Here is a 223,521-nt window from a genome sequence, read left to right on the forward strand (position 1 = left end):
CAAGAGCGGCCAGTATTCCACCGACCAGTCGGTGCTGGAAGGCCTCGCCTCGCAAGGCGCCGAAGTGGCGACCAAGGTGCTGGAATGGCGCCAGCTTTCCAAGCTGCGCTCCACTTATACCGAGGCGCTTCAGGCGGCGATCAACCCGAAGACCGGGCGTGTCCACACCAGCTACAGCCTTGTCGGCGCACAGACCGGGCGCCTGTCTTCCACCGATCCGAACCTCCAGAACATCCCGATCCGCACCGAGATCGGCCGCCAGATCCGCGACTGCTTCGTGGCCGAGCCGGGCCACGTCCTGCTCGCCGCGGACTATTCGCAGATCGAACTGCGCCTTGCCGCGCACATGGCCGACGTGCCGAGCCTGAAGGAAGCCTTCGCGCAGGGCGAGGATATCCACTCGCGCACGGCGATGGAGATGTTCGGCACGGTGGACCGAGATACGCGCGGACGCGCCAAGACGATCAACTTCGCAATTCTCTACGGCATCTCGCGCTGGGGCCTCGCCGGGCGTCTCGGTACCGAGGCCGACGAGGCGCAGGCGATGATCGATCGTTATTTCGAGCGTTTCCCGGGCATCCAGCGCTACATCGTCCACACGCTCGAACAGGTGCGCGAGCGCGGCTATTCGGAGACGCTGTTCGGCCGCAAGACCTGGTTCCCGCGCATCACCTCGAAGAACGGCGCCGAGCGTCAGGGCAGCGAGCGCGCGGCGATCAATGCGCCGATCCAGGGCACCAGCGCCGACATCATCAAGCGCGCCATGGTCCGCATGAACCCGGCGCTCGAAGCGGCGGGTCTCGGCCATGTCCGCATGTTGCTGCAGGTACACGACGAACTCGTGTTCGAACTGCCCGAAGCCGACGTGGCGGCCGCATCCGAGGTGATCCGCGCGGTCATGGCGGGCGCGGCCGAGCCATCGGTGTCGCTGGACGTGCCGCTGGGCGTCGAGATCGGCTCCGGCCTGAGCTGGGGCGCGGCACACTGAAGCCAGTTTCCCGTCGTCCCGGACCCGATCCGGGACGACGGGATTGGTCCGAATCCGGGGCATTTCTTTCTCCGACCTGCCCCGCAAGGCCGATGAACCGAGCGTGCGGATGAAACTGCTGCAGTGCAGCATCGTTTCATCACCATGATCCAGTTCATCGACAGCATCCTCGCCGGGTTGCCTTCGTGGGCCGAGCGGCCCCTCATGGCGGTTCTCGCGGCCATGCTCGGCCTGGCGTTGGCGCTGCTGGCCCATGCCGTGCTGTTCCGTATCCTGCACCGCATCACCAACCGGAGCGCGAGCGAGGCGGACGACATCGTCGTCAATCGCCTCAACCGGCCCACGCGCTGGGCGTTCCTCGCCATGGGCGTGGTTCTGGCCGCGCGGGAGACGCCTGCGCTGGAAGCGGTGTGGGAACGCTTCGCGCCGTTCGTCATGCCGCTGCTGACCGGCTGGGTCGCGGTGGCGGTGCTGCGGGCGTTCGTCGAAGCGATGATCGTGCGGGCGGACATTTCGGTAGAGAACAACCGCAACGCCCGCCGCCGCCGCACGCGGCTGGCGATCTTCAGCCGCATCGGCACGTTCCTGATCGTGTTCCTGACGGTTTCCGGGATGCTCGCCTCGGTGCCCGGGGTGCGCGAGATCGGCGTTACGCTGATGGCTTCCGCCGGGCTTGCGGCCCTCGCGGTTGGCGCGGCGGCGCAGCCTGCGCTGAAGGCCCTGATCGCGGGCTTCCAGATGGCGATGACCGAGCCGATCTCCATCGACGATGTCATCATCCTCGACGGGGAATGGGGCCGCATCGAGGATATCCGCACGACTTACGTGGTCGTCCGGCTGTGGGACGATCGCCGTCTGGTGGTGCCGTCCAACCGCTTTCTCGAAGATACCTTCCAGAACTGGACCAAGACCACCTCTCAGCTTCTCGGCACGGTGTTCCTCTACCTTGACCAGGGCACCGAGATCGGACCGATCCGAGAAGAATATACACGGCAGATCCAGGCCCACCGCCTCTGGGACAGGCGCGCGCAGATCCTTCAGGTGACCGACTGCAAGGACGATGCGATCGAGGTTCGCCTGCTGATGAGCGCGAAGGATGGCCCGACGCTGTTCGACCTGCGCTGCGAGATCCGGGAAAGCATGATGGACTGGATCAGACGCAGCCAGCCCGAGGCGCTGGTAAGGCGCCGCACGCTGCCGGTCGGCCCGGTGGAGATGGGGGCGACGGCGGGGCTGGCGGAACTGGTCGCGGCTTCGGCCAATGGCGAGGCCCGGCAGCCGAACTGACGGCGGCGGGCGATCGTCCCGCTAGCCCTCGCCCAGCAGGATTGTCTCGCCAAGGCCCATCGCCTCGCGAAAATCCCCGTCGTGGCTGACGCAGAGGATCGCGCCGTCATAGCCCCGCAACGCCTGCTCCAGCATCTCCACCGAAGCGAGGTCGAGATGGTTGGTCGGCTCGTCGAGGACGAGCAGCCACGGCACGTCCTTGCGCGTGAACAGGCAGGCCAACGCCAGCCGCATTCGCTCACCCCCTGAAAGGCCGGCGATCTCGCGCTGTGCCCAGGCATTGCGGAAACCGAAGCGGGCGAGCGCGGCATGGGCGGCGTGGCGGTCGGCATCGGGATTGAGGCGCAGGTAGGCATCGAGCACGGTACCGCCTTCGCCAAGAAGCGAGACGTGCTGGTCGAGCAGCGCGAAGCGGGCGGTATCGGCGCGGATGTCTCCCGCGTCGGGCCGGTCGATTCCGGCGAGTATGCGGATCAGGCTGGTCTTGCCCGAACCGTTGGGGCCGGAAATCGCGATCCGCTGCGGTCCGCGCAGCACAAGATCGAGCGGGCCGAACAGGCGCCGTCCGCCGCGCGTGCAGGCCAGACCGTGCGCCTCGATCAGGGTATGGCCCGAGGGCAGGTGACAGGGGGGCAGATCGATGTGGATGGGGGCGAGCACTTCCACGTCGCGCCGGGCCACATCCAGCCGTTCCTGCACCCGGCCGACGAGTTCGTCGCCCAGCTTGCGCTGGCGGCCGCCGCTCTCCTCGGCCCGCTGCCGCCGCGCGCCGAGCAGGATCTTCGGATCGCCGCCCCTTGCCGCATCCTTGCGGCCCTTGCTGTCGCGCCGGGCCTGTTTCTCGGCCTCCTGCTGCTTTTCACGGCGGGCGTGGCGCAGGGCGTCCTCGCTGCGTTCGAGCGCCGCTGACGCGCGGGCCCGTTCGGCGCTTCGCTGTTCGTCGAAGGCATCCCATCCGCCGCCGACCATGTGGATTCCCACCCCGGTCAGTTCGACGATACGATCCGCAAGGCGCAGCAGCTCGCGATCATGACTGGCGACAAGGGCGCCGCCGCTCCAGCCGTCAAGCAGGTCGGCCACGACCTTGCGCCCGGCCTCGTCAAGATTGTTGGTGGGTTCGTCGAGCAGCAGCACGTCCGGCTCGTCCATCAGAAGCCCGGTCAGCATCAGGCGGGTGCGCTGGCCGCCGCTGAAGCTGGCGAGGGTCCGCTGCGGATCGAGATCGGCGAAGCCGGCAAGCGCCGCGGCCTTTTCGAAGCGCTCGGCCAGGGTCCAGTCGGCGAGGTCGAAATCGCCGTCCTCGAACCGGCCCTCGGTGATGCGTTCGAGCCGGGCGAACTGTTCGGAAAGTCCCAGCGCCGCGGCCACGCTGGCATGTTCGTCCGGCGGAAGCTGGTGCAGCAGGCCCACGCGGCCCTGCTGCACGATCGTTCCTTCGGAGACCGGCACATCCCCGGCGATCGCGCGCAGCAGCGTGCTCTTGCCCGCGCCGTTGCGGCCGACGAGGCCCAGCGTTTCGCGGCCGAGCGAGAAAGTGAGGTCAGTGAAGAGGGGAGTACCGTCGGGGGCCGAGCAGGCCACGCGGTCAATTGTCAGGAATGTCATGCGAACACCGGCAGATAGCGTTTGGGAAAAACGGGCTATGTGCTCAGTTGTCCATCGATCCATTCCCTTGCTTGCGGGCTACCCTTTAGCCGAACCGCCCCGGTGGAGCAAGTCAGCCGCCTTTCGGGCAGATCGGGGTGATCTGGAATATCTGGTTCCAGTTCTTGCCGGTCACCAGCACGCGCCGCGCTGCGGCGTCCCAGGCGATGCCGTTCAGCACGGCGTCCACGCCCGCGCCGCCAGCCTGTTCGCGCAGCCCCGTCAGGTCCAGCCAGGACGATACCTTGCCGGTCCGGGGATCGATCCGGGCGATGCGGTCGGTCATCCAGACATTGGCCCAGATCTCGCCGTCGATCCATTCGAGTTCGTTGAGATTTTCCACCGGCCGGCCATCTGCGGTAACGGCAAGGCTGCCGGTCTGGCGCATCGTTGCCGGATCGCGCAGGCGCAGGCTGGCGGAGCCGTCGCTCTGGTAGATCGTGTTCCCGCTGCGGGTCATGGCCCAGCCTTCACCCTCGTAGGAGAATGTTCCCAGCAGCTTCAGCGACTTGCGGTCCCAGCGATAGCCGATGCGGTCCCGCCAGGTGAGGCTGATGAGCTGGTCCTTCCAGTCCACCAGGCCTTCGCCGAAGACGGAAGGATCGACCTCGGCCTCCCTCACCGGATCGAGCGTTTCCAGCTTGCGGACGACGATGCGGGAATCGCCCTTCTGGCCGGTGCTTTCATAAAGCAGGCCCTGATCGAACAGGAGGCCTTCGGTGAAGGCGCCGGTATCGTGGGGAAAGGCATTGTCGATGCGGTAGGTGCAGACCGGCACGTCCTTCGCCTGCACGGCAGGGGCAGCGGTGAGGGCGAGTGCAGCGGCGAGCAGGGCGCGGACGGGAGAATTCATGCGATGCAGGTGCCGCAAGGGCGCGGCCTCCGCAAGGGGCGATGGGGTTGGGAGGATGCCGTCGTCCCGGACCGGGTCCGGGACGACGGCATCGCTCAATCGCCGTGCTTCTTTTCGCGGCGGGATTCGACCATGCCGGGGGCGATGAAGCCGATCGGGATCACTTCCATGGCCCGCTTCTTGAGTTCGCCCTTCATGCGCTCGTACTCGGCCTCCATTTCCTCGGTCACGGTGGCGCGGCTGTCTTCGAGGGCGTCCTCGAAGTCCTCGCGGCGGACCTGCTCCACTTCGGCTCCGCGCTTGCGGATGGCGATGAGGCCGGCACGGCGCACCACGTCCTCGAGATCGGCGCCGGTGAAGCGCTCGGTCCGCGCGGCGATGTCATGCAGGGAGACGTCGTCCGCCAGCGGCATCCTGCCGGTGTGGATGCCGAGGATATGCTCGCGCCCGGCCTCGTCCGGGGTGCCGACATAGACCAGTTCGTCGAAGCGGCCCGGCCGCAGCAGCGCCGGATCGACAAGGGCCGGGCGGTTGGTGGCGCCGATCAGCACGACCGATTGCAATTCCTCCATCCCGTCCATCTCGGCGAGGATCGTGTTGACCACGCGCGAGGTGACTTGCGGTTCGCCGCCACCGCCGCCCATGCCGCGTGCGGGCACGAGGCTGTCGATCTCGTCGATGAAGATCACGCAGGGCGCGACCTGGCGGGCGCGGGCGAAGAGGCGGGCGATCTGCTGCTCGCTCTCGCCGTACCACTTCGAGAGGAGGTCGGACGATTTGATCGAGATGAAGTTGGCCTCGGCCTCCTTGGCAACGGCCTTGGCGAGCAGCGTCTTGCCGGTGCCGGGCGGGCCGTAGAGGAGGAAGCCCTTGGCCGGACGGATACCCAGCTTGTGGAAGGCTTCGGGCGTCTTGAGCGGAAGCTCGACGCCTTCCTTGAGCTTGAGTTGCGCTTCGTCCAGTCCGCCGATGTCGGCCCAGCCGATATTGGGAACCTGCACCATGACCTCGCGCATGGCCGAAGGCTGGACGCGCTTGAGCGCGGCCACGAAGTCCTCGCGGATCACTTGCAGGTCTTCCAGCACTTCGGGCGGGATGGTGCGGGCCTCGAGGTCGAGCCGGGGCATGATCCGGCGCACCGCCTCGATCGCCGCTTCGCGGGCAAGTGCGGCCAGGTCGGCCCCGACGAAGCCGTGCGTGGTGCGGGCAAGCTCGCCCAGGTCCACCTTGTCGCCCAGCGGCATGCCGCGCGTGTGGATGCCGATGATCTCGCGGCGGCCGGCCTCGTCAGGGACGCCGATCACGATTTCGCGGTCGAAGCGGCCGGGACGGCGCAGTGCCTCGTCGATGGCATCGGGCCGGTTGGTGGCGGCGATGACGACGACGTGGGCGCGGCTGTTGAGCCCGTCCATCAGCGTGAGCAACTGGGCGACGAGGCGCTTTTCCGCCTCGCCGTGCACCTGGCTGCGCTTGGGCGCGATCGAATCGATCTCGTCGATGAAGATGATCGCGGGCGCGGCCTTGGTGGCTTCCTCGAAGACTTCGCGCAGCGCTTTCTCGCTCTCGCCATAGCCCGATCCCATGATCTCGGGACCGTTGATCGAGAAGAAGCTGGCCTCGCTCTCGTTCGCCACGGCCTGTGCCAGGCGGGTCTTGCCGGTGCCCGGCGGGCCGTGGAGCAGCACGCCCTTCGGCGGGGCGACGCCGAGGCGGGTGAACAGTTCGGGATAACGCAGCGGCAGTTCCACCATCTCGCGCAGCTGACGGATGGTGTCGCTCATGCCGCCGACGTCGTCATAGTTGACGTCGCCGCGGGCGTCGTGCGCTTCCTCGAAGGTCTCGCGCAGTTCCACTTCGGTGTTCTCGTCGATGTGGACGATGCCGCGCGGCGTCGTGGAGACGACGTTGAGGCGGATCTGCGTCAGCGCATAGGCCGGCGCATTGAACATGCGGCGAAGCTGCGGGGGAATGTCCGCGACCTGCTGCTGGCCGGTGGTGGCGACGAGATCGCCCTGCACCATCGGGCGCTGGAAGAAGTTGCGCTTGAGCGCGGCCGGGGGGCCCTGAAGGCGCATGTCCTTCTGGGCGGGGGCGAAGACCACGCGCTGCGCCGGGCGGGATTCGGCCTTGCGCACGGTAACGTGATCGCCCGAGCCGACTTCGGCATTGCCGCGCTGGAGGCCGTCGAGGCGGATGACTTCGAGGCCTTCGTCCTCGGCATAGGCGAGGACCGCGCGGGCGACAGTTACCGACTTGCCCGTCAATTCGAGTACGTCGCCTTCCATCGCGCCGATCGCCGAGAGCGAACCGCGCGAGAGGCGAGCGATGCCCTGGCCGCTCTCTTCCTGCCGGGCTGCCGCGACCTGCAGCTTCACCGTCCGTTCGTCGACATGGGTTGGGGCGTCCGCCATGGGTGTCCTTTCCGTGCTCCCGGTTCCGACGCCGCGCCGGTTCGCGCGGGCCGTCCGGGATGTGGATTGGAACTAGGTATCGGCTTCCCGGATTTCAAACCAACCCGTGCCCGTTGCGGATGTTTCCGGTAGGCGCGCCTGAGAACGTTGTTCTCATCAAGGCAAAAAGAAGGCCCGGGCGTTGCCGACCGGGCCGTGAAAGTTTTGGGAGAGGATGCCTGAAAGGCAGTGTCTGTATGACCCGAATCAGGCTTTTGTGCAAGTGCGAAAACACAAAAGAACGGTTGCAAACGGTGCAACCATGGTTGCGCAGGGCGTAACTACACGGGGTAATCAATGACTGAATCAATAAAAACAACATTTTAGAACATGAACTGCGCTTCGGCTTATCCTTGACGCAATCGTCAAGGCGATGTGGATCGCCGGAGCGCTGCAAACGTTGACTGTTGCGGTGCGGAATTTCCTGTCCTTGCTAAGTATCTGATCCGAAAAGCCTGAATTGCCGTAATGGGAAAGCAAAAGGCGCCGGTGACCGGCACCGACGCCCTTTTCCAGAGGACATATGGCCGGGACGTGCCCGGCAGGCGGATCAGTGCGAGAACAGGACCGCGGGCGCGCTCGCTTCCGAAAGGAAATAGGCGGTGACGCCGCCGAACAGGAATTCGCGCAGCCTGCTCTTGCCGTAAGCGCCCATCACCAGCAGTTCCGCGTGGGACTGGTTCACGGCGACGGCGAGGGTTTCCTCGGTCGAGCCGCGCCTTTCGTGCTCCTCGTATTCGGCGTGGATGCCGTTTCGCGAGAGATAGCGCAGCGCGTCCGTGGCCGGGAAGCCGCCGGTCTTCTCGATCACCGTCACCAGTTTCACGGCATCGCAGCCCTGAAGCAGCGGAACCGCCGCCTTGAGCGCGCTTGCAGACTGTTCGCCGCCGTCCCAGGCGATGCAGGCGCGGCGGATCGGCAGGGAGAGCGTGTGGCCCTCGGGCAGGGCGAGCACCGGTGCGCGGGAGACCATCGCCAGTTGTCCGGCGATCCCGCTCGACCGCGAGACCACCACCAGGTCGGAAAGACGCGCCGCTCCGGCAAGGGCGGGAACCGGGTCTTCCTCGCTGCGGATCACTTCGAAGGGGATATCGCCGCGGGTCAGCCGCGCCTCGATCGCTTCGGCGGCGGCGTCATCCTCGCCCCGCGCCTTGTCGAGCGCTTCGGAAATGACGTAGCTGCCGCCCATCGGGTCCATGGCGATATAGCGTGAAACCGGGGTATCGACGAGCACCGTGAGATGACCGCCGAGATTGCGGGCGAGTTCGACCGCGGCGGCGATGCGGGCGTCGCTGTCGGGCTTGCGGTCGGCGTTCACGAGTATCGAGCGCATGGTAATTCTCCCGTTGTCTGCCGGCCAAGGTATCGCAAGGTCATGGAATTGCCATGACGAAGATCAAAAACTCCGAGGATGCGGAAGGGTTTCGATCGAGAGGCGGGCAGCGCGCTCGAACAGGTCCAGGATCACGGGCTCGCGCTCGCGGGTGCGGATCGCGGCTTCGAAATGAACGTGATGCGCAGGGCGGGGCAGGACTTCGACAAGCGTGCCGCGCTCCAGTTCGTCGCGCACCATGGTCTCCGGCAGCACGGCCGCGCCCCGGCCCCGCGCGACGATCTCGATCAGCATCCGCACGTTGTTGCAGGTGTGGAGCGCGCCGGGCGTGATCCCCTGCTCCTCCAGCGTGGACAGCGTGACGCCGTGAAGCGGGGAATGGTCCGGGAGCGACCAGACCGGGACGGCCGCCTCGAACTTGCCGGACGCCGCAGTGGCAGGACTGGCCGCCCAGACCAGTTCGACCGAACCGATCGGCGCGGTGCGCAGGCCGGGGCTGGCCACCGGCCCCGCCAGGAACACGATGTCCCGCGTGCCCGCCAGCAGTTGCTGCAGAAGCCGGGCGGTGAGGTCCAGCTCTATCTCCAGCGTCACGCCGGGGCGCTCGCGTTCGATCGCGCCGATGAAGTCCGGCAGGCAGCTTGCCGCCGCGATCTCGCCCGAGCCGATCCGCACGGTGCCGGTGGCGCCCGCGAAGTCGCTGGCATCGAGCAGGGCGCGTTCGAGGCCCTGCCGCAGCGGCTCGCAATCCTGCACGAGACGGCGGCCGCGCGCGGTCAGCACCATGCGGCGCCCGTCACGTTGGAACAGGGGTACGCCAAGCTGCTCCTCGATCTCGCGCACGCGGGCGGAAATGGCGGGCTGGGTGGTATTGAGTCTTTGTGCCGCACCTGCGAACGTGCCGAGCCGATCGATCCACATCAGCGTTTCAAGGTGAAAGAGGGCGATACGTTTCATAAGCGTGAATTATCGCTTCCGATAAAAAACAATCGCTATTCGTAATGGGAATGGCTGTCTAGGTTCGCTCCAAACGGGAGAATTTCATGAACAAGATCTATCCCAGCGCCGCGGCGGCGCTGGACGGACTGCTCAAGGACGGGCTGCTCATCGCCGCCGGGGGCTTCGGCCTTTGCGGCATCCCCGAGCGCCTGCTGGATGCCCTGCGTGATTCCGGTGTGAAGGACCTGACTTTCGCCTCCAACAACGCCGGGATCGACAACGAAGGCATCGGCAAGCTGCTGCGCACCCGGCAGGTGAAGAAGATGATCTCGTCCTACGTGGGCGAGAACAAGGAGTTCGAACGCCAGTTCCTCTCGGGCGAACTGGAAGTCGAATTCTGCCCGCAGGGCACGCTGGCCGAACGCATGCGCGCCGGCGGCGCCGGCATTCCCGGCTTCTACACCAAGACTGGCGTCGGCACGCAAGTGGCCGAGGGCAAGGAAGTGAAGGTCTTCCGGGGTGAGGAATATATCCTCGAGGAAGGCATCTTCGCCGACCTTTCGATCGTGAAGGCGTGGAAGGCGGATGAGACCGGCAACGTCGTGTTCCGCAAGACCGCGCGCAATTTCAACGTGCCTGCCGCCACGTGCGGCAAGGTCTGCGTGGTCGAGGTGGAGGAGATCGTCCCCACCGGCTCGCTCGACCCGGACGGCATTCACCTGCCCGGCGTCTTCGTCCAGCGCCTCGTGCTGGGCGCGCCTTACGACAAGAAGATCGAATTCATGACGACCCGCGAGAGGGAGACCGCCTGATGTCCCAAGACACTAAAGGCTGGAGCAGAGACGAAATGGCCGCCCGCGCGGCGAAGGAGCTTCAGGACGGGTTCTACGTGAACCTCGGCATCGGCATCCCGACCCTGGTGGCGAACCATGTGCCCACCGGCATGACCGTGACGCTGCAGTCGGAAAACGGAATGCTCGGCATCGGGCCGTTTCCCTATGCCGATGAAGTCGATCCCGACCTTATCAACGCGGGCAAGCAGACGGTGAGCGAACTGCCACAGTCGGCCTATTTCGACAGCGCCACCAGCTTCGGCATGATCCGCGGCGGCCATATCGATCTGGCTGTGCTGGGCGCGATGGAGATCGCCGAGAACGGCGACATCGCCAACTGGATGATCCCCGGCAAGATGATCAAGGGCATGGGCGGCGCGATGGATCTCGTGGCCGGCGTGAAGAAGATCATCGTCGTCATGGAGCACAACGCGAAGAACGGCGATCCCAAGTTCATCCCGGCTTGCACCCTGCCGCTGACCGGCAAGAACGTGGTCGACATGATCGTCACCGACCTTGCCGTGTTCCAGCGGGTGGACCACCAGAGCCCGTTCCGGCTGATCGAACTGGCACCGGGCGTGACGGCCGATGAAGTCGCCGCTAAGACCACGGCGCATTATGTGACTTGAGAGTCGCGGTGCCGCAAAATCCGCCCTCGGCGGATTTTCAAACAGAGGAGAGTTCCGGATGGCTTACACACTGATTACCGCCAATCGGAACTACTCCAGCTGGTCACTGCGGCCCTGGGTGCTGATGAAGGCGCTGGGGATCGATTTCACCGATCGGATCGAGCCCTTCACCGCCCCCGCCAATTACGAGGCCTTCCGCAGCTTCTCGCCTACCGGGCAGGTTCCGGCGCTGGTCGACGGCGAACGGACGGTGTGGGATTCGCTGGGCATCACCCTCTATCTGGCCGACCGCCACCCCGGCGTCTGGCCCGCCGACGATGCCGCGCGCGCCTTCGCGCAATGCGCGGTGGCCGAGATGCACGGCGGCTTCTCCGCCCTGCGCAACGACTGCACGATGAACGTCGGCGTGCGGGTCCGGCCCAAGGCGATGCGTCCGGAACTGGTGCGCGACGTTGCCCGCCTGCGCGAAATCTTCGGCGAGGGCCTGTCCCGTTTCGGTGGGCCATGGTTGGCGGGGGACAGCTTCACCGCGCTAGATGCGTTCTTCGCGCCGGTCGCCTTCCGCATCCGCACTTATGGCCTTGATGTCGGCACCTGCCAGGTCTGGGTCGATGCCGTGCTCGAACATCCGGCGATGAAGCAGTGGGAAGCCGAAGCGCTGGGCGAGGCATGGCGCGAGGAAGGCCACGAAGCGGAACTCGCCGGTTGCGGCGAAGTCATCGCGGATTATCGGAACGGGGCCTGATCCCATGCGCGTCCTGCTGACCGGATCGTCCGGCTGGCTGGGCCGACACCTTGCGGCCCTGCTGGCCTCGCATGGCCACGAAGTCATCGGGCTCGACGTCGTGCCCGGTGCGCATACCCGAATCGTCGGCTCGGTGGCGGATCGCGCTCTCGTGTTCCAGACGATTGCGCATCATGCCATCGAGGCGGTGATTCACGCAGGCGCGCTGCACAAGCCCGATATCGTGCGCAATCCGCGGCAGGCCTTCATCGACACCAACGTCACCGGCACGCTCAACCTGCTGGAAGCGGCAGCGGGTGCGGGGCACAGGCGCTTCCTCTTCACTTCCACCACTTCGCTGATGGTCCGCGCCGACGTGCGCGCAGGGGCCGGCGCCGAGGGGGCCTGGTGGATGGACGAGGACTTCGGCCCGGTGGAACCGCGCAACGTCTATGGCGCCACGAAGCTGGCGGCCGAGAACCTGTGCCGCGTCGTCTCTCGCGATAGCGGCATGGCGGTGGCGATCCTGCGCACCGGGCGTTTCTTCCCGGAGGACGACGATACCCACGCGGTGCCTTCCGGGCCGAACCTCAAGGCGAACGAACTGCTGAACCGCCGTCTCACCGTGGAGGATGCGGCGCTCGCCCACCTCGCCGCGCTGGAGCGGATCGAGGGTTGCGAGACATTCGTGCTTTCCGCGCCGCCGCCGTTCGTGCGCGCCGATGCGGCGGAACTGGCCCGCGATGCCCGCGCCGTGATCGCGCGCTATTACCCCGATGCGGCGGAGCTATACGCCCGGCGCGGCTGGGTGCTGCCGGAGCGGATCGAGCGGGTCTACGATCCCGCCAAGGCCCGGCGCCTGATCGGCTGGCGGGCCGGGACGGACTTTGCAGCGGTGCTGGAAGCTCTGCGCTCCGGCGATCCCTTGCCCTATGTGCATGATCCCGAATGGATATCCCCGGTGCTCGGACAGGAAGGATAAGCGCGGCCGTCTTGCGGCGGTCATGGCGATACCCCATGTTCCCAGCCTGAATCCGAACAGGAGAGACTTCCCTATGGCCGCCGATATCACCGCAATCCCGCTGACCCGCATCGACGGCAGCGCCGACAGTCTCGCCAATCACGAGGGCAAGGTGCTGCTCGTGGTCAACGTCGCCTCGAAGTGCGGGTTGACCCCGCAGTACGAAGGCCTCGAAAAGCTCTACTCGGATTACAAGGCGCAGGGTCTCGAAGTGCTCGGCTTCCCTGCCAACGATTTCGGTGCGCAGGAACCCGGCACGGACGAGGAGATCGTCGAATTCTGCCAGCTCAACTACGGCGTCTCGTTCCCGCTCTTCACCAAGGCCGACGTTACCGGCGAAGCCAAGCAGCCGCTCTATGCCGCGCTGACCGAGGCGGTTCCCACCAAGCAGGGCGATGTCGAAGGCATGAAGGAGCGCTTCAAGGGCTACGGAATGACTCCGAACGACGATCCCGAAGTGCTGTGGAACTTCGAGAAGTTCCTGATCTCGCGCGATGGCGAAGTCGTCGGCCGCTTTGCGCCGGGCACCGCGCCGCAGGACCCGCTGCTGGTCGATGCGATCGAGGCTGAACTGAACAGGTAAGGCGATACGGGGCGAGCCCGTCCGGCGCCATGGCCGCGGCGCCGGGCGGGCTCGCCCGTTTTTTCCGGCAGAGGTACCGGCGGCGGCGTTACATCCCGCGGCGTTACATTCCGATGCCGAGCGCGCGTCCGATGAAGATCAGCACGATCGCGCCGATCACCGAGGCGAGGCAGCCGGCGCGCTGGAAGTCGGCGCTGCCGCGCGTGGTCACGAGACCGGCGACGAGCGAGCCGCCGATGCCCAGCAGGATCGTGGCGAGCCAGGTCATCGGCACCGCGCCGGGATAGAAGTAACGCGCCAGCACGCCGATGATGAGCCCGCTGATGATGGCGCCGATGATGTTGAACATGGGTAGCTGATTCCTCGAAAAATGACGCTGCGACCTTGCGGTTCGTAGAAATCGCGAATCGCGCGGCGGTTGCAACGGCCGGTCGGCGAAGCGCGCATATGCTCCGTCCGGCGCCGGATGGACGTATCCACTTCTCCAAAGATATGGGGACAGGCGGGGCAAGTGTCTCGACACAGGTTGAATCACGAGATTCCGGCGACTCGTTTCGTCGCAAGCGGGATTCGTTTCGCCGCCGTTTTATGTGGAAAAATTTTTAGCGAAGACCTCGAAATAGGCTCTTGCGCCGGAGCCCGGTGAAGGAGTTCCCACGCGTCGCGCCATGGCCTGCGCTGTAAAGGGGCGCGGCTTTGCCGCCTTGCGGGAGAGAGTCACCCTCTTGCGTCAAAATCCAGAACAGGCACTATGGGTTGTGGCGCGTCGATGGCGGGGCATCTAGACCTAGACAAATCGTTCCAGGGCAGTCAGGTGCCTCGAAGGACGGTTTTGCTGTGTTCGAGACCCCCGTGATACTGCAAGGTGAATACCGCAAGGTGGCACCGCGCGCCGGGTCGGTCAGGGGATTATCGTTCTCTATCGTACCGGTGGTGGTATGTCGGTGGGCTCTTCGCCCTGACGAATCGCCCCGGTCCGAACCGACCCCGGTGCAATGCTGGACGCGCTTTTTGGCGCTTCGATGACGCTGGTACGAGCAAACGGGGGGCGACAATTGGATTTCAGAAACAACGCTGACTTAGACAGCTCCGACGTGATGCAGGAAGATATGATTCAGGATGACGGGCAGGTTGAAATGCCCGGTTTCGAGACTTCGCCCCAGGTTGCCAAGGTAGCGGCCCCCAAGCCCGAAGCGGCTCCCAGGCCCGCCAGGAAACCGGCGGCGAAAAAGGAAAAGGAGGCGGGCGAGAGCCCGGCAATCGCGATGGACAAGACCGATACCGCTACGGCCGCTCTTGTGGCCGAAGCCTTGCTCGCGGCCGTTGCCGCGCCTGCTGAAGCACCCGCTGAGAAGAGCCGCAAGCCCGTCGATTCGAAATCGATCAACGCACGTCGTTTCACCATCGTCACCGACGATGCGCGTGACGCGCTGCTGACCGACTTCGGCAAGGAAACGCTCGACGACCGCTACCTGCTCCCCGGCGAGAAGTATCAGGACCTCTTCGCCCGCGTGGCCGATGCCTACTCGGACGATCAGGACCACGCGCAGCGCATCTACGACTACATCTCGAAGCTGTGGTTCATGCCGGCCACCCCCGTCCTCTCGAACGGCGGTACGGGCCGGGGCCTGCCCATCTCGTGCTACCTCAACTCGGTGGATGACAGCCTCGAAGGCATTCTGGCCACGTGGACCGAAAACGTCTGGCTCGCTTCGCGCGGCGGCGGCATCGGCACCTACTGGGGCAACGTGCGCGGCATCGGCGAGCCGGTCGGCCTCAACGGCAAGACCAGCGGCATCATTCCCTTCGTGCGCGTGATGGATTCGCTGACCCTGGCGATCTCGCAGGGCTCGCTGCGTCGTGGCTCGGCCGCCTGCTACCTCGACGTCTCGCACCCCGAGATCGAGGAGTTCCTCGAAATCCGCAAGACTTCGGGCGACTTCAACCGCAAGGCGCTCAACCTGCACCACGGCGTGCTGCTGACCGACGAGTTCATGGAAGCCGTGCGCGACGGCAAGGACTTCGACCTCAAGAGCCCCAAGGACGGCTCGGTGCGGGGCACCGTCCACGCCCGCTCGCTGTTCCAGAAGCTGGTCGAGGTCCGCCTCGCCACCGGTGAGCCTTACCTCGTCTTCTCCGACACCGTGAACCGCATGATGCCCAAGCATCACCGCGATCTCGGCCTCAAGGTCTCGACCTCGAACCTGTGCTCGGAAATCACGCTGCCGACCGGCCGCGACCATCTCGGTAACGACCGCACGGCCGTGTGCTGCCTCTCCTCGCTCAACCTGGAAACCTGGGAAGAGTGGAAGGGCGAGAAGCGCTTCGTCGAAGACGTGCTGCGCTTCCTCGACAACGTCCTGCAGGACTATATCGACCGTGCGCCCGACGAGATGGCCCGCGCACGCTACTCCGCTGCGCGCGAACGTTCGGTCGGCATGGGCGTGATGGGCTTCCACTCGTACCTCCAGAAGCGCGGCATCGCCTTCGAGAGCGCGATGGCCAAGGCGCTGAACATGCAGATGTTCCAGCTCATCGCCGCCAAGGCGGACGAGGCATCGCTGCTGCTCGCCAACGAGCGTGGACCGTGCCCGGATGCCGCGGACATGGGCGTGATGCAGCGCTTCAGCTGCAAGATGGCGATCGCGCCCACCGCGTCGATCTCGATCATCTGCGGCGGTACTTCGGCCTGCATCGAGCCGATCCCGGCCAACATCTATACCCACAAGACGCTCTCGGGCTCGTTCGTTGTGAAGAACCCCTACCTCCAGAAGCTGCTGGCTTCGAAGAGCAAGGATTCCAACAACGTCTGGAACTCGATCCTCGAACGCGGCGGTTCGGTCCAGCACCTCGACTTCCTGACGCCGGACGAGAAGGCCGTCTACAAGACCAGCTTCGAGATCGACCAGCGCTGGCTGCTCGAATTCGCGGCGGATCGCACGCCCTACATCGACCAGGCCCAGTCGCTGAACCTGTTCATCCCTGCGGATGTCGACAAGTGGGACCTGATGATGCTGCACTTCCAGGCATGGGAAAAGGGCATCAAGTCGCTCTACTACCTGCGCTCGAAGTCGGTGCAGCGCGCGGGCTTCGCAGGCGGTGTAGAGGCGGACAACACGCCGGAAGCACCCAAGTTCGAGATCGGCGAGACAACCGATTACGACGAGTGCCTCGCCTGCCAGTAAGGCTGCGCATGACGTAGTTTTCAACGCCCCGGAAGCCTAGGCTTCCGGGGCGTTTCGTTTGGCGACATGTCCGGTGTTGGTGAGCATCGTCAGGAACTTAAGAGATGTTGGGAGGGCGGGCCTGAAGCGGATATCCTGCCGATCCGCTCTTCCCATCGCAAGGAGGGGCCGACTCGTCGCTCCGGGTTGAAGCTCGGGCAATTGCCGCACTAAGCGGATTGCGGCGCAGCAAACACGGAGAAACGCGAACCGATGCAAACACCGTCTCCGCAGGCAGCATCGCGCGTTTCCGGTCCGAAAGAGGGGTACAACCCCGCCATAGACAGCCTCAAGGGTGGGCTGATCCTGCTGGTGATCGTGGGCCACCTGTTCACGGCCAGCGTCAGCGGGAATGCCGTGAAATGGGGCATCTATTCCTTCCACATGCCCTTGTTCCTGGGGCTGGGAGGATACCTGCTGACCTCCGCCAGTCTCCAGCGGGAAACCTTCCGCTCGCTGATCTCCAAGTATGACACGCGCCTGCTTCTGCCCTGGTTCCTGGCTTCCGTGGCCTATGTCCTGCTGACGGGGCTGAAGACGGGCCTGAGCATGGCGATGCTGGGCGAGATGTTGCTCAAGCCGCCTTATCACACCTGGTATGTTCCGGTGTTCTTCGCCTTCGTGGTGCTCGCCTGGCTGCTTCGCCGCGTGAACCCGGCGATCTTCCTGGCGATCGCGCTGGTGCTGGGCGCTTTTGGCATGGTGGCATTCGGCCTGTCTCACCACGTCGGGCCGCTGGACCGATATTCCCTGCCGGACCAGCGCTACCTGACGATGATGCCGTTCTTCGCCTTCGGCTACTGGCTGAGACAGTCGGGCAGGCGCTTTTCCCCGCTGTGGGTGGCGATCCTGATCCTGGCGGGGTTTGCGGGCTTCCAGGCCTGTTACGCCCATCCCGCCGGCATGGCGGAGATCATCCCTTATGCGATCCTGAACTTAGCGCTCATTGCCGGCCTGCCGATCCTGCTGAGCACGCGAATCCCGGTGCCGCTGGCACATTCGATTGGATACGATTCGCTCTACTTCTACCTCTGGCACCCTTTCCTGATCGCGGGGGCCAAGGAGTTGATCTACAAGCGTGCGGGTGAGCTTCCGGGGGCAATCATCGCTTTCGTACTCACCCTGACGGTCATGTTCGCGGCCCGCGTGATCCTGCGCAAGTGGTCGTGGACGCGATTGCTGTCCGGCGCGCGCACTTCCCGCAAGGCAGTATAAGCGGGCCTGCCCGCCCGCGCCATCACAGCGACAGCCGTTACGCGGCGGCGTGGAAAGCTTGCTTATGGAGAAAGTGGTGCGCTTACGGGACTCTTATGTTGCGTGATTTTCCGCAATTTCCAGCCATTTTTTTCGAACGCATAATTAAGAATACCCCCATTTATACCCCCAAACGATCTGATGGTGTATCGGTTTGAAGAGGATTGCCGCCACAGTTCACATCTCGACCACTTCGACAGGGGGCGTCAGCAAAGCCGGCGGAAGCTGAGCGCGCTGCTCGTTCATGGAAGCTGGCTCATTCCCTAGAGGGTCGAATCCACATTCAACCAGAAAATCGTAGATCCCGGCGTATGCGGCTGGCTCTCGCGTTGCGTCTTCGTGCGAACCTTCAGGAACAAACACGACCATCCCTTGGCGGCCACGGGTAAGTAGGACGCGATAAGCATTAGCGACATAGGTCTTACGGGCTTCGTCGTTGACCGTCTGCCAGCGCGTGCCCTTGAACTGCAATGACTGCCATACTTCTCCGACGCGCCGATAATTGGCGTCCCAGCACACACATGTCCAATCCAGTTCCAGGCCCTGCACGTCGAATTCGGTTGCTGCGTCTTCTAGCGCGTCAGAAGATCGTACATCGTCGCCGGGAGCCAAGAACCATTTGGCGGGCTCAATCTTTGCCTTCACGAACACACCATGCGGCTTGAGGCGCGCAGCATTGGACGAAGCGAGCAAGCCCGTTCGCTCAGCGCCACGTCGTTTGGAGCGCAACCAACGCCGCGCCTGGTCTAAGTCGCGCGTGATGTAGAGTGGGAAATTGGTGAGTTCGCGTTTAACCTGACGAGCGGCTGGGGCATCGCCTGCAATCACATGACCCACAAAATCAGACAGGCGTTCCGCACGAAATGAGCGCAACGACGTAGCGAGATGCAGCGCCGGCGCTGATACCTCGTCAGCCAGCCGGCAATCGTGAGCCAAGCTCTCTGGGATATGCGCCTGCCAATGCGGGAAACTGCGCTGCAGCGCACGAAGCCATTCCTCGATGCCTGCTTCCCCAGTGTTGATCTCCTGGCCGCCGCCGACCAAGCAGATGATCGCGCACCAATCCTCGTGCCGGTCCATGACGGAGAGCAGGAACTCCGGCTCAGACATGGAAAAGCCGATCTGCCCTTTCTTCTGCTGCATGAACTTTGACGTCTGCTCGACGTCCCAAGCGCGTTGCGCTTCATCGAACACGGCGACCTTTTCCACCGGAGCATCACTCGAGGCGAGCGCATCATCGCGAAAATGATGGATGTTTTGAATGAACGCCGCCGCGCCGCGATCTTCCTGGACCTTGGATGTTTTAACGCCCGCCTCACGTGCCCTTGCCACTGCATCAAGTGACAGCGCTTCACGCAAGACGTCCACCAAAGGGCCATTTCCCGAGAGGAAAACGGCGTGCTCGTCGCTGTGGGCGCGCTGCCGAGCCGTAGCCAAATTAAGGCCGGCTAGCGTCTTGCCGGAGCCAGGCACGCCGGTAACGAAGCAAATGATTTTGCGGCGGTCGCGCTTGGCCACCTCGATCGCATTGGCGACATAATTGGCCGTGTGGGTAAGGTTTTCTGCCCCAGCTTCAGAGCGCGATATTTCCTCAACCGCATGGCCGCGATAGAGCGCCTGCGCCGCCTCCACGATGGTGGGCGTCGGCCGATAGCGCCCTGCCTCCCAGGTCAACGCGTCATTGTCGGGGCCACCATATACTCTGCACATATGATGGATGGCAGGAAGCAGCCCTTCAGGGTTCACGCCCAGCGGCCGAGCCAGTCCGTCATCGTCCCATTGAACGGGGAGATCATGATTGCCCGGCGCGTGGGTGGCAATCAATATGGGAACAATGGTCCGTGAGTGGCTGGTCTCGTGAAAGTGTTTGAGATCGAGCCCATACCCATAGACTTGGTCAAGGCTGGAGCGGTCATATTGGCGCGCGCCGAGTTTGTATTCGATGACAAAGACAATGCCATCAACCAAGAGGATCAAGTCCGCCCGCCGGCCCATCCGCGGAATCAGGAATTCCATGAAGGCATGGGCCCTAGGCAGTTCTTGCGCCATTTTGCGCAGGTGCTGAATTTGGTATTCCCAAGCTGCCCGCTGCGTTGGCTCCAATGCGAAAGGCAACCGAGCGGCCAGCCGTCCGAAAAGATCGGCATCACTGAAAGTTGCAATAGTTGCGACAGGCAAGGACAGATACGCGCGGTTCATTGCCCACCCTTGGCGCTGGAAGTAATGCACCGCAAGGGAACGCTAGGGCTTTCGCATCATATCGATGCAGCAAATATTTCGGTGCGCAGCGAGATCGCCGTGCACTGACTTACGAGCGGCACGTATCAACGTGATTGACGTTTTGGGCGTCGTCCGATCACAATGGGGCCAGAAATGACGATGTAGCGCGCCTCAAACAGTGTTCCCGGAAACTCCGAAACGGAGCACCCTGATATTCCAGGGCCTAAAGAAGGAGGTGGTTCGAGACGCTGCCATCGTACCGCCGTCCCAGACGAAGCTGGGCAATCTCAGGACAGGCCTCGAACCGTCGCAAAGCTATTATGAGCGTCAACGTTGGAGTGACGCATGGGCTTCGCAGAATAACGCGAGCCTTTACGTTCGGTTACGTCTTACGACATCAACCAGCCGAAGCCAGATTGACCGGCCCCCACCGAGTGGTCCGGGTTGTTTGTTAGTGTAAGATTGCCTCCGGCGCCATGGCTGGCCGTAGGTGCAGCGTAGCGGAACCGGAGGGCAGCCATGGCGCCGTCGCCGTCTCCGGGGCCGGCGGTCGATACCCCAGCGAACTATGAGGCCTGACGGTGTTGTAGTGCCGCCGCCAGGCCTCGATCAGGATCTTCGCCTCGGCCAAGGTGTAGAAGATCTCCCCGTTCAAGAGCTCATCACGCATCGAGCCGTTGAAGGACTCACAGTAGCCATTTTCCCATGGGCTGCCGGGTGTAATGTAGAGCGTTTTCACGCCGATCTTCGCCAGCCATTGCTGCACGGCATTGGCGATAAATTCAGGGCCATTGTCTGACCGTATGTGCGCCGGCGGCCCCCGTGTGACGAACAACTCGGCGAGAGTCGCCAGCACGTCCTCGCTGCGCAGCCGTCGCGCGATGGGTAAGGCGAGGCACTCGCGGCTGGCCTCGTCGATGATCGACAGGATGCGGAACTTGCGGCCATCATGTGTGCGTCCCTCGACGAAGTCGTAAGACCACACATGGCCCGGATATTCCGGTCGCAGGCGGATACATGATCCGTCGTTGAGCCAGAGCCTTCCACGCTTCGGTTGCTTCTGCGGCACCTTGAGCCCTTCACGGCGCCAGATGCGCTCCACCCGTTTGCGGTTCACATGCCAACCGGCATCGCGCAGCAAGGCCGTCACCCGGCGATAGCCATAGCGGCCATACTGCCGGGCAAGCGCGATGATATCCTCGGTCAGGGCTGCTTCGTCATCCGCCCCACGCGGCGTTTTGCGCTGCGTCGATCGATGTTGCCCGAGCACGCGGCAGACCCGCCGCTCGGACACCGGCATCATGCCCCGGATATGATCGATACAGCGCCTGCGGCGCGCGGGGCTCAGAAGTTTCCCCGCGAGGCCTCCTGTAGGATCAACTTGTCCAGCGTCAGATCTGACACCGCCCGCCGCAACCGAGCGTTTTCCTTCTCAAGCTCTTTCATGCGCCGAGCCTGGTCCATCTTCAGGCCGCCATACTCCTTGCGCCAGCGGTAGTAGCTCTGCTCGGTGACGCCGATCCGGCGACACGCATCCGCCACCGTTCCGCCCTGCGCCAGCACGATCTCCGCTTCACGCAGCTTGCCGATGATCTCTTCCGGCTTGTGCTTCCTCGCCATTCAAGTCCTCCTTCGTGGCCAAATCTAAAACAGATTTTGGGCCACTCAGAAGGGGGCAGATCAATGGCGTTCGCCAGCTCCTCTATCGCCGCCGGATCGATGCCTGCAAGATCGACCAAAAGGCTCCGCGCAAGATCAAGAGCGCGACGATCGCCAGCGCGCTCGTTCTGACCCATCTCGTCGATTAGTGGTCGAAGAACGCTGAATATGCCCGCCGCGTTGGCGCTTACCGAGGACGCGTCACCTCCCACCATTCCTGCGAGCGAGGAAACCCTATCGAGCAGCGATGGCCGGATCCGTCTTCCACCCGCGGGATTGCCGGAAACGATCCAGCTGAATGGAACGCTGTCAGGCAGTGCCACGTCCGAATGAATCCTGAAGGTCGCGGGCAGCAGCGTGGTGAAATGCGACGCTGTTTCGCTATCGAGTTCATGCGCCTGCCAGCCGTCGGGTAGCGGCGTCCAGACGGTGAGGAGATCGGGACCCTCGCGGAACATCATGAACGTGGTGGCGGCCGGACCGGAAAGGCCCAGGACGTTGCGGATGCCCTCCCATTCATCAGGGGTAACGCCGGACCAGGCGACGCCGAGATGCGGAAAGCAGGCTTCCTCTTCTGTCACGCCGAAGAACTTACTGTAGCGACAGAGGTCTCGACGGACAAAACCCTCTCCAGAGATCGCTTTTTCAATGGCGCTCAATAGGTGACTTTTGCCAGACTCGTTCGCGCCGACAACAGTGGTGAGGCGCTCGTCGATCCTAACTTCCACGTAGGGAAACCACTGCCCCCTGAAAATTTCCCATTCACCCCGAGGCTTCCCATCCGGTCGCGCCTTACGGATGCGGTCGTAGTTGAACGATTTGTAGAATCGCGCGAACACCGTCGACAGTCGCATCAAACACTCTCCAGAAGCGAGACCTGCATAGTTGGCGGACATCTGCATAATTTGGCACTAAACATTTAAACCGACTGTCAGTCATCGAAGTCAAGATCGGCTGCCTGATCTCCAACCCAGAATGACAAAGAATGGCCGACAGCTACCCAGAAAGCGGACCTTCTGCACTTGAGGACTGAAAATTAGCTGCTGAGAGTCCGATACGGGTCGCTATTTACAAAGGGTCGGCATTTCACCCAAGGCTCGGAAGCGTCGACCTCCGCCCGCGGAATAAAAGCCAGCCGGCCATAACCCCACATTTTTACGGTTCCACATTCATTTAATGACCGTCCAGGCGCACGTCGATGGCGTGGCACGGTCGGGGATCGGTGCACGAATTTTAAGCATTGTTACAATTCGCAAGAAACCGGCCGAGATTTTCAATCAAGTATATGAAAAAACTAACTTTTCATTTTTTTGCACTGATCAAAAATGTGAACAAGAATAACGCGTCAACGTGCGCTTCTTGGTGGTCATATTGGCAGAAATGCGAAGTGAAGATTCTCCAATTTTCTCAGGCTCCTCACGTCATCCAAGGTGGGGATGAACATTCCAGCCGACTGAGGCAGCGTGGAGTAAAAATGCCCTATCTGGCGACTTTATCCCGAAATGGTACGACCTCGGCTCCAGTACGGAGGACATCCAGATAGTCACTCCACCATTGGGCCATTTGAACTCGCTCATCCCAGTGCTGGCCGCGCGCATAAGTACCACGAACTGCATTGCTATGGCCGTGGGCAAGCGCCCTTTCGATCGCGTCCATATGCCACTTGCCGCTCTCGTTCAAAAGGGTGGACGCCGTAGATCGGAGACCGTGTGTTGTCACTTCGTCGGCTGACCAGCCCATGCGCCGGAATGCCTGGTTCAACGTATTCTCACTGAAAGGCTTCAAATGAGAGCGCTGCCCTGGAAACATGAGATCAAAATTGCCTGTTGTCCGGCGTAATTCCGTAAACAAGGCCAGGGATTGCCGTGAGAGCGGCACACTATGTGGACGACGCAACTTGGTGCGTACGGCTGGCACATGCCAGACAGCATTGTCCCAGTCGATTTCCTCCCAGCGCCCCTTTCGCAGTTCGCTTGGCCTCGTGAATGTGTGAGGAGCCAAAAGCATTGCGATCTTTACAGTGATTGAGCCGCCATATGCGTCAAGATCCCTGAGGAACTCTCCGAGCTTTGCTGGTTCTAAAATGGCCGCGCGGGGCGTCACGATGGGCGCGGCAAGTGCACCTCCTAAAAGGGCGGCTGGATCAGATCGGCACAATGTATGGGCAACACCATGGCGGAAAATTCGGCTGGCCAACGCACGAGTTCGGCGTGCCGTTTCGCGGTGGCCTTTTCTTTCTAGTAGCTTCAGCACTGCAAGCAGCTCAGCCGGCTCAATTTCTGAAATCGGACGGTTACCAAGAGCCGGAGTGAGGTGGGACAGATACCACCGCGCCTTGTCAATTGTGGCCTCGGCCTTGTTTTCGGCGACCAATTTTACTGCAATGAAATCTTCGGCCACCGATTGAAAGGTGTTTCCCGAACTGATCTTGGCAGCAATCTTAGCCATTTTGTGCTCATGGGCAGGATCTGTGCCTGTCGCCAATTTAGCCTTTGCGTCATCACGCGCTTTTCGCGCGTCAGCCAAGCCAATTCTCGGATAATCGCCGAGCGAGAGTAGTTTTTCCTTTCCTGCTATCCGAAACTTGAGGCGCCACAGCTTTCCGCCTGCCGGGCTGACAAACAGAAACAGCCCGCCACTGTCTGCCAACTTGTAGGCTTTTTCGCGCGGCTTGGCATTTCGGACAGTCACATCGGTAAGCGCCATTCGAATCCCCCGATTCATGGTTCTGGGGGTATCCATTGAGAGGCCTGAACGAAATACCCCCAATGATACCCCATGTTGGGGGTATCTGTCAGCGAACGCGCGCGAACGCAGGCAGACACTGCTTACTAGATATCGTTGATTTTCTGGGGGTTCAAGGGACGTTGGCGAACGTCTGTGAACAGAGAAATGGTGCCGCTTACGTGACTCGAACACGTGACCCCATCATTACGAATGATGTGCTCTACCAACTGAGCTAAAGCGGCATGCCTTGGTTGGGCCGGGTGCAATCCGGCGCCGGGGCAGGGGGCGCCTTTACCGGGGAGTGGGGGCGCGTGCAAGGGGCTTTCTTATCGATCGTGCGATCTCCGGCTTTCTGCTCGCAAATCCCTATATTCCATAGCGCAGTTTGATGGCGCGGTAGCGCTGGCGGAGCAGTTCGGCGCGTTGGTCGGGCGAGGTGCGGGCGGTTCCCGGCGGGAGGTGATCGGCCAGTTCGATGGCCTTGACCAGGCGGGTGCGGAACGTGGCGGGCTGCTGGCTCATCAGGTTGCGGTATGTGAGGTTTCCGTCCGAAAAGCCCTGCGTGTCCAGCCAGTTATGGAGGCCGGGGTCTTCGTGGGAGAGAATCAGGCGGACGATGCCGTCGCCGTCCACTTTCGTGCGCGCGGGCGTGTAGCTGACGGGGCGGTGGAGGAAGTCCATCGATCCCATCAGCGCGCCGCCCATGCCGAACAGCCAGAAGCCGGGATGCCAGTCCATCTCCACGATCAGCGCCTCGTCCGGTTCGAGGCGCCAGACCATGTGCGCGGCCATGCGGCCGCGTTTGGCGTCGCTGGTGTCGTTGGCGGCCTTGTCTGCCGGGAACATGTTGAGGCTGGCAGGATCGCATACCCCGCGCGAGGTGCGCCAGGCGTGTTCGGGCCAGTCGCGCATCAGGCCGGTGACGAAATCTCCGGCCCAGTTCATCGCCTCGCCCATCTGTGCGGGCAAGGGCAGGGGGCGGGGCGTGGCCATGCCGGTCCGCTCGATGGTGAGGGTGGTGGGGGTTTCGCCCCAGGCGTCGAAGGCCTCGCGGATGAACAGCTTGCGCGAGCCGGGCGTGGTGGGGAGCCAGTTCCTGTCCCGTGGCGGCCCGCCGATGGTCACTGCGAAGGTGCCGTCCGCCCCGGTTTCGATCTGGTGGCCGAACAAGTTGGCTTCCGGGATGTCGCCGAAGGGTTCGTGCAGGCTGGGCCAGTCGGTGCCGGGGATCGTGTCGGGGCGCGGGCCTTGCACCGTGATGTTGAGCCAGCGCGCCGTGCCGCGACGGCCCGAGAGGCGGTAGACGTGCTCCCCGGAAATCCACGCCTGGCGATAAGTGAAGTCCGCCAGGTCGCCGCCCAGCTTCATCGTCGGCGTGGTGAAGGGGTGGATCTGCGGAAAGGCCGGGTCGCGGGTTTCCAGCGCGAGGTCGAAGGCCTGTCCGAGGTTCTGCGTGAGGAAGCGGAAGGCGTCCGCGCGCTGAAGCGGGTTGGCCGGGTTCGCGTCCTTGAAGGCGGATTGTCCGGCACGTTTCAACTGCTCGCAGAAGCTGTCCCACGCGGCCTTGAGCGCGGGATCGTCGATTGCGTCGCCAAAGGCCATCGTCAGGCTCCCAGTCGGGTGAGGAGGTCGGAAAGGTTTCGTGCCGCGCGTGTGCAGGCTTTTGCCGCGCCTTCGGCCTCTATGCGGGGGCCGAGCAGTTCGAGGTCGAACAGGCCGGTGTAGCCGAGTTCCAGCACGTCGCGCAGGATCGCCTCCAGCGGTACCGCGCCATCGCCCGGCACCGCGCGGCAGGGGGTGGTACGGTCGCCGGGGACATGGTCGCTCACTTGCACGAGGCCGGTGAGGGGCAGGGCCTCGGCCAGCTTTTCGCGCAGCATGGCCTCGCTCCAGCAGGCGTGGAGATCGACGCAGAGGCCGATCCCGGCGGCCTGCGCAAGATGCCGGGCATCGGGCAGGGTATGGGCGATGTGGATGTCCACCGTGAGCGGGGAGGCGTTTTCCACCAGCAGGGAGACGCCGCTGGCGGCGGCGTGTTCGCGGCAGGGCGCCAGCAGGGCGGCGAAGCGCTGCGCCGCCTGTTCCCATGACAGCGCGCCGCGCCCGCCGGTGATGAGATAGATCGACGGCGCGCGGAGCTGCGCCGCAAGGTCGATCACGCGCATCAGTGCGGGCGTGGCCATCCCTGAATCGCGTTCGAGATCGGGGTGGAGCGCGAAGGGATGGTTGATGCAGCTCACCGTCACCCTGCCGCGCTGCACTGCTTCGTGCGCAGCATGGATGTCTTCCGGCTGAAGCAGGCGCGGGGAAACCAGCGTCGCATGCTGCACGCCGATGGTGCAGCAGAAGTCGATGAACCCGGCGGTCGAGCGATCGACCATGGCGACCTGGTGCAGGCTGACGCGGGGGTGCATCAATGGCGCCTTTCGATCTCGACGCCGAAGCGCTCCCGGAAGGGGGCGAACTCTTCGTTCAGGGCTTCAAGGTCGTATCCGGCATCGACCAGCACCTGGGTGGAGTAATGGAACTTGCCGTGGCGGTCGCCCTTGTTTTCCGCCAGATAGCGCCGCATCGCGCCTTCCGCTTCGGGCGTGAAGGCACGGCCGGCAAAGGCGTAGTAATCGCGGATCACGCTGACGGGATCGGCCACGAAATCGCGGTAGCGCACATGGTGGATGCGCGGATCGCTTGCCAGCGGATGGGCCATCGTATTGCCGATCGACCAGCGCACGCGCTCCAGATGGGCGCGGGCTTCCTTCACCAGATCGATCTTGCCGACCACGCCGTCCATGATGTCCGCCATCATCATCGTCGAACTGGCGGCCACCATCACCGGATCGCGGTGGAGCCAGACCAGCGAGGCATCCGGATAGGCATCGAAGAAGGCATCGAGCCGGGTGGTGTGGAACCCCTTGAGCACCCAGTGGCGTGCCGGGCGCCGGTATTGCAGCGCCTGCAGCATGGCCTTGTGGATGCGGTACTGAGCGGGCGGATCGGTGGGCAGGCCGAAGGAGAGGTTCTGCATCGGCACGCGCCACCAAGCCGTGGGCGTCATCACCCGGAAATCGAAGGCCCAGGTCCGCTCGTCTTCGGGCAGGCCTTCGCCCAGCATGTCGTTATAGGGGTGGCAGTGCAGCCAGCGCGGCATCTTCGCGTTGATCTCGCGCCATTCGGCGTCGGCGGCCGCGATGCGGGGATCGGTGCCATCGACCGTCCCCGGCGGCGGCGAGGGGTGCATGACCTCCCAGAACCGCAGCGCCCGTGCCGCGGGATCGACGGCGAGGAGGGCGTGCATCAGTGTCGTGCCGGAGCGCGGTTCGCCGCTGACGAACATCGGGCGGTCGATCGCTTCCTCGGCGAGCGGGAAGCGCTGGCGGTCCTCGAAGAAGCGCAGGCGGTCGGTCAGCAGCCAGAGCACGTTCTCCGCCGCCGCCGCGCGGCCCGCAGCGTCCATGGCGATGGTATTGATATGTTCCACGGCGAGGGCGAAGCGCTGGGGAAAACCGTGGTCGGCCCAGTCCGAAAGGCCGGTGCGTTGCTGCGCTTCAAGCAGCAATTTCTGCGCGTCGAGTTCGGCCATCTCAACCCTCCACCAGCTTCGCGATTTCGTCTTCGGTTTCCCGGACCTTGGCGGCGCTGGTGGCGGAGAATTTCATGCCGCCCATCGCCCCGTATTCCATCAGCTTGTAGACGCGCATCCCGGCATCGGCGAAGCCCTTGATCTTGAGCGCCACTTCCTTCGGCGTGCCGGTGGGCAGCACGTCGCGGATGGCCTGGGGGTCCATCTCGTTGCAGAACCTCACCATCTTGTCGCGGCTGAGGCGCACGGGATCGAAGTCCATGATGCCGCGCCAGTCGGGGCCCATGGGATGGTCGTAGCCGAACTGCGCAAGGTCTTTCGCGGTCATCATCAGGATGATCGACTTCACCATCGGCGCGCGCAGCATCTCGTCGATCTCTTCGGGTTCGCCGATCAGGCACATCTGCGTGATGGCGGGGGTGAAGTGGCTCATGTCGCGCCCGGCGGCATCGCCCGCGTCAAGGATGACCTTGAGCTTGGCGGCATAGTCTTCCGGCGTCCACGAACCCGCGGGCCACCAGCCGTCCGCCTCGCGCCCGGTGATGGACAGCATCCTCGGCCCTGCCGCGCCCAGCCAGATCGGCGGCGCCTTGCCCTCGTAGAACTCGGTGTCCAGCCGGGCGTGGTGGAGGTGGAAGAACTGTCCTTCGAAATCGACCGGGCCGTCCGAATGCCACAGCAGCTTGATGACCTTGATCGCCTCTTCCAGCCGCCCCACCGGCTTGTCGAAATCGAAGCCGTAGGGAACCGTGTTTTCCAGCTCGCCCGATCCCAGGCCGAGGATGAAGCGGCCTTTCGACAAGTGGCTGATCGTCAGCGCGGTCTGCGCCAGCAGCGAGGGGTGGCGGCGCACGGTGTCGACCACCGTGGTCGCCAGCGGCGTGTTCTGCGTCAGCACCGCCGTTGCCGCCGCCACGGCCAGACCGTCGAGATGGCGGTGCGGGCTGGGGGAGGCCTTGGCGAGGTCGGTGAATTCCGGCGTCCAGATCGAATCGGGCCAGAAGCTCACCATGTGATCGGGCAGCCAGATCGAGTGGTAGCGCCCCGAATCGTAGTCCTGCGCCATCTGGATGCCGAGCGGCAGGGTGGTTCGCAGGAAGGCTGCGGGCTGCACTTTCATGGCCACGGGCATGGGTTCATCCTCTCAGGCAGCGTCCTTTCCGTACCGCCAGGGTGATGGTTCGGCGCCGCTCGTTGTTTCCGGGCACCGTTGTGAGGTAGCCCCCGGCCAAGGCAAATTCCCATTTGGGGATCACGAAAATGCTGCAAGGAGAGGACGCGGCGCTGCTGGTGCCGCTGATCGAGGGACTGGTGGAAGACCCGCCCTGGCGGCGCTTCCTCGATGCCCTGCGCACGCGGGTTGCGGCGGACTATGCCAGCCTCGTGTTCCGGCCCCTGCCGCAGGGCACGCCGGAGGCGCGGGTGATCCACCTCTATTCCGGCCAGCCTTCGCCGCCGCCGATCTCGCGGCTCTACCGCGAAAGCCTCTATCTTCGCGATCCCATGCCCTATCACGCAATGCAGGAGGGGCGGACTTACGCCCTGAACGAACTGCTGTGCTACGGCGACCCCGGCCACGATGCCTATCTCGACCAGCTGCTCGTTCCTTCGGGCATGAACCATATGCGGATGATCCGTTTCGCCGAACCGGGCGGGGTCAACGGCTGGATCACGATCACCCGGCGCTGCGGGGAGTTCGCCTCCGGGGTGGACCTGCTGCTCGAAGACCTCGCCCCGCACTTGCGCGCCGCGCTGGGCAGCTTCGTGGCGCTGGAGCGCGAACGCATGGGCGCGGAGATCGAGCGCGAGGCCGTGCGGCGGATGAACTTCGGCTGGGTCACGCTGGACGGGGAGGGCAAGGTGCTCGACGCTGACCGTCTCGGCGCGAAGATGCTGCAGGGGGCGGACGGGTTGACGCGCGGCCGGGACGGCCGGCTGGGCGCCCGCGATCCCCGCCTGCGGCGGCAGCTTGCCGAAGCGGTGGCCGAACTCGCGCAGGACCCGCAGGCTCGCCCCCGTGCACTGGTGCTCTGCCGCGAGCCATGGCTGGACCTGCTGCTCGTCCCTTCCGGTCGCCGCATGGGCACGACGCGGGCGGCGCCGGCGATCCTGTGCTATCTCCATGCCGATCACTGGTCCTCGGCCGACCGCTGCGGCCAGCTCGCGCAACTGTTCGACCTTACCGCCAGCGAAGCGCGGCTGGCGCTGGCCCTGAGCCGGGGACTGTCGATCGCCGAGGCGGGGCCGGAAGTGGGGCTGACGGTGGAATCCGCACGGACCTATTCAAAGCGCATCTACGCCAAGACCGGAGCGCGGGGGCAGGCGGATCTCGTCCGTTTCATCCATCGCAGCGTACTCGCGATTGCGTGAAGCAGGGGCGGAGGCTTCCGATGAAGCTGCCCTTCCGAAAGGCGCCCGTTTTCGCCATTCCGGGCGGGGAGCGCCGCGCTCGAAAGCCGTACGTTCGGTGCTCGCCGCTCGGGAAGAAATGCAGCCTGACCGGACACGCCCCATTGCAGACATTCTCCATTTGTTGCAGCCTTCCGCAATGCTCTCCGCGCTCTTAATCCTCGCTGCTGCTCCGGCTCATTCGTGTGACTTAGACAACATTACGTCTGCAAAGGCAGTTCACAACGCTCTTGCAAATCGAGCCGTTCAGCTTGTCGCCGCAGCACTGACGCCGACAAACGATAACGACGCTTCACAACTGTCACGCTTCGTCGATGACAACGCGCAATTTAGCCTTGGTGCAGGCGACGTTGGCAGACCTCTTGGAGCGGGTGCTGTCGGAGCAAAAGCATTAGCCTTAGCGATGAATGCAGATGGATTTAGGTTTTTCGGGTGGGATTACATGGACGGCCCGGCGGACGGATGCAGAGAGCAGACCGTGACAGTCGAGTTTACGAATGCGTCCGATCATTTGGTTTCACAAGTTCAGTTCAAGTTTGATCAGGGCCGTGTCCGCGAAGCGCAGGGATGGCAGCGCAGTTTCCAGAGTGGGGGATTGTAGCTAGCGCTTCCCGCCAAGAATGTCTGCTACCCACCCATGATTGCCTTTCCGGATCGCCGATCCCATTGTTGGTGGCGTAAAGCTGCCCGACCGTTTCCTGGCGGTGCAGATCCGCAGTGTAAGCGGCTATGAAGGGTGGGTTGGCGACAGTCAGCTTTTGCAGAATAAGGGTAGCAAGCAGACACAGTCAGAAGAGCACGATGGATAACAGCTTGCGCGATTTAGCGGTCCAACTTCGTAGTATGCAATCACCTGAAGCTGTCGATTGGCTGCTTACCCGTTATCCCTGTGAAAGTGAGAACTGGGGTGAAGCTTTGACGCTGATTGGCCATGCCTCTTTTTCAAAGGGAGATGCACGACGGCTTGCTGCGCATTATCTTCGCCGAGCCCCCTACGCATCTGATCGACCTTACCAAGTTTTCGCCAAATTGATTGGTTTCCGCAGTCTCCTCGGAATATTAGGCGAAGTGGTCCCTGCAAATCATCCTCGTCGTGATCTTCTTCTCTATCACTTAAAGCCGCTACTTGAGGCAGTGACGAGTGACAAAGATCGCGTTGCCGCGTCCGCTTTTGTTTCCGTCTCAGCACAGTAAGAAAGACCGCCATGGGGCGTGTCCGGAACGGCAGATTCCCGGTTAAATCCCTGAAAATCTGCCATTCCGCTTTGTCGGGTTCCTAGCCTGAGATAGATACGTCCCGTATCGTCGTTCCGACGGGCAGCCCTCGAACCCGCGCTAAGGTTTGGGCCGAGAGGGTCCAGTAAACGCTAAAGTCGATCAAGCTGAGGTTTGAAACATCATCTGTCCCGCCGAGATAGAGCGGCAGCTTGTAACCAATGCACTGATCGTAATTCGGGCGAGTGCCGCCTGCCTCTAACCACTGCTGGAAAAATGAATACGCCGCCGCTGCGTCAGGCTCGTTCGCTAGCTCGTCATCATGAAACACGGCCCGATTGACGGGTATCTCAAGTACTTCCCCTGTGCCCGGTTCGAGCATGAGAACCTGCGGAGCACCATCGACTATCCGCCGCTCGTCGGTCGCAAACTGGCGACCCAACCAGTCGGCTCCGAAGCATTCTATCCTGTCAGTGAAGTCGGGAAATGCTTCAATCGCGAGCGCAGTGAAGCGCGCAACGTCTTCTTGCCGATGAAGGCGGTACGCCCCGTCTAAATAACCCACGTCATTCGCCTCCAATTATCGACAAACTAGCGATAAGCCTAATGTCTGCAAAGTCGGCGTGTACGGTCAGGCTGCATTTCTTCGCGCGCGGCGAGAACCGGACAGGCCCCTATGGAACGCGACTCTCGGCGTCGGGAGGGGCCGAAATGGGTGGATTGCGGACATAGGCATAGCTGGCGTGCAAAGTCAGCAACGCGGCCAGATTTTGCCGCCCGTTTCGGACTCACGCGCGAGGCGCCGGTCATCTAACAACGACTGGCGGAGATGCATCAGGGCCCAAGGGAGGCGTGAAGTTCAGCGTCACCACTAGTCCAGCTTTTTGGAAATCATCGATGTAGGTGATCTCCGCCCTCGAGACATCGAAATAGGAAATGTGGGGTATGCTTCTCGCCCAGAAGTTTGTTCCAAACTCACCTACTAGTTCGAGCGTCGTGGGACGGCCGTAGGGTTGGCAGGATGGCAAGGGGGCCTGCCTGCCCGGCGGGTACTCAGCTTCGCTATGGCAAACAATCGAGTCGTTTTTGCCGGCGACGACGCCTTTGGTGGTGAAGTACAGCCGGCGTTTCGGCTCAAGCAATTGTGTATTCATGTCAGGATGAGCGGATGCAGAAATGTCGACTTTGGTGTTGGCAGGTAGCGCCAGCACGACGTACTGAGCATGCGCAGAACCATGCATAATGCTAAAAGATGCAAAAACAATTGCTATCAATCGTAGCATTTCAACCTCCGCGACATTTATTGTCAGAAAATATAATACATTTGTAAATTATTTTTAATAGATTATACTTTACTTATAATATCTCTGGACTCCTTCAATCCTGAGACAATGGGGGTCAAGTGAGTGATGGTTTCATTTATCGCCGAGTGTCGATTGATCTTTGAGTTCATGTCGGCTTCGAGAATGCGGCGCTTTTCATAAATCATTTCCTTTAGCGCCTCGCCCCCTCCCGTGGGAATAATTTCCGGCGCGCCGACGGGGCTGTATGTTTTGCCCGGGAATGAAGGCTTCCTTTCGTCTGCCGTTAAAATTTCCGGCTGTCGTTCCGACTCTACGTCCATCCAAACATACCCCCGCTCAAATCCGCCGCTGATCGAAGGTTGGGTCACTACGGTCCATGCATAGTTGTTCCCCGAATAAAGCTCGGGCTGAGTAATTCTCCCCTTCCACCAACAGATTTGAACGGTGGTGCCAAGGCATGGACGTACAAGATCCTCGATGGCGGCTCGCTCGAGTGTCCGCGTCAAGAGTGCTCGTCCAGGGCCGCTGGATGCTTCATCGGTTGCGAGCCCAGCGTCAAAAAACGCAAGCTTCCGATTTCGTGATGTTTTTAATTGGACCGCCCACGCTGGGTTATAGGCGGCCAATATTTTGTACCCTGCGGCTCGTGTGAGAAAGCTTGTCAATATAGTCCACGCGCTTGAGTACCCCCATTTGTTTTCGAGCAACCCTTCTTGCCCGGATAAAACTATGAGATATTCAGCCAGGCCTTCTAGCATTGCGGGACTGAGTTCAGTTTCTTGCGCCGTACTCAATATTTCCAACACTCCAGACCGCGCGCCCATTGCTCTTGATTCTTCGACATCTTTCATTATTTCGTCAAATTTGTTGGGAAGTCGGGATATTTCTTCTCTGATTAACCTGACCTCATCGAGCAAAAGGTCGAGCTTGCCGTTGATCTGATCCAGCTTATTGATGACGTCACCCATCCACTGGTTTTGCTGACGACTCGCTTCGCGCTCCGCTAAAGCTGTCACGACCTCTTTCGCAATCTCCCACCACATGTGTCGTGCTCCCTTCCGCACTCCAAACTTTACGAGAATAACATCGCTGGCTCATGCCGTTTTGCATTTTTTGGGAGTAGTTCTTTTGGAATGCCGATGTGATGTTGGAAGCTATTGTACTAAAGGCTTCGCCCTTTGAGTCTGCCACTTCCTTCCATTACCATGGCAGCTTCATCGCCATTCTCGCCAGAACCGGACAGTCGCTTCACGGCCCCTTCCTGTCATTTACGCTAAACCATCGGCTGGCTGAACGCGGGCAACCCTCCATCCCGAGATTTCTCCACGCGTCCCGGGCGGTCCTTGGGGGCGCCGTGTTTCCTGTGATTTGGATACATTTCCAGAACCTCGCAGCAGCGATTTGAACATATGTTCAGCATTTCCCGTTGACTTCGGGCCAGATGATCTCCAGCCAATGGATACGAAGCGGCCGCAAGGTGCCGCGCGGTGGAGTGGAGAAGGATGTCGGGCCAGCTTGCAGGAAAGGTCGCGCTCGTTACCGGCGCGTCGTCGGGGATCGGGGAGGCGGCGGCGCTTTGCATGGCAGAGGCTGGGGCCGCCGTGGTGGTCTGCGCCCGCCGGGCCGAACGGCTCGCCGGGCTGGTCTCCCGGATCGAGGCCGCAGGCGGCAGGGCGCTTGCCATCCCGGGTGACATGACCGTGGAAGAGGACGCGCGCGGCGCAGTGGAGAAGACGGTCGCGGCGTTCGGGCGGATCGATATCCTCGTCAACTCGGCCGGGATCATGGAAGCGGGCGGGATCGAGAATTGCGATACCGCGATCTACCGCCGGGTGATCGACATCAACCTGATGGGCACCGTCTACACCAGCGCCGCCGCCGTGCCGCACATGCTGGAGCAGGGCGTGGGCGATATCATCACCATCTCCTCGCTCGCGGGGCGCAAGGGCGGGCCGATGACCAGTGCCTATTCGGCCAGCAAGCACGCGGTCAATTTCATGACGGACGGGATGCGACAGGAACTGGGCGGCAGGAACATCCGCGTCACCACGCTGATGCCCGGCGCAACCGAGACGGAAGTGGCGGATTCGATCTCCGATCCGCAGTGGCGCAGCGCGATCAAGGCGCATGTCAGCAAGGACGGCGCGGTGAAGCCGCGCGATATCGGCGAGGCCGTGGTCTTCATCCTCGCCATGCCGCGCCGCACCAACATCTCGGAAATCACCATCCGCCCGACCATCGATACGAGTGCCTGAGAAATTCGGCGCCTGAGGGAGAACGATTATGGCTGGAAGGCTTCAGGATAAGGTCTGCATCGTCACCGGCGCGGCGTCCGGCATGGGCCGGGCGATGGCCGAACTGTTCCATGCCGAGGGGGCGAGGCTGGTGCTCGCCGATATCTCGGGCAGGCAGGACGAAGTGGCGGCCGCGCTCGGCGGCGACACGGTGGGCGTGCAGTGCGACGTTTCCGACGAGGCGCAAGTGGCGGCGATGATCGCGGCGGCGGAGGAGCGCTTCGGGCGGCTCGACGTGCTGTGCAACAATGCCGGGTTCGGCGGGCCGATGGCGCCGCTGCACACGCAGTCGCTGGAGACATGGGACCGGGTTCACGCCACCAATCTGCGCGGCACGTTCCTCGGCATGAAACACGGCATCACCTCGATGCTGAAGACCGGCGGCGGGGCGATCGTGAACACGAGTTCGGCCTCGGCGGTGATCGGGTGGAAGCATCACTCGGTCTACGGAGCGGCCAAGGCGGGTGTGAACCAGCTTACCAAGGTCGCCGCGCTGGACTATTCGGACCAGGGCATCCGCGTGAACGCGATCGCGCCGGGCACGATGTGGACCGGGCTGGTGGAAGCATCGCGCACCCATGCCGAACCGCCTGCCGAATTTCCGGTCCTTGCCGGGATCCCGATGGGCCGGTGGGGCTCGGCCAGGGACATTGCGCAGGCCGCGCTCTATCTCGCCAGCGACGAGGCGTCCTATGTGACCGGCGTGGTCCTGCCGGTGGATGGCGGCTACTGCATCGGCTTTTCGGGAATGGGCGCGGAGCGGCCCGGCATCGCCAGCGTCAATCCGGGCTGAGGCACCGTTCCGGTACTGGCGCGGCGCCGGCCCCCTTCAATCGCCTGATCTCGAAGAGATCACCCCCAGCCGATAATTTCCCCCCCGGGATTATCGAGCCCTTGGCGAGCGTGGGCCGGCGCCGCGATCCGGCCGTGCCGGATGGAAACCGTACAAAGCTGGCGGCAGTCCCCAAGGGAACGGGTTCGGCCAGGTGGGCCGGACTGCCGCCAAGTTATGCGAAGTGCCTGCCGAAAGGGCCTTGCCGTGGGGTCGCATCACGGTTCGGCTGGCTTGCGGCAGTGTCCTTGTCCCGGGCGTTGCCGCCTGCGATTCGGACGCGGCGGTTATGACAGCATCGCGCTCGGTCCGGTGTGAGGCAAATCACGCTTCGGCGCCCCGGCGGTGCGAAACGGGGTCAGTCGCGCCGCTCGACGGTTACCCCGCCGTTCATCATCGCCTCGGCGGGGCCGCTCAGCACGTCCATCGGGAAGACCCTGGGCACGCGGCTGGCCGCATCGAGCCGGGCAAGCTGCTCCTCGCCAAGATCGAGGGTGAGCGCGCCGAGGTTGTCCTCCAGCTGCGCGGGGGTGCGGGCGCCCAGCACCGGGGCATCCACGTCCGGGTTCGCCAGCAGCCAGGCCAGTGCGACTTGCGCGGGCGTGGCGCCGATCTCTTCCGCTACCTCCTGCACCGTGCGTGCGATGGCGAGGTTGCGATCCGACAGGCGCCCGGTCGCGGCATTGATCGCCTTGCGCGTGACGAGGTTTTCGCCCTGCGGCGGGGCAAGGTCGCTCGCGGTATATTTGCCCGTCAGCACGCCGCCGCCGAGCGGGGACCACGGGCACAGGCCCATGCCCATTTCCCGCGCCATCGGCACGAGTTCGCGCTCCACCGTGCGCTCGATCAGGCTTTGCTGGATCTGGAGCGCGCAGAACTGGCTCCAGCCCCGCAGTTCGGCGATCGCCTGCATCCGGCTGGCCTGCCAGGCCGGCGTGTCGGACAGGCCGATATAGAGCACCTTGCCGCTGCGAACGAGATCGTCGAAGGCGCGCAGCACTTCGTCCACCGGCGTGCGGAAGTCCCACATGTGGAGGTAGAGCAGGTCGATCCACCCGGTCTTCATGCGCCTGAGCGAGGCTTCGACCGAGCGCACCATGTTGCGCCGCGAATTGCCCGATGCATTGGGATCGCCAGGGCTCGTCGTCAGCGAATACTTGGTCGCCACCACCAGCCGTTCTCGCCGCGCGCCCATGAGCCGGCCGAGCAAGGTTTCCGAACCGCCCATCCCGCCGTAGAAGTCGGCCGTGTCGAGGAAATTGCCGCCCCGCTCCACATAGATATCGAGCATCCGCGCGGCGTCCTCGTCGGTAGAGCCCCAGGAGCCGGTCCCGCTTTCGCCGGAGCCCGCGCCGAAGGTCATCGTGCCGAGGCACAGCGGCGAGACGCGCAGGCCCGAGCGGCCGAGCAGGCGGTAATGATCGAGCTGGGTGGGCATCGGCGGGTCTCTCCTTCGGGATCGGCCTGCTTGTGACCGGCGGGGCGGGTTCGGGCCACTGTCCCGGCGCGGACATGCGGGCAGGGGCAAGCGGGATTGCCTGCCGGTTCCAGGCGGCCTAGCTACGCCGCCATGAAAGCTCCCGAGATCGCACAGGTAGACCCCTTCCACGCCATGGCCATCGGCCGCCTCGCCTACGAACTGGCGGGCGAGGGGCGCGACGTGATCCACATGGAATACGGCCAGCCTTCCACCGGCGCGCCCGCCGCCGCCATCGCCGCCGCGCACCGCGTGCTGGACAGCGATCCGGGCGGCTACTGGGAAAGCACCGCGCTGCTGGACCGCATCGCCCGCCATTACCGCGAGACTTACGGGGTGGAGGTCGACCGCGAGCAGGTGATCCTCACTTGCGGCGCCTCGCCCGCCTTCGTGCTGGCGCTCTCCAGCCTCTTCGTGCCCGGCGCCAGGGTGGCGCTGGCCCGGCCCGGCTACGTCGCCTACCGCAATACGCTCAAGACGCTCTACCTCGAACCGGTGGAGATGGCCTGCGGCCCGGCGGAGCGCTACCAGGTTACCGCCGCCGCGCTCGACGCGCTCGATCCCGCGCCGGACGGGTTGATCCTCGCCAGCCCGGCCAATCCCACCGGCACCGTGATCGCGCCCGAGGAACTGGCCGCCATTGCCGAAGTCTGCCGCCGCAAGAACATCCGCGTCGTCTCGGACGAGATCTACCACGGCCTCACGTACGAGGGCGCGGCGCAGTCCACCTTGCAGCATTTGCCCGATGCGGTGATCGTCAACAGCTTCTCCAAGTACTATTCGATGGCGGGCTGGCGGCTCGGCTGGCTGGTGGTGCCGCCCGAAGTGGTCGCCCCGGCGCGGGCGCGGATGAACAACCTGTTCCTCACCCCCTCGGTCCTGGCCCAGCACGCGGGCCTCATCGCCATGGACGAGACGGCGGAACTGGAAGGCCATGTCGAGAACTATGCCCGCAACCGCGAACTGCTGCTGGCCGCGCTGCCGAGCCTCGGGCTGGACCGGATCGCCCCGCCCGACGGCGCCTTCTACATCTATGCCGACATCGGCCACCTGACGAACGACAGTCTGGCCTTCTGCCAGCAATTGCTGCGCGACACCGGCGTGGCCACGGCGCCGGGGATCGACTTCGACCCCGTGGACGGCCACCGCTTCATCCGCTTCAGCTTCGCCGTTTCCACCGCGCTGGTGGAGGATGCCATCGCCCGCATGGTGCCCTGGTTCGCGGCGCGGGGGTGAGGACAAGGCGACAGCCCGGAGCCGGCCTCCCCGTCCGTTCAGGCTGAATCCTCACCCGGCAGGTTCCAATATGCCACCCGCTCATTCATCGCGCGGGCGAATATGCCGCGATTGACCGCCCGCCTGCCACGGCGCTTCCTTCGCCCAAACCAAGAGGGAGGGGAACGATGGCCATATTCGTGCTGGTCCATGGCGGCGGTCATGGCGGGTGGTGCTACAAGCCGGTGGCGCAGCGGCTGCGCGCGGCGGGCCACGAAGTCCACACCCCCACCCTCAGCGGGCTGGCCGATCGTGCCCATGTCCTGAGCGGCGCCATCGATCTTGATACCCATATCGACGACGTGGCCGGGCTGCTGGAGTACGAGGACCTGACCGATGCCATCCTCGTGGGCCACAGCTACGGCGGCATGGTCATCACCGGGGCGGCGGATCGCAAGCCCGCGCGGGTGGGCCACCGCGTCTATCTCGATGCGGCCTACCCGCGCGACGGGGAATCGCTTTATGAGCACGCCCATGAACAGATCCACATGGCGAAGCAGGGCCTGCACGATGTGAACGGCGTGGCCATGGTCATGGCGCCGATGCCCGGCTTTGCGGCGTTCTTCGGCGTGACCGACCCGCAGCTCGGCGCCTGGACCGACGCAAGGCTGACCGCGCAGCCGTGGAAGTGCTTCGAACAGAAGATCGCCTTCCGCAACGAGGCGGCGATGCGGGCGATCCCGGAAAGCCACCTGATCTGCACCTCCACCATTCCGGGCCGCGACATGGCGCTGCTGACCGAGCGTTCCGAAGGCCGGGTGTGGGATATCGACACCGGACACGACCTCATGCTGACCGAGCCTGACTGGGTGGCCGAGCGGCTGGAGGCGGTTGCGGCGGCCTGAGCGCGCTTCACGTTTCGCGGTGAGCCTGTCGCAACGCGGGACGAGGCGTGAAGTCGCGCGGAATGTGCGGATTGACAGCGCGCCGCTCATGGGGACTTTGGCGCATCACAGGCAGCAGCAATGGTGGCGAGTCCCTTGAACCAGGTCGTTTGCAGTACCGAAGTGTGGAACGCGCGGATGCGCGATTTCCTGCACGACTGCGCGGGAAGCGCACCCGTGGAAGAACCGGATCGCATTCGCGAGGCGATCCTGCTGCTCCTGCACGATCCCCATACCGGCGCGAAGCGGGACTTCGATCCGGCGGCGGTGGAAGCGATGCTGTCTTGCGGCGCGCCCGAAAGCGCGGTGCTGACGCTGATGGGCGGATGCGCCACTTTCATGCTGTCGCGCGGAACCAGCGGAACGTGCCTGGCCACGCTGGTCATGGCGGATGGTTCGGAAGAGATGATCTGCGAGGCGGCAACGCTCTCGCTGGCGCTGCTGGGGGCCTATGTCTCGATGCTGCTGGCGGATTCCGAACGGATCGAGAAGGAGGTGCCGCCAATCGGCCTTTCCGGCGGGATGCGCCTTCACTGACATTGCGAAGAGCGCGCGGCTGAACTGCACGGATGAGGCGGCACGGACGAGGCGACACGAATGAGGCGGCGCATCCGGCCGCGGCTCCGGGAAGCTGCGCGGTAACCGGATGCGCCGTCAGTTCTGGAGCCCGCTTCCGGGCCCGGTTCAGTCCGTTGGCGTTTCCCGCAAGGTGTCCGGCCGGGAGGGGATTTGCGGCCGGACGGGCAGGTCATGCGGGGCCGGCAGCTATCGGGTGGAGTGCGAGCCGGCCCGATTCTTCTGCCATGGCGCTGCCTAAGCATTGGTAGGATTGCGCCTAGGGGTTTTGGGCAGTTCCGGCAGGAGGTTGGGGGCAAACGATGCCGGCCCGCCGCCCGGCGCTATCAAGGTCCGGTCGGACCGGGGGCCGCGCCGGTCAATTCACCAGCGCGGCCTCGATCGCGATGCGGATTGCATCCGAGGTGTGATTGGCACCCAGCTTGTTGAGCATGTTGGCGCGGTGGATTTCCACCGTGCGCGGGCTGATGGACAGCTTTTCGCCGATCAGGCGGTTGGACAGGCCGCTGGCGACGCCGCCCAGCACTTCGCGTTCGCGGCGGGTCAGGCGGTCTATCCGGGCGCGGGCCATGACTTCGCGCAGCTTGGCATTGCCGACATGTTCCGCCCGTTCGATCGCGCGGGCCAGCGTGGCGTTCAGTTCGTCCGCCGCGATGGGCCATGCGATATAGTCGATCGCGCCATCGAGAATGGCTTCGACGATGCGGTTGGCGCTGGGTTGTTCGCTGAAGGCGATGATCGGGAACCATTCGCCGTGGCGGGCCATGTTCTCCACCAGATCGTCGATCGCGCCGGCCCCGTCATGGATCAGGATGACTCCCGAGCGCGGCCAGGAATGCGAAAGCTCGGAAATATTCTCGAACGGTTCGACGTGAATGTTTCCGACGGAAAGGGCATGACTGATCGCCGCCCTGCGACGCATGTCGTTGTCGATCAGGATGAGATTGGAAATACGCTCCACGGCAATTCTCCCTTTTCGGCATGTGCCTAGGGAGATATTCGCAGGCGTTGTTCAGTGCTTGCGGTACATGCTCCGAAATCGACCTATAGTTTACAAAAGATCTATTTCATTTGCCGCAGTAGATCGGAATCGATCTGTTAAACCGCGTTGTTTCGGTGAGATAGCCGCTCAATGGTGGCCCATCAGCGCGCGTCCGATTTCGGCGAAGTCGCTGCGCAGCATTTCGATCCGGCGCGCATCGAACGACACGGCGCTGTCCAGCACGGTGCGCCGCGCCGCTTCGTAAAGCTGGGTGAGCGCGGCCGCCACGCCGTCCTCGCCCGATACGCCAAGTTGCAGGGCGGTGATCGCCGTCAGCGCGCGGGTGAGGGAGCGGCTCTTGAGCCCGTTGTCGCCGCCCCGGTCGGCATGGACGGCGGTGCCCAGCGCGGCCACCAGGTGCTCGTAGCACAAGTGCACCAGTTCGGCGGGGCCGGCGCCGGTGACGCGGGCGTCGAAGTCTACCCGGCGATAGGCTTCCACCGGAGAAAGCTGTCGTCGCATTTCAGCTGCTCTTGTTCCACTGGGCGATCTGGTTCTGCAGCATCGTCAGCGTCGATTTCGACACGCCGATGCGCGTTTCGGAGACGGTGAACTGCGTGGCGAGCCGGGCGCGCAGCTTTTCCTGCTGCTCGGCAAGGTCGGTCTTGTCCTCGGCGATCTGGGTGAGCTGCTTGGTATAGCGGCTGATCGAGCCGCCCAGCGAACCGCCGTCGGTGGTGGAACTGGCGGCGCGGTAGATCTTGTCGTAGCTGGCGTAGACCCCGTAGAGCCCGTTGGTGAACATCGCCGCCACGCCTTCGGGATCGGCGGCGATGGTGGCGTTCAGGCGGTCGGTGTCGAGCGCGAAAGTGCCGTCGCGCTGGGTCTTGAGGCCCAGGTCCGCCAGCGTCTTCGCCATGCCGGTGGCGTTCGGCATGATCGTCGTCCCCGCAAAGCCCGAGAGCGCGCGCTTGAGCGCCCGCGCGCCGCTGTCCGCCGCAAGGTCGCCGCCGATCGCGGTGGCCGTGTTCAGCGCCGACATCACCTCGTTCAGCGCATCGGTCAGGTCCTGCATGGCGCCGGCGATGGAAGTGGTCGGATCGGCGAAACTGACCGTGGTGGGCGCGCCGATATTGGCGGCCTTCAATTGCAGTTTCACGCCGGGGATGGCGTCGGACACGGTGTTGGACTTCGCCGTCATCTGCAGCCCGTCGATCTTGAAGGCGGCATCCTTGGCGCTCGCCAGAAGCTGGCCGTTGGTGGAAGAGGGGTTCCAGGCCAGGTCGGAAAGGCCGGAGGTCGTCTCCAGCACGAAGCCGTTGGCCGCGCCTTCCTGTCCCTTGAGCACAAGCTGGGCGCCGTCCACGGTCTGGGCGACATAGGCGCTGACGCCGGAATTCGCGGCATTGATCGCCTTGGCCACGTCCGCCAGCGTCGCCCCGGCCGCGATCGTCAAGTCCACGGCGGCATGGGCGGTATCCGCGGTGAAGCCGCCGCCGGCCACGGTGCCGAAGCGCAAGGTCAGCGTGCCGGCGCCCACTGCCGCGGTCGATGCCGCGAAAGCCTTGCCGGCCAGTTGCTGCCCGCTCGCAAGCTGGGTCACTTCGAGCGAGTAGGTGCCCCTGGGGATCGCGCTGCCGGTCAGCGTGCCCGCGGCGACGGCGCTGTTGGCGACGGTAGGGCTGCGCGAAAGGTCTCCCGAGCGCACCAGCGTGCCCAGCGACGTGCTGAGCGAGAGCATCATCGACTTGATGTTCGATGCGGTGGAGATCTGCGTGGTCAGCTTGTCGGACCGCGCCGTCAGCCGGTCGCTGCGATTGGCGAACTGGGCCGCGGCGAGGTTGTTCGCCAGCGCCGCCATGTCCACGCCGCTGCCGCCGCCGAGCGCGGTCACCAGCGAGGACGTGGTCAGCGAAGTGGAAGTGGTCGTAGCCATGGGTGGGAGAACGGCGGCCCTGGAAATTTGTTAAGGAATATTTTTCAGTCCTGCTTCGGATCGAGCCGCCCTTCGGCATCGAAGCGCACCGTCACCGGCACCGAGACGTCCGGCGCATGGCGGTGCTCGCCCCGCTTCACCGCCAGCACGAAGGCCAGGATCGCGGCGACGGCGACATAGTGGTCCTCGCGGATCATCTGCTTCTCGCGCGTGGTGAAGTAGACCGAGCGGGCAAGCGCCGGGTAGCTGAGCACGGGCACGGCAAACTCGGGCGCCATTTCGCGCATGGCCAGCGCCCGCTCGTCGCGGCCCTTGGCGATGACGACGGGCGCGGGCGCCTTCGCCGGATCGTAGGCAAGCGCCACCGCGAAATGCGAAGGGTTGGTGACGATGAACTGCGCCTCCTTCATCGCCGGCACCAGCCCGCCCATGGCGATCTTGCGCTGGCGTTCGCGGATCGCGCCTTTCTTCTCGGGCGAGCCTTCGCTTTCCTTGGCTTCATCGCGCACTTCCTGAAGCGTCATCTTCAGGCGCAGCATTCGCCGCACGAGTTGCACCGGCAGGTCCACCAGGGCGATCACGAAAAGGCCGGCCGAAAGCCACAGCAGCAACTGGACCAGCGCGTCCCAGGCATAGGCCAGTTCCCCGAACAGGTTGCCGCGCCCCAGCCGCGCGAAGGTTTCCAGCCGCGCGTCCGCCCATGTCCAGGCGATCGTGCCCAGCAGGGCGACCTTGGCGATTCCCTTGGCCATCTCGATCAGCCCGGTCGGCCCGAACATGCGCTTGAGGCCGGACATCGGGTTTATGCGCGAGCCCTTGGGCGCGAGGTTGCCGCCCAGCCAGCGTCCCTCGCCGAAGCCGAGCTGCGAGCCGAGCGAGGCGAGGATCACCGCCGCGCCCAGCACGAGGATCGGCGGCAGCATCGCGGCAAGCGCGCCCAGCAGGAACCGGCCGGGGGTGAAGTCGTCAAGCGCGGCCTTGTTCCACGTGAAGCCGGCACGCAGCACGCCTGCCAGCAGGTCCAGTATCCACGGCCCCGCCACCATGAGCCAGACCGCGCCGATCGCCACGGAGGCGGCGGTCGCCAGTTCGCGGGAACGGATGACATCGCCCTGTTTCGCCGCCTCGCGCTTGCGCTTTTCCGAAGGGGCGAAGCTCTTTTCGCCTTCCTGCTCGCTCATGGCGCAAGCAGCTGCGCGGTCTGCGCGATGGCATCGGCCGAAAGGCGGACCACGAGGTCCGTCAGCACCGGCGCGCCCACCAGCAGCGCGGCGATCCCGCCCAGCACGCCGGCCGGAAGCCCGAGCGAGAACAGGTTGAGCGAGGGGGCCGAGCGGCCGAGAACCCCGGTCACGATCTGCACCACCAGCAGGATCAGGCAGGCGGGCAGGGCGATGGTCACGGCGGTGGCGAACATGTGCGCGGCGAACCGGCCGATCAGCGCGAAACGGGCGGCGCCCAGCCAGGTCTGGCCCGGCGGCAGCGCGCGGTAGCTGTCCACGATCAGCGCGAACCATTGCAGGTGGGCGCCCAGCGCAAGGAACACCAGCGAGAGCACGACGGCGAAATATTGCCCCAGCGCGGGCGACTGCGCACCGGAATTGGGATCGACGGCGGTGGCCACGTTCATGCCCATCGAACCGCCGATCAGCTCGGCGGCAAGGATCGGTGCGGCGAAGGACAGTTGCAGCACGAAGCCGAGCGAGAGCCCGACCAGGATCTCCCCCATGACGGCAAGCATCCCCGCCACCGAAAGCAGCACCGGCGGCGGCATCACCGGGGTCCAGGCGCAGACCAGCACGGCAATGGCCCCGGCGCCGATCACCCGCACTTGCGGCGGCACCCCGGCGATACCGAACAGCGGCGCGGCAACCAGCGCCGCGCCGATCCGCGTCATCACGAAGACGAGCCGCCAGAATTCGGCCTCCAGCGCGCCGAAGCCGAAATCGAGCTGGATCACCGCGCCACCTGCTCGGCCTGCCCGGTGCGGGCGATCTGGGCGAAGACTTCCTGTGCGAACTCGCCCACCAGCGTCATCATCGATCCGCCGAAGATCACCAGCACCACGGCGGTAATCGCCAGCTTGGGCACGAAAGTCAGCGTCTGCTCGTTCACGGATGTCGCCGCCTGCACCACGCCGACCGCAAGGCCCACCGCAAGCGAGGCGATCAGCACCGGCGCGGCGACGAGCGCGGTCACCCAGAGCATCCGGTCGGCCAGCGCAAGCAGGGCGGTGATGTCCTCCACGGGCGAAACCTAGCCGAAGCTCGCCGCCAGCGAGCCCATCAGCAGGGCCCAGCCGTCCACCATGACGAACAGCAGCAGCTTGAACGGCAGCGAGACCACCATCGGGCTCATCATCATCATGCCCAGGCTCATCAGCACCGAGGACACCACCAGGTCGATCACGAGAAACGGCAGGAACAGCATGAAGCCGATCTGGAACGCGGTCTTCAGCTCGCTCGTCACGAAGGCGGGCAGCAGGATCGAGAAGGGCACGTCCACGGTGTTCGTGAACGGAGGGGCATTGGCCATGTCCGCGAACATCGTAAGGTCGCGTTCGCGGGTCTGGCGGATCATGAAGGCGTGGAATTCGCGCCCGCCGGCCGAAATTCCCTGCTCGGCATTGATGCGGCCCGCCGCATAGGGCGCCACCGCATTGGCGTTCACCCGTTCGAGCGTGGGCGCCATCACGAAAAGCGAGAGGAACAGCGCCAGCCCGATCAGCACCTGGTTGGGCGGAGACTGCTGGAGCCCGAGCGCCTGCCGCAGGATCGCCAGCACCACCAGGATGCGCGTGAAGCTGGTCATCATCAGGATCAGGCTGGGCAGGATCGTCAGCAGCCCCATGACCAGCAGGAGCTGCAGCGACATGCTGAGACCCGGACCGCCGGCGCCGCTGCCGCCGAGCGAGCCCAGCGCCCGGTCGAGCGCGCCGGGGATCGCGGCCTGCGCGCGGCTCGCCGTGGGTATCAGCGCGGCGGGCAGGGCGAACGCGAAGAGGAGGCAGGAAGCGGGCGCGCGCTTCATGGCTCGGGCGTCCTTGCGGCCATGAGCGCATCGAAATCCGGGCGCGCGGGCGCTTCGGCAAGGCGGGTCAGGCCGTGTCGGGTCGCGGCGACGAGGATCTCGCGGTCGTGGAAGGCGATCACGGCAAGGCGCTGGGTGGGCGAAAGCATCATGGTTTCCACCACGCGCAGCGAACGGGTGCCCGCGTTCAGCCCGGCGCGTTCCTGCATCCGCCGCGCCAGCAGCAGGCAGCCCCATGCCAGCAGGCCGATCAGCGGCAGCAGCACGATCAGCTTGAGCACATACCAGAGCATCAGGACTGGCCTTCCTCGCCATCGGGCAGGGCGGGGGAAAGCGCGTCGTCAGCCGCCCCGCCCCCCGCTTCCGCTTCCTGCCCGACGATCTCGACGATCCTGAGACCGAAGCGGCCGTTGTGCGAAACCACCTCGCCGCGCGCGATGGGCTTGCCGTTGACCAGCACGTCGAGCAGTTCGTCGGTCAGCCGGTCAAGCACGACGACGCTTTCCGGGCCGAGCGCGAGCACGTCCTTCAGCTTCATCTGGGTGCGGCCCAGTTCCACGGTCAGGCGCACGTCGACATCGCGCAGGAAGTCGAGGCCGCGGGGATGGATGTTCATCGGGCTGGGATGTCCTTCTGTCAGAACGCGTGCGTGATCTGGACCGCGACGCGGTCGTCGAGTTCGCCGATGGTGCCGCTGGCAAGGGTGCGGCCGCCGACTTGCAGGGGGACGCTGCGCGCCACCGCCACCGGCAGCACGTCGCCGGTGCGCAGCGCGGAAAGACGGGCCATGGAGAGGCGCATGTCGACCAGCACCGCGGTCACTTCCAGCGGCATCGAGGCGAAGGGTTCGTCGGTCGGCTCGGGCGCGGCGAAGCGGCGCGGCCCGCCTTTCGCCTCCCTGCGCGGCGCCGCCACCGCTTCCGCCAGCGTCGCCACGGGAATGGCGAGCAGCAGCGACCAGGGCGGCATTTCCGGCTCCTCGATATCGAGCGAAAGGGTGAGCAGGTCGGCGCCGGGCGCGAAGGGATCGAGCTGGCGCAGGCTGGTGTCGCGGCGCAGCGGGCGCACGCGGTGATCGTCCCGAGCCCCGAAGGCAAAAGTCAGCGCCTCGGCCACGCAGCTTTCGATATGGGCGAGCAGCAGTTCGGCGGACAGCGGAAAACTCTCGGGCAGCGGCGCGGGCACTTCGCCGGGGCCGCCGAAAGCCCGGTCGACGAGGCGGAATACCGGGGCGGCCTCGAACGTCGCCAGCAGCGGAAGCGCGGCGGGGCCGAGCACCATCAGCGTATGCGCGGCCAGCCCCTCGATCTCGCCCTGGAGGGAGGAAAGCGTGGCGTCCATCGGCATCCCCGCGCGCACGATAGGCGCATCGGTGCCTGACAGCCTGGCCAGGCCGATGGCCAGTGCGCGGGTGAGACGCTCGCCGATCAGGACCAGCGCGGGCACCAGTTCGGCCAGCGCCGGGCCGGATGCCACCAGCTCGCCGCTGTGCCGCGCTGTGGTGCGTTTAGGTGTCGTTCTGCCCCCTGTCACCGCGCCCTCACTGGATGATGAAGGTGCGGAAGTAGACGCCGTCGATGCCGCCAAAACCTTCCTTTTGAATCAATACGTTGTTTATGGCGGCCGTCATCCGTTTCTCCAGCCGGTCCTTGCCGGGGAGGGTGTAGACGTCATCCTCGGGCGTATCGGCGAGGATCTCCAGCAGGGCGGATCGGATCGCCAGTTCATGCTTCTTGAGCCACATCAGCACGCGCCCGTCACGCCGGGTCGAGCAGGCCAGGCTGAGCTGCACGAGCGCATCCGAATCCTTGAGATTCGAGGTGAAATCGTCGGAAAACGTGAAGTAGGCGGTGCGATAGGGATCGCCGCCATCGCCTTCCACTTCGGGCACGGCGGCGCCTTCTCCCTCGCCCTCGGCCTTGGGCATATAGGGGTCATCCTCGCCCTTGCGGATCAGCTTGGGCTGGTTGTCCTCGCGATTTTCCGCATGATTTCCGCCGATTATGCCGGACATCACAAGCGCGAGAACCCCGCCTCCCCCCACCACCAGCATGGCGAGCGCCACGAGAATGAGCCCAAGCTTGCCCTTCTTCGCGGCCGGCGCGTCCTGTGCTGCCTTCTCGTTCACGCGTTATCCCCCCGTTCGGCCGGATCAGGCATAAATTCCGCCGCGTCCGCCATCGTCGCTCCGCTGTTCCGGCGCTTCGCCCGGCCGCTGTTCGTGGTGAGCGCCATGCCTGCGGGACTGCTCCTGCCCCGCGCGGGCATCGGCGGCCGAAGCCTGTTGGCGCTGGTCCGGGGTCTGTCCGCCGGAACCGCCTGCAAATGCCGGGTTTTGCGGGGCGTTCTGGGCTGTCTGCTGTCCGGTGTCGCGTGGCGGGTCGCCGGTCTGCCCGCTCGCAAGGGTTGCCGCGACGGCGGCCTGAACCGAGCCGGTGAAGCCCGCCGAGGCGCTTGCCATGGTCACCGACAGCCCGCGATCCTCGTGCCGGAATTCCAGCGATACCGCGCCGAACTGCGCATGGCTGAGCGCGGCGCGGACACGCTGTGGATCGGCGGCCTCGCGCGCTTGCGCCAGTCTGCCGACGAGCGCGGCGAAGTCCTGCGGACCTTCCGCGACAGGGGCGGCGGAGGCGGTGCGCGGACTGCCGGTATCGGCGGAAGGAACGGTGCCGGTGCCAGTGACGGTGATTGCGAGCGGTGCCGGAAACTGCTCCCGAGAAAGCGAGGTCGCCCCGGTTTTCGGCACTTCCACCGCCGATTCCATGTCCGCTTCGGCAGGTTGCCGGGTTGAGGAAGCAAGAGGCGGTTCGGGATCGGTCGCCGAAGCGATGGCGTTCGCGGGACCGGGCATCGCAGCGGAGGGCGAGGTGGGCGCCTCGGTCACGGCGGCGGCGGGCGGCACAGGGCTCGCGATCTTCGGCGCCTGTCCCTGCACCCGGCCGAGCAGCGTGGTGCTGACCGGGAAAGGCTGCGCCGGCGGCGGAGCATCGCCGCTGTCGGCCTCGCCTGCCGTGATGGCGATCAGCCGGAACTGCGCGGCGTCGGCGGCTGGCGTGGATAGGGCGGCGGCCAGTCCCTTCGCGGCAGCAGGTGCGGGCTGTGCCGCTGCCGGAACCATGGCCGATGCCGCGGGATGCTGCGGCGCAATCGGCGCGGCACCGTCCTTGGGCGTCCTGCTCGCCGTGATGGGGATCGCGGGGATCGCGGCAGCCGTGAAAGCTGCGATCGGGAGGATGACGGGAAGCATGGCAGCGGCGGCTCCGCCTGTGTCCGGAAGCGGCGCGGCCAGCGGTTCGGGCATGTCGCTTGCCGGTGCTTCGGCCGGATCCGGAAGGGCGGAGGCGGGCTCCATCGCTTCCGGCAGGATCTTGCCGGGTCGCTTGCCGATCTTGCCGTCTGCGGCGGCCGCGAGGGCGAGGTCCGGCACGTCCGCCCCGGCAGGCGCGGCGGCATCTTCGGTCGCCCCGAGAACCTCGGAGAACTGGCGGTTTTCAGGAGCCTTTGCCAGGGCTCCGGCCGCTCCCGGTGCCACCGTGGATGGCGATGCCGGGGCGGCTGCAGGGGCCGGGGCGGAGAACTGGATCATGCGTTGCGGGGTCCTCGTGTCGAGCATGAACATCTCTATTCAAGACCCGTGCCAGTCGCCTTCCGGCCGGCCAGAACGGGAGTCTCTCCGCCCTTGGCGATCGTGCGTTCCTGCAGGGCGGCGCGTTCCTCGATGGCGGCGCGGCGGCGTTCGGCCTCGGCAAGAAGCTGTTGCTTGGCATCGGCGATAGACCGGGCGCGCAGGGCGTCGCCGTCAGTGGAGCGCGAGATCGCCTGCAAGCCGCTGACGAAGCGCCCGACCTGATGCAGGGCCGCGCCGTCCGCCATTTCGCGGCGGCTGCCGTAATCGTTCGCCATCTGCCGGGTGCGGTCGGCAAGGTCGCGCAGTTTCGACAGCGTGCTTTCCGCATGCGCCGCCTCGATCGCGGCAGACTGCCTGGCGATGGCGCGGATTCTTTCGAGCCTGCGCAGCCGAAGCAATCGCTTGCGCTCTTCCTGCACCGGATCAGGTACCGAGCAAGACGGCCAGCGCGTCGGCGCTGGCGGCAAGATCGACGATCTCGCCCTGCGGCTGGCTGAGGAAGTCCGTCAGCCGGTCGTGCATGGCGATGGCGCGGTCGAGCTGCGGATCGGCTCCGGCGCGATAGGCGCCCATCAGTACGAGGTCGCGGTTGGCCTCGTATCCGGCGATGAGCGCGCGGAACTGGCGGGCAAGCTGCTGGTGCCCGGCGGGAACGATGTCGTTCATCACGCGGCTGAGCGAGGCGGCAATGTCCACGGCGGGATATTGCCCGCGCTGGGCAAGGTCGCGCGAAAGCACGATGTGCCCGTCGAGGATCGAGCGTGCGGTGTCGACCACCGGATCGTCCTGATTGTCGCCATCGGCCAGCACGGTGTAGAGCCCCGTCACCGAGCCGCCCGATGCGGCGGAATTGCCCGCGCGCTCCACCAGCTTGGTGATCGTGGCCAGCGCCGAGGGCGGATAGCCGCGTGCCGCGCCCGGTTCGCCGAGCAACAGGCCGATCTCGCGCGCGGCATGGGCGACGCGGGTGAGGCTGTCCATGATGAGCAGCACCCGCCGTCCGCGCGCGCGGAAATGCTCCGCCATCGCGGTTGCCAGCATCGCGCCGCGCAGGCGCAGGTTGGGGGCATGGTCGGCGGGCACGGCGACGACGATGGTCTTGTCCTTCTTCTCCGCCTGCATGTGCCGCTCGACGAAATCCGAGACCTCGCGCGCGCGTTCGCCGATCAGGCCGACCACCACGACTTCGGCCGATGCGCCGCGCGCGATCATGTCGATCAGCACCGACTTGCCGACGCCGGAGCCCGCCATCACGCCGATACGCTGGCCGACGCCGAATGTGGTAAGCGCATTGAGCGCGCGCACGCCGGTGTCGAAAGGCAGGCGCACCGGGCTGCGGTCGAGCGCGGAGGTGCGCACGCCGCCGGACGGCCATTCCAGGCGGCTGTGGATCGGAAAGCCGCCGTCGATCGGCAACCCTTCGCCATCCACCGCGCGGCCGAGGAAGGATTCCCCCACCGGCAACAGTCCGGGCCGCCCTTCCGCCCAGACCCGCGCGCCGGGCCGCAGCAGGATCATGTCGCCGAGCAGCATCATCATCGTCCGCCCGTTGCGGAAGCCGATCACTTCGGCGGCGAGCGACTTGCCCGGCGCGTGGGAGACGCGGCACATCGCCCCCACCGGCACGGAAAGGCCGCTCACTTCCAGAAGCCCGCCGTCGCAGGCGGCGACAAGGCCGAAGCGACGGGGCGCGAGGTCCAGCGGTTCCGCTGCGAGATCGGCGAGGATCGGTTCCCAGAGCTTCAGCACCGGTGAAGCGCCTCGGCGATGGCGCGGCGCCAGTTGGCGGGACCGTCCTCGACGCCGCCGGTCGCCGTTTCGACACGAACGGTTCCGCGTTCGAGCGTGGTATCGGGCTGGACCTGCCATTCGGCCGAAAGGCGGGAGGAGACAAGCCTGAGGTCTTCGGGGTGGAGCCGGACGAGCCGCTCGTCCTCGGCGCGGGTCAGCATGGAAACCGCCACGCTCACCCTGCGCAGGAGGGCATCGGGATCGATCGCCAGCGGCGCGATGGCGGATTCGCACAGGGCGGACACCGTGTCTCGCAGGCGCAGGCGCAGTTCCTCCTCCAGCACCTCGTCGAGACGCGCGAATGCGAGAGAGAGCTTTTCCCGCGCGGCTTCGTCGGTTTCGGCACGAAGCCGGGCTTCGTGCGAGGCCTGTTCGTGGCCCACCGCGAAGCCATGGCTGAAGGCCTCCGCAACGGGATCGCCGCTTTCGCTTTCCGGGGCAGCAGGGGCCGGATCCGGTTCGTGCGGGGAAGGGGCCTGCGCCTTGCTGCCGAAGCGGGCATCCGCCTTGAAACCCTCGGGCTGGATTCCGGGAACCTGATGACGGGGCGGCCGGGCCAGCGTATCGAGCAGCCTTGCGGAGGCCCGGCCCGGTTCGGTCCGGCGGGAGAAGGCGAGGTCAGACATAGTCGTCGTCTCCCGACCCGAAGGCTATCGCGCCGTCCGCGGCAAGGCGGCGGGCGATGGCCACGATCTCCTTCTGCGCGGCAACCACGTCGGCCAGGCGTGTCCGCCCCCGTGCGACGATCTCGTCCTTCACGCCGTCCGCGGCGCGGCTCGACATGGCGCGGAAGAAGTGCTCGCGCTCGTCCTCGCTCACGCCTTTCAATGCATCGATCAGCGAATCGTTGGGCACGTCGCGCAGCAGCGTGCCCATGGACTTGGGATCAAGCACGAAGAGATGCTCGAACTTGAACATCTCGTCCTCGATGCGCCGGGCCAGCAGCTTGTCGCGGCGGGTCAGTTCGCCCAGCACGCGCTTTTCCACGACCTTGCCGACACCGTTGATGATCTCGGCGGCCTCGCGCGCGCCGCCGATGGTGAGCGGGCGCTGGCCGTGGCATTCGGTGATGCGGCGGGCAAGCAGTTCCTCCAGCATCATGATGGCCTGCGGCGAAACCGGGCCGAGCGTGGCGATGCGGTGGACGATCTCGGGCTGGGATTCGGCGGGCAGGGCATGAAGCACGGCGGCGGCCACTTCGGGATCGAGCTGCACCAGCAGCACGGCGATGGCCTGCGGATGTTCGCCGCGCACCAGCGGAACCAGCGATTCAGGCGTGAGCCAGCGTGCGAGTTCGAGGGTCGAATGCGGCGCGGCGCCGGGCAGGATGCGGCGCATCATGTTGTCCGCCTTCACCTCGCCCACCGCTCTGGCGAACATGCCGCGCACTTGCCCCACCCGGTCATGCGCGACGAGGCCGAGCGCCTCGGTCCGGGAGACGAATCCGGCGATGGCCTCCGCGATCACGTCCGGCCCGATCTCGCCGAGCGCGCACATCTTCTCGCCAAGACGGCGCAATTCTTCCGGTTCGAGTTCGGAGAGGATGCGGCTTGTCTGGTCCTCGTCGAGCAGCATCATCATGATCGCGGCATTGTCGGCGGCGGGCAGGTCTGACGTGGCGGGGGGCGGGGTTGGAGGTTCGCTCATCAGGCCGCTTTCGCCCGCCCGGATGCTTCCGGTCCCGGTTGGCCGTCAGGGGCGGGCTCGTTGATCATCTGGCGCAGCGCCGCCACCGCGCTGTCGGGCTTTTCGGAAACGAGGCGCTGGGCGAGGTTGACCTGGCGGGAAAGCAGGTCGGCCCGGCGCAAGTCGATGTCGAGCCCGTCGGCGCCGGGGATTTCCGGGCGGTGCGGCAGGGCCCCGGCGAGCGGCACGGCGTCCAGCGGACGCTCCAGCGCACGTTCGAGGGCGAGCTGGACGGCATCGTCCCGGTCTTCCTCGTCGGCGGCGGCGCCGGACTTGCGCCGCTTCCGTCCCTTCGGCGGGGCCTTTTCACCGCGCATCGCCGCGATCAGCGGACGAACGCCAAGCAGCAGGACCATCAGCACCGCCAGCAATGCGGCGCCGTTGCGCACGACCATGGCGAACCACGGGGCCTCGTAGAAGGGCAGGGTCTCGCCGCTTTCCTGCTCGAACCGCCGCACGACGACCTTGACCTGATCGCCGCGCTGGGGATCGGCGCCCACGGCCGCGCTCACCAGCGACTGGATGTCCTGCGCCTCCTGCGCGCGCGCGCCTTTCATGGCGTCCGCCTTGATGGCCACCGCCACGGAAATCCGCCGGACCCCGCCAGGCCGGGTATTGGCGACAGAGACCTGGCGGCCCAGTTCGTAAGTGCGGCTGGAGGAGGATTCGCCGTTGCTGGGCGGCGTGGCGGCGGGTGCGGGCTGCGTGCCCTGCGGCGGGCCGGGGCGGGCCTGGGTTGCGGGGGGCGGCGTGTTGGACAGCACGCCGGGCACCCCGGCAGCCGGCGCCGTACCGGTCGATTGCGACTGTTCCTGAGTCTCGGTGCGGACCACGCCGTCCTTGTCGTAGCTTTCGCGGGCCGAGGTCACCTCGTCCATGTCGAGCGCCACTTGCGCCTCGGTGGTGAAGTTGTCGGCGCCGAGCACGGGGCTGAGCAATTGCGAGACCTGCTCGCGGATCTTCGCCTCCATGCGCGATTGCAGGTCGAGCCGGTCGGACTGCGCGCCGCCCCCCTGCGAGAGGAGCTGGCCGTGCTGGTCCACCACTTTCACCGCATCGGGGGAAAGGCCCGGCACCGAGCCGGCGACGAGGTTGACGATGGCGGAGACCTGGCTCTCGGAAAGCTGGCGCCCGGCCTTCAGCCGCACCATCACCGAGGCGGTGGGCGGCACGTTGTCACGCACGAACACGGACTTCTCGCCCTCGGCAACGTGGACGCGCACGGATTCCACGCCGTCGATCTCGCCGATGGTCAGTTGCAGGTCATGCTCGCGGGCGGAACGCAGGCGCTCGCCTTCCAGCGTGCGGCTGGCGCCCATCGGCAGCTTGTCGAGCATCTGGTCGCCGCTCTCGGGCGTAGCCAGTGCGCCGTCGGAGGCCACGAGCATCCGCGCCTTGTAGAAATCGCCTTCGCCCACGGTGAGAGCGCCGGTCCGGTTGTCTATCCGGTAGTCGATCCCCGCCTGGTCCAGCGCCGCGGCGACACCGGCGCGGTCGGCATCGCCGAGCTGAGCGTAGAGCACGCGCTGCGATGACGGGGCCAGCATGGTCCACGCCAGCAGCGCCCCGCCCACGGCGGCAAGCCCGATGAAGGCAGGCAGCATCTTCTTCACCGCCGGTTGCGCGGTGAATGTGCCGAGGCGTGTCAGCACCGAGCCGCCGGAACGATCGGTGAATGGCGCGAACATGGAGGTGGTGGCGGGAAGCCGGGCGCCGCCATCGGCGGCCGCGGGTACGAGGTCGGCCATGCTGGATCAGACTCCCATCCGCATGATGTCCTGGTAGGCGGACAGCAGCTTGTTGCGCACCTGCATGGTCGCTTCGAAGGCGACGCCGGCCTCCTGCCGCGCGAGCATGACCTTGGCGACATCGGTGACTTCGCCCTTCTGGTAGGCTTCGGTCACGCCGTCGGCGCGGGACTGGACCGCGTTCACACCGTCGATCGCGGACTTCAGCGTATCGGCGAACCCCTGCGCCGGAGCCGCCGTCGTCCCGGCAGAGCCGACCGCGGTGGGCGCCGCGCCCTGGGCGGCGTGAATTTGCTGGAGCAGGTCGCTGCGCTGGATGATCTGCTGGCGCATGGCCATGATCTGCTGGATACCGCCCGCGTTGGCGGAAAGGGCGGGGATGGCGCTCACCGGATGCCTCCCACCGCGCTGCGGCCGATCTCGATGCCGGCTTCGCGCAGGGAAGCGAGGCGATAGCGCAGGGTCCGCTCGGAAATGCCCAGCTCGCGCGCCGCGCGCACGCGGTTGCCGCCGCAGGCTTCAAGGGTTTCGGCGATGGCGCGGGCCTCGGAGTTCTGGACGATGCTCGACAGCTTGCGGCCGCCGTCGCTTTCGGGGCCGTCGCCCGGCATTGCGCCAGGGCCGGTTCCGCCGCCTGCCGCGAAGGGAAGCAGGCGCGCCGGGCTGTCGAACACGATGTGCGCGGGCGTGATCGTGCCCTTGCCATGTGCCAGCAACAGGGCGCGGCGCATGACGTTCTCCAGTTCGCGCACGTTGCCCGGCCAGGGGTGAAGCCGCAGCAGGGCCAGCGCGGCATCGTTCAGGCAGGGCACGCGTGCCGGATCGGGCGCATGGCGCAGGGTCATGCCGAAGGCGAGCGGGGCGATATCGTCCGCCCGCTCGCGCAAGGGGCGCAGGGTGAGCGGGAAGACGTTGAGGCGGTAATAGAGGTCGGCGCGAAAGCGGCCTTCGGCCACTTCGGTCGGCAGGTCGCGGTTGGCGCAGGCGATCACGCGAATGTCCACCTTGATCGGGCGTGTCGAGCCGATCGGCACCACTTCCTGTTCCTGCAAGGCGCGCAGCAGCTTGGCCTGGAGGGAAAGCGGCAGTTCGGCGATCTCGTCCAGTAGCAGGGTGCCGCCGTCCGCGGCGCGCATGAAGCCCTCGCTCGACTGGGTGGCGCCGGTGAAGGCGCCCTTCTGGTGGCCGAACAGCATGGCCTCCAGCATGGTTTCGGGCATGGCGGCGCAGTTCACCGCGATGAACGGGCCGCTGCGGCGCGGGCTGCGGTTGTGGATGAAGCGGCTGAGCACTTCCTTGCCGGTGCCGGTCGGCCCGTTGACGAGCACGGGAATGTCGCTGTTCGCCAGACGGTCCGCCAGGGCGAAAACCGAGATGCTCTCGGGATCGGCGGCGATCGGCTCGTCAGGCGCAGCCATGGCGGCGAGCAGCATGGCGAGCGACGCCTCGCTCACGGGGTCGGCGTAAGTCAGCGCGATTTCGGATCCGCCTTCGCGTGAGAGCGCCGGCACGGCGCCGCGCGACAGCCGCACCTTGCGCGAGGTCGGCATGGCCGAAATCGTGCCGATGGATGCGTCCGCACCGTCCCGAAGTTCGATCGCCGAACAGTCGAGCAAAGATCCGGCAATAGCCACTGCCCGGTGAGCGAGCGGTCCGTGCCGGCGATTAAATTCCGTGTCGAAAACCGGTTCGACCATGTCTCGCGTCCCCGTGGAATTAACAAGTTCCGGGGTTCGATATGCGTGCCTAACGGCGAATCTTTGGGAAATTTAAGGCCCCGTAGCGACCCTTAGTGAAAGTGAATTTTCGCGGAAGTCCGGGGGTTTCGGGGACGAACCGTGCGGCAGGCGGGCTTAAATTTGCCGTCCCGTTGCCGGTCTTAGCCCCGACAGCCGCACCGGATGGGCCGGCAGACGCTGTTTCCACCTCGAGACACTCAACGGGAGCCAATACATGTCCGTCATCAACACCAACATCAGCGCGATTCGCGCCGCCAATGCGTCGAATTCCGCCAACAAGATGCTCGGCACCGCCATGGAGCGCCTGTCGACCGGCAAGCGCATCAATTCCGCCAAGGACGACGCCGCCGGCCTTGCCATCTCCACTTCGATGACCGCGCAGGTCCGCGGCATGAGCCAGGGCATCCGCAATGCCAATGACGGCATCTCGCTCGCCCAGACGGCGGAAGGTGCGCTTTCGGAAGTTTCCAACATGCTCCAGCGCGTTCGCGAACTGGCGATCCAGTCGGCCTCGGGCACGTACCAGGATTCGGATCGCACGGCGATGCAGTCGGAAGTGACGGCGCTGACCAGCCAGATCGACGATATCCTCTCGGATACGACCTTCAACGGCAACACGCTGTTCTCGACCACTTCGGGCAGCGACGTGACCTTCGACATCCAGACCGGCGCAAATTCGGGCGAGACGATCACGCTGACCTCCTCGGCGATCGACGGCACCAATATCGACGCTTCTGCGCTCGACGTCTCCTCGGCCTCGGCCGCTTCGGACACCATCGACAGCGTCGATCTCGCGCTGGCGGATGTGAACAAGACCCGCGCTTCGCTCGGCGCCGGCCAGAACCGACTGGAATCGGCGGTGAACAACCTCACCAACAACGTGACCAACCTGTCGGACGCGCGTTCGCGGATCGAGGATGCCGACTATTCGAGCGAGACCACGCAGATGGCCAAGGCCCAGATCCTGAGCCAGGCGTCCACGGCGATGATCGCGCAGGCCAACCAGAGCCAGCAGAACGTGCTGTCGCTGCTCCGCTAAGCGAAGCTCATCGACTGGCGGCCGGTCCTGCGTGACCGGCCGCGCGGGCCCGGCGCCAGTCCCCAGAGCGCCGGGCCCGTTCGCGTGTCGGCATGCCGTTCGTATGCCAGCATCGGGGGGTGGCCGAAGAACGCGCGGCCACGAGCGAATACAGGCAGGACACGACCGGGCAACGGACGGTTCATAGAGGAGCATGACCCGCTTCCTCGATCTGGACATTTCATGCGCCGCGCTTCCCCCATCCGCCTCGCCAGCCGTTTCGCCATGGCTTTCGCCTCGTTCCTGCCGGTAGCCGCCGCTGCCGAAACGCGGGAGGACGAACAGGTCTGGGTCAATCTTACGGCGATGGGGCCGATCTCGGGCGATGTCGTCTACTTCGCCGAGCTTCAGCCGCGCATGGGTGATGGAGCCTCGCGGCTGGACCAGCTCCTGCTGCGCGGGGCGGTGGGCCTGAAGCTTTCTCCCTCCGTCACGCTCTATCAGGGCTATGCCCATGTCGTGGTGCCGGTGGACGGCGGCAGGGACGTGAACGAGGAGCGTAGCTTCCAGCAGCTCAACTGGTTCATGGGCAGGCCGCTGGGCGGCGAACTCACCTCACGTACGCGGCTGGAGCAGCGCTGGCGTTCGGACGGCAGCGATACCGGCTGGCGCCTGCGCGAGATGCTGCGTTACGAAAAGCCGCTGCAGCCCGGAAGCAATGCCGTGAACGCGCTGGTCTATGCCGAAGGCTTCCTTGCGCTCAACGACACGGATTGGGGCGCGCGCGGCGGCTTCGATCAGCTCCGCTCCTTCGTGGGCGTGGAACTGGGCGTGAAGGAGGCGACGACCGTGGAACTGGGCTATCTCAACCAGGTGATAGACCAGAGCCGGGGCCGGACGCGAGTGAACCACGTCGCCTCGGTGTCCCTGTTCTTCCGTCACTGAACATCAGGAATGCTCCGCTTTGGCGCGGGACAGGCCTTTTGCACCCGTCCCTGTCAGACCAGTCCCAGCTTGGCCAGTTCGCGGGCGAGCGCAGGGGGCATGGCATCGCCGGCGCTCTCGCCCTCGCCAAGGTCGCGCGGGGCCTGTTCCTCGGCAAGATAGCGCCACCCCTGATGGGCGCGCTTGGGCTGGGTGACGACCGGGATCAGGCTGGGGGCGAGGCGGATGTGCCAGCGCCCGTCCTCGCGTTGCTCGAACCCGAGGATGGGCGAGCGGCCGATCAGCGCATGTTCGTAGATCCAGTAGAGCGAGCCGCCGACCATCTCTTCCTGCCGCTTGGGCAGGTAGCGGGTGGTCAGGCGGGCTTCACCGATCGCTTCGTGGCTCTCCAGCCAGGCGCGCAAGTCCGCCGGGCTCTCGGCGGAAAAGGCGATCTTGGTCATGTGCAGCGGCATGGGCGCTAGATAGGTACTGGAGGTTTAACCCACCAGACCGGAAACCGTCGCCAGCCCGAGGAAGACGAGGAAGCCCATCGAGTCCGTCGTCATCGTCACGAAGATGGACGATGCGATGGCCGGGTCCGCCTTGAGCCGTTCCAGTGTCAGCGGCACGAACACGCCCGCCATGCCGGCGATCAGGATATTGGTCATCATCGCCAGCGCAATGACCAGGCCCAGCGTGACATTGCCGAAGATCAGGCTGACGACGATGCCGATGACCACAGCGATCGTGCAGCCATTCAGCAGCGCGATGGACATCTCGCGCCGCACTGCGCGCCAGGCGTTGGACGCGGTAAGCTGGTTGGTGGCCAGCGCGCGGACGGTGACGGCCAGCGTCTGCGTACCGGCATTGCCGCCGAGGCCCGCCACGATCGGCATGAGCGTGGCCAGCGCGACCATCTTCGAGATCGTCCCTTCGAACATCGCGATGACCGACGAGGCGAGAGTGGCGGTGAGCAGGTTGGCGATCAGCCAGCGCACGCGCGCCGAATAGGCATCGCGGATCGGCTCGTTGATGTCGCCGTCGCCCGCGCCGGACAGCAGCAGGGTATCCTCGCCCGCTTCTTCCTGAATGATGTGGACGATGTCGTCGACCGTGACCTGGCCGATCAGCCGCCCGGCCTCGTCGACCACGGCGGCGGAGATCAGCGCATATTTCTGGAAGCGCAGCGCGACTTCCTCCTGGTCCATGTCGGCCGGGATCAGGGTCTGGTCGCGCGCCATCACGTCGTAGAGCGGGATGTTGCGGGGGGTGCGCAGGATCCAGGAGAGCGCGCAAGTACCGATCGGACGGTGCATCGGATCGACGATGAACACTTCCCAGAACTCGGTCGGCAGCTCGCGGTGTTCGCGCAGGAAATCGATGAGGTCGCCGACGGTCATCGATTCGTGGACGGCCACGAAATCGCGGCTCATCAGGCGGCCGGCGGATTCTTCCGGATAGGACAGCGCGTTTTCGATGGCGGCGCGGTCTTCCGGCTCCATCTCGGCGAGTACGGCCTGCTGGTCCTCCTCGTCGAGATCCTCCAGCATGGCGACCGCGTCGTCGGTATCGAGCTGTTCGGCGATCTCGGCGACGACTTCGGCGGGCAGCGCCTCCATCAGCGCCTCGCGCACCCAGTCGTTCAGCTCGGCGATGACCTCAACGCCCATCAGGTCGCGGATGGCGCGGGCCAGACCGAGACGCTCGTTCTCGTCGACCAGCTCGAACAAGTCGGCGATGTCGGCGGGGTGGAGCGGTTCGACGAGATCGTAGACGCGCTCGAAATCCTCGTCGTCCAGCGCGTCCTTAACGCTGCGGACGAATTCGGCCTTCAGGCGGTTGTCGTCGTCGAGGCTTTCGGACGGCGCTTCGGGAGGAGCGTCCTGCGCTTCATGGGCGCGATCCTTCAGCTCTTCTTCGAGGTCCGTTTCCGTCATGCTGGCCGGTCTACGCGCCATTTTCGCAATTGCAACAGCGCGCATTCGATTTGCCGGGCCGAGGCCAAACTACCATGTCCTGACGTGACATTGCCGCGCCATTCCCTATATCGGGCGCCAATGCCCGACCGGCGCGCAGCTCGCGCCGGCAGAAGGAGATAGGCAATGGCTGACGAATACCTGACGCTCACTCTCGACACCGGCAACGGCGAAGGCGGCGACGTCAAGATCAAGCTGCGCCCCGACCTCGCCCCCGGCCACGTCGAGCGCATCAAGGAACTGACCGGCGAAGGTTTCTACGACGGTATCAAGTTCCACCGCGTGATCCCGGGCTTCATGGCGCAGGGCGGCTGCCCCAACGGCACCGGCATGGGCGGTTCGGAAAAGCCCGACCTGCAGGCGGAATTCAACGCCGAACCGCACGTGCGCGGCGTCTGCTCGATGGCCCGCACCAGCTATCCGCACTCGGCCAACAGCCAGTTCTTCATCTGCTTCGACGATGCACGCTTCCTCGACAAGCAGTACACCGTGTGGGGCCAGGTGGTCGAAGGCATGGAACTCGTCGACGCGCTGCCCAAGGGCGAGCCGCCGCGCGAGCCGGGCAAGATCGTCAAGGCGACCGTTTCGGAAGGCTGATCCTTTCCGGGCTCTTGCCGACAGTGAAAAGGGCGGTGCCGCTGGCGCCGCCCTTTTTCGTTACCCCTTCGTTACTGCGCGGCCTTTGCCTTTTCGCTCTTCTCGAGCTCCGTTTCCGATATGCCGAGCAGTTTCGCGAGGCGGGCCTTCTCGCTCTTCGAAAGGTCCGTGTAGCTGCGCGGTGCCGGCAGTCCGGCGCTGGCGGCCTTCACCTTTTCGACGATGGACGGCATCTGTTCCATCAGCTTGGGAGCGAAGGCCTGCATCTTCTCCATGACTTCGGGCGACATCATGATGAGATAGGAATCGGCGGCATAGGCCTTGCCGGTCGGCGTCGCGAAGAAGGTGTTGAGTTCGTCGAGCTGGGCGGCGGTGTACTTCCCGGCATAAGCCTGCGTCAGCCCGGCGCGAACGTCCGGTTCGACCTGGGTCATCAGCGGGATCATCTCGCTCATCATGGTGCGCGTGGAGATCTGCATGCGCTGTTTGAAGGCCGGATCGTAGATTTCCATGATCTCGGCGAGGGAGGCGGGACCAAGCTTCCCGGGATCGACGCCGCTCAGCCCCGCCAGCTGCCGGAGCGGCATTTTCATGGTGGAATCCATGATGGAGTCCATCATCTTGTCGAGCGTGCCGTTCATCAGGCGGGCGTAAGTCCCGGCTGGAAACACGTAGTCCACCGTCTGGCGGGCGGCGGCGATGCGGGCGGGGTCGGTGACGGGGGTGGCAGCCGCCGGTGCGGCAGGCTCCGCGGCCCATGCCGGCGCCGTCGATGCAAGGACGGCCGCCGTGGCAGCGGTAAGGAAAGCGGATTTCATGCAAGGCCCCCGGATGTCGCGATAAAGTCGCTTGCAACATAGACCGCGCGGCGATCCGGGGGAATGGTATTCGGGCGTCAGAGACCCGCTTGCAGCAGCCATTCGTGGAAGATGCGCACCGGGCGCGATTCCAGGGCCTTGGGCTTGCAGACGAACCAGTAGCGGTAGGGGCTTTCCACATCGATATCGAACAGCCGCGCCAGGCGGTTGTCGTGGCTGCGGCGGAAGTGGTCGTCGTGCATGATGGCGATGCCGAGGCCTTGCGCCGCCGCTTCGAGCACGAGCTGGCCGGAGTCGAAACGGTCCACCGATGCCGGTTCCAGCTTAGACAGGCCGATCGCGTTCTTCCACGCGTCGAGGCTCTGCGGGAGGTCCTGATGGATCAGGAACGTCTGCTTGGACAGGATCGCCTCGTCCGGGACGTTGCCGATCTCCTGCGCCATCTCCTTGGAGGTGATCGCGTAGACCTTGTTGTGGTCAAGCTGGATGCGGTAATAGGCCGGGTCCGGCTCGGGCGAGAGGATGATCGCGGCGTCCAGCGTGTCGCCTACGCGGTCTTCCAGATGGGCGCCGGTGTCGATGTCGATGTGCAGGCGCGGGTGCAGCTTGCGCAGTTCCGGCAGGCGCGGGAACAGGCGCTGGCCGCCGAACAGCGAAGGCACGCCGAGATGAAGGCGCAGCACCTGGCCACGGTCGATCTGCGATTCCACCGCTTCGGCCAGTTCTTCCAGCTTGGGGCCGACCACGTTGTAGAAGGCCATGCCTTCGTCGGTCAGCTTCATCGACTGGTGCTGGCGCGTGAACAGGCGCTTGCCGGTGAAGTCCTCCAGCGCGGCGACGCGGCGCGAGAGGGCGGAAGGCGAGAGTGCCAGTTCGTTGGCCGCCGCCTTGGCCGAACCGAGGCGGACGACGCGGACGAAGGCTTCAAGCGCGCGCAGAGGTGGGAGACGACGTACAGGCAATGGCTTGTCTTTTCACTCGGGGTCTGGAGCCGCCGGCAGGGCGGCACCATGGGTTAATCTGTCTCTTCGGCCGATTCCGTGGCCGGAGGATGGAGGCGAAGCCGCGTGACGCGTCGCTCGTCGCCGTCGGTGACTTCTATGCGCCAGCCGCTGTCATGCTCCAGGACGGTGCCGACCTGCGGAACCTGTCCGGCCAGCACGAAAGCAAGTCCGCCCAGGGTATCCACGGCTTCCTCGACTTCGGCCAGGCGCGGGTCGATCCGCTCCGCAACGTCATCGAGTTCGACGCGGGCATCGGCGTCCCAGATACCGCTCTCTTGCGAAATTAGCAACTCCTCGGGGGCGTCGTCGTGCTCGTCCTCGATATTGCCCACGATTTCCTCGACGAGGTCCTCGATGGTGATGATACCGTCGGTGCCGGTATACTCGTCGATGACGACGGCGAGGTGCGTGCGCTGGGCCCGCATGTCCACCAGCACGTCGAGCGCGCCGCGGGACTGCGGCACGTAGAGCGGCTGGCGCAGCAGGGCCGACCAGTCCTCGGGCGGCTGTTCGCCGCGGGCGAGGATCGGGAACACGTCCTTGATGTGGATCATGCCCTTTATCGCGTCGAGCGATTCGCCATAGACCGGCATGCGGCTGTGGCCATGTTCGGCAAAGGCCTCGACCACTTCGGCCCAGCTTGCCGAGGCTGGAATCGCCACGATCTCGCTGCGCGGCACGGCGACGTCGTCGGCATCGTGCTCGCTGAAGTGGAGCAGATTGCGGAGCATCTGCCGTTCAAGCTGGGATAGATCGCCGTTGGCGGGACCGCTATCGTCGGCGTCGCCTTCGTGCTCGTTGATGACGTCCTCGATCTGTGCGCGAAGCGACTGATCGCCGTCGTTCTGGAAAAGTCGCCTGAAGACACGCCAGAGCGTGCCTGTACTGTCCCCATCTCCCGAGCCGGACTCGGTATGGCGGCCATTGTCGGCCATCGTTTTATGATACCCCTACAGGTTAAGATCTGTCGCCATATGGGTCGGCAATGCCGATGAGGGCAAGAGCCTTTGTTTCGAGGGCCTCCATTGCCTCGGCATCATCGTCCGAAATCTCGTGATCGTGCCCCGCAAGGTGCAGCAGGCCGTGGATGATGAGGTGGCTGGCATGGTGTTCCACCGGCACGCCTTTCTCCTGCGCCTCACGCGCGCAGGTCTCGAAGGCGAGGGCGAGATCGCCCAGCATTTCGGGCGGGCCGTCCGGTGCGAGGGCCAGCAGGTCGGCGCGTTCGAGCATGGGGAAGGAAAGCACGTTGGTGGGCTTGTCCTTGGCCCGCCATTCGCGGTTCAGGACGTGGACTTCCTCGTCCGATGTGAACAGCAGGCTGGCGAGAAGCCGCGGATTTTCAAGCTCCGGGGCCACTTCCACCAGCGCTTCCAGCGCGGCTTCGGCAAGGTCGGCCCAGTCGGTCGCAGGGGGCCAGGGCGCTTCGATATCGATTTCGAGATCCATCCCTGGCCCCTTGGCGCAAAATGCCGCTCGGCGCTACTCCGGCTTCTGTGCCGACGGATCGACGTAAGGCCCTTCGTAAGCCTCGACGATCCGGCCCACGATCGGGTGGCGCACGACGTCCTGCACGGTGAAGCGCGTCACGTCGATGCCTTCGACGCCTTCAAGCCGGCTCACCGCGTCGGCCAGGCCGCTCATGCGGTCACCGCCGGGGATGTCCACCTGCCGGGGATCGCCGCAGACGACCATGCGGCTGTTCTGGCCGAAGCGGGTGAGGAACATCTTCATCTGCTCGCGCGTGGTGTTCTGCGCTTCGTCGAGAATGACGAAGGCATCGGCCAGTGTGCGGCCGCGCATGAAGGCGATCGGCGCGATCTCGATCTCGCCGCTTGCCAGACGGCGCTCCACCTGTTCGGGCGGCATGCAGTCGTAAAGCGCGTCGTAAAGCGGGCGCAGGTAGGGATCGACCTTGTCCTTCATGTCGCCCGGGAGGAAGCCGAGCTTTTCGCCCGCCTCCACCGCCGGGCGGGAAAGGATCAGCCGCTGGACTGAACCGGTCATCAGCTGCGAGACGGCCTGGGCCACCGCAAGGTAGGTCTTGCCCGTACCTGCCGGGCCGAGCGCGAAGATCACGTCCGACCGGTTGAGCGCGCGCATATATTCGATCTGCATCGCGGAGCGGGGCACGATCGTCTTGCGGCGGGTGCGGATCATGATCGGCGGGGCGCCGGTGTCACCCGAGATGATGCCTTCGAGGGTGGGCTCAGCCGACATCGCGATCAGCGATTCGACCGCGCCCGAATCGAGCGCCTGACCCTGTTCGAGGCGGTGATACATGCCCTTGAGCGTGTCGCGCGCGCGGGCGACGGCATCTTCGGGGCCCTCGATCTGGATCTTGTTGCCGCGCGCGGCAATATAGACGCCGAGCCGGTTTTCGACTTGCACGAGGTTTGAATCGAACTGGCCGAACAAGGCCCCCAGCAAAGTCTGTTCGTCGAACTCGACTTCGACACGCGCCCGGCGGTGTGCTTCGGGCCTGAACTGCGCCGGTTCGCCGGCACGTGCTGCTTTGCGGGCCATGTGCTCCTTTCGAATGAGGATGCTTCGTTCTGTCTCGAAGATGGCTCCGCGCATCGTTTCCTGCAAGGCGCTTCTATTCGAAAATTGCTCGCTTCATGGGGGATAACCTCCCGTTTCGGCGCGCTGCCCGCGATTTGTCGCAGGCTTGCGACACACCTGAAATTTTCCTGCAAACAACATTTTAAGTCCGTTCAGCTTGCGGGGTGCAAACCTGAACTCACAGACCGACCAGGCCCCTTCGGGGATCATGGGTCGCTCGGTTCAAGGAGAAGCATAATGCGCAAGTTCATCATGGCCGCCCTGGCAGCAAGCGTCATCATTCCCGCAGCGGCGGTGCCGACCATGGCTTCGGCGCAGAGCGCCCGCGAAGTCCGCGAAAGCGCCCGCGATGTCCGCCAGAGCGAACGCCGCGTCGATCGCGACGTGCGCCGCGGCGATTACCGCGCGGCCGACAAGTCGCAGCGCCAGCTCAACCGCGACCGCCGCGAACTGCGCGAAGACTGGCGCGACTATCGCCAGGCCCATCGCGGCGATTACCGCCGTCCCGCCTATGTCGGCCCGCGCGGCTATCACTATCGCCCGGTCGCCGTCGGCCACCGCTTCCAGCCGTCCTACTACGGCAGCCGCTACTGGGTGAACGACTATGGCCGCTATCGCCTTCCCGCGCCGCGCGCCGGCCATCGCTGGGTTCGTTACGGCAATGACGTGGCCATGGTGAACATGCGTTCGGGCCGGGTCGTCACCATCCACAATGGTTTCTTCTGGTAAGAATACCGCCGCCGGGCTTGACCCGGGCGGGTCGCGGAGGGCCTCCGGCAAAAGCCGGGGGCCCTTTCCATGCGTGCCGTTCGTGCGCCGTCTGCGACAGGGCGATCTTGCGGCAGGGGTGGGCAAGCGGCTAGCCTTGCGGGCATGAGCAGGAAAACTCCCGCCGCCAGGATTCTGGCGCTCGCCCCCGTCCTGGCCCCCGTTCTGGTCCTTGGCCTCTCGCTGGCGGGCTGCAAGAAGGATGCCGCCCCGCCCGAGGCCACCGCTTCGGCGGAACCGGCGGAGGATGTCACCGCACCCGCAACGATGACGGTGGAGGACTGGATTCGCGCCAATCACAAGGATGCGCTCTCCACCGACCTCGGCAAGTTGCAGTACGCCGCCGCCGAGACCGACCTCGACGGCGACGGCATGCCCGAGGTGCTCGTCTATCTCGGCGGGCCGATGTTCTGCGGCACCGGCGGATGCAATCTCGTGGTGCTGAAGCGCGAGGGCGCCGATCTTCGCAAGGTGAGCGAAACCAGCGTCGTCCAGCTTCCGGTGGGCGTGCTGGAGAGCAAGTCCCACGGTTGGCGCGATCTGGCCGTCACCGTTTCGGGTGGCGGCATGGCGGAAGGTGTCTCGCGGCTGCGCTTCACCGGCAAAAGCTATCCCACCAATGCCAGCGTGGAAGTGAGCGCCGACGCGGAGCCGGTAAGCAAGCCGCTGATCGCGGAAGGCGCGCTCAAGCCGCTCGACTGATAAGCCAGCGGCGGAAGGCGGCGTTGACGGCGTCTGGCTGCTCCATCGGCGCCATGTGCCCGGCTCCCGCGATCACTTCGTAAGTGGCGCCGGGCAGGGCCTGCACCATTTCCTCGGCAAGCCGGGGCGGGGTGAGGGCATCGGCCGCTCCGACCATGACCATGGCGGGCACGGTGACGGTGGCGAGCGTCTCCAGCGAATCGGCGCGGTCGATGATCGCGGCCTGCTGGTCCATGTACGTGCCGAAACCCACGCGCTGGGCCATCTGCACGACCTCCTCGAACAGCGCTTCGGGGCATTCCGGCGCGACGAGCTGGCGCAGCGAACCGCGCAGCACGCTTTCGAAGCCGCGGGTCTGCGCGGTGCGGATCGCGGCGCGGCGCAAGTCCGCCTGTTCCGGGGTGTCCCCCCGCGCATTGGTGTCGACAAGGGCGAGGCGAAGCACCCGCTCGGGCGCGCGGCGCCAGATTTCCATGGCGACATAACCGCCCATCGAGAACCCGGCCACGGCGAACCGTGCCGGTGCCGCTTCAAGCACGCGGCTGGCCATCAGGGCGATCGAATCGTCCTTCAGGGTATCGCCGATGGAGATATCCGCGATCCCCGAAAGGCCCGAGACCTGCGCCTGCCAGACGTGCCGGTCGCAGGACAGGCCGGGGATGAGAACCAGTGCCGCCCGCTGTTCCGCCGCCCGCTCTTCCCTCACGGGTGGCCCGGGCTCAGCAGCCTTGCCGAGATCGCGTTGTAGCCGGCTTCGGTCAGTTCCACCGTCACCAGATCGCCCACCGCGACATCGCCGTCGAAATAGACCGACTGCAGCCATGGCGACTTGCCGAGCCACTGGCCGGGGAACTTGCCCTTGCGTTCCACCAGTACGTCGCAGGTCTTGCCGACCGAGGCCTGGTTGAAGGCGGTCTGGTCCCGGCCCAGCGCGGCCTGAAGGCGCAGGATCCGTTCGGTCATGACTTCGGCGGGAACCTGGCCTGCCATCGTCGCGGCGGGCGTGCCTGCGCGCGGGCTGTACTTGAAGCTGAAGCACTGGGCATAGCCGACCGCATCGACGAGCTTGAGCGTATCCTCGAACTCGGCATCGGTCTCGCCGGGGAAACCGACGATGAAGTCGCCGGAAAGGGCGATGTCCGGCCGCGCCGCACGTACCTTGTCCAGCACTTTGAGATAGCTTTCGGCGGTGTGGCTGCGGTTCATCGCCTTCAGCACCCGGTCGCTCCCCGCCTGTACCGGCAGGTGAAGGTAGGGCATCAGCTTTTCGACTTCCGCGTGGGCCGCGATCAGCCCGTCCACCATGTCGTTGGGATGGCTGGTGGTATAGCGGATGCGGGCGAGATCGGCGATCCCGGCCAGTTCGCGGATCAGCCCGTCAAGGCCGACGCGGCGCCCCCTGGCGTCCTCGCCGGTCCAGGCGTTGACGTTCTGGCCCAGCAGCATGATCTCGCGCGCGCCGGCGTCTACCAGCCGCTTCGCCTCGTCGACCAGATCGGCGTAGGGGCGCGAGACTTCGGCGCCGCGGGTATAGGGAACCACGCAATACGTGCAGAACCGGTCGCAGCCTTCCTGAACGGTGAGGAAGGCGGTGGGGCCCGAGCGCCTGCGTTTCGGCAGGGCGCCGAACTTGGTTTCCGCCGGCATGTCGGTATCGGTGACGCGGCGGCCTTCGCCGGCTTCGCGGATCATGTCGGGCAGGCGGTGATAGGCCTGCGGGCCGACCACCATCTTCACCGCGGGCGCGCGCTTCATGATCTCGTTGCCTTCGGCCTGCGCGACGCAGCCGGCAACGGCGATCAGCGGCGAGGACCCGTCGGCGCGGCGAAGGCGGCCGATATCGGAATAGACCTTCTCCGCCGCCTTTTCGCGGATGTGGCAGGTGTTGAGGACGACGAGATCGGCATCCTCGCCCTCGGGCGCGGCGGCAATGCCCTGTTCGGCGAGCAGTTCGGCCATGCGTTCGCCGTCATAGACGTTCATCTGGCAGCCGAAGCTCTTGACCCGGTAGGTCCTGGGATTCTGGGTGGAAGGCATGGCCGGGCGAATACACGCCTTCGCGCGGCTTTTGAAGGGGCGCCGCCGCGCGGTCGGAACGGTGCCGACTCAGGCATTTTGCGGTTGCAATATGAACAACTGTTAATGTTGGAGATTAACCGTTGTTCAGGCTGGAAATGAACCGTTGTTCATACTCGAAACCCACGGAATGCGCGGGCCTCCGTTCACCTGAGCAGAAGCACGACCGGCCAGAATCGCGTTGTCGGAAAAGCGCTGCTGGGCTTGGACAATTGCACAATTGTTAACAATCAGGAGAATTCCATGTCGCCGTCACTTTTGAAGCTTGCTCCCGCCGTCGTCGTCATGGTTGGCGCCATGGGTCTGGGCGGCTGCGCCAGCAAGGGCTTCGTGCGCGAACAGATCGCGACCGTGAACCAGCGCATCGACGGGCTCGACTCGCGTCTCCAGCAGACCGACGGCACCGCCAAGCAGGCTCTTGCCGAAGCGCAGGCTGCATCGGGCCAGGCCCAGAACAACGGCCAGCGCATCGACCAGCTCAACGGCCGCGTCGATGGCGTCGAGCAGCAGATGGCCCAGGCCCAGCGCAAGCGCGCTCGCAACTGACGGACCGCTTCTGACGGCACGTCCGGGGTTTCGCCCCGGACACTTGCCGGTTACAGGCTGACTATAAGCGTCGGCGCCGCTCCTGGCGCCGACCGTTCTTCCCGAGTGCTCCGATCGATGATGAAGGTGTTCCTGGCGCTGGTCGGTCTGGCCACGCTGGCCGTTGCCCCGGCCGCGCAGGCGGCGAATGCGCCCGCTTCCGCCACTACTGCCGCGAAGAAGGCCAAGGCGCCTGCCGGGAAGACCGGCACTTCTGCGAAGACCGCCGGGAAGAAGCGGGCGAAAAAGGCTGCCCCCGCACCGAAGCCGCCGATGGCGCGTTCCGAGGATACCGCGCGGGTCGCCGACTGGGTGGCCTCCTCCGGCGACAACCGTTCGCTGCCCTATGTCATCGTCGACAAGAAGTCCGCTGCGGTCTTCCTGTTCAATGCCAAGGGCGAACTGGTTTCCGAAGGGCCTGCGCTGGTGGGCATCGCCCTGGGCGACGACGCCACGCCCGGCGTCGGGGCGAAATCCCTTTCCGAGATCGGGCCTGCCGAGAAGACCACGCCTGCCGGGCGGTTCCTTGCCCGGTTCGGCTGGGCCGCGGGACGCCAGCGGGTGCTGTGGGTGGACTATGCGACCTCGGTGGCGCTTCACACCATTCCGCCCGCCAACAAGGAACACCGCCGCGACCGAATGCTGTCGCCCACGATCGAGGACAACCGGATCACTTTCGGGTGCATCAACGTCCCGGTCGCCTTCTACGGCAAGGTTCGCCCGCTGTTCGAGAAGAAGGGCGGATATGTCTATGTCCTGCCCGATACCAAGCCGATCGAGGAAGTGTTCCCGCGCCTGCGCGTCCAGGCATTCGTGAACGCCGGGGCTTCCTGATCCTGCGCTTTCCGGGGCGGCCGGGGCTCCCGCGAGGCGCCATCGCGCATCGCGGCGCGAGCGTGGCTCCGCAGGATTGACCGGGGTCTGCCCCGATCGGGCGTGCCGCGTAAACCCGTCCGTCCTCGTGCAGCCTGTTTCCCTTTCGCCGCACTTCGGCTATCCGCGCGCGGATGAGCGATAACCAGACCCTTTACGCCGCCTTCGCAGGCCACCTCAACGCCGCGCTCGATGCGCTCGAAGCAGCCGGCACGCTGCCCGGCGGCCTGAAGCGAAGCGCGATCACGGTCGAGCCGCCGCGCGATACTTCGCACGGCGATCTTTCGACCAATGCGGCGATGGTGCTCTCCAAGCCCGCCGGCATGAAGCCGCGCGACCTGGCCGAAGCGCTGGTGACGGAGCTGTCGAAGCTCGATTCGGTGACTTCGGCGGAGATCGCCGGACCCGGTTTCATCAACCTTCGCCTTTCCGACGCCACCTGGATCGCCGAACTGCGCGCGATCGGCGCGATGGGCGCGGACTATGGTCGCTCGGCCATGGGCGGCGGCGCCACCGTCAACGTGGAATACGTTTCGGCGAACCCCACGGGTCCGATGCACATGGGCCACTGCCGCGGCGCGGTCGTCGGCGATGCACTGGCGACTCTGCTGGAGTTCGCGGGCCACAAGGTCATCAAGGAATACTACGTCAACGATGCCGGCGCGCAGGTGCAGGTGCTCGCCCGCTCGGCGCATGTGCGTTATCGTGAAGCGCTGGGCCATGACGTCGGCGCGATCCCCGAGGGGCTCTATCCGGGCGAATACCTGATCCCGGTCGGCCAGCAACTTGCCGCCGAATTCGGCGACACTTACGCCGAAGCGCCGGAATCGGAATGGCTTGTGCTGTTCCGCGAGAAGGCCGTTGCCGCCATGCTGGTGATGATCAAGCAGGACCTCGCGCTGCTGGGCATCCATCACGACCTGTTCTCCTCGGAAGCCGAGCTTCAGGCCTCGGGCAAGCCGGACGAGGCCGAGGCATGGCTGCGTTCGAAGGGCCTCGTCTACGACGGCGTGCTCGAAGCGCCCAAGGGCAAGACGCTTGAGGACTGGGAAGCGGTGGAACTGCCGCTGTTCAGGTCCACCCAGTTCGGCGACGATCAGGACCGCCCGATCAAGAAGTCGGACGGCACCTGGACCTACTTCGGCGCCGACCTCGCCTACCACTTCCAGAAGGCCCAGAGCGCCGACGCGCTGGTGGACATCTGGGGTGCTGACCACGCAGGCACCGTCAAGCGCATCAAGGCCGCCGTGGCTGCCATGACCGGCGCCGATGGAGAACCCACGCCGTTCGAGATCAAGCTGGTGCAGATGGTCCAGCTCCTGCGCGACGGCGAGCCGGTGAAGATGTCCAAGCGTTCGGGCAACTTCGTCACGCTGGCCGAAGTCGTCACCGAAGTGGGCAAGGACGTCGTGCGCTTCACCATGCTGACCCGCAAGCCGGAAGCGCAGATGGACTTCGACTTCGCCAAGGTGGTCGAAGCCTCGAAGGACAACCCGGTGTTCTACGTGCAGTACGCCAATGCCCGCGTCCACTCGACCCTGCGCAAGGGTGAGGCCGAGGGCGGATTCAAGCCTTCGTCCGAGCACCTCGAACTGCTGGGCGCGGAAGAACTGGAGCTGGTCAAGCTGGCCGCGCAGTTCCCGCGCATCGTCGAAGCCGCCGCCGCCGCGCGCGAACCGCACCGCATCGCCTTCTTCCTCGGCGACGTGGCGGCCGCGTTCCACGGCTACTGGAATCTCGGCAACGACCGCGTCGAAAAGCGCTTTGTTAACGCCGCCGACGGTAATCTTACCAGCGCCCGGCTTTTCCTGGCGGCGCAGATCGGGCAGCTTGTCCGCAATGGTCTCGCGCTGCTGGGCGTCGAGGCAGTGGAGGAAATGTAAGCCATGGCGAACTGGGGCCAGAATCAGGAAGGCGGAGAGGATCGCAGGGGCACGTTTCACGACGACCTGAACGCGAACCGCTCCGGCAGCATCTCGGGCTACGACGAGCCCGGCCAGATGGAACCCGGCCAGATGGAACCCGGTAAGCTGGAATTGGGCGACGAGGATGTCCGCCTGCCCTGGCTCGAAGGCGAGGATGAGGAATTCGAAGACCAGCAGGGTGGCGGCTCAGGCCAGACCCTGCTGCTCGTCGCGCTGGCGGTCGTTGCCATTCTCGTCATCGTCGGCGGTATCTGGTGGGCTACGCGCCAGAGTTCGGAGCAGCCGCTGGTCGCCAGCGGCGGCGTGATCGAAGCGCCCAAGACCCCTTACAAGACCCGGCCGGAAAATCCCGGCGGAGACGTCGTGGCCGGCACCGGGGATACGAGCTACGCCGTCGCCGAAGGCCAGAGCCGCATCCCGCAGATCGGCCAGGGCGATACGCCGGGTCCGGGCTTCGACGGTCAGCCCGCCCCGCAGCCTTCGCCCGCCGCGAAGCCCGCCGCCAAGCCTTCGCCGGCTGCCAGCGCCGCGGCGAAGCCGGAACCGGTCGTGAGCGGTGTCGGCGTGCAGGTCGGCGCCTATACCTCCAAGCCCACCGCCGAAGCCGGCTGGAATGCGCTCAAGGTGCAATATCCCGCGCTCTCCGGCGTCAGCCACCGGATCGTCGAAGGGCAGGCGGACATCGGCAAGGTCTACCGTCTTCAGGCCGTACCGGGTGATCTCGCGGCAGCGCGGGCGCTGTGCAGCGGCATGAAATCGGCCGGGCTGAGCTGCCAGGTGAAGCAATAAGGCAGGGGAAAGCAGGGAGCTCCCGGCTTTCCGGGCTCCCCCGTCCCCCATGGCGGGGCGCCGGGGAGGGGGTTCTCCCTGTCCTGTCCACACTTCCCGAAGCCCGAATTCTTGCGAAAATCGCAGAATCCTGTGACCAAGCGCGCTTATGACACCCGCCATCTTTGGCCTTTCCGGGCTAACCCTCAGCGCCGACGAGCGCGCGTTCTTTCGCGATGCCGACCCCGCCGGCTACATCCTGTTCGGCCGCAACGTGCAGGACCGCGAGCAGCTTCGCGCGCTTACCGATGAACTGCGGACCATCCACGGGCGTGATCGGCTTTACATCACCATCGACCAGGAAGGCGGCCGCGTCGCGCGGATGAAGCCGCCGGTATGGTGCGCCTATCCGCCGGGCGAGGTGTTCGACAGGCTTTACGACCTCGCCCCCGCCAGTGCGATCGAGGCGGCGCGGGACAATGCCGAAGCGCTGGGGCTCGACCTTGCGGAAGTGGGCGTCACCGCTGATTGCCATCCGCCGCTCGACGTGCGCCATCCCGGCGCGCACGACATCGTGGGAGACCGCTCCTTCGGCGCCGACCCGATGCGCGTTGCCGCGCTCGGTCGCGCCACGCTTCAGGGCCTTGCCCGCGCCGGGATCGTCGGCTGCGTCAAGCATATCCCCGGCCACGGCCGCGCCATGGCGGACAGTCACAAGGAACTGCCGACCGTCGAAGCCGGCGAAGAGGAACTGGAACGCGACATCGCGCCGTTCCGCACACTGAAGGACGCGGCGTTCGGAATGACCGCGCATGTGCGCTACACGGCCTGGGATGCGGAAAATCCGGCGACATTGTCTCCCGTGGTGATCCGGGAGATCATTCGCGGGCGCATCGGCTTCACCGGCCTGCTGATGAGCGACGACCTCGACATGCAGGCGCTGTCCGGCAGCGTGCCCGAACTGGCCGAGCGCGCGATCGCCGCGGGCTGCGACCTGGCGCTCAACTGCTGGGCGAAGATGGACGACATGGTCGGCATCGCCAATCGCGTGCCGGCTATGCCGGTGCAGGCGGCAGAGCGGATGGAGCGTGCGCTGGCCTCGGTCGCCGGTGCGACGCCGACGGGCACTCACGCCAAACTTCTCGCCCGGCGCGATGCCTTGCTGGCGCAGGCGGCCTGAGCATGGACGCGCCTTCGCAGCTTTCCCTTGACGTTTCCGCCGTCGATGCCGGTTGGGATGGAGAGGAACGGGCCGAAGCCCGCAAGGAAGCGCTCTATCTGGAGATCGACGGCTGGGAAGGGCCGCTCGACCTGCTGCTCGACCTTGCGCGGCGGCAGAAGGTGGACTTGCGCCGTATCTCGATCCTCGAACTGGTCGCGGCTTACCTCGATTATATCGAGCAGGCCGAAGCGCTGCGGCTGGAACTGGCGGCGGACTATCTGGTGATGGCGGCCTGGCTTGCCTACCTCAAGTCCGCGCTGCTGCTCCCCAAAGAGGAGCAGGCCGATCCGGGGCCGGAAGAACTGGCCTTGCGCCTGCAGCTGCGACTGCAACGCCTGGGTGCGATGCGCGAGGCGGCAGCACGCCTGATGGGGCGCGATCGCCTTGGCCGCGATGTCTTCGTGCGCGGCGCGCCGGAAGGTCTCAGGGTGGAGCGCAAGTCGGCCTGGCAGTGCTCTTGGTACGACCTCGTGCGCGCTTATGGCGATGTGAAGGTGCGCAGCCAGCCGGTGGTCCACATGGTTCGCGAACGCATGGTCATGACGCTGGACAGCGCGATTGCCCGCGTATCCTCGATGCTGGGCGTATCGCTGGAGTGGATGGACCTGCGCGATTTCCTTCCCCCTGCGAGCGAAAGCTGGGCCAACCCGCAACTGCGCCGCTCCGCACTGGCCTCCAGCTTCGTCGCCGCGCTCGAACTGGCGCGTACCGGCAGGGCCGAGATCGCGCAGGAACGGACCTTCGGGCCGCTTCGCCTCAAGGCCTGCAAGTAAGATGACACAATCCATGGATGACCTACTCCGCGCGGTGGAGGCGACGCTGTTCGCCGCCGAGCAGCCGCTGACGGTCGAGCAGATATCGAACCACCTCGGACAGGCGGAGGTCCGCTCCGCGCTCGTCCAGCTTCAGGCGCATTACCAGGGGCGCGGCGTGCTCCTGGTGGAACGCGGCAAGCGCTGGCATTTCGAGACCGCGCCCGATCTTGCCCATCTGCTGCGCCGCGAGAAGGAGGACGTGCGCCGCCTTTCCCGCGCCGCCACCGAGGTGCTGGCGATCGTCGCCTATCACGAGCCGGTCAGCCGCGCCGAGATCGAGGCGATTCGCGGCGTGCAGACGGCCAAGGGCACGCTCGACGTGCTGATGGAGGCGGGCTGGGTGCGCGTTGCCGGCCGCCGCGAGGTGCCGGGGCGTCCGGTGATCTACGCGACGACGCCGGATTTCCTGGCACATTTCGGGCTCGGCTCCTTGCGGGAACTGCCGGGGCTGGAGGAACTGCGCGCGGCGGGCCTGCTCGATCCTGTGGATGACGAGATGATCGAAACCGCGCTGCGCCCCGGCAAGGTGCCCGGCGAGGACGAGGAAGCGGCGGCCGATGCCGCAGAGGACGGCGACGACGCGGACCTCTCCCCGGAAGATGACCGCTGAGCGACTGCACTTGGTCAGATCAATGACGGACTGGCAAGTTCGCGCCAAAGTGCCTAGATGGACCCTATGCGATCGGAATCGGTCGCACGGTTTTTGGAGTTGAGGTTATGGGTAGCTTCTCGATCTGGCACTGGATGATCGTCCTGGTGATCGTGCTCGTGCTGTTCGGACGCGGCCGCGTGTCGGAAATCATGGGTGACTTCGGCAAGGGCATCAAGAGCTTCAAGCAGGGCATGAACGAGGAAGAGGCGAGCAAGACGCCGTCCGCTTCGGCCCCGCAGATCACGGCTCAGCAGCCCGACGCTCCGGTTGCTCCGGCGAACGCCGAGAACAAGACCGAGCAGTCGTAAGAACGCGCCGGACCCGCTCTCGCGATGTTCGACGTAGGTGCTTCAGAGCTGCTTCTGATCGTCATCGTGGCGGTCGTTGTCATCGGGCCGAAGGACATGCCCCTGGCAATGCGCACGGCTGGCCGCTGGATCGGCAAGATGCGCAAGATTTCCGGCCATTTCCGTGCAGGCATCGACGCCATGGTGCGCGAGGCCGAACTGGAGGACATGGAACGCAAGTGGCGTGAACAGAACGAAGCCATCATGAAGGCGAATCCGGTCTTGCCGGATATCAACGACATGCAGGCTCCCACTGCTTCGCCTTCGATCCCGCAGCTTGCCGAAGACAAGCCGGTTGCGGATGGCCCGGTTACGGATGCGGGGGCCGACAAGGGCGGCCCCGCCAAGCCCGAAACCGTCTCTTCCAGCGGGAAGGCCGAATTCCACCTCCCGCCGCCGCCCCCCTGATAGAAGCGCGCCATGCAGCCATTCCGCATTTCCGATATCGACGATTCGCAGGCTCCGCTGCTCGATCACCTGATCGAACTGCGGGCCCGTCTGCTGCGGGCTTTCCTCGCCTTTGCGGTAGCGTTCGGCATCTGCTTCTACTTTTCCGGCGACATCTTCTCGTTCCTCGTCCGGCCGTTGACCGAAGCGTTCCCGCCGGGGCAGGGCAAGCTGATCTACACCAAGCTCTACGAAGCCTTCTTCGTCGAGGTGAAGATCGCGCTGTTCGCGGCCTTCTTCGTCAGTTTCCCGGTCATCGCCAACCAGATCTGGGCTTTCGTGGCGCCCGGCCTCTACGCCAAGGAAAAGAAGGCGTTCCTGCCGTTCCTGGTGGCAACGCCGATCCTCTTCACGATGGGCGCGGCGCTGGCCTACTACGTAGTCATGCCCACCGCGTTCCACTTCTTCCTCGGTTTCGAGGGGCAGAAGGGCGGCCTCAAGCTGGAAGCGCTGCCCGGTACCGGCGATTATCTCGCGCTCGTCATGCAGTTCATCCTCGCCTTCGGCATCAGTTTCCTGCTGCCGGTGCTGCTGATGCTGCTTAACCGCGCCGGGATCATCACCCGCGCGCAGTGTGTCAGTGCGCGTCGCTATGCCGTTGTCGCCATCTTCATCATCGCAGCCGTGGCGACCCCGCCGGACGTCGTTTCGCAGCTCCTGCTCGCGGTGCCGCTGCTGGCGCTCTACGAAGGCACGCTGCTGTTCATGTGGTTCACCGAAAAGCGCGATGCGCGCGAAAAGACCCCGGAAGAGGCAGAAGCCCCTGCCGAGAGCGGCACGCCGGTCGCCTGAACCTCCGGCAATATCCTGAACGCCTGAGGCAAGGGGATCTGGCTCCCCTTGCCGGGCTACGCGGCGGGGTTCACTTTCCCGCCTCGTCCTTGGCCGGGATCACGCGGTCCTTGGACGCCGACCATGCCAATTGACCGCCGATCCACGTTTCAAGCACGCGGGTAGCGCGAAGCTTCTCGGGCGTGGCCAGCATCGGGTCGGCATCGACGAACAGAAAATCGGCCCGATATCCCTTGGCGATGCGACCCAGGCGATCCTCCGCGAACATCGCGTAGGCTGCCCCGGTTGTATAGGCATTGAGCGCGGCTTCGCGGCTGAGCGCTTCCTGCGGCTGCCAGCCGTTGAAGGGCTGCCCGTCTGCCCCCTGGCGGGTGATGGCAACGGCAAGGCCGACGAAAGGCTGCGAAGGCTCCACCGGCGTGTCGGAACCGAAGGCCAGCGTTGCCCCCGCTGCCGCGATCGATTTCCACGCATAGGCGCCGGCAAGGCGGTCAGGCCCGAGCCGGGCTTCCGCCATCGTGCGGTCCGAAGCTTCATGCTGGGGTTGCATGGAAGCTATCGTGCCGAATTTTCCGAAGCGGGCGATATCCGCAGGGTCCACGATCTGGGCATGTTCGATGCGCCAGCGCCGGTCGCCCTTGTAGGTCGCCGACAAGTCCTGGATCGAATCGAGCACGGTGGCGTTGGCCTGGTCGCCGATGGCGTGAACGGCGACCTGGAAGTGGTCCATCGCCGCGCGGCTCATGAGATTGCCGAGCTGGGTCTCGTTCAGGCGCGGAAGGCCCTTGTTGTTCGGCGCATCGGCGTAGGGCCGCTTGAGCCAGGCCCCTCGCGAACCCAGCGCACCGTCGAGGTAGAGCTTCACCCCGTTCATCTTCAGCCGGTCTTCATAGAGCCACGGCGTGGGGCGGGGGCCGCCGATCAGCGCCATGTTGTCGATGCCGTCGGCATAGCTGACGATGCGGATGCGCAGGTGCCCCGAATCGGCGGCACGGCGCATGGCCTGCCAGTCCTCGATCGAAGTGCCCATGTCCGCGATCGCGGTGACTCCCTGGGCGAGCAGAGCAAGCTGCGCTTCGCCAAGGGCGGTGTCGCGGTCCTCGGGGCGGGGCTTGGGCAGCTTCGTCTCGATCAGCGGCATGGCGCCGTCCACGAAGACGCCGGAGGGCTGCTTGCCCCCGGTGATGCGCAGGATTTCGCCGCCGGGCGGGGTGGCTGTCGTCGCGGTGATGCCGGCGGCCGAGATGGCGGCACCGTTGGCCCAGCCGGCATGGCCGTCCACGCGGGTCAGCCAGGCGGGCCTGCCGCCCGTCACCCGGTCGAGTTCGGCGGCGGTGGGCATGCGGTCCAGGCCCCATTGTACCTGGTTCCACCCGCTGCCGAGGATCCACGGCGCGTCCGGGTGCGCCGCAGCCCAGGCGGCGACGCGGGAAAGCGCCTCGTCGAGCGATTTCGTGGCCGAGAGGTCCAGCGTCATCTTCGCGAAGCCGGTGCCCATGACATGGCCGTGCGCATCTATCATGCCGGGCACGATCACGCGGCCCTTACCGTCCACCTGATAGTCGACCTTCTTGGGCCGCTTGTCGCCATGGCGGTAGACTTCGGCGATGCGGCCGTCATTGGCGATCAGGAAGCCTTCGAAGCGCTCCACGCCGCCCTTGCCGTCGGGCGTGACGCCATCGACGTTATCGACGAGAACGTCGGCATGGGCTTTCGAGGCCAGCACCGGGGATGCGGCGATGGCCGTGGAGGCGAGCAGCAGCGCGAAGGCTGCGCCGTTCCGTGAATTCACTTGCTGCCCTTCTTCGGGAGGCGCTTGATGATGGCGCTGGTATCGAGACGGCCGCCGCCCTGTGCCTGGATGTCGGCGAAGAACTGGTCGATCAGCGCGGCAACGGGAAGCGAGACGCCGAGCCCGCGTCCCTCATCAAGGCTGAGGCCGAGATCCTTGCGCATCCAGTCGATCGCGAAGCCGAAATCGAAATCGTCGGCGTTCATCGAGTGCCAGCGATTGTCCATCTGCCAGGACTGCGCCGCGCCGCCGGAAATCGCCTCGTAGACCTTGTCCATGTCGAGATGGGAGGCCTGTGCGAAGCGCACGGCTTCGGCCAGCGCGGCGACATTGCCGGCGATGCAGATCTGGTTGGCCATCTTGGCGATCTGGCCGGAGCCCGCCTTGCCGACGTGGACGATGCGGCTGGAATAGGCCTCCATCACCGGATGCGCGGCTTCGACGGCTTCATCGCGGCCGCCGCACATCAGGGTGAGCGTGCCCTTTTCGGCGCCGATCTGCGATCCGGTCATCGGTGCGTCCACGCAATGGATGCGCAGGTCCCGCGCCTCGACCGAGATCTGGCGGGCGATGCGTGCCGAGACGGTGGTGTGATCGATGAACACGCCGCCTTTCTTGAGCATGCGGAACACGCCGTTCGGGCCGAGCACGACTTCCGAGAGATCGTCGTCGTTGCCCACGCAGGTTATCACCACGTCGGCGTCCTGCGCCGCATGGGCAGGGTTGGCGGCAATGCGATGGGCAAGGCCCGGATTGTCTTCGGACCACTTGCGCGCCCGCTCGGGCGAGCGGTTGAAGATGGTGAGTTCGTGTCCGGCCAGCGCGATATGCCGCGCGATCGCGCCGCCCATCACACCCAGCCCGATGAAGGAAACCTTGCGTTTTTCGCTCATGGCAAGGGTTCTAGCGGTTTTTGCACGAAAGCAAACCGCAAGCGGGATCGAATCTGTTCGTTCCGGGGTGGAACATGCGCCTGCACGGCGTCAACGGCGAGCGGCGTTGCGATCTGGGCATGTCTTCGGTAGCGGCATTCCGGACAATAATATTACCCGGTTGATCGCGGCCGGGAATTTTTCCGAACGCTTTGCTTTCCATTTGTCCCGCTTTCCGTTAGGCGCGGCGCCATGGAACAGCCATTGCTCAAGATCGCCGCGGAGCCTCAAGAGGCCCTGCTGACTGCCGAAGACATTCGTGCGGCGGCCGAGCGCATTATCGGCAAGGTCGTCCACACGCCGACGCTCTATTCGAAGACGCTCAGCGCGATCACCGGCGCCGATATCTGGCTCAAGTTCGAAAACCTCCAGTTCACCGCCGCCTACAAGGAACGCGGCGCGCTCAATGCCCTTCTTCTGCTTGACGACGAGCGCAAATCGCGAGGCGTGATCGCGGCCTCGGCTGGCAACCATGCGCAGGGCCTGTCCTATCACGGCACCCGGCTCGGCGTGCCGGTTACCATCGTGATGCCGCGCACCACCCCCACCGTGAAAGTCATGCAGACCGAGAGCGTGGGCGGGAAAGTGGTCCTGGAGGGTGAGAGCTTCGATGAGGCTTATGCCCATGCCCGCAAGCTGGAAACCGAACTCGGCCTGACCTTCATCCACCCCTTCGATCATCCGCACGTCGCCGCAGGGCAGGGCACCGTCGCGCTTGAAATGCTGGAGGACGTACCGGAAATCGATACGCTGGTGCTGCCGATCGGCGGCGGCGGCCTTGCCACCGGGATGGGTACGGCCGCCCGCGCGATCAAGCCGGATATCCGCCTCGTCGGTGTCGAGGCGCAGCTCTATCCCTCGATGTACAACCTGCTCAAGGGCACCAGCCTGCCGATCGGCGGCGATACGCTGGCGGAAGGTATCGCGGTCTTCGCGCCCGGCCAGTTCACCTCGTCGGTGCTGCGCGAACTGCTCGACGAGTTCCTGCTGGTAAGCGAATCAGGCATCGAGAGCGCGCTGGCGCTCCTGCTCCAGATCGAGAAGACGCTGGTGGAAGGCGCCGGCGCCACCGGGCTCGCGGCGGTCATGGCCAACCGCGAACTGTTCGCGGGCCGCAAGGTGGGCATCGTCCTGTCGGGCGGCAACATCGATACCCGTCTGCTGGCGAACGTGCTGCTGCGCGACCTTGCCCGCTCCGGCCGGCTTGCGCGCCTGCGGATCGGCCTTCAGGACCGTGCCGGCGCGCTGTTCAAGGTCGCCAAGGTGTTCCACGAGCATAATGTCAACATCATCGAGGTGTTCCACCAGCGCATCTTCACGCACCTGCCCGCCAAGGGCCTGGTGACCGAGATCGAGTGCGAGGCGCGCGACAAGGCCCAGCTCGACGCGCTCGTCGCGGGGCTGCGGCGTGAAGGCTACGAAGTGAAGCAGGTCGAGACCGAGTAGTTATCGGCCCGAACGGCATTCATCCGGATCAACGCAAAAGGCGGCGGAGGGGCATTCCCTCCGCCGCCTTTTGCTTTTTTCGGACAAGCGGCAGTGTTAACTGTGTGGGCCATATCTGCTAACGGTCACAGGCTGGAAAGAACCGATCCGGGACAACCTGACGAAAACGGAACCCACTTGGTCACGATTCAGGCGAGGCTGAACCGGATTCGTGGTTAAAACGCTTTCAACAGCCCCATCGGCTATGCATATTCAGGGCTAACGCGGAGAATCCCCCGGGAGGGGCGGCTTTCCATCAGTCTAGAGGATAACCTTCGTCCGTGACGGCACCAGTTCGTTTTCCCCGGTTCTTCGTGACCAGCCCGGCCCCGTGCCCCTATCTGCCGGGCCGCAGCGAACGGAAAGTGTTCACCGAACTCAAGGGCCCTCACGCCGATTCGCTGAACGACGCGCTGGGCCGCATCGGCTTCCGCCGCAGCCAGACGGTGGCCTATCGCCCGTCCTGCCTCGATTGCAACGCTTGCGTCTCGGTGCGGGTGGTCGCGGATGAATTCGTCGCCTCCAGCACCCAGAAGCGCCTGATGAAGCGCAACGGCGATCTGGTCGCCACGGTCTGCCGGCCATGGTCCACCAGCGAACAGTTCGAACTGCTCCAGAGCTATCTCTCGGTGCGCCATCCCGAAGGCGGGATGACCTCGATGGACGAAGTGGACTTTGCGGACATGGTCGAACATACCCCCGTCACCAGCTACGTCATCGAGTATCGCGAACCTTCGGTGGACGGCGTTACGCCGGGTCGTCTCGTCGGCGCCTGCCTGACCGACCGCCAGTGCGACGGTCTGTCGATGATCTACAGCTTCTACGATCCCCATCACGAAGCGCGGCAGGGGCTGGGGACCTACATCATCCTCGATCATATCCAGCGTGCCACCGAGATGGGGCTATCCTACGTCTACCTTGGTTACTGGGTCGAAGGCTCGCCGCGGATGCAGTACAAGGTGCGCTTCCGCCCCATGGAAAAGCTCGGCCGCACCGGATGGGAGCGTCTCGCCGCCGAGGATCAGGAACGCCTGATCGCCGCCGCCGTGGCCAATCCCCGCAGCCGTGCCGACGTGGGCGAAGGTGTGCGCAAGGACGGCGTGCCCTCCATCGCCCAGTAAGCGCGGTATCCTTCAGGCGAGGGCGTAAAGCTTGGCTTCGTCCTCGCGCCTGCGTTTCAGGCCTTCCAGCACCTTGCCGTCATTGTAGATCCATTTCCCGAACTGCGCCGCCGCTTCGGCGAAGCGGCCCTCCCTGTGCAGGCGGGTGAGCGTGGCCTTGGCGATGGCCCCGGTGTTGTAGTGGAAAGAGACCAGCGCATTGAACTGGTTGGGCGTGGTGGCCGCGCCGCCGATTGCCGTGCGGACCTGGCGGACGTAACGCTCGATCTCGCTTTCGAACCGGGCGTCACACTGAGCCTGCGTCCAGACTGTGCCCGGACCGATATCGGTGCCGGTCGATCCCCAGCCGATGGTCCAGGGCTTGCCGTCCCTGCTGCCGGGATCGGGGTAGGCTTCGAAAAGGCCATCGGCGCGGCGCCTGGCGCAACCCTCCCATTTGTGGATCAGCGCGCGGCCGGACGCGCCGAGGGTGGGAACGGCGGCGGCGGGCGGTTCCTCGCCCAGTCCCCGGTCGATCGCGGCGTCCAGCGCGATGACGTCGGCGGCGGTGAACCCGCGGCCGAGCAACTGTCGAACTTCGTCGAAAATCGGCTTGCGATCGAGCATCTGCCTCTCCTTGCTGGTGGGAAAGGCCGATCAAGTAAGCCGGACCGGGGGGTGTAGGAAAATGGTTTTTACAGGCGCGGGCCCGATCAGAGCTTCTTCAGCACACCGTTGACCGGGATCGCGATGCTGGAACCGCCCGCCACGGGATCGCCGTCGAAGCTCGCCTGCGTGCCGTCCTCGGCGGTCACGGTCACGGTAGGGCCGGCCTGCGTGAAGGTCAGGGTGCCGCCGCCCAGCGTGGGAATCTCGATCTTGCCGTCCTTGCTGGCCTTGATGGCCGCGGAAATGTCCTGCGGCGTCATGTAGCCGGTCAGCATGTGGTCCTTGATGAGCGCGGCAAGGGCGGCATGGTCGTCCGCCTCGGTAAGCTTCTTGGCCGGATCGCCCAGCTTCGCGAAAGCGTCGTCCTCCGGCGCGATAAGGGTATAGCTGGCCTTCTCGCGGAACACGCCTTCGATGCCGGTTTCCTTGAGCGCTTCGGCCACGGTCTGCAGCCCGTCCGTATTGTCGAGCGCATCGGGCAGCGATGCTGACGCCGGCGTCGTGCCATCCGCCGCGGACGTCGCGCCGGCCTGTTCCCCGGCGCCGTCCTTCCCCGAACAGGCGGCAAGCGAGAGCCCCGCAGCGGCGAGCAGCACGATTCCGATACCTTCCTTGCGCATGTACTTCCTCCAGTAACGCCGGTCAGGCGAGCAGTTCGATAGCCGCCCGGACAAGGCGTGTGGCCGGATCGAGCTGGTAGATATAGCCGTCGCTGTAGCGGTAGAGTGCGTCCGTCCCGTCCGAATACTGATCGCGGTAGCCGTAGGGCACGTTGTAGACGTCATAGCCCGCTGGCATGGCCTGGCCGACCTGTACACGACTGCCGACGAGCAGCGCGGCAATTCCGGTGATCGCGGCATTTTCGGGTTTCACCCGGTAGATCGTGTTGTCGTAGTAGCGATAGGAGCCTTCGGAACCGAGGCCGTAATAGCTCGTGTAATAGCCCGGCAGCGCTACCGGCTTGTAGGTTCCCGGCCAGTTCCGCCCTACCGCCAGCGCACCGCCCAGCAGGGGTACGTAGCTGGCCACGGAATTGCCCGTGCCGATGCGCAGCATGTAGCCGTCCGCATAGCGATAACGCGTCTCGTCGTCATAGCCGCGCGAGAACCAGCCGGGGTCATGCCATGCATGGCTGGGAGGATGCGTTTCGGCGGGGAGCTTGCAGCCGGCGAACTTCCGATCGAGCCCAGGCGGGCAGCCATTGAAATGCGGCTGCCTGTCGGCGGCGGCCCATCCCATGTCGTCCTTCCGGGTGACGACCCGTACCCGGTCGTTGGTGGGGACGCGGAATTCGCGGCCATGTGCGTCCTTGTAACCGATCTCGCGGATATCCTCCCGGCGCGCGGGCTGGCCCGGCCGTGGGGTTTCCGGGCGGGCGCCGTCAGGCTGGCGCTCGTTGTTCTTTTTCATTTGCTCGGGATGGGACTGGCCAGGCTGTTTGCGCCGCGCCTGATCCTGCTGGCGCTGCTCTCGCCGGGCGGTTTCGCGGTTTTGCGCCTCGGCGGATGCGCGCTGCTCCGGGCTCGTGCGGCCCGGCTGGTCGCGGCTGGACTGCTCCCGATTCCCCTCCTCTCGACTCCCCTGTTCGCGAGGTGCCTGATCCCGAGGGGGTGCTTCCTTGCGGGCTTGCTCGGCGTGCTGCTGTTCGGAGCGTTGCTGCTGTTGGCGGGCTTCCGGTCGATCGGGCCGGCGCCCGCTCTCGGCAGGCCTATCTCCCGAAGGCCGATCTCCGGCAGGCTGGGCAACGGCAGAACCGGCGGCAAGCGCCAGAGCGGCAGCCCCCGCAAGCCATGTGCAATTCCTGGGCATCGCTGCTTCTCCTTTTCGGCGAAGGGAAACGCGGGGCGACGATAGCTGTTCCAGACTGGGTTGTCGTCAACCGCCGTAACGGAACGTCGCGCGGCAAGAGCATATGACCTAACGAAAAGGGCGCCCGGATTGCTCCGGGCGCCCCACTCGGCGAACTGATGCTCCTTCCCCGAAGGGGAGGAGGCGCGATCAGGCGCTGTAATACATGTCGAACTCGACGGCCGACGGCGTGGTTTCCCAGCGCAGCACTTCCGGCCACTTCAGTTCGAGGTACGATTCGATCTGGTCGACGGTGAACACGCCGCCTTCGAGAAGGAAGGCATGGTCGGCCTGGAGCGAATCGAGCGCTTCACGCAGCGAACCGCAGACGGTCGGCACTTCGGCGAGTTCGGCCGGCGGCAGATCGTAGAGGTTCTTGTCCATGGCTTCGCCCGGGTGGATCTTGTTCTTGATCCCGTCGAGACCGGCCATGAGCAGCGCGGCGTAGCAGAGGTAGGGGTTGGCCATCGCGTCGGGGAAGCGGAATTCCACGCGCTTTGCCTTGTCACCCGCACCGTAGGGGATGCGGCACGAAGCGGAGCGGTTGCGGGCCGAGTAGGCCAGCAGCACCGGAGCTTCGTAGCCCGGCACCAGGCGCTTGTAGCTGTTGGTGGTCGGGTTGGTGAAGGCGTTCAGGGCCTTGGCGTGCTTGATGACGCCGCCGATGAAGTACAGGCACATGTCCGACAGGCCGGCGTAGCCGTTACCGGCGAACAGCGGGTTACCCTTGTCCCAGATCGAGATGTGGGTGTGCATGCCCGAGCCGTTGTCCTTCATGATCGGCTTCGGCATGAACGTGGCGGTCTTGCCATATGCCTGTGCGACCATGTGGACGACGTACTTGTAGATCTGCATGCGGTCGGCAGTGGTGACCAGCGTGCCGAAGGTCAGGCCGAGTTCGTGCTGGGCAGCAGCCACTTCGTGGTGGTGCTTGTCGCAGGGCAGGCCCATTTCGAGCATGGTGGTGACCATCTCGCCGCGGATGTCCACGGCCGAGTCAACCGGAGCGACCGGGAAGTAGCCGCCCTTGGCGCGCGGACGGTGGGCAAGGTTGCCGGTGTCGTAGGACTTGTCCGAGTTGCCGGGCAGCTCGATGTCGTCGATCTTGAAGCCGTTGCCTTCGTAGCCGTCGTAGAACTTCACGTCGTCGAACATGAAGAATTCGGCTTCGGGGCCGACGTACACGGTGTCGCCGAAACCGGCCGACTTGACGAAGGCTTCGGCGCGCTTCGCGGTCGAGCGCGGGTCGCGGGCGTAGAGGTCACCGGTCGAGGGTTCCACGATGTCGCAGAACAGGATGAGCATCGGGGTGGCCGAGAACGGATCGACGTAAACGGCGTCGAGGTCGGGCTTGAGGATCATGTCCGACTCGTTGATGGCCTTCCAGCCCTCGATCGACGAACCGTCGAACATCAGGCCGTCTTCCAGCTCGTCCTCGCCGAGGATCGAAGCGACCATGGTGAGGTGCTGCCACTTGCCCTTCGGGTCGGTGAAACGCAGATCAACCCACTCGATCTCTTCGTCCTTGATCCTCTTGAGGACGTCCTTTGCACTAGCCATTAGAGTAGTCTCCAGTGATGCTCTTCCGATCCCGAAAGAGGCTTGGGTTTGTCATTGTCCACGGGACGTCCCCGGCCCCCGCCGGTTCATCCCGATCCGGCCGAAGCCGGGCAATAGGATTCCGGCCTGCGCCGGGATAAATGCGATAAGCGGGGGCTGACCCCTATATTACAGGGCGTCGTCGTCCCGTTCGCCGGTGCGGATGCGCACGGCGGTTTCGACGGGGACGACGAAGATCTTGCCGTCACCGATGCGGCCGGTCTGGGCGGCGTCGGCAATGGCTTCGACCACGCGTTCGGCCAGCGCATCGGGAACGACCACTTCGAGCTTCACCTTGGGCAGGAAGTCGACCACGTATTCGGCGCCGCGATAGAGCTCGGTATGGCCCTTCTGGCGGCCGAAGCCCTTCGCCTCGGTGACGGTGATACCGGAAACGCCAACTTCGTGCAGTGCTTCCTTCACTTCGTCGAGCTTGAACGGCTTGATGATAGCTTCGATCTTTTTCACGCCAGTGTTGACCCCTGCATGCTCCCGGATGTTTTCCGAAGACATTCCGGTCCGGGAACCGGATGCCTCGCGCGCGATTCCCATCAAGAATCGTGCCAATGCGGATGTTCCTCTGGTAGGCGAAGTGTGCAGCCGCGAAAAGACCGGAATCGCACGTTTTACCAACCCCGGTAAGCAGACTCATGCGGGTAAGTACCCGGTTGGCGACATTATGTGTTCAAGATATGAGCACGCCCTGCCTTAAAATTGTGCATGGGCGTAAAAATGCCCTGGTAGGCGGGCTGGTGGGCAGACGTGGTTGGTTAACGCAAGAAGGCGCCGGAGACCGCGTGGGTTTCCGGCGCCTTCTTGCGTTAAGGATATGTCGGAACGAAGTCGGCTCCCTGCCGACCAGGCGTTCTCAGAGCCGCAGGCCCGCTGTCTCGGGAAGACCGGCCATCAGGTTGAGGTTCTGCACTGCGGCGCCGCTCGCCCCTTTGCCCAGATTGTCGAGCGTGGCGACGAGACGGGCCTGAGAGCCGTCCTTCGCGCCGAGGACCCGCAGCGTCAGGCTGTCCACCGGCTCCATGGAGGCGCGCAGCAGCAATTCGTCGGGCTGGTCGTCCACCACGGTGACGATTTCGCTGCCGGCATAGAAGCCGGAGAGCGCGGCGCGCAGGTCGGCAGGCGTTCCGGCACCGGACATCATCGAGAGGTGCAGGGGGACTTCCACCAGCATCCCGCGATGGGCAGGTACCACCGCCGGTGCGAAGATCGGGGCGTGAGCGAGGCCGACGTGCGTCGTCATCTCGGGCACATGCTTGTGGCCGAGCGCCAGGCCGTAAGCGCGGAAGGCGATGTCGCGGTCTTCCTCGAAACGGCCGATCAGCGCCTTGCCGCCGCCCGAATAGCCGGAGACCGCGTGGCAGACGTAAGGCCAGTCAGCCGGGAGCAGGCCCGCCTTGACCAAGGGAGCGACCAGCGCGATGAACCCGGTCGGGTAACAGCCGGGATTGCTGACGAAACGCGCGGCGGCAACGGCCTCTCGCCCGATCACTTCGGGGAAGCCGTAAGTCCAGTCCGGTGCCACGCGGTGCGCCGAGGAGGCGTCGATCACGCGGGTCGTGTCATTGCGGATCATGCCGACGGCGGCTTTCGCTGCATCGTCGGGCAGGCAGAGGATCACGAAATCCGCCGCGTTCAGTGCTTCGGCGCGGGCATCGTCGTCCTTGCGGCGGGCATCGTCGAGGACGATCAGTTCGAACTCGGCGCGGCCCTCGAGCCGCTCGGCGATTTCGAGGCCGGTGGTGCCGGCCGCGCCGTCGATGAAGACCGTCTTCGTCATCAGTCTTGCGCCTTCAGAGCATCGAGCGGGAGATAGCCGACCTGGCCGTCTTCGCCGAACTGGCCCCAGGCCCAGTTTCCGGCGATGTCGAGCACGTTGAAGGTTTCACCCTCGGGCAGGTCGCGAATCGGTTCTGCATCCGCGCGTCCGGTAACGCGCAGCACCGCGCCGGCCAGGATCGCGTGCGGCATCGGCACGGCGTAATGCGGTACGAAGCAAAGCCCGGCGAGCTTGATATGCGCAAGGTCGCCGCGCACGGGCAGGCATCCGGGATCCGCGGTCACGCTCGGCCCGGTCATGGCAAGCAGCCCATCGATCCGGGGAGGGCGGGTATAGGAATCCTCAGTGGCCAACGCGGGTGCTTCTCCAAATGCAAAGATGCGCGCGCTTAGCGGGGGCGTGGCAAAGACGCAAGTTCAGCCACGTTCGCCAGTGTAGCGCTGCTGCAACATGTACCATGCCGCGCGCAGGCCCAGGGCATCGCCGCCCTTGGGACGACCCGGCTTCGAAGCGGGGCGCCAGGCGAAAGTATCGAAGTGCGCCCAGTCGAGCCCCTTGGCCACGAAGCGGTCCATGAACAGCGCTGCGGTGCTGGCTCCGGCGAAGCCGCTGGACCCGGCATTGTTGATGTCGGCAATGTCCGACTTCAGGTAATCGCGGTAGCCGTCGTAAAGCGGGAGGCGCCAGCAGGGATCGTCCACGCCGAGCCCGGCGTCAAGGATGGCTTGTGCGGTGGCATCCTCGCGGGCGAACAGGGCGGGCAGGTCCGGTCCTACGGCCACGCGGGCAGCGCCGGTGAGGGTGGCGAAATCGATCACCAGTTCCGGTTCCTTCTCACTCGCGCGGGTGAGCGCATCGCCGAGGATCAGGCGGCCCTCGGCATCGGTGTTGCCGATTTCCACGGTGATGCCGGCGCGGCTGCGCAGCACGTCGCCGGGGCGGAAGGAATTGCCCGAAATGGCGTTTTCGACTGCGGGGATCACGAGGTGGAGGCGCACGGGAAGCCTGGCGCCCATGATGAGGCGCGCCAGGGCGAGGGCATGGGCAGCGCCGCCCATGTCCTTCTTCATCAGCAGCATGCCCGCGCCCGGCTTGATATCCAGCCCGCCTGAATCGAAGCATACGCCCTTGCCGACGACGGCGATCCGGGGATGCTTGGGATCGCCCCATTCGAGTTCGATCAGGCGGGGGGCATGGGCGCGGCCCGCCGCGCGGCCGACGGCATGGACCATCGGGTATTCGCGTTCGAGCATTTCTCCGCGCGTGATCTTCACCTCCGCGCGGAAGGCCTTGGCGAGCGATTCCGCTTCGGATTCGAGCTGGCCCGGACCCATGTCCTCGGCCGGGGTGTTGACGAGATCGCGCACGAGTTCGATCGCTTCGGCTTCGGCGATCACGGCGTCGATCGCCTTGACCTCTCCGGTGAGGAGAATGCGTGGGCCTTCCTCGGAAGGATCGGACAGGTAGCGGTCGAAGCTGTACTGACCGGCGATCCAGCCCAGCGCAGCCTTGCCCGGTTCGCCCGAGGCGCGGCGATAGGTTCCAGCGGGCAGGACTTCAGCCAGCCTGGCAAGGCACCAGGTCGACAGCTTGGCCGGGTCGGCCACGCCGGCGGCGACGAACCAGCCGTCTCCATCGGGCAGGATTGCGTGGCTGCCGGCCGCGCCTGCGAACTTCTGCGCTTCCAGCGCGGCGCGCTGTGGAACCGACAGGCCCTTGATGAATTGCTCCAGTCCATCCTTGCCAATGAGGTGGAGGGCGACGGCCTTCTGGCCGCGATCGGGCTGAATCAATGCGTTCTTGTCGGTCATGGCCACATTCTCTAGCCTTCCCGCAAGCATGAGCCGAGAGGAAAAATGATGCGATTTGGTGCCTGGTGTCTTGTCTCCGCTGCAACGGCTGCCCTGCTCCTGGGCGGGTGCAAGGGTGAGGCGCCGGTCGCCGCCACTTCGGATGCGGCCTCCGGCGAGGCGATGGCCGAAACCGAAGCCGCTACCGAGCCCGCCGCGCAAGCCAGCGAAGTTCCGGTGGGGGGCGGCCGCGAGGAGAAGGTGGAGAACGACCTCTACGAGTTCAGTTATTCCTATCCCGATGCGGCGGGCGCGATCCCGGGTCTCAAGGCGAACCTCGACAAGCAACTGGAACAGTCCCGCGCGGATCTTATCGGCAGCGCGAAATCCGGACAGGCGGAATCGAAGCAGAACGACTATCCCTACCATGCCTACAGTTATGGCGAGGACTGGAAGGTCGTCACCAGCCTGCCGGGCTGGCTCTCGCTGTCTTCGGAAATCTATACTTATTCCGGCGGCGCGCACGGCATGACCATCTTCGATACCCTGCTGTGGGACCGCCAGGCCGAGCAGGCGCGCAAGCCGATCGACCTCTTCACCAGCAAGGAGGCGCTCTCGAAGGCGCTGCGCACGCCGTTCTGCGCCGCGCTGGACAAGGAGCGCGTCAAGCGCCGGGGCGGCCCGATCGACAAGAGCGATGACATGTTCTCCGAATGCATCGATCCGATCGAGCAGATCGTGATCCTGGGCTCGGCCAACGGCAGGACATTCGATCGCGTCGGCCTGCTGGTCCCGCCCTACAATGCCGGGCCGTATGCCGAGGGCAGCTACGAGGTGACGGTTCCGGTAACGGGCGCGGTCATGGCGGCGCTCAAGCCGCAGTACCGGTCGAGCTTCTCGGTCGCAAAATGAGGTGAGGGAAACGCAAATGCGCGAGGTCACGCACGATCTCGCAATTTGCGCGTACAATCGTTATGTACCCCTCATGACCGAATACCAGATCGTCGAACCCGGAAGCGAAACCGTCCTGCGTGACGGCACCATCAAGCTGCACGGCCCCGAGGGCTTCGAGGGCATGCGCAAGGCCGGGCGCCTTGCCGCCATGATCCTCGACGAGATTGCGCCGATGGTGCAGCCCGGCGTGACCACGGCGGCGATCGACGACAAGGTGCGCGAACTCACGCTCGATGGCGGTGCGGTGCCGGCGACGCTCGGCTACCGGGGCTATGCGCATTCCTGCTGCATCTCGATCAACCATGTGGTCTGCCACGGCATTCCGTCGGAAAAGACGATCAAGGACGGCGATATCGTCAATATCGACGTGACCCCGCTGCTCGATGGCTGGCACGGTGACACCAGCCGCATGTACCTTGCCGGCGACGTTTCGCTGAAGGCGCGCCGTCTGGTGGACGTGACTTACGAGTGCCTGATGATCGGCATCGAACAGGCCCGGCCCGGCAACCGGGTGGGTGATATCGGCGCGGCCATCCAGGCCCATGCCGAATCGTTCCGCTACGGCGTCGTGCGGGAATTCTGCGGCCATGGCCTGGGCCGTTTGTTCCACGATGCGCCGGAAGTGGTCCATGCCGGCCGCCCCGGCACCGGTCCGCTGCTCAAGCCCGGCATGTTCATGACCATCGAGCCGATGATAAATCTTGGCAAGCCGCCGGTTAAGCTTCTGGCCGATGGCTGGACGGCGGTCACCCGCGACAAGTCGCTTTCAGCGCAGTTCGAGCATTCGATCGGCATTACCGAGACGGGCTGCGAGATATTCACCACCAGCCTCAAGGGTCTCCACAAGCCCCCCTACGCCTGAGCCTCGTCGCCCTCGGGCGGATCGGAGCCGATGAAGTCATCGCCCCGGCGCATGTCCGGGGCGTGACCTGACGCCTGCGCCATGACAGCCTCCCGCCCGGAAAAAGGGAAGGGAGAGCTATGGCGACCGCGGCGATGGACCTGACCGGCGGCGTTCCCGAGGATCGCGAGTATGTCGTGGCGAAAAAGCCCGACGAAGGGCTGCGCGATGCGGTGAACGTCTGGATCGAGGAAGAGAACGGCCTTTTCGCCATGCGCATCGGCGTGGAAGCGGTGGGCAATGCCTGGGACCGGCACGAGTTCTGGCTGGACGTCGCCTTTGCCGATGGCCGCCTGCTATCCAGGCGCGGCGATGGTGAAACCCATTCGCCCTACGGGGCCGACGGTCGCCCTACCGTGCGCGGAACCGGGCCGGTGCGGTTCGAATGCATCGAGCCGTTCCGCAAATGGATTGCCACCTACAAGGGGCAGGCTGCCGAGACCTCGGCGCAGCAGGTCATCGACAATCCCGATTTCGAGGAAACCTGCTGGACCGATCTCGAGATCGCGGTGGAGATGGAGATGGCGGCACCGCCTTGGGTGCCGGGTTCGCTCCTGCCGGAGGCTGCCGCGGCGCTGGGGGGCGAGCAGGGCAGTTTCATGAGCCCGCGCTACGAACAGTTGTTCCGCTGCACGGGAACGCTCACTCTCGATGGCGAGACCCGCAGGTTCAACGCCAACGGACTGCGCATCCGTCGCACCGGCTTTCGTGCGTTTGCCGGGTTCTGGGGACACTGCTGGCAATCGGCGACATTCCCGGACGGCCGCGCATTCGGCTTCAACATCTATCCCCCGCGTGAGGATGGCGAGCCGAACTACGCGGAAGGATGGATCATCGATGGCGAAGGCGTGCGCGTACCTGCCCGACCCGTGGAAGTGCCATGGCTTCGCCGCTTCGTGACCGGCGACGAGGACGTATCTTTCGTGCTGGAAACGATTGACGGTCGCCGCATCGCGATTGCGGGGCGAACTTTCGTCAACACCCGCTCGCGCGGCGGTTTCGCCAAGCCGGTGGATTGGCCTGCGGACTTCCCGCTCGTCCAGCAGAGCCATGCATTCTACACCTGGGACGGTGAGCGGACGACCGGGATGATCGAACGATCGAGCAAGCCCAGCGTGATGGAGCCTTAGAAAGGCCGCGCGGAGAAGTGTTTCCGCCTCCCCGCGCGGCGGATATCAGCCGAGATAGATGCCCGCGGGATTGCCGGTGACGCCGGATTCCACTTCGAACAGCGCGCCGTCGAATTCGGAATCGGGCAGGCCGGTCGCCGCCGAGGTCACGAACATGCGGTCCAGCTTTTCGCCTGCGAAAGCGATGTTGGTGATGCGCCTGGCCGGAAGCTCGATCGAGCGCTCGCGCGTGCCGTCGGGAGCAAAGCGGCTGATCCGGCCGCCGTCCCAGTGTGCCGTCCAGAGATAACCTTCGGCGTCCGTGGTCATGCCGTCGGGATAGCCGTCTTCCTCGGAGAAGCGGATGAATTCCTCGCGCGAATGGGCACCGCTCTCGTCCAGGGCGAAGCGGTAGATCACCCGGCGGCCCGAATCGGCATGGTAGAGCCACTGGCCGCAAGGCGAGAACGCCGGGCCGTTGGGCACCGTGTAGTCGGTGTCGATCACCTGCCATTCGCCCGAGGGCGAGAGGCGGTAGAGCGAGCCGGTCACTTCTTCCTCTGCCATGTCCATCGTGCCGCACCAGATCGCGCCGTGGCGGTCGGCCTTGCCGTCGTTCATGCGGTTGCCGGGCAGGTGGGGCTCGGGATCGTTACGCTCGGAAATCGTCAGCGGGTCGAGCGTGATATTGGCCACGCCGTCCTGGAAGCCGCCGATCAGGCCGCCTTGCGCGCGCGGAGCGACCCAGCCGAGGCGTGCGGGCATATCCCAGCGAGTTACCGTGTTGTCCGCGAGGCTGAGGCGGTTGAGGGCAGGGGTGAGGATGTCGACCCAGTAGAAGGCATTGTCGCGCTCGCACCAGAGCGCGCCTTCGCCGAGGGTATCGCGCACGTCGCGATCGATCTTGCGCCAAAGCGTCATGAGAACTCTCCCTATGCTGTGAAAACGGTTCGGCCCCCGCCCCCGCCTTTCCCTTGTTCAGGGACAGGCAGGGGCGGGGGCCGATAGGTCATCCGGCGGCTAGGCCGGACAGGATATCAATCGGAGCCAAAAGTCAGTGATTGTCGCGCGGCAGGCCCATGGTCTGGGCGATGCGCTGGTACTTTTCGGCGCCTTCGAGGATGGCGCCGGTGTTCATCTGGCCGACCACCGAGCGCTGGATTTCCTGCCACGGGGTCTGCGAGGCCGGGTAGGCATAGCCGCCCTTGGCTTCGAGAGCGGCGCGGCGGGTCGCCAGTTCCTCGTCGGAGATGAGCACGTCCACGCGGCCCTTCTTGAGGTCCATGCGCACGCGGTCACCGGTTTCGAGCAGGGCGAGACCGCCCATCGCCGCCGCTTCGGGCGAGGCGTTGAGGATCGAGGGGCTGCCCGAGGTGCCCGACTGGCGACCGTCACCGATGCACGGCAGCGAGTGCACGCCTTCGGTGATGAGGTACGAAGGCGGACGCATGTTCACGACTTCGGCTGCACCCGGATAGCCGATCGGGCCGGCGCCGCGCATGAACAGCAGGGTTTCGGGGGTGATGCCGGTCGCCGGATCGTCGATGCGGTGGTGGTAGTCCTCGGGACCGTCGAACACCACGGCATTGCCTTCGAAGGCATCCGGGTCTGCGGGGTTCGAGAGGTAACGGTCGCGGAACTCCTTGGAGATCACGCTGGTCTTCATCACGGCCGCGTCGAACAGGTTGCCCGACAGCACGAGGAAGCCGGCTTCTTCCACCAGCGGCTGGTCGAAGGGCTTGATGACCTTCTCGTCCTCGATCGTCGCGTCGCGGCAGTTGTCGCCCATGGTCTGGCCATTGACGGTCATCGCGTCTTCCTTGATCAGCCCCTGGCCGATCAGCTGCGCGACGACGGCGGGTACGCCGCCTGCACGGTAGTAGTCCTCGCCGAGGTATTCGCCGGCGGGCTGCAGGTTCACCAGCAGCGGGATCTTGTGGCCGTAGGTTTCCCAGTCCTTGAGCGGCAGGTCGACACCGATGTGGCGCGCGATCGCGGCAAGGTGGATCGGGGCGTTGGTCGAACCGCCGATGGCGGCGTTGACGACGATGGCGTTATGGAACGCGTCGAGCGTCATGATGTCCGAGGGCTTGAGGTCCTCGTGAACCATGTCGACGATGCGCTTGCCGGTGCGCCATGCGCATTCCTGGCGGTCACGGTAAGGCGCGGGGATCGCGGCCGAACCGGGCAGCATCATGCCGAGCGCTTCGGCGAGCGAGTTCATCGTCGTCGCCGTGCCCATGGTGTTGCAGTAGCCGGTCGACGGGGCCGACGAGGCGACGAGCTTGATGAAGCCGTCCGCGTCGAGTTCGCCGGCGGCCATCATCTCGCGGCCCTTCCAGACGATCGTGCCCGAACCGGTACGCTCGCCCTTGTGCCAGCCGTTGAGCATCGGGCCGACCGAAAGCGCGATCGCCGGGATGTTCACGGTTGCCGCCGCCATCAGCAGCGCCGGGGTGGTCTTGTCGCAGCCGGTGGTCAGCACCACGCCGTCGAGCGGGTAGCCGTAGATCGCTTCGACCAGGCCGAGGTAGGCGAGGTTGCGGTCAAGCCCTGCGGTCGGGCGCTTGCCGGTTTCCTGGATCGGGTGGACCGGGAATTCCAGCGCAATGCCGCCCGCTTCGCGAATGCCCTCGCGAATGCGCTCGGCCAGCACGATGTGATGGCGGTTGCAGGGCGACAGGTCGCTGCCGGTCTGGGCGATACCGATGATCGGCTTGCCCGAGCGAAGCTCTTCAAGGCTGATGCCGAAGTTCAGGTAACGCTCCAGGTAGAGCGAGGTCATGTCGATGTTGTCGGGATTGTCGAACCAGGCGCGCGAGCGCAGCTTGGGAGCGGTCTTGTCGGTCATGGGCGTTCGTTTCTTTTCGGGTCAGCGCGAAGAAGTGGAAACGCGGTAGATCATGACATGCTTGTAGGGCTTGCCGGGATCGACGCGGGTGGAAGGGAAGTTCGGGTGATTCGGCGAATCCGGGAACTTCTGCGGTTCCAGTGCGATGCCGTCGCCCATGCGGTAGAGGTGGCTGTTCTTGCCGATGAAGGTGCCGTCCAGGAAGTTGCCGGCGTAGAACTGCACGCCCGGTTCGGTCGTCAGCAGTTCGAGCACGCGGCCCGAAGCAGGATCTTCGAGGCGGGCGGCCAGTTCGGGAGTCTTGGTCACGCCCTTGTCGAGCGCGAAGTTGTGATCGTAGCCACGGCCCATGACGATCTGCTCGTCCTTGCCGTCGCGGATGCCTTCGCCGACCAGGCGGGCCTTGCGGAAGTCGAACACGGTGCCGGTTACGTCACGCAGTTCGCCGGTGGGGATCAGCTTGTCGTTGACAGGGGTGTAGTGGCCGGCCGGGATCGTCAGCAGGCTCTGCAGGGCGTCGCGCGGGCTGCCTTCGCCGGCCATGTTGAAGATGGCGTGATTGGTCATGTTGAGCACGGTCGGCTTGTCGGTGGTCGCTTCGAACACGACCTGCAGGTTGCCCTTCTCGTCAAGCGAGTAGGTCACCCTGGTCTTCACCGTGCCGGGATAGCCCGAATCGCCGTCGGGGCTGACGAGCGAGAACACCGCCGTCGCCACCGGGCCGGACTTGATCGATTCGACCTTCCAGTTCTGGACGTCGAAGCCCTTGCCGCCGCCGTGCAGCGACTGGCCGTGATCGTTCTGGGGAAGCTGGTAGGTCTTGCCGTCGAGCGTGAACTTGCCGTCGGCGATGCGGTTGCCGTAGCGGCCGATGGTGGCGCCCCAGTAATTCGGGCGCTTTTCATAGCTGGCGACATCGTCATAGCCGAGCAGGATGTCGGCCGACTTGCCCTCGCGGTCGGGGGCCATCATCTTCCACAGCGTGGCGCCGTAAGTCAGGATCGTCGCCGAGACGCCGTTGGCGGCCTTGAGCGTGACCGCGCTGACTTGCGTGCCATCGGAAAGTGCGCCCGCCGGAGCCTGCGAGGCATCGGCGGCGAGTGCCGGATTCGAAAGGGAAAGGGCTGCAATGGCCAGGGCTGGGGCGGATATCGCCGTGCTTACAAACGCCTTGCGCAGTTTCCTCATTGCCCTAGCTCCCATATCTTTGTGTAAGTCGATTCTGCATCTTGGTTTCCGACGCGGCCCATTGACGACGCCGTGTCGCGCATATAGTCCGACAAATAGAAAGAGCGCAAGCCGGTTTGCCGCAGGGCACGGCGCGGTTCTCTGGTAAAGAGAGGATAGTCATGCCCCCAGTGGTTTCATCTGGAGATGCCCCGGTGCTTCACGCGCAGCCAGCGGGCGTCCGCTACGGCCCGGCGCTGACGCTGCTTGCCAGCCTGTTTTTCATGTGGGGCTTCATCACCGTCATCAACAACACGCTGCTGCCGCACCTGCGCAGCGTGTTCGACCTGAGCTACACCCAGACGACGCTTATCGAATCGGTGTGGTTCATCGCCTATTTCGTGGCCTCGATTCCCTCGGCGAAGCTGATCGAACGCGTCGGCTACCAGAAGTCGCTGGTCACCGGCCTGCTGATCATGGCCGCCGGCGCGCTGGGCATGATGCTGGCTGCCAGCATCCCGTCCTACGGCATCACGCTGGTCATGCTCTTCGTGATCGCCAGCGGCATCACCCTGCTTCAGGTTGCGGCGAATCCCTATGTCGCCGTCGTCGGCAAGCCCGAGACCGCGTCCTCGCGCCTCAACCTGGTGCAGGCGCTCAACTCGGCCGGCACCATGCTGGCCCCGCTGTTCGGCGCCTACCTGATTCTTGGTCGTTCCAAGAGCGGGACCTCGGCCGCCGGCACGGTCCTGACCGATGCCGAGCGTCTGGCTGACGCCCATTCGGTGATCCTGCCTTACGCGCTGGTCGCGGTGGTGCTGGTCATTCTGGCCGTGGTGATCGCCAAGTTCCCGCTGCCCTCGATGGGTACGGCGAACTCGCGCCTTGCCAAGGAGCAGCGCAAACACCTCTCGCTGTGGAATCACCGCAACCTCGTATTCGGCATTCCCGCGATCTTCATCTACCTGATCGCCGAGATCGGCGTGGCGAATCTCTTCGTGAACTTCGTCAGCCAGCCCGACATCGCCAACCTGACGCATGAACAGGCGGGCAAGTACCTTACCTTCCTGTGGGGCGGCATGATGGTCGGCCGTTTCGCGGGCTCCGCGATCATGCAGCGTTTCGACGCGGGCAAGGTTCTGGCGTTCTTCTCGGTCGGCGCCTTCGCGGTAATGGTCGTGACGATCTTCGCCCATGGCCCGGTTGCGATGTGGTCGCTGATCCTTGTCGGCCTGTTCCACTCGATCATGTTCCCGACCATTTTCACCCTCGGCATCAAGGGCCTTGGCCCGCTGACCGAGGAAGGCTCGGGCCTGCTGGTCATGGCGATCGCCGGCGGCGCGCTGGTGATCGTGCAGGGGTGGCTGGCCGACAACTTCGGTCTCCAGAACTCGTTCATCCTGACCGCGGTATGCGAACTCTACGTGCTGTTCTACGCTCTGTGGGGCAGCAAGGTCACGAACGCGGAACCGGATCTGGTTCCCGAGGGGGCCGAGTAATCCGCGCTATCCAGCGTCAACGAAAAGGCCCCGGCGAGCGATCGCCGGGGCCTTTTCTTTTTTTGGATTATGGATGGGCCCGGACTTGGTCCGGGCGCGTTGGCGTCGGGCTTACTTTTTCTCCATGGCGCTGCGCGTGTCCTCCAGTGCCAGATCGACCAGCACGTTCATCGCTTCGGCAGCGGTCGCCGCATCCCCGGCGGCGATCGCGTCATAGACGCGGACGTGATCGGGGATCGGGTTGCGGGGCAGGGCGCGGGCCCGCTGCTTGAACTGGGTGGTCCAGTTCACCGCAGCACCGATCGAGGCGCTGAGCACGAGCAGGGCGTCGTTGCGGGTGGCCTGGAGAATCGCGTTGTGGAAGTCGCGATCCGCCGCGCGGCCGGCCTCGGTGGTCAGGGTGTGCCGCCGCATCGCGGCCAGCGCATCCTTCATCGCCTTGAGGTCGTTCTTGTCCCGGCGCTGCGCGGCAAGCCGCGCGGCGGCAGGCTCCACGATGGCGCGCAGTTCGAAGAGGCTGCGCACGAACTCGATGTCCGGCTCTCCCGCGAAGGCCCAGCCGAGCACTTCGGGATCGAGCAGGTTCCAGCGGTCCCTCGGCAGCACCCGCGTTCCGGCCTTGGGGCGGCTGGCGACCAGGCCCTTGGCGGTGAGGACCTGAATGGCTTCCCGATAGGCGCTGCGCGAGACCTGGAGTTCCTCGGCGAAGGCGACTTCACCAGAAAGAATGTCCCCGGGCGCATATTTGCCGGACAAGATGGCCGTTCCCAGTTTATGGGCGATCGCACCGTGCAGGCGGCGGCCCGGACCCCGAGCCTCGTCGGCCGGCCTTGCACTTTCTTCATCGTTCACGAAATTGGCTTCTGACACTGTTATTGGCACCTCCCGAAGGGAACGTAACAGCCCTTCTCACGCGAAGGAACGACAAACATTGCGTTTCCTGTGCGCTGGGAATATGTCGGAGTAAATAGGGAGACCCCAAATGACCGAATTCCGTTCCATCGTGGCCGAAACCGGTGAGCCGCACGGCGAACCTCTGGCCGTGAACGGCCCCGCCGACGTCGCCGCAGCCTGCGCCGCCGCTGCCGCTGCTTTCGACACTTATCGCGCCACCGATCGTGAAACGCGCGCTGCGTTCCTCGAACGAATCGCCGACGAGATCATCGCCATCGGCGATTCGCTGATCGAAGCCTACATTGCCGAAAGCGGACTGCCCCGTGGTCGCGGCGAGGGCGAGCGTGGCCGTACCGTCGGCCAGCTGCGCCTGTTCGCCGATGTCGTCCGCAAGGGTCAGTGGCAGCAGCTGCGTATCGATCCGGCTCTGCCGGACCGCGCCCCGCTGCCTCGTCCCGACCTGCGCCTGCGCATGATTCCGGTGGGTCCGGTTGCCGTGTTCGGCGCCTCGAACTTCCCGCTCGCCTTCTCGACCGCCGGTGGTGACACCGCTTCGGCGCTCGCCGCCGGTTGCCCGGTCGTGGTCAAGGGTCACCCGGCCCACCCGATCACCGGCAGCCTGATTGCCGCCGCGATCACCAAGGCCGTGAAGGACGCCGGTCTTCCCGAAGGCGTGTTCCAGCACCTCGTCGGCCCGTCGAACGAACTCGGCGCCGCGCTGGTCCAGGATCCGCGCATCATGGCGGTCGGCTTCACCGGCTCGCGCGGTGGCGGTCTCGCCCTCGCCAAGCTGGCCCAGGCCCGCGAAGTGCCGATCCCGGTCTATGCCGAAATGTCGAGCATCAACCCCGTCCTGCTGCTTCCCGAAGCGCTGAAGGCACGCGGCGAAGCGCTCGGCACCGCTTTCGTCGGTTCGCTGACGATGGGCGCCGGCCAGTTCTGCACCAACCCCGGCCTGATCCTGGCTGTCGAGGGTGAAGGCCTGGACGCCTTCGTCGCGGCCGCCACCGGCGGTGTTGCCGAAGCCAAGCCGCAGACCATGCTCACCACCGGCATCGCCGCTGCTTATGCCAAGGGCGTCGAAGCGCTTGAAGGCAATGCCGGCGTCGAAACCATCGCCAAGGGCGAAGAAGGCAGCAAGACCACCGGCGGTGCGATCCTGTTCCAGACCACGGCTGCCCAGTTCCTCGCCGACAAGGCGATCGGCCACGAAGTGTTCGGCGCTGCGTCGATCGTCGTGCGCTGCAAGGACGAAGCCGAACTCGCCGGCCTGCTCGAAGGCCTGGAAGGCCAGCTGACCGCCACCCTGCACATGGACGAAGCCGACGAAGCCGCCGCTTCGCGCCTGCTGCCGGTGCTGGAACGCAAGGTCGGCCGCATCCTCGTCAACGGCTGGCCCACCGGCGTCGAAGTGTGCCACGCGATGGTGCACGGCGGCCCGTTCCCCTCGACCACCGACCCGCGCACCACGTCGGTCGGCAGCATGGCGATCGACCGCTTCCTGCGCCCGGTCAGCTACCAGAACTTCGCTCAGGGCCTGCTTCCGGCAGAACTGCGCGACGCGGCCTTCGGTGACGGCGCTCCCCGCCTGATCGACGGCGCACTTACCCTCTAACCAGTCCACTCAATCCCTGCGGCGCGCTCCCCCAAGAAGGCGCGCCGCAGATAGGGCCAAGAGCCCGGGAGAGATCTCCATGACCTACCTTCGCCTGCTCCAGCATCGCGCGCCTGACGGCGTGCGCTCCGTCATTCTTGCCGAGGGCGATGCCGCCCACTTCCTTCAGGGCGTCACCAGCACCCGCGAACTCGCCCAGCGCGCCATCGCCGAAGGCGTGACGCTGGCCGAAGCCGCCAAGGCTGCCGGACAGGGCGAAGCGGTCGACATCAAGGCCGAATTCGCGGCCGGCAACCTGCTTGCCCCGATCGACCACGAAGATTCCGCACACCTGCTGATGACCGGCACGGGCCTGACGCACCTCGGTTCGGCCGAGGGTCGCAACAAGATGCACCAGGCTGCCGCCTCGGGTGAGCATGTCACCGATTCCATGCGCATGTTCCTTGAGGGCCTTGAAGGCGGCAAGCCCGCCGCGGGCACCGAAGGCCAGCAGCCGGAATGGTTCTACAAGGGCGACGGTCAGCTGCTCGTCGGCCCCGGCGATGCGCTGACCATGCCCGCCTTCGCCAAGGACGGCGGCGAAGAGCCGGAACTGGCGGGCATCTACCTCGTAGGCGAAGACGGCCATGTCTACCGCCTCGGCCTCGCGCTCGCCAACGAGTTCTCGGACCACGTCACCGAGCGTCACAACTACCTGTGGCTTGCGCACTCGAAGCTGCGCCAGGCCGCGCTCGGCCCGGAACTGCTGCTGGGCACCCCGCCGGAGAAGATCGAGGGCACCAGCAAGATCGTGCGCGGCGGCGAGACGATCTGGGAAAAGCCCTTCCTCTCGGGCGAAGGCAATATGTCGCACACCTTTGCGAACCTTGAGCATCACCACTTCAAGTACGACCTGTTCCGCCGTTCGGGCGACGTGCATGTCCACTTCTTCGGCACCGCGACGCTCTCGTTCGCCGACGGCGTGACCACGCAGGAAGGCGACGTATTCGAGATCGACGCCGCACCCTTCACCCTGCCGGTTTCCAACCCGCTTGCCCGCGCTGCCGCTTCGGGCGAGGCGACGACAACCGTGAAGGCGCTCTGAGCCATGGATCCGATCCGTATCGCCATCGTTGGCGTGGGCAAGATCGCCCGCGACCAGCATATCCCCGCGATCGAGGGCAACCCGAACTTCAGCCTCGGCGCCACGGTCAGCCCGCATCACCGCGGCCCTGAAGGCATCCCGCACTTCAGCAGCCTCGAAGACCTGGTCGAGAACGGCCCGGCCATCGACGCGGTGGCGCTCTGCACCCCGCCGCAGGTCCGCTATGACCTCGCCGCGCTGGCGCTGGCGAAGGGCATGCACGTGTTCCTGGAAAAGCCGCCGGGCGCCACGCTGGCCGAAGTGGCGGCGCTGGAAAGCCGTGCCGACAAGGTGGGCGTGACGCTGTTCGCTTCGTGGCACTCGCGCTACGCCGCGGGCGTTGCCCCGGCCCGCGCCTGGCTTGCCGAGCGTACGATCAAGAGCGCCAGGATCGTCTGGCGCGAAGACGTGCGCGTCTGGCATCCGGGTCAGGACTGGATCTGGGAACCGGGCGGCCTTGGCGTGTTCGATCCGGGCATCAATGCTCTCTCGATCGCCACGCACATCATGCCGCGCCCGTTCTTCCTCAAGGAAGCGACGCTCAGCCTGCCGGCCAACCGCGCTGCGCCGATCGCCGCCGATATCGAGTTCCGCGATACCGCCGGAGCCGAAATCCACATGGACCTCGACTGGCGCCAGACCGGCCCGCAGTCGTGGGACATCATCGTCGAGACTGACGCGGGAACGCTGAAGCTCTCGAACGGCGGCGCCGTGCTCACCCTGCCCACCGGCACAGAGCACAACGAAGACCTTGAATATCCGGGTCTCTATTCGCGCTTCGCCAACCTGATCCGTGGCGGCCGCAGCGATGTGGACATCGCGCCGCTGCGCCTCGTGGCCGACGCGTTCCTGCGCGGACGCCGCGAGCTCGTCGAAGAATTCCACGACTGATTTCCCAGGGAGGGGACAAGACATGTTGAAGGCGCTTCGCCTGACCACCGCAGCCGTCCTGCTGAGCGCCACTGCGCTCGCAGGCACGGCTCATGCCGATACCGACGGACAGCCCACCACGGCGACCATCGACGCCGACAAGCCCGGCGCGGTCTATCATAAGGAAGTCTTCACCCAGTTCGCCGAGCACCTCGGCACGGGGATCTACGGCGGCCTGTGGGTCGGCAAGAACAGCAAGATTCCGAACACCAACGGTTTCCGCAACGATGTCGTCCGGGCGCTCAAGGACCTCTCGGTCCCCGTGATCCGCTGGCCGGGCGGCTGCTTCGCCGACGAGTACAACTGGCGTGAAGGCATCGGCCCGCAGAACAAGCGTCCGGTCAAGGTCAACACCCACTGGGGCGGCGTGACCGAGCCGAACACCGTGGGCACGCACGAATTCTTCGAACTGCTGCGCCAGGTCGGCGCGGAAGCCTATATCGCCGGCAACGTCGGCGACGGCACGCCGCGCGAAATGGCCGAATGGGTCGAATACATGACCGCACCTGCCGGTTCGCTGGCTGAGCTGCGCGCCAAAAACGGCCACAAGGAGCCCTGGAAGGTCGCCTACTTCGGCGTCGGCAACGAGCTTTGGGGTTGCGGCGGGAACATGCGTCCCGAATTCGCGGCCGACGAGACCCGCCGTTATGCCACCTTCGTCAAGGCGCCTGCCGGCACCAAGATCCTGAAGGTCGCCGCGGGCGCCAATGTCGACGACTACAACTGGACCGAGACGATGATGCGCGTCGCGGCCCCGCAGCTCGACGGCGTTTCGCTGCATTACTACGTCCACCCTGCCGGTGGCTGGCCGCCGCGTGCGCCCGCCGTCGATTTCGACGAACATGGCTGGGCCGATGCGCTGAACGGCGCGCGCCACATGGACGAGCTGATCACCAGGCACTCGGCGATCATGGACAAGTACGACCCCGAGAAGCGGGTCTTCCTGGCCGTGGACGAATGGGGTTCGTGGTACGCCCAGGATCCGGGCACGCATCCGGGCTTCCTGCGCCAGCAGAACACCCTGCGCGACGCGCTGATCGCCTCGGTCCATCTCGATATCTTCGCCAAGCATGCCGACCGCGTGCGGATGACCGCCATCGCCCAGATGGTGAACGTGCTCCAGGCGATGATCTTCACCGAAGACAACAAGATGGTGCTCACGCCCACCTACCACGTCTTCGAGATGTACAAGCCGTGGCAGGATGCCACCGTGCTGCCGATCCAGATCAAGTCGCCCTGGTATCACAAGGACGAGTTCTCGATGCCTGCCGTCAGCGGCTCGGCAGTGAAGGGCAAGGATGGCAAGATCCATGTCGGCCTGTCGAACCTCGATCCGAACCAGTCCAACACGGTGACGATCAAGCTCGGCGGCGTCAGCGCATCGGCGGCCACGGGCCGTATCCTGACGGCACCCGCGATCAACGCGCACAACACCTTCGACGCACCGAATGCGGTGAAGCCCGAGGCCTTCTCCGGCGCCACCGTGCAGGGCGGCAACCTTGTCGTTACCCTGCCGGCCAAGTCGGTCGTGGTGCTCGAACTGCAATGAGCGTGAACCACGTCCCCGCCGCTCCTTATGTCTTGGGAGATTGGGGCACCACCCGGCTGCGGCTGTTCCGCCTCGACGGCGAGGACGTGGTCGCCCGGCTCAGCGGGCCGGGTGCGCTTGAAGGTCACGCCGAAGCGGCGCTGGCCGAAAGGCTGGAAAGCTGGAAGGCCGAAGGGCCGCTGTCCGAAGTCGTGCTTTGCGGCATGGCCGGTGCTCCGGGTGCGCTCGTCGCGGCAGGCTATGCGGCCTGCCCGGCGGACGCGGCCAAGTGGCTGTCCTCACGCACGCGGCTCGAAGTCGCCGGCATTCCGGTTTCGGTGCTGCCGGGGCTGAGCTGCCGTGCGGACGGCGTGCCGGAAGTGATGCGGGGCGAGGAGGCGCAAGTCTTCGGCGCCCTCGCGCTTCACCCGGACCTTGCGGAGGGCGAACATCTCATCGCGCTGCCGGGGACACACTGCAAGTGGGTCACGGTCAGGGATGGCACGATCACCATGTTCCGCACTCACCCGACCGGCGAGCTTTTCGCGCTGCTGGCCGGACAGTCGACGCTGACCGGACCCGATACGCCGGGCGAGGGCACTGTCGACGAAGGCTTCGCACGCGGTCTCGAACGCTGCGGCGAGCCGCTGACCGGCGCGCTGTTCGAAGCGCGGGGTGCAAGAATGCTGGACGGCCGGTCGAAGGACTGGTCGCGCGGCTATATCTCGGGGCTGCTCATCGGCGGCGAAGTGGCAGCCCGTGTCACGCCGGGCGCTTCGGTGGTCCTGATTGGCGACCCGGCGCTGTCGGCGCTTTATGACCGTGCGCTGGAAGGACTCGGCTGCACCGCCCGCCGTATCGACGGCGACGCGGCGGTCCTTGCCGGTCTGCGTATCGCAAAGGAATTGAAAGCATGAAGATCGAACAGGTTCTGGCAGAAGGCGCTGCCCCGGTCGTCGCGATCCTGCGCGGCATCCAGACTCACGAAGCGGTCGAGATCGGCACGGCGCTGGTCGAGGCCGGCGTGCGGATCATCGAAGTGCCGTTCAACTCGCCCGATCCCGCCGGCTCCATCGGCGCCATGGTCGAGGCTCTGGGAGACCGCGCCGCGATCGGCGGCGGCACCGTGATCGGCACCGATCTGGCGGAGACGCTGGCGGGTGTCGGCGGAACCTTCATGGTTTCGCCCAATGTCGATCCGGCCGTCATCAGGCGCTCGATCGAACTCGGCATGGACGTGCTCCCCGGCTTCCTCACCCCGACCGAGGCATTCGCCGCCGTGGCGGCAGGCGCCAATGACCTCAAGCTGTTCCCCGGCTCGGTGCTGGGCAGCAGCTACATCAAGGCGATCCGCGAAGTCCTGCCCAAGACCAGCCGCGTCTGGGCGGTGGGCGGTGTGGGCGCTGCCAATGTCGCGGAATACCGCGCAGCGGGCGTCTTCGGCATCGGCGTGGGCGGCAGCCTCTACAAGCCCGGCTTCGATGCCGCGACGGTTGGCGCAAAGGCCGCCGAGATCGTCGCCGCATGGAACGCCTGCGCGGCATAACAAAGCAAGTTCGGAGAGAGTACGTGTTCAGGAAATTCCTCGCTGCCGCCAGCCTTGCCGTGCTGGCCGCCTCCGGTGCGGCCGATGCGCAAGTGCAGGTCGGCGAGAAGGGGGCGGGCACGCTCAATTCCCGGTTGAGCGGCGACCTCACGGTGCACGATCCGGTCATCATCCGGGAAGGCGATACCTACTACGTCTTCAGCACCGTGGGCCGCTATGTCGGCATCAAGACCTCGAAGGACCTGAAGGCCTGGAAGGATGCCGGTTCGGTCTTCGCCGAGATTCCGGCATGGGCCAGGCAGGCGATCCCCGGCGCCGAAGGCATCTGGGCGCCCGACATCTCCTACGTGAACGGCGAATACCGGCTCTATTACTCGGTCTCGACGTTCGGCTCCAACCGTTCCGCCATCGGCCTGGCGACGAGCAAGACGCTCGATCCCAAGGCCAAGGGTTATGGCTGGAAGGACCAGGGTCTCGTCGTCATGTCGACGCATGAGGACGACTTCAACGCCATCGACCCCAATTTCGTCGAGGATGCGCAGGGCCGCCAGTGGCTCTCGCTCGGCAGTTTCTGGACCGGCCTGAAGCTGTTCCCGCTCGATCCGAAGACCGGCAAGGTCGCCCCCGGTACCGAGCCCTATTCGATCGCCCGCCGCCTTGCTCCTGCAGGTGGCCCGGCCCCGGTCGAAGCGCCTTTCATCATCCCGCACGGCGGCTTCTACTATCTGCTCGCCAGCTACGACTATTGCTGCAAGGGCGTGAACAGCACCTACTACACCGTCGTCGGCCGCTCGAAGAAGATCACCGGGCCCTACCTCGGCAAGGACGGCAGTTCGATGATGGAAGGTCGCGGCACGATCTTCCTGCGCGCCGACCTGAAAGAGCAGCAGCGCTTCCGCGGCCCCGGCCATGCCGGCGCCTTCACCGACAAGGACGGCACTACTTACGTCGTCTACCACGCTTACGACAAGCAGGCGAACGGTGCGCCCACGCTGCGCATCGCGCCGATCCGCTGGGACGCGGACGGCTGGCCTGTCGCCGAATACTGATCCCACCTGACGGCACCCCGGTCCCCCGACCGGGGTGTCCTTTTTCCCATCGCCGGATCAAATCGGACCGGCGCCACGAAACAAGCATCTCGGAGAGGATGACATGAACTTTTCCCTTTCGCGCCGCGCATTTGCCGCCAGTGCCGCCCTGCTTCCCATCGCCTGCAACCGTGCGGGCGATGCCGCTCTCGGTGGTGACGACAAGGCTGCCGTCGCCGATCCGCTCAAGGGCCCGATCAATCCGCTGGTGAAGAACCGCGCCGATTCGCAGGTCTTCCGCCACGACGACGGTAACTACTACCTCACCGGCTCGGTCCCCGAATACGATCGCCTGATCCTGCGTCGCTCGAAGACGCTGGCCGGTCTCGCCACCGCCGAGGAGCGCGTTCTCTGGCGTCATGAGAAGACCGGCCCGATGTCCGGCTTCCTCTGGGCGCCCGAACTGCACCTCATCGACGGCAAGTGGGTCATGTACTTCGCGGCCGGCCCCAGCGGCGGCGGCGAGGACGTGTTCCGCATCCGCACTTACGCCATCGTCTGCGACGGGTCCGACCCGATGACCGGCAAGTGGTCGGTCCTTGGCGAATTCAAGATGCCGTGGGACAGCTTCAACCTCGATTCCACGAGCTTCGTCCACAAGGGCCAGCGCTATTTCGCATGGGCCCAGCGCGAGGAAGGGATCGACACCAATTCGAACCTCTACATCGCGCCGATGAAGGACGCGCTGACGCTTTCGGCCGATCCCGTCCGCCTTACGGTGCCGACGCTCGACTGGGAAACCCGCGCCTACAAGGTGGCAGAGGCCCCGGCGGTGCTGGCAAAGAACGGCCGCCTGTTCATGACCTACTCGGCCAGCGGCACCGGCGCCGTCTATTGCCTCGGCATGCTGACGATCGACGAGAACGCCAACCTCATGGACCCCAAGGCATGGACCAAGTCGCAGAAGCCGGTCTTCGCGACTTGCGTGGAAACCTCGGTCTACGGCCCCGGCCACAACAGCTTCACGGTGGACGAGAACGGCAACGACATCCTCGTCTACCACGGCCGCGACTACGAGAAGATCGAAGGCGACCCGCTGCTCAACCCGGATCGCCACACCCGCGTCCAGCGCATCTATTACGATGACAAGGGCGCGCCGGACTTCGGCGTTCCGGTCGGCAACGGCGCGCTGCCCGAGCGCTTCACCCCGGCTGTGAACCGCGAGGTGATGCTGGGTCATGACGGTACGAAGCTGACCCTCGCCAAGGGTACGCCGCTGCCCCGGACCCAGTTCCGCGAGATCGCCGGCGCTGACGGCGCGGTGCAGCTTTCGCCGATCCTCCTGCGGGACAAGGGGCTTGCGGTGGGCAAGGACGGCGTGGCTGCGCTGACCGCGCTCGGCACTGCCGACCTGTTCCTGCGCGAGGCCGGGGAAGTGCAGGGCACCGTGCGCTTCGTTTCCAAGTCCGACTCGTCGAAGGCGCTCGCGTTCTCCGGCGATGCGGTGAAGCTGGCGGACAAGGGCGATCCGGCGACGAGCTGGCTCGTCGGCTGACAGCAACAACTCAGACAAGACCGCCCGGAATCCTCGTGTTCCGGGCGGAATTGCGGCGAATCTGCCACACTCCACGCCCCTTTTTGATAGCGCTCCCCCTTTTATCCTTGCATCGCATTAGTCAGACTAATAATTAGTCCGAGTAATTCGAAGGGGCATGGTATGGGCCAGCCCCAATGGGAGGGTTGATCCATGGCGCTCAAGCCATTTGCATTCTGCACCGCATCCGTCTTCGCCCTGAGCCTCGCCACCGTGGCTCACGCGCAGGATGCCGCTCCGCAGGCCGCCGACGCCGCTGAACCGACTGCCGAGGACATCATCGTCACCGGCGTGCGCGCCTCGATCGTGGGCGCCATCAACAGCCGCAAGGAAAACATCCAGATCGTCGATTCGATCGTGGCTGAAGACGTCGGCAAGCTGCCTGACAACAACGTGATCGAAGCGCTCCAGCGCGTCACCGGCATCCAGGTCACCGACCGTGCCGGCGGCGAGACCGGGACCATCACGATCCGTGGCCTGTCCGATCCTGTCACCACCTGGAACGGCCGCAACATCTTCACCGCGGCCGGCACCTCGTTCGCGCTGCAGGACATCTCGTCGAACCTCGTCCGCAAGATCGACGTCTACAAGACCCGCTCGGCAGACCAGCTCGAATTCGGCCTCGCCGGCCAGATCGACGTCGCCACGCGCCGTCCGTTCGACTTCGACGGTTTCACCATTTCCGGCCTTGCGCGCGGTGTCTACAGCGAGCTGGCGGACAAGGTGAACCCGAACGTCGCGCTGCTCGTCAGCGATCGCTGGGAAACCGGCATCGGCGACATCGGCTTCCTCATCAACGGCAGCTATACGCGTTCGAAGTATCGCAACATGAACGTGCAGGCCGGCGCCCTGGTGCCGTTCGCCACCGAAAACCCGCCTTCGGACACCTGGCTGACGCCGCTGCAGCGCATTTTCCCCAACACCGACCCGGCGAACCCCTACTGGAAGCCGGGCCTCAACGCGGGTCTGCCGACCACGCCGGGTTCGACCCTCAACATCGACGGCGTAGAGGTGCCTTACTACCTCTCGCGCGATGCGGTCATCAGCTCGGATCTTTACGGCAAGCGTGAGCGTCCCTCGATCAACGCCGCCCTGCAGTGGGCGCCGAACGACCGTTCGACCTATACCGCCGAGTTCTACTACACCGGCTTCCGCGGCAGCACCTTCAACTCGATGCTGTTCAGCTTTGCCGACTGGTGGGGCGATCTGGGTGATGATCCGGGTTCGACCTTCGAACTCTATGACGGCACCAACGTCATCAAGTCGCGCAAGATCGGCGGCGTTTCGGGCTTCAACAGCGCGGACTACTCCACGAACAAGACCGACAGCTATGTCTACGCTCTGAACGCGGACTGGGACGTGGGCGATCGCGGCAAGATCACCGCCGACCTCGCCTACCAGGACAGCAAGAACGAAACCTCGTTCTTCGCCGTGCGCACCAACCGCGCGCCGCTGGACATCGACGTCGACTTCAACGCTGGCGGCGGTATCCCGTCGTACAGCTTCGGCACGCCGGGAGTCCTGACCGACGCAACCCAGTGGACCGTCGGCGACCTGTTCGACAACGGCAACCGGAGCACCGGCAAGGCTTTGACCTTCCAGCTCGACGGCTACTACGAATGGGACGAAGGCTTCCTGCGCCGGATCAAGGCGGGCTTCCGCTACGACGATCGCAAGGCCAGCACCTTCATTCGCGAACAGAGCGCGGGCGCCCTTGGCGGCACGCTGGCCTCGCTGGGTGACGGTTACAGCTTCACCAACAGCGGCTTCTTCGATGGCCGCGCCGACGTTCCGACCAGCTGGGTGCTGGCAAACGGCCCGGCGCTGTACAAGAACGCCGACGCCATCCGCACGCTCTACCAGGCGGCCAACCCGAACCTGCTGCTGTCCGATCAGCTTTCGTTCGGCCGCGTGTTCGACATCAACGAAGTCACCCTGGCGGCCTACCTCCTGGCTGACGGTCAGGTCGAAATCTTCGGCCGTCCGCTGATGCTCGAAGGCGGCGTGCGCATGGTCACGATCGATACCGATTACGACTACTTCGATCGTTACAACGACTATGCCCGCACCGGCGTTTCGACCGGTCAGATGAAGTTCCTGCCGAGCTTCACCGCACGTTACGAGATCACGCCGAACCTGCGCGTGCGCTTCAACTACGGTGAAACCCTGCGTCGTCCGGCGTTCGGCGACCTCAACCCGAACGTTTCGCTCACCGGCGACCTTTCGGGTCTGGGCTTCGGCACGGGCAGCGCCGGCAACGCCGGCCTGAAGGCGACGACGTCGAAGAACTTCGACCTTGCGCTGGAATGGTACTTCGAGCGCAACAGCGCAATCTACGTCACCGGTTTCCGCCGTGAAATCAGTGGTCTCGTCGTTCCGCTCACCACGCTCGAGTATATCCCGAACAACGGCATCGAGGGCAGCACCGCCACCGACTACTTCCAGGTTACCCGTCCGACCAACGCGTCCGACGGCGTGCTCAAGGGCGTGGAACTGGGCCTGACCTACTTCCCGACCTACCTGCCGAGCGTGCTCGACGGCCTGGGCTTCCAGGGCAGCGCCACGATCCTCGACTCTTCGCAGACGATCCCGGAAACCGACGACGAGGGCAACACCGTCCTCACCAAGTCGGCGTTCTTCGCGGTGTCGAAGTTCTCGTACAACGCCACGCTGGCTTACGAGCGCGGTCCGATCGGTGCACGTCTCTCCTACGTGTGGCGCAAGGGCTTCCTCCAGCGCAACGAGGCGCGTGCCTTCGCCAACCCGATCGGCTTCTGGCGCAAGCCCGAGAAGAGCCTGGACTTCCAGCTCACCTTCGCCGTGACCGACGACATCGGCCTGACCTTCGACGCGGTGAACATCACCAAGGCGAAGCAGCAGGACTACTACAAGTTCGAGGATGCCGGCGGCCCGGTCACCATGAACGCGAATACCCTGCTGATCGACCGCACGTTCGCGGCGGGCGTTCGCTTCAAGTTCTAACCTGACAAGGCGGGCCGCGACACACGCCATTCCGTGTCGCGGCCCGCCATAGGCGGCTGTTCCTCCGGGCTCCTCTCCCAACACAGGCCCGGCAGGACGGCCGCCTTTATTTTTTGCTGCTATCAGCTGACGCTCGCCAGACCATGAAGGGGTAACGATGCGCGGAAACATCCGGACGATCCTCGCCACCGCGGCGCTTCTTGCGGGCGGGGCCAGCCTGCCGCCTGCCGCATCCTCCCAAGAATCCGCGTCTTCCAGGACCTCCGCTTCTTCTGGTGTCGGCCGGGCTGTTCCGAAGCTCGATACCGCCGCCATCGCCAAGGCTCGCTTCGGCAACGACGCCGCCTGGTACGAACAGCGCATTCCCTTCTTCGAGAGCGCCGATCCGAAGATCGATGCGGTCTACTACTACCGCTGGGGCCTGTTCCGCGCGCACCAGCGCGACCTCGGCGCGCAGGGCTACGTCACCACCGAATTCGCCGACGACGTGGACTGGCAGCGCGAGCCTTTCGCCAGTCTCAACGACGCCAGCGGCTTCCACATCGCCGAAGGGCGCTGGCTGAACGATCGCCGCTTCACCGACGATTACGTCAACTTCATGTACGAGGGCGGCAACGACCGTCACTTCACCGACCACATGGCCGACTCGGTCTGGGGCCGCTACCTTGTCGACGGCGACCGCGAGGCGGTGCTCGCGCACCTCAAGACGATGCGCCACATCTACCGGCTGTGGGACGAGAAGTTCGACTTCACCAAGGGGCTCTACTTCGTGGAGCCGCTGCTCGATGCCACCGAATACACCGTGTCCTCGATCGACGCCTCTGGCGGCAAGGACGGGTTCCGGGGCGGCGATTCCTTCCGGCCCTCGGTCAACAGCTACATGTTCGCCAATGCCCGCGCCCTTTCGCGCATGGCGGCGCTGGCGGGCGACACGGCTATGGCCAAGGAATACGCGGGCCGTGCCGAGGCCTTGCGCACGCGCGTTCTCGAAGACCTGTGGAGCCCGAAACTCGGCCATTTCGTGGACCGCTACCAGGTCTCGAACGAGCATGTGAAATACTGGGACCAGATCCGCAATCGCGAGCTGGTGGGCTACCTGCCGTGGATGTTCGATCTCGTGCCGGACGAGGCGAACTATTCGGCTGCCTGGGGCCATCTGCTCGATCCCGCGTCGCTGGCGGGCAAGGCGGGGATGCGCACCGTCGAGCAGAACTACGAATATTACATGCGCCAGTATCGCTATCTGGGCACCGCGCCCGAGTGTCAGTGGAACGGGCCGATCTGGCCCTACCAGACCACGCAGGTACTGACCGGCATGGCCAACCTGCTCGATCACTATGGCCAGACGGGTCCGGTGACGCGCAGCGACTACATGCGCCTGCTGCGCCAGTACACCCAGCTTCACTACCAGGGTGAGGGCAGGAACGCGCGGCTCGACCTGGAAGAGGATTACCACCCGGAGACCGGCAAGCCGATCGTCGGGCTGGACCGCAGCCATCACTATTTCCATTCCGGCTATCTCGACCTGATCCTGACCGGCCTTGTCGGCATCCGCCCGCGCGCGGACGACGTGCTGGAGGTCAACCCGCTGCTTCCGGCCGCCGGTGACCCGCAGGCGCTGGGCTGGTTCCACATCGAGCGCGTGCCTTATCACGGTCACGAGGTCTCGGTGACATGGGATGCGGACGGCAAGCATTATGGCCGCAAGGGGCTGACCATCGCGGTGGACGGCGCCGAAGTCGCTCACCGTGACGATCCGGCCCGGATCGAGGTGCCGCTTGCGCGCAAGGCCAATGCCCCGATCGTGCGGGAGGAGAACCTTGCGGTGCAACTCGTGCGGGGCAACTTCCCCAAGGCCAGCGCGTCCTCCGGCACAGAGGCGGAGAACCTGCACGACGGTATCGACGGTCGCGCCTGGTTCTATCCGGAACTGCCGAACGGCTGGGATTCGGCGAAGTCTTCCGCGCCGCAGTGGTACGCGGTCGACTTCGGCAAGACGGTCACGCTCGGCCGTGCGGAGCTGGCGTTCTTCGCCGATGGTGCGAAGTTCGCGGCGCCGCGCCGGGTCTCGGTCGAGGTCTGGCGCGATGGCGGCTGGCAGCAGGTGGCCGCGCCCAAGGCCGCCCCGCTTGCCAATGGCGTAACCGAGCTGCGCTGGCCCGCCGTTACGGGCGAACGCATTCGCGTGACGATGGTGCCGGCAGCCGGCCGCGCCATCCGCCTTGCCGAACTCAAGGCCTTCACCCGCTGAACCTGTCCGCCGGCCGGAGCGGTTGTTTTCGCTTCGGCCGGCAGGACGTTTCTCCGGCGCCCGCGTCGTGCGCGGGAATTCGGCCACGCCGCTAGGGTCAGGACCCATTAATCACGCCTGCGAGGTTTGAATCAAAATGGCTCAGAGCGAGGAAGGAAGGCGTAGTAATATGTCTATATTTCAAGCCTTTCTGACGCTGCACTGGGCCATTTTGATCAAATCCCTCCGGGACACCGGAATGGCTTCCATCTCGAACCAAAGCGACTTTGGACGGGCAACCAGCCCGCCCGGCAGCCGCTTTGGCCCGATATGTTCGCCATTCCGGTGCCTCGCAGGCGTGATTAATGGGTCCTGACCCTAGGGTCCTGACCCTAGAGCAGCCACACGGCAAGCATGATCCAGAATGTTGCCGAAAAGGCGATGGCGATGGCGAGGCCGAGCAGGGGGCGCCGTTCCGGCTTCAGGTCCGTTTCTTCCGGTGGATCCCCGGATGCCGGGTCTACGGCCATAACGACCGGTGAAGCCGGCTACGACCAGTACCCTGCGCACCGCGCGAAGTGGCGGTGTGGGAATCAGCCGAAATCGGACTTCGAGCCATGGACGGTACTCCCGGCGCCTGCGCCGGTCGGCTCGGTACACGTCCCGGTCACGTCACTTCATCATGAGCCCTGCCGGGGCGACAGGGCCATATCGATGGACGGGTGCCTATCGGCGGTCGGGCGAAGGCCAGCCGTTCAGCCTTCGACCTTTTCGGCGAGAAGCGCCGGGGTCAGCACTTGCGGCAATTGCTCCGCCTTACCGCCATTTGCGTACCAGACGTAAAGCGGCACGCCTGCTGCGCCTTGCGCGGTGAGGTAGCGGGTGATCTCCGGATCGCGGCGGGTCCAGTCCCCCCGCAGCACGACGACGCCGGCCTTTTCGAAGGCGGCGCGCGTTTCCTCGCGCTCGATGGCGACCTGCTCGTTGACCTTGCAGGTGAGGCACCAGTCGGCGGTCATCCAGACGAACACCGGCTTTCCGGCGGCGCGCGCATCGGCCAGCGCCTTCTCGCTGAAGGGCTTTGCCGCCAGCAGCGATTCGATGCGCTCTTCAGGCGGGGCGGGGCAGGGCAGCACGGCCAGCACGATGGCGGCGGCGGCAAGGGCAAGCACGGCGAAGGGGCGGGCGGCCTTGCCCCGGCGCTGGGCGCGGCCCGCCGCCAGGAGGATGGCAAGGATCGCGATCAGGCCCACAAGAGCGCCCAGCACGAATACGGTGCCTCCGGCCTTCCACGTCAGCCATGCCAGTGCCAGCGCGGTCAGGCCCATGGGCAGCGCCATCCAGTGGCGGAACGTCACCATCCAGCCGCCGGGCCGGGGCAGCCGCTTGCGCAGCGCCGGGACGAAGGCCACCGCCAGGAAGGGCAGGGCGATGCCGAGGCCGAGCGCGGCGAACAGGGTCATTGCCGGCAATACCGGCAGCAGCAGCGCCGCGCCCATCGCCGAAGCCATGAACGGTCCGGTGCAGGGTGTCGCCACGAAGGCGGCGAGCAGGCCGGTGGCGAAAGCACCCCGGGTGAAGCTGGAGGGCGAACCGCCGGACACGAAGCCGGGGACCGTGAACTCGAACAGGCCCATAAGGTTGGCGGTGATGACCGAGGCGAGCAGCAGAAGGCTGACGACCACCAGCGGCTCCTGCAACTGGAACGCCCAGCCGACCTGCTCGCCGCCTGCGCGCAGCGCCAGCAGCAGCGCGCCAAGCCCGAGGCAGGCGGTGATGACGCCCGCCGCATAGGCAAGTCCCTCGATCCGGGCATGGCTCTCGCTCTCGCCCGCGCGGGCGAGGCTCAGTGCCTTGAGGCTGAGGATCGGAAAAACGCAGGGCATGACGTTGAGCAGCAACCCGCCCGCCAGCGCGGCGAGCAGGAGCAGCGGCAGCGAGGGCAGTTCGGGCGCGGCGGCATCGGCGGCGAGCGGCGTGCCGCCTGTCGGCACCGTCCCCGCGCGAGCGGTGAAGGCGATGCCGTCTCCCGCGGGATTGAGGCGCAGCACCCCGGTCAGGACATCCGCGCCGCGCGGGTCGAGCTTCGTGCGGGGGAGCGTGACGATCAGCATGTCGCCCTTCCAGGCGAATTGCTGGTTGCCGGCATAGTCCGCCAGCTTGTCCTCGCCGATGAAGACGTGCGGGGCATCCAGCGGAGTGGCGGCGGGAAGCGGGATGGCGAGGCGAACCGTGCGCTCGTCGAGGCTGAAGGTGGCGGCGGCGTCGAGCGGGGCGGGGAGGCGGCGCAGCCATTCGGCAAAGCGCGGATCCGCGCCGGTCTCGGCCTTGGCGGCCACCGGCACCTCAACGGCGAGGTCGGCACGTTCGGGCACGCAGATCTGTTCGGTGCAGGCGAGCCATTCGGCATGGAGGCGGACCGGCACGCGGCTTCCGGGCACGGCATCCGCCGGAACCGTGAAGGGTACGAGCACCGCGTAGTCGCTTTCGAAGACGTGGTTCATCAGTCCGGATACCACCAGCGTCTGCGGTACCGGATAGCGCGGGCTGCCGGCTTTCGCCCCGTCAGGCAGGGTCCAGGCGAGCTGCATGCCGAGGCCGGCGTCGCCGGGGTTCGACCAGTAGCCGTGCCAGCCTTGCGCCGGCGTCATGTGAATGGCGATGGTGCTTTCGCCGCCCGGCGCCGCCGCCGGACCGGCCACCAGTTCGGCGGCGATGTGGGCGGGAGCGGCCTTGGCGGCGAGCGGGGCGAGAAAGAGCGCCAGCATTTGACACATGAGTGCCATAAACAGGCGATAGCGGCGCTTTTTCATGAAACTCCCGTGCGTTGGGGGCGCTTGCGTCGCCCACGCATTGCAGACATCGATGCATCTGCGCCCATTGCATCGACATTTCAAGGAAGTCCCCCCGATGCGCCTGCTTTCCTCGTCGCTCGCTCCGCTGGCCCTGGTTGCGGCACTGGCCGTTTCGGCCCCCGCACTGGCGCAGGAAGCACCGGTGGCTGCTGCTTCCGCGCCCGCGCCGCAGGGCGAGCCCCGGCTGATTGTCGCGATTTCGGTGGACCAGTTCTCGGCCGACCTCTTTGCCCAGTACCGCGAGCATTTCACCAAGGGCTTCACGCGCCTGCTGCAAGGGGCGGTGTTCCCCTCGGGCTTCCAGTCCCACGCCGCCACCGAGACCTGCCCCGGCCATTCGACGCTGCTGACCGGCGTGCACCCTTCGCGCACCGGCATTACCGCGAATTCGTGGTACCAGCCCGGCATCGCCCGCGCCGAAAAGGAAGTCTACTGCGTCGAGGACGAAACCAACCCCCGGTCCACGCCGGACAATCCGGTGGTCAGCCCCGCGCACCTCAAGGCGCCGACGCTGGGCGACCTCATGAAGAAGCGCAATCCCGCGACCATCAACGCCGCCGTCTCCGCCAAGGACCGCGCCGCAGTGATGATGAGCGGCCATGACACGGACGCCGTCTACTGGATCGGCGCCAAGGGCTTCACCACATTCGAGAACCGCAGGATCAGCAAAGCGGTCGAGACCGAAAACGCGGTCATGGCGAAGCGCGTCGCCGCCGGTGACGGCCCGCTGGCGGTGCCGGGCTGGTGCGGCAGTGTCGACCGGGCGACGCCGATCAAGGACTTCACCATCGGCACGTACCGTTTCCCGCTGGCCGCCGGGGACTTCAAGTCCTACGCCAATGGCCCGCGCGTGGACACCGCCACCGCCGAGATGGCCGTGCGCATGGTGGACGAATTGGGCATGGGCAAGGATGCCGTGCCCGACGTGCTCTCCGTCAGTTTCTCGGCCACGGACAAGGTCGGCCATGCCTTCGGCACCGAGGGCGTGGAAATGTGCATCCAGATGAACGTGCTGGATGAGGCCATCGGCAACCTGTTCGACGCGCTCGATGCGCGCGGGATCGATTACGAGGTCGTGCTCAGCGCCGATCACGGCGGCTTCGATGCGCCCGAGCGGCAGAAGCTGCGCGGCAATCCCGATGCCACCCGCATCGATCCCGCGCTCACCGCCGGGAAACTGGCCGCCGCCGTCTCGCAGGATACCGGCGTGACCGTGAAGAACGGCCCGCTGTTCTACGGAGCGGGCGAGGCGGGCAGCGTCTGGTTCTCGTCCGAACTGACGGCCGGACAGAAGCAGAAGGTCATGGCCGCGCTCGTCGCGCGCCTGAAGGCCAATCCGCAGATCGCCGCTGTCTATACGCAGGACCAGATCATGCAGTGGCCCCAGCCCAAGGGCAATCCGCAGGACTGGACGATGGAGCAGAAGGTCCGCGCCTCCTTCGTGCCGGGGCGCTCGGGCGAAGTGCAGATGCTGACCGTGCGCGGGGTCGTGCCGGGCGAGGCAAAGCCGTTCAAGGTCGCCTCGCACGGCAGCCCGTGGGACTACGATCGCCGCGTGCCGATGCTGTTCTGGCGCAAGGGCATGACCGGTTTCGAGCAGCCGACCCCGGTGGAGACGGTGGACATCGCGCCCACCCTTGCCGCGACGGTGGGTCTGACCGCGCCGGCCGGCACCTGGGACGGAAGGTGTCTCGACATCGACGCCGGAGAGGCCGATAGCTGCCGTCGATGAACGACTCTGCAGCGAAGCACGACCAAAAGGCGGAACACCGCGACCTGATCATCCTGGGCGGGGGCCTCGTCGGCATGACGCTGGCGCTTGCCGCGGCCCGGGCGGGTATCACCAGCCACGTCATCGACCGGGCCGACCCGGCCGATCTCACTGCCGAAGGCGCGGACGGCCGCGCCTCGGCAATTTCGACGGCGAGCTGGAACCTCTTCACCAACATCGGCCTCGCGCCTGCGCTGAAAGATCTCGGTTGCCCGATCGATTCGATCGCCGTCACCGATTCGATGAAGCCGGGCCGGATCGATTTCACGCCCAAGCCCGAGGAAGGCTCGCTGGGCCGCATGTTCGCCAATCGCGACTTGCGCCTAGCCCTGTTCGCCGCCGCGCGTGAGGAGAAGAACATCGCCTGGCACGTCCGCACCGAAGCGGTCCGGCGCGACCGGGGGCCGCACGGTGTCGAGGTGGAGCTTTCGGACGGCCGCGTGCTCGGCGCGAGCCTGCTGGTCGCCGCCGAGGGCCGCCAGTCGCCCACGCGCGACGAGGCCCGCTTCGCGCTGGCCAAGTGGGACTACAAACACCGCGCCATGGTGACCGGGCTGTTCCACGAGAAATCGCACGCAAACACGGCCTGGGAAATCTTCTACCCGGCGGGACCGTTCGCGCTGCTGCCGCTGCTTGATGACGATCAGGGCCGCCATCGCAGCGCGCTGGTCTGGACGGTGGCGGAAAAGGATGCCGCCGGGATCATCGCCATGCCGGACGCCATGTTCCTCAACGAAGTGGAAAGCCGGATGCACGGCGTGCTCGGCAAGATCACGCTTTCCGCGCCGCGCATGAGCTATCCGCTGCGTTTCCATCATGCCGGACATGTGATCGACGAGCGCCTTGCGGTGATCGGCGATGCGGCTCACGGCATGCACCCGATCGCCGGACAGGGCCTCAATCTGGGCCTGCGCGACGTCGGCGCGCTGGTCGAAGTGCTCACCGAAGGCATGCGCCTTGGCCTTGAGCCGGGCGATGCGCAGTTGCTGGCGCGTTACGAGAAGTGGCGCAGCCTCGATACGTTCATGGTCATGTCGGTGACGGACGGGCTGACGCGCCTGTTCGGCATTCCCGGCCGCCTGCCCAGCGCGGCGCGCCGCCTCGGCATGGGCGCAGTGCAGCGCCTGCCCAGCCTCAAGCGCTTCTTCATGGATGAGGCGCGCGGGATGTCGGGCGCCTTGCCGGAGCTTCTGCAGGGATAAGGGGCTTCACGCCCCCTGCCTGCCCCTCGCATTCACCCTTATTCGGACGGAGCCGCTTCCGAAGCATCCGCCGAAGGCAAGTCGGTCGGCAGCACGCCCGGTGTCGCCAGCGGGCTCGGCTGGTCCACCGTGTGCCCTTCGGCGTCGGTCAGGCGGCGCGGTTCGAGCATGGCGGTGGTTTCGAGCAGGTTGAGCGCGTCCTGCACGTCCTGATAGCGGTGCGCATCGGCGGTCCAGGTCTGGGCGGCCTGCGCATTGGGCAGGCGCTCCACTTCGCTGATGGCATTGCCGATGCGGCGGGCGCTCAGCATCAGGCGGGCGCGGTCGATGCGGGCGGTGGGCGTCAGGAGGGTGGAGGATTCGCGGCGCACCACGAAAAGGCTTGACAGTTCGCGGCGCGCCTTCTGCCAGAGGCTTTCGTTGCTCTGCGTCTCGCTGAGTTCGGGCGACAGCGCTTCGAGACGGGCGGAGAGTTCGTCGATGGTGACGGGGTTCTTCGAGAATTCGATCACCGTCTGCACCGCGCGGGGCTGGGCATTGGTAAAGCGCAGGCGAAGCTGGTCGGCGACGTAGCTCAGCGGTTCGCCGCGATCGACCATGCGGCGCGCGGCGAAGGCGATCAGCAGGCCCTCGGCGCGGGCGGCATTGCCCGAGGCGGCGCCGGTCTGGAAATCGATGCGGGAAAGCCGGTCCTCAAGCAGCGCGAGCCGCCCTTCGACCGATCCCAGTGCGGCCAGCTGCGCCGGTGACGAAGGCGCCGTGGCCATCGGCACTTGCGGGCGAGAGGGCGCGGCCTGCTCTGGCTGCGGCGCGGTTTCGCCTTGCGGCATGGCCCGTTGCGGCAGGATTTTTGCCAGTTCCCCGCTTGCCGCTGCCCAGGCGACCAGCGCGCCTCCCAGCAGGAAAGCAATCAGGGCAACGAAGAATACGCCTCCGCGCGAACGCGGGCGTGAGGACGAATGAGGTTGTGGCGAGGTGAAATCCTGCATCAAGTCTGGTTCTGTCAGTTTACGATCCCGAGGGGAAGTCTTGGCATATCTCCAGGGCCATGGCCAGCAGCGCAGTGTCGTTGGGGAGCGCGGCGCTGCGCAGGGCGGCCCAGCCTGACCCCGCCCGCCCGGCAACGCGCGGGCCGATGCAGGCCAGGGCGATTCTCGCGCGGCCGATGCCGATCCGGTCGCACTCGGCCGCGAAATGCCCCGCCGCCTCGGCGGAATGGAGCAGGACCACGGTGGGTTTCTCCAGCGTTTCGGCCAGTCCGGCCGGCAGGGGAAGGCTTTTGCTGGCGTAGACTTCGCGGGTTATCACGGTGCGGTCGGCGGGCACGTCGAGGATGGTGTGCTCGCGTCCGGCCAGTCGCAGCAGGCGGCCATGGCCGGGGGCGAGGTTTCCCAGAACCGATTGCAGTCCGCCGCTGCCCGTGCGCACCACGTCCAGACCGGCGTCGCGGGCGGCCTGCGCCGTCCGGTCTCCCACCGCGTAGGCGGGCAGGCCGCGATAGGCGCCGAGTGCGGGGCCGCCATGGCGCAGGGCATTGGCGCTGCCGAGCAGGACGGCGTCGATTTCGCCGCGCGGCACCGGAGACCACGGCAGGGCGCGAACCGCGAACAGCGGAAAGGCGCGGGCATCGAGCCCCATGGCCCTTGCCGCCGCCACGGTCATGGCAGTGCCGGGTTCGGGCCGGATGACGATGACGGGCGGCATCGCCGCCTCAGTCCGCCCCGGTGAAGTGGACGGCAATGGCCGGAACCGCGCGGGCGAGCAGGTCGGCGGCGAGGCGCGCCGGACCATCGCGATCGGAAAGCGGGAAGCTGGCCTCTCCCTCGACCTTTTCGGCGCCGTCCGGGCTGTAGAGCGCGGCCCGCATCGCGAGGTTGGCGCCGTCGTGCCGGGTGAGCACGGCGATCGGGCTGTGGCAATTGCCGCCAAGGCCGGCAAGCAGGGCACGTTCGGCAAGCACCGAGGCGCGGCTCTGCGCATCGTCCACGGCGGCGAGGAAAGCGCGGGTGCGGGCATCGTCGGCACGGCATTCGACCATGATCGCGGCCTGGGCGGGAGCGGGCAGCCAGTCCTCCTCGCCCAGCGGGTGGCCGGTGCCGGTCTCGCCCAGCCGTTTGAGTCCGGCGGCTGCGAGGAACGTGGCATCGGCCTCTCCGGCGGCCAGCTTGGCGAGGCGGGTGGCGACGTTGCCGCGGAACGTCACGACCTTGCAGTCCGGCCGCGCGTGGAGAAGCTGCGCGGCCCGGCGCGGGGCGCTGGTGCCCACGACCGCGCCTTGCGGCAGGGCGCGGATGCTCTCGGCCCCGACCAGCACGTCGCGCACGTCTTCCCGCGGGAGAATCGCGCCGATCGCGAAGGCTTCGGGGCGAATCGTTTCCACATCCTTGGCCGAATGGACCGCGAAATCGATCTCGCCGTCCGCCAGCCAGGCGTCGAGTTCCTTCGTCCACAGCGCCTTTCCACCGATTTCGGCCAGCGCGCGGTCCTGAATGCGATCGCCGCTGGCGGTCACGGCAACGATCTCTATATGCGCGGGATCGATTCCGTGAGCGGCGGCCAGCCGGTCGCGTGTTTCCTCGGCCTGAGCCATCGCCAGCGGCGAGCGGCGGGTGCCGAGGCGGAAGCTTTGTTTTTGCGTGTCAGTTTGCGTCGTCATCGGCGGGTTGTGCTACCCGCCAATGTCGTCCAGTGGAAGGGTCGTTCAGGGAAAGATACAATGCGGACGGTACTGGGCATCGAAAGCTCGTGCGACGAGACGGCGGCGGCGCTTGTAACCAGCGACCGCAGGATCCTCGCCCAGCGCATCGCCTCGCAGGACGAGGCGCATCGGCCTTACGGCGGCGTCGTGCCCGAAATCGCCGCGCGCGCGCATGCCGAGCGGATCGCGCCGCTGATCGAGGCGACCCTGGCGGATGCCGGGATGACGCTGGACGACGTGGATGCCATCGCCGCCACGGCCGGACCCGGACTGATCGGCGGGGTGATGGTGGGGCTGGTCACGGCCAAGGCGCTCGCCATGGCGACGGGCAAGCCGCTGATCGCGGTCAACCACCTCGAAGGCCATGCGCTGTCGCCGCGCCTTGCCGACGGCGAGCTCGCCTATCCCTATCTCCTGCTGCTGGTATCGGGCGGTCACTGCCAGATCCTGCTGGTGGAAGGCGTCGGCCGGTTCCGCCGCCTTGCCACCACCATCGACGACGCGCTGGGCGAGGCTTTCGACAAGTCCGCCAAGCTGCTGGGCCTCGGCTATCCGGGCGGACCGGCGATGGAACGGCTGGCGCTGGAAGGCAATGCCAGGGCGGTGCCGCTGCCGCGTCCGCTGAAGGGTTCGGACGAGCCGCATTTCTCCTTCGCCGGGCTGAAGAGCGCGGTCATGCGCGCCAAGCAATCCGGCCAATATGCCGATGCCGATATCGCCGCCTCGTTCCAGCAGGCCGCGATAGACTGCCTGATGGACCGCGCCCGCCGCGCGCTGGCCTCGGTCGGCCCGGAATACGGCAAGCTGAACGCGCTGGTCGTCGCCGGGGGCGTGGCCGCCAACAAGGCGATCCGTGCCGCGCTCGAAGCCCTCGCCGCCGAGCATGACCTCGATTTCGTCGCTCCGCCGCTGGGCCTCTGCACCGATAACGCCGCGATGATCGCCTGGGCGGGCGTGGAGCGGTTCGCCATGGGCCAGTCCGATCCGCTCGATGTGGCCGCGCGTCCGCGCTGGCCGCTCGATCCCGATGCCGAGACCGTGCGCGGCGCGGGGGTGAAGGCATGAGCGCGGGAATCGGAGTGATCGGGGCGGGCGCCTGGGGCACCGCCCTGGCGCAGTCGCTCGCGGGGGACGGCAGCGACGTGCTGCTCTGGGCGCGCGAGCCGGAACTGGCAGAGCGCATCAACGCCGACCGGCGCAACGAAGTCTACCTGCCGGGCGCGGCCCTTGCCGAAACCGTGCGGGCCACGTCGAACCTGGCCGATCTGGCGGCACTTCCGGTGCTGCTCGCGGTGGTTCCCGCGCAGTTCCTTGGCGGTGTGCTTGCCCAGCTTCCGCCGCTGGGCTTTTCGGGTGATCTCGTGCTCTGCGCCAAGGGCATCGAGGCCGGCACCGGCCGTCTCATGGCGGACGTGGCCGCGCAGGCCGTGCCGCATGGCCGGATCGCGGTTCTTTCCGGCCCGACGTTCGCGCATGAAGTGGCTGCCGGCCTGCCGACGGCGGTGACGCTCGCCTGCGCGGGCGGCGATGCGCAGTGGCGGCGCCTGTCGCCGCTGATCGCGCGGCCTTCGCTGCGCCCCTATTATTCCGACGACGTGATCGGCGCGGAGATCGGCGGCGCCGTGAAGAACGTGCTGGCCATCGCCTGCGGCGTGGTCGACGGCCTCAAGCTTGGCCAGAACGCCCGTGCCGCGCTGATTGCGCGCGGCTATGCCGAAATGCTGCGCTTCGGCGTGGCGCGCGGCGCGCGGGTGGAAACGCTGTCCGGGCTCTGCGGCCTTGGAGATCTTGTGCTCACCTGTTCCTCTACTTCCAGCCGCAATTTCTCGCTCGGCCTTGCGCTCGGGCAGGGGCTGACGGCGGCCGAAGCGCTTTCGGGCAAGAATTCGGTGGCCGAAGGCGCCGCCACCGCGCCGGTGCTGGCCGAACTGGCGCGCCGCGACGGTATCGAGATGCCGATCGCCGAGGCCGTCAGCCGCCTGCTGGAAGGCAAGGTTCCGGCGGGCGAGGTCGTTGCGCAGATCCTTTCGCGCCCGCTTCGCGCCGAGCAGGAGCAGCGTTCTTGAGCGACGGTATCGTGACCCGCACCGCAGCGGAGCAGGCAAGCAAGGAACACGACGATATTGCGGCGCTGGCCAAGGGCGGGCGCACCAATCTCTTCGGGTTCTTCCTGCGCCTTGCCGCGCGCATCCCCTTCCTGTTCATCGCCGGTCGCGCCTCGGTCTACGGACCTGCGGCGCTGGGCCGCTTCGCCTCGGCGCTGGTGGTGATCGAACTGACCTCGATGATCTGCACCATGGGCGAGAAGCGCGGCCTGGCGCAGCGCCTTTCCGATACCGAAGGGCAGGTCCACCCGGCCAACGTCATTGCCGACGGCATGATCCTGGCGGTGATTGCCTCCTGCGCGGCGTCGCTGTTCTTCTGGTTCGTGCCCGCGCCGATGTTCCCGGGCGGCCACTATACCCAGATCGACCGGCTGATGGTGATCGCCATCCTGCCGCTGACGATGACCGAGATCTGGCTGGCGGCGCTGGCCTACCGGCTGCGGGTAACGCCCACGGTATGGTCGCGCGCGATCGTGGAGCCATGGGTCATCTCGATCCTGGCGGGCGCGATGATCTGGCTGGCGCCCGAGAGCGGGCTGTCGATCGCCTACATGGGTTCGATCGTCGCCGCCGCGATCACCGCGTTCATTCCCTTCTTCCGCGAATATGGATTGCCGCAGGGCTGGCGCCCGCGCCCGCGCCAGATGCAGGCGCTCGCCATCCGTTCGCTGCCGATCGCGCTGGCCGACACGATCGAATGGGGCACGCGCCGCGTGGACCTGTTCCTGCTGGGCTTCCTCGCGCCGTCCTCGGCCGTCGGCGTCTACTACGCCGCGCAGCAGGTCGCCAGCCTGCCGCAGAAGCTCAAGACCAGCTTCGAGCCGGTGCTCGGCCCCGTCATCACCCGCAACCTCAAGCAGCGGGACTATGCGGCCATCGCCCGGCAGGTCTGCCAGGTGGGCTTCTGGATCACCGCCGCGCAGGCGGGAATCGCGCTTGCGCTGGGCATTCCCGGCGAGGGCGTGATGGGTCTGGTCGGCCGCGAATTCGTGGGCGGCACCGGGGCGCTGGCGTTCCTGCTCGCCGCCGAAGTGGTGGCGGCCACCGCCGTCGTCAGCGAGGCGGCGCTGGTCTATGTCGCACGCATGAGGAACCTCGTGGTCTCGCTCGTCACCATCGCGCTGCAGGCGGTGCTGACGCTGGGCGGCATTCTGGCGATGCAGAAGCTGGGCTACAATTCGCTCTATCAGGCGGCGACGGCGGCGGCCGCGCTGATGACGGCGCTGGGCTTCGCCTCGCTGGTGAAGTCAAAGATGCTGGCGAACTATCTCCGGGAGCCGATCAACAACTGGCGCTGGGCGCTGGTATGGGCGGCGGTTCCGGCGGTCGTACTGGGCTATCTCGCCACGCAGTTCCTGCCGGAATGGGCGGAACTGGCCTTCGGCATTCCCGCGATCCTGGGGTCCTACTTCCTCGTTATCTGGAAGAAGGCCTTCGGTCCCGAGGACCGCAAGCTGTTCCAGAAGACAAAGGCCGCCTGATCCGTACTTTCAGGTGTTCCCTCCGGCACTTCATTTCGTCTAGGCTGCCTTCATGAACCCCCGCCGCGCATCCATCGTTGCCGCCGGCGCCGCATTATGTCTGGCGCTTTCCTTTGTTGCGACGAGAGTGCGCGGGCCGATCTTCATCGGCAATCTGGAACGGCAGGCGGAAATCGTGCGCGACCGGGCGGGCGGAAGCGGTGTCGATCTCGCCTTCCGCGATCGCTACGGCTGGTTGACGCGCCATCCGGTGCTTTCGGGGGGCAAGGGGCTCGATGCCGAGACCCGCACCCGCGTTGCCGCCGCCGTGACCGAAGTACCGGGCATCGGCGGAATCACCTGGTCGAGCGAGGGTGACGGCACCGGCGGCACCCGGCTGCGCTGCCAGGACGACGTGGAGGCCATCCTCGCCTCGCGCACGATCCGCTTCACCGAGGCCAGCGCCCGGATCGATCCCGTCAGCGAACGCCTGCTTGACGAAGTGGCCAGGGCCCTGCGTCCCTGCGTGGGCAGCATCATCGCGGTGACCGGGCATACCGACGCCACCGGCAACCCGCAGGCGAACAAGGCGCTTTCGCTCGCCCGCGCCGAATCGGTGCGCTGGGCGTTGATCGGCCGCGGCATTCCCGCCGACGGCCTGCGCGCGGCAGGGCTGGGATCGAAGACGCCCATAGAAGGTCTGGACCCGCTCGACCCTGCCAATCGCCGGATCGAGTTTTCGGTGATCGCCTCGGCCCCGGTCAAGCCAACCCCGATCGATACGCCGGGTGCCGAATGACCGTGCAAATTACGATGAAAGGAGCCGCCGATGCCGCTATGGCTTGAAATGGCCGTTTCGGTGCTGCTGACCTATATGGCGGGTTTCGGCATCGGCTGGCTGGTCTGGAACCGGAAGGGATAAGTTGTGGTGCAAATGATCGAGGCCAACTGGCTGATCTTCATCGTCGCGTTGCTGGTCGGCATCGTCGTCGCCTACTGGCTGTTCGCGCGCGCCTCCAAGCCCGCGCCCCGCGCCCATCGTCCCGACGTGCTGGACGAAGGCGCCGCGCCCGCGCAGCGCAATCAGGCCCTGATAGACGATGCGCCGCCCGCTGCGCAGTTCACCGCGCCCGTCCATATCGATCCGCCTGCCATGGCGGGGACGATGGCCGGGATCGGCGAAGTGATCGCCGTGGCCGCGCAGCAGGAAGTGGATGCGGCCACCCCGCCGCCGCAGACCATCGCGGCCGAGCCGGAAGCGGCGCCTGCGCCCGCGCCTACGCCTGTACCTGCGCCTACGCCCGAGGCTCCGGCGCCTGAGCCCGCCGAAGTCGCGCCCGCACCTGCCGCCGCGCCGGCGAGCGAGGGCGACGACTTGCGCAAGATCAAGGGCCTCGGCCCCAAGATGCTCACGTTGCTGACCGCGCTCGGCGTGACCCGCTTCGAGCAGATCGCCGCATGGACCGATGCCGATCTCGACGAGCTGGACGGCAAGCTGGGGGCCTTCGCGGGCCGTCCGCGCCGCGATAGCTGGGTGGAACAGGCACGCCTGCTCTCCGGCGGGGACACCGGCGCTTACGAAGAGAAGTTCGGCAAGCTCTGAACGCGAAAAAGGGACGCTCGCAAGCGTCCCTTTCCTATGTCGCCCGGGCGGCAGAAAACGGGGCTGCGGGATCGTCCGCAGCCCCGTTTTTCTTGCGTCACGACGCCGCGCGGTAGCTTTCGAGGATATCGCGGCGGAGCGCCGCGCCGCTGTCCGTGCGCGAGTAGAACATGTGCCCGCCGGGGTACATGTGCAGTCGCACACGGTCCGGGCGGCCGAACTGCGGCATCTGCGACATGATCAGGCGCGAACCGAAGTAGGGGCACGAGAGATCGTCCCAGCCGTGAACGATGTCGACGGTCATCTTCGGGTCGATCGAGATCGCCTGGCGCAGGTCCTTGACCGGATTGTCGCTGTCGTCGCGTTCCCAGACGTTGTTCACTTCATAGGACAGCGCGTTGTAGCGCGCATCGACCTTCCAGCCGACCTGACGCGTCACGAAGTCCACCATCGCCGAAGTCGTCGGCGCGATCAGGGTGGTCAGCAGCGGGTCGCTGTACTGCGGGCGGGCGCTGGCCGGGAAGGGGTCGTAGGCGGTGAAGTTGGAATCGTAGACCGAACCGACAAGACCCTGGTCGCGGCGGATTTCGCGCAAGTAGGTGCCGATATCCACGCGGCCGTCCATGCGGCGCACGAGGGCCGGATCGAGCCCGGTCAGTTCCGCCACTTTGGCCGAGAGGCGGTCGGTCGCGGCCTTGTCCTGCGGGCCGGCCAGGAAGTCCTGCACGTACTGGGTGCGGATGTACTGTTCGACGGGGGCCATCGAAGCCTCGCTCAGGTTGCCCTGACGTTCGAAGTGGCCTGCGACCATGGCGGGCAGGTTGATCATCCAGGGCAGCGGCGAAAGCGCGTCGTCCTCGCCGATGGCGGGCGGATCGAGATAGGGCGAAACCAGCGTCATGCCCGAGATGCCCACGCCCATCTGCGTCTGCAGGTAATAGGCCAGGCGCGGCACGCGGTAGCCGCCGTAGCTCTCGCCCGAAAGGTACTTGCGGCTGGTCAGGCGGCCGTTCTGGTTCAGCCAGTCGTAGACCACGCGGCTGAGGTACTTGATGTCGTTCTCGGAGGTGTAGAACGCCTTCTTGGTCTCTTCGGCATCGACGCGGCTGCGCGAGAAGCCGGTGCCGATCGGGTCGATGAAGACGAGGTCGGTGAAGTCCAGCCACGAGTTCGGGTTGTCATGCAGCACGGCCGGATCGGACGGGGCATCGCCCTGCGCGCCGAACTGGACGCGCTTGGGGCCGATGGCGCCGAGGTTCAGGTAGACCGAGGCCGCGCCGGGGCCGCCGTTGAAGGCGAAGGTCACGGGGCGCGAAGTGGGCGCACCGGGCACGGTGTAGGCGGTGTAGACCACCTCGCCGATGGTCTTGCCCTTCTCGTCCTTGATCGGCAGCGCGCCGACGGTGGCGACGTAATTCACGGTCTTGCCGCCGATCACCGCGCTCTGCTTGATCGACTTGGGCGCGGGCAGCATGGGGAGTTCGTCGCCCTTCGCATCGTCGCCCTTCTTCGCTTCGGCGCTGTCGGCGGGCTTTTCGGCCGCGAAGGCCGGGAACGAGGTGGCGGCGAGAACCATGGCCAGACAGGCCAGCGAAACTTTGCGCATGAAAGGAACGACCCCTTTTGGACTGCGCCCGAACGGGCGCTCATGGGGCGATACCTAGAACTCGAAGATAGTATACGACAAGGGTTCGGACCGGAAAAAATGGTGCCTGGCCCGTCCTGCCTTCCGGGGATTGGCCATGGGTTAAGCCATCGGAAGGCAGGGCAGGCCAGGCGTTCGGACGGCTCGGGGGTGCCGTCCGAATCCGGTCAGGGCAGCATCGATCCCGTCTCGATGAAGCGCTGGTGCCAGGACAGCGCCTCGCCCGGCAGCGAGGGCGACTGGAGGCCGTAGGAGCCCTTGAGCGCGCGGGCGTAATAGTCTTCCAGCAGCGGGCGATAGTCCGGGTGCGCGCAGTTGGCGATGATGACCTTGGCGCGCTCCCGCGGGCTGAGGCCGCGAAGGTCGGCCAGGCCCTGCTCGGTGACGATCACCTGCACGTCCTGGTTGATGTGGTCGACATGGCTGGCCTGCGGCACGATGGCCGAGATCTTGCCGCCCTTGGCGGTGGAGGGCGTCATGAAGATCGAGATATAGGCATTGCGCGCGAAATCGCCCGAACCGCCGATGCCGTTCTGGATGCGCGAACCCATGACGTGGGTGGAGTTCACGGCGCCGTAGATGTCCGCCTCGATCAGCCCGTTCATGGCGATGCAGCCGAGACGGCGGATCAGTTCGGGGTGGTTGGAGATTTCCTGCGGGCGCAGGATCATCTTGTCGCGGTAGCGGTGCATGTCCGCATTGACGCGCGCGGCAGCCTCGGGGCTCAGAGAGAAGGCGGTGGCCGAGGCCATGCGCAGCTTGCCGGAATCCAGCAGGTCCAGCATGCCGTCCTGGATCACTTCGGTGTAGGAAGTCAGCGCATCGAACGGCGAATCGACAAGGCCGGTCAGCACGGCATTGGCGATATTGCCCACGCCCGACTGGATCGGCAGCAGCGCCGAAGGCAGGCGGCCCAGCTTCACTTCGTGGCTCAGGAATTCGAGGATGTGGCCGGCGATCGCCCTGGCCTTCTCGTCCGGCGGGCTGAACGGGGCGTTGCGGTCCGGCCGGTCGGTCTCGACCACGGCGACGACCTTGGCGGGATCGACCTTGAGGTAGGGTTCGCCGATGCGGTCATCGGGCTTCACCAGCGGGATCGGCACGCGCGCGGGCGGCAGGGCGGTGCCGTAATAGATGTCGTGCATGCCCTCCAGCGCCTCGTTCTGCCACGAATTCACTTCGAGGATCACCTTGGAGGCGCGGTCGAGCCAGGTCTTGTTGTTGCCCACCGAGGAGGAGGGGATCAGGCTGCCGTCGGCGCGGATGCCGGCCACTTCGATCACCGCGGTGTCGAGCGGGCCGAGGAAGCCCTGCCAGGCCATCGGCGCGACCTGCGACAAGTGCATGTCGAAGTAGTTCATCTCGCCCTTGTTGATGCGTTCGCGGGCGATGGGATCGGAATTGTAGGGCAGGCGGAATTCGATGCCGTCGGCCTTGGCCAGCGCGCCGTCGAGCTCGGGGCCGGTCGAGGCGCCGGTCCACATGCGCACCTTGAAGGCGCGGCCCGCCGCGTGTTCGGCCTCGATATGGGCGGCAAGGGCAAGCGGCACGGCCTTGGGATAACCCGAGCCGGTAAAGCCGCTCATGCCCACGGCGGTGCCGCTTTCGATCAGGCGCGCGGCCTCTTCTGCCGGCATGACCTTGGAGCGAAGCTCGGGACTCTCAATGCGCATGGGCATCCTCTTCGTTTCTGAATGACGTTGGAAGCGCCAGTCGGCCTCCGGGAGCGACGAATCCAGTGCAAAGTCCAAACACACGGTTGCGGCGGATGCATGACAGAATCCGCCTGGTCCGTTCCCCTTATCGCGACACCATTTCTATCACCGATCCTGCCGTGGCGACCAGTTCCGCCTCGCGATTGACGCCGCACTTCTGGAAGATCGTGCGCAACTGGGCCACCACGGTCTGGACGCTGACGTTTCTCATTCCGGCGATGATCTGCCGCGAATGGCCCTGCGCCAGCAACATGACGACTTCGGCTTCGGCCATGGTCAGCTTCAGGGCGTCTGCCAGCCGCTGCGGCGGGACATTGGCGGGCGTGATCGGCGCGCGCAGCGTGACGATCACGCGCGGCGCGAAACCGAATGTCCAGTCCTGCCGCGGCAGGGTGCGGACGTCGAGCAGAACCGGGCCTTCGTCGGCATGCAGCCAGAGATCGGCCGGTCCGGTGCGGGTGCCGGCAAGGGCCGCGCCGATCTGCGTCTGGAGCGCAAGGTCCACGTCCTGCCGCGCGGCGCGAAGCACCCTGGCGCGGACCTGCAGCGTTCGTGGGCCCAGCAGGTCGCGGGCGGCACCAGTCATTCCACAGACCTTGCCCACCGCGTCGAGAAGGATCGCGGCGCTGCTCATGGCTTCGAGCGATCCTTGCAGGAGCGCCGCGCCCTGATGCTCTATGGAATCCTGAAGCCGGATGGCGTCCAGCACGGTCGGCCCGATCCGGGCGAAGACCTCGCGCTGGGCCTCGGTCGTCGGGCCATCCCGGGTGCCATGCAGCGCGGCGATCCCGAACAGTACGCCGGGTCGCTGGCTCAGCACCATCTGGACGCCGAATTCGGCATCGTGGCGGCGCACATAGTCGAGATAGCTCTCATTGGTGGAAACGGCGCGCGCCGCCGCGTAATGCGCTTCCCATGACAGTTCGAGCGGCGGGCGCGTGGCGGCGACCCTGTAGTTCACGTCGGGCCGGTAACCGCCGATCGAGACGAACTCGTCGATGAAGGTCTGGTCGCTGTCCGTCACCCAGTTGAAGGCGGTGTTACGGTCACCCAGCGCCAGAAGCTGCGCGCGCGAGGAGCCGGTTTCACTGGCAAGCGCCTTCAGCGCCTTGTCCCACCCCGCATCCTCGAACGGTGCGCGCGTGAAAAGCTCCGCAAGATCGCCTGCGCGAGACTGGTCCCTGTCAATGCCCACAAACGATATCATGGCGCGGGTAACAGTACTTAACAAGTACCGTTATGCGATGTATCTTCCGGGAAAGTACCATGAACATGGTATGCCGCCGCCCTGGAATCAGTACAGGATAACCCTGCGACCCGAAGGATCGGCGACAAGCCATCCTGACACTGCCCGGGACCTGTTCTTCAGGCTCCCGGGCATTTTGCCATCCGGCATCGGCGGATGCGCGGATGAGCAATCCCGTCTTCCGTGAACCGGCCTTGCCTCAGCTGCCCCACCGCTTTTTCTGGGATTTTCCATAGCGCGTCTTGCGCGTCCCCGGCTTGCCCTCGTTGCTGCGGCCGACGATCGGGGCTTTCTTGTGATCGTCAGGAATGCCGAGTTCGCTGGCTTCCAGGCGGCGAATCTCGTCGCGCAGGCGGCCGGCTTCCTCGAATTCGAGGTCGGCTGCGGCATTGCGCATCTTCTGTTCGAGTTCCTCGATATAAGCGCGCAAGTTGTGGCCGACGAGATTGTTCTGCCCTTCCGCGTCGATGTCGATCAGCACGCCGTCGCGGCTGGCGGTGTCCGCCACGATATCGGCGATGCGGCGCTTGATCGTCTGCGGGGTGATGCCGTGCTCGGTGTTGTATTCTTCCTGGCGCGTGCGGCGGCGGTCGGTTTCGGCGATGGCGCGTTCCATCGATCCGGTCATGCGGTCGGCATAGAGGATCACGCGGCCATCCACGTTGCGCGCGGCGCGGCCGATGGTCTGGATCAGCGAGGTTTCGCTGCGCAGGAAGCCTTCCTTGTCGGCATCGAGGATGCAGACCAGCCCGCATTCGGGAATGTCGAGCCCCTCGCGAAGGAGGTTGATGCCCACCAACACATCGTAGACCCCCATGCGCAGGTCGCGGATGAGTTCGATGCGTTCCAGCGTCTCGACGTCGCTGTGCATGTAGCGCACGCGCACGCCGGCCTCGTGCATGAATTCGGTGAGATCCTCCGCCATGCGCTTGGTGAGGGTGGTGACGAGGGTGCGATAGCCGCGCTCCGCCGTGGTCTTGCATTCGACGATGCAGTCCTGCACCTGATCCTCGACCGGGCGGATCTCCACCGGCGGGTCGATCAGGCCGGTAGGGCGGATCACCTGTTCGGCGAAGACGCCGCCGCTCTGGTCCATCTCCCAGTGGCCGGGCGTGGCCGAGACGGCGATGGTCTGCGGGCGCATCGCATCCCATTCGTTGAAGCGCAGCGGGCGGTTGTCGATGCAGCTGGGCAGGCGGAAGCCGTATTCGGCAAGGGTGATCTTGCGGCGGTGATCGCCCTTCGACATGGCGCCGATCTGCGGCACCGTCTGGTGGCTTTCGTCCACGAACAGCAGGGCATTGTCCGGCAGGTATTCGAACAGCGTCGGCGGCGGTTCGCCCGGCATGCGGCCGGTGAGGAAGCGCGAATAGTTCTCGATCCCCGCGCAACTGCCAGTGGCGGCGATCATCTCGAGGTCGAAATTGGTGCGCTGCTCCAGCCGCTGGGCTTCCAGCAGGCGGCCTTCGGCTTCCAGTTCCTTCAGACGCTCGGTCAGTTCGAAGCGGATCGCCTCGCTGGCCTGCTTCATCGTCGGCCCGGGCGTGACATAGTGCGAGTTCGCGTAGACCCGCACTTTTTCGAGCGCGGAGCCCTTCTTGCCGGTGAGCGGATCGAATTCGGCGATTTCCTCGATCTCGTCCCCGAAGAACGAGATGCGCCAGGCGGTGTCCTCAAGGTGGGAGGGGAACAGTTCCAGGTTGTCCCCGCGCACGCGGAAGGTGCCGCGCGTGAAGGCCGCATCGTTGCGCTTGTACTGGAGGGCCACGAGCTTGCGGATGATCTCGCGCTGGTCCTGCGTGTCGCCGGTCTTGAGGTCGAAGATCATGGCCGAGTACGTCTCGACCGAGCCGATGCCGTAAAGGCACGAGACCGAGGCGACGATGATCACGTCGTCCCGCTCCAGCAATGCCCGCGTGGCCGAGTGGCGCATCCGGTCGATCGCCTCGTTCACTGAGCTTTCCTTCTCGATGTAGGTGTCCGACCGGGCGACATAGGCCTCTGGCTGGTAATAGTCGTAGTAGGAGACGAAATACTCGACCGCGTTTTCAGGGAAGAAGTCCTTCATTTCGGCATAGAGCTGCGCGGCGAGGATCTTGTTCGGCGCGAGGATCAGCGCCGGGCGCTGCAGTTCCTCGATCACCTTGGCCATGGTGAAGGTCTTGCCCGAGCCGGTGACGCCCAGCAGCACCTGCGTCTTCTCGCCCTCTTCCGCGGTCGAGACGAGGTCGGCGATGGCGGTGGGCTGGTCGCCGTTGGGTTCGTATTCGGAAACGACCTTGAACGGCCTGCCCGGCATCGACTTGTCGGGACGCTGCGGTTTGTGAGGGACGAACGTGCCCGAGGTGTCCGGTTCCTCAAGGCCCCGGCGAATGATCAGTTCTGCCATGGGAGAACATATGGGGTATATGCCACGCGCCCGCAATGAGTCGTTGGCAGTGACGACGCGCCGATGGTACCCCGCTCACATCCGGGGATGGTGCGAAGGATCAAGGCGAGATGAAGCGATACGTGACGATGACCGCGGCGATCGGTCTGGCAATGCTGGCCGCCGGTTGCGGTTCGAAGGACTCCGGCCACGAGGCCGAGGGCGCGAAATCGATCGACGAGGTGAAGCAGGAAGCCGCCAAGCTGGATCGTCCCAAGCCCGGCCAGTACAGCCAGAAGATCGCGGTTACCGGGATCGACCTGCCGGGAATGCCGAAGGAAACCGTCGACCAGATGAAGGCGATGCTGGCCAAGGAGAAGGTCAGCGAGTTCTGCCTGACCAAGGAACAGTCCGACAAAGGCTACCGCGACATGTTCGAGAGCGTCGATAAGGACAAGGAATGCGCTTATTCGCGCTTCACCGTTGATGGCGGCAAGCTCGATGCCCAGATGAACTGCACGGCGAAGGACGGCGGCAAGGCGGTCATGACGCTGAACGGCAAGGTGGCCGAGGACAGTTCGGACATCACCGTGGCCATGGACATGACGGGAACCGCGCAGGGCGCCCAGAACGGACAGATGAAGATGACGATGCACATGACGACCACGCGGGTCGGCGACTGCAAGGAGTGAAGGCGGCAGGGATGACAGCATGTCGGCGGTCGATCGGACAGGAGTCCGCAGGGGCGTGAACGGTCCGGCCCCCCGGCAGTTCGGCGTCATGCGCAGCGCCATCGCGCGCCGCGCGGCGCTGGCGCGCGAACCGCATCCCGAAGGCGTCCGCAAGCCGTCGCTGCGCCTGTTCCTGGCGGAACTCGCGTCTCTCCGCAGCCGCGGCGCGAAGCTGCTCGGCGTCGAGAAAGCGCTTCATCCCCAGCCGGTCATGCTGCTTCCCGGCTTCGGCGCCCATCCCAACCGGATGAAGCCGATGGCCGAGGCCCTCGCCCTGGCCGGGCATGACGTGCACGAATGGGGGCTCGGCTTCAACTTCGGCCCCAACCAGACCAACTTCGAGTTCCTGATGCGCCGCGTCGGCGCGCTGGCGCGGCGGCACCGGGCGCCTGTCACGCTGGTCGGCTGGAGCCTGGGGGGCCTGTTCGCCCGCGAGATCGCCCGCCGCGAGCCGGACAGCGTGGGCAAGGTGGTGACGATGGGCACGCCCTTTTCCGGCGATCCGCGCGCCAACAATGCCTGGCGGGCCTATCAGGTGGTCACCGGCCATTCGGTGGATGCACCGCCGATCGACTGCGATTTCGCCGCGAAGCCGCCCGTGCCGACCATCGCATTGTGGAGCCCGCGCGACGGGGTGATTCATCCGCGCTCCGCCTGCGGATGGCCGCACGAGCGCGACCGCGCCGTGGCCATCCGGTGTTCGCACCTCGGGTTCGCCAGCGATCCGCGCGCGATAGCCGAAGTGCTGCGGCAGCTCGATATCGAGGGCTGAGGCGGCGGTTCAGGCCATCGCCTCGTCGCGGGGGCTTGCCACCGGGGACCGGGCGGCGAGCGAACAGCCGGCGCTTGCCGCGATCATCATTGCCACCGCCAGCCATTGCAGCCCGGTCAGCCGCTCGCCCAGAACCGCGAAGCCGACGATCGCGCCGAGTGCGGGGGCCATGCTGCTGAGCAGGCCGACGATCCGGCTGGGGAGCTGCGTCATCGCCCGCATTTCAAGCATGTAGGGCAAGGCGCTGGACAGGATCGCGACGACGAACCCGAGGCCGAGCGCGGGCAGCGGCAGGCTGGCCGGAGCCGAAGCGATCCCGAAGGGCACGGTGACGAGGCAGGCCACCGTCATCCCGATCGATACCGCCGTCGAACTGCCGACTTGCGCTGCGCGTTTCCCGCAAAGGATATAGAGCGCCCAGCAGGCCGCCGCGCCAAGCGCGAAGCCGATCCCGGCCAGATCGAGCGGGGCGGCGCGTCCCGGCCAGGGGATCAGCAGCGCCAGTCCGCCGAGCGCCAGGCCGAGCCAGAGAAAGTCCCGCAGCGAACGCGAGGTCGCCAGGACCACGCCGAGCGGTCCGCAAATCTCGATGGCAACGCCAATGCCGATGGGAATGCGCCGGAACGCCCAGTAGATCATCAGGTTCATGCCGCCCAGCACGAGCCCGTAGACCAGCAGCCAGCCCAGTTGCCGCCCGCTCATGCGGCTGCGCCAGGGGCGGGCTATGGCCAGCAGGATCACGGCCGAAATCGCGGTGCGCAGGGCGGCGACGCCTTCCGGCCCGACGATCGGGAACAGGCTCTTGGCGAAAGCGGCGCCGAGATTGATCGAGGCCTGCGCCACGACGATGGAGAGGCCGGCAAGAAGGGCGGTGCGGTCGGTCGGCGCGGTCATGTCGGCGGCGATGCCCGCGCCGGCCGGCCTCGGCAAGTGCGGAGTTGGGCGTTACGCTGGTTCCGCCCGGGAATTGCCGCCGCCGCCGGCGCCATCGCCGCCGCGTCGGGCAAATGCTGGCCGGGGGGGGGCGGGCGAAACCCGCGCCCCCCGGCCGGAACGGGCTATTCGAGAATCAGGCCTCGAACTTCACCCCGTCCAGTTCCTTGCTGCCGCGCCAGTCGGCCAGCATGTCGCGGAAGGCGTCCCAGCCGGGCAGATAGCCGCGGAACAGGGCCCACTTCAGTTCCTTGTCGCCCTCGTTGTTGAAGTAGCTGGGCGTGCAGTCGTTCTGGAAGCCGGACATGTCGACTTCGTTTTCCTTGCAGTGCGCGCAGTAGCCTTCGACGCCTTCCCGGGTGGCGGCGACGGTGCTGGCGCCGCGGCGCAGGGTTTCGCCCACCATGAAGCCGATGTGCTCCGCCTGGCGGCCGAACTGCTCAGTCGTGGAGGAGTTCGTGGCGCCCTGGATGTAGCCCATGTAGAACATCGCCGGGAATTCGTCGGTGATCACGCCGTGGAACGTGCTCGCGCCGTTGGTCCAGTGGTCGTAGATCGACTTGCCGCCGCGTCCTTCGACGGTGTCGATGCCCCAGCGGCGCTTGAGGTCGGAGGTGACTTCGAAGCCGGAGGCGAAGATCATCAGGTCAACCTCGTGCTCCACGCCATCGGCGATGAAGCCCTTCTCGGTCATCCGTTCCACGCCCTGGGTGCCCGAAACGTCGATCAGCGTGACGTTGGGCTGGTTGAAGGTCGGGTAGAACTCGTTGTTGGAAAGCGGCCGCTTGCACATGAAGCGGAACCACGGCTTGAGCTTCTCGGCCGTTTCCTCGTCCTGCACGATGGCATCGACGCGGCGGCGCAGGCGTTCCATCACCTGGAAGTCCACGACTTCGCGGCGATCCATGAACTCCAGCGGATCGAGCGCGGGCCAGCCTTCCTCCGCCAGTTCGACGGCGAGGTTGCGGCTGATCTCGGTCCAGATGTCGCAGATCAGGTCAGGCTCGCCCGGCAGGAAGAACTGCTGCGCGGCGCGGTGGAAGTTCGCCATGCGCTCCTGCTGCCAGCCCGGCGCGAGCGAGGCGGCCCAGTCCGGGTCGGTCGGCGGATTGGGACGTTCGTCGATGTTCGACGGCGTGCGCTGGAGCACGAAGAGATGCTTGGCGTACTTGCCGAGGTAGGGCACCGCCTGCACGGCGGTTGCCCCGGTGCCGACGATGGCGACGCGCTTGTCCTTGAGCTTTTCCAGCTCCGGCGCGGTCCACGAACCGCCGGTATAGTCATGCTCCCAGCGGCTGGTGTGGAACATCTTGCCCTTGAAGTCGTGGATGCCGGGGATGCCCGGCAGCTTGGGCATGTTCATCACGCCGCCGGCCATGACCACGAACCGGGCGCGAATGTCGTCGCCGCGGTTGGTCTTCACGTGCCAGCGCTTGATGCTTTCGTCCCACTGGATCGAGGTGACGAGCGTGTGGAACAGCGCCTTGTCCACGAGGTCGAACCGCTCGGCCATGTCCTGGCAGTACTGCTGGATTTCCCAGCCGTCCGAGAACTTCTTGCTGGGCATGAACCCCGTTTCTTCCAGCAGCGGCAGGTAGCAGTAGGCGTCGTTGTCGCACTGCACGCCGGGATAGCGGTTCCAGTACCATACGCCGCCGAAGCCGCCGGCGTGATCGATGTTGCGCACGTTGGAAACGCCCTGCTTGTGCAGGTGGTAGCCGGCCAGAATGCCCGAGAAACCGGCACCGAGGATGGCGACGTCCAGATCCTCGACGATCGGCTCACGCTCGGCCACCGGGGTGAAGGGATCGTGGGCGTAATTGTCGGAAAAGTCTTCGGTGGGCCGCACGTACTGCTCGCCGCCCTCGCGCCGCATGCGCTTGTCGCGCTCCTGGCGATACTTGGCCTTCAGCGCCGGGATGTCGAGTTCCTCGGGGCTTGGCACGTCGGTCTTGAGGCAGGTCATTTCCATCGAATGGGCATCCTCTTGGGTGGCGACTCTGCTCCGGTCGCCCGTTGCTGCCGAATCTGGCGCAGCCGGCAGTTAGTTGTCAACAATGTTGTTCATTAAGCCCGGTCACGCATCGGCGCCCGCCGTCGCCATCCGGAACGAGTAGCCGATGTGATCGACATGCCCGTGAAGCCCGAAATCGAGCACTTCGGACTTGTCGCGGAAGGCATCGGAAGCGGCGGCCACGTCCTCGATCGTCCACTCCGGGCGATAGACGCCGCGCGTCTCCGCCACGAACATGCGCGCCACGCGGCCCGCCATCGAGGCGAAGGTCTCTCCGGTGACCGGGCATTGCTCGTGCGAGAGCCAGCCGACCACCGGCGCCACGAGTTCGGGGTCCATCGGCGGATACTGCGAGATGTCGAGCCCCTCGGCCATGCGCGTCACCGCGCCGGGCACGATCACGTTGCACTTCACGTTGTGCGCCTCACCCTCGAGCGCGGCGATGTTGGAGAGGCCCAGCATCGCCGACTTCGACATGCCGTAGTTCACGCAGTTGAGGTTGCCGTAGAGCCCGCCGACCGAACTGGTCAGCACGATGCGCCCGTAACCGGCATCGCACATCGGCCCGAACGCGGCCTGCACGACGTGGAAGGCGCCGAGCAGGTGAACGTCGAGCACGGCGTGAAGGTCTGCGGCCGAAAGCTCGCGGATCGAGCCGTAGCGCACGTTTCCGGCATTGTGGACCAGCACGTCGATCCGGCCCCATTGGTCCAGCGCGGCCTGGACGATGGCCTTGCCGCCTTCGGGGGTGGAGACGGAATCGGTATTGGCGATGGCCTCGCCGCCCGCCGCCACGATCTCGTCCACCACGCTCTGCGCCACGCTCTCGTCTGCGCCGGGTGCATCGAGGTCGCCCCGGATCGCACCGCCCAGATCGTTGACCACCACTTTGGCCCCGCGCGCCGCCAACAGCAGCGCATAGGCCCGGCCAAGACCGCGGCCGGCTCCGGTAATCACCGCCACGCGGCCGTCAAAGCGCATCTCTTCCATGGAACTCTCCCGGCCGACCGTCCCTGATCGGGGTGGTCTCTTTTCCGTCTGTCGATCGAATATGCGTACAGGGCGGGGCGGGGCAATCGAACAAAGCCGCGCCAACGTCGCCCGGGCGATAGTGCGCGTTCCCAGGCGCTTCGTCCCGGTCACCGCGTTGCCTGCCCCGGACACGCTGGATAGGCTCGGCACGCAAAAGAACGGCCGCAGCAGGGCCGGACGAGAGGACATTCTTGACGATGCTCGAACCCGCAGGACGCAATCACGGCGTCGTCTCCGCCCGCCCGGCCGAAGGCTGGACGCTGCACCGGCTGACCCCGCCTTCGCGCCTCAACGGCGCCAACGGCCTGCGCACGGGCGCCGATGGGCGCATCTATGTGGCGCAAGTCGCGGGCAGCCGCGTTTCGGCGATCGATCCCGACAGCGGCGCGGTGGAAGTGGTGAGCGAGATGGGCGGCGCGATCACCGCCCCGGACGATCTCGTGTTCGACGATGCGGGCAATCTCTACGCCACCGAGATCACCGAAGGTCGCGTTTCGGTGCTGCGCCCCGACGGCAGCAGCGCCGTGATCGCGGACCTGCCGGTGGCCAACCCGATCACCTTTTCGCAAGGCCGCCTGATCGCGGCGGGCTGCCACATCGGCGCGCAAGTCGTCGAACTGGACCGCGAGGGCGGCGGCGCGCGGGTGATTGCCGATAACGTGCCGATGCCCAATGCCTTCGAGGTCGGCCCCGACGGCAAGCTCTACATGCCGGTGATGGGCGCCAACGCGATCTGGCGGGTCGATCTTGACGGGCGCGGCGAGCCGGAAGTGGTCTGCGGCGACCTTGGCGTGCCGGATTCGCTGAAATTCGACGCGCAGGGCATGATCGTCTCCACCCAGGTCGCCAGCGGCCAGGTGCTGCGGATCGATCCGCGCACCGGCGAGAAGACGGTGCTGGCCGATATCGGCGCGGGGCTGGACAATTGCACTTTCGTGGGGGACCGCCTGTTCGTCTCGCACATCCTGGGCTCGATCCATGAGATCACCACGCCCCGAAGCGCGGGCGGGCTGGTGAAGCCGCTGGTCGAGAAGGGCCTGCAATGGCCGCTCGACGTGGCGATGGGCGAGGACGGCGTGCTGTGGATCGCCGACGGCGGCTTCGTCTTCTCGCTGCGCGCGGGCGAGATGGCCAAGCTGGAAGGCATGTTGTTCAGCCCGAATTTCCCCGGCTACTCGCGCGGGGTCGTTGCGGCGGGGGCAGGAACGATGATCGTCACCACCGCCAATGGCGATGTGGCCAGGTTCCACCCCGCCGGCCCGGCGAGCGAGGTGCTGGCGAGCGGTTTCGACCAGTTGATGGGTGTGGCGCTGGCCCCTTCGGGCGCGGTGGTCTTCGCGGAATACGGCACCGGCAAGGTCCATTCGGCCGATGGCGGGCGGGTCGAGGAACTGGCCTCCGGGCTGGACCGGCCCAAGGGCGTCGCCGTTGCCGGGGATGGTACCGTCTATGTGGCCGAAAGCGGAGCGGGCCGGGTGGTCAGGCTGGTCGGCGGGCGCACGGAAACGGTGCTCGACGATCTCGTCCGGCCCGAAGGACTGGCCGTGCGCGACGGCATCGTCACCGTGCTCGACGTGAAGCGGCGGGAGGTCGTGCAGTGCGATCTGTCCGGCGGCGCGCGGCAGGTGATCGCCTCGGACCTGCCGGTAGGCACGCCCGAAGGCACCGATCCCCGGCCGCTCGGCGGGGTCGGCGACATGTGCGGGCCGATGGGCAACATGACCGGGCTCGATGTGGGGCCGGACGGCACGGTGTGGATCTGCGCCGATCTCGAAGGCAGCGTCCTGGCGCTGAGGAAGGCGTAATCATGCTCAAGCAGCTCTGCTTTTTCCGCAAGCGCGCCGACATGACCATGGACGCGTTCATGGACTACTATGAAAACCAGCATTCGCAGCTCTCGAAGAAGATGGGCGCGGCGCCGGCGATCCCCGGCGCGGTGCGCTACGTCCGGCGCTATCTGGTGCCGGAGAAGAACCCGATCACCGGCGAGATCCACGATCCCGGCTATGACTGCGTGATGGAAATCTGGTGGAACAGCCGTGAGGACTTCGAACGCTCGCAGGCGATCATCAGCGATCCCGCGCGCCGGCCGATGACAATGGCGGACGAGGAGAAACTCTTCGCCGGCCACGCCAATCCGGTCTGTACCTGCATCGAATACGATTCGCCGATGGGCCCGAACGGCGAGCCCACGCGGGTGGAGCTTTCCTACGGTGACTGAGGCGGCATCGGCTCGGCAGGAGTGGGCGAGATACGGGCTGGTGCCGGTGGCGGCCGGGCTCGGCTATGCCACCAGCGTGATCCATATCTACGGCATCGGACCGTACATCGGCCCGGTGGCCGAAGCGATGGGCTGGAGCCGCACCGAAGTGACCTTCGGGCTCACCATCGCAACCCTGGTGCAGGCCGTGGGCGGCGTGTTCATCGGCCTTGCGGTCGACCGGTTCGGTCCGCGCAGGTTCGGGGTGATCGGCGCGGTGCTGCTGACGCTGGCCTTCGCGCTGCTCGGCACGGTGGGGGCAAGCCTTTCGCAGTGGTACCTGCTGTGGGGCCTGATCGCGATGGTCTCGCTGCCGGTGCAGGCTTCGGTCTGGACCAGCGCGGTGGCTTCGCGCTTCGAACTTTCGCGCGGGCTGGCCCTGGCGGTGACGCTTTGCGGCGCCTCCATCGCGGCGGGCTTGTTCCCGATCCTGGGGACATGGGCGATCAGGACTTTCGGCTGGCGGCTGGCCTTTGCGGTTCACGGCGGGCTGTGGTTCCTCCTCGCCTTCCCGGCGATCCTCATGTTCTTCCGCGGCGCGCACGATCGCAGCAGGGCCGCCAAGGCGCCGGTCCGGCGCGATTTGCCCGGCGCTTCGCTGGGCGAAGGGCTGCGCTCCAGCGTCTACCACCGCCTGTTCGCGGCAAGCCTGCTGTTCACGTTCACGATCATTGCCCTGGTCGTCCACTTCGTCTCGATCCTGGGAGACCGGGGCGCAGACCCGATGACGGCGGCGGCCATCGCCTCGTTCGTCGGCTGGTTCTCGCTGGCGGGGCGGCTGGGCACGGGCGTCCTGCTCGATCGTTTCCCGGCTTCGCTGGTCGGCGCGGCGGTGTTCCTGCTGCCGGTGGCGGGCTGCGGCCTGTTGCTGGGTTCCGGCACTTCGCTGGCGGCGCTGGCGCTGGCCTCGGCGCTGATCGGGCTGACCCTGGGCGCCGAGATCGACGTCGTCGTCTACCTCATCACCCGGCATTTCGGGCTTCGGAACTTCGGCGGCCTCTATGGCGGGGTGCTGGCGGCGCTGTCGATCGGCACGGCCATCGGTCCGCTCGCGGCGGCGGTGATCCACGACCGGACGGGAAGCTACGAGAGCTTCCTCTGGCTGGCGATCGGCATGATGGCGGCAAGCAGTCTGGCGATCGGCACGCTGCCGCGCCGCAGCCTCGCTTTCGCGCCGGCGTGAACGCGGTAGCGCCACGGCGATTTGCTCCGCTGTGCGAATAATGGGATAACGGGCGCAAATCGGCGCGAAGATAACGGGATGAGAACGCATGGGTGAAATTGGCACGATCGTGCAGGCTGCCGAGGACCTGACCGTCCCGGTCCGCGTCCCGGCCGAGGCCTACGTTTCACCGGAATACGCCAAGGCCGAACGCGACAGGCTGTGGCGCAAGGTCTGGCTTCAGGCGGGGCGCCTGGAAGACATTCCCGAAGTCGGCGATTTCATCACTTTCGACATCCTCGACGATTCGGTGATCGTGGTCCGCGCCTCGGAAACCGAGATACGCGCTTTCCACAATGTCTGCCCGCACCGCGGCCGCAAGCTGGTCGATACGCCGCCGGGAATGCGCAATGCCAGGGGCACGCGCCGCAACTTCATCTGCGGCTATCATGGCTGGACCTTCGGGCTGGACGGGGCCAACACCTATCTAGAACACCAGGAAGACTGGCAGGGGCGGCTCTGTGGCGGTCAGGCCGATCTAGGTGTCGTTCAGGTCGGTCTCTGGGGCGGTTGGGTCTGGATCAATCTCGACCCCGATTGCATGCCGCTGGCCGAATATCTCCACCCGGCAGCGGGCATGCTCGACCCCTATGGCCTTGAAAACATGCGTCCCCGCTGGCGCAAATGGGTCGTGTTCGAGTGCAACTGGAAGGTCGCGATGGAGGCCTTCTGCGAAACCTACCATGTTTCCACCACGCACCCCGAATTCATGGAATTCGGCCAGTTCCGCGGCTGGGCCCGCAACCAGGGACTGCACTCCAACATCGGCTACGAAGCGCCCAAGGGGCAGGAGGAAGACTCCGGAAAACTGCGCCTCGGCGCGGGCGAGGACCCGCGGCTCACCACGGCGGAAATGCAGAATTTCACCTGGGCGAATGCCAATACCAACACGACGATGACACTGGTCGGCGTTGCCAACCGCCTCAAGGACGAACTGCCCGAAGGTACCCCGGCGGCGGAAGTGTCGGCCTACTGGATCGGCACCGCGCGCAAGGAAGACGCGGAACGCGGCGTGGTGTGGGCGCAGGTCGATCCGCAGCACACGGCCCAGGCGGGCACGGCCTGGCAGATCTTCCCGAACTTCCAGATCGGCCACGCGGTCAACAACATGCTCTGCTATCAGGCACGGCCCTATGGCGCCGATCCGGACAAGTGCATCTTCGAGGCTGCCGTCTACGAACTCTGGCCCGAGGGTGAAGCTCCCGAAACGGAATGGGAATACACCGCCCCCAATGACTGGCCGCCTGTTCTCCAGCAGGACTTCGCCAACATGGCTGCTGTCCAGCAAGGCATGAAAAACGTCGGTTTCCGGGGCGCGCAGCCCAACCCCTACATGGAACGCTCAGTGGCGAGCCTGCACATGAACCTTGCCAGATTTATGGGCTCGGGCAGCCCCGAAACCTACTGATCGGCCCCGGCCGATGGAGGGGATGCCGCTGGTTCACGTAAGCTGGGCGCTTGCCGATAATGGCTTGCGTCCCGCCTGCGACGCGTTCTTTCGCGAGGTGTTCGGCGCGGAGACCGCGCACGAGATATTGATAACGCCGGAAACCGAAAAGCTCGGCCTCGACCGCGAAGAGAGCTTGCTGATGGTGGGCGACACCATGTTGATCCCGATCGCCCCGGCCGGTCGAGGCGCGGAACCGGGGCATCCGCTCGGCGACATGCTGCGGCGCTCGGCAGGGGAGAACCGCTGGATCGGCATCGCCCTCAAGACGAACGACCTGGCGGCGGCAGACGCCTGGTTCGCGGCGCGCGGCTTCAAGCGGCATTACGATCCGGGCATGGAAGCCTTCTATTTCCTGATCCCGCGCGGACAGGTCATGGGCTTGCGGCTGGAGATCGTGAAGCAGGACATGCCCGGCGATCCTCGCCGCGATCCGTCGTGGAGCGCGGCGAAGTGGCGGGACGGGCATCCGCTGGGGATCGAGGGATTGCAGGCCATCGGCCTTTCCGCGCCATCGCTGAACGATGCGCGCGAAATGTTCCACGGGAAACTCGGGTTGCCGGAACTTGGCGAAAGAGCACTGCCCGAGGGGGACTGTGCCGCCTTTGCAATAGGCGATACCGTCCTCGAAGTTCTGGCAGGACGCAAGCAGAGCGACGCCGTTTCCGTCCATGCGCGCGAGGTGAAGGGAATCCGGCACCTCGTCTTCAAGGTTCGTGATGCCACAGCCGCCGCGCAATACTTGCGCGGCAAGGGGCTCCCGTTGACCGGAGATACCGAGACGCGTTTCGCCGTTGTGCCGGAAGCGGCGCAGGGGCGGCTGATCTGGTTTACTGGAGCGACACCGGCGGGCTATCCGCCGGCTGGTTCGCGGCTGGCGGAACTCGTCAAGACCGCCTGAAGCGGATCAGCGGCGCCTTGTGCCGGTCCTGCCAAGACGCGGCGCCCGCATGAGGATGACCATGGTTCTCCCGGCCCCGCGGGCCCCCGATCCGCCTACTTGGCTTCTGCCAGCAACTTGGCTGCTTCCGGAGAGCTCCAGTCGTTGCCGCCCGTGTAGCGCCAGACCTCGCGGCCCTGGCTGTCGAACAGAACCGTTACGGGCAGGTTGCCGCCGTACTGGAAGCCGAGGTCGCCGTTTTCGTCCACCCAGGGCTGGATATTGTCCAGCTTGCGGCGACGAAGGATCTCCACGACCTTGTAGGTGTCTCCGGTATCCTCGGAGATCGGCAGGATCTGCACCGGCCCGTTGGGGTCTTTGGCAAGGGCTTCGAGAGTCGGCATTTCCGCGATGCAGGGGGCGCACCAGGTCGCCCAGAGGTTTACCAGCAGCGGCTTGCCCTTCAGCGACATGAGGTCGAGGCTCTCCCCGGTATTGTCGACCAGGGTCACGTCCGGCATCGGATCGCCCTTGTGCGAACGGTCCAGCTTGCCAGCAGGCTTTGCGGCGGCCGGCGCGGTGCTTTCGGAAGCTTGCGCCGAAGCCTCCTGTTGCGCGTCCTTCCCGCTTTGCCTATCGCAGCCCGCGGCCAGGAGGGCGCCTGCCCCCGCGATGGAACACAGGACGAGCGACTTGAGCGATTTGGAAGACAGCAAGGCGGCAGGCTCCAACCAGATGTGGGGGGGACGGTTCGAAGGTGGACCGTCTGCAATCATGCGCGAGATAAATGCCTCGATCCCCTTCGACAAGGCATTGTGGCGGCAGGACATCGCGGCCAGCAAGGCGCACGTCGCGATGCTGGGGGCTTGCGGCGTGGTTTCGGCCGAGGACGCGATCACAATTCGCGATGGCCTCGATCAGGTTGCGGCCGAGTACGAAGTCTCCGGAGTTCCCGAAAACTGGGACCTCGAGGACATTCACATGACCACCGAGGGTCGCCTTGCCGAGCTGATCGGCCCGGTTGCAGGACGCCTCCACACCGCCCGTTCGCGTAACGACCAGGTGGCGACCGATTTCCGGCTCTGGGTGCGCGATGCCGTCGATCAGGCCGATGCGGGTCTCGAAGCGCTCCAGAAGGCGCTCGTCGCCCGTGCCGGTGAGCATGCCGATTCGATCATGCCCGGCTTCACCCATCTCCAGACCGCGCAGCCGGTGACGCTGGGCCATCACCTCATGGCCTATTACGAGATGATCGGCCGCGACCGTTCGCGGTTTGCCGACGCTCGCAAGCGCATGAACCGCAGCCCGCTCGGCGCCGCGGCGCTTGCCGGAACCGGCTTCCCGATCGACCGCACGATGACCGCGCAGGCGCTCGGCTTCGACGCGCCGACCGACAACAGTCTCGATTCGGTGTCGGACCGCGATTTCGCGCTCGATTACCTGATGGCGGCCAGCCAGTGTTCGCTGCACCTTTCGCGTCTGGCCGAAGAATTCATCATCTGGGCCAGCCAGCCCTTCGGTTTCGTGGCACTGCCCGATTCGCTGTCCACGGGCAGCTCGATCATGCCGCAGAAGAAGAACCCGGACGCCGCGGAACTGGTGCGCGGCCATTCGGGCCGGATCGTTGGCTGCCTCACCAGCCTGATGATCACCATGAAGGGTCTGCCGCTGGCCTATTCGAAGGATATGCAGGACGACAAGCCGCCGGTCTTCGAGGCGGCTAGCCTGCTGGCGCTGTCGATTGCGGCGATGACCGGCATGGTTGCGGAAACCCGCTTCCGCACCGATCGCATGCGCGGCGCTGCCGAACTGGGCTTCGCCACTGCCACCGATCTCGCCGACTGGCTGGTGCGCGAAGGCAACATTCCCTTCCGCGAGGCGCACCACATCACCGGTTCGGCGGTAAAGCTGGCCGAGCAGCGCGGTGTCGCGCTCGACCAATTGCCGCTGGAAGACCTCAAGGCCATCGACAGCCGCATCGACGAGCGCGTATTCAAGGCGCTCTCGGTCGAGGCTTCGGTCGCCGCGCGCAAGTCGCACGGTGGCACCGCGCCCGAGCAGGTACGCCTGCGCGTTGCCGAAGCCCGGCTCGCGCTCGGTCTGGAGTGATCTGAATGCGCAAGACGGCTGCCCTGATCCTGTTTCTCGCCCTTTCGGCCTGCGGCCAGCGGTCCGCGCTCGCGCTGAAACCGGGGCAGCAGCTTCCGCCCGCGCCCTATGGTCGCGAGCAGAAACCGGGCAGCGCGGAACTGCTCAATACGCCCACGCTGGCGATACCCGAGCGTAGCGTCGAATTGCGCACCCGCTCGGAATCGCGTGAGGACGATCCTTTCGACCTCCCGCCCCCGGAATAAGCCTCTTTCCTGTTTGCCGCGTTTTCGTGGGCCGGGCCGTTCGCCTGGCTCGAAAAATGCCTTAGCCGAGACGACCATGGACCATTTCGAACTCACGAACGGCGAGCTTTTCGCCGAAGACGTGCCGCTGGCTGCGATTGCCGCCGAAGTCGGTACGCCAGTTTACGTCTATTCCCGCAGCACGCTCAGCCGCCATGCCCGCGTGTTTCGTGAAGCGCTGGCGGAACTGCCCAAGGTTCACATCGCCTTCGCCGTGAAGTCCAACCCGAATCTTGCGGTGCTTCGCCTGCTTGCCAGGGAAGGTTACGGCGCCGACGTCGTATCCGAGGGTGAAATGAACCGTGCCCTCGCTGCGGGAATTCCTGCCGGGGACATCGTGTTTTCGGGCGTGGGCAAGACCCGCCGCGAACTGACCGCCGCCGTGAAGGCAGGGATCGGCCAGTTCAATCTCGAAAGCGAGGAAGAAGGTGTGGAACTGGCGGAGATCGCCGCCGCACTCGGCCTGCGCGCGCCTTGCGCCCTGCGGGTCAATCCGGATGTGGATGCGCGCACGCACGCCAAGATTTCCACTGGCAAGGCGGACAACAAGTTCGGCGTTGCCTATGACCGTGCGGCCGGGATCTATGCTCGTCTCTCGGGGCTGGTCGGGTTGGATATGAAGGGCCTTGCGGTTCATATCGGCAGCCAGATTTCCGATCTCGAACCCTCGCGCCTCGCCTTCATCAAGATGGGCGAGCTGATGGAGGCGATCCGTGCCGAAGGTCATTCGGTGACGCACATGGATCTCGGCGGCGGGCTGGGCGTGCCTTACAAGGCCACCGATTCGCTGCCGACACCGCAGGACTACGGCGCGATGGTCGCATCGGTGGCGAAGGACTGGGGCGTCACCCTGATGTTCGAGCCGGGCCGTGTGATCACCGGGAATTCCGGCGTGCTCGTTACCGAAGTCGTCCGGGTCAAGGAAGGCGCGGTGAATCCCTTTGTCGTGGTTGATGCGGCGATGAACGATCTTGCGCGCCCCGCCATGTACGATGCCTGGCACGACTTCGCGGCAGTGAAGCCCAACGGCAGGACCATGACCGCCAACATCGTCGGACCCATCTGCGAAAGCTCTGATACGTTCGCCATGGGCCGCGAGATCGATGAGGTCGTATCGGGCGATCTGGCGATCTTCCGCACGGCAGGCGCCTATGGTGCGACCATGGCGAACACCTACAACAGCCGTGCGCTGGTGCCCGAAGTGATGGTGGACGGAGACAAGTGGGCGATCGTTGCCGCCCGGATCGAGCCGAAAACGATCCTCGCGGCGGAAACCGTGCCGGAGTGGCTGGCCTGACCCGGAACAGTCCCGCGGGCTTCGACAATCATGGCCTGAACGGATAGGAACGGCGCAGTCCGTCGTTCCTATCGAGGCCGTTCTTCATGATTGAAAGTTTACCGCTGTTCCACCGCCTCACCGGCCAACCGGTGGTGGTGCTGGGAGCGGGCGAAGCGGCGGAAGCCAAGCGCCGGCTGGTGGAACGGGCTGGCGCGCGTCCTGTCGCAAGCCTTGAGGAGGGGATCCTCGAAGGCGCGCGAATAGCCTTTGTCGCGCATGAGGACGAGGCGCTGGCACTGGCCGACGCGGCGCGCGCGCGGGAAGCCGGGCTCCTGGTTAATGTGCCGGATCGGCCCGCACTATGCGATTTCACTGTGCCGTCGATTCTCGATCGGACGCCGGTTCTGCTGGCTATCGGTACGGGCGGGGCTTCGGCAGGGCTGGCGAAGCAGCTCCGCCTGCGGCTGGAGATGCTCTTGCCGCAGACGCTGGGCGCGCTCGCGCAAGGGCTGTTCTCTGCCCGTGCAGCGTTGCGGACGCGTTTTCCCGATGCCGGTGAGCGGCGGCGCGCTCTTGATGCCGCGCTGGGTGAGGGCGGCCCGCTCGATCCGCTGGTGGAGCAGAGCGCAGCGCGTATCGAAGGCTGGCTGGCGAATGCGACCCCTGTCTCGACCGGCATGGTGGAAATCCGGCTGCGAAGCGCGGACCCCGAAGACCTGACCTTGCGCGAGGCCCGGCTCCTGGGATCGGCAGACCGGGTCATGCATGAACTGGCTGTTCCGTCAGCCGTGCTGGAACGCGCCCGCGCCGATGCTGGCCGTTTTCCGATCCCGGCCGATGACGAGGCGGTTGCATCCGCCGAGGGCCTGACGATCGTGCTGCGCGCGGCCTCGTCAGGTTGATTCCCATAAGACATCCAAAGTGCGACACTATTGAGGGTCAATTACGTCGGTTAATTGTATATTTACAATTGCAGGAAATTAATTAAGCCGGAAGGCGGGTGTGCGGCAACCTTGTTATTTACGGCGGATCATCAGTGCCGAAGGGGGATGTTTTGCAGCGAACGGATTCATTGATTTTTGAGTTGCCGCAGATCGATCTTGCCCTGCTTCCCGATCTCGATAGTCCAGTTGCACTTCACGGTACCCTTGCAGATCGTGACCGCCTGCAATGCCTAGATGACAATCGTGCGCTTCTTGTCCCCTGCCTTTACGAACTGCATCCGGGTACGTGATACCGGTCGCATAGAATGCAGCAGGACGCATTTCAGGCGCTTTCCCCAGACGCGCAATGGACCGAGGGGCAACGCGAACTCGCCCAGGCAGTGGCCGATTGGCGGGCCGTGCCCGGCGCCGCACCGACCCTGGCGGCGATGGACCGCTTCGGGCGCGGGGAAAGGTTCGAGGACTGTCAGCCGCTGAGTGCACTGTTCACCGCTGACGGCGTTTCGGCACGGACTTTCGTGGATGATCTCGTTGGCCGGGTACTTTCGGTGCTGCGGCGATATCCCCTGGGGCAATTACCGCTCCGTCACAGCCGCCTGGAGGTGGTTGATACCGTCCTGCTCGCTCATGCCGGGAACGCCACCCTGGGGCTTTCCCTTTACGATGAAAGAGCGCTGCAACTCCAGCCGGCGCCAGAGACCGTCGAATTCGCGGGGCTGGAGACTTGGGCTCTGGTTCTTGCGGGGGAGGGGCAGGCGGAGCGGATCGAACGCATTCCCGTCTCGGATAAACAGGCGGAATTCCACCGGGAAACTGTCCCGCTGCGCGCGGGAACGCGGCTTTACCGGGACGGATCGCGGCAAGCGCATCAGGTCCGTTCCGTGCGCGGCAGTCTCGTCGTGCTGCGCCTCCAGAGGTTCGTGCCGGAAACCGATGCCGTGCGTGAATACGGCCTGGCCGATGGCGCGCTGATACGCCGGGCGGCCGCACGTCTGGAACAGACCCGGCTCGACATGGCGATGGCCGTGCTTGCGGCGCTGGGGCGGCGTGATGCGGTGCCGCTCATGTCGAAAATTGCGCTTGGAGATGGGGCTGCGGAGCTGCGTTGGCAGGCGCTGCGGGCCATCCTTGCGCTCGACACGCGGGCGGGCATGGTGCTGCTGGGCAATGTGGCGGCAAGCGACGACGCTGTGCTGGCGTCGCCGGCCAAAGAGCTGCGTCGGTCGTTGCTCGTCCAGTGGCCGGAACTGGAAAAGGTGGCCCAATGGCGCGGGTAATGGCGATGCGCGACCCGACGGTGGCTTCGCTCGCCGAGTTTGTCGACGCGATCTCGGGCTGGGGTTTCGATCCGCGCGAGGAGGTCAGTCTTTCCCACGCCGCCAACTGGTTGCAGCGGCTCGGTAACGATCGGACGTTCCTGGGCGACCTGCTCGTGGACATGCTGGCCGGCCTTTCGCCGGTTCCCGATGGCGCCGATGCGCTTGCGGGCGTGGGGCCGGAATCGATCATGCTGGTCACGCCGGGACAAGGCAATTTCTTCCTCAATGCACGAATCTGGCCTGCGCCCGGTGATTCCCAGTTCCGTGCCAGCGGGCCGGAGGCTTTCGGCTACGGACAGGCGCACGATCATAACTACGACCTGCTGGCGCTGGGATATTTCGGCCCGGGGTATCTCTCGGATGAGTATGAGTACGATCGCGAAGCCGTCTCGTGGCATGTCGGGCAGTCGGTGCAACTACGTCCGCAAGGACCTCTCGTGCTGGAGCAGGGCCGCATCGTCCATTACCGGGCGCAGCGCGACGTTCATGTGCAGCACCCCCCGGCGTCCCTCTCGGTGGCGCTGAACCTCGTGCATACACAGCCTGGGCAGGCGTGGATGGATCACTGCGAGTTCGATATCGAGCGTGGCACCGTTACCCGCGTGCTGGGACATGGCCCGAGCGAGAGTTTCCTGCGCATCGCCGTGGCACTGGGCGGGGAAGAGGCGCTGGACATCGCGAGCCGCTTCGGAAAATCGCACCCGAGCGACCGCATGAGGCTGGTCGCGTGGGATGCCTTGGCGAGCGGGACCGCGGATGCCGCGTTGCGCGATGCGGTCTGGAGGGATGCGGAGCAGTGCGGCAGCCGGTGGGTGGCTGCCGAAGCACGAAAGCGGAGAGGGGAGGAAGCGGCGCGTCAGTTTACGACCTAGAAGAGCCCACCCGCCATCGCGTCGATCGCGCCTTGCAGGATGACGGCGGCAGCGGCGGAATCGATGCGGGTGGCGCGCTTGGCCCGGCTCATGTCCTGTTCGATCAGCCCGCGTTCCGCGCCGGAAGTGGACCAGCGTTCGTCCCAGAGCAGGATAGGCAGGCCCAGTGCGGAGAGGTTGCGCGCATAGGCGCGGCTGGACTGGGACCGCGGGCCTTCGGACCCGTCCATGTTGAGAGGCAGGCCGATGACGATGCCCTTGATGGAACGTTCACGGACCAGTTCCATCAGCAGTTCCTTGTCCGCGCCGAACTTGCCCCGTTTGAGCGTCTTGCCGGGCGAAGCGAAGCGCCAGCCTGCATCGCAGAAAGCGGTGCCGATCGTTTGGGTGCCGAGATCGAGCCCCAGCAGCGCGCCGCCGGTTTCGGGCAGGGCATCGCGATAATCCAGCGCGCTCGCGGTGATCACTGTGCCTTCTGCCATTTCGCAACCCGTCCTTCGAAGTCCGCGCGAAGGTTCGCCCAGAACAGGGTCACGTCATAGAGATGGTAGTTGTTTCCGGGAAGAACGTAAGGGCCCATCTCGAGTGCGGGAGGCGGGCCGATGTGGAGAAAATTGTCGGTACCGCAAGCGGCGGGGACCGTCGCCTTCGCCAGGGTTCCGGCCGCAGTGGCGAAATCGGGTACCAGGGTGCCGAGGTTGGCCGCTGCATCGGCGCTTCCCCCGTCGGTGCCGGTGATCGGATTGGTGCAGAGAAACGGGCTGGCGGCCACGCTCTGCCCATCGAGCCCGGTCCGGCGGGCATAGGCTTTCAGCAGCATCTGCGTATCGGCGGGATCGGCCACCGAAAGCCAGCTCACCACGCAATTGACGTCATCGGCGTTCCGGCAGGCGGGAAGGCCCATCTTCGGCAGGTCATGGGCCAGCGAGACCGGCCACCCTATCACGTAGGCGGCGATGATACGGCGCGCGAGCGGCGTTCCCGCAACCCGGTCGCGCATGAGGCGGCGCAGGAGGAAGGCGCCCTGGCTGTGTCCGGCCAGCACGATCGGGCGGTTGCCGGGCACGGCCTTCACGAAAGTGTCGAATGCGGCCAGGACATCCGAATAGGCGAGATCGATGGCCTCGTTCGCCGGCTTCTCGCCAGTGAGGAACGCGCCGATGGCGGCCTGGCGGTAGCGGGGTGCCCATAATTCGCCCGCGGCGTTGAACGGGCTCGCCATGCCTTTCACGAACAGGGCGGCGCGGTCCTGCGAAACCTTGTCAGCGAAGCTGGCGTTCCATGCGCTGCGATCGATCAGGCTGGTGGGATGGACGAAGAACACCGCGACCGGCAGGGGCTTGGTGGGTGGGGTCACGCCGGGTGGAAGCCAGTGGGCCGGATCGTTTTCGATCCCCGGCCCGGAAATCCACATGTGCGGATCTCGCCAGGCTTCAGGCCCGAGCTTCTGCTGCGACGCGAAGGTCACGTTCGGCACGAACGCCATTTCCGTGAGCCGATCCGACCACAGGCGCAGGGCCACCAGCGAACCGATCAGCAGTGCGACGATAACGGCGATTGCGTAGAGGAACTTGCGAGCCATGGTTCAGGGTCTTGCCCGCCGGTGCGTGACGGTCAAGCGCCGGTATCCGGAGCGCCACGATCAAGGGTATGCTCTCCATCCTCACCGTTGCGGGCAGCTTCGCGTTCGAGCCAGATCTTTATCATCGCCACCAGCGGATCGGCCAGCGCAAGCCCCAGCAGCCCGAACAGCACCCCCATGATGAGCTGTGCCGCGAGCACCAGGGCAGGAGGCAGGTCCACGGTCTTGCGGGCGATCATCGGTACGATGAGATAGCCGTCGATCAGGTGTATCAGCAGATAGACAAAGATCGTGTAGAGCCCCATCTCGTAGCCGCCCGAAAAGCCGACGAGCACCATGATCATGCCCGAGATCGGGGCGCCGATATTGGGCAGGAAGGCCAGGAGGCCGGTGATGAGGCCAAGCAGCGCCGCCATCGGCACGCCGTAGAATTGCAGCATCGCCCAGGTGAACAGGCCCTCCACGGTCATGCCGATCAGGCGTCCGAACAGCAGGCGGCGCAGGGCCTGGCCCATGACCTTGACCGTCGCCTCGAAATGGTCGCGCCGGTCGATCGGGAGCATCCAGCCCACACCGCGGCGATAGAGGCGCGGCTCCATGGCGAAGTAGATGCCAAGGACAAGGATCAGGAACAGTGTCGTGAACACGCCGATCAGGCCGCCGACCACGCGTGTCACCTGCCCGATCCCGCCGACTGCTTCCTGCGCCATGCCGCGAAGCTCGGTGACGCGCGGTTGAATCCCGTGCGCATGAAGCCAGTTGAGCCCGTGGCGGAACTGGCTTTCGATGGTGGCCGGAAGTTCGGCTGCCTGAAGTGCGATCTGGCTGCCGGCGAAGCGTGCGACCCAGAGCAGGAACAGCATGGCGAAGAGCAGCACGAGGCCCACGCGCCATCCGCGCGGAATCTTGAGTATCTTGCCCAGCAGGCGGGCGCCGCCGTCGATCAGGGCACCGAACACGATGCCGCCGAAGATCACGAGCAGCGATTGGGAAAGAAAGACAGCCAGCGCCAGCAGGGCGGCCATGCCGATCCAGACGAACGCCCTGCGGGCCTCCGTGCGGATCAGGGGATCGGAAATATCGGTGGGGCCGGCGCGCTCGGCGATGTCGGTCCCCGTTTCGTCTTCCGCCCCCGTTGCCATCATTTCCAGGCCTTGGTCTCGTCCACCGGGGGACGCAGGCTGGAGAACGATCGGCCGGGCCGCAGTGCGCCCCACCAGGTCAGCGGATTCCAGGTCTGGGTTCCGTCGAGCGAGAACGTGACGAATTCCGCTCTTCCGCCAATGTCGGACAGAGGCACCGGCCCGCCCAGGCCACCGCCGGGCTGGCCGAACATGTCGGTTTCGAACGGCGCACGGCTGTCTGCCGAACGGTCGCGGTCATCACCCATCAGGAAGACGTGGCCTTCTGGCACCTTGATCTCCGGATAATCGTCCAGTTCCTGGTCGATGTAGTCGATCACGTCATAACTGGCGCCGTTCGGCAATGTTTCACGATAGGTCGGCATCTCGTAAACTTCCTTGCCGCTCCGCAGGCGGGTACGGAATTGTTCGAAGCCGTCATAGCAGTGGCCGGGTTCGGCATCGCCTTCGCAGCGCAGCGAATCGTCGGCGGCAAGGCGCACCGGCGGCTCGACCTCGCGCGGAACGAAGCGGCCGTTCAGCCGGATGCGCCCATTGATGACCGCAATCCGATCACCCGGGAGCGCAACCACGCGCTTGATGAGATCGGCCTTGCGATTGCCGGGCACGACGATGACGATGTCGCCGTATTCCGGTGTCTGGCCCAGAATGCGCCGGGTGCTGCGCGGGAGCATGTGGAAGCTGGCCGATGACCAGTTCCAGCCATAGGGATATTTGGAAACGACCAGACGGTCCCCCACCAGCAACCCCGGCATCATCGAGATCGACGGAATGTAGAACGGCTTGGCGATCAGCGAGTGGAACGCGAGCACGCCCACCAGCATCAGCGCCAGTCCGCGAAATTCGTGAAGCCAGTTGACCTTTTCCGTCGCCGGAGGAGCCTTCATGGGGACCTCGCTGGAAGTCGGCGTGGGCTGGTGAATCATGTCCCGGGGATACTCGGCGTCAGGAATGGGGAATCGGGCGTGCTTCGATGATTACGAAGGCCTGCGCCCATGGATGATCGTCGGTGAGCGTGAGGTGAACCACGGCTTCATGACCGGCGGGAATCAGGGAATCAAGCCGCGTCTTCGCCCCGCCGGTGAGAGCCAGGGTGGGCGCGCCGGACGGGGCATTGGCCACTCCGATGTCCTTCATGAACACTCCGGCCTTGAAGCCGGTCCCGACCGCCTTGGAAAACGCTTCCTTCGCCGCGAACCGCTTCGCCAGGGTGCCAGCCTTGGTGAAAGGCCGGCGATTGGCCTTGGTGCGCTCCAGCTCGGTGAAGACGCGGTTCTCGAAACGCTCACCGAACCTGTCGAGCGAGTTCTGGATTCGCTCGATGTTGCACAAGTCCGAGCCGAGGCCGATGATCATGGAATGCCGGGTCCTTTTTACCTGACCTCGTCCATCAGGGCGCGCATCTTGCGCACGCTGGCGTCGAGCCCGCAGAATATCGCCTCGCCGATAAGGTAGTGGCCGATGTTGAGTTCCGCCAGTTGCGGAATCGCGGCAATCGGCTGGACATTCTCGTAAGTAAGGCCGTGCCCGGCATGGGGCTCGATGCCGTTCTTGGCCGCCAGCGCGGCCATATCGGCGATCCGCCTGAGTTCGGTGGCGACGTCGGCGCCGGTGGCATGGGCATATTCGCCGGTGTGGAACTCGACCACCGGCGCGCCAAGCTTCATGGCCGCTTCGATCTGGCGTGCTTCCGGGGCGATGAACAGGCTCACGCGAATGCCGGCGTCCGAGAGGCGCGAGACGATCGGGGCGAGCCTGTTGTGCAGGCCGGCGGCGTCCAGTCCGCCTTCGGTGGTGCGCTCCTCGCGCCGTTCCGGCACGATGCACGCGGCATGAGGGCGATGGCGCAGGGCGATCTCGAGCATCTCGTCGGTTGCCGCCATTTCCAGGTTGATCGGCAACCCGGTTGCAGTCGCCACGCGTTCGAGATCTTCGTCGCGGATGTGGCGGCGATCTTCGCGCAGATGCACGGTGATGCCGTCGCCGCCGGCCTCGGCGACGATCCGGGCGGCGCGCGCCGGATCGGGGTGCTCGCCGCCGCGCGCGTTGCGGATGGTGGCCACATGGTCGATGTTGACGCCGAGGCGAAGCCGCCCCGGATTGAGAACGCTGCTCACCATCGCTTCCCCCTAGAGGCTCAGACCTGTGCCCGGCTGCCGGGCTTGGTTGCGGGCTTGGCGGCCAGTTCGGCCGGAACTTCGTCATCGGCGTAAGTCGGGAAGTTGAGCGCGACGAGCGGGAAGAACGGCACCCCGAGATCGACGGCGCCGGCCGTGCGATCAACCAGCGAGGCTGCCGCAACGACTTCGCCGCCGGCTTCCTCGATCGCCTTGATCGCCTCGCGGCTGGACAGGCCGGTCGTGACCACGTCCTCGACCATCAGCACCTTGTCGCCCGGTTCGAGGGCAAAGCCGCGGCGCAGTTCGAACGTGCCGGTGGGGCGCTCGACGAACATCGCGTCGACCTGAAGCGCGCGGCCCATTTCCTGGCCGATGATGACCCCGCCCATCGCCGGGGAAACGACCTTGGTGATGGACTTGCGAATATCGTGGGGGAGTTTTGCGGCGAGCGCGACGGCGAGTCTCGCGGCGCGGTCGGGGTTCATCAGAACACGGGCGCATTGCAGGTAGTGCGCACTGTGTCGGCCCGAGGAAAGCAGGAAATGCCCCTCAAGCAAAGCCTTGCTGGCGCGGAACTCGGCGAGGACTTCTTCTTCCTGCATCGGGGGGTGATCCTTTGGTGCAATTTGCAATGTTCTGGCACGGCGGCGAGGCCCCGCGCGTCAAAAATCCCCTAGAGGCGCTTGAGACGGGCGGCAAGGCCGCGTATAGCCCCCGGTGAAGGGGGGCACAAAGCCTCCGCAATAGGGGTGCGCGCTTGGGAGGCGACTCACTGCGCGTTCATAAAGAAAACGGAAGCGCTATAACCATGATATTGGGCAAAACCGTTCGTACCTTGGGCGAGGCTGCAAAGGCTCTCGGTATCGTTTCAGCCGGAGTTCTGGCGCTTTTCACCGTTCCGGCGCTTGCGGCGGCAGGTGCTTCCGATGCGGCACCCGCAGCGGTGGCCGGCTATACGCCGATGAAGCCGACGCCGGGTATCGGCATGCCGGTCGAAGGCGGAATCGGTCTCCAGCAACAATTTTCCAAGCTCGGCGAATATGGCGAGTGGATCCATGATGGCGTGCTCATGCCGATCATCACGGCGATCACGCTTTTCGTCCTGCTGCTGCTGGTGATCATCGCGGTGCGCTTCAATCGCCGCGCCAACCCGGTCGCGTCGAAGACGAGCCACAACACGATCCTCGAAGTGGTATGGACCCTGGTTCCGGTGCTGATCCTGATCGGCATCGCGGTTCCCTCGATCGACCTGATCGCCAAGCAGTACAAGCCGGCCCAGAAAGGCGCGCTGACCATCAAGGTCACGGGCAACCAATGGTTCTGGACTTACGGTTACCCCGACAATGGCGACTTCGAAGTCGTCTCGAACATGCTCAACCTTCCCGGTCAGCCGGTCATCAACAACGGCGTGCGCGAAGTGGGTTCCAAGCCCTGGGACGGTCCCTCGCACCTTGAGGTCGACAACCGCATGGTCGTGCCGGTGGGTGAACCGATCCGGCTCCAGATCACTGCAGCCGACGTGATTCACTCGTTTGCGGTGCCCTCGCTGTGGTTCAAGCTCGACGCCGTTCCCGGCCGCATCAACGAGAAGGTGCTCCTGGTCGAGAAGCCCGGGGTCTACTACGGCCAGTGCTCGGAACTGTGCGGCGCCAAGCATGGCTATATGCCGATCGCGGTCGAAGCGCTTCCCCGTGCACAATACGATGCCTGGGTGCTGTCCCACGCCGGCGGCGTGATCGATGGTCAGGCCAAGCCTGCCGCCGCAGTTGCGCCGGCAGCATCCACCGCAGCGGCCCCTGCCGCAGTCGCCACGGCCGAAGCGACGGAGGCAGCCGCCTCCGACGCGACAGCCGCAGCCGAATAAGAGCGAATCGAAGGACAGGGTCCAACCATGGCAACCACCGCTCCAGAGCATTTCCAAGGTCACGTGGATCACCACGGACACGCAGATCACGACCATAAGCCGAGCTTTTTCGCGCGCTGGTTCATGTCCACCAACCACAAGGACATCGGAACGATGTACCTGATCTTCGCGATCATCGCGGGGATCATCGGCGGCGCCTTTTCGGGCATGATGCGCGTCGAACTGGCCGAACCGGGCATCCAGTACCTGGATATCTTCGCCCGCTGGTTCGGCGCGACCAACCCTGACTTCAACTCCACGCTGCATGTCTGGAACGTCCTGATAACGGCCCATGGCCTCATCATGGTGTTCTTCATGGTCATGCCGGCGATGATCGGCGGCTTCGGCAACTGGTTCGTGCCGCTCATGATCGGCGCGCCGGACATGGCCTTCCCGCGCATGAACAACATTTCGTTCTGGCTGACCGTGGCGGGCTTCATCTCGCTGCTGTGCTCGGCCTTCGTGCCTGGCGGCACGGGGCTTGGCGCAGGTACGGGCTGGACCGTCTATGCCCCGCTCTCGACCACCGGCTCGCCCGGACCCGCGGTCGATTTCGGCATCTTCGCGCTGCACCTTTCGGGGGCCGGCTCGATCATGGGCGCGATCAACTTCATCACCACGATCTTCAACATGCGTGCCCCCGGCATGACCATGCACAAGATGCCGCTCTTCGTGTGGTCGATGCTCGTTACCGCGTTCCTGTTGCTGCTCTCGCTGCCGGTTCTGGCCGCTGCGATCACCATGCTGCTGACCGACCGCAACTTCGGCACCACCTTCTTCGATCCTTCGGGCGGCGGCGATCCGGTGCTTTATCAGCACCTGTTCTGGTTCTTCGGCCACCCCGAAGTCTACATCATGATCCTGCCCGGCTTCGGCATCATCTCGCAGATCATCTCGACCTTCTCGAAGAAGCCGGTGTTTGGCTACCTCGGCATGGCCTATGCGATGGTCGCGATCGGTGTCGTCGGCTTCATCGTCTGGGCACACCACATGTACGCCACCGGCATGTCGGTGAACACGAAGATGTACTTCACCGCCGCCACCATGGTCATCGCGGTGCCTACGGGCATCAAGATCTTCTCGTGGATCGCGACGATGTGGGGCGGTTCGGTCGAGTTCAAGAGCCCGATGGTCTGGGCGATCGGCTTTATCTTCCTCTTCACCGTCGGCGGCGTGACCGGCGTGGTGCTGGCGAACGGCGGCGTCGACGACGTGCTGCACGACACCTACTACGTCGTGGCGCATTTCCACTACGTGCTCTCGCTGGGTGCCGTCACTGCGCTCTTCGCCGGGTTCTACTACTGGTTCCCGAAGATGAGCGGCCGGATGCATTCCGAGTTCCTCGCCCACGTCCATTTCTGGATCTTCTTCGTGGGCGTGAACATGATCTTCTTCCCGATGCACTTCCTCGGGCTGCAGGGCATGCCGCGCCGCTATCCGGACTATGCCGAGGCGTACCAGCACTGGAACCACGTCGCGACGATCGGCTACATGGTCATGGCGACCAGCCTCGTGGTCTGGTTCATCAACATCGCCTATGCTTTCCTGGCCGGTCGCAAGGCCGAGGACAGCTATTGGGGTGAAGGTGCGACCACGCTTGAGTGGACGCTGACCAGCCCGCCGCCGTTCCACCAGTTCGAGACGCTCCCCGTGATCGAGGATGCGGCTCACCACTGATCGAGCCGTCGTCGTCCCGGATAGGTCCGGGACGACGACCGGTTCCCAGGCCCTCGCTTTTCGGGCCTTTGCGGGTGTATGGGGCCAAGCACCATGATGACTACGAGTCCCACTACTGCCGCCGCTCCGCTCCCGGCCGACTGGCGCGATCTCTTCGCGCTGACCAAGCCGCGGGTGATGAGCCTGGTCATTTTCACCGGCCTTTGCGGCCTGCTTGCCGCGCCTGAGCGGATCAATCCTGTTCTCGCGTTCACCGCGATTCTGTGCATCGCCATGGGCGCGGGAGGGGCGGCCGCGCTCAACCAATGGTGGGAAGCGGATCTTGACGCCGGGATGAAGCGCACTTCGAAGCGCCCCCTGCCGCAGGGCCGTCTCGACCGCACCACGGCGCGCGATTTCGCGGGCGTGCTCTGCGCCGTCTCGGTATTCCTGATGGGCTTCGCGGTCGGCTGGCTTCCTGCTGCGATCCTTGCGATCTCGATCATCTATTATGCCGTGATCTACACGATCTGGCTGAAGCCGCGCACGCCGCAGAACATCGTGATCGGTGGCGGCGCCGGCGCGTTCCCTCCGTTGATCGGGTGGGTTGCCGCGACCGGACATGTCACGCTGATGCCGGTGCTGCTCTTTGCCATCATATTCTTCTGGACCCCGCCGCATTTCTGGGCGCTCGCGCTGTTCGTCAAAAGCGATTACGCCAAGGTCGGCATCCCGATGATGCCGGTCGTCGCGGGCGAGAAGGCCACGCGCCGCCAGATCCTGCTCTACGCCATCCTCCTGCTGCCGCTTTCGGTGCTGCCATGGTGGATCGGCGGTGCCGGGGCCGTCTACGGGGTTTCCGCGATCGTGCTTTCCACGCTGTTCCTGGCGTTCTCCGTTCGTGTCGGGCTGCGGGAACGCAGCGGACCCGAGGATACGATGAAGCCGGAAAAGCAGCTCTTCGCCTATTCCGTGCTCTACCTCTTCGTGCTGTTCGCGGCGCTGGTGGTGGATCGCTTCATCGTCCTGTGAAAGATCGAAGCATGAACGACATCCCGCAACCAGAACCCGGAACGCCCGATATCCGCACGCCGGAGCAGATTCGGCGGAGCCGGAACCGGGTGCTGGCGCTCAGCCTCGCGGCGTTCGTGGTGCTGGTGTTCTTCATCTCGATCGCGAAGATGGGCTGATGGAGACGGCGATCGCACCTGTCCGCAGCAACCGGCGCGTCGCTTTCATCGCCCTGTCGATGGCGTTGCTGATGCTGGGCCTCGGTTACGCTTCCGTCCCGCTCTACCGCATCTTCTGCCAGGTTACCGGCTACAACGGGACTACGCGCCGTGTGGACGAGACGCAGGCGGCAGCCGTGCAGGTGACGGACAAGACCATGTCGATCCGCTTCGACGCCAATGTCGAACGAGGCATGCCGTGGCAGTTCAAGCCACTCCAGCGCACCGACACCGTGACCATCGGTGAGCGCGATATGGCGCTTTTCTGGGCCAAAAACGATTCCGACAAGGTGATCACCGGCACGGCGAGCTTCAATGTCGAGCCTGAGCAGGCGGCGCGCTACTTCAACAAAATCCAGTGCTTCTGCTTCACCGAGCAGACGCTCCAGCCGGGCGAAGCGGTGAAGATGCCGGTGATCTACTACGTCGATCCGGCGATCCTGAACGATCCCGACAACAAGGACGTGGAGCAGATCACGCTCAGCTACACCTTCCATGTCACCAGCGTCTCCGATGCAAAGACACTGGACCACAGCCAAACGGGCGGTTAAGTCCCGGGGCGGGAAACAAATCACGGGGGGAGCATTACCCCACCGGAAGAATCGAACACCGAAGTTTCGAGAACGGGGAAGAAGGCACCATGGCCGGTACCAAGAATCACGATTACCACATTCTTCCGCCGGACATCGCGCCGCTGGCCACCACCATCGGCGCGCTGACATTCACGACGGGGATGGTCCTGTTCATGCATGACATGGCGGGCGGCAAGTTCGTGCCCTGGCTGGGCCTTGCCATCCTGATCGCCTCGATGTTCATGTGGTTCTCGAAGATCATCAAGGAAGCGCACGCGGGCGACCACACGCCGGTCGTGCAGCTTCACCAGCGCTACGGCATGATCCTGTTCATCGCTTCGGAAGTGATGTTCTTCGTCGGCTGGTTCTGGGCCTTCTTCGATTTTTCGCTGTTTCCCTCGACGCTTTCCGAAGCGGTCGGTGGACAGTGGCCGCCCAAGGCGATCGAGGCGGTCATGGACCCGTTCGACCTGCCCTTGCTGAACACGCTGATCCTGCTCTGCTCGGGCACCACGGTAACCTGGGCGCATCACGCGCTGATCCATGGGGACCGCGAAGGCCTGAAGAAGGGCCTCTGGGCAACCATCCTGCTTGGCGTGCTGTTCTCCTGCATCCAGGCCTATGAATACGTTCACGCGCCGTTCCCCTTCGGCCAGAACACCTATGGCTCGGCGTTCTACATGGCGACGGGCTTCCACGGCTTCCACGTCATCGTCGGCACCATCATGCTGATCGTCTGCCTGAAGCGTGCGTACAACGGCGACTTCACGCCGCGTCAGCACTTCGGTTTCGAAGCTGCTGCGTGGTACTGGCACTTCGTCGACGTGGTGTGGCTGTTCCTTTTCGTCGCCATCTACATCTGGGGCGGCTGGGGTTACCCGACGCATTGATGCTGCCGCCCGATTCGGGCGATGGCGATCCGATCGAAAGGGGCAGTCCGACTTCGCGTCGGCTGCCCCTTTCGGTTTCGGAACACTGATCCGGGGCAGGCCCCGATCCGAGGAAGCACGATGCACCGCATTCCCATTTTTTCGACGCTGGTCGTGCTCGCCGCCGCAGGGCTGATGGTGGGGCTCGGCTTCTGGCAATTGCAGCGCCTTCACGAAAAGGAAGCGCTGCTTTCCAGTTATGCCAGCGCGCAAAGGTTGCCCGGTGAAGTCGAATGGCCGCGCAGCAAGGAAAAGCAGCAGGGCTTCCTGTACCGCCGCGCTCGGCTCGAATGCGCTGTCGTCACCGGCCATTCGAGCATTGCCGGGCGCAATGCCAAGGACGAATCGGGCGCCGCGCAGACGGCCGACTGCACTTTGGCAGACGGAACGAAGGCCTTGGTCGTGCTCGGATGGTCGCGCATGCCGATGGCCGCCGGCGGCTGGGCAGGGGGCGAGGTCCACGGTGTGATCGCACCCGGACCGAGGCTCGTCGCTGCGCCGCCATTGGCGGGGCTGGAGGCGAACGCCATTCCCGATCCCGCCGAGATACCGAACAATCACTTGTCCTACGCCGTGCAGTGGTTCTTTTTCGCGGCGACGGCTCTGGTCATCTACGTTCTTGCATTGGCGAAAGGGCGCCGGCCCTGACCGCAAGGCGGAGCCCGGAATGAAATTTCGCCTCGGCCAGCTTTAGGAATTGTTCTTGCCCAACCTGCACGACAGGCTTTTCATTTCGCGCCCCTGCCGCTAACCGCGCCCGATGGACTATATCAGCACCCGTGGCAGCGCTCCCGCGCTCGATTTCGAAGGCGCGACACTGGCCGGCCTGGCTTCCGACGGCGGTCTTTATGTTCCGCGCGAGTGGCCTCGCTTTTCGGCTGACGAAATCGCGGCCATGGCGGGCCTGCCTTATGCCGAGCTGGCGGCGAAGATCATGTTCCCCTTCGTCGAGGGAAGCCTGACTTACGACCGCCTGCTGGAGCTGACGACCCAGGCTTACGGCCGCTTCGCGCACAAGGCGGTAACGCCGCTCAAGCAGCTGGACGAGCAGCAGTGGGTGCTGGAACTGTTCCACGGGCCGACACTGGCTTTCAAGGACGTGGCGCTGCAGCTGCTGGGCCTGCTGTTCGAGGAATTCCTCGGCCGCTCGGAGCGTAACCTGACCATTGTCGGCGCGACTTCGGGCGACACCGGTTCGGCGGCGATCGACGCGGTGGCCGGACGGGCCAAGGTCGATATCTTCATGATCCACCCGCATGGCCGTGTCTCCGATGTGCAGCGTCGCCAGATGACGACGGTGCTGGCACCGAACGTTCACAACATCGCCATCGACGGCTCTTTCGACGATGCGCAGGCGATGGTGAAGCGCATGTTCAACGATCGCGACGTGACGGGACGCTTCGCGATCGGCGCCGTGAACTCTATCAACTGGGCGCGCCTGATGGCCCAGGTGGTCTATTACTTTGCTGCAGGTCTCCAGCTTGGCGCGCCGCACCGTAAGGTCGCTTTCTCGGTGCCTACCGGCAATTTCGGCGATGTGTTCGCCGGATACGTCGCCGCGCAGATGGGCTTGCCGGTCGAGAAGCTGATCGTTGCCACCAACGTCAACGACATCCTTCACCGTGCGCTGGCCGAAGGCGACTATTCGCAGGGTACTGTCACGCCAACTGCTGCACCCTCGATGGACATCCAGGTTTCGTCCAACTTCGAACGCCTCCTGTTCGATCTGGGCGGCCGCGATGGCGCCGCGCTGGCTGCGCAGATGGCAGGGTTCGAGGCGACCAGGGCCATGAAGCTCACCGAAGCCCAGCGTGAAGGTGCCGCGGCACTGTTCCAGTCTGCCCGCGCCGATGGTGACGAAATGGCGCAGGCTATCCGCTGGGCCTGGGAAAACTGCGGCGAACTGATCGACCCGCACACCGCTTGCGGCCTGTTCGCCGCGCGGTCCGCCGGGATCGACGCTGCCGTTCCCGTCGTAACGCTGGCGACGGCGCATCCCGCCAAGTTCCCGGACGCGGTAGAGCGTGCGACCGGTCAGCGTTCCGGGCTGCCGGCCCGCGTGGGCGACTTGTTCGAGCGCGAGGAAAAGTGCGTCGAACTGCCGGGCGACTACGAGGCGATCGCCGCGTTCGTGGCCGAGCACGCGACCCCGAAGGTCTGACAGAGGGCTCCATGGCAGACATCGCAACCCAGCCGCTGATCCTCGCAGGGGAGGGCTGGGATGACTATGGCCTCGTCGATTCGGGGCACGGACGCAAGCTGGAACGCTACGGCAGCTACCGCTTCGTGCGCCCCGAACCGCAGGCGATGTGGACGCCGCGGCTCGAGAACTGGGATGCGCACGGCGAATTCGTGCCGGGCTCTGACGAGGACGGCGGCGGCCGGTGGCTGTTCGACAAGATGGTTCCGCGTGAAGGCTGGCCGCTTGCCTGGAACGAAGTCGGCTTCACCGCGCAGTGCACGCCGTTTCGCCATCTGGGGTTCTTCCCGGACATGGCCCCGGTGTGGGACTGGATGCGGGACATGCTTGCCGGGCAAGCCGATGCCAGCACGCTGAACCTCTTCGGCTACACCGGCGTCGGCACGCTTGCGTTGTCGGCCCATGGCCCGGTCACGCACGTCGATGCCTCCAAGAAGTCCGTCGCCCAGGCGCGCGAGAATGCAGAGCTGGCCGGGCTGGGAGATCGTCCGGTGCGCTGGCTGATCGACGATGCAGCCAAGTTCACCGCGCGCGAAGTGCGCCGGGGCAAACGCTATGACGGGATCATTCTCGATCCGCCGAAGTTCGGACGCGGCCCTACCGGCGAAACCTGGCGCCTGGAGGAAAACCTTCCCGGCCTGCTTGCCGATTGCCGCCAACTGCTCGACGCGGACAGCAAGTTCCTGTTTCTAACCGTCTATGCCGTGCGCATGTCGTCATTGGCGCTGGCGGGGCTGATGGAGGAACTGTTCCGCGACCTGCCCGGCACGATCGAGCATGGCGACCTCGCCGTGCGCGAAGACGGGGAGGGCCGTCTCCTCCCCACCGCAATCTTCGCGCGCTGGCGAAATAACGGCTAAGGGCCCCCGCCATGCACTCCAATGCCATGACCGATTCGCTCATTCTCGAAGTCGCCGATTTCGAACACGATGTCCTCACCGGCATCTATTCGGAAGAAACCGGCAAGCCGCAGCCGCTGCGCTTCACGATCACCGTGCACATGAAGCCCGCCGATCACTACGCGCCGGACACGCCGCTGACCGCCAGCAAGAACTATATGGACCTCAAGTTCGCAGCCAGCGAAGCGCTGCCGCAGGGTGTCCACTTCAAGCTGATCGAGGCGGTGGCCGATCACGTCTGCGAAACGCTGTTTCTTCAGGACGAGCGGGTTGAGGCGGTAACGGTGAAGATCGTCAAGCTGGCCATCGCAGAAGCCGGCGAGAAGATCGGCATGACGCTTACGCGGCTGCGTCGCTGAATCATGATCCTGCGCGTTGGACCATTGGCGGATGATCCGCTCGATGCCGCCGCGCAGTTTCACGCCGGCGCCCTGGCCGAAGCCCGCTCGATACTGGCAGGGGGCGAGACGTCGCTGGTTCTGGTCTTCACGGCCGCCGGCCATGCCCATCGTGGCTGGCGGCTCGCTGCCGTGCAGGGGCTTGCCCGCGAACATGCGCCGCGCCGCGTCAATGGGCTTGCGGGCGACAGTGCCGAGGCGATAGCCGCCGTGGCCGAGTGGCTGAATCTGGCGCCCGCCGTGACGGGGCAATACCTTTCGCTTGCTGGAAAGGGCGCGGGGGCCTTACTATAACCGTAGCAATGAGAACATGTTCGCCCCTTGTCGACCAGTTCCAGCGCCGCATCACCTATTTGCGGCTCTCGGTGACTGACAGGTGTGACTTGCGCTGCGCCTATTGCATGCCCGAACGCATGACCTTCCTTCCGAAGAAGGATGTTCTCAGTCTTGACGAACTGCACCGCATGGCGCTCGGTTTCATCGGCCGTGGCATTACCCGCCTGCGGCTGACCGGCGGAGAACCGCTTGTCCGGCGGGACATGATCGACCTGGTGCAGGCCCTGGGCCGCAAACTGGGCGATGGGCTGGAGGAATTGACCCTCACGACCAACGGAACCCGGCTGGCCGAATTTGCCGACGATCTGGCCGCCGCCGGGATCCAGCGGATCAATGTCTCGCTGGACACGCTGGACCGAGCGGGCTTCGCCCGGCTGACGCGCCGCGATTCGCTGCCGCAAGTGCTGGAAGGGCTGGCGGCGGCCAAGGCGGCCGGCCTGCGCGTCAAGATCAACACCGTCGCGCTGAAAGGCCTGAACGAGGCCGAGATTCCCGAAATCGTCGCCTGGGCGCATGGGCAGGGTTTCGAATCGACCCTGATCGAGGTCATGCCGCTTGGCGAGGTGGAGGAGGATCGTTTCGATCACTATCTGCCGCTTTCCTCGGTTCGCGAAGATCTGGAACGACGCTGGACGCTGGTACCCAGCCAGCACCGCACGGGCGGACCGGCGCGTTATTTCGACGTGGCGGAAACCGGCGGGCGCATCGGACTGATAACGCCGCTTACCCAGAACTTCTGCGAGGGGTGCAACCGCATCCGCGTGACGGCGACGGGCCAGCTCTACGCCTGCCTCGGTGGTAACGAGCGGGTGGACTTGCGGGCCGCCTTGCGCAGCGAGCATCCCGAGGCTGCGTTGGACGAGGCGCTCGACATGGCCATGAAGATCAAGCCGGCGCGGCACAATTTCGCGATCGATGCGCGCGGAGCGGCACCTGCGCTGGCGCGCCACATGTCGATGACGGGCGGTTGACGATGGCACTGCGTCTCGTGTTCCTGGGCCGTTTGGAGGATGCGGCAGGTGCTGCTTCTCTTGCCGTTCCGTTCTTGCCGACTCTGGCGGAGGTTGTCGGTGCGCTGGAGGCAGGGTTGGCCGATGCCCTGCGGGGTTCTCGGGTAAGGGTTGCCGTGAACGGAGTCGTCCTGAGCGGCGAAGGTCAGCCGGAACTGTGCGAGGGCGACGAGATCGCCTTCCTGCCGCCGGTTTCCGGTGGCTGACATGGCCGGTGATGTCCGCCTCTTGACCGGGGCTTTCGATCCGGCGTCACTGCTGCGGGATTTCACCGCCGCGCGGCCGCAGGCTGGTGGTATCGTCAGTTTTCTCGGGCAGGTTCGCGAGGGAGGCGGCGTGGAAGCGCTCGAACTGCGTCATTATGAACCGCTCACGCTTCCTGCGATGGAAGCGCTGGCGGCGCGTGTACTGGCGCGCTGGACGCTGGACGGGCTGCTCGTGGTTCATCGCAGTGGAACGATGGTGCCGGGAGAACCGATCGTCCTGGTCGCGGCAGCGGCGCGGCATCGCCGCGATGCTTTCGTCGCCGCGGATTTCGCGATGGACCATCTCAAGAGCGAATCATGGTTCTGGAAGCGTGAAAAAGTCGCCGGGGAGTGGCGCTGGATCGAGCCTCGCGAACAGGATATCGAGGATCTGGCCCGCTGGGCCTGACGGCGGGAACGAAATTTCGCGCGGATGCAGCGTACTTCACCTTCCGTTTGACCCTCGTCAATTTCATCGGGCCCCGCACGGTGCATAGCTGATCCCACAGGGAGATCGTCTCTCAAGGGAGCCAGTGCCATGTCGCAGCGTCTCGATTTGCAGCAACTTCGGGAACTTGCCGTCGCCATCGATGCCCCGCAGGTCCGGGCGGCGACGGTCGTCGATCGCGGCTTCGGCCTGCCGACGGGGCTCTATATCGCGACAGTGGCGCTCTACCTGGGGTTCATCGGTGTCATGGCTGCCTCGTTCCTCAATTCGGAACTTGCGATACCGATGGTGATTTTCGCGGGCTTCGTCGTCTTTGCCTTCGGCCTTGCCGGTTACTGGACGCGCATGAAGCCCGACAATCGCACCGCGACGCCAGACTGGGGGCAGTTCCGCGCGCGCGGCGTCGAAACTCTGAGCGGAAGGTTGACCGCGGGCGAGGCGACCATTCAGGTCCTCCTGCTTCCCGTGCTGATCCTGGGTTGGGGACTGGCCGTCGCCGTCATCGTCGCCTTCAACTGATCCACCTGTCCGGGCCGGGGGGCTTTCGGACAAGGATCGGGCGCTTCGGAGACCCCTCCCTCGTCAAGAGGGAGGGGTTTTTCCGTTTCAGTTCCTCAGTCGGGCATCGAGGCCCGAGATGATGTCGTTCTGGGCATTCACGAGACCCTGGACCTGCTGCCGCGCGGTATCGATGGTCCTGGTGCTGGGGGATTCGTCGGTAGGGGCGGCGGTGCGCGCATCGGCATAAAGCGAATCGAGATCCGCGAGAGCGGCAACGGCAGTGTCGCGGCTGGCCTGAAGTGCGGAAACGGCGACTTGGGCCGAAACCCAGGAATCGCTCGTCCGCGCAGCGCGGGCCGCGGCGCTCACCGCCCGTTCGGCGGCGGGGCGCTTCGATGCGAACTGACGGTCTGCATCCTGGGCCGCCGTGACGAGTCCGCTGATTCGCGTGGTGAGATCGGCGCTCGGCGGGGGAAGCTGGACGGGCGGCGGCGCGGGTTCCGCCGGCGCGGGCAAGGCGCTGCGTTCGGCCCCCCGATAGGCCAGCGAGGGATAGCTTCCCGCCGTCGAGCAGGCCGCAAGCCCCAGGGGCAGCGCCAAAGTCAGGCAGAGATGCGGGATCGGCGGCAGAAAACGGACTGGTGTACGGGTCATGGGCATGACATAGCATGGCCATGGCTGATCGCGAGCCTCAATCACGGTTGAATCGCGTTTCGCAGCCGGACCCGGGCCACTCCTTGGTTGACACGAATCGGGTGGTGGACTAACGGCACCCTTCTTTCCGGTACCCCGTGCAAATGGGATGCCGGTGCGTCGCCCGCAAGGCTCCACGGTTCCTTCCTGGACCAGAGCGGCCGGGGCAGAGTTGTTTCGGCCTGTTTAGGGCTCATTGAGATTAGGTAAGGGCACCATGTTCGCAGTTGTGCGCACGGGCGGCAAGCAGTATCGGGTTGCCGCCGGAGACAAGATCGCGGTTGAAAAGCTGGCTGGTGAAGCCGGTGAGACCATCACGCTGGGCGACGTTCTGCTCGCCGGCAACGACGGCGAAGTCGCTGACGCCTCGAAGATCACGGTTTCGGCCGAGATCATCGCACAGGCCAAGAGCGAAAAGGTCGTGGTGTTCAAGAAGCGCCGCCGCCATAACTATCGCCGCAAGAACGGTCACCGCCAGCAGCTTACGCTGCTGCGCATCGTGTCTGTCGCCTGAGCCAAAGATCGGAAGGACTGAACAATGGCACATAAGAAAGCTGGCGGTTCGTCGCGTAACGGTCGCGACTCTGCAGGCCGCCGTCTTGGCGTGAAGAAGTTCGGCGGTCAGGAAGTGATCGGCGGCAACATCATCATTCGTCAGCGCGGTACCCGTGTGTATCCGGGCGTGAACGTCGGCATCGGCAAGGACCACACCCTGTTCGCCACCGCCGAAGGTCGCGTGCGTTTCCACGACGGCAAGCAGGGCCGTAAGTACGTCTCCGTAGACGTCATGGCAGAAGCCGCCGAATAATCGGATGGTCGATAAAAGGGCCATCCTGACGGGATGGCCCCGCCGATTTTCGTGATCGGCTGATCGAGGGAGAGGGGCCTACCCGTCTCCCTCTTTTCGTGTCTCCCTCACAGCACCGCACAATCGTTCGCAAGGCGACCGATCCGTACACTTTCTTACGAATTTGCGCGGATATTTCAGGGCCTTCGCGCGTTATGCGTAATCGCAATGTCACGCGCTTCTGATACCGATGGCGCGGGGCGGATGAGTGGAGATACACTATGTTCATTCGCAGCGAACGGCTGTTCCTGCGGCCTGGATGGCCCGAGGACTGGGAAGAACTGCTGGCGCTGATCGACGACGAAAAGGTCGTCCGCAATCTCGTCAAGGCGCCCTGGCCTTACACCAGCGAGGATGCACGGCGTTTCCTGGGCACCGATCAGGACATGCTGCTCCCGCGTTTCCTGATCACGGAGCCCAGCGCCCATGGTTCGCGGTTGGTCGGTTGCATCGGCCTGTCCGATCTCGATGGCGAAGTGAATCTCGGCTACTGGATTGCACGCGATCACTGGGGGCAGGGCTTCGCGAGCGAGGCGGTTCGCGCCGTCCTCTCGCTCGCTCGGGCGATCGGGCACAAGCGGATCGTTGCCAGCCATTTCATTGATAACCCGGCATCCGGCCGCGTGCTCGAGAAATCCGGTTTCTACCGGACCGGACGCCTCGTCGAGCGGTTCAGCGAAAGCCGCGGCATGGCCTATCCGGCGCGCGAATATGCGCTGGAGTTCGATTCGCCCAGCGATTGCGATGATGATCGCGGCAATACCGGTCTTGGCGGCGGATCCGGCATCGCGCGTCAGCGCGCCGCATGATCTGTGTCAGCCGCGGCGCCTTGTCGCCGGGGCTGACACCGCCGTCTCATTTCAGTCTTTCCAGCCATATCGGCCGATAGCGCCGGCTTGGTCGCGGCAGAGGCCCGGAGCATAGCAAAAGCCGTGCATTGGGCCGGAGCTTTGTGCATAGTGGCTGCCGCGGAAAAAGAGATAACGGAGAACCGTCGCATGTTCGTCCGCACGGAGAGACTGTTTCTGAGGCCCGGCTGGCCGGAAGACTTCGACGAACTGGTCGAAGCCATTTCGGATGAAGCCGTTCAGCGTAATCTGGGTGTTGGCGAAATGCCACGCTCCAGTCGCGCCATGCGCGAATATCTCGGCAAGCCGCGCGATCCGCGCCTGCCGCATTTCTTCATGTACTTGCGCGCGCCGGATGGCCCTCAACTCGTGGGCGGGATCGGTCTGGGCCGTATCGAGGGCGACATCGAGCTCGGCTACTGGATTGCGCCTTCCTACCGGGGAAGGGGATTTGCCGGAGAAGCGGTTCGCGCCGTGCTGGACCAGGCCCGGACACTGGGCCACCGGCGCATCGTGGCGAGTCACTTTGCCGACAATCCCGCAACCTTGGGCGTGTTGGAGGCATCGGGCTTTGCGGACAGCGGTGAGGACCGCGAGCGGTTCAGTGTTGGTCGGGGAATGCCGGTCAGCGCGCGGATCTACGTGGCCGATCTCGAGCACCGCGCGCCGGTGAATGCGGCGAACGGCGCGGCGATGATGGCCTGATCGCTTTCGGCTTTCAGGGGTGGACGGTCAGACCTGGAGTTCGAGCCACTTCGGCGCGAGCTGGGGGTCAATGTCCTCCACTCGCAGATGATCCACGGCAAAGCCCAGTTCGGGATAGGCCGCGCGGCGACGTTTTTCGTCGGAGCGGGCGAGCGGGACCACGATCAGGCGGCGGTTGACCTTCTGCCGCCAGTTCATGCGCGCGGTGTTTTCCTGCCCGACATAGCAGCCCTTGGTGAAGCTTACGCCGTTCAGTTCCACGGCGTTGCATTCCAGCCAGAGCGTTTCGCCGTCACCAAGCTCGGCGCGGCCTTCCGGCACGCCCATGGCAAGCCGGTGTGCACGCCAGGCAAGGTCGGCGCCTTCGGATTCGGAAGGATCGGTGGGGTCGACCGGCGCGATCCAGCGTTCGCCAAGGCCGTGATGCCGGGGGTCGGGCGCGGCGCCGTCGCCGGTGTGGGGGCGCCAGTGGATAGCCAGCGTATCGTCACGAACGATGTCTATGGCGCGGCGCAGGCGGTACATCGACAGTCGCTTGACGAGCGCGTCGGCAGCTTCCGCCTCGCAGTCGATCAGCAGGCCGTTGCCGCCGGGCCAGACGAGGAAGTCGAACAGCACCTTGCCCTGCGGGGAAAGGAGCGCAGCCCAGATGGGCAGCACTTTCGTCACGTCGGCGGTGACGAGGCCTTGCAGGAATTCGGCGACATCTTCGTTCGAATCGGGGCGGGGGGAAAGCCGGATCACGGCGCGGTCGAACAGGCGGCTGGCGGTCATGGCCGATAAGTGGGGCAGCGCCGCGAGCTACGCAAGTGTCCGATTGGGGGAAGCAGGGGCGGTGATCGGCGCGCAGTTCGCGAGACGTTCGCGAATCTCGTCGAGAACCCAGACGGCGGCGGGGCCGGGCGGACTGTCCTTGCGCCACAAAGCGACGAGGGCATAGTCGATAGTCGGCCGTTCGGGCAGGTGGAGTTCGACCAGTTCGCCGCTGGCAAGATCGGCGGAAATCCGGTGGCGCGGCATCGATCCCCAGCCAATTCCCTCCTTGAGCAGGGCATGTTTGGCGCCGAGATCGGCGAGGCGCCAGGACCGGGGGCTGAAGACCGAAAAGTCCCGGCCCTCCGTCAATGGAGAGCGATCGGTCAGCACGAGTTGCAGGTGCTTGCGCGCCTCACCCGGGGCGATCGGGCCGGGCACGGCGAGCGGATGGCCGGGGGCGGCCACCGGCACCATCTCGACAGAACCCACGGTTTCGCGCTGGATTTCGGGAAGATCGAGGATATCGGGCCCGGCGATGGCAAGAGTCGCGCGGCTGTCCAGCACCAGCGCGGCGACGGCGCCCAGCGCTTCCACATGGAGGCGGAGGGGGACGCTCGGGAACATCACCTGAAAGTCGCGCAGCAGCTTTGCCAGCACGTTGCCCGGCACCATGACATCCACCGCCAGCGAGAGTTCGGCTTCCAGTCCCTGCCGCAGGCTGCGCACCTTGGCGAGCAGGGCGTCGACATCGTCGGCGATGGCATGGGCCTCGCTCAGCAAGGCGCGTCCCTGCTCGGTAAGCTTCGGTTTTCGCGAGCCTTCCCGTTCGAACAGGCGGACGTCCAGCTGGGTTTCAAGCTGGGCGATGGCATAGCTCACCACCGAGATCGCGCGGCCCAGCTTGCGGGCCGCGCCGCCGAAGCTGCCTTCCTCGACGACGAGCAGGAAGGTGCGCAAGTGATCGAGGCTGGGCGGCGCAATATCGACCATCGGTAGAAGAAGCCTTCAGTTTAGTTGAACATTTCGATCGATTTTATCCCAATTATCCGGTGGCTCGGCAAGCACTACCTAAAGGGCACAGAACGGCACACAAACTGACCCAGGAGGGCCACATGATCGAAGTTCGTCCCTTCGCCAGCCTCGGCGCCGCCGATCATGGCTGGCTCGATGCCCATCACCATTTTTCCTTCGCCGATTACCACGATCCGGCCCGCACCAACTGGGGGCGCCTGAGGGTCTGGAACGACGATACCATTGGCCCGCGTTCGGGTTTCCCGCCGCACCCGCACCGCGACATGGAAATCATCACTTATGTCCGTACCGGGGCGATCACGCATCAGGACAGCCTTGGCAACAAGGGCCGCACCGGCGCCGGTGACGTCCAGGTGATGAGCGCGGGGACCGGCATCGTCCATTCCGAGTTCAATCTCGAGGACGAGGCGACCACCCTGTTCCAGATCTGGATCCTGCCGGACCAGCGGGGCGAGGCTCCGGGCTGGGGGGCGCGGCCGTTCCCGAAGGACGATCGCACCGGTCGCTTCGTGACTCTCGCCAGCGGCGTCGCCGGGGATGAGGACGCGCTGCCGATCCGAGCCGATGCCCGCGTGCTGGGTGCCACCGTCAAGGCGGGCGACACCGTCACTTACGAAACCGGGCGCGGGCGCCATGCCTATCTGGTTTCCGCGAAGGGCCGCATCCTGGTGGGCGATGTCGAAGCGCAGCCGCGCGACGGCGTGGCGATCACCGGGCTCGATACCATCACCGTCACCGCCATCGAGGATGCCGAGCTCGTCCTGGTTGACGCGGCCTGAATCTCCCTTTCTCTCCCAACATTCTCATCAACCAAGGAAATCGACATGACCGGACGTACTGCCCATCCCAAGGTCGAGAAGCTGATCGTCAACCGCTGGTCGCCGCGCGCCTTCGATGGCAGCGAGATTTCGCAGGAAGACCTCGACGTGATCTTCGAGGCTGCCGGCTGGGCGCCTTCGGCCTACAACGTGCAGCCCTGGACCTTCCTCTATGCGAAGAAGGGCGATGCCAACTGGGACCTGCTGCTTTCGCAGCTGATCGAGTTCAACCAGGGCTGGGCCAAGGACGCCTCGGCGCTCGTCTATGTCGTGTCCGATAGCCAGATGCGCTCGGACAAGGGCAATTCGGACAATCACAGCCACAGCTTCGATGCCGGTGCGGCATGGGCGCTGGCGGCGCTCCAGGCGCAGGCGCTGGGCTACCATACGCATGGCATGACCGGGCTGAAGTTCGGCGAGGCCGAGCAGGCGCTTGGCATTCCTGCCGATCACCGCCTTGAAGCGGCCTTCGCCATCGGCCGGATCGGCGACAAGAGCCAGCTTCCCGAATTCCTTCAGGAACGCGAAGTGGCCTCGGGCCGCAAGCCGGTGGCCGAGATCGCCCGGGCCGGCAAGTTCGCCTGAACCCTATAAGCGTCCCGGACACTTCCCCCTCCTGTCGCCGGGACGCCCAACGGGCCCGGTCCGCCTTTCCCTCGGGCGGACCGGGCTTTTTCATGTGGCGAAGGTGCTTCAGAACTTCTTCTTCAGGCCCACCATCAGCCGGTTGCTGACCGTGCCGTTGGGAAAGACCTGGGCTTCCAGATGCACATCGGCGCTGGTGGTCTCATCCAGCTTCATCTCCAGCCGGGGCGGACCTTCGGGAATGTCGTAGCCTTCGGGGAGCGGGCGTAGCCGTTCCCGCTCCGGGTCTGGCGCGCAGACCACGATCTCTCCCGAGCGCGCTTCGGGGCAGCGCGGGCGCACGGCGCTGAACCGGGCATCCGGCGGGGCGCGCAGCTGCCTGAGGTCGAAGGCGTCGATCGTCTGCTCGGCAGCGGGGACAGCAGGTGCGGCGTCGATCGCGGGCATGGGGCGCTCCATCGGGAGAGCGCAGGCAAACACGCGATCGTGGCCTATTTGCGGCAGCATGGCGCGGCGAGGATGACGAAGCCCGTCACACACCGGCTTTCCGGTGCCCAAGCACGACTCGCCTCGCCATGGCCGGACGACTCGTCCATAGGCCGCCCGTTCGCACTGTAATGGAGAGCGGGGCCGGTGGCGGCGGGATTGATGACGATATTGCGCGGCGGCTTGGCGCGCGGCGGGCTGGGGCGCCTCGGCTGGATGCGCGGGGCTTTCGGCGGCATGTTGGGAATCGCCATTGCCGGCGGTGTCACCTGGCTGCTGCAGAGTTCGGAACTGGCGGCGCTGCCGTTCCTCGTCGCGCCGCTCGGCGCCTCGACCGTGCTCGTGTTCTGCGTTCCCGCCAGCCCGCTGGCGCAGCCGTGGTCCGTGATCGGCGGCAATCTCATTTCCGCGATGGTCGGGCTGGCGGTGGGCCACCTGCTGGGCGATCCGTGGCTGGCAGGCGCGGTTGCGGTGGGGCTGGCGATCGCGGCCATGTCGCTCACCCGCAGCCTGCACCCTCCGGGCGGCGCCTGCGCGCTGCTCTATGCGCTGGGGGCCACGGGCAGCCAGGCCTGGGGCATCAGCTATCTCGTTCCGCTGGCGCTCAATGTCGTGATTCTCAGCCAGTTCGGGTGGATATACAACAACCTCACCGGCCACCCCTGGCCGCACCGCGCGCCGAAAGTGCAGCACAAGGCGCCCGATCCCTATACGCGCGCGGATATCGAGGCGCTGCTGGCCGAGTGGGACGAAGTGCTCGACGTCGAGGTGGACGATCTCGACGCTTTCGTTCAGGCGCTTCTGCAGCGCGGCAGGCGCGCCTGACGGCAGCGGTTCAGGCTGCGGCGACCTTGCGCTTGCGCGAAAGCAGGTCCCAGCAGAACACGGCGATGGCGGTCCAGATGAACAGGAAGCAGTAGACCTGCACCCGCTTGAGCGGCTCGCCGAAGGCGAAGAGGCCGAGCAGGAACACGCCCGTGGGCGTCACGAACTGGATGAAGCCGAGCACCGAGAAATCCAGCCGCCGCGCCGCGCTTGCAAAAAGCAGCAGCGGAACGCCGGTAACGATCCCTGCGCAGGCGAGCAGGATGCTGGTGGTCGGCGCCTGTCCCATGGCGAGCCCGGCCGGGCTTGCCGCCTGCCAGCCCAGCATCCCCAGCGCCGGCACCAGCAGCACCAGCGTTTCCACGGTGAGGCCCGGCAGGGCTTCGACCGGTGCCAGCTTGCGCACGAGGCCATAGCCCGCGAAGCTCAGCGCGAGGCTGAGGCTGATCCACAGCGTGTCGATCGCGCCCCAGGCCAGCATGGCAACGCCGACCCCGGCCAGGATCACCGCCAGCCATTGCAGCCGCGTCAGCCGCTCGCGCAGGAAGATCGTGCCGGCCAGCACGTTCACCAGCGGATTGATGTAGTAGCCGAGGCTGGCGGCCAGCACGTGGCCTTCGAGCACGGCGATCACGTAGACCAGCCAGTTGGTGCCGATCAGCAGCCCGCTCAGCGCCAGCGCGCCCAGGATGCGCGGATTGCCGAGTGCGGCGCGCAATTGCGGCCCCTGGCGCAGCACCGCGACCATGATGAGGCAGAACGGCAGGGTGAACAGCAGCCGCCAGGCCACGACCTCGAACGGGGCCACCGTATGCAGCGCCGCGAAGTAGAGCGGGAACAGGCACCAGATGAAATAGGCGCCCAATGCCTGCAGGAGTCCGCCCGACTGGCGGCCGGGGTTCTGGGAGACGTGTCGCATGGGAAACCTTCGCTTGGTGGCCGGTCGCGATAAGTGCCGGAATGCCTTGCGGCAAGCGGTTCGTCGCAACACGTCCCTCGCCTCGTCGATATCGCGAATTCTGACAGCCGCGTTGCGCTTCGTTCAGCTTGGGTGCCTTAAAGATGAATGCATACAGCGGATCGAGGCCAACAAGCCCCTCCCGCAATGACGAGGAGATTCGAAATGAACGCATTCTTCAAGGCCGCCGCTCTCGCCGCCGCCTCTGTCAGCCTGGCCACCGCGATGCCCGCTTCGGCCGCGACCAGCTTCGGCCCCGCCAGCTTCCAGGCTCCCGGCGAGCAGACTTACGAACATGGCCGCCAGCGCTACTCGCGCGAGGATTATCGTCGAGGCTACGGCAGCCGGGACCGCTACTACCGCGACAATCGCGGTTATCGCGGGGACACCTGGCGCGGTCGCGACGGTCGCGACTACTGCCGTCGCTCCAATGGCACCACCGGCCTGCTGGTAGGCGGTGCGGCGGGCGCCCTGCTGGGCCGCGAGATCGACAGCCGCGGTGATCGCACCACCGGCACCTTGCTGGGTGCGGTCGGCGGTGCCCTGCTGGGCCGCGAGGTCGACCGTGGCGGCTCGCGCTGCCGCTAAGCCACCCGAATACTGACTGGCTTCCCCCGCGAGGACGGCGACTGGCGGGGGGAGACCTCCCGGGCTCCATTTGGTTGGGGGCGGGTGGGAGAGGGCGTCCGTGGCCTTTCGGCTGCGGGCGCCCTCGACCTGTTCACGCCGCATGGTTTCCGCGCCTTTCCATGGGTTGGCGAAGCCGGTGGCGGGCATCCCGAATTGGGACGCGGCCGCGATCGGACGGCGCGGCCCCTTGTCTTCGCGCCAATTGCCGGGAAGGCTGGGCGGCAGATATTCATGCCGCAGTGCCGCTCGCAAGATCCTGGCCCCGGCGGGAAAAGGACGCGACGATGAAGGCCAGACATCCCTCCATGGGCCGCACTTCTCTCCTGCTCGCCGGCATGGGCGCCGCGCTGCTGCTGGCGGGCTGCGATTCGCACGAGAAGAAGCCGGTGGACGAGGCAAGCGATCCCGCGCTGGCGGGCGGGCTGGGGGACCGGATCGTCGTCGATCCCGAGATGACCGGCGGCAGGAACCCGGCACCGGCTGCGAGCGGGAACGGCATCGTTCTGCCCGCCGCCGCCCGCTCTCCCGAGGCTGTCGCCGCTGCGAAGAAGGCCGCGGCCGAAGCGGCCGGCGGCGCGCTGGGCGCGGCCCCGGCACCGCAGAAGGGCTCGGCATCCCCGCTGGCCGAAGGCGCGGCGAGCGCGGCGCGGGTCACGCAGGCTAGCCGCGCCGCGAAGACCGACTGCGCGGGCAAGGTCCGCTATTCCGACAGCTGGGCCACGAAGCTGCCCGCCGCGCTTCCGGTCTATCCCCGCGGCGCGGTGCAGGAAGCGGCCGGAACCGACGCGGAAGGCTGCGCCCTGCGGGTGGTCAACTACGGCACCGCCGTCAGCCCCGCAGACGTGATCTCGTTCTATTACGCGATGGCGCAGAAGGGCGGATACAGCGCGGAATACCGGGTCGACGGGGCCGATCACGCGATCGGCGGCCGCAAGGGCGCGCTGGCCTATGTGGTATATGCCCGCAAGCTGGCGAACGGCGTGACGGAAGTGGACCTGGTGACCTCGGGCCAGTGAGGCCCTATTTCAGGCCCACGCCGATCACCGCGCGCGGCTGTTCCATCTCGCCCGAGGCGACCGGATAGGCGCAGTAATCCGCCGCATAATAGCCCGAGGGACGGTGATTGCCCGAAAGGCCGATGCCGCCCATCGGTGCGGCGTGGCTGGGGCCGGTGGTCGTGCGGTTCCAGTTGACGATGCCCGCCCGCACGTTCGCCCAGAAGCGGTTGTAGTCCTGCGGGCTGCCGCCGACGAGCGATGCGGCAAGGCCGAAGCGGGTATTGTTGGCCTCGGCGATCGCCTCGTCGAAATCGTCCACGCGGATCACCTGGAGGATCGGCCCGAACAGTTCCACGTCGGGGCGGTCCTTCATCGCGGTGGTGTCGATGATGGCGGGGCTGAGGAAGGGCAGCGCGTCGTCCGGGCGGACAAGATGCTTGATCGCCTTGCCGCCGTTGCTCAGCAGATAGAGGAAGCTTTCTGTCAGCCCGTCCGCCGCCATGTTGTCGATCATCGGGCCCATGAAGGGTGCCGGTTCGTCGAACGGGGCGCCGACGATGAGCCGGTCGGCCAGCGCCTTCACTTCGGCGATCGCGGCGTCGTAGATCGCGCCCTTCACGATCAGCCGCCGCGCGGCGGTGCAGCGCTGCCCCGCGCCCGCGAAAGCCGACTGGACGATGAGCGCGGCGGCATCGGTCAGCTTGGGGGTGTCCCACAGGACGATCGGATTGTTGCCGCCCATTTCCAGCGCGACTAGCTTGTCCGGACGGGCGGCGAGGCGGCGGTTGATCGAGATGCCGGTATTGGCCGAGCCGGTGAACAGCACCCCGTCCACCCCGCCATGCGCCACGAAGTCCTGCCCTTCGAGCGGGCCGCCCACCGCAAGCTGCATGACCGAGGCGGAAATCCCGGCGCGGTGGAAGCAGCGCGCCAGCATTTCCCCGGTGGCGGGGGCTTTCTCGCTCGGCTTGAAGATCACCGCGTTGCCCGCGATCAGGGCGGGCACGATGTGGGCATTGGGCAAGTGGGCCGGGAGATTGTACGGTCCCAGCACGACGAGCACGCCGTGCGGCTTGTGGCGGACCGCCATGGTGCCCTGGAGCGCGGAGTCCAGCTTGCGCTGGCTGGTACGCTCGGCATAGGCGCGGATCGAGACTTCGACCTTGGCGATCACGTTCTCGACTTCGGCGCGGGCCTCCCACAGCGGCTTGCCCACTTCGCGGGCGATCGTGACGGCCAGCCGGTCGGCATCCTTGCGCACCTCGTTGGCGAAGCGGCGCAGCAGTTCGATGCGGGTGGCCAGCGGCAGCGCGGCCCAGTTCGGCCAGGCCCGCCGCGCGCGGTCCACCACCTCGTCCACGTTGCAGGGCTTGCCCCGCCAGATTTCCGCGCCGGTAGCCGGTTCGTGGGAAACGATGTCCGCATTGTTCACGGTTTCGGTGGTTTCCTGATCTCTGGTGGCATCCTGCGCCGGCCTCGTGGCTGTACCGCCCATGACTTTGGCTGATCCGTTGGCTTGGGTAACTCGCTGCAGCACATGCTCTTGCACAAGTTCCCTACCGGGAAGCTAACAGGACCTGTAATCCTTTGTCGCTCAGGCGGGGAAGGGGTGGCCGGCGGGGGCGGGCGCCGGGCCGAGCTGGCGGCCCAGCTCCCGGATTTCTTCCACTTTCCCGTGAAGCGCGGACCAGTCGTCATGCTGGTCGATTTCCGCCCAGATGCGTTCCACCTCGTCGATCAGGATGCCGGGCGGGGCCTTGCGCTTCCAGAAGGGATCGTCCGCCGTCGCGGCGGGGCGATAATTGTGCATGAGCTGGCCGAACAGGTCGTTCCCGCCGTCACGCCCGCCGCGATGGCGGAAGAAGAACTGCTCCGGCGCCTCGCCGGTGGCGACCATGGCCTGCTCGGCCGCCTGGATCAGCGCGGCATCGTCCTTCACCCCCTGCGGCACCACGCCGAGACGCCAGGCGAACCGGCGGCTCATCGCTTCCTGGTAGAGGGGTGCGAAACGGTCCAGCGCGGCCACCAGCGGGGCGGTTCCCACCAGCAGGCGCAGCGCCATGGCGAGCTGGCCGCAGTTCCACAGCACCGCTTCCGGCTGGCGGCCGAAGGCATAGAGGCCGGTGCGGTCGAAATAGGCGGCGGTGAAGCGCGGGTCCCAATGCGGGAGCCAGCGCCAGGGGCCATAATCGAAACTCTCGCCCGAGATGTTCATGTTGTCGGTATTGAGCACGCCGTGGACGAAGCCCGCGACCATCCAGCTCGCGGCGAGGTCCGCCATGCGCTCCACCACCTGGTGCAGCAGGATCACCGCGGGCTGCTCGCGCCCGGGCGCGTCCTCTGGCGGCGGGCCGCCGGGGAAGGTTTCCAGGCAATAGGCGACGAGCGCGGCCATGTGGTCGCGTTCTTCCAGTGCCAGCAGGCGCTGGAAGGTGCCGATGCGGATATGGCCCTGGCTGAGCCGCACCATGACCGCCGAACGGGTGGGCGAGGGTTCGTCGCCGCGCCAGAGTTCCTCGCCGGTCTCGATCACCGAGAAGGTCTTGCTGGTATGGACGCCCAGCGCCTCCAGCATTTCGGTGGCGAGGATTTCGCGCACCGCGCCCTTCAGCGTCAGCCTTCCGTCGCCTTCGCGGCTGTAGGGGGTCTGGCCCGATCCCTTGGTGCCGAGGTCGAGCACGCGGCCGGTTCCGTTTCCGGCCCCGTCGAGCAACTGGGCGAAGAGAAAGCCCCGCCCATCGCCGATGTCGGGATTGTAAACGCGGAACTGGTGGCCGTGATAGCGCAGCGCCAGCGGCTGCGGGAGATTGCCGGGCAGCGGTTCGAAGCGGCCGAAATGCGCGGTCCAGCCGGCATCGTCCAGCCCGTCCAGCCCGACTGCCCGCGCCCACCGGTCATTTCGGAAGCGCAGGGTATGGGCCGGAAACGCCGCGGCGCTCACGGGACTGGCGATCCAGTCGGAAATCGCCTCGATACGCGGGGCAGGACGATAGGCACTTGCTTGCGGTTCGCTTCGCATCAGGCGATAGTGGCGATGCAAGGCCGGTCTAGCAAGGCGGGCGAACAGGAGGTCGCAGCTTCGGCATGACGGGTTATGAGGATCGGTTCTGGTCGAGCCGCGATGGTCTGAAGCTGCATTTTCGCGATTATCCGGGCGAATCCGAAGGAAAACCGCCGATCGTCTGTCTCCACGGCCTTACCCGCAACGCCCGGGACTTTGAGAATGTGGCGCAAGTCCTCTCGCCCCGCTGGCGCGTGATCTGCCCGGACATGCGCGGCCGGGGCGATAGCGAATATGCCCGCGATTCGGCCACTTACAACCCGCTGCAATATGGCGAGGACCTGCTGGCGCTGCTGGAGCAGGAAGGGATCGACCGTTTCGTGGCCATCGGCACCTCGCTGGGCGGGTTGATGACGATGGGGCTGGCGACGATGTTTCCCGAACGGATCGTCGCCGCCGTCATCAACGACGTGGGGCCATTCCTCGAACCTGCCGGGGTGGAGCGGATCAAGGACTATGTCGGGCAGGGCCGCAGCTATCCCACCTGGGTCCATGCCGCGCGCGCGCTGGAGGACAACCAGGGCGAAGCTCATCCCGGCCAGCCGCTGGATTTCTGGATCGGGCGCGCCAAGCGGCTGATGACGCTGTCCAATTCGGGGCGCGTGGTCTTCGATTACGACATGAAGATCGCAGAACCCTTCCTGGGGTACGACGTGGACGACCAGCCCGATCTCTGGCCGGCATGGGAAGCGCTGGCGGGCCGTCCGGTGCTGGTGCTGCGCGGCGACCTGTCCGACCTGCTTTCCGCCGCCACGCTGGAAAAGATGCTGCGCCGCCTGCCGGGGACCGAGGCGGTGACGCTGGAAAACGTCGGCCATGCCCCGACGCTGGACGAGCCGGAGGCGATGGACGCGATCGAGCGGCTGCTCGCCCAGGTTCCCTGAGCCGGACCGGCATCGGCCTTGCGCATTCTCCATCTTCATTCGAGCTTTGCCGCCGGCGGCAAGGAACTGCGCGCGGTGCGGCTGATGAACCTGTTCGGGCCGCGCATCGCCCATGCGGTGGTTTCGGCCCAGCCGGGCGCGCACGGGGCGGCGATCGTGCTCGATCCGGCGCTCGATGTGACATTCCCGGAAGATTTTCCCGGCCTCCAGGGGCGCCCCGCGCCCGCGCGTCTCTGGCGGATCGCCAAGGCGATGGCGGACTTCGATCTCGTGCTGACCTACAACTGGGGGGCGATGGACGCGGTCATGGCGCATGGCCTGTTCAGCGGGCTGCTGGGGCTGCCGCCGCTGGTCCATCACGAGGACGGCTTCAACGAGGACGAGGCGGCAGGGCTCAAGCCCGCGCGCAACCGCTACCGGCGAATCGCGCTGCGGCGGGCTTCGGCGCTGGTAGTCCCCTCGCGGCGGCTGGAGGCGATTGCGCTTTCCGCCTGGCGCCAGCCGCGCGGGCGGGTGCGGCTCATCACCAACGGTATCGATTGCGACGCCTATCTCGACCGTCCGCGGCCCGATGTCCTGCCGGGCATCGTCAAGCAACCGGGAGAGCGCTGGGTCGGCACCCTGGCCGGGCTGCGGCCGGTGAAGAACCTTCCGCGGCTGGTCCGCGCCTTCGCGCCGCTGCCGGAGCCGTGGCGGCTGGTGATTCTCGGCGAGGGGCCGGACCGCGCCGCGATCGAGGCCGAGGCCGCGCGCTGCGGAGTTTCGGGCCGGGTCCACCTGCCGGGCTTCGTGGCCGACCCTTCCCATGCGGTGGGCCTGTTCGACGTTTTCGCGCTGTCTTCCGAGAGCGAGCAGTTCCCGATCTCCGTCGTCGAGGCGATGGCGGCGGCGCTGCCGGTGGCCTCGCCCGCCGTCGGCGATGTCGCGGACATGGTATCGGTGGAAAACCGGGCGCTCGTCACGCCCCCCGGAGACGAGGCGGCGCTGGCCTCCACCCTGCTGCGGCTGGCGGGCGACGAGCGGCTTCGCGCCCGGCTCGGCGCGGCGAACCGGGCACTTGCGCGGGACCGCTACGACGAGGCGGCGATGCTCTCCGCCTACAGCCGCACTTACGGCGAAGCGCTGGGCCGGGAGCGGCTGATTTGACACGCGGACACCATTCAGCAAGGCTTCACCCCGACCGGTGCAGCGATCATCACCGTTGAAAAGCCGTGGCCATTCGCTAAACAGCCCGGCAACCATCCTGATTTCCGCAGAAAGCGCCCGCAAATTGGCTCTGCCTCCTTCCAGCAACACGCCGTCCAACCCGAAGTCCGCCGAGCGAATCGCCGCGCAGCAGGATGTATTCCTGCGCGAGGTCGATGATGCCCTGCGCCAGGACCAGGTGGAGGGCTTCTTCAGCCGCTATGGAAAGCCGGTGCTCGCGGCGGTTGTCCTTGCGCTTCTCGCCTTCGGCGGCTGGCTCTACTGGAGCCACCGCCAGACCCAGCAGCGCGACGCCAATGCCGAGGCCTATGTCCAGGCGCTCGACAGCATGAAGGCGGGCAACCTCGATGCCGCCAAGGGCAAGCTCGAACCGCTTGCGGCGCAGGGTTCGGGCGGCAGCCCGACTTCGGCCAAGCTGCTGCTGGCCGGGATCGCCGCCGAACAGAAGCGCGTGCCGGATGCGGTCAGGCTCTATGGCGAAGTGGCGAACGACGCCAAGGCGCCGCAGCCGCTGCGCGACCTTGCGGCCGTGCGCGGCGTCGCCGTCAATTTCGATGCGATGAAGCCCGAAGACGTCGTGGCCCGACTCAAGCCTTATGCCGCGCCGGGCAATGCCTGGTTCGGCGTTGCCGGCGAAATGGTCGGCATGGCCTACATCAAGATGAACAAGCAGGACCAGGCCGGTCCGCTGTTCGCCGCCATCGCCAAGGACGAGCAGGTCGAAGCCGGCCTGCGCAGCCGCGCCCGCCAGCTCGCCGCCGTGCTCGGCGTCGATGCGATCGAGGATGTCGTCGATGAACGCGGCGAGCCGATCGGCAAGCCTGATGCCAAGACGGGCGCGGTTGCCGCGCCCGCCGGAGAATGACAATGGTTGAGACTAAGCGCATGACGGCATCGGTGTTCAAATCCAGCCGTGCGAAGGTCGTTCCGCTGATCGCGCTGGCGCTCGTCGCCGGCCTTTCCGGGTGCAAGTCGAACAGCAAGGGCCCCAAGACCCCCACCGTGGGTGAACGCGTGCCGATCCTTTCGCGAATCGAAAGCGGTGCGAAGGTCGATCCCTCGCTCGAAGCGGTCTCGGTGATCCTGCCCCCGGCCGAAGCCAATGCCGAATGGGCACAGGCGGGCGGCAATGCCGGCAAGTCCTACGGCCACCTCGCGCTGGCCGACCATCCGGGCAAGGTCTGGACCGCGCAGATTGCCGGTTCCACCCCCCGCGCCCGTCTGGCCGCAGCGCCTGTCATCGGCGAGGACAAGCTCTTCGTGATGGACACCGCGGGCGTCGTCCACGCCTTCGACGCCAAGACCGGCGCGCACTTGTGGACCAAGGACTTCGCCGTTTCGGGTGACGGTTCGCAGTCGATCTTCGGCGGCGGCGTCAGCTACGATTCGGGCAACCTCTACGTCACCACCGGCCTCGGCGAAGTCGCCGCGCTCAAGGCGGCGGACGGCAGCCAGATCTGGACTAAGAAGCCCGGCGGCCCGCTGCGCGGTTCGCCGACGATCTCGTTCAACTCGGTCTACGTGATCTCGCAGGACAACCAGATCTTCGCGCTCAATGCCGCCGACGGCAATGTGCTGTGGAACGAGTCCGGCTCGCTCTCGCAGGCCGGCGTGTTCGGCGTGGCGGCTCCGGCGGCCGGGCAGGGCACCGTGATCGCGGGTTATTCCTCGGGCGAACTGGTGGCCTACCGTTACGAGAACGGCCGCCAGCTCTGGTCTGACGCACTGGCGCGCACTTCGATCTCGACCGAAGTGGGCAGCCTTACCGACGTCGACGCAGACCCGATCATCGATCGCGGCCGTGTCTACGCGCTGGGCCAGGGCGGCCGCATGGCCGCTTACGAACTCGTCACCGGGCAGCGCATCTGGGAGCTCAACCTCGCGGGCATCTCGACCCCGATTGTCGTGGGAGACTGGGTCTTCACGCTGGATGATCACGCCGAGATTCTCGCGATCGCCCGCACCACCGGCAAGGTCCGCTGGCTGACCCAGCTCGCGCGCTACGCCAAGGAAAAGAAGCGCAAGGGTCCGATCTTCTGGGTCGGCCCGGTGCTCGCCGGGAACAAGCTGTGGGTCGCCAATTCGCGCGGCGAAGTCGGCACCGTCGATCCCACGACCGGCAAGCTGACGCCCTTCGTGGAACTGAGCGATGCCGTTTCGCTGGCACCGGTCGTGGCCAACCAGACGCTCTACGTGCTGGACGATTCGGGCCAGATCAGCGCTTATCGTTGAACGGCCCCGCTCATGGGCCCCGTCCATCGGCGGCATCCTGAAAACGGCTCGTGCCTCCCGGGAGGCGCGGGCCGTTTTCGCATCCCGCTGCGTTTCTCACCCCTTAACCAATTGCGGCTAGTCCCTCGGGCATGAGCAGCGCCCCGAATTCCGCGAAAGACCTGCCCCCGAGCGACGTTTCCGCCGGTGTCGGCCTGTCCGGGCTGGCGGCGCTGCTTGCCTGGCTCATGGTCTGTCGCAACTGGGCCGCCATTGCCGAAGCCCTGGCGCTTCCCGGCCCGCACGCACCGATGAGCGGGCCTTACGCCTCCGTCGCCACGCTTTTCGTGACGGGCACGGCGATGGCGCTCTGGTCCGTGTTCGTGGACAAGGTCCACCGCCGCCCTTCCACCGGAATCGACTGGAACCTGCGCCGCCCGCTCGCCGAAGCGGTGGACGTGTCAGTCACCAAGCTGGCCGGGCTCTGGGCCACCTGGGCGCTGATAGGCGTGTTCTACTGCATCGGCCGCTGGTACTGGGACGGGCAGTACCTCTTCGCGATGGAGGTGATCGGCGCTGCGGCGCTGCCGGTCTTCGTGCTCTCGATCCCCTATGTGCTCTGGCTGGATCGCCGGCTGATCGATCCGCGCGACCAGGCCTGGCACTTCGGCGCCCTGCTGATCGGCCGCGATGCCTGGGACGTCGAGGCGGTGAAGAAGCATGGCCGCGCCTGGGCCATCAAGGCCTTCTTCGGCGCCTTCATGATCTCGATCCTGCCCGGCGGCTTCGCACAGGTCGTCGAGGCGAACTTCGGTGCCATGGTGCACGATCCGGTCCCGCTCGCCTCCACGGTGATCGCGCTGCTGTTCCTGATCGACGTGCAGATCGGCACTGTGGGCTACATCTTCACCTTCCGCCCGCTCGATGCCCATATCCGCAGCGGCAATCCCCTGCTGGCGGGCTGGGTGGCGGCGCTGATGTGCTATCCGCCCTTCGTCTGGGGCACCATGGGCCGTGCCGACGTGCTGGGCTACGAGGTCAATACCCCCGGCTGGTCCTACTGGCTGGCGGGCCACGATGCGCTGCTGTGGCTCTGGGCGGGGTTCATGGTGTTCCTCACCGCGGTCTATGCCTGGGCGACTTTCGCTTTCGGCCTGCGCTTCTCCAACCTCACCTACAGGGGCGTGCTGACCAACGGGCCCTATCGCTTCACCCGGCATCCCGCCTACCTGTCGAAGAACCTGTTCTGGTGGACTTCGACGCTGCCGTTCCTCGTCACCAGCCACGCGCTGACCGACATGGTGCGCAACACCGTGCTGCTGGGGGTGGTGAGCGGCATCTACTACTGGCGCGCGCGGACCGAGGAAGCGCACCTGCTGGCCGAGGACGCGAAGTACCGCGCCTATCATGCTTGGATGGCCAGGAACGCGCCGATCACGCGGACGCTGACGAGGCTGGGCGAAAGGCTGCGGCCGAAAGTGCGTGAGCCGCAGGCGGCGGAATAGGGGAAGGCCCTCGCGGTGGCGCTCGGCGCCGCGAAGAGGGCAGGGGAGCCAGGCCCCCTGCCTTAGCCCTTCGGTTTCCTAGAAGCTCTTCAGTGCGTAGACCTTCGACAGGTCGCCGCCCCATTCGCCGTTGTACAGGTCGAGCAGGCGCTGCGCCGGAACCTTGCCGGTGGCGACGATCTCGGCCAGCGGTTCCAGGTAGCCGGTCTCGTTGTCTCCGCCGGCGTTGAGGCGGTTGCGCGAGGCCAGGCCCGAGCGGGAGATGTTCAGCACTTCGCCCGCGATATCGCGCAGGGTACCGCCGCCGCCGCGGAACGACTGGGGCAGTGGTGCGTCGAGGCCCAGTTTCGGCACCGAATTGCGCAGCCGTTCGCGCCCTTCCATGTCCCAGTCCTTGACCAGGTCCCAGGCGGCGTCGAGCGCGGCCTGATCGTAGAGCAGGCCGACCCAGAAGGCGGGCAGGGCGCAGATACGGCCCCACGGGCCGCCATCAGCACCGCGCATTTCGAGGAACGACTTGAGCCGCACTTCGGGGAAGGCGGTTGAAAGATGGTCCGTCCAGTCCGAGATGCGCGGACGTTCGCCGGGGAGCACCGAAAGCTCGCCCTTCAGGAAGTCGCGGAAGGAATGGCCGGCCGCGTCGATGTATTTGCCGTCGCGGAACACGAAGTACATCGGCACGTCGAGCATGTAGTCGACGTAGCGCTCGTAGCCGAAGCCGTCCTCGAACACGAAGGGCAGCATGCCGGTGCGCGCGGGGTCAGTGTCCGACCAGATGTGGCTGCGGTAGGAAAGGAAGCCGTTGGGCTTGCCCTCGGTGAAGGGAGAGGCCGCGAACAGCGCGGTGGCCAGCGGCTGGAGCGCAAGGCTGGTGCGGAACTTCTTCACCATGTCCGCCTCGCTCGAATAGTCGAGGTTGACCTGGATGGTGCAGGTCCGCAGCATCATGTCGAGCCCCATGGAGCCCACGCGCGGCATGTGCCGCAGCATGATGTCGTACCGGCCCTTGGGCATGATCGGAAGCTCTGCGCGGGTCTTGTCGGGCCACATGCCGAGGCCGAGGAACGCCTTGCCGATACGATCGCCGATGGTCTTGACCTGGGCGAGGTGGCGGCCGGTTTCGGCGCATGTCTGGTGCAGGTTTTCGAGGGGCGCGCCCGAAAGTTCGAGCTGGCCCGCCGGTTCGAGGCTGACGGTGCCGTCGCTGCCCTTCATCGCGATGACGTTGCCGCCCTCGATGATGGGTTCCCAGCCGAATTCGGTCAGCGCCATCAGCAGGTCGCGGATTCCGCCTGTTTCGGCATAGGACGGCGCGTGGTGATCGCCCGTGTCGTAGACGAACTTTTCGTGCTCGGTACCGATCCGCCACGCATCGCGCGGCTTTTCGCCCGCGGCCATCGGCGCGGCGAGTTGGTCCAGGCTTTCGATCACCGGATCTTCGCGATCCGAAACCTCACGGGTGCTCATGGGCGCGGAGTTAGTGCGGCCCGCCGCCGGACGCTACAACTTTTTGTACCGAGCGGTTTGTTTCTTTCCGAAACGGCGGTTTCCTGAGGTTTCGCAAGCATGGCGCGCCGGTTCCCGGCTGCCGCTCGCAGCGGGGTATCGGACCGCTTCAAGGCGTGGCCGCAGTGCTTCACCAGTCGCCCGCGGTGGCCATCCACAAGGCGGTGGCGCCGATGCTCGCCGTCTCGCCCCGCAGGATCCGGGGGCCGAGCGTGATCGCCCGCGCCATCGGATGGGCGCGGATGAGAGCACGCTCTTCCTCGTCGAACCCGCCCTCAGGCCCGACCAGCAATGCCGCCGGACCGGCGTGCGCCGCGAACTGCGCGGCCGCCGGGGCGCCGCCGGTCTCGTCTGCGAAGAACAGCGTGCGGCCTTCCGGCCAGTCCCGCAGTAGCGCTTCCAGCTTCAACGGCCCGGCCAGTTCGGGCAGGGCGGTGCGGGCGCACTGCTCGGCCGCCTCGGTCACGATGGTGAGCGCGCGTTCGGGGTTGAGCTTGTCCGCCACGCAGCGGCGCGTGATGACCGGCTGGATGCGCGCCACGCCGAGTTCGGTCGCCTTCTCCATCACGAGGTCGAAGTTGGGCTTCTTGAGCAGCGCCGCGCAGAGCCAGAAGTCCGGCACCGCCTCGCGTTCGCGCAAATGGTCGCGCACTTCCAGGATCACGTCGCGCTTGCCGGCGGAGGTGACGGCACAGGCCCATTCGCCGGTTGCATCGTCGCACAGGATCACCGCGTCGCCGGGCGCGACTCGCATGACCTTGGACAGGTAATGCGCCTGCCCGCCATCGATCACGACGCTGCCGTTCGCGGCCAGCGGGCCGGTGACGAAAAGGCGCGGCGCGCTGCGCGGGGGCCATGCGGGGGTGGCGGCCATGGTCTTGTCGAAACTCCTGAAAACGGGGGCCTGCTTGTCGCGCGAAGCGGCTGCGGGCGCAACCGGGCGCGGGCGTGCACATGTGCACTAAGCACGTTCGGCCATGACATTCCGGTTTCGATGGGCTACTCGTCCGGGCGTGAGCGACTCTCTTCTCGTCCCGGATACGCAGCACCGCGGGCTCATTTCTGCCCTGCCGGCCAAGCCGCGCGCCTACGCCATGCTGGCCCGTTTCGATCGACCGATCGGCTGGTGGCTGCTGTTCTGGCCTTGTGCCTGGGGCGTGCTGCTGGCGGGCGGAGAAGCGCGCTGGGGACTGGTCCTCTGGCTCCTGCTCGGCTCCATCGTCATGCGCGGCGCGGGATGCGTGCTGAACGACATCGTCGATGCCGACCTCGATCGCAAGGTGGCCCGCACCGCGACGCGCCCGGTCGCCAGTGGGCAGGTCAGCGTCAAGGCGGCGTGGGTCTGGCTGCTGTCGCTCTGCGCGATCGGTCTCGTGGTCCTGCTGCAATTGCGCTGGCAGGCGCAGCTCGTGGCATTGGGCAGCGTTGCCCTGGTGGCGGCCTATCCTTTCATGAAGCGGATCACCTGGTGGCCGCAGGCATGGCTGGGCATGGTCTTCACCTGGGGCGCCCTGGTCGGCTGGGTGGAGATCCGGGGAGACAATCTCGCGGTGATCGCCGCGCTCTATGCCGGGTCGATCTTCTGGTGCATCGGCTACGATACGATCTACGCGCTTCAGGACCGCGAGGATGACGCCGTTGTTGGCATCCGTTCCTCAGCCCTGCGTCTCGGCAACCACGTTCGCGGCGGTGTCGCCGGGTTCTACCTTCTGGCGGTAGCGTTCTGGGCTCTGGCCTTCTGGACGCTGCGGCATGACTGGGTGGCGCTGGTCGGCCTGCTGCCGGTGGCTCTGCACCTCGGCTTCCAGGTCGCTACCCTCGATACCGAGGACGGCGAGAATGCGCTCGCGCGGTTCCGCTCCAATCGCGACCTTGGCCTGGTCATGGCGCTGGCCTGCTGGGTGGTCGGCAACGCCGGTATCCTCTGAGCCCGTTCAGGCTTCGGCCGCCTTGCGCACGGCGGCAAGGATGCGCCTGCGGATGAGCCCGCTCACCGGACGGATCAGCAGCCAGTAAGGCCGGAATTTCCGCCGCGATCCTTCGTCCGGGCAGAACACCCGGGTCCGCGTGGTCAGCCGGTGCGTGCCGCCCGCTTCCGGCGCCAGTTCGAAACCGAGCGCCAGCTTCGGGACACCCGCTTCGCCGAAAGCCCGGAAGGCCGCGCCGCCTGCGATCTGGCGCAGGCCGTAGTCGGCCTGCCAGAACTGCCCCACCAGCCCGTAGACGAGTTCGTGCTCGCCGCGCTCCAGCAGGGTGAAGTTCCGCATTCCGAAAGGCTCTGCACCGCGCCGCCCGGTCAGCCGGGCAGGCACTTCGCGCAAGCCGATCATGATGCGGAAGAACGTATCCTCTTCCGGCCTGTAGGCCGCGACGGCATCGAGGATCGTCGCCGCATCGGCGGCGATCCGGCAGGCGTGAACTTCCGAGAACTGGAAGCGGGGCAGGTAGCCGTCGATGAGCGACACGGCCTATTCCGCCGCCAGCAGTTCCTCGGCGCCGACCAGATCGACGCTGACCAGCCGCGAAACGCCCTTTTCCACCATCGTCACACCGAACAGGCGGTGCATGCGGCTCATCGTCACCGCATTGTGAGTGACGATCAGGTAGCGCGTGTCGGTTTCCTGCGTCATCGCTTCGAGCAGGTCGCAGAAACGCTCGATATTGGCGTCGTCCAGCGGGGCGTCGACTTCGTCCAGCACGCAGATCGGCGCGGGATTGGTGAGGAACAGCGCGAAGATCAGGGCCACGGCGGTCAGTGCCTGTTCGCCGCCCGAAAGCAGCGTCAGCGACTGGAGCCGCTTGCCCGGCGGCTGGGCGAAGATTTCGAGGCCGGCTTCCAGCGGATCATCGGAATCGACGAGCGCGAGATGGGCCTGCCCGCCCTGGAACAGCCGCGAGAAGAGGTGGCGGAAATGGCCGTCCACGGCTTCGAAAGCCGCACGCAGCCGTTCACGCCCCTCGCGGTTGAGATTGCCGATCGAGCCGCGCAGGCGGTTCACCGCCTCGGCCAGCTCCGCCTTTTCGGTGATGCTGGTGCCAAGCTGGCTTTCCGCCTCCGCAAGTTCGGTGGCGGCCACGAGGTTGACCGGACCGATCCTTTCGCGATCGGCAACGAGGCGTTCCATCGCCGCGATCTCGGCCTGCGCCTCGCCGACCTCGGCCGGGGCGAATTCGAAACGCTCGGGCAGGACGGGCGGCGGGCACTGGAAGCGCTCGCCCGAAACGCGGGTCATCTCGACGCGGCGGGCGTCCTCGTTCTCGGCGCGGGCGGCGGCCCCGGCGCGATGCTCGCGGGCGCTGGCCAGCAGTTCCTGCGTGGCGGCCAGCGCGGCATCGGCCTTGCGGGCGGCGTCCGTCACGAAGGCGACGGCGGCCTCGGCCTTGCCCAGTTCCTCGGCGATGCGATTGCGCACGGCTTCGCCCTGCTCGATCTGCTCCATGAGCGAGGCGGGCTTCGCGGCCACGACGGCACGCTCGCTCTCGATCTCCTCAAGCCGCCCGGCCATCTGGGCGAGGCGGTTGGCGGCATCTCCGGCGCGTGCCTGCCAGTTGCGGATATCGCCGCGCTGCGAGGCGGTGCGTTCCCGCGCGACGGCCAGCCCCTGATCGTGCGAGGCGAGGGTTGCCGTGGAAATCTGGAGGGTCGCCCGGGCGCTGTCGTTCTTTTCGCGCGCGGCTTCGAGCCCGGCGCGGCCCTTCTCGGGGTCGGGCAGGACGGAGCGCTTGCCTTCGGCGACGGCGATGTCCTGTTCGGCGGCCTGGCGTTGTTCCGCCAGATCGCCCAGCGCACGATCTACCTCGGCGCGGCGGCTTTCCTGGCGGACGCGGGCATCCTCGGCCTGATCGGCGGCGCGCAGGGCGCCGCGTTCGGCATTGGCGGCATCGGCGATCGCGCGTTCGGCGGCGACGAGGGCGGCGGCGTGGGCGGAAAGCTGCTGCTGTACTTCGGCCTGCCGTGCCTCGGCAGCGGCAACGGCCTCCCGCAAAGGCGGAAGCTGGGCGGCGAGCTGTTCGAAGCGGTTCTCCGCCTCCAGCCGGGCCGCTTCGGCCGCGCCTTCGCCGCGCGCGACGAAACCGTCCCAGCGGCGCAGCGCACCGGCGCGGGTGACGAGCCATTCGCCGGTGCCGAGCTGGCGGCCATCGTCTTCATCGACGACATGGACGAGGGCAAGGCGCGCCGCGAGTTCCGCGGGGCACCGGGTGACGTGGGCCGCCAGGCTGTCCTTCACCGCAGCCGGAGCCTGCGCGCCGGTCCAGAAGCGGCCGTCCGCACTGGCGATTTCGCCGAGCGGGGCCTTGGAATCGCGGCCGAGCACGGCGGCGACGGCCCGTTCGTAGCCGGGGGCGACGCGCAGGGCATCGATCGCGACCGGCAGGCCATGCGCGGCCTTGGCGCCCTTGGCGCGGGCTTCGCGGTCCTTGAGCAGGGCGCCGTGTTCGCGCTCGATCCCGGTCAGGTCGGCGCGGGCGCCGGCCAGCGTCGATGCGGCGGCATCGCGTTCGGCCTGAAGCGCGGTCTTGCGGGCCTGCTGCGCGTCCAGTCCCTCGCGCGCGGCGGCAAGGGCGGCGGTGGCGGCTTCGGCCCGGGTCCGCGCATCGGTGACGGCGGCCGCGAGATCGCCCGCCGCGTCAAGCGCCTCGACTTGCGCGGCAAGGCGCGCGGCTTCGGCGGCGAGCCGGTCCAGCCGGCTGCGCGCCTGCGAGAGTTCGGCTTCGGCGATGCGCCATTCGGCCTCTACCCCGGCCTGCGCGGCGGTGGCCTGGGCGAGATCGAGTTCGGCGGCGCGAGCCGCGCGGTCTGCGCCTTCGAGGGCATTGGCGAGGCGCGGGCGCTGCGCTTCGTCGATTTCGAGCTGGCGGGCACCATCGGCCAGTTCGCGTTCGAGCCGGGCAAGCGCTTCCGCGGCGTCGCGGGTCATGCGGTCGGCATCGCCGCGATCCTCGTCGAGCCGGTTCTTCTGGCGATCGAGGTCCCGGAGGCGCTGTTCGGCGGCTTCGAGCTGGCTGGTCAATGTGGCCATGCGGTGGCCCTGCGCGCTGGCGTCGTCGCGGCGGTCGGCCAGTTCGTCACGCGCTTCGACGAGCGCTTCGGCGGCCTTGGCCTGCGCATCCTGCGCCTGTCTGGCGGCATCCTGTGCGGCGGTCACCCGCGCTTCGGCACCTTCGGATTCCTTGCGTGCAGCCTCGGCGGCCTGCGCGGCGTCGCGCCAGCGGGCGAAGACCAGGCGGGCTTCGGCCAGGCGGATCTGGTCCGACAGGGCCTTGTAACGCTCTGCCGCCTTGGCCTGTCGGCGCAGGCCGGCGACCTGCTTGTCGAGCCCGGCCATGAGGTCTTCGAGGCGCGAGAGATTGGCCTCGGTGGCGCGCAGCTTCTGTTCGGCGTCCTTGCGGCGGACGTGCAGGCCGGCGATGCCCGCCGCTTCTTCCAGCATGGCGCGGCGTTCGGCGGGCTTGGCGGCGATGACGGCGGCAATGCGGCCCTGGCTGACGAGCGCCGGACTGTGCGCGCCGGTGGCGGCATCGGCGAAGACCAGCGACACGTCCTTGGCGCGCACGTCGCGGCCGTTGATGCGATAGGCGCTGCCGGCGCCGCGCTCGATGCGGCGGACCACTTCGAGTTCCTCGCGCGTGCCGTTGGCGTCCGGCGCGGTTTCGGCCTGCAGCACCACTTCGGCGAAGGCGCGGGGCGGGCGGGTGGCGGTGCCCGCGAAGATCACGTCCTCCATGCCGCCGCCGCGCATCGACTTGGCCGAGCTTTCGCCCATGACCCAGCGGATCGCTTCGAGGAGGTTGGACTTGCCGCAGCCGTTCGGGCCGACCACGCCGGTCAGCCCGGGCTCGATGCGCAGTTCCGCCGGTTCAACGAAGCTCTTGAAACCGCTGAGCTTGAGCCGTCTTATGCGCATCTTGCTTCGATCAGTTCACGAAAGGCGGCGCGCGTCAGCGCGCGCCGGCTTCCTGCAGCTTGGCTTCGAGTTCTTCCCAGCCCATCGAACCCACGGTGTTGCCGTTGATGATGAACGTGGGGGTGCCGGTGACGTTGAACTCGGTGGTGGCTTTCTGGGTCTGGTCGGCGAAGGCCTTGGCCTTGGCGGTATCGGCGAGGCAGGCCTTGCCCTGATCGCGCGAAATCCCGCGCGAGGCGAAGAATTCGGTCATGCCGCCCACTTCGGCGATGGCGGCCATCTGCTGGTCCTTGGGCAGGTCCTGTATCTGCTTCATCCGCGCGTCTCCGGCGGACTGCAGGTTCTGGAACATGTTCGGCTGCCAGGCCCAGAACTGCTCGCTGAGCGGCAGGACCGCCTCGGTTGCGCCGCAAGTGGCGAGCAGCGAGGCCGGAATGTCGAAGACGTTGAGCATGAAGTAGCGCAGTTCGTAGCTTACGCGGCCGCTGGCGACGTAATCGTCACGCAGCTTGTCGAAGCCCTTCTGCGCGAATTCCGCGCAGTGCGAGCACGAGAGCGCGCCATACTCGACGAGCTTGATCGGTGCGTCCGGGTTGCCGATGCGGTAGCCGCCTTCCGACGTCTTGACCACGTCCTCCGCCCAGGTCTTGCCGGCGGGTGCGGCGACCTTGGGCAGCGGCTGGGCCGACTTGGGGGCTTCTCCGGCGCCTTCGTCCTTCTTGCCGCAGGACGCGAGGCCCAGTGCGAGCGGTGCGGCGATCATTCCGAGGGCGAGGGAGCGCATGGTGATGCGGATCATGTCAGCGAATCCTTGTGAGAGGACGGGGAAACTAGCCCAAGGCTTGGGCGGATAACAGCGGGAGAGGGCGGAAAGACGGGCGCTTTCCCACAGGAATCCGCCCGTTTTCCGTGCTTTCGGCGAGATGATGGGCCGGTGCCTCGAAGCGGGCGCCCGAAATCGGGCTGCCCGCGCGCGCACCGTCAGATCGAGCCCTTGCGGCGGGCGGCCATCCTGTCGGTGATCTCCTTGGAGAGGCCCGCCCAGTCGTGCGTGTCGAGCAGCTTGCCGTCGAGGATGAAGCTGGGCGTGCTGTTGACGCCGCTCTTGGCCACGGTGGCCTGCTGCTGCTTGATCGTGTCGAACACGGCCTCGTTCGCGAAGCAGGCGTCGGCCTGGGTGCGGCTCATGCCCCATGCCGCGACCTTGGAATAGAAGTCCAGGTCGCTGGCGATCGCCTTCATGCGATCGGGCAGCGCGCCCTGGTACCAGCGCTTTTCCTGTTCCTCGCTCATCTTTTCGAGCTTGCCCATCCAGCTGTCCTGGCTGGCGAGGAAGGCATTGTGCCGCACGAAGAAGCGCTTGGGATCGCCGCAGGTCGTCAGCATCGAGATGGTGAGGTCGATCGGGTTGCGCAGCAGGGTGGTGACGGTGACGCCGATCTGGCCCTTGGGCACCATGGTCAGCCGCAGCGTAGGATCGGCCTCGCGGTTGAAGTGCGCGCAGTGCGGGCAGGTGTAGCTCACGAATTCGGTAAGCTGCATCTGGGCCTTCGGGTTGCCGTACATATGGCTGCCGTCGGGCGTGACGACGATCTGGTTGGCCCAGTTGGAGGCGGGGTTGGAACTGGGCGCCAGCGGCTTGCGGACGGGCGTGGAAGCAGGCTTGGCGGCTGCAACGCTCAGCAGGGCGCAGGCGGCAAGGGCGGCAAGACGCAACGTGGACTTCATCACTGCTTTTCCTGATTTTCCGTTTGGGCATCTTCCTGGGCACCGAGGCTGCGGGCCAGGGATTCGAGCACCGCGCGAAGCTCGGGATCGCCGATGTCGCGCAGCGATTCGCCCAGTTCGTAGGGTACGGGTTTCAGCGCGGGCGGGGGCGCCTTCGGTCGGGTGGCGGGCGGCGGCTTGACCTCGCCTTGCCGGATTTTCACCTTCGCCACGGCCATGTAGCCGAAGAAGCGGTTCACCCGGTCCATGATCTCGGGCACGACGTGCTGGATCATCGGGGCATGGGCGGGCAGGACCACCAGCTGGAGAATGCCGTCGCACTTCTCGCCCGGAGGGAAGCGGATCGATTCGGGCGAGCAGACGCGCGCATGGCGCAGCCCGACGATATCGGGCCAGCGCGTCACCACGCTGGACTGGATGAAGCCGAACCGGCGGAACGCCGTGCGGCCCACTTCGGGCATGAGGTCGGAAATAGCGCGGGCTCCGCCGCCGCGCGGGCGCTCGTAGAGCCGGGGGGAGGCGGGTTTGGGCTTGGTCTTGGCCGCGGTTTTCGGGCCGGCTTTCGTTCCTGTCCGGGCGCCGCGCTTCGGCATGGCTTCAGGCGCGGACTTGGCGCCCATGGGCGACGCAGTTTCGCCCTTGTCCGATCCTTTGAACTGATCCCGTTCCATTGTGGCCGCTCCAATGCCATAGGGCGCTGATGGACGCCAGCCGCGATACGATCTCCCGCAAGGTTCTCGACTGGTACGATGCCCATGCCCGTGCCTTGCCGTGGCGCGCCCCTCCCGGCACGGCGGCCCCCGATCCCTACCGCGTCTGGCTGTCCGAGGTCATGCTGCAGCAGACCACGGTGGCGGCGGTGAAGGACTATTTCGCCAGGTTCACGAATCGCTGGCCCACCGTGATGGACTTGGCCGCCGCATCGGACGAGGACGTCATGGCGGCGTGGGCGGGGCTCGGCTATTATGCCCGCGCCCGCAACCTGCTGGCCTGCGCCCGCGAAGTCGCCGCGCGGGGCGGGGTGTTTCCCGATACCGAGGAGGGCCTGCGCGCCCTGCCGGGACTGGGGGCCTATACCGCCGCCGCCGTCGCCGCGATCGCTTTCGGGCGGCGGGCCGTGGTGGTGGATGCCAATGTCGAGCGGGTGGTCACGCGGCTCTTCGCGGTCACAGCGCCCTTGCCGGGGTCGCGGCCGGAAATTCGCGCGCTTGCCGATACGATCACCCCGCAGGACCGCGCCGGAGACTTTGCGCAGGCGCTGATGGACATGGGCGCCATGGTCTGCACCTCGCGCAGCCCCCGCTGCCTGCTTTGCCCGCTGTCCTCGCCCTGCCGCGCGAGGGCCGAGGGCGAGCCGGAACGCTATCCGGTCAAGGCGCCGAAGAAGGCCAGGCCTGCCCGCAAGGGCCGCGCCTTCTGGATCGAGCGGGATGGCAAGGTCTGGCTGGTGCGCCGCGGGGACAAAGGAATGCTGGGCGGAATGCGCGCCCTGCCGGACGACGGCTGGTCCGCGCGGGCGGACGGGCATGGAGAGGCGCCCTTGCCCGGATCGTGGGAAAGCGCGGGCCGGGTCGGGCATGTCTTCACGCATTTCTCGCTCGAACTCTCGCTTTCGGTTCATTGCGGCGCGGCTTCGGCCGATCCGCCGGGCGCGGGCGAATGGTGGCCGGTTGACCGGCTGGACGATGCGGGCCTGCCCACGCTTTTCGCCAAGGCCGCCGCACTGGCGCGGGCGCCCGTCGCATGAGCACGGCACGCCGGCGCCTTGAGGCGCGGATCGACCGTCGTTCGCTGCTGCACATGGCGGGATTTGCCGGGATCGGCGCGGCGCTCATGCCGCATCTCGCCTGGGCTGCCGAGCAGGACGAGAACCTGCCCCGCGTGCGCGCGCTGGTGGAACGGTGGATCGGCTCGGGCCTGCTGCCGGGCATGGTCGCCTCGCTCGGCCAGCCGGGGCGGGAGCCCGAATTCGTCACGCGCGGCGCGCAAGGGTTCAACGATTCCGCGCCGATCACCGCCGACAGCCTGTTCCGCATCTATTCGATGACCAAGCCCGTCACCGGGATCATGGCGATGGATCTGATCGCGCAGGGCAGGCTCGGGCTGGACCAGCCGTTGCACGAAATCCTGCCCCGTTTCGCGCAGATGAAAGTGCAGGACCGTTACGACGGTTCGCTCGCCGCGCTCCATCCGGCGCCGCGCGCCATCACGATCCGGCACCTGCTCACGCATACCTCGGGCCTGGGCTATTCGATCGTGCAGACCGGGCCGATCCGCGAACTGATGCAGGCGAAGGGGCTTGCCGCCGGACAAGTGAGCCGCTTCAAGGTGCCCGGCTTCACCGATGCCGCGCCCGCACCCAGCCTTGCCGCGTTCGCCGACCGCCTTGCCGAGGTGCCGCTGGTCTACGATCCCGCCACGCACTGGAGCTATTCGCTCGGGCTGGACCTGATGGGCCGGGTGATCGAGGTCGTCACCGGGCGGCCCTTCGACGCCTATCTGCGCGAGGCCCTGTTCGAACCAGCCGGGATGGCCAGCACCGCGTTCCAGGTGCCCAAAACAGAGGCGAAGCGCCTCACCACCAATTACGCGGCGCTCGGCAAGGTGCTGGTGCCGATCGACGAGCCGGGCAACTCGGTGTTCCTCGATACGCCGGCGTTTCCCTTCGGCGGTTCCGGCCTCGTCAGTACGCCGCGCGACTATGACCGGTTTCTGCGCCTGCTTGCCCAGCGCGGCACGATCGACGGCAGGCGGGTGCTGGCCGAAAGCGCGGTGGTGACCGGCACCGCCGACCTGCTGCCCCCCGGCGTCGCGTTTTCCGCCATGCTTCCGGCCGGCAGCGGCTTCGGCGCGGGCGGGCGCGTGGGCAAGGGCGCGGAGAACGGGCTGTTCGGCTGGGCCGGCGCGGCAGGGACGGTGGGCATGGTGGACATGATCCGGGGCCTGCGCTCGCAGCTGTTCGTGCAGTTCATGCCGCCAAACGCCTTCGATCTCATTCCCCAGTTCCAGACCGCGCTGAAGGCCGATGTCATGGCCCTGCTCGCGCATCTCCCGGAGACCCGTTCTTGAACAAGCCCATCGCTTTTGCCGGTTCGCACCTCGACCGCGCCGATCATATCCGCAACAATCCCGATGCCCTCTTCGCGCTCCAGTCCGCCGAGGCGCGGCTGATGCGGATGGAGGGGCTCGACGCGGTGCTGGCCGAGGACGGTTCGCTGGTCTGGGGCACGCTCGCCGATGCGGAGCCGGGCAGCGAGATGATCTTCCTCGGGCTGGACGGTTCGGTGCCCTGTTTCGCCGAAGTGCCGGTAGTGGTTCCGCCCGGCGGACCGCTCGCCACCCCGGTGAACTGGCATGCCATGGCCGTGCTCGATCCGGGCGAACTGGCGGCCTATGGCGGCGCGCGCTCGCTGGTGAGCTGGCACAGCCGCCACCGCCATTGCGCGGTCTGTGGCCATCCCACCGTGCTTGCGAAGGGCGGCTGGCAGCGCAGTTGCACCAATCTCGATTGCCAGGCCGAACACTTCCCGCGTGTCGATCCGGTCACGATCATGCTGGTGGAGCATGAGGGGCGCGCCCTGCTGGGCCGCCAGCCGCGCTTCCCGGCGGGGCGTTATTCGACCTTGGCGGGTTTCGTGGAGCCGGGCGAATCCATCGAGGAAGCCGTGGCCCGCGAAATCCATGAGGAAGCCGGCGTGCGCGTGCGCGACGTGACTTATGTCGCCAGCCAGCCGTGGCCGTTCCCGTCCTCGCTGATGATCGGCTGCCATGCCTTCGCCGATGACGATGCGATCACCATCGACGCCACCGAACTGGAGGATGTCCGCTGGTTCACGCGCGAAGAGGTGGCGGAGGCGCTGGAAGCGGTGGGGCGCGGCGAAAGCGGCAAGGCGTTTGGCGCACCGCCTGCCCATGCGGTGGCGCACGTGCTGATGCGCTGGTGGCTCGATCGCGGCTGAAGAACCTAGGGTCAGGACCCATTAATCACGCCTGCGAGCCATTCCGGTGTCCCGGAGGGATTTGATCAAAATGGCCCGGTGCAGCGTCAGAAAGTCTTGAAATATAGACATATTACTACGCCTTCCTTCCTCGCTCTGAGCCATTTTGATTCAAACCTCGCAGGCGTGATTAATGGGTCCTGACCCTTAGTCCGCCAGCGTGATCGAGATGCGCCGGTTGCGCGGGTCATGCGGATCGGCGGGGATCAGCAGTTCGGTATCGGCCACGCCTTCGATCCGCCTGAACCGGGCGGGTTCCACGCCGTCGCGGATCAGTTGCTGGCGGGTCGCTTCGGCGCGCCCAGCTGAAAGCGACCAGTTGTTGCCGGGAATTCCCTGCTTGTAGGGCAGGGCATCGGTGTGGCCCCGGATCGTCAGCGGGCCGCCGCCTCCACCTGCTTCGGTGCCGATCGCCTGCGAGATTGCCGAGAGCAGTTCGACGGCCTGCGGGGTGAGGATCGTGGTACCGAGCCGGAACATCGAGAAATTGGCATCGTCCACCATGTCGATCCGTACGCCCTGCGTCGTGTCCACCATGCGGACCTGCCTGGCGAGGCGGCGCAGGCGCTCGGTGGAGGCGAGCTTCTTTTGCAGCGCCTCCTTGGCGCGCGAGCTGCGCTTGATCTTGCTGCCGCCCTCCTTCGGCCCGCCGGTAGCATCGCGCGGGATGGTGAGGGTCTTGGTGCCGGTCTGCCCGGCCTTGAAGGGGTAATTGTCCACCTGGGTCAGCGAAGCGCCGCCGAGCACGCCCTGGCCCGATCCGGCGCTGCCCTGCTTGGTCTTGACCAGCGTGGGGGTGAAATAGTCGGCAATGCCGCGCCGCTGCTTCTCGGTGGTGGCGCCCAGTATCCACAGAAGCAGGAAGAAGGCCATCATGGCGGTCACGAAGTCGGCATAGGCGACTTTCCAGGCACCGCCATGATGCCCGGCGGCGACCATGGTGATCTTCTTGACGATGATCGGCCGGGGCGGTTCGGGCTTCTTCCTGATTGCCATGTCAGCGGCCTCTCATCGCGTCGAGCAGTTCGGAAAGGCCGGGGCGGAAGGCGTGGCCAAGGCCGGATCGCGCCGATTCCACCACCAGCGGCTGCGGCCAGCCGTGCAGGCTGGCGATGATGACCTGCTTCACCGCCTGGAAGATCTGCTCGTCCTGCTCCAGCACCTGCTTGAGCCGCCCCGCCAGCGGGGAGACGATGCCATAGGCCAGAAGCACGCCCATGAACGTGCCGACCAGCGCCGAGCCGATCATCGCGCCCAGGATCGAGGGCGGCTTGTCGATCGAGCCCATGGTCTTCACCACGCCCAGAACGGCAGCGACGATACCGAGCGCGGGCAGCGCATCGGCAAGGCCCTGGAGGGCGTGCTGCGGTTCGTGGATCTCGTGGAAATGCGTCTTCATCGCATTGTCCATCACGTCTTCCACCGCGTGGACTTCCAGCGTGCCGGAAGAGACGACGATCAGGGTCAGGGTGTCGCAGATCAGGTGAATGAGCGGCTTGTTCGCCAGCAGGCGCGGGAATTCGGCGAACAGCGGGGAAACCTCGGGCTCGTTCACATGGCTTTCCAGCGCCACCGGTCCTTCCGAGCGCAGGATCTTCATCAACCGCGTGGTCAGGATGATGGCGTCGATATGATCCTGCCGGTTGTGGCGGGGCCCCTTGAAGACCTTGCCGAGGCCGCTGCCCAGCGCCTTGATCTCGTGCATCGAGTTGCCGGTGACGATCGCGCCCACGGCGGCGCCGCCGATGATGAGCATTTCGTGCGGGATCGCTTCCAGCACCGGGCCCAGCGCGCCGCCGGTGATCGCAAAGCCGCCGAAAACCATCACCAGCAGAATGACGACGCCGATGATTACGAACATGAAGGAAGTCCCCTGTCAGGCGGTGCCCGGCCTGCCCCCGCAGACCGGATGCGGAAGGCGGCTCAGGTCAGCTGGTCGAACAGGTTGAGCGAGGCGAGCCGGGAGAAGCTGGCCTGGCTGGCCTCCAGCACGGTCATGGTTTCCTGAAGCTGGGCGAGCGTGGTGGCGAGATCGGTGCTGCCGAGGTCCGCTTCTTCCGAGGAACGCAGTTCGGACAGGTTGACGCGGCGGTCGTCGGTCACCTCGATCCAGGCGAGGCGGGTGCCGATCACGGTCTGGCCGGTGGTCAGCGTGTCGAGCCCGGTCTTGAGGTCGGCCAGTGCATTGCCCGCCGCGCCTGCCGGATCGGCCGAGGCGCCCTGAAGCGCGGCCGCCAGGTTCTTCACCACCGCCATGAGATCGGTCGCGCTGCCGCCTGCGGCGTTGAACGAGAGGAAGGCGGGCCCGGTGATCGAGCGGGTCACGCTCTGCCCCGCGCCCAGCGGCAGTTCGGCGGAACTTGCGGTGCCGACGTAGACGGCATTGCCGGAGGCATCGAGCGCATAGGCATCACCCGCGCTTTCGCCGCCGAACAGAGCATGGCCGCTCGAATCCCGCGCATTGGCAAGGGCGACGAGGTTGCTGAAGATCTGGTCCAGCTCCTGCCCGATCGAGGCCCGCTGCGTATCGGGCAGGGTGGCGCTGGCCGCCTGCGTGGCGAGTTCCTGCGCGCGGATCAGCGCATCGGCCATGTCGGACATGGCGGCATCGGCAAGCGACAGGTCGGCGTTGGCGCGATTGGCGTTGGTCTGGTCAATCCCGGAGAGCTTCTCCTGCCGCGCCAGCGAGCGCAGGCGCGATGCGGCCACCGGATTGTCCGAGGACCGTTCCAGCTTGCTGCCGCTCGACATCTGCGCCTGATAGTTCTCGGCCTGCGTGCGCAGGTCCTTCATGTCGCGGCGGGCGCGCTCGAAGAAGGCGCTGGTGCTGGTGGATACGATCGACATTGCGCGGTTACCTGATGGCGAGGATGGAATCGAAGATGTCGGAAGCGACCTGCATGACCCGGCCCGAAGCCTGATAGGCCTGCTGGAAGCGGGTGAGGTTGATGGCCTCCTCGTCGAGATCGACGCCCGCCTGTGCCTGGAGCGCGACCTTGGCGGTCCCGGCGATGGATTCCAGTGCGTCGCGGGTGACGGTGCGCCCGGCGACGGCACTGGAAATCCCGAACAGCAGGGTGTCCATGGCACCGGCCGGATCGGCACTGTCCAGCGCGCTGCGCATGGCGACGAGGTTGGAGGTGTCACGGCTGTTGGCGCCCGAGCCTGCGGGAGCGGTCGCGATCTGGCTGCCGCTGGCGAGGGCGATCGCCATGGTCGATGCGTCGGTGCCGGAGAACATCGGCTGGCCGCTTGCCCCGGCAAGGTCGGCGCCCGCGGTTTGCGCGGTATTGAGCGTCGAGATCACGCCCGAGGCAATGGCATCGAGCTGGTCGTGCACGGCGGCGAGCTCGGTCAGCGCCTGTCCCTTGCCCGCCAGCGCGCCGGAGGAAAGCGTTGCCGCCGTACCGCCCAGCGTGAAGGAGATCGTGCCGTCCGCGGCGGTGGCCATGGCGAGGGGCGCGGCGCTGCCGCCGCTCACGAGGCTGGGGCCGCCCGCACCGCCGATCCGCACCTGGACCGAGCCGTCCGATGCGAACGTGGTGGAGATGTCCACTTGCCCGCTCAGCTTCTCCAGCAGGGAATCGCGCTGGTCCAGCAGGCTGGTCTGGTCGCTCGATGCGTCGGATGCGCGGGCGAGGCGCAAGTTGACGCGCGCCAGTTCGGCGGCGGTGGTGTTGACCGAATCGACACCGTCCTGCGCCTCGAAGCGCAGGCCCTGGCCCACCGCGTCGAGGCTGGAGGCGGCCGTGTTGAAGGTCTGCGCCAGCGTGCGGCCCTGCTCCAGCGCCGAGGCGCGCAGCGAACCGTCGGTAGGGTCGGACAGGAGTTGCTTCAGCGCGGCTTCGAAATCCACGATCGCATCGTAGACGCCGGTCTGCTCGACCGCGCTTTCTATATTCTCCAGGCCCTGCACTTCGGCGCCGGCGCGGGCGGCGTCCGAGCCGGTGCGGCGCACTTCGGACTGGCGGAACATGTCCGCATTGCGCACGATCCCGGTAACGCGAACGCCCGCGAGGTTGAGCGCGCCCGGCGAGGAGGCGACCGAATTGATCGCCAGTTCGGACAGCGAGATGCTGCGGCGGACATAGCCTTCGGACGAGGCGTTGGCGATGTTCTGCGCGGTCACGTCCAGCGCGGCCTTGGCGGCGCGAGTGCCGGAACGGGCAATGGTGATGAGGTCGGCGGCCATGGCTTACTTCGCCTTCGCTTCTGCATGAGCGGAAGATGCGGTATCGGAGGGTGCGTCGCTCGACGAAGGCGCCTGTCCCGGGGCTGACGAGGATCCGGCCACGAACCGCGCCATCTGGTCCTCGATGATCCTGGCGAGGCCCAGCACGCCGCTTTGCGCGGTCACGTCGGCAAAATGCTCGTCCTGCATCTGGTTGAAGGTATCGAGCGCCTGGCTGGAGAAAAGCTGCTCGCCGCCGAAGTGGCTCTTGCGCGCCTCGGCCAGCATTTGGCGCACGAACATGGCCTCGAACTGCCGGGCGGTGGCGGCCAGCTTTTCGCGGTCGGTGGCGCCGGGCGCGATCTTCATGCCCGGGAGAGTGGAGGGAATCGTGCTCATATCACTACCATTTCGGCTTTCAGGGCGCCGGCCTGCTTCAGCGCTTCCAGGATCGCCACGAGGTCCGAAGGGGTAACGCCCAGCAGGTTGAGCGCATCGACCACGCGCGAGAGCGAGGCCCCGCCCCTGAACAGGGCGACCGAGCGCTTCTCCTCGTCAGTGGTGATCGCGGAATGCTCCTCCACTTCGGTACGGCCCCGGCTGAACGGCGCGGGCTGGACGACCGTGGGGTTTTCCTGGATGCGCACGGTGAGCTTGCCATGGCTGATCGCGGCGGGCGACAGGCGCACGGCCGAGTTGATGACGACCGTGCCGGTGCGGCTGTTGATGATGACGCGCGCCGGCGTTTCGGCGGGGTCGACATCGATCATCTCGATCGCCGCCATCATCGAGGCGCGGGTATCGGCCTCGGCGGGCAGGCGCAGGGCCACGGTCACGCCGTCCTCGACGGTGGCGGTTCCGGGCAGGCGCATGTTGATCGCATCGCGCACGCGGGCGGCGGTCAGGAAGTCGGACGTGAAGAGGTTCCAGCGCAGTGTGCTGCCGTCCTCGAAGCCGGTGGCGACCGCGCGTTCGACGCTGCCGCCTTCGGCGATGCGGCCCACGGTCGGGATGTTGATGGTTACGTTCGAACCGTCGCGCGCCGAGACGCCGAGCCCGCCGACCGCGAGGTTGCCCTGCGCCATGGCGTAGATCTGCCCGTCCGCACCATAGAGCGGGGTGAGGATCAGCGCCCCGCCGCGCAGGCTCTTGGCCTTGCCGATCGTGGAGACGGTCACGTCGATGCGCTGGCCGGGCTTGGCGAAGGCGGGCAGGTCCGCCGTGACCATGACGGCGGCGGCGTTCTTGAGGCCGGGCGAGATGCCGGGCGGCAGCGTCAGCCCCATGCGGCCCGAGACGCCCTTCATCGCCTGTGTCGTATATTCGAGATTGTCGTCCCCGGTGCCCGGCAGGCCGACGACCACGCCGTAGCCGGTGAGCTGGTTCGAGCGCACGCCCTGGAACTGGCCAAGGTCGCGCACGCGCTCGGCATGGGCATGGACGGGTGCGAGGAACACGATCAGCAGGACCACGAGGGCCGCGATCAGCGTGGGCAGCCAGCGCCGGGAGAGGGAGGCCATGGTCATCAGAACGGCGAGATCATGTTGAAGAACTGGCCGAGCCAGCCCTGGCGGCCGCTGCGCATGATGGCGCCTTTGCCGGTATATTCGATATGAGCGTCGGCGATGCGCGTCGAGGCGACGGTATTGTCCTCGTCGATGTCGGCGAGGCGGACGATGCCGGAGAACCGGACCCATTCGTCTCCCTGGCTGACGAGCATCTTCTTCTCTCCTCTCACGAGCGCGGTCCCGTTGGGGCGCAGTTCGGCAATGGTCACGGACAGCACGGAACTCAGCGAACTGGTCTGCGTGGCGCTGCCCTGACCATTGAACGTCGAGGATGAGCTGGCGTTAAGGGCATTGGGGTTGAGGAACGACAGCGGCCCCGATGTCGGCGGGGTGATCGAGGCGCCGCCGCCTTTCTGGCTCTTGGAGCCGGCGGTCTTGGCGGCGGTGGTCGATTCCACCAGCAGGATCGTCAGCGGATCGCCCACGCGCGCCGCGCGGGTGCCGCCGTAAAGCGGGGCATAGCCGGCCGAGACGCTGAAGATGCCGCCGGTGGCCGCCTGCGGCTGCGCGGCGGGCGGCACGGGAAGCGTCGGCTCGAAGCCCGAGGGCCTGGGGGGCTTCTTTGCGAACACCGGCGGCGCGGCAATGGCCATGAACGCCGCCGAGGCCAGCAGGAATGTGCGACCCATGGCCATCACAACGTCTGGTTCGCGTTGCGCAGCATCTCGTCCACCGCCGAGATCATCTTCGAATTGATCTCGTAGGCGCGCTGGGTCTCGATCATGTCGACCAGCTCCTCGACGATGTTGACGTTCGAGCCTTCCAGCATCCCCTGCCGGATCATGCCGCGCCCTTCCTCTCCGGCGATGCCAAGCTGCACCGGGCCGCTGGCGGCGGTCTCGCGCAGGAAGTTGTCGGAGGCGGCCTGAAGCGCCGCCGGATTGGTGAACTGCGCGATGCTGATCTGGCCCAGCTCGCTCGGTTCGGTCTGTCCGGCCACCTGGGCCGACACCGTGCCGTCCTCCGAGACCGTGATCGAGGTCGCGCCTTCGGGAACGGTGATCGGCGGCTGAAGCAGGTAGCCCTGCGACGTGACCAGCTCACCCTGCGGCGAGCGGGTGAAATTGCCCGCGCGGGTATAGGCCAGTTCGCCGCCGGGCAGGGCGATCTGGAAATAGCCCTGCCCATCGAGCGCGAGGTCGAAGGTATTGCCGGTGGTCTGGAGCGAGCCTTGCGTCTCCATGCGGCTGGTGGACTGCACCGCCACGCCGGTGCCGAGGTTGAGCCCGGTGGCGTAAGTCGTCTCGCTCGAAGACTGGGCGCCTGCCACGCGGGAATCCTGGTAGGCCAGCGTGGCGAAGTTGGCGCGGTCCTTCTTGAAGGCGGTGGTGCTGACGTTGGCCAGGTTGTTGGCGATCACGCGCATCCGCGTGTCCTGCGCCTCCAGCCCGGTGCGGGCGACCTGTAGAGCGGAAGTGGGCATTGTCGTGGTTTCCTCAGCTATCGATGCGCATCAGGCGCACGCTGCCTTCGTCGAGCTGGCGGGCGGTCTCGACGAGCTTGGTGCGCATGTCGAACAGGCGCTGGGCCGAGATCATCTCGGTCAGCACTTCCGACGGAGAGACATTGGAGCCTTCGAGCGCGCCGGGGATCACGCTGGCGTTCTCGTCCTCCGGCAGTACGCCGCCTCCCGCGACCCGGAACACGCCGGTCAGGTCCTTGGCGATCTGCGATCCGCTGGGGTCCACCAGCTTTAGCCGGTCCACCCGCTGCGGCGGATCGCCGGGGGTGGCGGGGTCGGTGACGAGGATGCCGCCGTCCTGGGCGATGGTGACGCCGGAGCCCGGCGGCAGCGTGATCGGTCCGCTCTCGCCCAGCACGGGCAGGCCGTCGCCGTTCTGGAGCACGCCCGTCACCGTGACCGAGAGGTCGCCCCGACGGGTATAGGCTTCGCCGCCGTCGCCTGCCTGCACCGCCAGCATGGTGTCTCCCTGCATGGCCACGTCGAGCGGCTGGCCGGTGCGGTTCACCGTCCCGGCCTTCATCGAGGCGCCGCTGACTTCGGTGCCCGAAAGCGCCCGAACTTCGAGCTGCGGCCCTTCCAGTGTGTTCGGCGTGGCCTGCAGGATCTCGGCGCGGAAGCCGATGGTCTGCGAATTGGCCATGTTGCTCGCGATCACGCGCTCGCGGTTGAGCGAGGCGTTCATTCCCGAGACGGCGGTGTAGATCAGGCGGTCCATGGCGGCTGCGATCAGGTCCGCAGGTTGATGATCGTCTGCGAGATCTGCGAGGCGGTATCCACGGCCTTGGCATTGGCCTGGAAATTGCGCTGCGCGGTGATCAGGCTGACCAGCTCTTCCGAAAGATCGACATTCGATCGCTCGATCGAGCCCGAGAGCAGGCTGCCGTAGAGGCCGGAGCCCGGCTGGCCATAAGTCGCCGCGCCGGAGCGTCCGGTGGCCGACCATGAGGCGTCGCCCAGTTGCTTGAGCCCGTTGGGCGCGATGAACGAGGCCAGCGCGACGACGCCGATGGTGACGTTCGAGGCATCGGCATATGTCGCGACGACTTCGCCGGTGGGCTCGATGGTGACGCCCGCGAATTCCGAACCGGCGGCATTGGTTGCCGGGATCTGCGCGGAAAGCGGGGTCGTGCCGGAAACCGCGCCGCTGGCGTCGACCGGGAAGACCTGGAGCCGGGCGCCCTGCGCATTGTGGATATAGCCGTCCCCGTCCACCGAGAACGAACCGGCGCGGGTATACTGGATCGCGCCGGAAAGCGGCGAGGCGACGGTGAAGAAGCCCTCGCCGTTGATCGCCACGTCGAGTGCCGATCCGGTCTGCTCCATCGCGCCGAGGCCGAAGTCCTGCTTGATCGAGGCGACGCGGGCGCCGATGCCGGTGGTCAGCGTGGGGTCGGTCAGGATCGAGGACGAGACGATGTCGGCGAAGGCGGTGTTGCTCTTCTTGAAACCGGAAGTCTCGGCATTGGCGATGTTGTTCGAGATGACGTTGAGGTCGGTCTGGGCGTTCTTCAGCCCGGTGAGGGAAGTGTAGAAGGACATCGGATTCTCCTGGAAACGGGGGTCAGTTGCCGCTGGCGGCCAGCGCGGCGATCGCCGCCTGCGTGGCGTTCTGCGCGCTTACGAGGGTATCGAGCTTGGAGGAGATGGCCTTGAGCGTGTCCGCCATCTCGGTCGTGCCGGCGAGGGACGAGAACTGCGCCATCTGGGCGAGCATCTGGGTCTGGTCCATCGGGTCGAACGGGTCCTGCTGCTTCATCTGCGCCAGCATCAGCTTCAGGAAATCGCCCTGGTCGAGATCGCCCAGCGAGGTCTTTCCGCTCGAGGTCGAGGCGGTGCTCGCGGCCGATGTAACGGCATTGGTGGTGATAACGGTCATTTCAGCCTCATCGTGTCGAGCATGAGCTGCTTCGCGGTGGAGAGGGCCTCGACCAGGTTCTGGTACTGGCGCGAGGCTTCGAGCATTTCGACCATCTCCGCGTTCTCATCGACCGGAGCGGTCCAGACATCGCCGTTCGCATCGGCGAGCGGATGGTCGGGGCTGTGCTGGCGCACGGCGGCGGCGCCTTCCCGCATCACGCCCTGGACGGAAACCGAGGCGAGGCCGCTGGCCTGGTCGAGGTCTTCGGCGAAAACGGTGCGGATCGGCTTGTAGGCCTGTTCCTCGCTGCCCGAGACGGTCCCCGCATTGGCGAGGTTGGAGGCGGCGGCGTTCATCCGCACGAGCTGCGCGGACATGCCGCGCTGGGCGAGGGTGAACATCGTCATCGGTTCGCGGCTGGCGGGCATCGTCATTCGCCCTTCAGCGCGCGGGTGACGGTTTCGACCCGCCCCCGGATGAACTGGAGCGTGGCCGAATAGCCCACCGCGTTCTCGGAAAAGGCGAGCTGCTCGTTCTGGAGCTCTACCGTATTGCCGTCGAGCGAGGGCATGACCGGCACACGGTAGAGCGCGGCGCCTTCGGCGGCATCGGCAAGGCCGACGCCGCGCTCCGCCGAGCGCAGGGCGGCGGTGAAATCGATGTCGCGCGCCTTGTATCCGGGCGTGGCGGCATTGGCGATGTTCGAGGCGATCAGGCCCATGCGCTGCGAGCGAAGCTCCAGTGCGGCGGCATGAATCCCGAACAGGTCCTGTGGCATGGTGTTGCAGCTCCAGAGAGTGTTCGCCGCTTTTCACCGCAAGGGGTGTGCCAATCCGCCCAAGCGCCGGATTTCCCGGCTTTCTCCGCTGCGGCCCGGGCAGGGGCGGGCCTGTCGGGCGGCAAGGGTTTGCCGGTTTTGCGGCAAGGCGCGTCCGGGGCTGAAACTCCGCGAAAACTGCCGTTCTGCGGGTGAGAAGGAGAAGCGCCCGCCATGCAGCCCGAACATCTTCTGGACCCCGCCAGCGCCCTGATCGTGGTGGGAGGCACCGTGATCGCCACGATCCTGCGCTGCGGGCTGAGCGATTGCATTACCGCCGCAGGGGTGCTCGCCGCCCTGTTTCGCCGCCCCTTCGATCCCGAGCGCGCGCGGGCGGAGATGGCGGTGCAGGTGCAGGAGATCCGGCGGGACGGGGTGATCCGATCCCAGCCTGCCGCCACCGGCGATGCCGAGTTCGACGAGGCGACCGCCATGCTGATCGGCAGCCGCTCGCTCGGCGCGCTGCAACTGGCGCATGCCGCACACAAACGCCGCCGCATCGAAAGGAGCCAGCGCGCGGTGCGCACTTTCATCCAGGCGGCGGACCTTTCGCCGGTTTTCGGGCTGGCGGGCACGCTCGTCGCGTTGAACCAGCTTCCGCCGCTCGATCAGCCCGAAGCGGACTTTTCCGTCGCCATCTCCATGGCGGTGCTGACGACGCTTTACGGGCTGCTGCTCGGCAACCTCCTGTTCACGCCGTTGGCCCGGGTGGTGGCGCGCCGTGCTGCTGACGAGGAGCGGGACCGGCAGACGGTGATAGACTGGCTGGAAGGCCAGGTCGCCGACGCGCTCCCCAGCACTGAGCGCGCCGAACATGCCGGGCGCGCCGGGCGCGAAGTGGCGGAGGCGCATTCGTGAGCGCACGCACCGCCGCGAGCTGGCAGACTTCGCTGGCCGATCTCTCGCTCATCCTTTTCATGATCTCCGCTGCCGCCATCAGCCGCCAGCAGGATCATCTCCGGAAAGCGAAAGTGGAGCGCGCCGAGCTTCGCGAGGCACCTGCCGCCGCTTCGGCTTCCTCGCCGGAGGGAACGCCGCTGGCGGTCTACATCGCCGCGCCCGGCGCTCCGCCGCTTGCCCGCTGGCTGGCGCAGCAGGCGGGCGATCCGCGCCAGCGCCTGACGGTGGCCGCGCCTTACGGTCCCGCATCCGGCGATCTGGCGCGGGCGATGTCGGAGGCGGGGCGGCTGGCGCGCGAAGCGGGCGCGGCGGGGCGTGAAGCAAGGATCGTCGTCGAACCGGGCGAGGGGCCTGCCCGGGTGGTCCTCGCGTTCGATGTCGCCGCATCGCAAGGCGCGGCCGGGGCCATGGCACGAACCTTGCTGGAAAGGAGGAAGACCCCCGGCGAAGGAGAGCGCCCCCGATGACAGGATTTAGATGATTGCCGCCCTGCTCCTTGCCGCTGGAACGGCCTTGGGCGGCTTTGCCGATCTCGATGCGGTGGACCGCCAGGTTGCCGTGTTCACCGGCTTTCCGGTGGGTGCGGTCGGCGGTGCGGCCACGCCGGTGGATCGCCGCCTCAAGCTCAGGCCCTGCCGCACCGGCCTTGCCCTGTCATGGCGCAGCGCGGCGCAGGACAGCGTGCTCGTGCAATGCGGCGATCCCGATGGCTGGCGCCTCTTCGTTCCGGTGCGCCGCGCCGGCCCGGCGGCTCCCGACGCCCCGGCGGCACTGGCGGTGAAGCGGGGCGATGCCGTGTCCATCGCGGTCGAGGGTGACGGTTTTTCGGTGTCGCAGCCCGGCGAGGCGCTTGAAAGCGGCGCAATAGGTGCGTGGATCCGGGTGCGTCCGGTGGTGGTGGGCAAAGGGCGGCCTGCGGAAATGCACGCGCAGATCGTCCGGCCGGGTCTCGTTTCCTTGCAGGTGCCTTAACCTCGCAAAAGCGCCGGGTTCGCTGCTTGCGGGAAAATCCCGCGGCCACCCCTTAACAGTTTCGTCCGGGCGCCGTCCTTGAGGGAAACGAATTTTCCAGGAGCCAGACCATGCCGCCCATCGAAGTGGGATCAACAAGCGCCCTGAGCGCGATCAACGCCCGGTTCGCACGTGCCAGCGGCACGGCAAGCCAGCAGACCACGAGCCTCGCGGCCTGGTCCGACAGCCCCACCGTGGATGCTTCTTCGGCGCTCGATCCCGGCAGCGTGCCGGTCGATACGGACCGCGTGGCGGAGATCCGCAAGGCGGTGGAGAACGGCACTTATCCGGTGATCCCCACCCAGATCGCCGATGCCATGATCGCGGCAGGCGTTTTGCTGAGGAGTCATAAGGAATGACCCGGCGGGCTGGCGGAGGCCCGGCTTCGGCAGCGGATGCGGGCGGCACAGAACTGCGCGAGATCCTGCGGCAGATGCTTGCCGTTCTCGAAGGCGAGCGGCAAGCGCTTGCCGGGCTGGATCTTGACGCCATCATCGGCGCCACCCGCGACAAGGACCGTCTTTGCGGCTCGCTTGATGCCGTCGAGGCGGCGGAAATCGACGAGGAGTGCCGGAGCCTGCTGGAAGCGGCGCGGCGGCTGAACGAGATAAATCGTCAGGTTCGCAACATCATAGCCGCCAATGTCGCCACCCGCCTCAACATGCTGACGGGCGCGCCGCAGCTCTACCGGGCCGGTGCGAACTACGCGCTCGTGGCCGGCCGCGCCTGAGCCCGCCGGTAAAAGATCCATCCGGCACGGGCCTTGCCGAAACTGGCACGTGCCTTGCGGAAGGGGCTCCCGAACCAATCGGAACGGGAGTTTCACATTGAGCGAGGCACAAGTCACGAGTGCCGGAATTGTCGGCGCGGGCGGCAGTGCCCGTGCGCAGGGGAATGGCGCGCGCGCCGCGATCGCGCGCGCGGCGCAGGCAACCGGGGTCGACTTCCAGTACCTGATGGCGCAGGCCCGCCTGGAATCGAGCCTCGATCCGGGCGCGCACGCCGATACCTCCAGCGCGGCGGGACTGTTCCAGTTCACGAACGGCACCTGGCTGAACACGCTGGGCCGACACGCGGCGGACCACGGCATGGCCTGGGTCCAGCAGGCGATCAGCGGCGGCGGGCTTTCCGACCCCGGCACCCGCGCGCAGATCATGGGTCTGCGCTACGATGCCGATGCCTCCGCGCTCATGGCGGCCGAACTCGCGAACGACAACCGGGCGGACCTGACGGCGCGGCTCGGCCGGGAGCCGGATTCCGCCGAGCTTTATCTCGCGCATTTCCTCGGTTCGGCAGGCGCGGGACAATTCCTCTCGGCGCTCGCTGCCGACCCCTCGCAAAGTGCGGCATCGATCCTGCCGGCTGCGGCCGCGGCCAATCGTTCGATCTTCTTCCAGAACGGAGCAGGCGGTTCTTCGCCGCGCAGCCTCGGCGGGGTGATGGACCTCATGCGTGCCAAGATGGCAGGCGCGATGGAAGGCGGCTTCGATGGAGAGGGCTGGGATGGAGCCCCCGCTTACGCATCCACTTATGCCTCTGGCGCGGCGCAGGCGCCGTCCGGGCCGATCGCGCGCGCATTCCGCGAGGCTGCGGCGGAGGCCGGCGCGCAATCCGCGCCGCGCACCTCGATGGCCGAAACGCTGCGAGGCATGTTCAACGCGGCGGGCAGCAGTGCGCCCGCGCACGTCCGCGATGCCTATGCCCGACTTGCGGGGCTTGGCCTGTGAACCGGCTCCTGCGCCGTTTCGGCGATATCGGGGCGATGGCACTTCCGGCAGGCATCCTCACGCTGATCGTGCTGATGATCGTGCCGGTGCCGGCCTTCGTGCTCGACGTGTCGTTCGTGCTCAACATCGCGCTTTCGCTAGCCATCCTCATGGCGGCGATGAATGCGGAAAAGCCGCTCGATTTCTCGTCTTTCCCCTCTGTCCTGCTTTTCGCGACGCTGCTGCGCCTTGCGCTCAACGTGGCGTCCACCCGTGTCGTGCTGGTCCATGGGCACGAGGGTGAGGCGGCGGCGGGGGTGGTCATCGAATCCTTCGGCAAGTTCCTGATCGGCGGCAATTTCGCCGTCGGCATCTTCGTCTTCCTGATCCTGATGATCATCAACCTCGTGGTCGTGACCAAGGGGGCCGGCCGCGTTTCGGAAGTCTCCGCGCGCTTCACGCTGGACGCGTTGCCGGGCAAACAGATGGCGATCGACGCCGATCTCGCCGCGGGACTGATGACCGCCGACGAAGCCAAGGCCCGCCGCCGCGAAGTGGCGACCGAGGCGGATTTCTACGGCTCGATGGACGGTTCCAGCAAGTTCGTGAAAGGCGACGCCATTGCCGCGCTGCTGATCCTGGGCGTCAACATCGTCGCGGGCTTTTGCCTGGGCATGATAAGCCACGGGCTTTCCGCCACCGAGGCGGCGCAGACCTACATCACCCTCGCCATCGGCGATGCCCTTGTGGCGCAAGTGCCCTCGCTGCTGCTGTCGATCGCGGCGGCCGTGATCGTCACGCGCGTTTCCGACAGCCGGGATCTTGCCGGGCAGATCGGCGGCCAGTTCGCCGATCCGCGCACCTGGCTGCCGGTCGGCGTGGTGCTGACCGCCATCGGCCTGATCCCGGCCATGCCGCAGATGGTGTTCCTGCCCGCGGCGGCGCTTGCCTTCTGGCTCTGGCACGTGCTGCGCAGGCATCAGGCGGTGCCCTTGCCGGTGCTTGAGGCGCCGCCCGTGGCCGATCCCTCGCGGATCGTGCTGGAGGATGTTTCCGACCACACGCTCGTCACCATCGAACTGGGATACGGGCTGGTCCAGCTCGTCGACGAGCGTCGCGGTTCGCCGCTGGTCAGCCGGGTGACCGGGGTGCGCAAGCAGCTCAGCCAGTCGTTCGGCTTCATCGTCCCGCAGTTCCGCGTCCGCGATGCGCTCGACATGCCGCCCCATGACTATCGCATCGTGCTTGGCGGCGTGACGCTGGGCAGCGCAACGATACGTGCAGACCGCATACTCGCCATCGACGCGGGAGAGGCCCGGGCCAGTCACGGCCTTCGCGGCGAGGCCACCCGCGATCCGAGTTTCGGCTGCCCGGCGCTGTGGATCGATCCCGCCGCGCGCGATCATGCCACGGCCGAGGGCTTCCTCACCGTGGATGCGGGCACCGTGATCGCCACCCACCTCAACCAGCTCCTTTCCGAACGGTCGCACGACCTGCTTGGTCCGGACGAGGTGAGAGCACTTCTCGAGGGGATCAAGGAGCATTCGGCCGGTCTGGTGGAGACGATCCATCCGCAGCCGTTGTCCCTCGCCGCGATGACCCGCCTGCTGCGCGCCTTGCTGGAGGACGGTATCCCGATCGCGCATCCGCTGCCGATCCTTGCCAGCCTGAGCCGGGCGGTGCAGCAGACCGTCGATCACGAGCGGCTGGTCGAACTGATGCGGGCCGATCTCGGGGCGCTGATCGTCGGCCGGATCTGCCCGCCGCATGAGCGCCTGCCGGTCATCACGCTCGATGCCGGGCTCGAAGCGGCGATCGTGCAGGGCATGGTCGATCCGGTAACCGGACAGCCGGTGATCGAGCCGGACCTCGCCCGCATGATCGGCGAGCGTGTCGCCGCGCTGAGCGCCGAGCGGGGGCCCGGCGAAGTGCCGCTGGCACTGGTCGTCCAGCCGCGTGCGCGCCGGGCGCTATCCGCGCTGCTGCGCCTGCGCGCGCCGGCATGCCTGGTGCTTTCCATCGCCGAACTGCCGCCGACCCAGCCGATCGAAGTCGTCGATGTCGTCGGCGCGGCGCAGCCGGAGCGCATGGCGCCCGGCCTTCCCCATCCCGAACAAGCCGAAAGCATGGCCGCATGAAACAGGACCAGAGGGGCTTCAGCGCCTATGCAAGCCGCGTCGCGGGGGCCTATCAGGGCGACGTGGCAGACCGTGTCCGCCGCTTCCTGCCGATGGTCCGGCGCCTCGCCTGGCATATCCACGGCAGCGGGAGGCCGGGAATCGAGCTGGAGGACCTGATCCAGGCCGGGCTCGTGGCGCTCACCGAATGCGCGCAGAAGCATCAGGGCCCAACGGAGGACGGGTTTGCCGCCTATGCCAAGATGCGCGTGCGCGGGGCCATGGTCGATCTCATCCGCCGGACCGTGCCGATGTCGCGCGGGGCGAGCGAGCGGCGGCGCCAGCTTGCGGGAAAGGAGACCGAACTGCGCGGCATTCTCGGCCGCGATCCGCTGCCGCACGAGCTGGCCGGGGCGATGGGCATCGAGGAGGCGGAACTTGCCGCGCTGCGCGGGTCCAGCCAGCCGCTGCACTTCGAGTCCATCGACGAGGTCTATACAGACCAGAACATGGCCTTTGCCGACGAACGCCCGGACAGTCTTGCGCTGCTGGCGGACGAGGAACTGCGCGGGGCCGTGGTGGAGGCGATCGCCGATCTTCCCGATCGGCTGCAGCTGGTGGTACAGCTCTACTTCGTGGAGGAGCTGAACCTTGCCGAGATCGCGCAGGTATTGCAGGTCTCGATCCCGCGTGTCCACCAGCTCAAGGCGCAGGCGCTCGCGAAACTGCGCGGCAGCCTTGAAGGCGTGGCGGATATCCTTTGACTGGGGTGCCGCGCATCAGGCGGCCCGGGCCAGCGCGGGCTTGCTGAGCAGCGCCAGCAGCGAGATGCGGTTGAAGAACCACATGCGCTGCAATTCCAGATCGCTGTATTTCCGCAAGGTGTTGGCGAAAGTATAGGGCGTATACCAGACGTTGTGGTCGGGGTGGACGCCTTCGAGGAAGGTTTCAGTTTCCGCCACATAGTCGAAATGGCGGGCGCGGCACTGGAAGGCGTCGGGAACGGAGATCAGGAACAGCCCGGCGTCGACCGACTGGATCTGCGCCAGGAACCCGGCGACATCGGGGACATGCTCCATCACTTCGGGAACCAGCACGACGTCGTAGCTGCCCGTCACTTGCGAGAAATCCGTGAACAGCGCGCCTTTCACGAAAGGGCGAAGCTGTTCGAGAGCCTCTCCGTGAGGGTCGATCCCGTCAAGCTGCGCGCAGTGCGCTTCCAGCCGGACGTGAAGCGAGGTCTGCGGATCGGTGATCGGCCAGTCCGCGCAGCCGACATGAAGCACGCGCTGACCGGCGAGCAGGCTGGCGAAGACATCCATCCGGCCGAGCGAGGCCAGTTCCGCGCCGACCGGCACGCGCTGGAGGAAATAGGGCGCATGAATCCGTTCGAGCGGCGAGGCTTTCTCCGAAGGCGCGGTAGCCTCCACTTTCTGCGGATCGGGAGATGTGGCCGGGGCGGGGGCATGAGGGGACGAGGATCTGGAGGAGGCCTGGGCAAGTGCCGCCACATCGGCCTTGTGCATGTCCTCGTAGCTGCGCAGCGTCGAACCCCAGAGCTGGTGGGCATAGACCGGATCGCTGCCGCCATAAGTCAATCCGGTGAAGTGGCGCGGTATGAAGTAGTGGCTTGGATAGATGCGCAGCGGCGTATAGGCGAACTTGCGATAGCAGTCGGTCAGGCGCTGCGGCCCCACGGTCTTCCACGCCATGTCGCCGATGACGGAGGGGCTGGCGGCGATGTCCTCCACGATCTGCCTGACGAAGTGATTGCCCGGCGTGCAGCCGAAGTATCCGGCGGCGATGAGGCCGGGGCGCGCGATCTCGCTTTCCCAGCAGGCGAAGGCTTCGCAGGCGAGCAGTTCGTCGCCCAGGGGGCGGGTGCAGATGCTGTCCGCATCGAAGACGACACCGCCATGTTCGAGGAGGATTTCCCAGCGCATCATGTCGGCAACGCCGTTTAGTTCGCGCGGGCGCATCTGCGCGATGTGCCGGGCATTGATCCAGTCGCGGCCGTCCAGTTCGGCATTGCCCCAGAGGCGAAACTCCCAGTCCGGATGGGCCTGGCGCCATGTGGCGATGCAGTTGTCCGGCCGGCGGCTCTCGTCACCGACCCAGATGAAGTGGAAGCACTTTGGAATCATGGCACGGTTCCCGGCGCTGGAAGGACTTTTCCTTGCCAGGAGCTAAACCGTCAGGGTGTATCAAGTCCGAAGCGGGGCCAGGGGATTGCCCTTAGCTGCCACAGTTTCCGGCGGGCGCGAGCGGTGTCTGGGCCCGCCCGGGGGTGCGGGCGGGCCCATCCCCCACCGACTTGCCCCCATCGCGTGCACTGGCCGTATCGCCGGCCGCATGGCCTCCGCGATCGGGGCAGGTGGAACTTTGAGCCGGAGCGGCACATGAATTGCGGAACAATGCGCCGCTCCGGGCGGGTGACCTCTGGGGGTTTGAGGTCAGTCCCGCGGGATGATCCAGCGGATCGTCCCCAGGTAGCTGCCGGCGACCGACTGACCGTCGGCATTGGTCGCAGGGTCGAACCGGGCGCGCCTGCTCACGAACTTGCAGGTGGCCTCGTCGAGCCCGGCATAGCCGCTTGACGTGACGACGGCGCATTGGCTGACCCGCCCGCGCGCATCGACGTCCAGCCGGAAGCGCACGCTGCCCTGATGTTCGGCGCGCAGTTCGGCCGTGGGGTAGTCCTGTGTGGTGACCCAGCCCGAGGCATCGTTCCTGGGAAGTGCCCCCCGAGGCTGGAAAAGCGCCGGGGTTTCGGTGGGCGTGGGTAGTGCGACCGCGATTTTCTCTCTGGAATCGAAGCTGGTCGGCACGGCAGTGGGTAACGTGGTTGCGACTGGAAGGGGCTCGTTCGTAGGCAGAGGAAGGCGGGGTATCGGCGCCGTCAGCATCGGCTGATCGACTTGCTGATCGGGAACGGTCTTCGGTTCGGGAGGCGGGGGAACGGGAAGCGGTTCGAGCTTGATCTGCGTGGCTTCCGGCCGCTTGGGTGGATCGCTCTTGAACATGGTCACGGCAAAGCCATTGACCAGCGCAAGCACGAGGCCGCCCTGGATAAGTGCGACGATACCCCCGGTGAGGGCTTTCTGGTTACCGTTGGAATTCCGATCAGTGTAGGACATCGGCATCCTCTCCATGGTGCCCGTATCCTTGCGACTGGTCGCAAGCCCGGCGCACTTCATGGAAAAGAAACTATCACGAATCGGTGTAATTCAAATAGAATTATACTAAGCAGAACAAGCATTTAATGTTGCATTGCTGATTATCGCCGTGCTTACTTTCTATCGCACTGCAGCAATAGCCTTCTGCCGTCGGCGCTGGACCGAACTGCCAAGGCCGATGGCTTCGCGGTACTTGGCCACGGTGCGGCGCGCCAGTTCGAAGCCTTTGCCCTTGAGGAGGTCCACCAGGGTGTCGTCCGAAAGGATGGCCTTGGGGTCTTCCGCATCGATCAATTGCCGGATCGCCGCCTTCACCGCTTCCGCCGAGGCGCCTTCGCCGCTTGCCGCTGCGACGCCGGAGGTGAAGAAGAACTTCATCTCGTAAGTGCCGCGCGGGCAGTTCAGATACTTGTTGGAGGTAACGCGGCTCACGGTCGATTCGTGCATGCCGATGGCCTCGGCCACGGTGCGCAGCGTCAGCGGCTTGAGCTGCGAGATGCCGTGCCGGAAGAAACCGGCCTGCTGCTTCACCAGTTCGCTGGCGACCTTGAGGATCGTCTTTTGCCGCTGGTCCAGCGCCTTGATGAGCCAGTTGGCATCGGCAAGCTTTTCCGAGAGCCACGCCCGCGAATTCCGGTCGGAGCAGTCGCTCCTGAGTTCGACATAGTAGCTTCGGTTGACGATCAGGCGGGGCAGGCTGTCCTGGTTGACCGCCACGTCCCAGCCGCCGTCGGCGCGGGGCGTGACGAGGATGTCCGGCGTGACCGCCGCGCTCGGCTCCCCCCCGAACCGCAGGCCCGGCTTGGGATCGTAGCCGCGCAGTTCCGACAGCATGTCGGCGAAATCCTCGTCGTCCACGCCGCACATCCGCTTGAGCCGGGCAAGCTCGCCGCGGGCCAGCAGATCGAGATTGTCGATGAGGCGGGCCATCATCGGATCGTGGCGATCCGCCTCCCTGGCCTGGAGTGCGATGCATTCCGAAAGCGTTCGCGCGCCGACCCCGGTGGGATCGAGCGACTGCACGACCCCGAGCGCCGCTTCGGCCTCGGCGAAGGAGATGCCGAGATCGCCCGTGACTTCGGCAAGGGTGACGGGAAGATAGCCGGCCTCGTCGAGCAGGCCGATCAGGTAGCGCGCGATCCCGGCGACGTGGCGGTCGTCGGTGGCCGATCCGACCTGGGCTTCGAGATGCTCGATAAGCGAAAGCGCGCCGCTGCCGCGTTCATCGATGCCGGGAAGCTCCGCCCCGCCGCCGAGCCGCAGTTCGTTGGACCAGTCTCCGGTGTCACGGTCGCGGTCAAGCGCGGCAGTGTCTATGTCTAGCGGACGGTCGTCATCGCCCCGGCCTTCGCCGATCAGCCGGTCTACCGGCGAATCCTCTAGTGTCGTGCGGCGCGCGTCCTCTGGAAGCTCGACCGTTTCGGCAACGGGGGAGGGCGGTTCGCCGCCCACGTCCAGAAGGGGGTTGGCCTCCAGCGATTCGCCGATGAAAGCCTCGATCTCGAGGTTGGACAGCGCCAGCAGCTTGATCGCCTGCTGGAGTTGCGGGGTCATCACCAGCGACTGGCTTTGCCGCAGGTCTAGCCTGGGCCCCAGCGCCATGGCTCAGGCTTCCGGCGCGGCCGGCCTCGCGGAGGGCCTCACTGGGGAAAACCGCTCATAGCGTGAAGCCCTCGCCGAGGTAGAGGCGGCGCACGTTCTCGTCGGCGACGAGCGCCTCGGGGCTGCCTGCGAAGAGCACCTGACCGCCGTAGATGATGCAGGCGCGATCGACGATATCGAGCGTTTCCCGCACGTTATGGTCCGTGATCAGCACGCCGATGCCACGGTTCTTGAGATCGCGCACGAGTTCGCGAATGTCGGAGATCGAAAGCGGGTCGATGCCGGCGAAAGGCTCGTCCAGGAGCATGATCGAAGGCTTGGCCGCCAGCGCGCGGGCGATTTCGCAGCGGCGGCGTTCACCGCCCGAAAGCGCCATCGCGGGGCTTGAACGCAGGCGGGTAAGGCCGAATTCGTCA

218 protein-coding genes and 1 tRNA gene (2 of these 219 cut by a window edge) are annotated in these 223,521 nt (G+C 66.0%); 109 read left to right on the forward strand and 110 right to left on the reverse strand.

All coding sequences use genetic code 11. The features are described 5' to 3' along the window. Together polA and ACLIMP_RS04465 are read left to right on the forward strand one after the other, a co-directional pair. Positions 1 to 988: the 3' portion of a DNA polymerase I gene (gene polA, locus ACLIMP_RS04460; RefSeq protein WP_443478070.1), read on the forward strand. 1,853 nt of this gene lie to the left of the window's left edge; the window shows 988 of its 2,841 coding nt (coding positions 1,854–2,841); its start codon lies beyond the left edge, outside the window; its stop codon occupies positions 986 to 988. 144 nt (positions 989 to 1,132) lie between these two features. Further along, on the forward strand, positions 1,133 to 2,275 hold the full coding sequence (locus ACLIMP_RS04465; RefSeq protein ID WP_324698997.1) for a mechanosensitive ion channel family protein: 1,143 nt from the start codon (positions 1,133 to 1,135) through the stop codon (positions 2,273 to 2,275). Positions 2,276 to 2,296: 21 nt separating this feature from the next. On the opposite strand, the gene ACLIMP_RS04470 is transcribed toward ACLIMP_RS04465, so the two are convergent. The 5 genes from ACLIMP_RS04470 to ACLIMP_RS04490 form a co-directional block, all read right to left on the reverse strand. Then, positions 2,297 to 3,880, reverse strand: a complete 1,584-nt coding sequence (locus ACLIMP_RS04470) for an ABC-F family ATP-binding cassette domain-containing protein (protein WP_324697733.1) — start codon at positions 3,878 to 3,880, stop codon at positions 2,297 to 2,299. Positions 3,881 to 3,992: 112 nt separating this feature from the next. Continuing rightward, positions 3,993 to 4,772, reverse strand: a complete 780-nt coding sequence (locus ACLIMP_RS04475; RefSeq protein ID WP_324697735.1) for a glutaminyl-peptide cyclotransferase — start codon at positions 4,770 to 4,772, stop codon at positions 3,993 to 3,995. A 95-nt stretch (positions 4,773 to 4,867) separates the two neighbouring features. After that, positions 4,868 to 7,183, reverse strand: coding sequence for a CDC48 family AAA ATPase (locus ACLIMP_RS04480; protein WP_054434650.1), 2,316 nt, complete (start codon positions 7,181 to 7,183; stop codon positions 4,868 to 4,870). Between the two features lie 589 nt (positions 7,184 to 7,772). Beyond that, complete coding sequence (locus ACLIMP_RS04485; RefSeq protein WP_054434648.1) at positions 7,773 to 8,555, reverse strand: universal stress protein; 783 nt, start codon at positions 8,553 to 8,555, stop codon at positions 7,773 to 7,775. A gap of 63 nt (positions 8,556 to 8,618) precedes the next feature. After that, a complete protein-coding gene (locus tag ACLIMP_RS04490; RefSeq protein WP_324697739.1) occupies positions 8,619 to 9,512 on the reverse strand; it encodes a LysR family transcriptional regulator in 894 nt (297 codons plus the stop codon). 86 nt (positions 9,513 to 9,598) lie between these two features. Between ACLIMP_RS04490 and ACLIMP_RS04495 the strand changes: the two genes are divergently transcribed. The 5 genes from ACLIMP_RS04495 (at position 9,599) to ACLIMP_RS04515 (ending at position 13,284) form a co-directional block, all read left to right on the forward strand. Further along, the gene (locus tag ACLIMP_RS04495; RefSeq protein ID WP_054434644.1) at positions 9,599 to 10,306 is read left to right on the forward strand and encodes a CoA transferase subunit A; all 708 of its coding nucleotides are present in this window, start codon (positions 9,599 to 9,601) and stop codon (positions 10,304 to 10,306) included. Further along, positions 10,306 to 10,956, forward strand: a complete 651-nt coding sequence (locus ACLIMP_RS04500; protein WP_185998182.1) for a CoA transferase subunit B — start codon at positions 10,306 to 10,308, stop codon at positions 10,954 to 10,956. The genes ACLIMP_RS04495 and ACLIMP_RS04500 overlap by 1 nt, the downstream gene beginning before the upstream one ends. Before the next feature lie 58 nt (positions 10,957 to 11,014). After that, a complete protein-coding gene (locus ACLIMP_RS04505) occupies positions 11,015 to 11,701 on the forward strand; it encodes a glutathione S-transferase family protein (RefSeq protein ID WP_324697743.1) in 687 nt (228 codons plus the stop codon). 4 nt (positions 11,702 to 11,705) lie between these two features. Continuing rightward, complete coding sequence (locus ACLIMP_RS04510; protein ID WP_324697744.1) at positions 11,706 to 12,662, forward strand: NAD-dependent epimerase/dehydratase family protein; 957 nt, start codon at positions 11,706 to 11,708, stop codon at positions 12,660 to 12,662. 73 nt (positions 12,663 to 12,735) lie between these two features. Then, positions 12,736 to 13,284, forward strand: coding sequence for a glutathione peroxidase (locus tag ACLIMP_RS04515; protein ID WP_054434638.1), 549 nt, complete (start codon positions 12,736 to 12,738; stop codon positions 13,282 to 13,284). Positions 13,285 to 13,387: 103 nt separating this feature from the next. Here the strand turns inward: ACLIMP_RS04515 and ACLIMP_RS04520 are convergent, their stop codons facing one another. Next, a complete protein-coding gene (locus tag ACLIMP_RS04520; RefSeq protein ID WP_054434636.1) occupies positions 13,388 to 13,633 on the reverse strand; it encodes a GlsB/YeaQ/YmgE family stress response membrane protein in 246 nt (81 codons plus the stop codon). A 916-nt stretch (positions 13,634 to 14,549) separates the two neighbouring features. On the opposite strand from ACLIMP_RS04520, the gene ACLIMP_RS04525 reads away from it, so the two are divergent. Both ACLIMP_RS04525 and ACLIMP_RS04530 read left to right on the forward strand, forming a co-directional pair. Then, the gene (locus tag ACLIMP_RS04525; protein ID WP_292636390.1) at positions 14,550 to 16,469 is read left to right on the forward strand and encodes a ribonucleoside-diphosphate reductase subunit alpha; all 1,920 of its coding nucleotides are present in this window, start codon (positions 14,550 to 14,552) and stop codon (positions 16,467 to 16,469) included. A 252-nt stretch (positions 16,470 to 16,721) separates the two neighbouring features. After that, positions 16,722 to 17,723, forward strand: coding sequence for an acyltransferase (locus tag ACLIMP_RS04530; RefSeq protein ID WP_324697747.1), 1,002 nt, complete (start codon positions 16,722 to 16,724; stop codon positions 17,721 to 17,723). Positions 17,724 to 17,939: 216 nt separating this feature from the next. Here the strand turns inward: ACLIMP_RS04530 and ACLIMP_RS04535 are convergent, their stop codons facing one another. The 8 genes from ACLIMP_RS04535 to ACLIMP_RS04570 all read right to left on the reverse strand — a co-directional run bounded on the left by ACLIMP_RS04535 (position 17,940) and on the right by ACLIMP_RS04570 (position 29,080). Further along, positions 17,940 to 19,961, reverse strand: a complete 2,022-nt coding sequence (locus ACLIMP_RS04535; protein ID WP_443478071.1) for a DUF2075 domain-containing protein — start codon at positions 19,959 to 19,961, stop codon at positions 17,940 to 17,942. Positions 19,962 to 20,433: 472 nt separating this feature from the next. After that, a protein-coding gene (locus ACLIMP_RS04540) for an IS3 family transposase (protein ID WP_443478072.1) occupies positions 20,434 to 21,602 on the reverse strand; the annotation gives its coding sequence in 2 pieces (ribosomal slippage) (positions 20,434 to 21,341 and positions 21,341 to 21,602; 1,170 coding nt in all). A 1,518-nt stretch (positions 21,603 to 23,120) separates the two neighbouring features. Then, positions 23,121 to 24,347 carry a tyrosine-type recombinase/integrase gene (locus ACLIMP_RS04545; RefSeq protein WP_443478073.1) on the reverse strand — a complete coding sequence of 409 codons (1,227 nt, stop codon included), beginning with the start codon at positions 24,345 to 24,347 and terminating at the stop codon, positions 23,121 to 23,123. Between the two features lie 187 nt (positions 24,348 to 24,534). Further along, positions 24,535 to 24,610 (reverse strand) — tRNA-Thr (locus tag ACLIMP_RS04550). 124 nt (positions 24,611 to 24,734) lie between these two features. Beyond that, positions 24,735 to 25,970: a hypothetical protein gene (locus ACLIMP_RS04555; protein ID WP_324697801.1), complete on the reverse strand. Its 1,236-nt coding sequence runs from the start codon at positions 25,968 to 25,970 to the stop codon at positions 24,735 to 24,737. Positions 25,971 to 25,972: 2 nt separating this feature from the next. Beyond that, the gene (locus tag ACLIMP_RS04560) at positions 25,973 to 26,782 is read right to left on the reverse strand and encodes a sugar phosphate isomerase/epimerase family protein (protein WP_324697803.1); all 810 of its coding nucleotides are present in this window, start codon (positions 26,780 to 26,782) and stop codon (positions 25,973 to 25,975) included. Then, positions 26,782 to 27,948 carry a sulfotransferase family protein gene (locus tag ACLIMP_RS04565; RefSeq protein ID WP_324697805.1) on the reverse strand — a complete coding sequence of 389 codons (1,167 nt, stop codon included), beginning with the start codon at positions 27,946 to 27,948 and terminating at the stop codon, positions 26,782 to 26,784. The genes ACLIMP_RS04560 and ACLIMP_RS04565 overlap by 1 nt, the downstream gene beginning before the upstream one ends. A gap of 1 nt (position 27,949) precedes the next feature. Next, entirely contained in the window at positions 27,950 to 29,080 is a 1,131-nt protein-coding gene (locus ACLIMP_RS04570; protein ID WP_324697807.1) for an LLM class flavin-dependent oxidoreductase, read from the reverse strand. 128 nt (positions 29,081 to 29,208) lie between these two features. Between ACLIMP_RS04570 and ACLIMP_RS04575 the strand changes: the two genes are divergently transcribed. The 3 genes from ACLIMP_RS04575 (at position 29,209) to ACLIMP_RS04585 (ending at position 31,551) form a co-directional block, all read left to right on the forward strand. After that, positions 29,209 to 30,318 carry a helix-turn-helix transcriptional regulator gene (locus ACLIMP_RS04575; protein ID WP_324697809.1) on the forward strand — a complete coding sequence of 370 codons (1,110 nt, stop codon included), beginning with the start codon at positions 29,209 to 29,211 and terminating at the stop codon, positions 30,316 to 30,318. Further along, positions 30,311 to 30,958 (forward strand): hypothetical protein, encoded by a 648-nt coding sequence (locus tag ACLIMP_RS04580; RefSeq protein ID WP_443478074.1) that lies wholly within the window; start codon positions 30,311 to 30,313, stop codon positions 30,956 to 30,958. The genes ACLIMP_RS04575 and ACLIMP_RS04580 overlap by 8 nt, the downstream gene beginning before the upstream one ends. A gap of 200 nt (positions 30,959 to 31,158) precedes the next feature. Next, positions 31,159 to 31,551, forward strand: coding sequence for a hypothetical protein (locus ACLIMP_RS04585; RefSeq protein WP_324697813.1), 393 nt, complete (start codon positions 31,159 to 31,161; stop codon positions 31,549 to 31,551). 82 nt (positions 31,552 to 31,633) lie between these two features. Here ACLIMP_RS04585 and ACLIMP_RS04590 read toward each other — a convergent pair whose 3' ends face one another. The 3 genes from ACLIMP_RS04590 to ACLIMP_RS04600 form a co-directional block, all read right to left on the reverse strand. Next, complete coding sequence (locus ACLIMP_RS04590) at positions 31,634 to 32,137, reverse strand: T6SS immunity protein Tdi1 domain-containing protein (protein WP_443478075.1); 504 nt, start codon at positions 32,135 to 32,137, stop codon at positions 31,634 to 31,636. Positions 32,138 to 32,378: 241 nt separating this feature from the next. Continuing rightward, positions 32,379 to 32,855, reverse strand: a complete 477-nt coding sequence (locus tag ACLIMP_RS04595; RefSeq protein ID WP_324697817.1) for a hypothetical protein — start codon at positions 32,853 to 32,855, stop codon at positions 32,379 to 32,381. Positions 32,856 to 32,917: 62 nt separating this feature from the next. Next, the gene (locus ACLIMP_RS04600) at positions 32,918 to 33,919 is read right to left on the reverse strand and encodes a hypothetical protein (RefSeq protein ID WP_324697820.1); all 1,002 of its coding nucleotides are present in this window, start codon (positions 33,917 to 33,919) and stop codon (positions 32,918 to 32,920) included. Between the two features lie 459 nt (positions 33,920 to 34,378). Here ACLIMP_RS04600 and ACLIMP_RS04605 point away from each other — a divergent pair, with 459 nt between their 5' ends. Then, the gene (locus ACLIMP_RS04605) at positions 34,379 to 35,131 is read left to right on the forward strand and encodes an SDR family oxidoreductase (RefSeq protein WP_185998160.1); all 753 of its coding nucleotides are present in this window, start codon (positions 34,379 to 34,381) and stop codon (positions 35,129 to 35,131) included. 28 nt (positions 35,132 to 35,159) lie between these two features. Beyond that, the gene (locus ACLIMP_RS04610; protein WP_185998159.1) at positions 35,160 to 35,963 is read left to right on the forward strand and encodes an SDR family NAD(P)-dependent oxidoreductase; all 804 of its coding nucleotides are present in this window, start codon (positions 35,160 to 35,162) and stop codon (positions 35,961 to 35,963) included. 397 nt (positions 35,964 to 36,360) lie between these two features. Here the strand turns inward: ACLIMP_RS04610 and ACLIMP_RS04615 are convergent, their stop codons facing one another. Beyond that, entirely contained in the window at positions 36,361 to 37,440 is a 1,080-nt protein-coding gene (locus ACLIMP_RS04615; RefSeq protein ID WP_324697824.1) for an aldo/keto reductase, read from the reverse strand. Between the two features lie 132 nt (positions 37,441 to 37,572). Here ACLIMP_RS04615 and ACLIMP_RS04620 point away from each other — a divergent pair, with 132 nt between their 5' ends. The 3 genes from ACLIMP_RS04620 (at position 37,573) to ACLIMP_RS04630 (ending at position 40,175) form a co-directional block, all read left to right on the forward strand. After that, positions 37,573 to 38,715, forward strand: a complete 1,143-nt coding sequence (locus ACLIMP_RS04620) for an aminotransferase class I/II-fold pyridoxal phosphate-dependent enzyme (RefSeq protein WP_324697826.1) — start codon at positions 37,573 to 37,575, stop codon at positions 38,713 to 38,715. A 167-nt stretch (positions 38,716 to 38,882) separates the two neighbouring features. After that, positions 38,883 to 39,599 carry an alpha/beta hydrolase gene (locus ACLIMP_RS04625; protein WP_054436901.1) on the forward strand — a complete coding sequence of 239 codons (717 nt, stop codon included), beginning with the start codon at positions 38,883 to 38,885 and terminating at the stop codon, positions 39,597 to 39,599. A gap of 135 nt (positions 39,600 to 39,734) precedes the next feature. Next, positions 39,735 to 40,175 carry a hypothetical protein gene (locus ACLIMP_RS04630; protein ID WP_231635819.1) on the forward strand — a complete coding sequence of 147 codons (441 nt, stop codon included), beginning with the start codon at positions 39,735 to 39,737 and terminating at the stop codon, positions 40,173 to 40,175. Between the two features lie 397 nt (positions 40,176 to 40,572). Here ACLIMP_RS04630 and ACLIMP_RS04635 read toward each other — a convergent pair whose 3' ends face one another. The 19 genes from ACLIMP_RS04635 to ACLIMP_RS04725 form a co-directional block, all read right to left on the reverse strand. Then, positions 40,573 to 41,175 carry a response regulator transcription factor gene (locus ACLIMP_RS04635; RefSeq protein ID WP_132469852.1) on the reverse strand — a complete coding sequence of 201 codons (603 nt, stop codon included), beginning with the start codon at positions 41,173 to 41,175 and terminating at the stop codon, positions 40,573 to 40,575. Between the two features lie 168 nt (positions 41,176 to 41,343). Then, positions 41,344 to 41,718, reverse strand: coding sequence for a flagellar protein FliS (locus tag ACLIMP_RS04640; protein ID WP_185998156.1), 375 nt, complete (start codon positions 41,716 to 41,718; stop codon positions 41,344 to 41,346). A gap of 1 nt (position 41,719) precedes the next feature. Then, entirely contained in the window at positions 41,720 to 43,132 is a 1,413-nt protein-coding gene (gene fliD, locus ACLIMP_RS04645; RefSeq protein WP_324697831.1) for a flagellar filament capping protein FliD, read from the reverse strand. A 44-nt stretch (positions 43,133 to 43,176) separates the two neighbouring features. After that, complete coding sequence (locus tag ACLIMP_RS04650; RefSeq protein WP_185998154.1) at positions 43,177 to 44,313, reverse strand: EscU/YscU/HrcU family type III secretion system export apparatus switch protein; 1,137 nt, start codon at positions 44,311 to 44,313, stop codon at positions 43,177 to 43,179. Further along, positions 44,310 to 45,092 (reverse strand): flagellar biosynthetic protein FliR, encoded by a 783-nt coding sequence (gene fliR / locus ACLIMP_RS04655; protein WP_132469854.1) that lies wholly within the window; start codon positions 45,090 to 45,092, stop codon positions 44,310 to 44,312. The genes ACLIMP_RS04650 and fliR overlap by 4 nt, the downstream gene beginning before the upstream one ends. Beyond that, positions 45,089 to 45,379, reverse strand: a complete 291-nt coding sequence (locus tag ACLIMP_RS04660; protein ID WP_054436907.1) for a flagellar biosynthetic protein FliQ — start codon at positions 45,377 to 45,379, stop codon at positions 45,089 to 45,091. Before ACLIMP_RS04660 ends, fliR begins: the two co-directional genes overlap by 4 nt. 9 nt (positions 45,380 to 45,388) lie before the next feature. Further along, positions 45,389 to 46,162, reverse strand: coding sequence for a flagellar type III secretion system pore protein FliP (gene fliP, locus ACLIMP_RS04665; protein WP_324697835.1), 774 nt, complete (start codon positions 46,160 to 46,162; stop codon positions 45,389 to 45,391). Next, positions 46,159 to 46,455: a FliO/MopB family protein gene (locus ACLIMP_RS04670; RefSeq protein ID WP_324697837.1), complete on the reverse strand. Its 297-nt coding sequence runs from the start codon at positions 46,453 to 46,455 to the stop codon at positions 46,159 to 46,161. Before ACLIMP_RS04670 ends, fliP begins: the two co-directional genes overlap by 4 nt. Next, a complete protein-coding gene (gene fliN / locus ACLIMP_RS04675) occupies positions 46,455 to 46,778 on the reverse strand; it encodes a flagellar motor switch protein FliN (RefSeq protein ID WP_054436914.1) in 324 nt (107 codons plus the stop codon). The genes ACLIMP_RS04670 and fliN overlap by 1 nt, the downstream gene beginning before the upstream one ends. A 20-nt stretch (positions 46,779 to 46,798) precedes the next feature. Beyond that, positions 46,799 to 47,638: a FliM/FliN family flagellar motor switch protein gene (locus ACLIMP_RS04680; protein WP_324697840.1), complete on the reverse strand. Its 840-nt coding sequence runs from the start codon at positions 47,636 to 47,638 to the stop codon at positions 46,799 to 46,801. A gap of 64 nt (positions 47,639 to 47,702) precedes the next feature. Beyond that, a complete protein-coding gene (locus ACLIMP_RS04685; RefSeq protein ID WP_324697842.1) occupies positions 47,703 to 48,290 on the reverse strand; it encodes a flagellar basal body-associated FliL family protein in 588 nt (195 codons plus the stop codon). 24 nt (positions 48,291 to 48,314) lie between these two features. Then, positions 48,315 to 49,778, reverse strand: coding sequence for a hypothetical protein (locus ACLIMP_RS04690; protein WP_443478076.1), 1,464 nt, complete (start codon positions 49,776 to 49,778; stop codon positions 48,315 to 48,317). Positions 49,779 to 49,786: 8 nt separating this feature from the next. After that, positions 49,787 to 50,191 carry a hypothetical protein gene (locus ACLIMP_RS04695; protein ID WP_443478077.1) on the reverse strand — a complete coding sequence of 135 codons (405 nt, stop codon included), beginning with the start codon at positions 50,189 to 50,191 and terminating at the stop codon, positions 49,787 to 49,789. Between the two features lie 25 nt (positions 50,192 to 50,216). Continuing rightward, entirely contained in the window at positions 50,217 to 51,542 is a 1,326-nt protein-coding gene (locus ACLIMP_RS04700) for a FliI/YscN family ATPase (protein ID WP_324697848.1), read from the reverse strand. Next, on the reverse strand, positions 51,536 to 52,210 hold the full coding sequence (locus ACLIMP_RS04705; RefSeq protein ID WP_324697850.1) for a FliH/SctL family protein: 675 nt from the start codon (positions 52,208 to 52,210) through the stop codon (positions 51,536 to 51,538). Before ACLIMP_RS04705 ends, ACLIMP_RS04700 begins: the two co-directional genes overlap by 7 nt. Continuing rightward, entirely contained in the window at positions 52,203 to 53,231 is a 1,029-nt protein-coding gene (gene fliG, locus ACLIMP_RS04710) for a flagellar motor switch protein FliG (RefSeq protein ID WP_054436931.1), read from the reverse strand. The genes ACLIMP_RS04705 and fliG overlap by 8 nt, the downstream gene beginning before the upstream one ends. Beyond that, positions 53,231 to 55,018, reverse strand: coding sequence for a flagellar basal-body MS-ring/collar protein FliF (fliF, locus tag ACLIMP_RS04715; RefSeq protein ID WP_324697852.1), 1,788 nt, complete (start codon positions 55,016 to 55,018; stop codon positions 53,231 to 53,233). The genes fliG and fliF overlap by 1 nt, the downstream gene beginning before the upstream one ends. Positions 55,019 to 55,024: 6 nt before the next feature. Continuing rightward, on the reverse strand, positions 55,025 to 55,408 hold the full coding sequence (gene fliE / locus ACLIMP_RS04720) for a flagellar hook-basal body complex protein FliE (protein ID WP_324697854.1): 384 nt from the start codon (positions 55,406 to 55,408) through the stop codon (positions 55,025 to 55,027). Next, positions 55,405 to 56,715, reverse strand: coding sequence for a sigma-54 interaction domain-containing protein (locus ACLIMP_RS04725; protein ID WP_324697856.1), 1,311 nt, complete (start codon positions 56,713 to 56,715; stop codon positions 55,405 to 55,407). The genes fliE and ACLIMP_RS04725 overlap by 4 nt, the downstream gene beginning before the upstream one ends. A 256-nt stretch (positions 56,716 to 56,971) precedes the next feature. Here ACLIMP_RS04725 and ACLIMP_RS04730 point away from each other — a divergent pair, with 256 nt between their 5' ends. After that, entirely contained in the window at positions 56,972 to 57,796 is an 825-nt protein-coding gene (locus ACLIMP_RS04730) for a flagellin N-terminal helical domain-containing protein (RefSeq protein WP_132469857.1), read from the forward strand. A gap of 222 nt (positions 57,797 to 58,018) precedes the next feature. Next, a complete protein-coding gene (locus tag ACLIMP_RS04735) occupies positions 58,019 to 58,720 on the forward strand; it encodes a DUF2490 domain-containing protein (RefSeq protein WP_324697859.1) in 702 nt (233 codons plus the stop codon). A gap of 53 nt (positions 58,721 to 58,773) precedes the next feature. On the opposite strand, the gene ACLIMP_RS04740 is transcribed toward ACLIMP_RS04735, so the two are convergent. Then, a complete protein-coding gene (locus tag ACLIMP_RS04740) occupies positions 58,774 to 59,175 on the reverse strand; it encodes a DUF1489 family protein (protein ID WP_324697861.1) in 402 nt (133 codons plus the stop codon). A 24-nt stretch (positions 59,176 to 59,199) separates the two neighbouring features. Beyond that, on the reverse strand, positions 59,200 to 60,639 hold the full coding sequence (gene mgtE, locus ACLIMP_RS04745) for a magnesium transporter (protein ID WP_132469858.1): 1,440 nt from the start codon (positions 60,637 to 60,639) through the stop codon (positions 59,200 to 59,202). Between the two features lie 165 nt (positions 60,640 to 60,804). Here mgtE and ACLIMP_RS04750 point away from each other — a divergent pair, with 165 nt between their 5' ends. After that, the gene (locus tag ACLIMP_RS04750) at positions 60,805 to 61,275 is read left to right on the forward strand and encodes a peptidylprolyl isomerase (protein WP_185998143.1); all 471 of its coding nucleotides are present in this window, start codon (positions 60,805 to 60,807) and stop codon (positions 61,273 to 61,275) included. Between the two features lie 71 nt (positions 61,276 to 61,346). On the opposite strand, the gene ACLIMP_RS04755 is transcribed toward ACLIMP_RS04750, so the two are convergent. The 5 genes from ACLIMP_RS04755 to ACLIMP_RS04775 all read right to left on the reverse strand — a co-directional run bounded on the left by ACLIMP_RS04755 (position 61,347) and on the right by ACLIMP_RS04775 (position 65,623). After that, positions 61,347 to 62,093 carry a DUF2059 domain-containing protein gene (locus tag ACLIMP_RS04755; RefSeq protein ID WP_324697865.1) on the reverse strand — a complete coding sequence of 249 codons (747 nt, stop codon included), beginning with the start codon at positions 62,091 to 62,093 and terminating at the stop codon, positions 61,347 to 61,349. Positions 62,094 to 62,170: 77 nt separating this feature from the next. Next, complete coding sequence (locus tag ACLIMP_RS04760) at positions 62,171 to 63,055, reverse strand: LysR substrate-binding domain-containing protein (protein ID WP_054436945.1); 885 nt, start codon at positions 63,053 to 63,055, stop codon at positions 62,171 to 62,173. 53 nt (positions 63,056 to 63,108) lie between these two features. Further along, positions 63,109 to 64,032 carry a hemolysin family protein gene (locus ACLIMP_RS04765; protein ID WP_054436947.1) on the reverse strand — a complete coding sequence of 308 codons (924 nt, stop codon included), beginning with the start codon at positions 64,030 to 64,032 and terminating at the stop codon, positions 63,109 to 63,111. Positions 64,033 to 64,054: 22 nt separating this feature from the next. Beyond that, positions 64,055 to 64,546 carry an rRNA maturation RNase YbeY gene (gene ybeY / locus ACLIMP_RS04770; RefSeq protein WP_132469860.1) on the reverse strand — a complete coding sequence of 164 codons (492 nt, stop codon included), beginning with the start codon at positions 64,544 to 64,546 and terminating at the stop codon, positions 64,055 to 64,057. A gap of 33 nt (positions 64,547 to 64,579) precedes the next feature. Next, positions 64,580 to 65,623 carry a PhoH family protein gene (locus tag ACLIMP_RS04775; RefSeq protein WP_054437017.1) on the reverse strand — a complete coding sequence of 348 codons (1,044 nt, stop codon included), beginning with the start codon at positions 65,621 to 65,623 and terminating at the stop codon, positions 64,580 to 64,582. Between the two features lie 276 nt (positions 65,624 to 65,899). On the opposite strand from ACLIMP_RS04775, the gene ACLIMP_RS04780 reads away from it, so the two are divergent. Both ACLIMP_RS04780 and ACLIMP_RS04785 read left to right on the forward strand, forming a co-directional pair. Continuing rightward, positions 65,900 to 66,391 carry an RcnB family protein gene (locus ACLIMP_RS04780; RefSeq protein WP_054436949.1) on the forward strand — a complete coding sequence of 164 codons (492 nt, stop codon included), beginning with the start codon at positions 65,900 to 65,902 and terminating at the stop codon, positions 66,389 to 66,391. Between the two features lie 144 nt (positions 66,392 to 66,535). Continuing rightward, on the forward strand, positions 66,536 to 67,132 hold the full coding sequence (locus ACLIMP_RS04785; protein ID WP_054436952.1) for a COG3650 family protein: 597 nt from the start codon (positions 66,536 to 66,538) through the stop codon (positions 67,130 to 67,132). Here the strand turns inward: ACLIMP_RS04785 and ACLIMP_RS04790 are convergent. Together ACLIMP_RS04790 and miaB are read right to left on the reverse strand one after the other, a co-directional pair. Next, complete coding sequence (locus tag ACLIMP_RS04790; protein WP_324697874.1) at positions 67,116 to 67,838, reverse strand: alpha/beta fold hydrolase; 723 nt, start codon at positions 67,836 to 67,838, stop codon at positions 67,116 to 67,118. The genes ACLIMP_RS04785 and ACLIMP_RS04790 overlap by 17 nt on opposite strands. Beyond that, positions 67,835 to 69,169, reverse strand: a complete 1,335-nt coding sequence (gene miaB / locus ACLIMP_RS04795; RefSeq protein WP_185998140.1) for a tRNA (N6-isopentenyl adenosine(37)-C2)-methylthiotransferase MiaB — start codon at positions 69,167 to 69,169, stop codon at positions 67,835 to 67,837. The genes ACLIMP_RS04790 and miaB overlap by 4 nt, the downstream gene beginning before the upstream one ends. A gap of 282 nt (positions 69,170 to 69,451) precedes the next feature. Between miaB and ACLIMP_RS04800 the strand changes: the two genes are divergently transcribed. The 10 genes from ACLIMP_RS04800 (at position 69,452) to tatC (ending at position 77,634) form a co-directional block, all read left to right on the forward strand. After that, on the forward strand, positions 69,452 to 69,754 hold the full coding sequence (locus ACLIMP_RS04800; RefSeq protein ID WP_054436956.1) for a hypothetical protein: 303 nt from the start codon (positions 69,452 to 69,454) through the stop codon (positions 69,752 to 69,754). A gap of 117 nt (positions 69,755 to 69,871) precedes the next feature. Next, positions 69,872 to 70,627 (forward strand): hypothetical protein, encoded by a 756-nt coding sequence (locus ACLIMP_RS04805; protein WP_324697877.1) that lies wholly within the window; start codon positions 69,872 to 69,874, stop codon positions 70,625 to 70,627. 173 nt (positions 70,628 to 70,800) lie between these two features. Then, positions 70,801 to 72,549 carry an arginine--tRNA ligase gene (gene argS / locus ACLIMP_RS04810; RefSeq protein WP_324697879.1) on the forward strand — a complete coding sequence of 583 codons (1,749 nt, stop codon included), beginning with the start codon at positions 70,801 to 70,803 and terminating at the stop codon, positions 72,547 to 72,549. A gap of 3 nt (positions 72,550 to 72,552) precedes the next feature. Next, positions 72,553 to 73,380 (forward strand): SPOR domain-containing protein, encoded by an 828-nt coding sequence (locus ACLIMP_RS04815; RefSeq protein WP_324697881.1) that lies wholly within the window; start codon positions 72,553 to 72,555, stop codon positions 73,378 to 73,380. A gap of 148 nt (positions 73,381 to 73,528) precedes the next feature. Then, positions 73,529 to 74,539 (forward strand): beta-N-acetylhexosaminidase, encoded by a 1,011-nt coding sequence (nagZ, locus tag ACLIMP_RS04820; protein WP_324697883.1) that lies wholly within the window; start codon positions 73,529 to 73,531, stop codon positions 74,537 to 74,539. 2 nt (positions 74,540 to 74,541) lie between these two features. Beyond that, positions 74,542 to 75,354 (forward strand): segregation and condensation protein A, encoded by an 813-nt coding sequence (locus ACLIMP_RS04825; RefSeq protein ID WP_324697885.1) that lies wholly within the window; start codon positions 74,542 to 74,544, stop codon positions 75,352 to 75,354. 1 nt (position 75,355) lies between these two features. Then, positions 75,356 to 76,006 carry an SMC-Scp complex subunit ScpB gene (gene scpB, locus ACLIMP_RS04830; RefSeq protein WP_185998137.1) on the forward strand — a complete coding sequence of 217 codons (651 nt, stop codon included), beginning with the start codon at positions 75,356 to 75,358 and terminating at the stop codon, positions 76,004 to 76,006. A gap of 107 nt (positions 76,007 to 76,113) precedes the next feature. Beyond that, a complete protein-coding gene (locus ACLIMP_RS04835; protein ID WP_185998136.1) occupies positions 76,114 to 76,356 on the forward strand; it encodes a twin-arginine translocase TatA/TatE family subunit in 243 nt (80 codons plus the stop codon). A gap of 24 nt (positions 76,357 to 76,380) precedes the next feature. Continuing rightward, complete coding sequence (gene tatB / locus ACLIMP_RS04840; RefSeq protein ID WP_324697888.1) at positions 76,381 to 76,803, forward strand: Sec-independent protein translocase protein TatB; 423 nt, start codon at positions 76,381 to 76,383, stop codon at positions 76,801 to 76,803. A gap of 12 nt (positions 76,804 to 76,815) precedes the next feature. After that, on the forward strand, positions 76,816 to 77,634 hold the full coding sequence (gene tatC, locus ACLIMP_RS04845) for a twin-arginine translocase subunit TatC (RefSeq protein ID WP_054436971.1): 819 nt from the start codon (positions 76,816 to 76,818) through the stop codon (positions 77,632 to 77,634). 70 nt (positions 77,635 to 77,704) lie between these two features. Here the strand turns inward: tatC and ACLIMP_RS04850 are convergent, their stop codons facing one another. Both ACLIMP_RS04850 and ACLIMP_RS04855 read right to left on the reverse strand, forming a co-directional pair. Continuing rightward, a complete protein-coding gene (locus ACLIMP_RS04850) occupies positions 77,705 to 79,396 on the reverse strand; it encodes an amidohydrolase (protein ID WP_420719873.1) in 1,692 nt (563 codons plus the stop codon). 26 nt (positions 79,397 to 79,422) lie between these two features. Further along, the gene (locus ACLIMP_RS04855) at positions 79,423 to 80,319 is read right to left on the reverse strand and encodes an NAD(P)-dependent oxidoreductase (RefSeq protein WP_054436973.1); all 897 of its coding nucleotides are present in this window, start codon (positions 80,317 to 80,319) and stop codon (positions 79,423 to 79,425) included. A 231-nt stretch (positions 80,320 to 80,550) separates the two neighbouring features. On the opposite strand from ACLIMP_RS04855, the gene ACLIMP_RS04860 reads away from it, so the two are divergent. Further along, complete coding sequence (locus tag ACLIMP_RS04860) at positions 80,551 to 81,804, forward strand: threonine ammonia-lyase (protein ID WP_132469862.1); 1,254 nt, start codon at positions 80,551 to 80,553, stop codon at positions 81,802 to 81,804. 320 nt (positions 81,805 to 82,124) lie between these two features. Continuing rightward, positions 82,125 to 82,964, forward strand: coding sequence for an arginyltransferase (locus ACLIMP_RS04865; protein WP_185998134.1), 840 nt, complete (start codon positions 82,125 to 82,127; stop codon positions 82,962 to 82,964). Between the two features lie 12 nt (positions 82,965 to 82,976). Here ACLIMP_RS04865 and ACLIMP_RS04870 read toward each other — a convergent pair whose 3' ends face one another. The 8 genes from ACLIMP_RS04870 to ACLIMP_RS04905 all read right to left on the reverse strand — a co-directional run bounded on the left by ACLIMP_RS04870 (position 82,977) and on the right by ACLIMP_RS04905 (position 90,662). Continuing rightward, complete coding sequence (locus tag ACLIMP_RS04870) at positions 82,977 to 83,570, reverse strand: lysozyme (RefSeq protein ID WP_054436978.1); 594 nt, start codon at positions 83,568 to 83,570, stop codon at positions 82,977 to 82,979. Between the two features lie 86 nt (positions 83,571 to 83,656). After that, a complete protein-coding gene (locus tag ACLIMP_RS04875) occupies positions 83,657 to 84,232 on the reverse strand; it encodes a fasciclin domain-containing protein (protein WP_324697893.1) in 576 nt (191 codons plus the stop codon). Positions 84,233 to 84,254: 22 nt separating this feature from the next. Then, positions 84,255 to 85,421 carry a hypothetical protein gene (locus ACLIMP_RS04880; protein WP_443478078.1) on the reverse strand — a complete coding sequence of 389 codons (1,167 nt, stop codon included), beginning with the start codon at positions 85,419 to 85,421 and terminating at the stop codon, positions 84,255 to 84,257. Between the two features lie 189 nt (positions 85,422 to 85,610). Next, a complete protein-coding gene (gene glnA / locus ACLIMP_RS04885; RefSeq protein ID WP_132469864.1) occupies positions 85,611 to 87,020 on the reverse strand; it encodes a type I glutamate--ammonia ligase in 1,410 nt (469 codons plus the stop codon). 168 nt (positions 87,021 to 87,188) lie between these two features. Next, entirely contained in the window at positions 87,189 to 87,527 is a 339-nt protein-coding gene (locus ACLIMP_RS04890; protein ID WP_008832116.1) for a P-II family nitrogen regulator, read from the reverse strand. Between the two features lie 400 nt (positions 87,528 to 87,927). Next, positions 87,928 to 88,851: an N-acetyl-gamma-glutamyl-phosphate reductase gene (argC, locus tag ACLIMP_RS04895; protein WP_054436985.1), complete on the reverse strand. Its 924-nt coding sequence runs from the start codon at positions 88,849 to 88,851 to the stop codon at positions 87,928 to 87,930. Continuing rightward, positions 88,851 to 89,150: an SH3 domain-containing protein gene (locus tag ACLIMP_RS04900; protein WP_324698999.1), complete on the reverse strand. Its 300-nt coding sequence runs from the start codon at positions 89,148 to 89,150 to the stop codon at positions 88,851 to 88,853. Before ACLIMP_RS04900 ends, argC begins: the two co-directional genes overlap by 1 nt. A gap of 117 nt (positions 89,151 to 89,267) precedes the next feature. Then, positions 89,268 to 90,662 carry a leucyl aminopeptidase family protein gene (locus ACLIMP_RS04905; RefSeq protein ID WP_324697902.1) on the reverse strand — a complete coding sequence of 465 codons (1,395 nt, stop codon included), beginning with the start codon at positions 90,660 to 90,662 and terminating at the stop codon, positions 89,268 to 89,270. A gap of 45 nt (positions 90,663 to 90,707) precedes the next feature. Between ACLIMP_RS04905 and ACLIMP_RS04910 the strand changes: the two genes are divergently transcribed. The 3 genes from ACLIMP_RS04910 (at position 90,708) to ACLIMP_RS04920 (ending at position 93,626) form a co-directional block, all read left to right on the forward strand. After that, positions 90,708 to 91,553: a DUF4163 domain-containing protein gene (locus ACLIMP_RS04910; RefSeq protein ID WP_324697904.1), complete on the forward strand. Its 846-nt coding sequence runs from the start codon at positions 90,708 to 90,710 to the stop codon at positions 91,551 to 91,553. A 73-nt stretch (positions 91,554 to 91,626) separates the two neighbouring features. Beyond that, a complete protein-coding gene (gene map, locus ACLIMP_RS04915) occupies positions 91,627 to 92,457 on the forward strand; it encodes a type I methionyl aminopeptidase (protein WP_054436987.1) in 831 nt (276 codons plus the stop codon). Between the two features lie 119 nt (positions 92,458 to 92,576). Beyond that, a complete protein-coding gene (locus ACLIMP_RS04920; RefSeq protein WP_054436989.1) occupies positions 92,577 to 93,626 on the forward strand; it encodes a DUF7064 domain-containing protein in 1,050 nt (349 codons plus the stop codon). A gap of 45 nt (positions 93,627 to 93,671) precedes the next feature. Here ACLIMP_RS04920 and ACLIMP_RS04925 read toward each other — a convergent pair whose 3' ends face one another. From ACLIMP_RS04925 to ACLIMP_RS04935, 3 genes are all read right to left on the reverse strand, one after another. Next, positions 93,672 to 94,526: an SMP-30/gluconolactonase/LRE family protein gene (locus ACLIMP_RS04925; protein ID WP_324697908.1), complete on the reverse strand. Its 855-nt coding sequence runs from the start codon at positions 94,524 to 94,526 to the stop codon at positions 93,672 to 93,674. Positions 94,527 to 94,659: 133 nt separating this feature from the next. Continuing rightward, the gene (locus ACLIMP_RS04930) at positions 94,660 to 96,456 is read right to left on the reverse strand and encodes an IlvD/Edd family dehydratase (protein ID WP_054436992.1); all 1,797 of its coding nucleotides are present in this window, start codon (positions 96,454 to 96,456) and stop codon (positions 94,660 to 94,662) included. A 21-nt stretch (positions 96,457 to 96,477) separates the two neighbouring features. Next, positions 96,478 to 97,644: an aldose epimerase family protein gene (locus tag ACLIMP_RS04935; RefSeq protein ID WP_324697910.1), complete on the reverse strand. Its 1,167-nt coding sequence runs from the start codon at positions 97,642 to 97,644 to the stop codon at positions 96,478 to 96,480. A gap of 161 nt (positions 97,645 to 97,805) precedes the next feature. Between ACLIMP_RS04935 and ACLIMP_RS04940 the strand changes: the two genes are divergently transcribed. Beyond that, positions 97,806 to 99,122 (forward strand): sugar MFS transporter, encoded by a 1,317-nt coding sequence (locus ACLIMP_RS04940; protein WP_443478079.1) that lies wholly within the window; start codon positions 97,806 to 97,808, stop codon positions 99,120 to 99,122. Positions 99,123 to 99,233: 111 nt separating this feature from the next. On the opposite strand, the gene ACLIMP_RS04945 is transcribed toward ACLIMP_RS04940, so the two are convergent. Next, positions 99,234 to 99,974, reverse strand: coding sequence for a FadR/GntR family transcriptional regulator (locus tag ACLIMP_RS04945; protein WP_054437029.1), 741 nt, complete (start codon positions 99,972 to 99,974; stop codon positions 99,234 to 99,236). Between the two features lie 130 nt (positions 99,975 to 100,104). Here ACLIMP_RS04945 and ACLIMP_RS04950 point away from each other — a divergent pair, with 130 nt between their 5' ends. The 10 genes from ACLIMP_RS04950 (at position 100,105) to ACLIMP_RS04995 (ending at position 114,613) form a co-directional block, all read left to right on the forward strand. Beyond that, a complete protein-coding gene (locus tag ACLIMP_RS04950) occupies positions 100,105 to 101,631 on the forward strand; it encodes an aldehyde dehydrogenase (NADP(+)) (protein WP_054436996.1) in 1,527 nt (508 codons plus the stop codon). 79 nt (positions 101,632 to 101,710) lie between these two features. After that, positions 101,711 to 102,715 carry an AraD1 family protein gene (araD1, locus tag ACLIMP_RS04955; RefSeq protein WP_185998125.1) on the forward strand — a complete coding sequence of 335 codons (1,005 nt, stop codon included), beginning with the start codon at positions 101,711 to 101,713 and terminating at the stop codon, positions 102,713 to 102,715. A 3-nt stretch (positions 102,716 to 102,718) separates the two neighbouring features. Next, positions 102,719 to 103,645 (forward strand): Gfo/Idh/MocA family protein, encoded by a 927-nt coding sequence (locus ACLIMP_RS04960; RefSeq protein ID WP_054437001.1) that lies wholly within the window; start codon positions 102,719 to 102,721, stop codon positions 103,643 to 103,645. 22 nt (positions 103,646 to 103,667) lie between these two features. Continuing rightward, positions 103,668 to 105,233, forward strand: a complete 1,566-nt coding sequence (locus ACLIMP_RS04965; protein ID WP_324697918.1) for an alpha-N-arabinofuranosidase — start codon at positions 103,668 to 103,670, stop codon at positions 105,231 to 105,233. Next, on the forward strand, positions 105,230 to 106,129 hold the full coding sequence (locus ACLIMP_RS04970; RefSeq protein WP_185998123.1) for a 2-dehydro-3-deoxygalactonokinase: 900 nt from the start codon (positions 105,230 to 105,232) through the stop codon (positions 106,127 to 106,129). Before ACLIMP_RS04965 ends, ACLIMP_RS04970 begins: the two co-directional genes overlap by 4 nt. Next, the gene (locus ACLIMP_RS04975; protein ID WP_054437004.1) at positions 106,126 to 106,758 is read left to right on the forward strand and encodes a 2-dehydro-3-deoxy-6-phosphogalactonate aldolase; all 633 of its coding nucleotides are present in this window, start codon (positions 106,126 to 106,128) and stop codon (positions 106,756 to 106,758) included. The genes ACLIMP_RS04970 and ACLIMP_RS04975 overlap by 4 nt, the downstream gene beginning before the upstream one ends. 23 nt (positions 106,759 to 106,781) lie before the next feature. Next, positions 106,782 to 107,807 (forward strand): arabinan endo-1,5-alpha-L-arabinosidase, encoded by a 1,026-nt coding sequence (locus ACLIMP_RS04980; protein ID WP_420719857.1) that lies wholly within the window; start codon positions 106,782 to 106,784, stop codon positions 107,805 to 107,807. Positions 107,808 to 107,910: 103 nt separating this feature from the next. Beyond that, entirely contained in the window at positions 107,911 to 109,341 is a 1,431-nt protein-coding gene (locus tag ACLIMP_RS04985) for a glycoside hydrolase family 43 protein (RefSeq protein WP_185998121.1), read from the forward strand. Positions 109,342 to 109,533: 192 nt separating this feature from the next. Further along, positions 109,534 to 112,362: a TonB-dependent receptor gene (locus ACLIMP_RS04990; protein WP_054437007.1), complete on the forward strand. Its 2,829-nt coding sequence runs from the start codon at positions 109,534 to 109,536 to the stop codon at positions 112,360 to 112,362. Between the two features lie 157 nt (positions 112,363 to 112,519). Then, a complete protein-coding gene (locus tag ACLIMP_RS04995; RefSeq protein ID WP_324697922.1) occupies positions 112,520 to 114,613 on the forward strand; it encodes an MGH1-like glycoside hydrolase domain-containing protein in 2,094 nt (697 codons plus the stop codon). Positions 114,614 to 115,347: 734 nt separating this feature from the next. Here ACLIMP_RS04995 and ACLIMP_RS05000 read toward each other — a convergent pair. Further along, complete coding sequence (locus ACLIMP_RS05000) at positions 115,348 to 117,405, reverse strand: protein-disulfide reductase DsbD family protein (RefSeq protein ID WP_420719858.1); 2,058 nt, start codon at positions 117,403 to 117,405, stop codon at positions 115,348 to 115,350. Positions 117,406 to 117,502: 97 nt separating this feature from the next. Between ACLIMP_RS05000 and ACLIMP_RS05005 the strand changes: the two genes are divergently transcribed. Together ACLIMP_RS05005 and ACLIMP_RS05010 are read left to right on the forward strand one after the other, a co-directional pair. After that, the gene (locus tag ACLIMP_RS05005; RefSeq protein ID WP_324697928.1) at positions 117,503 to 119,179 is read left to right on the forward strand and encodes an alkaline phosphatase family protein; all 1,677 of its coding nucleotides are present in this window, start codon (positions 117,503 to 117,505) and stop codon (positions 119,177 to 119,179) included. Next, positions 119,176 to 120,420 (forward strand): FAD-dependent monooxygenase, encoded by a 1,245-nt coding sequence (locus tag ACLIMP_RS05010; protein ID WP_132469440.1) that lies wholly within the window; start codon positions 119,176 to 119,178, stop codon positions 120,418 to 120,420. Before ACLIMP_RS05005 ends, ACLIMP_RS05010 begins: the two co-directional genes overlap by 4 nt. Before the next feature lie 38 nt (positions 120,421 to 120,458). Here ACLIMP_RS05010 and ACLIMP_RS05015 read toward each other — a convergent pair whose 3' ends face one another. From ACLIMP_RS05015 to hemC, 3 genes are read right to left on the reverse strand one after another with little or no spacing between them, the layout of a single operon-like run. Beyond that, positions 120,459 to 121,409: a hypothetical protein gene (locus tag ACLIMP_RS05015; protein WP_185998116.1), complete on the reverse strand. Its 951-nt coding sequence runs from the start codon at positions 121,407 to 121,409 to the stop codon at positions 120,459 to 120,461. A 19-nt stretch (positions 121,410 to 121,428) separates the two neighbouring features. After that, on the reverse strand, positions 121,429 to 122,124 hold the full coding sequence (locus tag ACLIMP_RS05020) for a uroporphyrinogen-III synthase (RefSeq protein ID WP_324697931.1): 696 nt from the start codon (positions 122,122 to 122,124) through the stop codon (positions 121,429 to 121,431). A 7-nt stretch (positions 122,125 to 122,131) separates the two neighbouring features. Continuing rightward, a complete protein-coding gene (gene hemC / locus ACLIMP_RS05025; protein ID WP_443478080.1) occupies positions 122,132 to 123,076 on the reverse strand; it encodes a hydroxymethylbilane synthase in 945 nt (314 codons plus the stop codon). 60 nt (positions 123,077 to 123,136) lie between these two features. Between hemC and tsaD the strand changes: the two genes are divergently transcribed. The 5 genes from tsaD to ACLIMP_RS05050 all read left to right on the forward strand — a co-directional run bounded on the left by tsaD (position 123,137) and on the right by ACLIMP_RS05050 (position 128,286). Further along, complete coding sequence (tsaD, locus tag ACLIMP_RS05030) at positions 123,137 to 124,183, forward strand: tRNA (adenosine(37)-N6)-threonylcarbamoyltransferase complex transferase subunit TsaD (protein WP_185998114.1); 1,047 nt, start codon at positions 123,137 to 123,139, stop codon at positions 124,181 to 124,183. Then, positions 124,180 to 125,184 carry an NAD(P)H-dependent glycerol-3-phosphate dehydrogenase gene (locus ACLIMP_RS05035; protein ID WP_185998113.1) on the forward strand — a complete coding sequence of 335 codons (1,005 nt, stop codon included), beginning with the start codon at positions 124,180 to 124,182 and terminating at the stop codon, positions 125,182 to 125,184. The genes tsaD and ACLIMP_RS05035 overlap by 4 nt, the downstream gene beginning before the upstream one ends. Then, positions 125,181 to 126,704, forward strand: coding sequence for a lipopolysaccharide biosynthesis protein (locus ACLIMP_RS05040; protein ID WP_054437171.1), 1,524 nt, complete (start codon positions 125,181 to 125,183; stop codon positions 126,702 to 126,704). The genes ACLIMP_RS05035 and ACLIMP_RS05040 overlap by 4 nt, the downstream gene beginning before the upstream one ends. 52 nt (positions 126,705 to 126,756) lie before the next feature. Further along, the gene (locus ACLIMP_RS05045; RefSeq protein ID WP_054437169.1) at positions 126,757 to 127,482 is read left to right on the forward strand and encodes an OmpA family protein; all 726 of its coding nucleotides are present in this window, start codon (positions 126,757 to 126,759) and stop codon (positions 127,480 to 127,482) included. A 135-nt stretch (positions 127,483 to 127,617) separates the two neighbouring features. Continuing rightward, on the forward strand, positions 127,618 to 128,286 hold the full coding sequence (locus ACLIMP_RS05050; RefSeq protein WP_324699002.1) for a helix-hairpin-helix domain-containing protein: 669 nt from the start codon (positions 127,618 to 127,620) through the stop codon (positions 128,284 to 128,286). Between the two features lie 97 nt (positions 128,287 to 128,383). On the opposite strand, the gene ACLIMP_RS05055 is transcribed toward ACLIMP_RS05050, so the two are convergent. The 4 genes from ACLIMP_RS05055 to uvrB form a co-directional block, all read right to left on the reverse strand. After that, positions 128,384 to 129,892 (reverse strand): S10 family peptidase, encoded by a 1,509-nt coding sequence (locus tag ACLIMP_RS05055; RefSeq protein ID WP_443478081.1) that lies wholly within the window; start codon positions 129,890 to 129,892, stop codon positions 128,384 to 128,386. Positions 129,893 to 130,098: 206 nt separating this feature from the next. Further along, positions 130,099 to 131,604 (reverse strand): succinyl-CoA:acetate CoA-transferase ScpC, encoded by a 1,506-nt coding sequence (gene scpC, locus ACLIMP_RS05060; protein WP_369818239.1) that lies wholly within the window; start codon positions 131,602 to 131,604, stop codon positions 130,099 to 130,101. 127 nt (positions 131,605 to 131,731) lie between these two features. After that, positions 131,732 to 132,841 (reverse strand): helix-turn-helix transcriptional regulator, encoded by a 1,110-nt coding sequence (locus tag ACLIMP_RS05065; RefSeq protein ID WP_324697937.1) that lies wholly within the window; start codon positions 132,839 to 132,841, stop codon positions 131,732 to 131,734. A gap of 250 nt (positions 132,842 to 133,091) precedes the next feature. After that, entirely contained in the window at positions 133,092 to 135,281 is a 2,190-nt protein-coding gene (gene uvrB, locus ACLIMP_RS05070; RefSeq protein ID WP_054437165.1) for an excinuclease ABC subunit UvrB, read from the reverse strand. A gap of 110 nt (positions 135,282 to 135,391) precedes the next feature. On the opposite strand from uvrB, the gene ACLIMP_RS05075 reads away from it, so the two are divergent. After that, entirely contained in the window at positions 135,392 to 135,952 is a 561-nt protein-coding gene (locus ACLIMP_RS05075; protein ID WP_324697939.1) for a DUF3617 domain-containing protein, read from the forward strand. Between the two features lie 88 nt (positions 135,953 to 136,040). After that, a complete protein-coding gene (locus ACLIMP_RS05080; protein WP_420719874.1) occupies positions 136,041 to 136,763 on the forward strand; it encodes an esterase/lipase family protein in 723 nt (240 codons plus the stop codon). Between the two features lie 9 nt (positions 136,764 to 136,772). On the opposite strand, the gene ACLIMP_RS05085 is transcribed toward ACLIMP_RS05080, so the two are convergent. From ACLIMP_RS05085 to ACLIMP_RS05095, 3 genes are all read right to left on the reverse strand, one after another. Further along, on the reverse strand, positions 136,773 to 137,693 hold the full coding sequence (locus ACLIMP_RS05085; RefSeq protein WP_443478082.1) for an EamA family transporter: 921 nt from the start codon (positions 137,691 to 137,693) through the stop codon (positions 136,773 to 136,775). A gap of 139 nt (positions 137,694 to 137,832) precedes the next feature. Continuing rightward, entirely contained in the window at positions 137,833 to 139,668 is a 1,836-nt protein-coding gene (locus ACLIMP_RS05090; RefSeq protein WP_292636616.1) for a flavin-containing monooxygenase, read from the reverse strand. 105 nt (positions 139,669 to 139,773) lie between these two features. Next, a complete protein-coding gene (locus ACLIMP_RS05095) occupies positions 139,774 to 140,700 on the reverse strand; it encodes an SDR family NAD(P)-dependent oxidoreductase (protein ID WP_324697946.1) in 927 nt (308 codons plus the stop codon). 239 nt (positions 140,701 to 140,939) lie between these two features. Here ACLIMP_RS05095 and ACLIMP_RS05100 point away from each other — a divergent pair, with 239 nt between their 5' ends. The 5 genes from ACLIMP_RS05100 to ACLIMP_RS05120 all read left to right on the forward strand — a co-directional run bounded on the left by ACLIMP_RS05100 (position 140,940) and on the right by ACLIMP_RS05120 (position 146,572). After that, entirely contained in the window at positions 140,940 to 142,547 is a 1,608-nt protein-coding gene (locus ACLIMP_RS05100) for an SMP-30/gluconolactonase/LRE family protein (RefSeq protein WP_132469438.1), read from the forward strand. 2 nt (positions 142,548 to 142,549) lie between these two features. Next, on the forward strand, positions 142,550 to 142,963 hold the full coding sequence (locus tag ACLIMP_RS05105; protein ID WP_054437160.1) for an EthD domain-containing protein: 414 nt from the start codon (positions 142,550 to 142,552) through the stop codon (positions 142,961 to 142,963). Further along, a complete protein-coding gene (locus tag ACLIMP_RS05110) occupies positions 142,956 to 144,185 on the forward strand; it encodes an MFS transporter (RefSeq protein WP_185998108.1) in 1,230 nt (409 codons plus the stop codon). The genes ACLIMP_RS05105 and ACLIMP_RS05110 overlap by 8 nt, the downstream gene beginning before the upstream one ends. An 88-nt stretch (positions 144,186 to 144,273) precedes the next feature. After that, the gene (locus ACLIMP_RS05115; protein WP_054437154.1) at positions 144,274 to 145,632 is read left to right on the forward strand and encodes an aromatic ring-hydroxylating oxygenase subunit alpha; all 1,359 of its coding nucleotides are present in this window, start codon (positions 144,274 to 144,276) and stop codon (positions 145,630 to 145,632) included. A gap of 22 nt (positions 145,633 to 145,654) precedes the next feature. Further along, entirely contained in the window at positions 145,655 to 146,572 is a 918-nt protein-coding gene (locus ACLIMP_RS05120; RefSeq protein WP_185998107.1) for a VOC family protein, read from the forward strand. A gap of 95 nt (positions 146,573 to 146,667) precedes the next feature. Here ACLIMP_RS05120 and ACLIMP_RS05125 read toward each other — a convergent pair whose 3' ends face one another. After that, the gene (locus ACLIMP_RS05125) at positions 146,668 to 147,267 is read right to left on the reverse strand and encodes a TlpA family protein disulfide reductase (RefSeq protein ID WP_324697950.1); all 600 of its coding nucleotides are present in this window, start codon (positions 147,265 to 147,267) and stop codon (positions 146,668 to 146,670) included. A 19-nt stretch (positions 147,268 to 147,286) separates the two neighbouring features. Between ACLIMP_RS05125 and argH the strand changes: the two genes are divergently transcribed. From argH to ACLIMP_RS05155, 6 genes are all read left to right on the forward strand, one after another. After that, positions 147,287 to 148,660, forward strand: a complete 1,374-nt coding sequence (argH, locus tag ACLIMP_RS05130; RefSeq protein WP_324699003.1) for an argininosuccinate lyase — start codon at positions 147,287 to 147,289, stop codon at positions 148,658 to 148,660. 5 nt (positions 148,661 to 148,665) lie between these two features. Then, positions 148,666 to 148,905 carry a YdgH/BhsA/McbA family protein gene (locus ACLIMP_RS05135; RefSeq protein WP_054437144.1) on the forward strand — a complete coding sequence of 80 codons (240 nt, stop codon included), beginning with the start codon at positions 148,666 to 148,668 and terminating at the stop codon, positions 148,903 to 148,905. Positions 148,906 to 148,981: 76 nt separating this feature from the next. Next, positions 148,982 to 150,241 (forward strand): diaminopimelate decarboxylase, encoded by a 1,260-nt coding sequence (gene lysA, locus ACLIMP_RS05140; RefSeq protein WP_443478083.1) that lies wholly within the window; start codon positions 148,982 to 148,984, stop codon positions 150,239 to 150,241. Between the two features lie 86 nt (positions 150,242 to 150,327). Beyond that, on the forward strand, positions 150,328 to 151,125 hold the full coding sequence (locus ACLIMP_RS05145) for a precorrin-2 dehydrogenase/sirohydrochlorin ferrochelatase family protein (RefSeq protein ID WP_324697954.1): 798 nt from the start codon (positions 150,328 to 150,330) through the stop codon (positions 151,123 to 151,125). Positions 151,126 to 151,472: 347 nt separating this feature from the next. Beyond that, the gene (locus tag ACLIMP_RS05150; protein WP_324697958.1) at positions 151,473 to 152,444 is read left to right on the forward strand and encodes a hypothetical protein; all 972 of its coding nucleotides are present in this window, start codon (positions 151,473 to 151,475) and stop codon (positions 152,442 to 152,444) included. Beyond that, the gene (locus tag ACLIMP_RS05155) at positions 152,432 to 153,358 is read left to right on the forward strand and encodes a transposase (RefSeq protein WP_443478084.1); all 927 of its coding nucleotides are present in this window, start codon (positions 152,432 to 152,434) and stop codon (positions 153,356 to 153,358) included. Before ACLIMP_RS05150 ends, ACLIMP_RS05155 begins: the two co-directional genes overlap by 13 nt. Here the strand turns inward: ACLIMP_RS05155 and ruvX are convergent. The 7 genes from ruvX to pyrE are packed head-to-tail and all read right to left on the reverse strand — an operon-like array spanning position 153,355 to position 158,804. Then, complete coding sequence (gene ruvX, locus ACLIMP_RS05160) at positions 153,355 to 153,840, reverse strand: Holliday junction resolvase RuvX (RefSeq protein ID WP_054437127.1); 486 nt, start codon at positions 153,838 to 153,840, stop codon at positions 153,355 to 153,357. The two genes, ACLIMP_RS05155 and ruvX, sit on opposite strands and share 4 nt — an antisense overlap. Then, complete coding sequence (locus ACLIMP_RS05165) at positions 153,822 to 154,940, reverse strand: DUF3089 domain-containing protein (RefSeq protein WP_324697962.1); 1,119 nt, start codon at positions 154,938 to 154,940, stop codon at positions 153,822 to 153,824. Before ACLIMP_RS05165 ends, ruvX begins: the two co-directional genes overlap by 19 nt. A 32-nt stretch (positions 154,941 to 154,972) precedes the next feature. Further along, the gene (locus ACLIMP_RS05170; protein ID WP_054437121.1) at positions 154,973 to 156,085 is read right to left on the reverse strand and encodes an AI-2E family transporter; all 1,113 of its coding nucleotides are present in this window, start codon (positions 156,083 to 156,085) and stop codon (positions 154,973 to 154,975) included. Further along, positions 156,082 to 156,969, reverse strand: a complete 888-nt coding sequence (lepB, locus tag ACLIMP_RS05175) for a signal peptidase I (RefSeq protein ID WP_324697964.1) — start codon at positions 156,967 to 156,969, stop codon at positions 156,082 to 156,084. Before lepB ends, ACLIMP_RS05170 begins: the two co-directional genes overlap by 4 nt. A 58-nt stretch (positions 156,970 to 157,027) precedes the next feature. Continuing rightward, complete coding sequence (acpS, locus tag ACLIMP_RS05180) at positions 157,028 to 157,438, reverse strand: holo-ACP synthase (protein ID WP_054437114.1); 411 nt, start codon at positions 157,436 to 157,438, stop codon at positions 157,028 to 157,030. A gap of 17 nt (positions 157,439 to 157,455) precedes the next feature. Further along, positions 157,456 to 158,202: a pyridoxine 5'-phosphate synthase gene (locus ACLIMP_RS05185; RefSeq protein ID WP_132469434.1), complete on the reverse strand. Its 747-nt coding sequence runs from the start codon at positions 158,200 to 158,202 to the stop codon at positions 157,456 to 157,458. A 17-nt stretch (positions 158,203 to 158,219) separates the two neighbouring features. Further along, on the reverse strand, positions 158,220 to 158,804 hold the full coding sequence (pyrE, locus tag ACLIMP_RS05190; protein WP_054437112.1) for an orotate phosphoribosyltransferase: 585 nt from the start codon (positions 158,802 to 158,804) through the stop codon (positions 158,220 to 158,222). Between the two features lie 206 nt (positions 158,805 to 159,010). Between pyrE and coxB the strand changes: the two genes are divergently transcribed. The 15 genes from coxB to ACLIMP_RS05265 all read left to right on the forward strand — a co-directional run bounded on the left by coxB (position 159,011) and on the right by ACLIMP_RS05265 (position 170,546). Then, positions 159,011 to 160,066 carry a cytochrome c oxidase subunit II gene (coxB, locus tag ACLIMP_RS05195; protein WP_054437109.1) on the forward strand — a complete coding sequence of 352 codons (1,056 nt, stop codon included), beginning with the start codon at positions 159,011 to 159,013 and terminating at the stop codon, positions 160,064 to 160,066. A 27-nt stretch (positions 160,067 to 160,093) separates the two neighbouring features. Beyond that, positions 160,094 to 161,782 carry a cytochrome c oxidase subunit I gene (ctaD, locus tag ACLIMP_RS05200; protein ID WP_054437107.1) on the forward strand — a complete coding sequence of 563 codons (1,689 nt, stop codon included), beginning with the start codon at positions 160,094 to 160,096 and terminating at the stop codon, positions 161,780 to 161,782. A gap of 93 nt (positions 161,783 to 161,875) precedes the next feature. Then, a complete protein-coding gene (locus tag ACLIMP_RS05205; RefSeq protein ID WP_420719859.1) occupies positions 161,876 to 162,793 on the forward strand; it encodes a heme o synthase in 918 nt (305 codons plus the stop codon). An 11-nt stretch (positions 162,794 to 162,804) separates the two neighbouring features. Continuing rightward, positions 162,805 to 162,951, forward strand: coding sequence for a cytochrome c oxidase system small membrane protein (locus tag ACLIMP_RS05210; protein ID WP_165913272.1), 147 nt, complete (start codon positions 162,805 to 162,807; stop codon positions 162,949 to 162,951). Next, positions 162,951 to 163,541 (forward strand): cytochrome c oxidase assembly protein, encoded by a 591-nt coding sequence (locus tag ACLIMP_RS05215; protein ID WP_054437101.1) that lies wholly within the window; start codon positions 162,951 to 162,953, stop codon positions 163,539 to 163,541. Before ACLIMP_RS05210 ends, ACLIMP_RS05215 begins: the two co-directional genes overlap by 1 nt. Positions 163,542 to 163,630: 89 nt before the next feature. Further along, positions 163,631 to 164,452, forward strand: a complete 822-nt coding sequence (locus tag ACLIMP_RS05220; RefSeq protein WP_324697971.1) for a cytochrome c oxidase subunit 3 — start codon at positions 163,631 to 163,633, stop codon at positions 164,450 to 164,452. Between the two features lie 120 nt (positions 164,453 to 164,572). Next, on the forward strand, positions 164,573 to 165,139 hold the full coding sequence (locus ACLIMP_RS05225; protein WP_443478085.1) for an SURF1 family protein: 567 nt from the start codon (positions 164,573 to 164,575) through the stop codon (positions 165,137 to 165,139). Between the two features lie 112 nt (positions 165,140 to 165,251). After that, positions 165,252 to 166,652, forward strand: coding sequence for a threonine synthase (gene thrC, locus ACLIMP_RS05230; RefSeq protein ID WP_324697975.1), 1,401 nt, complete (start codon positions 165,252 to 165,254; stop codon positions 166,650 to 166,652). Positions 166,653 to 166,663: 11 nt separating this feature from the next. Further along, positions 166,664 to 167,551 (forward strand): class I SAM-dependent methyltransferase, encoded by an 888-nt coding sequence (locus ACLIMP_RS05235; RefSeq protein WP_324697977.1) that lies wholly within the window; start codon positions 166,664 to 166,666, stop codon positions 167,549 to 167,551. A 26-nt stretch (positions 167,552 to 167,577) separates the two neighbouring features. Beyond that, entirely contained in the window at positions 167,578 to 167,949 is a 372-nt protein-coding gene (locus ACLIMP_RS05240) for a dihydroneopterin aldolase (protein ID WP_054437087.1), read from the forward strand. Positions 167,950 to 167,952: 3 nt separating this feature from the next. Further along, positions 167,953 to 168,282 (forward strand): Rossmann fold domain-containing protein, encoded by a 330-nt coding sequence (locus tag ACLIMP_RS05245; protein ID WP_324697979.1) that lies wholly within the window; start codon positions 167,953 to 167,955, stop codon positions 168,280 to 168,282. An 8-nt stretch (positions 168,283 to 168,290) separates the two neighbouring features. Further along, the gene (moaA, locus tag ACLIMP_RS05250) at positions 168,291 to 169,295 is read left to right on the forward strand and encodes a GTP 3',8-cyclase MoaA (protein ID WP_324697981.1); all 1,005 of its coding nucleotides are present in this window, start codon (positions 168,291 to 168,293) and stop codon (positions 169,293 to 169,295) included. Positions 169,296 to 169,297: 2 nt separating this feature from the next. Continuing rightward, positions 169,298 to 169,540: a MoaD/ThiS family protein gene (locus ACLIMP_RS05255; RefSeq protein WP_324697983.1), complete on the forward strand. Its 243-nt coding sequence runs from the start codon at positions 169,298 to 169,300 to the stop codon at positions 169,538 to 169,540. 1 nt (position 169,541) lies between these two features. Further along, on the forward strand, positions 169,542 to 169,988 hold the full coding sequence (locus tag ACLIMP_RS05260; protein ID WP_324697985.1) for a molybdenum cofactor biosynthesis protein MoaE: 447 nt from the start codon (positions 169,542 to 169,544) through the stop codon (positions 169,986 to 169,988). 129 nt (positions 169,989 to 170,117) lie between these two features. Continuing rightward, positions 170,118 to 170,546 (forward strand): hypothetical protein, encoded by a 429-nt coding sequence (locus tag ACLIMP_RS05265; protein WP_054437073.1) that lies wholly within the window; start codon positions 170,118 to 170,120, stop codon positions 170,544 to 170,546. A gap of 87 nt (positions 170,547 to 170,633) precedes the next feature. On the opposite strand, the gene ACLIMP_RS05270 is transcribed toward ACLIMP_RS05265, so the two are convergent. Beyond that, the gene (locus ACLIMP_RS05270; protein ID WP_443478086.1) at positions 170,634 to 171,182 is read right to left on the reverse strand and encodes a hypothetical protein; all 549 of its coding nucleotides are present in this window, start codon (positions 171,180 to 171,182) and stop codon (positions 170,634 to 170,636) included. A 256-nt stretch (positions 171,183 to 171,438) separates the two neighbouring features. On the opposite strand from ACLIMP_RS05270, the gene rplU reads away from it, so the two are divergent. The 4 genes from rplU (at position 171,439) to ACLIMP_RS05290 (ending at position 173,621) form a co-directional block, all read left to right on the forward strand. Further along, complete coding sequence (gene rplU / locus ACLIMP_RS05275; RefSeq protein WP_054437070.1) at positions 171,439 to 171,735, forward strand: 50S ribosomal protein L21; 297 nt, start codon at positions 171,439 to 171,441, stop codon at positions 171,733 to 171,735. A 24-nt stretch (positions 171,736 to 171,759) separates the two neighbouring features. Beyond that, a complete protein-coding gene (gene rpmA / locus ACLIMP_RS05280) occupies positions 171,760 to 172,029 on the forward strand; it encodes a 50S ribosomal protein L27 (RefSeq protein WP_054437066.1) in 270 nt (89 codons plus the stop codon). A 260-nt stretch (positions 172,030 to 172,289) separates the two neighbouring features. Further along, positions 172,290 to 172,877, forward strand: coding sequence for a GNAT family N-acetyltransferase (locus ACLIMP_RS05285; protein WP_324697989.1), 588 nt, complete (start codon positions 172,290 to 172,292; stop codon positions 172,875 to 172,877). A 189-nt stretch (positions 172,878 to 173,066) separates the two neighbouring features. After that, positions 173,067 to 173,621, forward strand: coding sequence for a GNAT family N-acetyltransferase (locus tag ACLIMP_RS05290; protein ID WP_443478087.1), 555 nt, complete (start codon positions 173,067 to 173,069; stop codon positions 173,619 to 173,621). Between the two features lie 27 nt (positions 173,622 to 173,648). On the opposite strand, the gene ygfZ is transcribed toward ACLIMP_RS05290, so the two are convergent. Next, entirely contained in the window at positions 173,649 to 174,395 is a 747-nt protein-coding gene (ygfZ, locus tag ACLIMP_RS05295) for a CAF17-like 4Fe-4S cluster assembly/insertion protein YgfZ (RefSeq protein WP_443478088.1), read from the reverse strand. A gap of 27 nt (positions 174,396 to 174,422) precedes the next feature. Beyond that, the gene (locus ACLIMP_RS05300) at positions 174,423 to 175,367 is read right to left on the reverse strand and encodes a LysR family transcriptional regulator (protein ID WP_324697995.1); all 945 of its coding nucleotides are present in this window, start codon (positions 175,365 to 175,367) and stop codon (positions 174,423 to 174,425) included. Between the two features lie 122 nt (positions 175,368 to 175,489). Here ACLIMP_RS05300 and ACLIMP_RS05305 point away from each other — a divergent pair, with 122 nt between their 5' ends. Both ACLIMP_RS05305 and ACLIMP_RS05310 read left to right on the forward strand, forming a co-directional pair. Further along, positions 175,490 to 176,188, forward strand: a complete 699-nt coding sequence (locus tag ACLIMP_RS05305; protein ID WP_185998089.1) for a pirin family protein — start codon at positions 175,490 to 175,492, stop codon at positions 176,186 to 176,188. A gap of 45 nt (positions 176,189 to 176,233) precedes the next feature. Continuing rightward, a complete protein-coding gene (locus ACLIMP_RS05310; protein ID WP_185998088.1) occupies positions 176,234 to 176,812 on the forward strand; it encodes a nitroreductase family protein in 579 nt (192 codons plus the stop codon). Positions 176,813 to 176,920: 108 nt separating this feature from the next. Here ACLIMP_RS05310 and ACLIMP_RS05315 read toward each other — a convergent pair whose 3' ends face one another. After that, positions 176,921 to 177,259, reverse strand: coding sequence for a hypothetical protein (locus tag ACLIMP_RS05315; RefSeq protein WP_054437188.1), 339 nt, complete (start codon positions 177,257 to 177,259; stop codon positions 176,921 to 176,923). A 201-nt stretch (positions 177,260 to 177,460) separates the two neighbouring features. Here ACLIMP_RS05315 and ACLIMP_RS05320 point away from each other — a divergent pair, with 201 nt between their 5' ends. Next, entirely contained in the window at positions 177,461 to 178,123 is a 663-nt protein-coding gene (locus tag ACLIMP_RS05320; protein WP_132469430.1) for an HPP family protein, read from the forward strand. A gap of 10 nt (positions 178,124 to 178,133) precedes the next feature. Here ACLIMP_RS05320 and rarD read toward each other — a convergent pair whose 3' ends face one another. Next, positions 178,134 to 179,042, reverse strand: a complete 909-nt coding sequence (gene rarD / locus ACLIMP_RS05325) for an EamA family transporter RarD (protein ID WP_132469429.1) — start codon at positions 179,040 to 179,042, stop codon at positions 178,134 to 178,136. 204 nt (positions 179,043 to 179,246) lie between these two features. Here rarD and ACLIMP_RS05330 point away from each other — a divergent pair, with 204 nt between their 5' ends. Together ACLIMP_RS05330 and ACLIMP_RS05335 are read left to right on the forward strand one after the other, a co-directional pair. Further along, entirely contained in the window at positions 179,247 to 179,669 is a 423-nt protein-coding gene (locus ACLIMP_RS05330) for a glycine zipper 2TM domain-containing protein (protein WP_324697999.1), read from the forward strand. A gap of 326 nt (positions 179,670 to 179,995) precedes the next feature. Then, positions 179,996 to 180,727 (forward strand): hypothetical protein, encoded by a 732-nt coding sequence (locus tag ACLIMP_RS05335; RefSeq protein ID WP_324698001.1) that lies wholly within the window; start codon positions 179,996 to 179,998, stop codon positions 180,725 to 180,727. A gap of 4 nt (positions 180,728 to 180,731) precedes the next feature. On the opposite strand, the gene ACLIMP_RS05340 is transcribed toward ACLIMP_RS05335, so the two are convergent. Both ACLIMP_RS05340 and ACLIMP_RS05345 read right to left on the reverse strand, forming a co-directional pair. Further along, complete coding sequence (locus ACLIMP_RS05340; RefSeq protein ID WP_054437185.1) at positions 180,732 to 182,141, reverse strand: succinylglutamate-semialdehyde dehydrogenase; 1,410 nt, start codon at positions 182,139 to 182,141, stop codon at positions 180,732 to 180,734. A gap of 162 nt (positions 182,142 to 182,303) precedes the next feature. Next, positions 182,304 to 183,728, reverse strand: coding sequence for a protein adenylyltransferase SelO family protein (locus tag ACLIMP_RS05345; protein WP_324698004.1), 1,425 nt, complete (start codon positions 183,726 to 183,728; stop codon positions 182,304 to 182,306). 65 nt (positions 183,729 to 183,793) lie between these two features. Here ACLIMP_RS05345 and ACLIMP_RS05350 point away from each other — a divergent pair, with 65 nt between their 5' ends. The 5 genes from ACLIMP_RS05350 (at position 183,794) to ACLIMP_RS05370 (ending at position 189,576) form a co-directional block, all read left to right on the forward strand. Continuing rightward, positions 183,794 to 184,654, forward strand: coding sequence for an alpha/beta fold hydrolase (locus tag ACLIMP_RS05350; protein ID WP_054437054.1), 861 nt, complete (start codon positions 183,794 to 183,796; stop codon positions 184,652 to 184,654). 18 nt (positions 184,655 to 184,672) lie between these two features. After that, complete coding sequence (locus tag ACLIMP_RS05355) at positions 184,673 to 185,800, forward strand: glycosyltransferase family 4 protein (RefSeq protein ID WP_054437052.1); 1,128 nt, start codon at positions 184,673 to 184,675, stop codon at positions 185,798 to 185,800. A gap of 124 nt (positions 185,801 to 185,924) precedes the next feature. Beyond that, positions 185,925 to 186,725: a tetratricopeptide repeat protein gene (locus tag ACLIMP_RS05360; protein ID WP_132469427.1), complete on the forward strand. Its 801-nt coding sequence runs from the start codon at positions 185,925 to 185,927 to the stop codon at positions 186,723 to 186,725. A gap of 2 nt (positions 186,726 to 186,727) precedes the next feature. Further along, complete coding sequence (locus tag ACLIMP_RS05365; RefSeq protein ID WP_420719860.1) at positions 186,728 to 188,092, forward strand: outer membrane protein assembly factor BamB family protein; 1,365 nt, start codon at positions 186,728 to 186,730, stop codon at positions 188,090 to 188,092. A 131-nt stretch (positions 188,093 to 188,223) separates the two neighbouring features. Next, positions 188,224 to 189,576 (forward strand): methyltransferase family protein, encoded by a 1,353-nt coding sequence (locus ACLIMP_RS05370; RefSeq protein WP_054437049.1) that lies wholly within the window; start codon positions 188,224 to 188,226, stop codon positions 189,574 to 189,576. A gap of 78 nt (positions 189,577 to 189,654) precedes the next feature. On the opposite strand, the gene ACLIMP_RS05375 is transcribed toward ACLIMP_RS05370, so the two are convergent. Continuing rightward, positions 189,655 to 191,043, reverse strand: a complete 1,389-nt coding sequence (locus ACLIMP_RS05375; protein WP_324698010.1) for a glutamate--cysteine ligase — start codon at positions 191,041 to 191,043, stop codon at positions 189,655 to 189,657. 169 nt (positions 191,044 to 191,212) lie between these two features. Then, positions 191,213 to 191,956, reverse strand: a complete 744-nt coding sequence (locus ACLIMP_RS05380) for a 16S rRNA (uracil(1498)-N(3))-methyltransferase (RefSeq protein WP_324698012.1) — start codon at positions 191,954 to 191,956, stop codon at positions 191,213 to 191,215. Positions 191,957 to 192,095: 139 nt separating this feature from the next. Here ACLIMP_RS05380 and ubiA point away from each other — a divergent pair, with 139 nt between their 5' ends. After that, the gene (gene ubiA / locus ACLIMP_RS05385; RefSeq protein ID WP_132469425.1) at positions 192,096 to 193,010 is read left to right on the forward strand and encodes a 4-hydroxybenzoate octaprenyltransferase; all 915 of its coding nucleotides are present in this window, start codon (positions 192,096 to 192,098) and stop codon (positions 193,008 to 193,010) included. A 6-nt stretch (positions 193,011 to 193,016) separates the two neighbouring features. Here ubiA and ACLIMP_RS05390 read toward each other — a convergent pair whose 3' ends face one another. The 5 genes from ACLIMP_RS05390 to ACLIMP_RS05410 all read right to left on the reverse strand — a co-directional run bounded on the left by ACLIMP_RS05390 (position 193,017) and on the right by ACLIMP_RS05410 (position 199,309). Beyond that, complete coding sequence (locus tag ACLIMP_RS05390) at positions 193,017 to 193,547, reverse strand: hypothetical protein (RefSeq protein WP_324698015.1); 531 nt, start codon at positions 193,545 to 193,547, stop codon at positions 193,017 to 193,019. Between the two features lie 3 nt (positions 193,548 to 193,550). Continuing rightward, positions 193,551 to 196,988, reverse strand: coding sequence for a chromosome segregation protein SMC (gene smc / locus ACLIMP_RS05395; RefSeq protein WP_443478089.1), 3,438 nt, complete (start codon positions 196,986 to 196,988; stop codon positions 193,551 to 193,553). A gap of 34 nt (positions 196,989 to 197,022) precedes the next feature. After that, complete coding sequence (locus ACLIMP_RS05400; RefSeq protein WP_185998077.1) at positions 197,023 to 197,787, reverse strand: thioredoxin domain-containing protein; 765 nt, start codon at positions 197,785 to 197,787, stop codon at positions 197,023 to 197,025. A gap of 182 nt (positions 197,788 to 197,969) precedes the next feature. Then, positions 197,970 to 198,716 carry a thioredoxin domain-containing protein gene (locus ACLIMP_RS05405; protein ID WP_054437040.1) on the reverse strand — a complete coding sequence of 249 codons (747 nt, stop codon included), beginning with the start codon at positions 198,714 to 198,716 and terminating at the stop codon, positions 197,970 to 197,972. Next, positions 198,716 to 199,309 (reverse strand): DUF721 domain-containing protein, encoded by a 594-nt coding sequence (locus tag ACLIMP_RS05410; RefSeq protein WP_420719875.1) that lies wholly within the window; start codon positions 199,307 to 199,309, stop codon positions 198,716 to 198,718. The genes ACLIMP_RS05405 and ACLIMP_RS05410 overlap by 1 nt, the downstream gene beginning before the upstream one ends. A 107-nt stretch (positions 199,310 to 199,416) precedes the next feature. On the opposite strand from ACLIMP_RS05410, the gene mutY reads away from it, so the two are divergent. From mutY to nudC, 3 genes are read left to right on the forward strand one after another with little or no spacing between them, the layout of a single operon-like run. Continuing rightward, positions 199,417 to 200,463 carry an A/G-specific adenine glycosylase gene (mutY, locus tag ACLIMP_RS05415; protein WP_324698024.1) on the forward strand — a complete coding sequence of 349 codons (1,047 nt, stop codon included), beginning with the start codon at positions 199,417 to 199,419 and terminating at the stop codon, positions 200,461 to 200,463. After that, the gene (locus tag ACLIMP_RS05420; RefSeq protein ID WP_324698027.1) at positions 200,460 to 201,785 is read left to right on the forward strand and encodes a serine hydrolase domain-containing protein; all 1,326 of its coding nucleotides are present in this window, start codon (positions 200,460 to 200,462) and stop codon (positions 201,783 to 201,785) included. The genes mutY and ACLIMP_RS05420 overlap by 4 nt, the downstream gene beginning before the upstream one ends. Beyond that, entirely contained in the window at positions 201,782 to 202,675 is an 894-nt protein-coding gene (nudC, locus tag ACLIMP_RS05425; protein ID WP_443478090.1) for an NAD(+) diphosphatase, read from the forward strand. Before ACLIMP_RS05420 ends, nudC begins: the two co-directional genes overlap by 4 nt. A gap of 186 nt (positions 202,676 to 202,861) precedes the next feature. On the opposite strand, the gene ACLIMP_RS05430 is transcribed toward nudC, so the two are convergent. The 13 genes from ACLIMP_RS05430 to flgB form a co-directional block, all read right to left on the reverse strand. Next, the gene (locus ACLIMP_RS05430) at positions 202,862 to 203,710 is read right to left on the reverse strand and encodes a flagellar motor protein MotB (RefSeq protein ID WP_054436654.1); all 849 of its coding nucleotides are present in this window, start codon (positions 203,708 to 203,710) and stop codon (positions 202,862 to 202,864) included. 1 nt (position 203,711) lies between these two features. Then, positions 203,712 to 204,575, reverse strand: a complete 864-nt coding sequence (gene motA / locus ACLIMP_RS05435) for a flagellar motor stator protein MotA (protein ID WP_132469421.1) — start codon at positions 204,573 to 204,575, stop codon at positions 203,712 to 203,714. A 62-nt stretch (positions 204,576 to 204,637) separates the two neighbouring features. Continuing rightward, complete coding sequence (locus ACLIMP_RS05440; RefSeq protein ID WP_185998072.1) at positions 204,638 to 205,561, reverse strand: flagellin N-terminal helical domain-containing protein; 924 nt, start codon at positions 205,559 to 205,561, stop codon at positions 204,638 to 204,640. A 7-nt stretch (positions 205,562 to 205,568) separates the two neighbouring features. Then, complete coding sequence (gene flgK, locus ACLIMP_RS05445; protein ID WP_324698033.1) at positions 205,569 to 206,906, reverse strand: flagellar hook-associated protein FlgK; 1,338 nt, start codon at positions 206,904 to 206,906, stop codon at positions 205,569 to 205,571. A gap of 3 nt (positions 206,907 to 206,909) precedes the next feature. Beyond that, positions 206,910 to 207,284: a rod-binding protein gene (locus ACLIMP_RS05450; RefSeq protein ID WP_324698036.1), complete on the reverse strand. Its 375-nt coding sequence runs from the start codon at positions 207,282 to 207,284 to the stop codon at positions 206,910 to 206,912. Continuing rightward, a complete protein-coding gene (locus ACLIMP_RS05455) occupies positions 207,281 to 208,411 on the reverse strand; it encodes a flagellar basal body P-ring protein FlgI (RefSeq protein WP_185998070.1) in 1,131 nt (376 codons plus the stop codon). Before ACLIMP_RS05455 ends, ACLIMP_RS05450 begins: the two co-directional genes overlap by 4 nt. Next, positions 208,411 to 209,088 (reverse strand): flagellar basal body L-ring protein FlgH, encoded by a 678-nt coding sequence (locus ACLIMP_RS05460; protein WP_231635793.1) that lies wholly within the window; start codon positions 209,086 to 209,088, stop codon positions 208,411 to 208,413. Before ACLIMP_RS05460 ends, ACLIMP_RS05455 begins: the two co-directional genes overlap by 1 nt. Next, positions 209,088 to 209,876, reverse strand: coding sequence for a flagellar basal-body rod protein FlgG (gene flgG / locus ACLIMP_RS05465; RefSeq protein ID WP_054436646.1), 789 nt, complete (start codon positions 209,874 to 209,876; stop codon positions 209,088 to 209,090). The genes ACLIMP_RS05460 and flgG overlap by 1 nt, the downstream gene beginning before the upstream one ends. A gap of 13 nt (positions 209,877 to 209,889) precedes the next feature. Further along, positions 209,890 to 210,633 carry a flagellar basal body rod protein FlgF gene (locus tag ACLIMP_RS05470; RefSeq protein WP_324698040.1) on the reverse strand — a complete coding sequence of 248 codons (744 nt, stop codon included), beginning with the start codon at positions 210,631 to 210,633 and terminating at the stop codon, positions 209,890 to 209,892. 11 nt (positions 210,634 to 210,644) lie between these two features. Then, positions 210,645 to 211,457 carry a flagellar hook-basal body protein gene (locus ACLIMP_RS05475; RefSeq protein WP_054436642.1) on the reverse strand — a complete coding sequence of 271 codons (813 nt, stop codon included), beginning with the start codon at positions 211,455 to 211,457 and terminating at the stop codon, positions 210,645 to 210,647. Between the two features lie 22 nt (positions 211,458 to 211,479). Further along, complete coding sequence (locus tag ACLIMP_RS05480; protein ID WP_054436640.1) at positions 211,480 to 211,794, reverse strand: flagellar hook assembly protein FlgD; 315 nt, start codon at positions 211,792 to 211,794, stop codon at positions 211,480 to 211,482. Continuing rightward, the gene (gene flgC, locus ACLIMP_RS05485; RefSeq protein WP_324698044.1) at positions 211,791 to 212,210 is read right to left on the reverse strand and encodes a flagellar basal body rod protein FlgC; all 420 of its coding nucleotides are present in this window, start codon (positions 212,208 to 212,210) and stop codon (positions 211,791 to 211,793) included. The genes ACLIMP_RS05480 and flgC overlap by 4 nt, the downstream gene beginning before the upstream one ends. Further along, complete coding sequence (gene flgB / locus ACLIMP_RS05490) at positions 212,207 to 212,554, reverse strand: flagellar basal body rod protein FlgB (protein WP_054436636.1); 348 nt, start codon at positions 212,552 to 212,554, stop codon at positions 212,207 to 212,209. Before flgB ends, flgC begins: the two co-directional genes overlap by 4 nt. Before the next feature lie 213 nt (positions 212,555 to 212,767). Here flgB and ACLIMP_RS05495 point away from each other — a divergent pair, with 213 nt between their 5' ends. The 8 genes from ACLIMP_RS05495 to ACLIMP_RS05530 all read left to right on the forward strand — a co-directional run bounded on the left by ACLIMP_RS05495 (position 212,768) and on the right by ACLIMP_RS05530 (position 219,091). Continuing rightward, positions 212,768 to 213,451, forward strand: a complete 684-nt coding sequence (locus ACLIMP_RS05495) for a MotA/TolQ/ExbB proton channel family protein (RefSeq protein WP_082370276.1) — start codon at positions 212,768 to 212,770, stop codon at positions 213,449 to 213,451. Continuing rightward, entirely contained in the window at positions 213,448 to 213,960 is a 513-nt protein-coding gene (locus ACLIMP_RS05500) for a hypothetical protein (protein WP_207906121.1), read from the forward strand. The genes ACLIMP_RS05495 and ACLIMP_RS05500 overlap by 4 nt, the downstream gene beginning before the upstream one ends. 10 nt (positions 213,961 to 213,970) lie before the next feature. Beyond that, complete coding sequence (locus tag ACLIMP_RS05505; RefSeq protein WP_324698048.1) at positions 213,971 to 214,465, forward strand: flagella basal body P-ring formation protein FlgA; 495 nt, start codon at positions 213,971 to 213,973, stop codon at positions 214,463 to 214,465. A gap of 110 nt (positions 214,466 to 214,575) precedes the next feature. Continuing rightward, positions 214,576 to 214,863: a flagellar biosynthesis anti-sigma factor FlgM gene (gene flgM, locus ACLIMP_RS05510; RefSeq protein ID WP_054436630.1), complete on the forward strand. Its 288-nt coding sequence runs from the start codon at positions 214,576 to 214,578 to the stop codon at positions 214,861 to 214,863. Beyond that, positions 214,860 to 215,234, forward strand: a complete 375-nt coding sequence (locus ACLIMP_RS05515) for a flagellar protein FlgN (RefSeq protein WP_324698050.1) — start codon at positions 214,860 to 214,862, stop codon at positions 215,232 to 215,234. Before flgM ends, ACLIMP_RS05515 begins: the two co-directional genes overlap by 4 nt. Positions 215,235 to 215,331: 97 nt before the next feature. Next, entirely contained in the window at positions 215,332 to 216,231 is a 900-nt protein-coding gene (locus tag ACLIMP_RS05520; protein WP_292636610.1) for a lytic transglycosylase domain-containing protein, read from the forward strand. A gap of 35 nt (positions 216,232 to 216,266) precedes the next feature. Continuing rightward, positions 216,267 to 218,348, forward strand: a complete 2,082-nt coding sequence (locus ACLIMP_RS05525) for a flagellar biosynthesis protein FlhA (protein ID WP_185998864.1) — start codon at positions 216,267 to 216,269, stop codon at positions 218,346 to 218,348. Beyond that, positions 218,345 to 219,091, forward strand: coding sequence for a sigma-70 family RNA polymerase sigma factor (locus ACLIMP_RS05530; RefSeq protein ID WP_324698053.1), 747 nt, complete (start codon positions 218,345 to 218,347; stop codon positions 219,089 to 219,091). Before ACLIMP_RS05525 ends, ACLIMP_RS05530 begins: the two co-directional genes overlap by 4 nt. Before the next feature lie 15 nt (positions 219,092 to 219,106). Here the strand turns inward: ACLIMP_RS05530 and ACLIMP_RS05535 are convergent, their stop codons facing one another. From ACLIMP_RS05535 to lptB, 4 genes are all read right to left on the reverse strand, one after another. Beyond that, the gene (locus ACLIMP_RS05535; protein WP_324698055.1) at positions 219,107 to 220,471 is read right to left on the reverse strand and encodes a glycosyltransferase; all 1,365 of its coding nucleotides are present in this window, start codon (positions 220,469 to 220,471) and stop codon (positions 219,107 to 219,109) included. A 309-nt stretch (positions 220,472 to 220,780) separates the two neighbouring features. Beyond that, a complete protein-coding gene (locus ACLIMP_RS05540; RefSeq protein WP_324698057.1) occupies positions 220,781 to 221,464 on the reverse strand; it encodes an energy transducer TonB in 684 nt (227 codons plus the stop codon). Positions 221,465 to 221,623: 159 nt separating this feature from the next. Continuing rightward, positions 221,624 to 223,105: an RNA polymerase factor sigma-54 gene (gene rpoN, locus ACLIMP_RS05545; RefSeq protein ID WP_132469420.1), complete on the reverse strand. Its 1,482-nt coding sequence runs from the start codon at positions 223,103 to 223,105 to the stop codon at positions 221,624 to 221,626. Positions 223,106 to 223,160: 55 nt separating this feature from the next. Next, positions 223,161 to 223,521: the final stretch of an LPS export ABC transporter ATP-binding protein gene (gene lptB / locus ACLIMP_RS05550; RefSeq protein ID WP_054436622.1), read on the reverse strand. 425 nt of this gene lie beyond the right edge of the window; only the last 361 of its 786 coding nucleotides appear in the window; its start codon lies off the right edge, out of view; the stop codon is at positions 223,161 to 223,163.

Origin of the sequence: Novosphingobium aeonii, from assembly GCF_052279045.1 — a bacterium.
Taxonomy (GTDB): Bacteria; Pseudomonadota; Alphaproteobacteria; order Sphingomonadales; family Sphingomonadaceae; genus Novosphingobium.

Coding starts and splice junctions, on each gene's coding strand:
- ACLIMP_RS04465 (WP_324698997.1), top strand. CDS start 1,133: ATGATCCAGTTCATCGACAGCATCCTCGCCGGGTTGCCTTCGTGGGCC.
- ACLIMP_RS04470 (WP_324697733.1), bottom strand. CDS start 3,880: ATGACATTCCTGACAATTGACCGCGTGGCCTGCTCGGCCCCCGACGGT.
- ACLIMP_RS04475 (WP_324697735.1), bottom strand. CDS start 4,772: ATGAATTCTCCCGTCCGCGCCCTGCTCGCCGCTGCACTCGCCCTCACC.
- ACLIMP_RS04480 (WP_054434650.1), bottom strand. CDS start 7,183: ATGGCGGACGCCCCAACCCATGTCGACGAACGGACGGTGAAGCTGCAG.
- ACLIMP_RS04485 (WP_054434648.1), bottom strand. CDS start 8,555: ATGCGCTCGATACTCGTGAACGCCGACCGCAAGCCCGACAGCGACGCC.
- ACLIMP_RS04490 (WP_324697739.1), bottom strand. CDS start 9,512: ATGAAACGTATCGCCCTCTTTCACCTTGAAACGCTGATGTGGATCGAT.
- ACLIMP_RS04495 (WP_054434644.1), top strand. CDS start 9,599: ATGAACAAGATCTATCCCAGCGCCGCGGCGGCGCTGGACGGACTGCTC.
- ACLIMP_RS04500 (WP_185998182.1), top strand. CDS start 10,306: ATGTCCCAAGACACTAAAGGCTGGAGCAGAGACGAAATGGCCGCCCGC.
- ACLIMP_RS04505 (WP_324697743.1), top strand. CDS start 11,015: ATGGCTTACACACTGATTACCGCCAATCGGAACTACTCCAGCTGGTCA.
- ACLIMP_RS04510 (WP_324697744.1), top strand. CDS start 11,706: ATGCGCGTCCTGCTGACCGGATCGTCCGGCTGGCTGGGCCGACACCTT.
- ACLIMP_RS04515 (WP_054434638.1), top strand. CDS start 12,736: ATGGCCGCCGATATCACCGCAATCCCGCTGACCCGCATCGACGGCAGC.
- ACLIMP_RS04520 (WP_054434636.1), bottom strand. CDS start 13,633: ATGTTCAACATCATCGGCGCCATCATCAGCGGGCTCATCATCGGCGTG.
- ACLIMP_RS04525 (WP_292636390.1), top strand. CDS start 14,550: ATGGACAAGACCGATACCGCTACGGCCGCTCTTGTGGCCGAAGCCTTG.
- ACLIMP_RS04530 (WP_324697747.1), top strand. CDS start 16,722: ATGCAAACACCGTCTCCGCAGGCAGCATCGCGCGTTTCCGGTCCGAAA.
- ACLIMP_RS04535 (WP_443478071.1), bottom strand. CDS start 19,961: ATGAACCGCGCGTATCTGTCCTTGCCTGTCGCAACTATTGCAACTTTC.
- ACLIMP_RS04545 (WP_443478073.1), bottom strand. CDS start 24,347: ATGGCGCTTACCGATGTGACTGTCCGAAATGCCAAGCCGCGCGAAAAA.
- ACLIMP_RS04555 (WP_324697801.1), bottom strand. CDS start 25,970: ATGGCCTTTGGCGACGCAATCGACGATCCCGCGCTCAAGGCCGCGTGG.
- ACLIMP_RS04560 (WP_324697803.1), bottom strand. CDS start 26,782: ATGCACCCCCGCGTCAGCCTGCACCAGGTCGCCATGGTCGATCGCTCG.
- ACLIMP_RS04565 (WP_324697805.1), bottom strand. CDS start 27,948: ATGGCCGAACTCGACGCGCAGAAATTGCTGCTTGAAGCGCAGCAACGC.
- ACLIMP_RS04570 (WP_324697807.1), bottom strand. CDS start 29,080: ATGCCCGTGGCCATGAAAGTGCAGCCCGCAGCCTTCCTGCGAACCACC.
- ACLIMP_RS04575 (WP_324697809.1), top strand. CDS start 29,209: ATGCTGCAAGGAGAGGACGCGGCGCTGCTGGTGCCGCTGATCGAGGGA.
- ACLIMP_RS04585 (WP_324697813.1), top strand. CDS start 31,159: ATGGATAACAGCTTGCGCGATTTAGCGGTCCAACTTCGTAGTATGCAA.
- ACLIMP_RS04595 (WP_324697817.1), bottom strand. CDS start 32,855: ATGCTACGATTGATAGCAATTGTTTTTGCATCTTTTAGCATTATGCAT.
- ACLIMP_RS04600 (WP_324697820.1), bottom strand. CDS start 33,919: ATGTGGTGGGAGATTGCGAAAGAGGTCGTGACAGCTTTAGCGGAGCGC.
- ACLIMP_RS04605 (WP_185998160.1), top strand. CDS start 34,379: ATGTCGGGCCAGCTTGCAGGAAAGGTCGCGCTCGTTACCGGCGCGTCG.
- ACLIMP_RS04610 (WP_185998159.1), top strand. CDS start 35,160: ATGGCTGGAAGGCTTCAGGATAAGGTCTGCATCGTCACCGGCGCGGCG.
- ACLIMP_RS04615 (WP_324697824.1), bottom strand. CDS start 37,440: ATGCCCACCCAGCTCGATCATTACCGCCTGCTCGGCCGCTCGGGCCTG.
- ACLIMP_RS04620 (WP_324697826.1), top strand. CDS start 37,573: ATGAAAGCTCCCGAGATCGCACAGGTAGACCCCTTCCACGCCATGGCC.
- ACLIMP_RS04625 (WP_054436901.1), top strand. CDS start 38,883: ATGGCCATATTCGTGCTGGTCCATGGCGGCGGTCATGGCGGGTGGTGC.
- ACLIMP_RS04640 (WP_185998156.1), bottom strand. CDS start 41,718: ATGCGACGACAGCTTTCTCCGGTGGAAGCCTATCGCCGGGTAGACTTC.
- fliD (WP_324697831.1), bottom strand. CDS start 43,132: ATGGCTACGACCACTTCCACTTCGCTGACCACGTCCTCGCTGGTGACC.
- ACLIMP_RS04650 (WP_185998154.1), bottom strand. CDS start 44,313: ATGAGCGAGCAGGAAGGCGAAAAGAGCTTCGCCCCTTCGGAAAAGCGC.
- fliP (WP_324697835.1), bottom strand. CDS start 46,162: ATGAAGCGCGCGCCCGCTTCCTGCCTCCTCTTCGCGTTCGCCCTGCCC.
- ACLIMP_RS04670 (WP_324697837.1), bottom strand. CDS start 46,455: ATGCTCTGGTATGTGCTCAAGCTGATCGTGCTGCTGCCGCTGATCGGC.
- fliN (WP_054436914.1), bottom strand. CDS start 46,778: ATGAACATCCATCCCCGCGGCCTCGACTTCCTGCGCGATGTCGACGTG.
- ACLIMP_RS04690 (WP_443478076.1), bottom strand. CDS start 49,778: ATGCTCGACACGAGGACCCCGCAACGCATGATCCAGTTCTCCGCCCCG.
- ACLIMP_RS04705 (WP_324697850.1), bottom strand. CDS start 52,210: ATGTCTGACCTCGCCTTCTCCCGCCGGACCGAACCGGGCCGGGCCTCC.
- fliG (WP_054436931.1), bottom strand. CDS start 53,231: ATGAGCGAACCTCCAACCCCGCCCCCCGCCACGTCAGACCTGCCCGCC.
- fliF (WP_324697852.1), bottom strand. CDS start 55,018: ATGGCCGACCTCGTACCCGCGGCCGCCGATGGCGGCGCCCGGCTTCCC.
- ACLIMP_RS04725 (WP_324697856.1), bottom strand. CDS start 56,715: ATGGTCGAACCGGTTTTCGACACGGAATTTAATCGCCGGCACGGACCG.
- ACLIMP_RS04730 (WP_132469857.1), top strand. CDS start 56,972: ATGTCCGTCATCAACACCAACATCAGCGCGATTCGCGCCGCCAATGCG.
- ACLIMP_RS04735 (WP_324697859.1), top strand. CDS start 58,019: ATGCGCCGCGCTTCCCCCATCCGCCTCGCCAGCCGTTTCGCCATGGCT.
- ACLIMP_RS04740 (WP_324697861.1), bottom strand. CDS start 59,175: ATGCCGCTGCACATGACCAAGATCGCCTTTTCCGCCGAGAGCCCGGCG.
- mgtE (WP_132469858.1), bottom strand. CDS start 60,639: ATGACGGAAACGGACCTCGAAGAAGAGCTGAAGGATCGCGCCCATGAA.
- ACLIMP_RS04750 (WP_185998143.1), top strand. CDS start 60,805: ATGGCTGACGAATACCTGACGCTCACTCTCGACACCGGCAACGGCGAA.
- ACLIMP_RS04755 (WP_324697865.1), bottom strand. CDS start 62,093: ATGAAATCCGCTTTCCTTACCGCTGCCACGGCGGCCGTCCTTGCATCG.
- ACLIMP_RS04765 (WP_054436947.1), bottom strand. CDS start 64,032: ATGGCCGACAATGGCCGCCATACCGAGTCCGGCTCGGGAGATGGGGAC.
- ybeY (WP_132469860.1), bottom strand. CDS start 64,546: ATGGATCTCGAAATCGATATCGAAGCGCCCTGGCCCCCTGCGACCGAC.
- ACLIMP_RS04775 (WP_054437017.1), bottom strand. CDS start 65,623: ATGGCCCGCAAAGCAGCACGTGCCGGCGAACCGGCGCAGTTCAGGCCC.
- ACLIMP_RS04780 (WP_054436949.1), top strand. CDS start 65,900: ATGCGCAAGTTCATCATGGCCGCCCTGGCAGCAAGCGTCATCATTCCC.
- ACLIMP_RS04785 (WP_054436952.1), top strand. CDS start 66,536: ATGAGCAGGAAAACTCCCGCCGCCAGGATTCTGGCGCTCGCCCCCGTC.
- miaB (WP_185998140.1), bottom strand. CDS start 69,169: ATGCCTTCCACCCAGAATCCCAGGACCTACCGGGTCAAGAGCTTCGGC.
- ACLIMP_RS04800 (WP_054436956.1), top strand. CDS start 69,452: ATGTCGCCGTCACTTTTGAAGCTTGCTCCCGCCGTCGTCGTCATGGTT.
- ACLIMP_RS04805 (WP_324697877.1), top strand. CDS start 69,872: ATGATGAAGGTGTTCCTGGCGCTGGTCGGTCTGGCCACGCTGGCCGTT.
- argS (WP_324697879.1), top strand. CDS start 70,801: ATGAGCGATAACCAGACCCTTTACGCCGCCTTCGCAGGCCACCTCAAC.
- ACLIMP_RS04815 (WP_324697881.1), top strand. CDS start 72,553: ATGGCGAACTGGGGCCAGAATCAGGAAGGCGGAGAGGATCGCAGGGGC.
- nagZ (WP_324697883.1), top strand. CDS start 73,529: ATGACACCCGCCATCTTTGGCCTTTCCGGGCTAACCCTCAGCGCCGAC.
- ACLIMP_RS04825 (WP_324697885.1), top strand. CDS start 74,542: ATGGACGCGCCTTCGCAGCTTTCCCTTGACGTTTCCGCCGTCGATGCC.
- scpB (WP_185998137.1), top strand. CDS start 75,356: ATGACACAATCCATGGATGACCTACTCCGCGCGGTGGAGGCGACGCTG.
- ACLIMP_RS04835 (WP_185998136.1), top strand. CDS start 76,114: ATGGGTAGCTTCTCGATCTGGCACTGGATGATCGTCCTGGTGATCGTG.
- tatB (WP_324697888.1), top strand. CDS start 76,381: ATGTTCGACGTAGGTGCTTCAGAGCTGCTTCTGATCGTCATCGTGGCG.
- tatC (WP_054436971.1), top strand. CDS start 76,816: ATGCAGCCATTCCGCATTTCCGATATCGACGATTCGCAGGCTCCGCTG.
- ACLIMP_RS04855 (WP_054436973.1), bottom strand. CDS start 80,319: ATGAGCGAAAAACGCAAGGTTTCCTTCATCGGGCTGGGTGTGATGGGC.
- ACLIMP_RS04860 (WP_132469862.1), top strand. CDS start 80,551: ATGGAACAGCCATTGCTCAAGATCGCCGCGGAGCCTCAAGAGGCCCTG.
- ACLIMP_RS04870 (WP_054436978.1), bottom strand. CDS start 83,570: ATGCTCGATCGCAAGCCGATTTTCGACGAAGTTCGACAGTTGCTCGGC.
- ACLIMP_RS04875 (WP_324697893.1), bottom strand. CDS start 84,232: ATGCGCAAGGAAGGTATCGGAATCGTGCTGCTCGCCGCTGCGGGGCTC.
- ACLIMP_RS04880 (WP_443478078.1), bottom strand. CDS start 85,421: ATGCCCAGGAATTGCACATGGCTTGCGGGGGCTGCCGCTCTGGCGCTT.
- glnA (WP_132469864.1), bottom strand. CDS start 87,020: ATGGCTAGTGCAAAGGACGTCCTCAAGAGGATCAAGGACGAAGAGATC.
- argC (WP_054436985.1), bottom strand. CDS start 88,851: ATGACGAAGACGGTCTTCATCGACGGCGCGGCCGGCACCACCGGCCTC.
- ACLIMP_RS04900 (WP_324698999.1), bottom strand. CDS start 89,150: ATGACCGGGCCGAGCGTGACCGCGGATCCCGGATGCCTGCCCGTGCGC.
- ACLIMP_RS04905 (WP_324697902.1), bottom strand. CDS start 90,662: ATGACCGACAAGAACGCATTGATTCAGCCCGATCGCGGCCAGAAGGCC.
- ACLIMP_RS04910 (WP_324697904.1), top strand. CDS start 90,708: ATGATGCGATTTGGTGCCTGGTGTCTTGTCTCCGCTGCAACGGCTGCC.
- map (WP_054436987.1), top strand. CDS start 91,627: ATGACCGAATACCAGATCGTCGAACCCGGAAGCGAAACCGTCCTGCGT.
- ACLIMP_RS04920 (WP_054436989.1), top strand. CDS start 92,577: ATGGCGACCGCGGCGATGGACCTGACCGGCGGCGTTCCCGAGGATCGC.
- ACLIMP_RS04925 (WP_324697908.1), bottom strand. CDS start 94,526: ATGACGCTTTGGCGCAAGATCGATCGCGACGTGCGCGATACCCTCGGC.
- ACLIMP_RS04930 (WP_054436992.1), bottom strand. CDS start 96,456: ATGACCGACAAGACCGCTCCCAAGCTGCGCTCGCGCGCCTGGTTCGAC.
- ACLIMP_RS04935 (WP_324697910.1), bottom strand. CDS start 97,644: ATGAGGAAACTGCGCAAGGCGTTTGTAAGCACGGCGATATCCGCCCCA.
- ACLIMP_RS04940 (WP_443478079.1), top strand. CDS start 97,806: ATGCCCCCAGTGGTTTCATCTGGAGATGCCCCGGTGCTTCACGCGCAG.
- ACLIMP_RS04950 (WP_054436996.1), top strand. CDS start 100,105: ATGACCGAATTCCGTTCCATCGTGGCCGAAACCGGTGAGCCGCACGGC.
- araD1 (WP_185998125.1), top strand. CDS start 101,711: ATGACCTACCTTCGCCTGCTCCAGCATCGCGCGCCTGACGGCGTGCGC.
- ACLIMP_RS04960 (WP_054437001.1), top strand. CDS start 102,719: ATGGATCCGATCCGTATCGCCATCGTTGGCGTGGGCAAGATCGCCCGC.
- ACLIMP_RS04965 (WP_324697918.1), top strand. CDS start 103,668: ATGTTGAAGGCGCTTCGCCTGACCACCGCAGCCGTCCTGCTGAGCGCC.
- ACLIMP_RS04970 (WP_185998123.1), top strand. CDS start 105,230: ATGAGCGTGAACCACGTCCCCGCCGCTCCTTATGTCTTGGGAGATTGG.
- ACLIMP_RS04975 (WP_054437004.1), top strand. CDS start 106,126: ATGAAGATCGAACAGGTTCTGGCAGAAGGCGCTGCCCCGGTCGTCGCG.
- ACLIMP_RS04985 (WP_185998121.1), top strand. CDS start 107,911: ATGAACTTTTCCCTTTCGCGCCGCGCATTTGCCGCCAGTGCCGCCCTG.
- ACLIMP_RS04990 (WP_054437007.1), top strand. CDS start 109,534: ATGGCGCTCAAGCCATTTGCATTCTGCACCGCATCCGTCTTCGCCCTG.
- ACLIMP_RS04995 (WP_324697922.1), top strand. CDS start 112,520: ATGCGCGGAAACATCCGGACGATCCTCGCCACCGCGGCGCTTCTTGCG.
- ACLIMP_RS05000 (WP_420719858.1), bottom strand. CDS start 117,405: ATGAAAAAGCGCCGCTATCGCCTGTTTATGGCACTCATGTGTCAAATG.
- ACLIMP_RS05005 (WP_324697928.1), top strand. CDS start 117,503: ATGCGCCTGCTTTCCTCGTCGCTCGCTCCGCTGGCCCTGGTTGCGGCA.
- ACLIMP_RS05010 (WP_132469440.1), top strand. CDS start 119,176: ATGAACGACTCTGCAGCGAAGCACGACCAAAAGGCGGAACACCGCGAC.
- ACLIMP_RS05015 (WP_185998116.1), bottom strand. CDS start 121,409: ATGCAGGATTTCACCTCGCCACAACCTCATTCGTCCTCACGCCCGCGT.
- ACLIMP_RS05020 (WP_324697931.1), bottom strand. CDS start 122,124: ATGCCGCCCGTCATCGTCATCCGGCCCGAACCCGGCACTGCCATGACC.
- hemC (WP_443478080.1), bottom strand. CDS start 123,076: ATGACGACGCAAACTGACACGCAAAAACAAAGCTTCCGCCTCGGCACC.
- tsaD (WP_185998114.1), top strand. CDS start 123,137: ATGCGGACGGTACTGGGCATCGAAAGCTCGTGCGACGAGACGGCGGCG.
- ACLIMP_RS05035 (WP_185998113.1), top strand. CDS start 124,180: ATGAGCGCGGGAATCGGAGTGATCGGGGCGGGCGCCTGGGGCACCGCC.
- ACLIMP_RS05045 (WP_054437169.1), top strand. CDS start 126,757: ATGAACCCCCGCCGCGCATCCATCGTTGCCGCCGGCGCCGCATTATGT.
- ACLIMP_RS05050 (WP_324699002.1), top strand. CDS start 127,618: ATGATCGAGGCCAACTGGCTGATCTTCATCGTCGCGTTGCTGGTCGGC.
- ACLIMP_RS05055 (WP_443478081.1), bottom strand. CDS start 129,892: ATGCGCAAAGTTTCGCTGGCCTGTCTGGCCATGGTTCTCGCCGCCACC.
- scpC (WP_369818239.1), bottom strand. CDS start 131,604: ATGCGCATTGAGAGTCCCGAGCTTCGCTCCAAGGTCATGCCGGCAGAA.
- uvrB (WP_054437165.1), bottom strand. CDS start 135,281: ATGGCAGAACTGATCATTCGCCGGGGCCTTGAGGAACCGGACACCTCG.
- ACLIMP_RS05075 (WP_324697939.1), top strand. CDS start 135,392: ATGAAGCGATACGTGACGATGACCGCGGCGATCGGTCTGGCAATGCTG.
- ACLIMP_RS05080 (WP_420719874.1), top strand. CDS start 136,041: ATGCGCAGCGCCATCGCGCGCCGCGCGGCGCTGGCGCGCGAACCGCAT.
- ACLIMP_RS05090 (WP_292636616.1), bottom strand. CDS start 139,668: ATGGAAATGACCTGCCTCAAGACCGACGTGCCAAGCCCCGAGGAACTC.
- ACLIMP_RS05095 (WP_324697946.1), bottom strand. CDS start 140,700: ATGGAAGAGATGCGCTTTGACGGCCGCGTGGCGGTGATTACCGGAGCC.
- ACLIMP_RS05100 (WP_132469438.1), top strand. CDS start 140,940: ATGCTCGAACCCGCAGGACGCAATCACGGCGTCGTCTCCGCCCGCCCG.
- ACLIMP_RS05105 (WP_054437160.1), top strand. CDS start 142,550: ATGCTCAAGCAGCTCTGCTTTTTCCGCAAGCGCGCCGACATGACCATG.
- ACLIMP_RS05115 (WP_054437154.1), top strand. CDS start 144,274: ATGGGTGAAATTGGCACGATCGTGCAGGCTGCCGAGGACCTGACCGTC.
- ACLIMP_RS05120 (WP_185998107.1), top strand. CDS start 145,655: ATGCCGCTGGTTCACGTAAGCTGGGCGCTTGCCGATAATGGCTTGCGT.
- argH (WP_324699003.1), top strand. CDS start 147,287: ATGTGGGGGGGACGGTTCGAAGGTGGACCGTCTGCAATCATGCGCGAG.
- ACLIMP_RS05135 (WP_054437144.1), top strand. CDS start 148,666: ATGCGCAAGACGGCTGCCCTGATCCTGTTTCTCGCCCTTTCGGCCTGC.
- lysA (WP_443478083.1), top strand. CDS start 148,982: ATGGACCATTTCGAACTCACGAACGGCGAGCTTTTCGCCGAAGACGTG.
- ACLIMP_RS05145 (WP_324697954.1), top strand. CDS start 150,328: ATGATTGAAAGTTTACCGCTGTTCCACCGCCTCACCGGCCAACCGGTG.
- ACLIMP_RS05150 (WP_324697958.1), top strand. CDS start 151,473: ATGCAGCAGGACGCATTTCAGGCGCTTTCCCCAGACGCGCAATGGACC.
- ACLIMP_RS05155 (WP_443478084.1), top strand. CDS start 152,432: ATGGCGCGGGTAATGGCGATGCGCGACCCGACGGTGGCTTCGCTCGCC.
- ruvX (WP_054437127.1), bottom strand. CDS start 153,840: ATGGCAGAAGGCACAGTGATCACCGCGAGCGCGCTGGATTATCGCGAT.
- ACLIMP_RS05165 (WP_324697962.1), bottom strand. CDS start 154,940: ATGGCTCGCAAGTTCCTCTACGCAATCGCCGTTATCGTCGCACTGCTG.
- ACLIMP_RS05170 (WP_054437121.1), bottom strand. CDS start 156,085: ATGATGGCAACGGGGGCGGAAGACGAAACGGGGACCGACATCGCCGAG.
- lepB (WP_324697964.1), bottom strand. CDS start 156,969: ATGAAGGCTCCTCCGGCGACGGAAAAGGTCAACTGGCTTCACGAATTT.
- acpS (WP_054437114.1), bottom strand. CDS start 157,438: ATGATCATCGGCCTCGGCTCGGACTTGTGCAACATCGAGCGAATCCAG.
- ACLIMP_RS05185 (WP_132469434.1), bottom strand. CDS start 158,202: ATGGTGAGCAGCGTTCTCAATCCGGGGCGGCTTCGCCTCGGCGTCAAC.
- pyrE (WP_054437112.1), bottom strand. CDS start 158,804: ATGCAGGAAGAAGAAGTCCTCGCCGAGTTCCGCGCCAGCAAGGCTTTG.
- coxB (WP_054437109.1), top strand. CDS start 159,011: ATGATATTGGGCAAAACCGTTCGTACCTTGGGCGAGGCTGCAAAGGCT.
- ctaD (WP_054437107.1), top strand. CDS start 160,094: ATGGCAACCACCGCTCCAGAGCATTTCCAAGGTCACGTGGATCACCAC.
- ACLIMP_RS05205 (WP_420719859.1), top strand. CDS start 161,876: ATGATGACTACGAGTCCCACTACTGCCGCCGCTCCGCTCCCGGCCGAC.
- ACLIMP_RS05210 (WP_165913272.1), top strand. CDS start 162,805: ATGAACGACATCCCGCAACCAGAACCCGGAACGCCCGATATCCGCACG.
- ACLIMP_RS05215 (WP_054437101.1), top strand. CDS start 162,951: ATGGAGACGGCGATCGCACCTGTCCGCAGCAACCGGCGCGTCGCTTTC.
- ACLIMP_RS05220 (WP_324697971.1), top strand. CDS start 163,631: ATGGCCGGTACCAAGAATCACGATTACCACATTCTTCCGCCGGACATC.
- ACLIMP_RS05225 (WP_443478085.1), top strand. CDS start 164,573: ATGCACCGCATTCCCATTTTTTCGACGCTGGTCGTGCTCGCCGCCGCA.
- thrC (WP_324697975.1), top strand. CDS start 165,252: ATGGACTATATCAGCACCCGTGGCAGCGCTCCCGCGCTCGATTTCGAA.
- ACLIMP_RS05235 (WP_324697977.1), top strand. CDS start 166,664: ATGGCAGACATCGCAACCCAGCCGCTGATCCTCGCAGGGGAGGGCTGG.
- ACLIMP_RS05240 (WP_054437087.1), top strand. CDS start 167,578: ATGACCGATTCGCTCATTCTCGAAGTCGCCGATTTCGAACACGATGTC.
- ACLIMP_RS05245 (WP_324697979.1), top strand. CDS start 167,953: ATGATCCTGCGCGTTGGACCATTGGCGGATGATCCGCTCGATGCCGCC.
- moaA (WP_324697981.1), top strand. CDS start 168,291: ATGAGAACATGTTCGCCCCTTGTCGACCAGTTCCAGCGCCGCATCACC.
- ACLIMP_RS05255 (WP_324697983.1), top strand. CDS start 169,298: ATGGCACTGCGTCTCGTGTTCCTGGGCCGTTTGGAGGATGCGGCAGGT.
- ACLIMP_RS05260 (WP_324697985.1), top strand. CDS start 169,542: ATGGCCGGTGATGTCCGCCTCTTGACCGGGGCTTTCGATCCGGCGTCA.
- ACLIMP_RS05265 (WP_054437073.1), top strand. CDS start 170,118: ATGTCGCAGCGTCTCGATTTGCAGCAACTTCGGGAACTTGCCGTCGCC.
- ACLIMP_RS05270 (WP_443478086.1), bottom strand. CDS start 171,182: ATGACCCGTACACCAGTCCGTTTTCTGCCGCCGATCCCGCATCTCTGC.
- rplU (WP_054437070.1), top strand. CDS start 171,439: ATGTTCGCAGTTGTGCGCACGGGCGGCAAGCAGTATCGGGTTGCCGCC.
- rpmA (WP_054437066.1), top strand. CDS start 171,760: ATGGCACATAAGAAAGCTGGCGGTTCGTCGCGTAACGGTCGCGACTCT.
- ACLIMP_RS05285 (WP_324697989.1), top strand. CDS start 172,290: ATGTTCATTCGCAGCGAACGGCTGTTCCTGCGGCCTGGATGGCCCGAG.
- ACLIMP_RS05290 (WP_443478087.1), top strand. CDS start 173,067: ATGTTCGTCCGCACGGAGAGACTGTTTCTGAGGCCCGGCTGGCCGGAA.
- ygfZ (WP_443478088.1), bottom strand. CDS start 174,395: ATGACCGCCAGCCGCCTGTTCGACCGCGCCGTGATCCGGCTTTCCCCC.
- ACLIMP_RS05300 (WP_324697995.1), bottom strand. CDS start 175,367: ATGGTCGATATTGCGCCGCCCAGCCTCGATCACTTGCGCACCTTCCTG.
- ACLIMP_RS05305 (WP_185998089.1), top strand. CDS start 175,490: ATGATCGAAGTTCGTCCCTTCGCCAGCCTCGGCGCCGCCGATCATGGC.
- ACLIMP_RS05310 (WP_185998088.1), top strand. CDS start 176,234: ATGACCGGACGTACTGCCCATCCCAAGGTCGAGAAGCTGATCGTCAAC.
- ACLIMP_RS05315 (WP_054437188.1), bottom strand. CDS start 177,259: ATGCCCGCGATCGACGCCGCACCTGCTGTCCCCGCTGCCGAGCAGACG.
- ACLIMP_RS05320 (WP_132469430.1), top strand. CDS start 177,461: ATGACGATATTGCGCGGCGGCTTGGCGCGCGGCGGGCTGGGGCGCCTC.
- rarD (WP_132469429.1), bottom strand. CDS start 179,042: ATGCGACACGTCTCCCAGAACCCCGGCCGCCAGTCGGGCGGACTCCTG.
- ACLIMP_RS05330 (WP_324697999.1), top strand. CDS start 179,247: ATGAACGCATTCTTCAAGGCCGCCGCTCTCGCCGCCGCCTCTGTCAGC.
- ACLIMP_RS05335 (WP_324698001.1), top strand. CDS start 179,996: ATGAAGGCCAGACATCCCTCCATGGGCCGCACTTCTCTCCTGCTCGCC.
- ACLIMP_RS05345 (WP_324698004.1), bottom strand. CDS start 183,728: ATGCGAAGCGAACCGCAAGCAAGTGCCTATCGTCCTGCCCCGCGTATC.
- ACLIMP_RS05350 (WP_054437054.1), top strand. CDS start 183,794: ATGACGGGTTATGAGGATCGGTTCTGGTCGAGCCGCGATGGTCTGAAG.
- ACLIMP_RS05365 (WP_420719860.1), top strand. CDS start 186,728: ATGGTTGAGACTAAGCGCATGACGGCATCGGTGTTCAAATCCAGCCGT.
- ACLIMP_RS05370 (WP_054437049.1), top strand. CDS start 188,224: ATGAGCAGCGCCCCGAATTCCGCGAAAGACCTGCCCCCGAGCGACGTT.
- ACLIMP_RS05375 (WP_324698010.1), bottom strand. CDS start 191,043: ATGAGCACCCGTGAGGTTTCGGATCGCGAAGATCCGGTGATCGAAAGC.
- ACLIMP_RS05380 (WP_324698012.1), bottom strand. CDS start 191,956: ATGGCCGCCACCCCCGCATGGCCCCCGCGCAGCGCGCCGCGCCTTTTC.
- smc (WP_443478089.1), bottom strand. CDS start 196,988: ATGCGCATAAGACGGCTCAAGCTCAGCGGTTTCAAGAGCTTCGTTGAA.
- ACLIMP_RS05400 (WP_185998077.1), bottom strand. CDS start 197,787: ATGATCCGCATCACCATGCGCTCCCTCGCCCTCGGAATGATCGCCGCA.
- ACLIMP_RS05405 (WP_054437040.1), bottom strand. CDS start 198,716: ATGAAGTCCACGTTGCGTCTTGCCGCCCTTGCCGCCTGCGCCCTGCTG.
- ACLIMP_RS05410 (WP_420719875.1), bottom strand. CDS start 199,309: ATGCCGAAGCGCGGCGCCCGGACAGGAACGAAAGCCGGCCCGAAAACC.
- mutY (WP_324698024.1), top strand. CDS start 199,417: ATGGACGCCAGCCGCGATACGATCTCCCGCAAGGTTCTCGACTGGTAC.
- ACLIMP_RS05420 (WP_324698027.1), top strand. CDS start 200,460: ATGAGCACGGCACGCCGGCGCCTTGAGGCGCGGATCGACCGTCGTTCG.
- ACLIMP_RS05430 (WP_054436654.1), bottom strand. CDS start 203,710: ATGGCAATCAGGAAGAAGCCCGAACCGCCCCGGCCGATCATCGTCAAG.
- motA (WP_132469421.1), bottom strand. CDS start 204,575: ATGTTCGTAATCATCGGCGTCGTCATTCTGCTGGTGATGGTTTTCGGC.
- ACLIMP_RS05440 (WP_185998072.1), bottom strand. CDS start 205,561: ATGTCGATCGTATCCACCAGCACCAGCGCCTTCTTCGAGCGCGCCCGC.
- flgK (WP_324698033.1), bottom strand. CDS start 206,906: ATGGCCGCCGACCTCATCACCATTGCCCGTTCCGGCACTCGCGCCGCC.
- ACLIMP_RS05450 (WP_324698036.1), bottom strand. CDS start 207,284: ATGAGCACGATTCCCTCCACTCTCCCGGGCATGAAGATCGCGCCCGGC.
- ACLIMP_RS05455 (WP_185998070.1), bottom strand. CDS start 208,411: ATGACCATGGCCTCCCTCTCCCGGCGCTGGCTGCCCACGCTGATCGCG.
- ACLIMP_RS05460 (WP_231635793.1), bottom strand. CDS start 209,088: ATGGCCATGGGTCGCACATTCCTGCTGGCCTCGGCGGCGTTCATGGCC.
- flgG (WP_054436646.1), bottom strand. CDS start 209,876: ATGCCCACTTCCGCTCTACAGGTCGCCCGCACCGGGCTGGAGGCGCAG.
- ACLIMP_RS05470 (WP_324698040.1), bottom strand. CDS start 210,633: ATGGACCGCCTGATCTACACCGCCGTCTCGGGAATGAACGCCTCGCTC.
- ACLIMP_RS05475 (WP_054436642.1), bottom strand. CDS start 211,457: ATGTCCTTCTACACTTCCCTCACCGGGCTGAAGAACGCCCAGACCGAC.
- ACLIMP_RS05480 (WP_054436640.1), bottom strand. CDS start 211,794: ATGACCGTTATCACCACCAATGCCGTTACATCGGCCGCGAGCACCGCC.
- flgC (WP_324698044.1), bottom strand. CDS start 212,210: ATGACGATGCCCGCCAGCCGCGAACCGATGACGATGTTCACCCTCGCC.
- flgB (WP_054436636.1), bottom strand. CDS start 212,554: ATGCCACAGGACCTGTTCGGGATTCATGCCGCCGCACTGGAGCTTCGC.
- ACLIMP_RS05495 (WP_082370276.1), top strand. CDS start 212,768: ATGCAGCCCGAACATCTTCTGGACCCCGCCAGCGCCCTGATCGTGGTG.
- ACLIMP_RS05505 (WP_324698048.1), top strand. CDS start 213,971: ATGATTGCCGCCCTGCTCCTTGCCGCTGGAACGGCCTTGGGCGGCTTT.
- flgM (WP_054436630.1), top strand. CDS start 214,576: ATGCCGCCCATCGAAGTGGGATCAACAAGCGCCCTGAGCGCGATCAAC.
- ACLIMP_RS05515 (WP_324698050.1), top strand. CDS start 214,860: ATGACCCGGCGGGCTGGCGGAGGCCCGGCTTCGGCAGCGGATGCGGGC.
- ACLIMP_RS05525 (WP_185998864.1), top strand. CDS start 216,267: ATGGCACTTCCGGCAGGCATCCTCACGCTGATCGTGCTGATGATCGTG.
- ACLIMP_RS05530 (WP_324698053.1), top strand. CDS start 218,345: ATGAAACAGGACCAGAGGGGCTTCAGCGCCTATGCAAGCCGCGTCGCG.
- ACLIMP_RS05535 (WP_324698055.1), bottom strand. CDS start 220,471: ATGATTCCAAAGTGCTTCCACTTCATCTGGGTCGGTGACGAGAGCCGC.
- ACLIMP_RS05540 (WP_324698057.1), bottom strand. CDS start 221,464: ATGTCCTACACTGATCGGAATTCCAACGGTAACCAGAAAGCCCTCACC.
- rpoN (WP_132469420.1), bottom strand. CDS start 223,105: ATGGCGCTGGGGCCCAGGCTAGACCTGCGGCAAAGCCAGTCGCTGGTG.